Here is a 227,637-nt window from a genome sequence, read left to right as displayed (position 1 = left end):
CGCGCTGCACCCTACTGGGTTACACCGCCAACGCCCAGCCGGAGGTCCGCAGGCAATGCCTACAAGCTGGCATGGATGACTGCCTGCTCAAGCCGATCAGCCTCAAGGCGCTGGGCCAGCGCCTGGCCAGGATACAACCTCTCCCCCAACGCGCCGGTGCCGCCCACTCTGCCCTGTTCGACCTGCAAGGCCTGGAGCCCGTGGTGGGCAACAGCGCCATCGACTTGCAAGCATTGCTGAAACAGCTTCAACAGAGTTTTAGCAAGGACCGGATAGCGCTGGCGGAGCTTGACCCTGAACGGCAAACCGATCGGTTGAAGGACGAAGCGCATCGTATTCTCGGTGCCGCGCGGATCATTCAGGCCAACGCCTTGATCGATGCCTGCGAACAGCTGGAATCAGACTGCCAGGCGAATGCGCCGGTACCCACGCTCGAGCTTCACCAGCAACAGCTGACGGCCGCCATGGCAGAGGTGGAACAGGCACTTGAACGGCACTTGCACCCAGAGGGCTCAGCCAGTGCGACGGCAAAGGTGAGCTGAAAACAAAACGGCGGCCACTGGGGCCGCCGTTTCTTCAGGCATCAGGCAACCGGATTGATCGGTTTTTCCGGATACCAGGCGTCCAGCAGCGGGCTGACTTCGATCTTGGTCAGCTCGTTGCGGCCTTTGAGCCAGCTTTCAACGGCAGCGCGTTGTTCTTCAGTGACCGAACCACGATCTGCTTTGCAAACCAGACCGAAGTCGTCGCCGCCAACATAGTCCAGACCGTTGGCTTCCATGGCGTCATCGAGGAACGCATCGAGGAAGGCATCAACGGCTTCGTCGGTCAGGTCTTCCTTGAACTCCAGGTTCAGTTCAAAACCCAGCTCCTGGAATTCATCCACGCAGAGTTTTTTGCGCAGACGGCGGGAACGGTTAGTGGCCATGAAACAATCCTCTTGAGTAATAACGCGGCGCACTTTACCAGTTTCGCCGCGAGGCTGCCGGAATAAAAGCCGACAAGCCACCCTGTCGCACTGCCCCATCTCCCTGCGCCTTGGGGCATAATGCGCGCTATATTTTTCACTCCGGGGCCTTCACCTTTCCTTGCTCCGTTTTTTTCACCCCTCGCTTGCAGGGTTTTATTGCACATGATCAGATCTCTACGCCCTCTTCTGCTTGCCGGCCTGCTCCTGCCCGTTGCCTTGCCTTCCCAGGCCGCGGCCGTCAACACCACGCTGCCCGCCAAAGTACAGCAAGCGCTGAAAACCAATAAATTGCAGGACTCGGCCCTGTCGCTGGTGATGCTGCCGCTCAACGGCCCTGGCACGCCAACCGTGTTCAATGCCGACATCTCGGTCAACCCGGCCTCGACCATGAAGCTGGTCACCACCTATGCGGCCCTGGAGCTGCTCGGCCCGACTCACCAGTGGAAGACCGAGTTCTACAGCGACGGCCCGCTGCGTAACGGCACCCTGCAGGGCAACCTCTACCTCAAAGGCGGCGGTGACCCGAAGCTGAACATGGAAAAGCTCTGGCTGTTGATGCGCGACCTGCGCGCCAACGGGGTGCAAACCATCAGCGGCGACCTGGTGCTTGATCGCAGCCACTTCGTGCAACCCGTGCTGCCCCAGTTCAATGATGACGGCGGCGACGAAAACAAGCCGTTCCTGGTCAAGCCCGACTCCCTGCTGATCAACCTCAAGGCCCTGCGCTTCGTCGCCCGCAACGACGGTGGCAAGGTGCTGGTATCGGTCGAACCACCGATTGCCAGCATCCGTATCGACAACCAGGTCAAGGCAGTCAACAGCAAGCAATGCAGCGGCGATGTGCGCTACAACCCGGTCACCCAGGCAGACGGCGTTACCGTCGTGGTCAGCGGTCAGTTGGCTGACGGCTGCAACTCGCAGACCTACCTGTCGCTGCTCGACCACCCGACCTATGCCGCCGGTGCGGTACGGGCCATCTGGAATGAACTGGGTGGCACCATCCAGGGTCGCGACCGGATCGACAACGTGCCGAAAAGTGCCCGCCTGCTGGCACGCGCCTTCTCGCCTGACCTGGTCGAGATCATTCGCGACATCAACAAATACAGTAACAACACCATGGCCCAGCAGCTGTTCCTGAGCCTGGGCGCGCAGTTCCGCACCGATGCCGATGGCGACGACGCCCGTGCAGCACAGCGTGTGGTACGCCAGTGGCTGGCGAAAAAGGGCATCACTGCACCGCACCTGATCATGGAGAACGGCTCCGGCTTGTCTCGCGCCGAACGGGTCAGCACCCGGGAAATGGCAGCCCTGCTGCAGGCTGCCTGGAAAAGCCCCTACGCTGCCGAATTCATCAGCTCGATGCCGCTGGTAGGCATGGATGGCACCATGCGCAAGCGCCTCAAGCGCACCGCGATGACCGGCGAGGCCCATATCAAGACCGGTACCCTGAATACCGTACGCGCGATTGCCGGCTACAGCCGCGACAGCAACGGCAACACCTGGGCGGTGGCGGCGATCCTCAACGATCCAAAACCCTGGGGTGCTTCAGCGGTGCTCGACCAGGTGCTGCTGGACCTCTATCGCCAGCCGAAACTGGTCAACAGCACGGCCTCGGTACAACCCTGAGCATTCAGGAAAGTTCTGCCTCGACCCGGTCGCGGCCAGCTTGTTTGGCCGCATAGACGCCGGAGTCGGCGCGTAGCAACAAGGCATCGGCGCCCTCCCCCGGGCGCCAGCCGGCCACGCCAAAACTGGCAGTGACCTGCCCAACCCCCTCGACGACGACACTGCGCACCCCCTGCCACAATTCCAGGGCCAGCGAGTGCGCCTGCTCGGCGTTACTGCCCGGGCACAAGACCATGAACTCCTCTCCGCCCAGACGACAAAACACATCGGTGCGGCGCAGACGCTGACTGATGCGCTGGCACAGGCTGCGTGCGGATTCCACGGTCATCTGGCCACCCATTCCATGAGCATCTGACCACCGATTCCACGCTGATCCGGCCACCCATTCCACGCGCATCCGGCCACTGATTCCACGGCCATCCGGCCACTCAACCGGGCAGGCAGCTACGCAGGATTTCTTCACTACCATCGACCTCTTTTTCGAAGCAGAGAGGTCGTCGTGGAGCGTTTATCCATGCGTAAGATTCGCGAAGTACTACGTCTCAAGTTCGAGGTCGGACTATCAGCTCGCCAGATTGCGGTCAGCGTGCAGGTCGGTCGTGTCACCGTCGGCGACTACCTCAATCGTTTTGCCGCCAGTGGTCTCAGTTGGCCCTGTTCGTTGTCCGATGCCGAGTTGGAGCAGCAACTGTTCCCGCCGGCCCCGGCGGTTGCCAGCGAGAAGCGGCCTTTACCCGATTGGGCATGGGTGCATGCCGAACTGCGCCGCCCCGGGGTGACCCTGGCGCTGCTCTGGCAGGAGTACCGCCTGAGCCAGCCGCAGGGCTTTCAGTACAGCTGGTTCTGTGAGCACTACCGGGCCTGGCAGGGCAAGCTGGACGTGGTGATGCGTCAGGAGCACCGCGTCGGCGAGAAGCTGTTCGTCGACTATGCCGGCCAGACGGTGCCGGTTATCGACCGCCACAGCGGCGAGATCCGCCAGGCGCAGGTGTTCGTCGCGGTGCTCGGCGCGTCCAGCTACACCTTCGCCGAAGCCACCTGGTCGCAGCAGCTGCCGGACTGGCTAGGCTCGCATACCCGTTGCTTCGCCTTCCTCGGCGGCGTGCCGGAGATCGTGGTGCCGGACAACCTGCGCAGCGCGGTGAGCAAGGCCCATCGTTACGAGCCGGACATCAACCCCAGCTACCGCGACCTTGCCGAGCACTACGGAGTGGCGGTGGTGCCGGCGCGGGCACGCAAACCGCGCGACAAGGCCAAGGCCGAAGTCGGCGTGCAGGTGGTCGAGCGTTGGATCCTCGCGGCCCTGCGCAACCGTCAGTTCTTCTCCTTGGACGAACTCAACAGCGCCATCTCCGTGTTGCTGGAGCGGCTCAACCAACGCCCGTTCAAGAAGCTGCCGGGCTCGCGCCAGACGGCCTTCGACAGCCTGGATCGTCCGGCGCTGCGCCCCCTGCCGGAGCAACCCTACGTCTACGCCGAGTGGAAGAAAGCGCGGGTGCACATCGACTACCACGTCGAGGTCGATGGGCATTACTACTCGGTGCCGTATCAACTGGTGAAGAAGCAGCTGGAGGTGCGCCTGACGGCGCGCACCGTCGAGTGTTTCCACGCCAACCAGCGAGTGGCCAGCCACCTGCGCTCAATGCACAAGGGCCGGCACAGCACGCAGGCCGAGCACATGCCCAAGAGCCATCGCGAGCATGCCGAGTGGACGCCACAACGGCTGATCCGCTGGGCCGAGCAGACCGGGCCGAACACCGCCGGCGTGATCCGGCACATCCTCGAACGGCGCATCCATCCGCAGCAGGGCTACCGGGCCTGCCTGGGCATCCTGCGCCTGGGCAAAACCCACGGCGAAGTGCGCCTGGAGTTGGCCTGCCGTCGCGCCATCAGCCTCGGCACGTGCAGCTACAAGAGCCTCGAATCGATCCTGCGCCAGGGGCTGGAGAACCTGCCGCTGGCCCAGCAGCACCTGCCCCTGCTGCCGGACGACCACGCCAACCTGCGCGGCCCCGGCTACTACCACTGAACACAAGGAATCCCACCATGCTGCCCCATCCGACCCTGGACAAGCTGCAAACCCTGCGCCTGCACGGCATGCTCAAGGCGCTGAACGAACAACTGAAAACCCCGGACATCGACAGCCTGAGCTTCGAGGAACGCCTCGGCCTGCTGGTCGACCGCGAGCTGACTGAACGCGACGACAAGCGCCTGAGCAGCCGCCTGCGCCAGGCCCGGCTCAAGCACAACGCCTGCCTCGAAGACATCGACTACCGCAGCCCGCGCGGGCTGGATAAGGCGCTGATCCTGCAACTGAGCGGCGGCCAGTGGCTACGCGACGGCCTCAACCTGATCATCGGCGGCCCCACCGGTGTCGGTAAAACCTGGCTGGCCTGCGCCCTGGCCCACCAGGCCTGCCGAGAAGGCTACAGCGTGCGTTACCTGCGCTTGCCGCGTTTGCTGGAAGAACTGGGTCTGGCCCATGGCGACGGGCGCTTCGCCAAGCTGATGAGCAGCTACGCCAAGACCGACCTGCTGATCCTCGATGACTGGGGCTTGGCCCCGTTCACCGCCGAACAGCGGCGCGACATGCTGGAGCTACTGGACGACCGCTACGGCCAGCGCTCGACCATCGTTACCAGCCAGATGCCGGTGGACAACTGGCACGAACTGATCGGCGATCCGACCCTGGCCGACGCTATCCTCGACCGCCTGGTGCACAACGCTTACCGGATCAATCTGAAGGGTGAATCAATGCGCAAACGGACGCAGAAATTGACGACGCCAGCCAACCCGGACTAACAATGCCACCCCTGCGTCGCTGCGCTCCGACTGCCCGGCCGGATGGCCGTGGAACAGGTGGCCAGATGGCCCTGGAATGCCTGGCCAGATGAGAGCGGACTGGGTGGCCGGATGGCGTGGAATCCGCATTCACTGGCATAGCTGAAGCATGAGCTGCCATCCAGACGCAGGCGAAACTGGTAAATACCGCCAGGCACTTCGGCACTGAGCTTGTCCAGCAAACGGTCGCGGGCCGCCAGGGCTTCATGCACACGCTTGCGCTCAGTGACATCGATGCAGATCGCCAGGTGACCGACCCACAGGCCATGCTCATCGAGCACTGCCGTCACCAGCATGTTGGCCAGCAGATGGCTGCCGTCTTTACGCTGCAATGTCCACTCACCCGCCTCTTTGCCCCCTTCCTGCACGGTTTGCGCGAACATTGCCTGGGCCGGGGTGATTTCACGGCCATAGCGCTGGCTCAAGTCCCGGGCCCGCTGGTGCAGCTCCTGGGGCGAAATCAGTGCCTCAAGGGTCAGGCTGCCGACCGCTTCGGCACTGCTGTAGCCCAGCATGCGTTCGGCGCCAGCATTGAACGTGCTGATCACGCCACGCAGGTTGGTAGCGACGATCGCGACCTGAGTCGCCGCATCCAGCACACTGCGCAACTGATTGTGGGTATCACGCAGCGACTGCTCACTGATGCGCAGCTCGCCAGTGCGCTGCTCGACCAGGGTCAGGGCGCGCTGACGCTGGCTGAATAGACTGAACAGCAAGGCACTGAGCAATACACTGAGCAAACCACCCAGAAACACCACGGCGGGGACTGCCGAAGAGCGGTTGGCCTGCATGAACGCCAGACTTGGACGGATATCGAGCTGGTAGTCATGGTCGGCCAAGTGCAACAGATGACTGGCGGCCAGCGTTGAGGAGGCACCCCGGTTATCCGACTGGAACAGTACCTCATGCTGGCTGTCCGGCCCGGACAGGTCACGAATACGCACCACCAGGTTGTCCTGGGCCGCGTTGGGCAGCCCCTCGGCCATCAGCTGCCGCATACTGATCACCGCCATGACATACCCCCGCGGCTGCGGGTCAGGATCAAGTGGCGCGAACACTGGCGCCGCCATCAGAATACCGCGGGCGTACGCAGGCTCTACATCGGTAAGGTTGAGCGGCGCAGAGACAGCCATGCTGCCAGGCTTCGCGGCGCGTTGCAGGGTGTCCTGACGCAGGGCCTGGGAAAGCAGGTCGAGACCCAGCGGCTGGCGCTGCAGGCCCAAGGTCTGGGTAAACAGCACCGGGTAGTAGATCGGACGCACGGGTGATACGCGCAAGCTGCCGTCATCCGTCAGTTGCTGGATTTCGTAGGGACGGCCAAGCACCTGACTCGCGCGTTGCTCAAAGGCCTGGCGGGCCGGCCCCGGCACCCGCGGTGCCCAGGAATAGGCCTGGGTACGGTGCAGCAAGGGCCGTGCGTAACCATTGAATTCTTCGAACGTTATTTCAGTGGCAAAGACGAAGAACCGGCGCAGCCCATCCAGGCGCTGCACCTGATCCTCGAAGCGTTCTTCGATACGACTGTAACGCTCACTGGCCAGCAGCTCGAAGCGTTGGCGCAACTGTTGCTGGTACAACTCGTAGGTTGCCAACGCCAGAAACGCGGTCAACAGTCCGCCAGCCACCAGTGCCACAAGGGCAACCAACCAGGCGGACACTTCTTCGCTGACGAAGCCGAGCATCTTTGGACGAACGCCATGCATCGACATAGTTGATAACACTCATAACGCCAGCATGCAGCGTTTCCCAGGTCCTCCTTCAGTTATAGCCATTAGCCACTAATGAAGCAATCCGAGGCCTGGGAGAAGATCGTCTTCAGCGTGCCTGAATGCGCCATGCCCGATGAATCTTGGTGTTACGGGCGAAGTCCGGATCCAGGGTCTGCGCGCTGATTTCCTCTACCGCATAACGTTCGGCCAGACGTTCGTCGAGCTGGAATTTGCGGAAGTTGTTGGAGAAATACAGCACGCCGCCCGGTGCCAGACGCGCTACTGCCAGGTCGAGCAATTCGACATGGTCACGCTGGACATCGAATACACCTTCCATACGCTTGGAGTTGGAGAAGGTCGGCGGATCGATGAAGATCAGGTCGAACTCATCACGGCACGCTTGCAGCCAGGCCATGACATCACCCTGCTCCAGACGGTTCTTGTCGGAGAAGCCATTGAGCGACAGGTTGCGCCGTGCCCAGTCCAGGTACGTCCGGGACAGGTCGACGCTGGTGGTGCTGCGTGCACCGCCCTTGGCCGCATGCACGCTGGCGGTCGCGGTGTAGCAGAACAGGTTGAGGAAACGCTTGCCGGCGGCCTCACGCTGGATACGCATGCGCATCGGCCGGTGATCGAGGAACAGCCCGGTATCCAGGTAGTCGGTCAGGTTGACCAGCAATTTGACGCCACCTTCGCTGACCTCAAGGAACTGGCCCTGGGTGCTCTGGCGCTCGTACTGGCGGGTACCGCTCTGACGCTCGCGACGCTTGACCACCACCCGGCTCTGGTCGATGCCCAGTGCCTGGGGAATTGCGGCCAGGGCATCGAACAGGCGGGCCTGGGCTTTCTCCGGGTCGATCGAACGCGGTGCGGCGTATTCCTGGACGTGTACCCAGTCCTGATACAGGTCGATGGCCAGGGCGTACTCAGGCATGTCAGCGTCATACAGACGATAGCAACTGACCTGCTCGCGCTTGGCCCACTTGCCCAGTTGCTTGAGGTTTTTCTGCAGACGATTGGCGAACATCTGCCCGCCTTCGCTCAAGCGTGCCGGCTCGCTGGCAACAGCTGCCGGCGAACGCTGTTCTTCGTTACCCTGAGCGTCACGCTCGGGCTGGCGACGTTCGCCAGTGACGAACTGGTCGGGCTGCACTTTGATCAGCAACAGCTTGCACGGCAGCGCGCCGTTCCAGAACGCATACTGTTTGTGGCTGCGAATACCCATGCGCTTGCCCAGGTCGGGGGCGCCGGTAAACACCGCTGCTTCCCAGTTCAGGCACGATTGACGCAGACGCTCGCCGAGGTTCTGGTAGAGGTACAGCAGGCTGGCTTCATCACCCAGACGCTCGCCATAGGGCGGGTTACAGATCACCAGGCCCTTCTGGTTCTGGTCTGGACGCGGCTCGAAACTGCCTACCTCGCCCTGGTAGATTTTCACCCAGTCGCTAAGACCGGCACGCTCGACGTTGTTGCGGCCCGGCTGGATCAGCCGCGGATCGGCTTCGTAGCCACGAATCCACAACGGCGGACGGGCAAGACCGGCCTGCGCCCGCGCCTGCGCTTCGTCGTGCAGCTTGCGCCACAACGCCGGCACATGGCCAAGCCAGGCGCTGAAGCCCCAGCGTTCACGCTTGAGGTTGGGGGCGATGTCGGCGGCGATCATCGCCGCTTCCACCAGGAAAGTACCCACACCGCACATCGGGTCAGCCAGCGCACCGCCTTCGGCGGCAATACGCGGCCAGCCGGCACGGATCAGTACGGCGGCGGCAAGGTTTTCCTTGAGCGGCGCAGCCCCCTGCTGCAGACGGTAACCGCGCTGGTGCAGGCTGTGGCCCGACAGGTCCAGGGACAAGATTGCTTCACCACGGTCCAGACGCAGATGCACGCGCAAGTCAGGGTTGAGCTTGTCAACCGAAGGACGCTCGCCATCGCGGGTACGCAGCTTGTCGACAATGGCATCCTTGACCTTCAGGGCGCCGAAATGGGTGTTGTCGATACCCGAGCCATGGCCGCTGAACTCCACGGCCAGCGAACCGCTGGCTTCCAGATGGTCCTGCCACTCGACTTCGTGCACACCATCGTACAGGTCGTCGGCGTTCTTCATGTTGAAGCGCTTGAGCACCAGCAGCACGCGGTTGCCCAGGCGTGACCAGAGGCACAAGCGGTAGGCGGTTTCCATGTCGGCCGAGCCGCGGATGGCCGAGGTGTGTTCACGCACCTCTTCAAGGCCCAGGCCGCGGGCCTCTTCGGCGAGCAGGCCTTCAAGACCTTTGGGGCAGGTTAGGTAGAGTTCGAAACGGTCCGACATGAGGTATCCAGTGCTTTGAGCAATAAGTGGAGGGCAAGCGCATCGCCTTCCGATGTTTAATCGAACGCCTTTCCAGCGAGCGTTCGAATGGCACTGCGGTGAGTGCCGGGCCACCCGGGCAACCTGACCTTTTGCCTGGGGCAGAAAAGTCTTTGATCGCCGGGCAGAATGAAAAATTCACGACTGACAGGGGAAAAATGACCCTTCGTCGTATTGACTGCCTTGTTACAAATTATCACCCGGCGCTCGCCAAGCGACTTCAATTCTTATCAAACCCTGATCATAGCGGGCTTTGCGTCGGATCCAGGCCTGACGCATTTATTTACTTATCCTTTGACCCTAGGAAAGGTTACGTCCTTATGACAAAACGATCATTCACACTGTGTCGTGCATTGGTTAGAACTCATCTCAGGTTGTCACCGCAACGGGGCAACACTTTCGCTCGCGACGCCGGCAGCGAGCGCAAACCGGCAGAACGATTCTGCCCGGCCTCCTAGAGGCCGACGGGACATTACAGTCAACAAGTGAGGGCAACACCCTATGAGAAGACTTAAGCGTGATCCGTTGGAACGAGCATTTTCACGTGGCTACCAATATGGGGTCACCGGCAAATCCCGCGAGCTTTGCCCTTTTACTCTACCGTCTGTACGCCAGGCATGGATCAATGGCTGGCGTGAAGGACGCGGCGACAACTGGGACGGTATGACCGGCACTGCGGGTATTCACAGACTCAACGAACTTCACGCCGTTGGCTGAACGAGGATCTGAATTCATTCACCATGCGCGCCCCATCCGGGCGGCGGGCTAAGGCCCAGGGGCCCCTTCAAGGGGCCCTTTTTTATGCCTGCGTTTCAGCGCGGCATGGCAGCAATGGCGTCCACCGCTTCGCGGATCAGCGCAGGCCCCTTGTAGATGAACCCCGAATAGATCTGCACCAGGCTGGCACCGGCGGCGATCTTCTGTGCCGCATGCTTGCCCTCGGTGATGCCCCCGGCGGCGATGATTGGCAACTTGCCACCCAGCTCACCCGACAGCACCTTGACGATATGCGTGCTCTTTTCCAGTACCGGCGCGCCCGACAGGCCACCGGCCTCGTCGCCATGAGGCAAGCCTTCGACACCTTCACGGCCCAGCGTGGTGTTGGTGGCAATCACCGCATCCATGCCTGACTCAACCAGCGCCGCTGCCACCAGAGCGGTTTCTTCGTCGCTCATGTCCGGAGCGATCTTGATCGCCAACGGTACATGCTTGCCGTACTGCGAAGCCAGTTGCCCGCGGCGCTCGGCCAGGGCATCGAGCAACTGCTTGAGCGAGTCGCCGAACTGCAGGCTACGTAGGCCCGGGGTATTGGGCGAGCTGACGTTGACGGTGATGTAGCTGGCATGGTCGTAGACCTTGTCCAGACAGATCAGGTAGTCGTCCACCGCGCGCTCGACCGGGGTATCAAAGTTCTTGCCGATATTGATGCCCAGCACGCCGCGATATTTCGCCGCCTGCACGCGGTTCAGCAAGTTATCGACACCCAGGTTGTTGAAGCCCATGCGGTTGATGATCGCCTCGGCCTGTGGCAAGCGGAACAGGCGCGGCTTGGGGTTGCCCGGCTGCGGACGCGGCGTGACCGTGCCGATCTCGACAAAACCGAAACCCAGCTGGGCAAAACCATCGATGGCTGCACCGTTCTTGTCCAGACCTGCCGCCAGCCCCACCGGGTTGGCGAACTCCAGGCCCATGACCGTCACCGGCAAGGAGGCCGGGGCCTTGGTCAGCAGCCCGTTCAGGCCCAGGCGGCCACCGGCGCCGATCAGGTCCAGGGACAGGTCATGGGAGGTCTCCGGGGAGAGCTTGAACAGCAACTGGCGGGCCAGGGTATACATGGGCGGGCTTAGCTCGGCGTGAGTGAGGGGGCGATTATATAGGTGGCGCCGTCCGGGGGACAGCGCCGCCTTGGCATATGCGTTGCTTTGTTGACGCTTGATACCGGCCACGCAAGCGGCACGGCCTGACCCTCGACACAGGCGCGATACTGTGAACAACGATACCCCCACGACTCCACTGGCCTGGGTCAACGGCAGCGATGCGCCGGAAAAGCACAGCCTGGACATCGGCTTCATGGCCCTGAGCGACTGCGCCTCGGTAGTGGTTGCCGCGACCCAGGGCTTTGCCCAGCCCTATGGCCTGAGCCTGAACCTCAAGCGCCAGAGTTCCTGGGCCGGCCTGCGCGACAAGCTGGTCAGCGGCGAGCTGGACGCCGCCCATAGCCTGTATGGGCTGATTTATGCCGTGCACCTGGGCATTGGCGGCACCGGAGCCACCGACATGGCGGTGCTGATGGGGCTCAATCAGAATGGCCAAGGCATCAATCTGTCGGCGGCGCTGCAGCGTCAGCGCGTGACCCGTCCCGAGGCGCTGGAGCGTTTCGTGCACCAAAGCAGGACAAAACTCACCTTTGCCCAGACCTTTCCGACCGGCACTCACGCCATGTGGCTGTATTACTGGCTGGCCAGCCAGGGCATCCACCCACTGCATGACGTCAACAGCGTTGTAGTGCCACCGGCGCAGATGCTTGCTCATCTACAAGCCGGGCGCATTGACGGTTTCTGTGTCGGCGAACCCTGGTCGGCCGACGCCGTCGAGCAGGGCCAGGGAATCACCTTGGCGACCAGCCAATCGATCTGGCCTGACCACCCTGAGAAAGTCCTCGGCTGTACCCGCGCCTTCGTCGAGCAATACCCCAACACCGCCAGAGCGCTGGTCAAAGCGATTCTGGCCGCCAGCCGCTTCATCGAGCAAAGCCCGGAAAACCGTCGCAGCACTGCCCAACTGCTGAGCGGCCAGGCCTACCTGGACACACCCTTGAACAGCATCGAACCGCGCCTGCTCGGCGCCTACCACGACGGCCTTGGCAATCACTGGCACGACTCGCACGCCTTGCGCCTGCACGACAACGGCCGGGCCAACCTGCCCTACCTGTCCGACGGTATGTGGTTCATGACCCAGTTCCGCCGCTGGGGCCTGCTGCGCGAAGACCCCGACTACCTCGGCGTGGCGCGCCAGGTGCAGCAACTGGCGCTGTACCGCGACGCCGCCACGGCCATCGGTGTGCCTTGTACCGAGCAGAACATGCGCCGCAGCCAGTTGATCGATGGCAGCTATTGGGATGGCAGCGACCCCGCTGGCTACGCCCGCAGCTTTGCCCTTCACGCGCTGAAGGAGATGCCATGATGCTGCGAATCCTGTTGATCGACGACACCGAAAAGAAAGTCGGGCGCCTGAAGGCCGCACTGGTTGAAGCCGGCTTCGAAGTCATCGAAGCGTCAGGGCTGATCATCGACCTGCCGGCACGCGTCGAAACGGTGCGTCCGGATGTGGTGCTGATCGATACCGAGTCACCGGGCCGGGATGTGATGGAGCAAGTCATCCTGGTCAGTCGCGACCGGCCACGGCCAATTGTCATGTTTACCGACGAGCACGATCCGAGCGTGATGCGCCAGGCGATCCAGGCCGGGGTCAGCGCTTACATCGTCGAAGGCATCCATGCGGCGCGGTTGCAGCCAATCCTCGACGTGGCCATGGCCCGCTTCGAAAGCGACCAGGCGCTCAAGGCCCAGCTGCAAGCCCGCGACCAGCAACTGGCCGAGCGCAAGCGCATCGAGCTGGCCAAGGGGCTGCTGATGAAAATGAAGGACTGCAACGAAGAACAGGCTTACACCCTGATGCGTCGCCAGGCCATGAGCAAGCAACAGAAGCTGATCCAGGTGGCCGAACAGATCATCGCCATGAGTGATTTGCTCGACACCTAGATCGCGGGGCAAGCCAGCTCCCACCGGTGGGAGCTGGCTTGCCCCGCGATGCTGGCCCGGATATTGCTGAATCTATCGTACAGGTAGCCAACGGCGGTTGCCCCTTCACGACAAAGACGTCGCATCCCCCTCGCAACAGCGGGCCGGGAGGCGGCGTCTTTTGCGTTTCTGCCCCTTGAGGGCGCGACCTGCAGTGCAACGTTCAACGAGGTGTTCGATGAATACGAGTTTCTGGAAGTCCGGGCATATTCCCACGCTGTTCGCCGCCTTTTTGTACTTCGACCTGAGCTTTATGGTCTGGTACCTGCTCGGCCCCCTGGCGGTGCAGATTGCCACCGACCTGCAACTGACCACCCAGCAACGCGGGCTGATGGTTGCCACACCGATCCTCGCCGGCGCCATCCTGCGTTTCGCGATGGGCATCCTGGCAGACCGCCTGTCACCGAAAACCGCCGGCCTGATTGGCCAGGTGATCGTCATCATTGCGTTGTTCTGCGCCTGGAACCTGGGCATACACAGCTATGAACAGGCGCTGCTGCTGGGTGTGTTCCTCGGCGTCGCCGGCGCTTCCTTTGCCGTCTCCCTGCCACTGGCTTCGCAGTGGTACCCGGCCCAGCACCAGGGCAAGGCTATGGGTATTGCCGGCGCGGGCAACTCCGGCACCGTATTCGCCGCGCTGCTGGCGCCGGTCCTGGCCGCCAGTTTTGGCTGGAACAATGTCTTCGGCTTTGCCGTGGTGCCGCTGGTGCTGACCCTGGCGCTGTTCGCCCTGCTTGCGCGCAATGCCCCGCAACGCCCCAAGCCCAAGGCCATGGCCGATTACCTCAAAGCCCTGGGTGATCGCGACAGCTGGTGGTTCATGTTCTTCTACAGCGTCACCTTTGGCGGCTTCATCGGCCTGGCCAGCGCCCTGCCCGGCTACTTCAACGACCAGTACGGCCTGAGCCCGGTCACTGCCGGCTACTACACTGCCGCCTGCGTGTTCGCCGGCAGTCTGATGCGCCCTCTGGGTGGCGCCCTGGCCGATCGCTTTGGCGGGATCCGTACCCTGCTGGCGATGTACACCGTGGCAGCCATCTGTATTGCTGCGGTCGGTTTCAACCTGCCAAGCTCGGTGGCGGCACTGGCGTTGTTCGTCAGTGCCATGCTCGGTCTTGGTGCTGGCAATGGCGCAGTGTTCCAACTGGTACCGCAGCGTTTTCGCCAGGAAATCGGCGTGATGACCGGCTTGATCGGCATGGCCGGCGGTATCGGTGGTTTCCTCCTGGCCGCCGGCCTTGGCGCAATCAAACAACACAGCGGCGACTATCAACTGGGGCTTTGGCTGTTTGCCAGCCTCGGTGTGCTGGCCTGGTTCGGCCTGTACGGCGTGAAACAACGCTGGCGCACCACCTGGGGCTCGGCCGCTGTCACCGCGGCGCGGGTCTGAGGCAGCGCCATGAGCCTGCAACTGAGCTTTGCGCAAGCCAGCGCCACCGGGCCTCGAGAAGAGAACCAGGATGCCTTGCGCCTGGTTACACCCAATCCGGAACTGGCTGCCAGTAAGGGCTATCTGTTCGCCCTCGCCGACGGCGTCAGCCAGTGCGCCGACGGCGGCCTGGCCGCGCGGGCGAGCCTGCAGGCGCTAGCTCTGGACTATTACGCCACGCCGCCTACCTGGGGCGTGGCCCAGGCGCTCGACCGCCTGTTGCTGGCGCAGAATCGCTGGCTGCGCGCCAATGGTGGTGGCCAGCCACTACTGACCACCCTCAGCGCCCTGGTGCTACGCGGTCGGCGCTTCACCCTCGCGCATGTCGGCGACTGCCGCATCTATCGCTGGGCCGCCGGCCAGTTGCAGCGCATCAGCGAGGATCACGTCTGGGACCAGCCAGGCATGCAGCATGTGCTAAAGCGCGCCCTGGGCCTGGATCAACACCTGCAGGTCGACTACCTCGAAGGCGATCTGCACGCTGGTGAATGCTTCGTCCTGCTCAGCGATGGCGTCTGGGCCAGCCTCAGCGAATCGCAAATCAGGGCGGTATTGCGCGAACAGATTGACTTGCAGGACGCGGCGCACACGCTGGTCAGTTCGGCCCATCACAGCGGCAGCCAGGACAACGCCAGCGCATTGCTGGTGCGGATTGATCAGTTGGGTGCGAGCAACCTCGGCGATTCCCTGGCGCAACTGCAGCAATGGCCGCTGCCAGGTCCCCTGCGTAGCGGCCAATCGATCGATGGCTGGACGGTCGAGCAGGCGCTCAGCCAGAGCCGGCAGTCCCTGTTGTACCGGGTTCACGACAATCAGCAACACGCCTGGCTGCTGAAAACCCTGCCCGAGCAGCGCAAGGATGAACCTGGCGCACTACAAAGCCTGCTGCTCGAAGAGTGGTTCCTGCGCCGGGTTGCCGGGCGTTATTTCCCCGAAGTACACCCGGCCAGCCAACGCCAGCACCTGTATTACCTGATGCGTGAATACCCGGGCCAGACCCTGGAGCAATTGTTCGCCCGTACCGGTCCCTTGCCGCTGGCGGATTGGCAGGCGCTTGCCCAGCAACTGCTGCAGGCCGTGGGCATGCTGCACCGGCGCAACATCCTCCATCGCGATATCAAACCGCAGAACCTGCACCTGGGTGACGATGGCCAGCTGCGCCTGCTGGATTTTGGCCTGGCCTTCTGCCCCGGACTCTCTGAAGACCGTGCCCACGAACTCCCCGGCACCCCGCCGTTCATTGCCCCGGAAGCGTTCGGCGGCGAGCCGCCCAGCGCCCGGCAAGATTTGTACAGCGTCGGCGTGACGCTGTTCTACCTGCTGACCGGTCACTACCCCTATGGCGAAATCGAAGCATTCCAGCGCCCACGCTTTGTCCAGCCCACCAGCGCCGCGCGCTACCGCCCAGACCTGCCTGAATGGCTGGAGCACAACCTGACCCAGGCATTGCTCGCCGACCCGCAACAACGTTTTGAAACCGCCGAGCAATGGCTGTTGCTGCTCGAACAAAGCGAACGCCAGCACCTGAGCATACGCCCTCGACCACTGCTCGAACGCGAGCCACTGAAGGTCTGGCGCGGCCTGGCGTTGCTGTCGCTGTTACTCAACCTGATCCTGCTGATCTGCCTGCTAAAAGGCTGACGGCATCCTTTGCCGATGAGGAATACCCGATGAATGCGAAAGTCTGGCTGATTGGTGCAGGTCCTGGCGACCCGGAACTGCTGACCCTCAAGGCCGTGCGTGCCCTGGCTGAAGCCGAGGTGGTCCTGATCGACGACCTGGTCAACCCGCAGATCCTCGCCCACTGCCCTCAGGCGCGCGTGGTTGCCGTAGGCAAACGCGGCGGATGCCGTTCCACACCCCAGGCCTTCATCCAGCGTCTGATGCTGCGCTACGCCCGCCAGGGCCGTTGTGTGGCCCGGCTCAAGGGCGGCGACCCGTGCATTTTCGGGCGTGGCGGTGAAGAAGCTGCCTGGCTGCAGACTCATGGTATCGAAACTGAACTGGTCAATGGCATTACCGCCGGCCTTGCCGGGGCAACCCAATGCGGCATTTCCCTGACCTTGCGCGGCGTAAGCCGGGGCGTGACCCTGGTCACCGCACACACTCAGGATGACAGCCCGTTGAACTGGCAGGCGCTCGCCCAGGGTGGCATCACCCTTGTGGTGTACATGGGCGTGAGCAAACTCGAAGAGGTCCGGCAAGGCCTGTTGGCAGGCGGCCTGGCAGCCGACACGCCGGTGGCGATGATCGAGAACGCATCCCTGCCCCAGCAGCGCGAACAACGCAGCACCTTGGTTCAGCTATGCGAGGACGCTGCGCGCTTCAAACTCAGCAGCCCGGCGATACTGGTGATCGGCGAAGTGGCAGCCCGGAGGGAGCGGCGGTGCGACGACTCGACTTGCCCCGCGATTGCGGGCTGACAGTCACATCGTATCGCGGGGCAAGCCCGCTCCCACCGAGCAGGCAAAGAAAAGCCCGGCCTAGGCCGGGCTTTTCCGTGAAGCGCTTACCAATTACTTGGCTTGGGCTTCTACTTGTGCTTCTACGCGACGGTTAACAGCGCGACCAGCGTCGGTGGCGTTGTCAGCAACCGGACGGGTTTCACCGTAGCCTACCGACTCAACACGGCTCGATTCTACGCCGTACTGGTTGGTCAGAACCTGCTTAACGGCGTTTGCACGACGCTCAGACAGCTTCTGGTTGTAAGCGTCAGGACCGACGGAGTCAGTGTGACCTTCAACAGTGGTGGTGGTCTGTGGGTACTGCTTCATGAAGTCAGCCAGGTTCTTGATATCACCGTAGCTGTTTGGCTTGACGACCGACTTGTCGAAGTCGAACTTGACGTCCAGCTCAACACGTACGACTTCGGCAACAGCCGGGCAGCCGTCAGCGTCAACGGTAACGTTGGCTGGGGTGTCAGGGCACTTGTCAACGTTGTCGCAGACGCCGTCGTTGTCGCTGTCGGAGCAGACTTCAGCAACTGGAGCAGGAGCAGCAGCAACTTTGCCACCGCTACCACCGAAGTTCAGACCCAGACCGACGGTTGGACCCCACTCGGTGTTGCCGTTGTCGATGTTGTACATGGCTTCAACGCCAGCACGGGCGAAGAACATGTCGGTGATGTACCACTTGGCACCGGCGCCCAGGTTGGCGAAGGTGGAGTGGTCACGACCGTTGTTGGTGGCCTGGCCCAGGCTCTCGTGCGCGAAACCAGCGGAAACGTAAGGACGCACTGCGTCGCCTACGGTACCCAGGTGGTAGGTAGCGTCGAGCTTGGCTTTAGAACCTTTGATGTCTTTGTTGAAGACTTCGCCACGAGCGTTGTGAGTCTCGTTGTAGCCCAGGTCCAGCGACAGGTCGTCGGTCAGGAAGTAACCGAGGCGAACACCAGGGTTGGTGCCGTCGTTCTTGAAATTGCGCTCGCTATCGTAGTACTGCTTGGTAACGTTACCTTCGATCTCAACCGCGCCTTGGCCCTGTGCCAGAGCGCCGAGCGAAGTTACGGCAACAAGAGAACCAATGGCCAAGCCCAAGGTGTTTTTCAATTTCATCCGTTAAATCCCCATCTGGTGATAGTTAAGCAGTCCCACCAACATCCGGGGGACAACTCGACGGCAAGTCTAGCAGAACTTGCCGGTACGTTAGAGATATTTGCGTGCTTCTAAGTTTCAGCAAGGCCCGCAAATTTCTCACGTAGCTTGTCTAGCGCACGTTTGTACCGCATTTTCGTTGCGCTCAGGCCCATATGCATGATATCGGCGATTTCCTGAAATTCCAGCTCTGCGACAAATCGTAGCACCAGAATTTCCCGGTCAATCGGATTAACATGCACTAGCCATTTATCCAGCCCACCCTTCTCTTCCGGTTTCGGCGCCTTCTCTTCCGAGGCCTCCTCAAGTGGATCAAGACTCAAGGCATCCATCAGTCGACGCTTGCGCCGCTCCTTGCGGTACTGGGTGATGCATTCGTTATAGGTGATGCTGTAGAGCCAGGTCTTGAACTTCGATTTGCCCTCGAAGTTCTTCAAACCATAGAGCACCTTGAGCATCACCTCCTGACAGACATCATCAGCATCCCGATCGTTCCCTAGATAACGTGCACACACGTTAAAAAGAGTCCGCTGGTAGCGCCGCATGAGCTCCTCATACGCGCGAGTAACATGAAAAAGCTCCTCATGCGAACGCGCCACCAACTCCTCATCAGTGAGCTCGCGGGGGTCGTAACGCATGGGCAGCGAGTGAACTTTATTCAAAACGAATCTGGCCGACAGTCAGGTCAATGTCGCCGCTTACCCCTGCCTGGGGCAATTTTGCGGCGGCATACATTAGCAGGATTTACCCGGTTAGCGGCTATTGACTCGCTGTTCGAGAAGAATCCGGTTGGACAACGAGACCAGCTCGCCGTCATCAGTCAGCAGGGTCGTCTTGACCGTGCCGATCTCCTCGATCTGCCCTTCGACCTCTCCAACCCGCACTTGCTGGCCCACTTGATAGAGCTCCCGGACATAGATTCCAGCCAGAATCTGCCCGGCAATTTCGCGGCTTCCCAGGCCCATCGCCAGGGCAACGGCCAGACCAACGGTAATCAATCCGATGACGATTACATGGTTCAGCAGGTCGGTTTTGACCTCGAGCTGGCTGATTGCCACCGAAATACTGATGATAATCACCAGGCCCTGGGCGATACGACCGACGCCGGCGGCGTACTCCAGGCCGATGCCTTCGGCGGCGCCGCGCACCAGGCCGTTGACCAGTTGTGCCAGCAGCACGCCCGCCAGCAGCACCAGTGCCGCACCGAACACCTTCGGCAGGTACAGCGCGAGCATGTCCAGGGTTGCCGAAACGCGCTCAAGACCAAGGGATTCAGCCGCCGAGACCAGAAAGATCAGCAACACGAACCAGTAGACGATCTTGCCGATCAACGTCGAGATCGGCACCTGGATACCGACCCGATCCAGCATCTTGGTCAGGCCGGTGCCGCCCATCAGGCGGTCCAGACCGAGTTTGGCCAGCAGTTTGGAGAGCAAGGTGTCGAGCAGCTTGGCCACGACAAAACCGAGCAGCACCACAACCAGGGCGCCAAACAGATTGGGGATGAAGTTCGCCACTTTGGTCCACAGCGCGGTCATCGCGGTGAGCAAGCTCTGGGTCCAGAGATTAAGTTCCATATTCAATCGGCCTTATCAGCTTTACGAGCGGTAGCGTTGCGGCGGACCGGCGCTACATGCGCCGAACCATTGTTCACGGCGATCATCAACGCCTGGCTCCAGCGGCCAAGCAGGCTGAACAGATCGCCCGCACCCACCTGACGGTTGGCGGTTTTCAGGACACGCCCAAGGCAGGCATCGTCGTCGCGCTCGCGCCCGGACGGTGATGCCTTGAGCAGGTCTCGCAGGGATTCTTCAAACGGATCGTGCATGGGCACCTCGCGCAATATCTGTCAAAGACGAGGTCGCCCCGGCACGGGTCACATGAACCGGGCAGACAGTTAATGACTGATTGTTCACGAAATGCACCGGATCACACCCAGCGCAGCCGGCGGAACAACCACCACTGCCCCAGCGCCAGCGCCAGTACCAGCAGGCTGGCGAAGAGAAAACCATAGGGGCTTTCCGATCCCGGAATTCCGCCGACATTAATGCCCAGCAGCCCGGTGACAAAACTCATGGGCAAAAAGATACAGGTGATGATGCCAAAGCGGTACATGGTCCGGTTCATGCGCTCAGCACGCCGACGGTCTTCGCTTTCCAGCACCAGCGCCGCCCGCTCACGGGTCAGCTCCAGCTCTTCAAGATAGCGAATCAGGCTGTTGTTCAGCTCGTTCCAGTAATCGGCATCGTCTTCGGCGAACCAGCTCCACTTGTTGCGCGCCAATTGCGCGTACAGCTCGCGCTGCGGCGCGAGAAAGCGGCGCAGACCGGCGGCACGGCGGCGGATCTGCTGCAAGGAAGCCTGCTCCGGCGCGTACCTCTGGTCGGCTTCAAGCTTCTCTTCTTCCAGGTCGACCACTTCCGAGAGATCACTGAGCAGCGCCTGAACCTTCTCGGTCAGCAGCTGCGCCATGCTAAGCAACAGTTCGGAGGCAGTCTTCGGGCCACGGCCTTCGGCCAGTTGCTGCAACAGCTCGTCACTGGCGCGCAATGGCCGCAAGCGCAGGGAAATCACCCGCTGTGCCTGGGCGAAAATGCGTACCGAGACCATGTCTTCGGGCTCTGCGCCCGGATTGAGGTTGACCCCGCGCAAAAACAGCAGCATCTGCTCTTCTGGCAAGGCCAACAGGCGTGGGCGGGTATTTTCTTCGAGGAGCAGGTCGCAGGCGAACTCGCTCAGGCCGCTGTCGCGGCGCAGCCAGGTCCGGGTCTGGGGATGGCTGCGATCCCAATGCAGCCAGAGGCTCTGCTCTGGCTGCAGCTGCAGGTCGTCCAGTTCAGTTCGAGCAATCGAACGCGCACCGCCTTTACCATCGAGCACCAGGGCATGCACCAACCCCCACTGCGCGTTTTCTTCCTCGAACATTCCTGCTCCACTTCGCGGTTTCAGTGCTTATTCCGGCATTTTAAGCGGACTTGGCGAGACAATCACACCATTGTTGTCTGCGTAAATGTACTCACCCGGGCGGAACGTCACCCCGGCAAAGTTCACCACCACGTTGAGGTCACCGATGCCGCGCTTGTCGGTCTTCATCGGGTGGCTGGCCAGGGCCTGCACGCCAACGTCGGTCTGTGCCAGGACATCGACGTCACGCACGCAGCCATAGATCACCAGGCCTTCCCAGCCGTTCTTGGCAGCTTTCTCGGCGAGCATGTCACCGAGCAGGGCGCGACGCAGCGAACCGCCACCGTCGACCACCAGCACCTTGCCCTTGCCATCCAGGTCAACCTGCTCCTTGACCAGCGAGTTGTCCTCGAAGCACTTGATGGTGACGATCTCACCACCGAAGGAATCGCGGCCACCGAAGTTACTGAACATCGGCTCCAGTACCTGCACCAGTTCCGGGTAGGCGTCGCACAGATCGGGGGTGAGATAATGCATGGGAAACTCCTGTCGGTTGCCAAGACAAAGGGATGTCACAGTTTCAAATCAGTTAACGAGGCCCAGCGATCACGCTTTAGGCTCAAGGCTACACGTCGGCGCCGATCCGGTCACCTGCTGCGCAGTATCATTGAGCAAAGCAGCCATGGGGTTGTGCAGCCAGCGCTCAACCAGCGGCCATACCTGCGTCTGCGCGGGCTTGCTGACCAGCATGTCGATGTGCCCGAAGTTGTCGAAGCCCTCTTCGCGCCCCAGGCGAACGAATTGCTTGTGCTCACCGCCCAACTGCTCAAACAGCTTGCGACAGGCCCACACCGGGTCCTGATGATCGCCAGCCGCGCCTACCGCCAGCACCGGCACATCGACTTCAGCCAGCCCGGCCCACCAGTCGCGATCCTTGTCGCCGAAACGGCCGAACAGACCGAACCAGCGCATGCTTTCCAGGGCCAGGCCAATCGGCTCGTCCTCCGGGCCGCGCTTGAGCCGCGAGCCGGAAATCTGCCCGAAGCGCTTGAGCAACAGGCGCCCGCCCCACTCCACTGGCGGTAATTTCAGCGGCCAGTAGGTGCGACTGACCTGAGTGCCGAAAAACGCCGCACTGGCCACCTGCTCAGCCGTCAGGTACTGACCGCCGAGTGCGGCGGCCAGCGTAGTGCCGCCCAGAGAGTGGCCGACCCAGTGCGCGGCACGGCCGCACTGTTCACTGACAAAGGCGGCGATGACCGGCAAATCGTAACGGGCATAGTCGGCAACACGGTTATATCGATAAGCGCGGTTGCGCGGCGACAGACCGTGGCCGCGCATTTCCGGAATCCACACATCAAAACCGGCGCGCGCCAGGTAGGCACCCAGGCCAACACCCCGGGGCGAATACCAGAAGCGCCGATTGGAAAAGCTGCCGTGCAGCAAAATCACCGGGGCGCCGCGCACCTCGGACTGGTCAGCCAGACCAAGACGGGTGACCGCCAGCTCAACGGTACGATCCGGGCTGTTACCGGCTTTGATCCGGTAGACGTCTTCGCTCAGATCACCGCGACGCTCGGCACTGAGCAAGGCCACGGGAAATAGAGAACTGCTGCTTTGCATAGGTTTCTTGCACGAAAAAGGGCGGGAACCATCACTGGAACACGCCCTGGAATACGGTCGGAACCTTCACCGGCCAGCGAAGGCCATGTGAAGGTTCCGGTTCAACGCCTCAGTTCGCAGCCTGGCCTTCAGCCAGGAAGAACCAGGTTTCGAGTACCGAATCCGGGTTCAGCGAGACGCTTTCGATGCCCTGCTCCATCAGCCATTTGGCCAGGTCCGGGTGGTCGGATGGGCCCTGGCCGCAGATGCCGATGTACTTGCCAGCCTTGTTACAAGCCTGGATGGCGTTGGCCAGCAGCTTCTTGACCGCAGGGTTACGCTCGTCGAACAGGTGAGCGATGATCCCCGAGTCGCGGTCCAGGCCCAGGGTCAGCTGGGTCAGGTCGTTGGAACCGATGGAGAAGCCGTCGAAGTATTCGAGGAACTCTTCGGCGAGGATGGCGTTGGACGGCAGCTCGCACATCATGATCACGCGCAGACCGTTGTCGCCGCGAGCCAGGCCGTTTTCAGCAAGCAGGTCGACGACCTGGCTGGCTTCACCCAGGGTGCGCACGAACGGCACCATGATCTCGACGTTGGTCAGACCCATTTCGTTACGCACGCGCTTGAGTGCACGGCACTCCAGCTCGAAGCAGTCACGGAAGGTTTCGCTGATGTAACGCGAGGCGCCACGGAAGCCCAGCATCGGGTTTTCTTCTTCCGGCTCGTAGAGCTTGCCGCCGATCAGGTTGGCGTATTCGTTGGACTTGAAGTCCGACAGACGCACGATGACCTTCTTCGGCCAGAACGCCGCCGCCAGGGTACTGATGCCCTCAACCAGTTTTTCGACGTAGAAGCCGACCGGATCGCTGTAACCGGCGATACGCTTGTCGACGCTTTCTTTCAGCTCGGCAGGCAGGCCGGCATAGTTCAGCAGCGCCTTGGGGTGCACGCCGATCATGCGGTTGATGATGAACTCCAGGCGCGCCAGGCCGACACCGGCGTTGGGCAGCTGGGCAAAATCGAACGCACGGTCCGGGTTGCCGACGTTCATCATGATTTTGAACGGCAGATCTGGCATGGCATCGACCGAGTTCTGACGGACGTCGAAGCCCAGCTCGCCTTCGAAGATGAAACCGGTATCGCCTTCGGCGCAGGAAACGGTCACGCCCTGGCCATCTTTGAGCAGCTGGGTGGCGTTGCCGCAACCGACCACTGCCGGAATACCCAGTTCACGGGCGATGATCGCCGCGTGGCAGGTACGCCCGCCACGGTTAGTGACAATGGCGCTGGCGCGCTTCATTACCGGCTCCCAATCCGGGTCGGTCATGTCCGATACCAGCACGTCGCCAGCCTGGACCTTGTCCATTTCCGAGACGTCTTTGATGATCCGCACCTTGCCGGCGCCGATACGCTGGCCGATGGCACGGCCTTCAACCAGCACGGTGCCGGTTTCCTTGAGCAGGTAACGCTCCATGACATTGGCCTGGGAACGGCTCTTCACGGTTTCCGGACGCGCCTGCACGATGTACAGCTTGCCGTCATCGCCGTCTTTGGCCCACTCGATGTCCATCGGGCACTTGTAGTGCTTCTCGATGATCATGGCCTGTTTGGCCAGCTCGCTGACTTCGGCGTCGCTCAGGCAGAAACGGCTGCGGTCGGCTTTGTCGACATCAACGGTCTTGACCGAACGACCGGCCTTGGCTTCTTCGCCGTAGACCATCTTGATGGCCTTGCTGCCCAGGTTGCGACGCAGGATGGCCGGGCGGCCGGCTTCCAGCGTGCCTTTGTGGACATAAAATTCATCCGGGTTGACCGCACCTTGTACGACGGTTTCACCCAGGCCGTAGGCGCCGGTGATGAACACTACATCACGGAAACCCGATTCGGTGTCGAGGGTGAACATCACGCCGGCAGTACCGGTTTCCGAACGCACCATGCGCTGCACGCCTGCCGACAGGGCCACCAGCTTGTGGTCGAAGCCCTGGTGCACGCGGTAGGAAATGGCGCGGTCGTTGAACAGCGAAGCGAACACTTCCTTGGCGGCGCGGATGACGTTTTCGACGCCACGGATGTTCAGGAAGGTTTCCTGCTGACCGGCGAACGAAGCGTCTGGCAGGTCTTCGGCGGTGGCCGAGGAACGCACGGCGACGGCCATGTTCGGGTTGCCCTGGGACATTTCAGCAAAAGCGGTGCGAATTTCAGCGTTCAGACGCTCGGGGAACTCGGCTTCCATGATCCACTGACGGATCTGCGCACCGGTACGGGCCAGGGCATTGACGTCATCGACATCCAGCGCGTCGAGCGCGGCGTGGATCTGGGCGTTCAGCCCACTCTGCTCGAGAAAATCACGGTACGCCTGAGCCGTAGTGGCAAAGCCGCCGGGGACCGATACACCGGCGCCCGCGAGGTTACTGATCATCTCGCCGAGGGATGCGTTCTTGCCCCCCACATGCTCTACATCATGGACGCCGAGCTTATCGAGGGAAACTACGTACTCTACCAAGGTGATCTCTCCACTAACTGTGTTGGAAAAGCTCAGGTCGCCCGCCTGCCAGCTCTGGCTTGGCCGGGCGCTTGTGGCCTGGACCCGGAAAATAAGTGAGAATGCCGAACACGATGTTCGGTAAACCGAACCTATCATATCCAAGAATTCTCACCAGCTTAAGGCCCAAGGCGCAAATGAAACGATCTGCTTTCTTTATTTCCGACGGCACCGGTATCACTGCCGAGACGCTGGGACAGAGTCTTCTGGCGCAATTCGATACCATACCGTTCAATAAATTCACCCGTCCGTACATCGACAGTGTGGAAAAAGCGCGGGCCATGGTACAGCAAATCAATAGCGCCGCAGAAAAGGACGGTGTCCGTCCGATCATCTTTGACACCATCGTCAATCAGGATATCCGCGAAGTCCTGGCCACCTCCAATGGCTTCATGATCGACATTTTCTCGACCTTCCTGGCCCCGCTGGAGCAGGAACTGACAGCGCATTCGTCCTATTCAGTGGGTAAATCCCACTCCATCGGCGGCAACTCCAACTACATGGAGCGCATCGAGGCAGTCAACTTTGCCCTGGACAATGATGACGGCGCCCGTACTCACTACTACGACAAGGCTGACCTGATCCTGGTGGGCGTCTCGCGCTGCGGCAAAACCCCGACCTGTCTGTACATGGCCATGCAATTCGGCATCCGCGCGGCCAACTACCCGCTGACTGAAGACGACATGGAACGCCTGCAACTGCCGCAGGCCTTGAAAAACCACCAGCACAAGCTGTTCGGCCTGACCATCGACCCGGACCGGCTGACCGCCATTCGTCATGAGCGCAAGCCCAACAGCCGCTATGCCAGCTTCGCCCAGTGCGAATTCGAAGTGCGCGAAGTCGAGAACCTGTTCCGCCGCGAGAACATTGCCCACATCAACTCCACGCATTTCTCGGTGGAAGAGATAGCGGCGAAGATTCTTGTGGAGAAAGGTGTGGAGCGACGCTTCAAGTAACACGCGGTGGGAGCAATTGCCTTGATTGGCTAGCGGCCAAACGGTGGGAGCGGGCTTGCCCCGCGATTGGGGTTGTCAGTTACATCGCCTCGCGGGGCAAGCCCGCTCCCACTGTGCTCCCACAAAAAAGCCCCGGCAATTGCCGGGGCTTTTCATTTCAGCTCAGACTCAGGACGGCACCACCGCCGCCTGCCCGCTCATGGCCAGATCCACCAGCTCGCGGTTGGCTACCGCGTACATGGCGTAATCGGTACCGGTTGCGGCACGCAGCTCGTCCAGCATGGCGCGCCAGCGGTTGACCATCACGCGGTGCTGATCCAGCCACAGCGTCACGCGGGCATCCATGTCTTGCGGCGCATCGGCCATCTGCAGGACCGAGATGGTGATCGCGCGCTGCTGCAGGTCGATATCATCGCGGAACGACTCGCGGGCCAGGGCCTGCCAGTTGTTTTCCACCGACAGGTTGCTGATTTCCTGCAGGTACCAGGTCAGATCCAGCGCGCTGCCCACCGCGAAGAAGGCCTTGGCCACTTCAGCCGGATCCTGGCCGGTGACGTCGGACGCTTCGATAATCGGCAACAGGGTGTACAGGTGCGTGGTACCGGCAACCATACGCGCCAGCAGCTCCGGCACACCGGCTTCGACGAAGCCCTGGTAACGAGTCATCCAGCGCTCACGGGTCGGCCCTTCCAGCAGCTCATCAAGCTTCAGACCCAACGCGGCGATCTTCGGCCCGAAATGCGCGACATCGCGCCCGGCGTCCTGCTCGTTGCGACGGCTACGCAGGAACCAGCGGGTTGCCCGACGGCCCAGACGCATCAGCTCGTCCATCAGGGTCAGCTGGATTTCCGCAGGCACCTGGTAGTCCAGCGCCTCGATCTGACGAAACCAGTGCGGCAGGTGGAAGATATCCCGCACGATCACGTAAGCACCGGCAACGTTCGCCGGGCTCATGCCGGTGGACTCCTTCAGACGCTGAACGAAGGTGATGCCCATGTTGTTGACCAGATCGTTGGCGATCTGGGTGCTGACGATTTCGCGCTTCAGGCGATGGCGACGCATGGCCTCGGCGAACTTGCTCACCAGTGACGGTGGGAACGCGGTTTCCATGTCGCGCGTCAGGTAGTCGTCATCCGGCACCAGCGACTTGAGCAGCTGTTCCTTGAGGTCGATCTTGCTGTAGGAGATCAGCACCGACAGTTCGGCGCGGGTCAGGCCCTGTCCAGCAGCCAGGCGCTCGGCCAGCTGTTCTTCGGTGGGCAGGAACTCGATAGCCCGGTCCAGCTTGCCACGGCTTTCCAGGTCGGCCATCAGCCGCTTGTATTCGGCGATGCGCTCCTTGGCCCGACGAGCGGCCAGGGACAGCGCCTGGGTCTGCTTGTAGTTGTTGCCCAGCACCAGACCGGCCACTTCATCGGTCATGCTGCCCAGCAGCTGGTTACGCTGCTTCTCGGTCATGTCGCCAGCCTGCACCACTTCGTTGAGCAGGATCTTGATGTTGACCTCGTGGTCGGAGCAGTCCACGCCACCAGCGTTGTCGATAAAGTCGGTGTTGGTGGCACCACCATTGAGGCCGAACTCGACCCGCCCCAGCTGGGTCATGCCGAGGTTACCGCCCTCGCCCACCACTTTGCAGCGCAGCTCGTTGCCGTCGACACGCAGGGCATCGTTAGCCTTGTCGCCAACATCGGCGTGGCTTTCTTCGCTGGACTTGACGTAGGTACCGATACCGCCGTTCCACAGCAGATCAACCGGTGCCTTGAGCAAGGCATTGAGCAGCTCGGTCGGGGTCAGCTTGTCGGCTTCGATAGCAAAGCGCTCTTTCATCTGCGGGGTGATCGCAATGCTTTTCGCGCTGCGCGGGAAGATCCCGCCACCTTCGGACATGATGCTGGTGTCGTAGTCGCTCCAGGCCGAACGCGGCAGGTCGAACAGACGCTTGCGCTCGGCAAAGCTGCTGGCTGGCTCCGGATTCGGGTCGATGAAGATGTGCAGGTGGTTGAACGCAGCCACCAGCTGCAGCTTCTCGGACATCAGCAGGCCGTTGCCGAACACGTCACCGGCCATGTCACCGACACCGACCACGGTGATCGGGTCTTCCTGGACGTTGATGCCGCGTTCACGGAAGTGACGCTGCACGCCAACCCAGGCGCCACGGGCAGTGATACCCATTTTCTTGTGGTCGTAACCGGCCGAACCACCGGAAGCGAAGGCATCGCCGAGCCAGAAGCCGTAATCGATGGCAATGCCGTTGGCGATGTCGGAGAAGGTTGCGGTGCCCTTGTCGGCCGCCACCACCAGGTACGGGTCGTCATCGTCGTGACGCACGACATTGGCCGGCGGCACCAGGGCGCCGTCCTTGAGGTTGTCGGTGATGTCCAGCAGCCCGGAAATGAAGATCCGGTAGCAGGCGATGCCTTCAGCCTGGATATCGTCACGGCTACCGCCCAGCGGCAGGCGGCGCGGCAGGAAGCCGCCCTTGGCCCCGACCGGCACGATCACCGAGTTCTTCACCTGCTGGGCTTTTACCAGGCCCAGCACTTCGGTACGGAAGTCTTCCTCACGGTCCGACCAGCGCAGACCACCACGGGCGACGTTACCGAAGCGCAGGTGCACGCCTTCGACGCGCGGCGAGTAAACGAAAATCTCGAACTTCGGCACCGGCTTGGGCAGCTCGGGGATCAGCTTGGGATTGAACTTGAAGCTGAAGTACGACTTGACCTGGCCGTGGGCGTCGGTCTGGTAGAAGTTGGTGCGCAGGGTAGCCTTGATCAGGTCCAGGTAGCGACGCAGGATGCGGTCTTCGTTGAGCACCTGGACGTCGTCCAGAGCCGTCAGAATGGCCTGCTCCAGACGTTGCTGCTTGTCGTCCAGGTCTTCGCTGGTGAGCTTGCGCGCCAGGTAGAAGCGGGTCTTGAACAACCGGGTCAACTCGCGGGCGATGTCGGTGTGGTTGTTCAGGGTGCTGGCGATGTACCCCAGGTCGAAGCCCAGGCGGATCTGCTTGAGGTAGCGGGCATAGGCACGCAGCAGCGCAACGTCGCGCCACGGCAGGCCGGCGGTCAGTACCAGGCGGTTGAAGGCGTCGTTTTCCGCATCGCCCCTGACGATGTGGACAAAGGCGTCTTGCAGGGTGTCGTTAAGTTGCTGGATATCCAGGTCCAGGCCTTCGCTGTAGGTGAAGGCGAAGTCGTGAATCCAGAACTCGCGGCCACTGGCGTGACGCAGGTGATACGGGAACTCGCCGAGCACACGCAGGCCGAGGTTTTCCAGAATCGGCAGCACGTCCGACAGTGCCAGCGGGGTATCGGCGTGGTACAGCTTGCAGTGCAGCTGGCGCTCACCGAGCTGGGTCAGCGGCTGGTAGAAACTCATCACCAGCGGCTTGCGCTCGGACAGGGTCAGCAGGTGCTGCATGTCGACCACCGCCGAATGGGCGGCGAAGCGCTCGCGGTAGCCGGCCGGGAAGCCTTTCGGGAAGTCGGCCAGGACGTTGGTGCCCTGGGCTTCGCCGAAGCTTTCGACGGTCAGGCTGGCGTAGTCGTCCTGCCACGAACGGCAGGCCTGGATGACTTCGTTTTCCAGCTGTTGCGGGTCGATGTCGATGCGGTTTTTCGGATCGACGCGCAGGATCAGCTGCACACGCGCCAGCACCGACTCGGAGAAGAAGGTCCAGAACTCGCAATCGCTGGCCTTCAGGCGCTCCATCAGCACCTGCTGAATCTTCTGCCGCACTTCGGTGGAGTAGATATCGCGCGGCACATAGGCCAGGCAGTAGCAGAAGCGGCCGTACGGATCCTTGCGCAGGAATACGCGGATCTTGTTGCGCTCCTGGATCTGCACGATCGACATCACGGTGCTGAACATCTCATCCACCGGCGTCTGGAACAGATCATCTCGCGGCAGTACTTCCAGTACCTGGGCCAGCTCTTTACCCAGGTGGGCTTTGGGGTCGAAGTGCGAGCGGCGCTCGACTTCGGCGACCTTGCCACGGATATAGGGGATGTTGCGCACGCTCTCGCCATACACCGAAGAGGTGTACAGGCCCATGAAGCGGCATTCCTTGATGACCTTGCCGTCGGCATCCAGCTGGCGGATCGAGACGTAATCCGGGTAGGCCGGACGGTGCACACGGCTCGGGTAAGCGGCCTTGGCGAAGGACAGCAGCAGCGGCTCGTTGAGGTAGTTGACCGCGTAGTCTTCGATACGCAGGTCTTCGGCGGTGAGACCCGCGCGCAACAGGCGGGTCAGGCCGAGGAACGACTGCTCGTCATACGCCAGTTGACCACCCTGGGCATCGGCGCGGACCACGAATTCTTCATAACCAAGGAAAGTGAAGTGGTTGCCCACCAGCCATTCCAGGAAGTCCTTGACCTCGGCCTTCTCGGCCTGGGCCGGGGCATAGGCGGTTTGCTCGACCAGCGCCAGCAGTTCCCGCAGTTTGGCTTTCATCGGCTCGAAATCGGCCACTGCAACGCGTACTTCGGCCAGCACTTGCTCCAGCTCGCGGCTCAGCACGTTGAGCTCGGCGGCGTTGGCGCAGCGGTCGATCTCCAGGTACATCAGTGACTCTTGCGAAACGCCCTCGCCCTGAGTGCCCTTGGGCAGGACTTCCAGCAGCTCGCCCTTGGCCCCGCGACGCACGCTCAGTACGGTGGTCTGCAGGGTATGGATGCTGTAGCCGCGGCGGTTGAGCTCGGTGCGTACCGAGTCGACCAGGAAAGGCAGATCATGGTGCAGGACTTCGACCGCGGTGTGGGTCGACTGCCAGCCATGACGCTCGTAATCGGGGTTGTAGACGTGAACCTGAGGGTGCGCTGGGTCGAAACGTTCGATGATGCGCCAGGCCGACAGGGTGCAACCGGCCAGGTCCGACAGGCGGCGCTGGGTGAGTTCGTCTAGAGAAATGATGCCGAAGAACTGTTCGGCGAACATCGCCACTTGTGGCAGTGCCTGTTCGCTGATGTGCTGCGCCAGGGCCGCTTGCAGTTGGTGCTGGAAGTCGGCTTTGCTGGCTGCGGTGAAAAACGCCATCTGTGGTACTCCGCTGGGCTTTGTTATGGAGTGAAGCGTCGCGCGCGTCCGCCATCTACGGATCAACGATAGCCAACCCGTAGCAGGAGGACGGAAAAACCATCAGAACAGGTGTAAATCGTGACTCACAAGTCACATGCAGCTGTTCCACGGATGGGCATCTGCAAAAACGACTGCTCCAGGCAGAGCTGTGTCTTTACGGGTGACCATCGACAGCGCAGCTTAACGAGTGCCCGCCCGCCCCTGCTTGCGGTGCTGCGACATATTCGGTCATTGAGGTGCAGGTCCACGTTTATCCGGGAGCCGAAGACTGGCAGAATCGTGTTTCAACTTATTTATCGAGCCACTCATGCAACTGACCACCGCCCTGCTCTTCGCCACCCCTTGCGATGATGAAGAAGACAACATGGCCACCTTGTGCTGCCACAGCGACAAGGGCCAGCTGTTCCTCATGACCCGCTATCCGGACGAAGACCTTGTGGACATCACCCTCGACGACCATTACGCCCCGGTCGAAGGCTTGAAGGTCACCCTGGGCAAAACCCGATTGCTGATTGAGGTTGCACCTCTGGATGCCGACGCCCTCGGTGGCGATGATCACCTGGAAATCACCCTGAGCAGCGACGGCACTGATCTGGCCGAGGTTGAAGAGACCTTGCAGAACATCCTCAAGGGCACCGGCACCTACATCAGCGAGCTGTAATCGCGACTGCGGTTTCTTGACAAGAAACCCACTCGAAGGCATTGTCTGACAACCTGACTAATGAGCAATACCCCATGCTTGAGCTTCAGCGCCCCGATACGCTGGTTGAACGCGTCGTCGGTGCCATCCGTGCAGAGATCGATTCCGGGCGCCTGGCGGCCGAATCGCGCCTGCCCACCGAACAGCAACTGGCCGAACAGCTGAACGTCAGCCGCTCGGTAGTGCGCGAGGCGGTGGCCCAGCTCAAGGCCGATGGTGTATTGATCGCCCGTCGCGGCCTGGGTTCGTACATTTCGCAAACCCCGACCGGTACAGTGTTTCGCTTCCCGTCTGGACAGGGTCGACGCCCGGATCTGGTGCAGATGTTCGAAGTGCGCCTGTGGATCGAAACCCAGGCGGCCTCGGTTGCCGCCCAGCGCCGCGATGCTGCCGACCTTGCGCGGATGAACAAGGCCCTGCAGGAGATGCTCGACAAGCGCAGCGACTTTGCCGCAGCGGCAGCCGCTGACGTCGAGTTTCATCGCGCCATCGCCGACGCCAGCAAAAACGATTACTTCGTGGCCTTCCACGACTTTCTCCGTGGCCAGCTGGCCGCCGCCCGCAAAACCGCCTGGGAAAACTCGGCCGCCCACTCGGTGGGTGGTTCGGCGGATGCCAACCGCGAGCACCAGGCGCTGTACCAGGCCATCGCCGATGGCGACCGTCATGTGGCGGCAGCCTGCGCCGAAGCCCACCTGCGCGCCTCGGCCAAACGCCTGAAACTGGAATTGCCAAGCATCGATTGAACCCTTGAACTGCCATGAATAGCGGGCGCTGGTGCATAGCGCCCTTTTGTTTGACCGACTTAGTCTGACAACCTGATAAGCAGACTCTCTGACAAGAACAAGCCAAGGTGACACCTGCATGATTTACGACTACTGCATCATCGGCGGCGGCATCGTCGGCCTCGCCACCGCCATGGCGCTCCTCGAACGCCAGCCAGGCGCTTCGCTGCTGATCCTGGAGAAGGAAGCGAGCCTGGCCAGGCACCAGACCGGTCACAACAGTGGCGTCATCCATGCGGGGATCTATTACGCCCCGGGCAGCCTCAAGGCCGATCTGTGCAAGCGCGGCGCCGAGGCAACCAAAGCGTTCTGCACCGAGCACAAGATCAAGTTCGATGTCTGCGGCAAACTGCTGGTGGCCTCTACCCCGCTGGAAGTCCAGCGCATGCAGGCCCTGTACGAGCGTTCACAGCAAAATGGCCTGAAAGTCGAACGCCTCGATGGCACTGAACTGCAACGCCGCGAGCCGAACATCGTCGGCCTCGGCGGGCTGTTTCTCGATGCCACCGGCATCGTCGATTACAAGCAGGTGTGCCAGGCCATGGCCCGGGTGATCCAGGCCGCGGGTGGCGAAGTGCACTTGTCGACCACCGTGCGCGCGATCGTCGAGAGCGGCGACAGCGTCACCATCAGCAGTGATGACAAAGTCTGGCAGGCCCGTCAGCTGGTGGCCTGTGCCGGTCTGCAGTCGGATCGCCTGGCGGCAATGGCCGGGGTCAAGATCGACCACCAGATCATTCCTTTCCGCGGTGAATACTTCCGCCTGCCGGCCAGCAAGAACGACATCGTCAACCACCTGATCTACCCGATCCCCGACCCGGAACTGCCGTTTCTCGGCGTGCACCTGACACGGATGATCGACGGCAGCGTCACCGTCGGGCCCAACGCCGTGCTGGGCCTGGGCCGGGAGAACTACAAGAAGTTCTCGGTGAACTGGCGCGACGTTGCCGAATACGCACGCTTCCCCGGCTTCTGGAAAACCATCTGGGCCAACCTCGGCTCGGGCACCACCGAAATGAAGAACTCGCTGTTCAAGGGCGGCTACCTGGAGCAATGCCGCAAGTACTGCCCATCGCTGAACATCGAAGACCTACTGCCCTATGAAGCCGGGATCCGCGCCCAGGCGGTGATGCGCGACGGCACCCTGGTCCACGACTTCCTGTTCGCCGAGACGCCGCGCATGGTGCATGTCTGCAATGCCCCGTCGCCGGCCGCCACCTCGGCGATCCCGATCGGCCAGATGATCGCCGACAGGATCTTCAAGACCCGCTGAAACCCTGCTGAACACCATAACTACAAAGACAAAAGGAAACCTCAGATGTCGGTACACGAGACGGCTGCGGCCGCGACAGAAACCCCGGAACAAAATAAAAAGCGCCTGCGCAAGGTCGCGGCGGCCACCATCTTCGGCTCGATGCTGGAGTGGTATGACTTCTACCTGTACGCCACCATGGCGGCGATTGTCTTCTCCAAGGTGTTTTTCGACCCGAGCAATCCGGCCGTGGCCTCGCTGCTGGCCTTTTCCACTTTTGCCATCGGCTTTATCGCCCGGCCTTTCGGCGGCATCCTCTTCGGTTACCTGGGTGACCGTTTCGGACGCAAGCAGGTGCTGGTCATCACCTTCTGCCTGATGGGTGTCTGCACCACCCTGATCGGCCTGATCCCCAGCTATGCCTCGATCGGCATCTGGGCGCCGATCATCCTCGTTCTGGTCCGGGTGATTCAGGGGCTGGGGGCCGGCGCCGAGCTCTCTGCCGCGGCGGTCACATCCTATGAGCACGCCAGTGAAGGCAAGCGCGGCAGCCAGGGTGCCTGGCCGGCACTGGGGCTGAACCTGGGCCTGTTGCTGTCGTCGCTGACCGTGTACCTGCTGACCATGAACGGCAACGAGTTCCTGCTCTCCGGTGGCTGGCGCATCCCGTTCATCTGCAGCATCGTGCTGGTCGCCGTCGGCCTGTGGGTGCGCAGAAGCATTCCGGAAACCCCGGACTTCAAAGAGCTCGACAAAACTCAGCGCAAAGCGCAGGTGTCGCCACTCAAGCTGCTGTTCAAGAACGACCTCAAGGGTCTGGCCGTGGTGTTCTTCGTCGCCATCGGCTACAACGCCCTGAGCTACATCTTCAAGACTTTCTCGCTGGCCTACCTGACCCAATACAAAGGCGTTGAAGCGCATGTCACTTCGCTGTCGGTGACCATCGCCAGCCTGGTGGCGATTATCGCCGTGCCGTTCTTCGGCTGGCTGTGCGACAAGTGGAGCAGCAAGACCGTGCTGATGCTCGGCGGGGTTTTCTCGGTGCTGTTCGCCTATCCGTTCCTGGCCCTGCTCAACACCGGCGAGCCGACGATGATCTACCTGGCGATCGCCATCGGTACCGGCATCCTCGCACCGATGATGTTCGCCCCTCAGGGCTCGTTCCTCAGCCGCCAGTTCCCGACCCAGACCCGTTCCTCGGGCTTCGGTACCGGCCGCGAGATCGGTACGGCCGTCGCCGGTGGCCTGGCACCATTGGGCGGCCTGGCCCTGGTGGCCAGCTCCGCGACCCACTCCACCGATGGCGTGGCGGTGATCCTGGCGGTGGCGGCGGTGCTGGTGGTGGTGTTTGCCCTGTGTGACCAAGGGCACAAGCATTCCAGCTTCAAGAACTGAAACATCGCCTCACTCACCCGCGTAGTCTTCGGCCTACGCGGGCCCCGCCCACGTCGCAACCTGTAGCACTGGCGTAATGCTGTTCACTTAAGGGAAGCGGGACAAGCCCGGTGGGAGCGGGCTTGCCCCGCGATTGCGTTTTGTCAGGCAAATCGCAATCGCGAGGCAAGCTCGCTCCCACCTAAGTGAACAGCATTAGCAGCACTGCCAGGATTTCCTCTACAGTTGCTTCTGCATAACGCTGCAGCCGCTGATGGCGCTCCGCGCCTTTGCCCGGCGCCATCCTGACCTAAACCTGTTCCCTGCCCGGTCGAGACCTGCTCCGATGGTGTCCATCTACCAACTCAAACCTGCCTTCCAGAACCTCCTGCGACCGCTGGTCAAACGCCTGCACGCGCGCAGCGTCACCGCCAATCAGATCACCTTGCTGGCGGGTGCCTGCTCGGTACTGCTTGGCTGCCTGATCGCCCTGTTTGCGCAGCATGCCTGGCTGTTCATCCTGATTCCGTTATGGATGATCCTGCGCATGGCCCTCAACGCCATTGACGGTATGCTGGCCAGAGAGTTCGGCCAGCAATCGCACTTGGGGGCCTACCTCAACGAACTGTGCGACATCGTTGCCGACAGTGCGCTGATCCTGCCTTTCGCACTGGTTCCAGGCGTCAGCGCATTTGCTGTGGTGCTGGTTGCGCTATTGGCGGTGTTCAGCGAGTACACTGGCGTGCTCGGGCCAATGGTCGGCGCCTCACGCCGCTATGACGGGCCGATGGGCAAAAGTGACCGCGCCTTCGTGCTCGGCGCCTTGGCCATTGCGATCGCCCTGGGTTGGCTCAGCGCCGTCTGGATCAATGCAGTGTTCGCGGTGATTGCCGGGTTGTTGGTATATACCCTGATCAACCGGGTGCGCCAGGGACTCAAAGAAGTAAAGGAAAACGCCCCATCAGCATAAGGAAGTTGCAATGCGCGATGCTCAGGATCAGACCTTCACCACCCATGACGGCGTAGCGCTGTTCTATCGCCACTGGCCAGCCAGCAACGCCACGCCGGGCGAGCCGCGCAAGGCCGTGCTGCTGTTTCACCGGGGTCACGAACACTCCGGGCGCATTGCCCACCTGGTGGATGAACTGGACCTGGCAGACACCGACTTCTTCGCCTGGGATGCCCGTGGCCACGGCCAGTCACCCGGCGCCCGCGGCGACAGCCCAAGCTTTGCCACCAGCGCCCGGGACGTGCAGACCTTCTGCGAGCACCTGGCTCAGGCCCATGGCATCGCCGAAGAAAACATCGCCGTAATTGCCCAAAGCGTAGGCGCGGTGATCGTTGCCACCTGGGTTCACGACTATGCCCCGCGCATCCGCGCACTGGTGCTCGCGTCTCCAGCGTTCAAAGTCAAACTTTACGTGCCCCTGGCCCGGCCGGGGCTGGCCTTGCTGCGTAAGCTGCGCGGCAACTTTTTCGTCGACAGCTACGTCAAGGCGCGCTTTCTCACTCACGATCCGCAGCGCGTAGCGTCCTACGACCAGGACCCTTTGATCACTAAAAGCATTTCGGTCAATGTGCTGCTGGGCCTCTACGAAGCCGGCGAACGCGTGGTCGCCGATGCTCAGGCGATCGGGGTACCGACCCAGTTGCTGATCTCCGGCGCCGACTTCGTGGTGCATCGCAAACCCCAGGAGCAGTTTTTCGAGCGCCTGGGCAGCGTGCACAAGGAAAAGCACATTCTGCCGGGGTTCTTCCACGACACCCTGGGGGAAAAAGATCGCGCCCCGGTCATCGCCCGCATGCGTCGCTTTATCCTGCAGAATTTCGCCAGCCCCTTGAACCGCCCGTCATTGCTGGATGCCGACCGCCTCGGCGCCACCTGTGCCGAGGCCGAGTCGCTGGCCACCGCGCTGCCACGCAACTCCCTGCGCGACCTGTATTGGCGCATGACGAGGGCCAGCCTCGGCCTGGGTAGCAAACTGTCGGCCGGGGTAAAGCTTGGCTTCGACACCGGTTTCGACTCGGGCAGTACCCTCGATTACGTGTACCGCAACCGCGCCACCGGGCTTTCGCCGATTGGCCGGTTGATCGATCGCAATTACCTCGACTCCATCGGCTGGCGAGGCATCCGCCAACGCAAGCTGCACGTCGAAGAGCTGTTGCGTCTGGCGATCACCGGGTTACGCGACCAGCAGCAGCCCGTGCGCATCGTCGACATCGCGGCAGGCCATGGGCGCTATATCCTTGAGGCCGTGCAAGGCATGAGCCCGTTGCCGGAGTCGATCCTGCTGCGTGACTACAGCGACATCAACGTGCGCGATGGCAGCGCGCTGATCGCTGAAAAAGGCCTTGGCGACATCGCCCGATTCGTCAAAGGCGATGCCTTCGACGGCCAGGACCTGGCTGCGCTGTCGCCAAAACCGAGCCTGGCGGTGGTCTCCGGGCTCTATGAACTGTTTGCCGACAATCAGATGGTCGGCCGCTCCCTGGCCGGGCTGGCCGATGCCATCGAACCTGGAGGTTATCTGGTCTACACCGGGCAACCCTGGCACCCGCAGCTGGAGCTGATCGCCCGCGCCCTGACCAGCCACCGCGCAGGCCAGGCCTGGGTGATGCGCCGCCGCAGCCAGGCCGAGATGGACCAGTTGGTGGAGGCGGCCGGCTTTCGCAAAGTGACCCAGCGCATCGACCAATGGGGGATTTTCAGCGTATCGCTCGCCCAGCGGGTGCAATGATGAGCCTGAGCGCCGCCGCCCCGCTGACCGCGCGCGAACCTGGCCTGCTGAAACCCGCCGTGCTCTGGCTGCTGCTTTTGGCGCCGTTGTTTTTCAGCACGTACGGCTTCGCCACCTGGGTCACCGCCCAGCGCGATGATGTCGGCAGCCTGGTGTTTGCCTGGGAACAGCATATGCCGTTCTGGCCGTGGACCATCGTGCCCTACTGGTCCATCGACCTGCTGTACGGCTTTTCCCTGTTGCTGCCGCGCAGCCGCCAGGCCCTCAAGCGTCATGCCCTGCGTCTGCTCACTGCCCAGCTGATTGCCGTCAGTTGCTTCCTGCTCTGGCCGTTGCGCTTCACTTTCGAGCGTCCCGAGCTGGACGGCGTGTTCGGCTGGCTGTTTGCCGTTCTTGCCGGTTTCGACAAGCCGTTCAACCAGGCCCCCTCATTGCACATCGCCCTGCTGGTGGTGCTGTGGGTGTGCTACGCGCAGCATTGCCGGGGCCTGTGGCGCTGGCTGGTGCATGGCTGGTTTGCCTTGATCGGCGTGTCGGTACTGACCACCTGGCAGCATCACTTCATCGATGTGCCCACCGGCGCCCTGGCCGGCTGGCTCTGTGTCTGGCTGTGGCCACTGGAGCGCCCCGGCATGCTGCAACGGCTACAGCTGACAGGCGATCGCAAACGCTGGCAGTTGGCAGTTGGCTACACACTTGGCGCCGCGCTGTTTGCCATTCCTGCCTTCGCCCTGGGCGGTGGCGGGTTGTGGTTGCTCTGGCCTGCGGTGGCACTGCTGCTGGTGGCGCTGAACTACGCGCTGTTCGATGCCGACGGTTTCCAGAAAGGCACCGACGGGCGCTTGAGCGCTGCCGCCTGCTGGTTGCTGGCGCCGTATCTGGCCGCCGCCTGGATCAACTCACGGCTGTGGACGCGGAAACACCCGCAGCCGGACCAGGTAATCGATGACGTCTGGCTAGGACGTATCCCTACCGCCACGCAATTACGCCACAGCCCGTTCAACGCCGCGCTCGACCTGTGCGCCGAGCTGCCCCTTGACCCTGGCACCGCGGCCTATCAGGCAGTGCCGGTGCTCGATCTGACAGCCCCCACGACAGCGCAATGCCTTGAGCTGGCCGAAGCGCTGGAACGCCTGCGCCAGCACGGCCCGGTGCTGGTCTGCTGCGCCCTGGGCTACTCCCGCAGTGCAACGGCAGTGGCCGCCTGGTTGCTGCACAGTGGCCGCGCCAGCAGCGTTGACGCCGCCCTCGAACTGCTTCGCCAGGCACGCCCGCGGGTGGTCCTGCACGCTGCGCACCGTCAGGCCCTGGCGCCGTTGAGCGAAAATCAGTCGAGGGTGTATGGCTACTGAAATGCAACTGTATTGTGTCGCCAGCCTGCTGCGTCGCGGACGCAGCCTGGACCAGTTATCCACCGGGCTGGCATTGCTGGGCGTATTGCTCGGGCTCGGCCCTTGGTGGCTGGCCACGTTCAACCCCTGGGCCCTGGCGGTCGGCTGCGGGTTGCTGATGCTGGGGGCAATGCAAAAATACTGGGCGCTGAGGGTGGCCTTCGATGCCGATCTGTTCCAACGGCTGGCCGATAACCCGTCAGCGCTGGACGACAATACCCAAGCGCTGGATCAGGCCCTGGCCTCACTTGGCCTGCAAGCTGCCGAACGCGGCGGCCGACCCTGGCCTGAGCGCAGTCGCGGCGCTTTGGCGCTGCTACGCCGTCAAGCGCTCGCGCTCGCAGCGCAACTACTCCTGGCCCTGGGCTGCCTGCTGGCCAGCCCCTGGTGGACCACAGCCGGATAAGGAATCCCTATGCTCGAACCTTTGGTCGCGCACCTCATCACCTCAGCCGCACGCTCAATCACCGGTGCCCGCAGCCTGTGGCTGGGCTGCGGGCCCGAGCCTGTACAGCGCATCTACTTTGCCAATCACAGCAGCCATGGCGACTTTGTGCTGTTATGGGCCTCGCTGCCACCGGCATTGCGCAAAACCACTCGGCCGGTAGCAGGGGCTGATTACTGGCAAACCTCTGCACTGCGCCGCTACGTGATCAATCAGGTGTTCAATGGCGTGCTGATCGACCGTGAGCGCCACGACCCACAAGCCAATCCCCTGCAACCCATGCTCGATGCCCTGGACGGTGGCGACTCACTGATCATCTTCCCCGAAGGCACGCGTAATCAGGAAGAAGGCCTGCTGCCGTTCAAAAGCGGACTCTTTCACCTGGCCACAGCCTACCCGCAGGTACAACTGGTGCCGGTGTGGATCGCCAATCTCAACCGGGTCATGCCCAAGGGCCGTGTACTGCCGTTGCCGTTGCTCTGCACCACCAGCTTCGGCGCACCACTGCAGCTCGAAGACGGTGAGAGCAAAACACAATTTCTACAACGTAGCCGTGCCGCGTTGCTGGACCTGGCCCCGGAGCCTTGCTGAACATGGATAACCAGACCCTGACGTTATTTGCCGGCATCGGCGCGCTGCTGCTGTCGGCCTCGCTGATCGGCTTGATCCTCAAATGGCGAACCGCTGGCAGCGCCAATGCCGTGATCGACAACCTCAATGCGCGGATCAATGCCTGGTGGGTGATGGTGCTGGTCATCGGCATCGCCTTCTGGCTGGGCAACGGTGCAGTGATCCTGCTGTTCTACGCCGTATCGTTCTATGCCTTGCGTGAATTCCTCACCCTGACCCCGACCCGGCGCAGCGACTATCCGGCCCTGGTGGCAGCGTTCTATCTGGCGCTGCCGCTGCAATACCTGCTGATTTACGCCGACTGGTATGGGTTGTTCTCGATTTTCATCCCGGTCTACGTGTTCTTGCTGCTGCCGATCCTCGCGTCCCTGGGTGGTGACAGCGCGCACTTTCTCGAGCGCGCCTCCAAAGTCCAGTGGGGCCTGATGATCGCGGTGTACTGCATATCGTTCGTGCCGGCCCTGCTAACCCTGGACATCGCCGGCTACGAGGGCCGCAATCTGCTGCTGATCGCTTACCTGGTGATCGTCGTGCAACTGTCCGATGTGCTGCAGTACGTCTGCGGTAAGTTGTTCGGCAAACACAAGATCGCCCCCAACCTGTCACCGTCGAAAACCGTCGAAGGCTTTGTCGGCGGCCTGTTACTGGCGTCGCTGATCGGCGCCGCGCTGTGGTGGATCACCCCGTTCAACCTCTGGCAGTCGTTCCTGATCGCGCTGCTGATCAACCTGCTGGGCTTTGCCGGTGGCATTGTCATGTCAGCGATCAAACGCGACCGTGGGGTCAAGGACTGGGGGCACATGATCGAAGGCCACGGCGGCATGCTCGACCGCCTGGACTCGGTGTGCTTTGCCGCGCCGATCTTCTTTCATCTGGTGCGTTACTGGTGGACCTGAGCCCGTCCCTACCCCAGTCGGTAGGAGCGGGCTTGCCCCGCGATACGTTTTCGAATTGCACAAAATTACCTGCCGCCATTAGTAGCCTGAGGCCCGGATAGATTAAAGTAACAGCCCCCGCCCGGGCGCTTTCACGCCGCACGCCCAGGCTTTTGTCCAGGAACCTTCAACGATGGAACACCGTGAGGCGCTGATCGCGCTGCGCACCTTTCTTTCAACCCAGATCCTTGGTCAGGAAAAACTCGTCGAGCGCTTGCTCATCGTGCTCCTGGCCGATGGCCACATGCTGGTCGAAGGCGCCCCTGGCCTGGCCAAGACCAAGGCCATCAAGGAACTGGCCGAAGGCGTCGAAGCCGAGTTCCATCGTATCCAGTTCACCCCCGACCTGCTCCCGGCCGACATCACCGGTACCGAAATCTACCGTCCGGAAACCGGCAGCTTTGTGTTCCAGCAAGGGCCGATCTTCCACAACCTGGTACTGGCCGACGAAATCAACCGCGCCCCGGCCAAGGTCCAGTCGGCATTGCTCGAGGCCATGGCCGAGCGCCAGGTCAGCGTCGGGCGCAGCACCTACGAGCTGTCGCCATTGTTCCTGGTCATGGCCACGCAAAACCCGATCGAGCAGGAAGGCACCTACCCGCTGCCCGAAGCCCAGCTCGACCGTTTCCTCATGCATGTGAAAATCGGTTTCCCGGACGCTTCAGTGGAACGCCGGATCCTCCTGCAGGCCCGCGGCGAAGCCCTCAATGGCGAGGCCAAGCCCGAGCGCCGGGTCAGCCAGCAGGCGATCTTCGCCGCGCGCAAGGAAATCCTCGGTCTGTACATGGCCGATGCGGTGGAGGAGTACCTGGTGCAACTGGTCATCGCCACCCGCACGCCGGGCAAATTTGATCCGGAGCTGGCCGACTGGATCGCCTATGGCGCCAGCCCGCGCGGCTCGATCGCCCTCGACCGTTGCGCACGCGCCCATGCCTGGCTGGCCGGGCGCGACTTCGTCAGCCCCGAGGACATCCAGGCGGTACTGTTCGACGTGCTGCGCCACCGCATCATTCTTTCCTTCGAGGCCGAGGCCGCCGGGATCGATCAGGACCGGGTAATCCAGCGCGTCCTCGACGTCGTCGCCGTCGCCTGACGCCATGCCCGATCGCCTGCTGGCCGCGCCCGGAATCCGTATCAGCCTCGCCGAGCTGATCGAGATGCGTCATCGTGTGCGCGAAGTGCAATTGTTCTCCCGGCCCGGCCAGCGCAGCCCGCTGGTGGGGCTGCACCACTCGAAGCTGCGTGGCCGCGGGGTCGACTTCGACCAGGTGCGGGTGTACCAGGCCGGTGACGATGTGCGCAACATCGACTGGCGCGTGACCGCACGCACCCAGGAACCGCATACCAAACTCTTCCATGAGGAGCGCGAGCGGCCGATCTACATTCTCGTCGAACAAAGCCAGCGCCTGTTCTTCGGCTCGGGACTGATGTTCAAATCGGTGCTCGCCGCCCAGGCCGCGGCGCTGATCGGCTGGGCCGCCCTGGGCCACAACGACCGCATCGGCGGCCTGGTGTTCGGCGACAACGAGCACTACGAAATCAAACCGCGGCGCAGCAAGCAGAGCCTGCTGCAATTGCTCAACCGCCTGGCCCGGGTCAACCAGTCGCTGCATACCGAAGCCAAGCCCCAGGCCGACAGCCTCGGACTTGCCCTGCGCCGCGCCCGTGAAGTGCTGCGCCCGGGCAGCCTGGCGATCATCATCTGCGACGAGCGTGCCTTGAGCCCGGCGGTGGAACAGCAACTGAGCCTGCTGTCGCGCCACTGCGACCTGCTCCTGCTGCCGCTGTCCGACCCGCTCGACCACGCCCTGCCCGCCGCCGGCCTGCTGCGCTTTGCCCAGCACGGCGCGCAACTGGAGCTCGACACCCTCGACCCAACCCTGCGCCGCAGCTACCGTCAACAGAGCGAAGCGCGTATCGAGCGCTGGGAACTGCTGGCACAGAAGCTGCGGGTGGTGCTGATGCCCCTGAGCACGCAAAGCGAAATGATCGAACAACTGCGCGAGTACCTCAATGCGCAACGACCGGGGAAAGCCCAGTGAACCCGCTGGAGCAACTTCAGCCACTGATCAGCCCGGCGCCGATCAGCTGGTGGCCACTGGCACCGGGCTGGTGGCTGTTGCTTGCCCTGCTACCGCTGCTGGGTTGGGGCGTGTGGCGCCTGCGCCACTGGCGCCCGGGCAAAAAGCCCATCGTGCGCGCCGAACTACCCCTCGACCCGATCCGGATCGAAGCGCTGGCGGAACTCGCGCGCCTGCCCAAACCCTATGACGGAGAACCGGCCGGCGCCTGGTTGCAGCAGATCAACGCACTGCTCAAACGCCTGTGCCGCAACCACTACCCCGGCAGCCACAGCCATACCCTCAATGGCCGGCAGTGGCTGGCCTTTCTCGACAACCGCTGCCCGGCCGCCGGCCTGACCCGCTGGATGGTCTTGGTCGAAGGCGCCTACAAACCCGAATGCAAGCTCGACGACAAGGCCATCGCCGGGCTCAATCAAGCGGTCGAAACCTGGATCCGTAAACATGTTTGAACTGGCCTGGCCGTGGGTGTTCCTGCTGTTGCCGCTGCCCTGGCTGGCGCGCTTGCTGCTGCCTGGCGCCGACAGTGGCGAACCAGTACTCAAAGTCAGCTTTCTCAATGAACTCGAAGGCCTGGCCGGGCGTCGTGCGCGTCTGAACCTGCCAACCTGGCGCCAGCAGGCCCCCTTTGTCGTGGTCTGGCTGTTACTGCTGCTGGCCGCCGCCCGCCCGCAGTGGCTGGGCGAGCCGGTGCCGGTGTCCGCCAGCGGCCGCGACCTGCTGGTGGCGGTGGATGTCTCCGGCTCCATGGACTTTCCCGACATGCACTGGCAGGACGAAGAGGTCAGCCGTCTGACCTTGGTCAAGACTCTGCTCGGCGACTTCCTTGAAGCCCGCCAGGGTGACCGTGTCGGCCTGATCCTGTTCGGCAGCCAGGCCTACCTGCAAGCACCGCTGACCTTCGACCGGCGTACCGTACGCACCTTCCTCGACGAAGCGCAGATCGGCATTGCCGGCAAGAACACCGCCATCGGCGATGCCATTGGCCTGGCACTCAAGCGCCTGCGCCAGCGCCCGGCGCAGAGCCGGGTACTGGTGTTGGTCACTGACGGCGCCAACAATGGCGGACAGATCCACCCATTGACCGCCGCCCGCCTGGCCGCCCAGGAAAACGTACGGATCTACACCATCGGCATCGGCGCCGACCCGGAAGAAACCGGCACTGCCGGCTTGCTTGGGCTCAATCCGAGCCTGGATCTGGACGAAGCCTCCCTCAAGGAAATTGCCGGGCTGACCGGCGGCACCTATTTCCGCGCCCGTGACGGCGAAGAGCTACGGGATATCGATGATGCCCTGGACCGTCTGGAACCGGTGGCCCAGCAACCGACCCAGGCGCGTACGGCCGAAGCCTTGTACAGCTGGCCGCTGGCGCTGGCCTTGCTGCTCAGCGTACTGCTGGTGATCCAGGAACAATGGCCGGACAACCGCCTGCAACGTCTGCTGCGCCGACCTAGCTTTCTTGTTCCACATGCGCAGTGGCGCGAGCGGCTCAAGCGCCTGCGCCTGAGGAGACGCCGATGATGGCTCTATGGCCTCAATGGCTGCGCCCGGCCTGGCTGATCGTTTTACCCCTGCTCGCCTGGTTGCTGTGGAAGCTCTGGCACCGGCAAAAACGCGCCGGACGCTGGCAAATGATCCTGCCGCCCAGCTTCCATGCCGTACTGCTGGGCGGTGGCAATGGCCGCGACAGCAAACTGCCGTGGATTGCTCTGGGTCTGGCCTGGCTGCTCAGCGTACTGGCGCTGGTCGGTCCCAGTTGGCAACGTCTGGAAGAAACCCGCCAGCGCCCTGCCGACCCGCTGGTAATCCTGCTCGAGCTGACCCCGCAGATGCTCGCCGAGGATGTCGCACCGACCCGCCTGGAGCAGGCGCGGCGCAAGATTCTCGACCTGCTCGAACACCGCCGCGACAGCCAGACCGCCATCATCGTCTATGCCGGTAGCGCCCATACCCTGGTGCCGCTGTCGGACGACCTGGCCACCAGCCGCAACCTGCTTGAAGCCCTCGACCCGTCGATCATGCCGCAGACCGGCCAGCGCGCCGACCTCGCCGTGCGCAAGGGCCTGGCCTTGCTCGCCCAGGCCGGCCTGGGCCAGGGTCGCTTGCTGCTGGTGGGCTCGTCCTTGAGCCCGCAGGAACGCGAAGCCATCAAGCAAGCCCTGGGGCGCCAGGGCCCGAGCCTGCTGATGCTGGGGATCGGTTCGGCACAAGGCGCTCCGGTCAGGCAAGCTAATGGTGAATTCCTCAAGGACGATCAGGGCGGTATCCTTCTGCCACGTCTGGACAGCGCCAGCCTTAGAGCATTTATCAGCAGCACCGGCGGGCGTTATCGCAACGCCCGTATCGACGACCTCGATCTGCGCGGTCTGCGTCTGTTCGAGAACCCGCAAAGCCTGCGCGACAACGGTCAGACCCTGCAGTTGGACAGTTGGGCCGACCAGGGCTACTGGCTGCTGTTGCCTCTGCTGCTATTGGCAGCCTGCGCCGGCCGCCGTGGCTGGCTGTTCTGCCTGCCGCTGCTGCTGGTGTTGCCGCAACCGAGCTACGCCTTCGAGTTCAATGACCTGTGGCTGCGTCCCGACCAGCAAGGCCAGCGATTACTCGAGCAACAGCGTCCGAATGAAGCCGCCGAGCACTTCCAGGATCGCCAATGGAAAGGCCTGGCGCTCTATGAAGCCGGCGACTACGAGGCTGCCGCGCGCCTGTTCGCCCAGGGCAACAGCGCTGCAGACCACTACAATCGCGGCAACGCCTTGGCACGTAGCGGGGAACTTGAAGCGGCGCTGGATGCCTATGAACAGGCGCTGGAGCGCCAGCCGGAATTGCAGCCTGCCTTGAACAACAAGGCGCTGGTCGAACAACTGCTGCAACAACGTCAGGCCGAACAGCCCGAGCAACCGCCCGAGCAAAATCAGCAGAGCGACGCCAACGCCCAGACTGACAGCAACAGCAGTGCCCAGAACAGTCAGGATCCGGCCAGCGAAAAGCCTGCACAACAGCCCAGCGACGCCCACAAGGACGACAGCAACAGCAGTGAGCAGGCACAAACCCTGGCCAACAACGGCGATGATGAAGAAACCACCCGGCCACCCCAGCGTCCGCTAGACAGCACCCTGGATGCCGAACAGCGCCAGGCGCTGGAACAATGGCTGCGGCAGATCCCGGACAACCCGGCCGAACTGCTTCGGCGTAAATTCTGGTACGAACAGCAACAACATCAGGAACCCCATCGATGAGTCGCGTCTGCGTCTTTGTACTCGGCCTCTTACTCTGCCTGCAGGTGCAGGCCGCGTCGCTGCTCGCCAGCGTCGATCGCGCACGCCTCAACGCAGGCGAAACCCTTGAGCTGACCTTGCAGACCCGCGACGTAACTCAGTTCGGCAAACCGGACCTGAGCCCGCTGGACGCCAATTTCGAAGTCCGTGACACCCGCCAGGTCAACAGCCTGAACAGCCTCGACGACCAGAACGCTGCCGGCACCCGCTGGATCATCACCCTGCTGCCGCGCCAGAGCGGCAGTGTGGAAATTCCGGCCCTGCAACTGGGCGAGCTGCGTAGCGAGCCGATCAGCCTGCAAATCCTCACGCAGCAAGCCAGCAGCGAGAATCACGGTCCGGTGTTCATCGATGCCAGCCTCGATCAACCCGAAGTCTACGTGCAGGCCCAGGCGGTACTGACCCTGAGCATCTATCACTCGGTGCCGCTGTACGATGACAGCAGCCTGAGCCCGCTGCAGATCGACAATGCCAAGGTCGAGCCGCTGGGTGAATCGCGTACCTTCGAGAAAGATATCGACGGTGTGCGCCACGGGGTGATCGAAATGCGCTATGCGATCTACCCGCAGCAAAGCGGCGACCTCAACATCCCGGCGCTGGCGTTCAGCGCCACGGCTGCACAGAATGATGCCGAGCAAGAACTCAATGCCCCCAGGGCCGGCAAACAGGTACGTGTCGACTCCACGCCGCTGGTGCTGACGGTCAACCCGATCCCCGCCGACTATCCGGCCGATGCCCCCTGGCTGCCGACCAGCAACCTGAGCCTGGAGGAACACTGGAGCCCCGACCCGGCGCAACAGCCGACCCAGATCGGCGACTCCCTGACCCGGACCGTGACGGTGCAGGCCGAAGGCCTCTCCAGTGCCCAGCTGCCACCGTTGCCGGCCACCGAAGTCACCGGCCTGCGCCGCTATCCGGACCAGCCGCAACTGCGCAACCAGGTCAATGACCGGGGCTTGCTCGGCATTCGCGAGGAACGCGAAGCCTTGGTTCCGACCCACAGCGGCAACCTGGAACTGCCCGCTCAGGAGGTGTTCTGGTGGAACACCCGTGAAGACCACCTGGAGCACAGCAGCCTGCCGGCGCGCAGCCTGCAGATCGAGGACAACCCGGCCCTGAGCGCCGACAAACCGGCCAATATCGACCCGGTCAGTGTCACCACCCGGCCGCTCTGGCCCTGGCAACTGAGTACCGCGTTGCTGGCCCTGACCACCCTGCTCGGCTTCGCCCTGTGGTGGCGTGCCCGTTCGCAACCGGCGGTGCTGCGTGCCGCCCAGAGCGGACCGAGCCCACGCACCCTGCTCGACGATCTCAAGCGCGCGTGCCAGGCCAACGACCCGCAGGCCACCCGCCAGGCGCTGGACGCCTGGGCCCGGCAACAGCCGGAAACCCTGGCGGAAATGGCCGCGCGCTTCGTGCCGCTGTCCGACGCCCTGGATGGTCTCAACGGTGCCCTCTACAGCGAAAGCGGGCAGTATTGGCAAGGTGAGGAACTGTGGCGTGCCATCGGCACCATTCCCGCGGCTGAACAGCTCCAGCCAACGGCCAGCGAAAACGGCAGCCTGCCGCCCTTGTACCCCAAATAACCCCAAGGCGTGACGCTCAACGCGTTGCGCCGGTAATCTGCGGAACCCTTCATGCGTCTGTTTCACACCTCCGACTGGCACCTGGGACAAACCCTGCATGGCCAGGAACGCGACTTCGAACACGCCTGTTTCCTTGACTGGCTGCTCGGCCAGCTCAAGCTGCGCCAACCTGATGCGCTGCTGATTGCCGGCGACATCTTCGACACGGTCAACCCACCGGTCAAAGCCCAGGAGCGGCTCTACGACTTTATCGTCCAGGCCCACGAGCAACAGCCAAAACTGAACATCGTGATGATTGCCGGCAACCACGACTCGGGCTCGCGCATCGAACTGCCAGCGCCGTTGATGCGGCGCCTGCGCACCCATGCCCTGGGCCGGGTGCAATGGCTCGATGACGGCGTCCTCGACAGCGATCGCCTGCTGATTCCCCTGACCAACGCCCGCGGCAAAGTCGCGGCCTGGTGCCTGGCCCTGCCCTTCCTGCGGCCGGCCGAAGTGACCGGCGCGCACCTGGGCGATGACTACCTGCGCGGTATCGGCCAGGTGCACGAGCGCCTGATCGAAGCCGCGCTGGAACGACGCAAGCCTGGCCAGGCGCTGATCGCCGTCAGCCATGCGCACATGGCCGGCGGCTCGGTCTCGGAAGACTCCGAGCGCAGCCTGATCATCGGCAACGCCGAAGCCCTGCCCGCCAGCCTGTTCAGCAAGGACATCAGCTACGTCGCCCTGGGCCACCTGCACAAACCGCAGCGGGTCAACCGCGAGGAACGCATCCGCTACAGCGGCTCGCCGATTCCACTGTCGTTCTCGGAAATTGGTTATCAGCACCAGATTCTCGAAATCGAACTCGATGGCAGCCAACTGGCCAGTGTCGAAACGCGTCTGATCCCCCGCGCCGTGCACCTGCAGCGCCTCGGTCCGGCGCCGCTGGCGGAGATTCTTGAGCAACTGGCCGAGCTGCCAGTAGTCGACCTGCTCGATGACCCGCAGCGCCAACCCTGGCTGGAAGTACGCGTGCGCCTCGACGAGCCGCAACCGGACCTGCGCCAGCAACTGGAAAGCGCCCTGCACGGCAAGGCCGTGCGCCTGGTACGCATTGGCGCCGAATATGCGGGTAACCGCGAAGGTGAAGCGCTGGATGACGCCGCCCTGGTGGAGCTGGGCCAGATGACGCCACAGGAACTGTTCAGCCGCGCCTGGGCCCAGGCCTATGGCAACGCCGTGGACGAACAGACCCTGGCCGACTTCGCCCTGTTGCTGCAGGACGTTCAACAGCAAGAGGAGCAGCCATGAAGATTCTCGCCATCCGCCTGAAAAACCTGGCATCCCTGGCTGGCCCGTTTGAAATCGACTTCACTGCCGAGCCCTTGGCCAGCGCTGGCCTGTTCGCCATCACCGGCCCTACCGGCGCCGGCAAAAGCACGCTGCTCGATGCCCTGTGCCTGGCCCTGTTCGGCGCGGTGCCGCGACTGAGCAACATCGGCCGCGAAACCAAGCTGCCGGAAGTCGACAGCGACATCCTCACCAGCGACCCGCGCACCTTGCTACGCCGCGGCACCGGCAGCGGTTTTGCCGAAGTCGACTTCGTCGGTGTCGATGGCCGTCGTTATCGCGCACGCTGGGAAGCCAACCGCGCCCGCGACAAAGCCAACGGCAAGCTGCAAGGCAGCCGCCAGAGCCTGCACGACCTGGACAGCGACCAACTGCTGAGCAACCAGAGCAAAGGTGAATACAAGCAACTGATCGAAGCCCGCCTGGGGCTGAACTTCGAGCAGTTCACCCGCGCCGTGATGCTGGCCCAGAGCGAGTTCAGCGCCTTCCTCAAGGCCGACGACAAAGACCGCAGCGAGCTGCTGGAAAAACTCACCAATACGGCGATCTACAGCCAGTTGGGGCGTCGCGCCTACAGCAAGAGCAAAGAAGCCGAAGAAGTCCACAAGGCCCTTGAAGACCAGGCTGCCGGCGTCATGCCGATGACGCCTGAAGCCCGCACCGACCTCGACCAACGTTATGCTCAGGCGCTGGAGCGCCTCAAGGGCGAGCAGGCGCAACTGCGTCAGCTCGAACTGCAACGCACCTGGCTGACCGAGCTGCAGCAGCTGCAAAATCAGGTACACAGCAGCAACGAGCAACTGCTCAGCGCCCAGCAGCACAGCGACAGCCTGCAAGGCGAACGCCTGAACCTGGTACGCCTTGAGCAACTGGCCCCGCAACGTCATCAATTTGCCCGTCAGCAGGCACTGAGCAGCCAGCTTTCACCCTTGGCCGCCAGCATCAGCGCCTTGCGCCAACAACACGACGAACTGCACACGCGCCAGCAACAGCTGCACGACCTACAGCACAACGCCCAGCAGGCATTGAACCAGGCCCTGGCCGAACAAAGCGACAGCGCGCCTTTGCTGCGCCAGGCCTTTGCCGAGCAGAACAGCGTCGCCCGCCTGTCACAAGAGCTGGGCAACTGCCTGGCGCTTAAACAGCAGGCCGAGCAAGCCTGCAGCGAAGGCCAGCAGCAGTTGCTCAATCTGGCTGAGCAGCAGCGCCTGAGTGCAGAACGCCTCGATCAGATCAGCCAACAGCTGGCCCAGAGTGCATCCCTGACCGGCCTGAGCGAAGCCTGGAATGCCTACCGCGATCGCCTGCAACAGCTGATGCAACTGGGTAACCGCCTCAATCAGGGGCGCGCCGAACTGCCCGGCCTGCAAACCCGTGCCGAGCAGGCAAGCGCCGCCCTCGAGCAACAGCGCGCCGCCATCGCCCTGCTCTACCATGAAGCCCAGGCTGAACCCGAAGCCCTGGCCGAGCAGATCGGCCTACTTGGCGAGCTGCTGCAGAAAAATCGCCAGCAGCAGCGCCAAGTGGAAGAGCTCAACCGGCTGTGGAGCCAGCAGCAAGAACTGGAGCAACGCCTGAGTGCCCTGCGCGAACGCCAGAAAATCGCCCTCAAGCAGCGAGAACAGCTGATCAGCGAAGGCCTCAACGGCAAGAACCAGCTGACCGCCGCCGAACAAGCGCTCAATGTCACCCGCCAGTTGCTCGAACGCCAGCGCCTGGCCCGTAGCCAGAGTGTCGAAGAGCTGCGCGCACAACTTCAGGATGACCAGCCCTGCCCGGTGTGTGGCAGCCAGGAACATCCCTACCATCAGCCCGAAGCCCTGCTGCAGAGCCTCGGGCGGCATGACCAGGATGAAGAACACAACGCCCAGCAGGCAGTCGATGAGCTGAAAAAGAAGCTCGACGAACTGCGCACGCAACTGGGCGGCGTCAACGGTCAGATCAAGGAATACCTGCACCAGCAGGAGCAACTGTCCGAGCAACTGCAAGGCCTGGCGCCGAGCCTGCAGGCACACCTGCTCTACCCGGCGCTGTCCGACCAGGAAGTCAGCCAGCGCACGGCCTGGCTGGAGCTGCAGGCCCGCCGCCTGAACGATGACATCAACCGCGACGAACAGCGCCAGAACGCCCTGCTGACCCTGCAAAAAGACGCCGCCCGCCTGCAGCAGCAACTGCAAGCCGCAAGCGAAGCCAGCCAGCAGGCCAGCCAGCATCTGCAGCAACAACAGCAAGCCCTAGGCGCCGATCAAGAGCGTCTGGAGCAGGAGCTGGCGAGCTTCGCCACGTTGCTGCCCGCCGACACCCTCGATGAACTGCGCCGTGAGCCGGCTGCAACCTTCCTGCGTCTGGACCAGCAACTGGCACAGCGCCTGGACCTGCTGCAACGGCAAAAAGATGAGCAGCTCGAGCACAGCGAACGCCAGCAGACCCTGGACAAGGCTCAGCTCCAGCAACAGACGCGGGCACAAAAGCAGCAGGAGCTGCAGGTGCAGTTCGCCGAGCTTGAACGCCAACAGCAACAGAGCCAGGCCAGCCTCACCAGCCTGCTCGCCGGGCAACCTGGCGCCGAGCAATGGCAGCACCACCTGGAGCAGGCGGTAGAGCAGGCTCGCCAGCAACAGGCGCAAGCAGCCCAGCAATTGCAGGACACCCAGGCACGCCTGATTGAACTGGCAGCCGAACTCAAGGCCAAGGGCGAGCGTTTGAGCGCCCTGGAACAGGAACACGCCGAGGTACGCGGCCAGATCGAGCAATGGCGCCAGGGGCATCCTGAACTGGATGACAGCGGCCTGGAACAATTGCTGGCCCTGGACGACAGCGCCGTCAGTCAGTTACGTCAGCGCCTGCAGGACAGCGAGAAAGCCCTGGAGCAAGCGCATATTCTGCTCAAGGAACGCCAACAGCGCCTGGAGCAACATCAGGCCCTGGCCAGCCTGGAGGTGCCCGCCGAGGCGCTGGAGCAAGCACTGCAAACCTTGCAGGAACAACTGTCGGCCAGCGAACAGGCCTGCGCCGAACTGCGTGCCGAACAGGCTGACGACCAGCGCCGTCAACAGGCCAACCAGGCCCTGGCCGAGCAAATTGCCCAGGCCTACGGTGAATGGCAACGCTGGGCGCGGCTCAATGCCCTGATCGGCTCGGCCACCGGTGACACCTTCCGCAAGATCGCCCAGGGCTACAACCTCGACTTGCTGGTGCATCACGCCAATGCCCAGCTGCGCCAGCTGGCCCGGCGCTATCGCCTCAAGCGCGGTGGCAGCCTGCTGGGTCTGCTGGTGCTGGATACAGAGATGGGCGACGAGCTGCGCTCGGTGCACTCATTGTCCGGTGGCGAGACCTTCCTGGTGTCGCTGGCCCTGGCGTTGGGCCTGGCGTCGATGGCTTCGAGCACCTTGCGCATCGAATCGCTGTTTATCGACGAAGGCTTCGGCAGCCTCGATCCGGAGTCGCTGCAACTGGCCATGGACGCCCTTGATGGCCTGCAGGCCCAGGGCCGCAAGGTCGCGGTGATTTCCCATGTGCAGGAAATGCACGAGCGCATCCCGGTGCAGATCCAGGTGCGCCGTCAGGGCAATGGTTTGAGTACGGTGGAGGTCAGCGGATGATTCTCTATTCGTTCCGCCGCTGCCCCTGGGCCATGCGCGCACGACTGGCCCTGCACTATAGCGAATGTCCGGTGGAGATCCGCGAAGTCAGCCTCAAGGCCAAGCCGGCCGAGCTGCTCGCGCTTTCGCCCAAAGGCACGGTACCGGTACTGAGCGCGGATGAGCAGGTGCTGGATGAAAGCCTGGATATCATGCGCTGGGCCCTGGCCCGGCATGATCCGCAGGACTGGCTGCTGCGTGCCGACCCCGAGGCGGCGCAAGCGACCGATGCGCTGATCGCGCGCAATGACCGGGATTTCAAGGTCCAGGTCAACCTGTACAAATACGCCGAGCGCTACCCGGAGCACTCACGTGAGTACTACCGGGCGCAAGCTGAAGTCTGGTTGGCCGAACTGGATGGAAGGCTGGCGCAACGGGCGTATCTGTTCGCCGACCACCCGAGCCTGGCCGATGCTGCCTTGCTGCCGTTGATGCGCCAGTTTGCCGGGGTCGAACCGGACTGGTTCGCCAGCGCGCCCTACCCGCACCTGCGCGGGTGGTTGCAGGGTTGGCTGGAGTCGGCGTTGTTCAAGGCGATCATGGCGCGCTGACGCCCGTATCGCGGGGCAAGCCCGCTCCCACAGCCCCGCGATCACAATGCCAGGATTGGCGAAGAATAGAGGAACAGCAACACCGCCAGGATTCGCCATTTCATGTCTTTATCCCCTGAGGACAAACGTCAATAAATTAGCGTCAAATTCAATCACATGGCGATGTGCTATTACCAGAATATTTACACGCTTCAGTGCTGCGACTTGTGGTCCAGCGCGGCATAGAAGTTGGCGCTTTGTTGCAGGTATTTCTGGGTGTAGCTGAGGGTGGAGGATTTACGCTCGCTGATTTCAACCTGAGCATGAGCAGGCAGGGCAACCGAAGCAGAAATGGCAGAAGCGGCGATGACCGGGAAAAGATTGAAGTTCATGGCGCTGACCTCGAAGTCTGTGGTTTGAAGTGGCCGTTGCAGGCCGTGGTCCAAACTTACGCCGCTGGCGCGGCGCACAGAAATTCATTGCAGCAGTAGCCATTATCAAGGCGGTTGATAGTCAGTCGATAAACTTGAGGTCCGACGGCGCATCCTGAGACAGCTTCTGCAGCGTTTCACCAAGCATGCCGCTGCGTGGATCGCGGCGGATCACCACGATCTCGTTGCTTTTCTGGTTGGCCACCAGCAGGAACTTGCCAGACGGATCGATGGTGAATTCCCGCGGGTGATCACCCTCGACACTGCGGCGCTGCACCTGCATCAACTTGCCGCTGTCTTCATCCACGGCAAACACCAGCAACTCGTTGGCCGTGCCACGGTTGCTGACATACAGAAAACGCCCGTCAGCCGACAGGTGCAAGGCGCCTGCGGCCTTGGCCGAGGCATCGTTCTGCTCGGTCAGCGGCAGGCGCTGAAGCTCCTCCAGCTTGCCGTCCTGATGGGCGAAGACCACCACTTGCGCGCTCATCTCCAGGGTCAGGTAGGCCTGCTTGCCATCGCTGCTGAACAGCAGATGGCGCGGCCCGCTGCCCGGCGGCAGATCGATCGCTGGCGGGTCGGCCGGGCTCAGCGGTTTCTTCGGGCTGGCACCGTCATAGCGGTAGATGAACACCTTGTCGGCGCCCAGGTCGCTGGCAAACACGAAATGCCCATCAGGCGAGGACACCACCGAATGCACATGCGGGCCGGCCTGGCGCTGCGGGTTGGCGCCGCTGGCCTTGTGCTGGTCCTGCTGCACCGAGCCAGACAGCTTGCCGTCCTTGGCCACCGGCAACACGCTGAGGCTGCCGCCAGGGGTCGGCTGCACACCGTAGTTGGCCACGAACAGGTAGCGCTGGTCATGGCTGAGGCTGGCATGGGTCGGCTCGTCGCCGGCACTACTGACCTGGTTGAGGGCTTTGAGGCTGCCGTCTTTGGCACTGACGGAAAAACTGCTGGCCTGACCTTTGCCTGCCCCGTTCTCGTTGACCGCGAACAGCAGGCGATTGTCGATCGACAGGGTCAGCCAGGAAGGGTTTTCACTCTTGAGCACCTGCAATGGCTTGGCATCGATCTGACCGCTGTCACTGTTGAACGCGTAACGGTAGAGCCCTTCACTGGCACCATCGGTGTAACTGCCCACCAGCAACTGCGCACCGTGGGCGGTGGCGAACACACTCATGGCACTAGCGATCAGCAGGGTCTTCAGCTGGCGTTTCATCGTCATCCTCGTCCGGGGCGCGAAAGGCACTCATACAGACTAGTCGATGCTCGGTGCTGTCGGCAGCGATCAGCCAATCGCCGCCGTCTGCGCGGGCGGCAGCGATCTGCTCGGGGGTGAAGGACCACTTCTTCAGGGCCCGGCCATCCATGCATTCGATGTGCAGACCGGTATCGTCGAAGGTGAAGTCGAAGGCGTGCAGGCCGTCAATCAGGAGCATGTCGCAGGACTGCAGGACTTGGGAAAGGGTTGTCATCAGGAGAGTATCGTCAGAAAAAAACTTATGATACCTGAAAGCATCGCGGGGCAAGCCCGCTCCCACAGGTATCACCAGACCTGTGGGAGCGGGCTTGCCCCGCGATGGGGTTTCATCAATGCGCGAAAATCGATCCCCCCGCCTTGCCCGCCATTTTCTCCGGCTTGATCAGGAACCGCGCCAGTGCTGGCAGCAGCCACAGTGCACCGAACATGTTCCACAGCAGCATGAAGGTCAGCATCAGGCCCATGTCCGCCTGGAACTTGATCGCCGAGAAGATCCAGGTGCACACACCGATGGCCAGGCAAAGACCGGTGAACAGCACCGCTTTACCGGTGGACTTGAGGGTCTGGTAGTAAGCCTCCTGCAACGGCAGCCCGGCACGCAGGAAACTTTCCAGGCGGCTGTAGATGTAGATGCCGTAGTCGACACCGATACCGACACCCAGCGCCACCACCGGCAAGGTCGCGACCTTGACGCCGATGCCCATGAACGCCATCAACGCGTTGCCGAGCACCGAGGTCAGCACCAGCGGCAGGACAATGCACAGGGTCGCGGCAAAGGAGCGGAAGGTGATCATGCACATCACCGCCACACAGATGTACACCAGGATCAGGATGGTCAGCTCGGCCGACTTGATCACTTCGTTGGTGGCCGCTTCGATACCGGCGTTACCCGCCGCCAGGAGGAACTCCAGGCCTTCCTTGTTGTGGGTATCGGCAAACTCCTGCACCGCCTTGACCGCACGATCGAGGGTCTCGGCCTTGTGGTCGTTGAGGAACACCAGCACCGGCGCCAGCGAGCAGTCAGCGTTGTACAGGCCGTCGGCGCGGGAGATCGAGCTGTTGAGCACATCCGGGTTACGCGACAGGCTTTCCCATTTCAGGTTGCCTTCGTTCATGCCCTTGATCATTTGCTTGGACACAGTGACCAGGGAAATCGCCGACTGCACGCCCGGGGTGTTCTCCATCTTCCACATCAGCTCATCGATCGGCGCCATGGTCGAGTAGATCGAGCAACCCTCGGTCGGGGTCTTGACCATCACCACCAGCACGTCGGAGCTGGTCGAGTAGTTATTGATGATGAAGCTGTTGTCCTTGTTGTAGCGCGAATCCGGACGCAGTTCCGGCGCGCCCTGGTCGAGGTCGCCGATCTTCAGGTTCTGGCTGTACCAGAGGCCGCCGCCGAAGGCCAGCAAGGCCAGGACGATGGACACCGGCGCAACCTTGGCGCTGGCGAAGTTCGACAGCAAGCGCCAGAACGGATGCTCGCGGGTCGCGTCTTTCTTGCTGCGCTCGATGGCCTTCTTGCTGATGCCGACATAGGAAATCGCTACCGGCAACAGGATCAGGTTGGTGAACACGATCACCGCCACGCCGATCGAGGCACCGATGGCCAGCTCGCGGATCACACCGATGTCGATGATCAGCAAGGTGATGAAGCCCACGGCGTCGGCCAGAATCGCAATCATCCCCGGCAGGAACAACTGGCGGAAGGTACGCCGGGCAGCGGTCAGGGCGTTCTCGGCCTCGCTCGATTGCAGGGCGATACCGTTGATCTTCTGCACGCCGTGGGAGATACCGATGGCGAAGATCAGGAACGGCACCAGCATCGAATACGGATCGAGCCCGAAGCCTACCGCGTGCATCAGTCCCAGTTGCCAGACCACTGCCACCAGGGTGGTGATCAGCACGGCGATGGTGCTGCGGATACACCAGGTGAACCAGTACAGCAGGATCCAGGTGATCACCAGGGCGATGCCGAAGAACATCGCCACCATGACCAGACCGTCGATCAGGTCACCGACTTTCTTGGCAAAACCAACAATGTGCACTTTCACATGGGGGTTCTGCGCCTGGAACTTGTCGCGGATCTTTTCTTCCAGTTGATGGGAGAACTGCTGGTAGTCGAGCTTGATCAGCTTGCTCTGGTCCTGTGGATCCGGGTAGGACTCCAGCAGCGGCACGTCAATGATGCTCGACTTGAAGTTGTTACCCACCAGCCGCCCGACCTGTCCGGACTTGAGCACGTTGTTGCGCAGTTGATCGAGGCTGTCGGCCGAGCCGTCGTAGGTATTGGGGATGACTTCACCACCGGCGAAGCCCTCTTCGGTTACCTCGGTCCAGCGTACGCTGGGACTCCACAGCGACTTGAGCCCGGAGCGGTCGACACCGGGAATGTAGAAGACCTCGTCGTGAATCTGGCGCAAGGTCTCCATGTAGTCCTTGCTGAAGATATCGCCATCGGTGGCCTCCACCGAGATACGCACGGTATTGCCGAGGTTGGCCAGGTCGTTGCGGTGTTCGAGCATCTTCTCGATGAAGGGGTGCTCAAGCGGAATCATCTTCTCGAAGCTGGTCGAAGGACGGATCTGCGTGGCCTGCCAGAACAGGAACACACTGACCAACAGGCAGATGAGGATCACCACCGGACGGTTGTTGAAGATCAGGCGTTCAAGCAGCGTCGCCTTGTCCTGATGGTGTTGCTGCTGATTCATGTTGAACTGCTCCTGCTGGCTCATGGCTGCACTCCTTCGGCACCCTGGGCCGAGGCCAGGTGCACGCCACCCTGGCCAACCAGCACCAGGCCTTCACCGTTTCTACCGCTGACGCCCGCCAGGGCGATGCGATCCGCGCGGTTGTAAACGCTGAACGTCTGACCGTCGTCACTGCTGCGCAGGACGCTGCCACCATTGCCGACCAACACCAGGCTGCCATCATCGAGAAGCGTAGCGCTTGCCAGGCCAAATTCGAGGGTGCCGCGGGCAGCTTTCAGTTCGATCTGCTGCCAGCTGTCACCGAAATCCGTGGAGCGGTAGAGGTTGCCGCGCAATCCATAAGCCAGCAGTGTGCGTGGCTGGGCAGTGCCGATCACGCCGAACAGCGAACCCTGGTAAGGGCCTTCGAGCTTCTGCCAGGTCTGGCCGTCGTCGCTGGAGCGGAACATGCTGCCCTGCTCGCCGACGATGAACAGGCCGGCGTCCTTCACCTGCGCGATGCCATTGAGGTGGAACTGGTCTTCGTTGTCCAGGCGCTCGGCAACGTCGCTCCACTGCTTGCCACCGTCGGTGGTTTCCAGCAATGCACCGTAGGCGCCCACGGCAAAGCCGTGCTCGGCGTCCTTGAACCAGACATCCAGCAGCGGCGCTTCGCGTTGCAGGTCTTCGAATTGCTTGGTCCAGGTCACACCGCCATCAGTGCTGACGAGAATCTGTGCGTCATGACCGACCGCCCAGCCGTGCTTGTCATCGACAAAATATACTGCCGTGAGCAGTTGCCGGGTCGGCACCTTGGATTGGGTCCAGGACTTGCCCTGGTCATCGGAGAAGAGGATATGACCGCGATCGCCAACAGCGACCAGTCGTGCACCTGCACGGGTCACGTCGAGCAACAGGCTTTTTTCGGCTCTGGCCGATTCGGTGGAGTAAACCGGCGCTTCAGACGTTGCCGCCTCGACCGTGCTGGCCCACAGCCCCATTGCCAACACCAGCACTGCGCTGGCGGCCAATACCCCTGGTCGTGCGCGCGCTGCGCAACCGGGACCTGCCATGTACGGCTCGGTCATAGATCTGTCCCCCGATTATTGTTATTTGGGTCAATCTATTTGCGGGTGCTGGTGGAAACCGTGTTCCAGAGCCCCGCAAAAGCTGAAAGCCATCCTATCGGGGTTTGCGAAGGGCTGACAACGAACGGGACGTTATCTTTTGTTAAGCGGGGAAAAACATCGCGGGACAAGCCCGCTCCCACAGGTTCAGCTACACCTGTGGGAGCGGGCTTGTCCCGCGATCAGGCCGTCAAGCCAGGCTCTTGCTCACGACTTCGTACACATCGCTGGACAGCGAACCGGAGGCCAGAATGCGCTCCAGTTCGGCCTTCATCAGTGCCTGACGCGCCGCATCGTACTTGCGCCAGCGGGTCAGCGGCGCCAGCTGGCGCGAGGCGATCTGCGGGTTGAGGGCGTTGAGCTCGATCACCAGGTCCGCCAGGAAGCGATAGCCAGAGCCATCGGCCGCATGGAAGTTGACCAGGTTCTGCCCGGCAAAGGCACCGATCAGGGCACGCACCTTGTTCGGGTTCTTCATCGTGAACGCCGGATGCTGCATCAGCGCCTTGACCCGTGCCAGGCCTCCCGGCAGGGTGCTGGCCGCCTGTACGCTGAACCATTGGTCCATGACCAGCGGGTTGTCCTTGAAGTTTTCCGCAAAGACTTCCAGCGCCTTGCCCCGCTCGGCCTCGAACGGCGAGTTGACCAGCACGGCCAGCGCAGTAAGACGCTCGGTCATGTTGTCACAGGCGTCGAACTGCTCCTGGGTCGCAGCCAGTACTTCAGGCTTACCACTGAGCATCAGGTACGACAGGGCAATGTTCTGCAGGCTGCGACGAGCGAAGTGTTCCGCTGCGGCGACGTATTCGGTTGTCCGCGAGAGGCCGCGGTTGGCCTGGTAACGTGCATTCAAGGCGTCGAACAGCTGATCAGCGATCTGCTTGCGGGCAAACTCACGGGCCGCGTGAATGGCATCGACATCCGCCACTTCGCTGATTTCGGTGAGGTAGGCCTCGCTTGGCAGCGAGAGCATCTCGGCGACCATGGCCTGGTCCAGCTGCTCGTTGGCCAGTACTGTGCCCAACGCCGTGACCAGACGCTGGTCGAGCACCAGCGCATTACCCTGCTGATGCTGAGCGATCAGCTCCTGCAGTACCTGCACCGACAATTGCTGGCCGGCTTCCCAACGGTTGAAGCCGTCGCTGTCATGCTGCATGAGGAACATCAGCTGGTCGCGATCGTAAGGGAAGCTCAACTTTACCGGCGCACTGAAGCCGCGCAACAGCGATGGCAGCGGCTTGGCGGCGACGTCGACGAAGGTGAAGGTCTGCTCGGCCTCGGTCACCGACAGTACGCGCGAGGTGCCAGCAGCCGCGGCTTCACCTTGCAGGCGCAGGGCGATATCGTTGCCCTGGGCATCGAGCAGGCCGAGTTCGACCGGGATCACGAACGGCTTCTTCTCGACCTTGTCCGGGGTCGCCGGGTAGCTCTGACGGAAGGTCAGGCTGTAGGTCTGCGCAGCGCTGTCGTAATGCTCGCTGACCGCCAGACGCGGGGTACCGGCCTGGCTGTACCAGCGCTTGAACTGGGTCAGGTCGACGCCGTTGGCATCTTCCATGGCCTTGATGAAGTCGTCGCAGGTCACGGCCTGGCCGTCATGGCGCTCGAAGTACAGGTCGCTGCCTTTGCGGAAACCTTCGGCCCCCAGCAAGGTACGCACCATGCGCACCACTTCCGAGCCCTTCTCGTAGACGGTCAGGGTGTAGAAGTTGGAGATCTCGATGAAGCTGTCCGGGCGCACGGCGTGGGCCATAGGGCCGGCGTCTTCGGCGAACTGGTGGGTGCGCAGGTAGGCCACGTCCTCGATACGCTTGACCGTGCGCGAGTTCATGTCGGCACTGAATTCCGAATCGCGGAATACCGTGAAGCCTTCCTTGAGCGACAGCTGGAACCAGTCGCGGCAGGTCACGCGGTTGCCCGACCAGTTGTGGAAGTATTCGTGGGCCACCACCGCCTCGACCCGCTGGTGCGCGGCATCGGTCGCGGTTTCGGCGCGGGCCAGCACGCAACTGGAGTTGAAGATGTTCAGGCCCTTGTTTTCCATGGCGCCCATGTTGAAGTCGTTGACCGCGACGATCATGAAGATGTCCAGGTCGTACTCGCGGCCATAGACCTCTTCGTCCCAGCGCATGGACTTCTTCAGGCTGGTCATGGCGTGCTGGCATTTGTCGATGTTTTCCGGCTCGACATAGATGCGCAGGGTCACGTCACGGCCCGACTGACGGGTGAACTTGTCTTCGACACACCACAGGTCACCGGCCACCAGGGCAAACAGGTAGGCCGGTTTCATGAACGGGTCTTCCCAGGTCGCCCAGTGCCGACCATCGTCCTGCGGCCCGGTGCCGACCGGGTTGCCGTTGGACAGCAACACCGGATAGCGATGCTGTTCGGCGATCACCGTGGTGGTGAATTTGCTCATCACGTCCGGGCGGTCGAGGTAATAGGTGATCTTGCGGAAACCCTCGGCCTCGCATTGGGTGCAGAACATGCTGCCGGACTTGTACAGGCCTTCCAGCGCGGTGTTGCTTTCCGGGTGGATCTTCACGCTGGTGTCGAGGGTGAAGGTCGCGGCCTTGGGCTGCACGGTCAGGTGACTGTCGTCGAGCTGGTAGTCGCCAGCACTCAGGGCCTGATCATCCAGAGCGACGCTGAGCAGCTCCAGCTGCTGGCCATCGAGGACCAGCGGCGGCAGGCCGGCGCCACGGGCGGGGTTGCGGCGCATGACCAGCTGCGCGTGGACCAGGCTGTGGTCCTCGAACAGTTCGAAGGTCAGGTGCGTCTCGTCGATCAGGTACTCGGGCGCCTGATAGTCCTTGAGGTAGATCACTTGCGGCTGTTCGGTACGCATGTGGCGGTCCTTTTTACTGATGCACGGCGAGCTGGTACGCCGTGTACTTGCGAATATTGATCACACCGGTATCGAAGATCAGGTACTGGCCCTTGATGCCCAGCAGCGTGCCTTCGGCCACCGGGTTCTTGTCCAGGTTGAAGCTGACGATCTTGCTCGGGTAGGCCTCGACCGGGTAGCGGATTTCCAGGACTTCGGCATCGCTCAGCGGCTGGATGGCTTGTAGGCCGAAGCGCGTCTGCAAGGCACTGAAGCCCTCGGCACAACTGTCGAACAGCTGATCGCGCACCGCCACTAGGTCGACCGCCTCGGCATCGCCCTTGAGCAGCGCCCGCCAGTTGGTACGGTCGGCCACCTGGCTGCGGAACAGGTCTTCGACCAGCCCCGACTGCTGGCGGGTGGCGACCCGCACGATCGGCAAGGCCTGGCTGGCGCCCTGGTCAAGCCAGCGGGTGGGCAGCTGGCTGGCGCGGGTGATGCCGACCTTGATGCCCGAGGAGTTGGCCAGGTACACCACATGATCGGTCATGCAGAACTGCTCGCCCCAGGACGGTTCACGGCAGGTGCCCTGGTCGTAGTGGCATTTTTCCGGAGCCATGATGCACACATCGCACTGGGCCAGCTTGGTCATGCACGGGTAGCAGTAGCCCTGGCTGAAGCTGGTCTTGGTCTTGCGACCGCAGTGACTGCAATGGATGGCACCGAGATATTCCAGGCGCAGGGTCTTGCCGATCAGCGGATTGACCGGCACTTCCTGCTCGCCCAGGCGAAAAGCGTACTGCACCACAGGCGCGTCGAGACGCGCCGACATTTTACTGATGGAGCCGCGGCCAAGTTCGATCAATGGATCGCGTCCGACTTGAACAGGATATTGGCGACCGGTGCCGACTTCGAGCTGCATTCTTGCGGGCCCATGTAACCGGTACGCTGCTCTTCCGGCAGGTTCTGCATCTCCCAGGCGATCACCGCCTGCAGCGACAGCTCTTTCTGCTCGGTGGTGAGCTTGCGCCCATCCGCCCATTTACCCAGTTCCACGGCCAGTTTCAGGCTCTCGTAGATTTCCGGGGTGATGTTCTCGATCATTTGCGCAAAAGTGGACATAGCGTCTCCCAAATCAAGCCGTAAGTTTACGCCGGGCCAGCGCCCCGCCCAAGAGCCCGCTGAGGCAACCGACCAACAACCCGCCGACGTGGGCGGCGTTGGCGATCTGACCGAAGCCCAGCAGGCTGACCAGTCCGGACAGGCACAGCAACAGCCAGACCAGCATCATTACCAGGACCCCACGCGGCATGCGATAGACCGGGTTCGGCGCCAGCCACTGGTACAGCCAGATGTGCCCGAGCAAGCCGTAGAGCACCCCCGACAGGCCACCGAACAGGCTCGGCCCGCCGAACAGGTACTGCGCGGCATTGGATACCAGGCTGAACAGCAAGGTCAGGCTGAGCAGCGACCAGGGCCCCTGGCGCAGCTCGATACGCCGGCCCAGTTCCCAGTACCACAGGGCGTTCATGGCCAGGTGGAGGATGCCGAAATGCACCAGCATCGGCGTGAACAGACGCCACCATTGGCCGTCGGCCAGGCTCGCGGCCAGCGGCGTGAAGTACAGGTAGTCGCCCTGTACGCGAAAATCGAGAAAGGTCAGCCAGCTCAGGGTGGCAAAGTTGTCGCCAAGGCCGGTCAGGCCGGCGACGATCAGGCACAGCAACAACACCACTGCCGTGGCCTTGCTGGCGCGCAACTGTTCGGCGAGGCCCGGCCGCGCAGGCGGCTTCAGGGCGGCCTCGGCAGGCAGCTGGAAATCGGCATCGCCCTCGGGAAAGCGCTGGTACAGCTCGCGCACATCCTCAGCGAGGTTTTCCGCCACCCACAGCACTTGGTCACCGCCCTCCTCGCTGACCCGGTGCGGCACCTGCAAACGCCGCAGCAGGCCGACAAAGCCGCTGAGGTCGGCGTTCAAAGGCATGCGTAACACCACCACTGCAGTCATTGGCTGGCCTCCGGCCGGTCGACATCAACCCAGACGAATTTGCGCGGGTCGATCCGGGTTTCATCATCGAGACGGTATGCGACCAGTTTGCCGTACAGCACCGCACTGTAATCCAGGCAGGCCAGGTTGGAACGGATCGGTGCCGGTTTGCCGCTGCGCCAGTAGTGGCCGACGAACAGCATCGGTTCGTCTTCGCCGTAACGCAGCAAGGCATTCTTCTGACTGTGGCTCAATGGCGTACTGGCGACTTTTTCGGGCAAGGCGTCGGGCTGGAAGACAATATCGCCGTAGGTCTGCGGGTCCTCTTCCCAGAACTTGGTGCGGAAGAAGGCACGAGTCAGGCCGTCGCCGCCGGTCAGGGTCAGACCGTCCGGCAGGCGCATGTCGGTGCCGCGCAGCAATCGGTTGCAGACCGTCGCGGCAAAACTGTCGGACACCCCTGAGGCCTGGATGAAATGCTCATCGATGCAGCCGTCGGGGTGCTGCTGGCGCAGTGCATCGATCAGCCGATGGTCCCAGCAGGCGTGGACCAGGCGGAAGCGCCCGGCGTCGAGAAACAGCGGCAACTCGTAGAACCATTCGAGGAAGTCATGCCAGTCCCCCGGATGCTGCTCGAACTGGGTCAGGGTTTCGTAGATCAGCCGACCGTGGCGCGGGTTGTGCTCGCGCACGAACTGCTTGCCCGTCTCGGGCAAGGCCGGGGTGTTCCAGCCCAGAGCGTTGTACTCATGATTGCCCATGATGCAGCGGGCCTGGCCGGCATCGACCATGTCGTGGACGATGTGCAGCGCCTCGCGAATCCGCGGGCCGCGGTCGATGATGTCGCCAAGGAACAGCGCCTGGCGCTGGGCATGGCGCCAGACCCCGCCCTGGCGTTTGTAGCCGAGGGTATCGAGCAGGCGTTCGAGGGTGTGCGCACAGCCGTGCACGTCACCAATCAGGTCGTAACTACGGGCTGGATCGAGCATCACTCGCCTCCACCACCCAGGCGGCTGCCCCAACCGAGTTTGGTCCGGCAGACCTCGTAATAATTGTGATCCAGCGGGTGGATCAGGCGCAGTTTCTGCGACTTCTTGTTCACCGTGATGGTGTCGCCGGGAGCGCAGGTGAAGTGGTTCTGACCGTCACAGGAAATCTGCGGGTAGATCTGCAGGTCCTTGGAGACCACGATCTTCAGCTCACTGTTGCCGTCGACCACAATCGGCCGCCCGGACAGGGTGTGCGGGTACATCGGCACAATCACGATGGCATCGAGTTTCGGGTGCATGATCGGCCCGCCCGCCGACAGCGCGTAGGCGGTCGAACCGGTCGGAGTGGCGACGATCAGGCCGTCGGCCTTCTGGCTGCAGACGAACTGGCCATCGATGTAGATCTCGAATTCGATCATCCGCGTCGACTTGCCCGGGTGCAGCACCACGTCGTTGAGCGCGTCGCCCTGGCCGATGGCTTCGGCATGCCGGCGTACTTCGGCCTGGAGCAGGAAGCGGTTTTCCACCAGATAGTGGCCGTCGAGCACCTCGGCGACCTTTACTTCCAGCTCGTCCGGGCGGATATCGGTGAGAAAGCCCAGGCTGCCACGGTTGATGCCCAGCACCGGTGTGTTGTGCTTGGCCAGGGCCCGTGCGGCGCCGAGCAGGCTGCCATCGCCGCCAACGACGATGACCAGGTCACAGACCTCACCCAGCAGCTTGCGCGAAGAGGTCTGCAGGCCGTGGCCGGGCAGGACTTCAGCGATCGTGTCTTCGAGGATGACGTGCAGATGCCGTTCCAGCAGGAATTTTTTCAGTCGGCGAATAGTATCGAGCACCTGCGAGCTACCGAGGCGGCCGATGATACCGATATTGCGAAATTGCTCCATGGGGCTCCTGCTAGGCGCTACAGCGGGTAAAGAGGCGGGACTCGCCAAAGAGTCGATTATGGGCGAAAGCGCCGGGTAGCGGCAAACACTGGAGAAAATCGCCAAGGCCGGGGGCTTAGCGGCTATGCTCGCTGGATGAACCCTTTTCCCGGCCTGATCGACCTGCCCCGCCAGTTGCGCCAGCCTCAGGTGCGCGACCTGGCCTGGGTCATCCTCGCGCCGCCGATGCTGCGCGACACGCCCTGGCCCCAGCGTCATCCGCTGGCTGCCAGTGACTGGATTGCGCACCCCGAACAGCTGCAGCAATGGCTGTGTGCCCTGGACAGCGACAGCCGTGCGCTGGATCACTGGCTCGCGCAGACCGCGACCCGGCGCCTGGGCCTGTACTACGAACGTCTCTGGCAGTTTGCCCTGCAGCAGGCGCCTGGCGTGGAGTTGCTGGCCGCCAATCTGCCGATCCGCACGGGCGGCCACACCCTGGGCGAGCTGGATATCCTGCTGCGCGATGCTGAAGGCGTGCATCACCAGGAGCTGGCCATCAAGCTCTACCTGGGGCCACCGGGCGGCGATGGCAAGGACCCGGCTCACTGGCTGGGCCCGGGCTGCCACGACCGCCTGGACCGCAAGCTTGCGCACCTGGCCGATCACCAGTTGCCGATTTCCGCCCGGGCTGAAAGCCGCGAAGCCCTGGCGGCACTGGATATCGAGCAGTTCAGCGCCCAGCTCTGGCTCGCCGGTTACCTGTTCTATCCTTGGCCCGGGCATGCCGATTCACCTACGGGCTCACACCCGCAGCACCTGCGTGGGCAGTGGTTGCATCAGCGCGACTGGCCAGCCTTTGTCGGGCACGGCCATGACTGCTGGCAACCGTTGCCACGGCAGGCCTGGCTGGCACCGGCACGGTGTGAGGCTGAGGAGTGCTGGAGTCAGGAACGCTTGAGCGCCTGGCTGCAGGCGCTTGATCCACTGGCGCCAGCACAGTTGCTGGTGCGGTTGGTGGAAGGTGTGGACGGGAATTGGGAGGAAGCGCAGCGGGTGTTTCTGGTGTCCGATGTGTGGCCAAACCTGCCGGGTGACTGTAGTTGATCGCGGGGCAAGCCCGCTCCCACCGGCTCTGCAGTGCACCGGTGGGAGCGGGCTTGCCCCGCGATCGAATCCGCCACTACCCCAAGCTCAAACGCAGCGCCAACGCCGCCAGAGTCAGCAGCAACACCGGCACGGTCAGCACAATCCCGACCTTGAAGTAGTAGCCCCAGCCAATCTTCACCCCCTTGCGCTCCAGCACATGCAGCCACAGCAAGGTGGCCAGGCTGCCGATCGGGGTGATTTTCGGCCCCAGGTCGCTGCCGATCACGTTGGCGTAGATCATTGCTTCCTTGACCACCCCGCTGGCCGCGCTGGCATCGATCGACAAGGCGCCAATCAGTACCGTCGGCAAGTTGTTCATGACTGAAGACAGCAACGCCGCCAGCAACCCCGTACCCATGGCGGCGCCCCACACCCCGCCTGCTGCGAAATCATCGAGCCAGCCGGCCAGGTAATCGGTCAATCCCGCGTTGCGCAAGCCGTAGACCACCAGGTACATGCCCAAGGAGAACACCACGATGTGCCAGGGCGCCTCTTTGAGCACTTTGCGTGTGGATATCTTGTGCCCACGTGCGGCCACCAGCAGCAATACGGCGGCACACACCGCCGAGATCGCACTGATGGGGATACCCAGCGGCTCCAGAGCGAAGCAGCCAACCAGCAGGATCACCAGTACCAGCCAGCCGGCAACGAAGGTCGCCGGGTCCTGCACCACGCTACGCGGGCGGTCCAGTTGCAGCGGGTCGTAGTCGGCCGGGATGTCGCGGCGGAAATACCACAGCAGCACCGCCAGGGTCGCCGCCACGCTGACCAGGTTGACCGGCAGCATCACCGCGGCATAGCGGTTGAAACCGATGCCGAAGAAGTCGGCCGAGACGATGTTGACCAGGTTCGACACTACCAGCGGCAAGCTTGCAGTGTCGGCGATGAAACCTGCGGCCATGACAAACGCCAGGGTCGCCGCCGGGCTGAAGCGCAAGGCCAGGAGCATGGCCACCACAATCGGTGTGAGGATCAGGGCCGCGCCGTCATTGGCGAACAGCGCCGAAACCAGCGCCCCGAGCAGCACGATGTAACAGAACAACCGGCGCCCGCTGCCGCGCCCCCAGCGCGCCACATGCAGCGCCGCCCAGGCGAAGAAACCGGCGGCATCGAGCAACAGGCTGATGATGATCAGGGCAATGAAGGTGCCGGTGGCGTTCCAGATGATCTGCCAGACCACCGGAATATCACCCCACTGCACCACTCCGCTGAGCAATGCCAGCACCGCACCGCCAGTAGCACTCCAGCCAACCCCCAGCCCGCGGGGCTGCCAGATCACCAGAGTAATGGTCAGGAGGAAAATCAGCGACGCCATCAACATTACACAGGCCTTGAAAACGAAATAAGTGGGCGAAGCGGCGAATTCTAGCGACAGATCAATGCGGTGTTGGCAATTTTTTGTTGCAATAAGCGAGTAATCGGCTGTCCAGCGATTACAGTGATGTCACTGCGCCAGAAGAGCGCGGATCCAGACCTGATCACGAGGAATGTCCATGACCCTGAAGACTCCCCCGGCTCGCTATGGCGGCCTGTCGATTACCTTGCACTGGTTGATGCTGGTGCTGTTGGCGGCGGTGTATGCCCTGATCGAACTGCGCGGCCTGTTCCCCAAGGACAGCGTCGAGCGCAACCTGATGAAAGATCTGCACTTCATGCTCGGCCTGACAGTGTTCGTGCTGGTCTGGCTACGCCTGGCCCTGCGCCTGAGCCGCCCGACGCCGCCCATCGTCCCTGCCCCTCCAGCCTGGCAGACCGGCCTTGCGCACCTGATGCACCTGGCCCTGTATCTGTTGATGATCGGCCTGCCGATTGCCGGCTGGCTGATTCTCAGCGCGGCCAACAAACCGATTCCGTTCTATGGCTTCGAACTGCCAGCCCTGATCGCCCCGGATCCGGACATGGCCAAGTTCATCAAGGGCTGGCACGAGCGCATCGGCAGCTGGGGTTACTGGCTGATCGGCCTGCATGCCCTGGCCGGGCTCTACCATCACTATGTTCAGCGTGATAACACCCTGGTGCGCATGCTGCCGCGTAGCAACTAGGCAAAACCGCGGCGGCCCTGGAGGCCGCCGCTGTGCAGAAAGATCAAGCGTGTGCCGGGGGCAAAAGCACCGGCCTCAACCTGCTCGCGCAGCGCCAGCAGCGCCTTGCCAGTGTACAGCGGCTCCAGCGGCACACCGGACTCAGCCTCGCAGGCATTGATAAACGCCAGCAACGCTTCATCAACCTTGGCAAAGCCGCCGCGACTGGCCTCGTACAGATGGTATCCACTGTCCCCGGCCAAGGCCCGGACCTGCGCGGGTACGCCATGGTCCAGCGGTACCGCCAAAGCGCCATGGACCTGATGAGCAGCGCCTTCAGCCAATACCAGCCCCGCCAACGTGGTGCCGGTTCCCGCCGCCAACCACCAAGCGTCGTAGTCCGCCCAACCCAGGCTCGCCAACTGTGCCTGGGCCTGCTCGACGATCAACGCACAGCCTTTGACGCCCAGCGGACCGCCACCGCCTTCGGGCACGCAGTGCCAGCCCGGGTATTGCGCCTGCCAGGGTTGCCAGAAGTCCGGCTGATGCCGCGCCCGATAGCCGGCGTAACCCAACCAGTGCAGGTGCATACCGAAGGCTTGCAGGTCGCGAACGGTGGCGGTGTCCTGAAAATGACCACGCAACAGGCCTGCCGTGGCAAAGTCGAAGCGCTTGCCCGCTGCGGCCAAGGCGTGCAGGTGATTGGAATGCGCACCGCCCAGGCTGATGATGCCAGGGGCTTGTGCTTGCCTGGCCAGACGCAGGTGCTCAAGCAGCTTGAACCACTTGTTGCCGCTGATCAGCGGGTCGATCAGGTCCAGGCGCAGCACCGCCAGCTCGACGCCGAACGGACGCAGCCAGCTCAGTTCCAGGCGCTGCAGGGGGGCGTTGGGAAGCGTGTCAAAACCGGTCATGTACAGATCACTGCCGCAGGGAAGCGGCAGTTTAACAGCGCGGCGGGACAGACACCCCGCCGCGCAAAGCACTCAGAGCTCGGCAGCCAGGCGCGAGCCCTGGTTGATCGCCCGCTTGGCATCCAGTTCGGCGGCCACGTCGGCGCCACCGATCAGGTGCACCGACTGGCCTGCGGCCAGCAGCCCATCCTGCAGCTCACGCAGTGGGTCCTGACCGGCACAGATCACCACGTTATCGACGGGCAATACCTGTGGCTCGCCCTCGGCGATACGAATATGCAAGCCGGCGTCGTCGATGCTCAGGTACTCGACACTGTTGAGCATCTGCACCTGCTTGTTCTTCAAGCCCGTCCGGTGAATCCAGCCAGTGGTCTTGCCCAGGCCGTCGCCGACCTTGGATTTCTTGCGCTGCAGAAGAAACACCTGACGCGCCGGGGCATGCGGTTCGGGCTTGATTCCGGCCACGCCACCGCGGGCTTGCAGCGCGGTATCGATACCCCACTCCTTCCAGAACGCTTCGCGGTCCAGGCTGGTGGCCTTGCCCTGGTGCACCAGGAATTCCGAGACGTCAAATCCGATACCGCCCGCACCGATCACCGCAACCTTCTGGCCCACCGGTTTGCGCTCAAGCAGCACATCCAGATAACTCAGCACCTTGCTGTGCTCAATCCCCGGAATCGCCGGCAGACGCGGTGCGATGCCGGTGGCCAGGATGATCTCGTCATACCCGCCTGCCGCCAATTGCTCGACATCGACGCGCGTGTTCAGGCACAGCTCGACGCCGGTGGTCTGCAGTTTGCGTTTGAAGTAGCGCAGGGTTTCGTAGAACTCTTCTTTGCCCGGCACGCGCTTGGCCACGTTGAACTGACCACCGATCTCGCTGGCCGAGTCGAACAACGTCACCTGATGGCCGCGCTCAGCAGCCACCGTGGCGGCGGCAAGCCCGGCAGGACCGGCACCGACCACGGCGATTTGCTTGACCTGGGTGACCGGCAGGTAATTGAGCTCGGTTTCATGACAGGCCCGCGGGTTGACCAGGCAGCTGGTCAGCTTGCCGCCGAAGGTGTGATCCAGGCAGGCCTGGTTGCAACCGATGCAGGTATTGATCTCGTCGCCCCGGCCGGCCGCCGCCTTGTTGACGAACTCAGGGTCGGCAAGGAACGGACGCGCCATGGAGACCATGTCGGCATCGCCCTCGGCGAGGATCTGCTCGGCCACTTCCGGCGTATTGATGCGGTTGGTGGTGATCAACGGGATCTGCACCGCGCCACGCAGCTTGGCCGTGACTTTGCTGAACGCCGCCCGTGGCACCTTGGTGGCGATGGTTGGAATCCGTGCCTCATGCCAGCCGATGCCGGTGTTGATGATCGTTGCACCAGCTTTCTCGATCGCCTGGGCCAACTGTACGATCTCTTCCCAGTTGCTGCCGCCTTCGATCAGGTCGAGCATCGACAGACGGAAGATGATGATGAAGTTCGGGCCGACGGCTTCACGCACACGGGTAACGATTTCCACCGCCAGGCGCATGCGGTTTTCGTAGCTGCCACCCCAGCGGTCGGTGCGCTGGTTGGTGTGGGCGGCGAGGAACTGATTGATGAAGTAACCTTCCGAGCCCATGATCTCGACACCGTCGTACTCGGCGCTTTGTGCCAGTAGCGAGCAATTGACGAAGTCCTGGATCTGCTTCTCGATACCCTCTTCATCCAGCTCATGCGGCTTGAACGGGTTGATCGGCGCCTGGATGGCGCTTGGCGCCACCGACTTGGGGCTGTAGGCATAACGACCGGCGTGCAGGATCTGCATGCAGATCTTGCCACCGGCCTCATGTACGGCCTTGGTAACGATGCGGTGTTTATCAGCTTCTTCCGGTGTGCTCAGCTTGGCGGCGCCGGAATACACCCCGCCCTCCACGTTCGGCCCGATACCGCCGGTGACCATCAGGCCGACGCCACCACGGGCGCGTTCGGCAAAATAGGCGGCCATGCGCTCGAAACCACCTGGCTTTTCTTCCAGGCCGGTATGCATCGAGCCCATCAGGGTGCGGTTGCGCAGAGTGGTGAACCCCAGGTCCAGCGGGGCGAGCAGGTGCGGGTAATGAGCAGCAGCCATAGTGAACTCCACAGCAGGCGTAATCACGGAATGCGGGCGCCTCGCACGGATGGCGGGGCCCGTCGGTTATCTGTGGCTGACATTAAAGAGCCAGCCGCGATGGCTCAATGACCGAAAGTGACAAGTTATTGATCCTAGTGCACCCGAGGTCTACCCTTAGCGCTGACTCCCTTGCTGGCGCTGTGCTGTTTCATGCGAAAACTTCTGTTGAGCGCCCTGGCGCTGGTTGTCATTGCCGCCCTCTGCGGCTACGGATTCTGGACCGAGCAACGACCGAGCGGGCATTACCTGTCGGACTTGCGCGTCGAACTGGCGCTGAACGAAGGCGTTCCCGCCGACCATGGCAACCTGCTGGGGGTCGAGCCGCAGCTGTATCCCAGTGACTACCAGAACCTGCAACGCCTGCACCGCAAGCTGGCCGCCTATCTGCAGCAGGCGCGCAACCTGGGCCTGATCAATGCCCGGACCATTGTCATCCTGCCTGAGCATATCGGTACCTGGCTGTGGGCCCGGGGCGAAAAAAACGAGCTGTACCAGGTCACCCAGCGCCGCGAAGCCTGGCAATGGCTGGAGCTGAGCAACCCGATCAGCTACGGTCTGGCCATGCTCGGTGCCGAAGGTGATGACCGTCGCACCGATGCCCACCTGCGCATGAAGGCGCAGCAGATGGCCAGCGACTACCAGCAACTGTTCGGCGGCCTGGCCAGGGAATTCGGCGTGACCCTGGTGGCGGGCTCGATTGTCCTGCCCTCGCCCTATGTCGAGCGTGGCACCCTGAAAGTCGGCTCCGGCGCCCTGTACAACAGCAGCCTGGTGTTTACCGGCGACGGCTCGGTGCTCGGCCAGCCCCAACGCCAGCAACACCCGGACAGTGAAGTACGCCGCTACATCGACAGCGGCATCGACCAGCCGCCGCAAGTCCTGCAGACCCCGGCCGGACGCCTGGGCGTGCTGATCGGCAGCGACAGCTGGTACCCGAGCAATCAGCAACAACTGGCTAACCAGTCGGCGCAGTTCATCGCCAACCCGGCGTTTCTAGGTGGTAAAGACAGCTGGAATGCACCCTGGCGTGGCAACCGCCATCAACCGCTGGCGGCTTCATTGCCGTTCAAGCCCGGCGAAGTCAGTGAAGCCCAGGCTTGGCAACAACTGACCCTGAAGGCCAACCCCGGCGGCATGAGCAGCATGAGCGTATTCCTGCGCGGGCGTTTCTGGGATGTGGTCGCCGATGGCCAGGGCTTTGCCAACCGCGCCGGCCTCAACCTGAACGGCAACCGCACTTCAGGTGCGCGTCTGCTGAACCTGTGGCTGTAGGTCAGCCATGAACCGTCCGCGGATGCGTCTGGGTGATCTCTCAGTCGGTTTTATCCAGCCCCTGAGTGAAATCCTGCAGCAACGCGGGATCGAGCCTACAGCGCTGCTGGAGCGCTACGGCCTGGACGCTGCACGCCTGGCCGAAGCGGGTGCGCGCTTGTCCATCCCGCGTTACATGCACCTGGGCCATGCCGCCATCGAACTGACCGCTGACCCGGCCCTGGGTCTGCACATGGGTTGCATCAGCCGCCTCAGCCAGGCAGGCCTGGCCGGCGTCACTGCGGCCCAGGCGCCCACTGTCGGCGAAGCAGCGCGCACCTTGCTGCGCTTCGAGCCGTTGTACGCCGCCAACTACCGTGGCCATTCGAACTTCCACGCCGACAGCGGCGGCGCCTGGCTGCGCTTCTACTCGATCAGCCCCTATAACGCCTACAACCGTTTCGTGGTCGATTCGCTGCTGTCCGGCTGGCTCGCGCAGTTGTCGAGCCTGGCCGGCGTGAAGCTGATGGCGGAACGGATGGAGATCGAGTTCGAGGCCCCCGCCTATGCCGCCCACTACCAGGCGCTGTGCAGCACCCCGGTGCAGTTTGGCGCGCAGACCAACCAGTTACGCCTGAGCCAGGCAAGCCTTGCCCTGCGCAACCCGGCGCACTGCCCCAGTACCTGGCAGCATCTGTTGAAGTTATGTGAGGCGGAACTTGAACAACGCACGCGAATCCGCAGCCTGGGCGAACGCATCGCCCATTTGCTCGGACCGCTGCTCAATGGCGGCCGGGAACCGGATCTGGAGGAAGTGGCGCGGCACCTGCAACTGCCGACCTGGACCTTGCGGCGCAAGCTGGCCGAGGAAGGCACGCAGTTTCGCGCCATCCTCAACGATACCCGCCGCGACCTGGCCATGGCCTATATCCGTGATACGGAACTGGCCTTTGGCGAGATCGCCTATCTGCTCGGGTTTGCTTCGGCCGAGGCCTTTCAGCGCGCGTTCAAGCGCTGGAACAGCATGACCCCGGGCGAGTTTCGCCGCAGCCAGCGGCGTACCGGCTGAAACTACAGCTCGGTGGCGTCTTCGGCAGGCTCTGGTGGATCGAGCTCAAAGGCGCGGTATTCGAGTAGTTCTTCTTGATAGTCGTCCATCGTCTGCTCCGTCGTTTCTCATTCATTTCATTGATTCGTCATCGAGCCTAAAGTGCCGCGATGAAAGAAAAATGACAATGACGCTTATCAAAACAACGTAGCAGCAGTTGGAAAAATTATCCGCCCTTACTGCGGCGCCTGCTCAGGGCCGCTGACAGGTGCTGCCGGTGCCACGCTCGATACCGGTTCAGCGGCTGCAGGCGCAGGCTGCTCGGCATTGATCGGCGCCGCCTCGGCCGGTGGCGGCACTGGCTTGGAACCCTTGCTGTCGTCGACCACAGGCGCCGATGCGGCTTCGACAACCGGTACCTGCTGGGCTGGCGCCGGAGCCGGCTCAATCGCCGCAGGTGCTGGCGCAGGCGCAGCTGCTTCGGCCGGAGCCAGGGCAGCAGGTGCCGACACCGGAGTACTTTCGGGAATCCCCAACGCTGGCGCAGGCGTCGCTTCCGGCTTTTTCAGCGAAGCCTTTTTCTTTTGCTCCTTGGGCAGGAAGCTTTCGACCAGGGCGAAGTAACGCTCGTAGAACTTGGCCGAGGTCACCGTCTCGCTGGCCACCTTGACCATCGAATCGTCGGTGGAGCCAATCGGCATCGACAGCGAACCCAACACGCCCACACCGACGCTGGCCGAGGTATTGGATTTTTTCAGCGCGTAACGGTCCTGCAAGGCGTTGGCAAACATGGTCGAGCGCTGCTCGTCGCCGCTGTCGCGGGCACAGACCACGTTGAAGCTGATCTGCAGGTGCGAATCGCCGGTCTGCTGAAAGCTTTTGTTGCCATTGACCTGTCCGGCATCACTGCTGGTGATGATGTAACCCTGGCTGAGCAAGGCACGCCGGGCCGCTTCACAGGTACTGGCTTCGCTGACCGGGAAGCTGCGCGAATAGGTACCCGAGTCGTCGAAATTCTCGTGTTCGTAGATGGCAGCTTTCTTCGAAGAACAGCCGGAAACACCCGCCAGCACCAGGGCCAGCCCGAGCGCACTGAAGACGGTTGACTTTGACATTGCAAATCCTGAGTAAAACGATCGGTGCCTATTGTGCAACACATCGGCGGATCACTGAAACCGCAAATTCATCGGTGGGAGCGGGCTTGCCCCGCGATTGCGGGCTGTCAGTCACATCGCATCGCGGGGCAAGCCCGCTCCCACAGCAAGCCCGCTCCCACCGCCATTCAACATAATTGCAATAGCGGGAGCAAACGACAGGCACAAAAAAAGCGACCCTTGGGTCGCTTTCTTTGAGACTTCAATATGGCGCAGCGGACGGGACTCGAACCCGCGACCCCCGGCGTGACAGGCCGGTATTCTAACCGACTGAACTACCGCTGCGTATCGCACAGGCTTTCACCTGCTTGAAACTGGGATCTGGCCTGAAGGCTTTGGTGCCTTCCGACCTCAAACCGGTCGTTAAACCGATCTGGAGAAAATTGGCGCAGCGGACGGGACTCGAACCCGCGACCCCCGGCGTGACAGGCCGGTATTCTAACCGACTGAACTACCGCTGCGCGATACACTGAGAAGTGGTGGGTGATGACGGGATCGAACCGCCGACCCTCTGCTTGTAAGGCAGATGCTCTCCCGGCTGAGCTAATCACCCGTGTGCTTCGCTGAGGTGGCGAAATTTACGCAGGTATCGAACCTAAGTCAATACCCCCATTGAAGTTTTTTTCAAAAAGGGCAAAAAGCAGTGTTACGTGTAGATCATCTTCTTGGTCATGCCACCGTCGACCACGAACTCCTGGCCAGTGACGAAGCCGGCATTGCGCGACAGCAGCCAGGCAACCATGGCGGCCACGTCTTCTACCGTCCCTACCCTGCCCGCCGGATGCTGGGCATGATCGGTTTCGCTCAGCGGCTCGGCGCGGCGCTGGGACGGGTCCCGTGCGTCGATCCAGCCAGGACTCACGGCATTGACGCGGATCTCCGGCCCCAGACTCACGGCCAGCGCATGGGTGAGCGCCAACAGGCCGCCCTTGCTGGCCGCATAGGCCTCTGTATCGGGTTCGGATTGAGCGGCGCGGGTCGACGCCAGGTTGACGATGGCCCCGCCGTGAGCGCGCAGATAAGGCGCACAGTGCTTGGCCAGCAGCATCGGCCCACCCAGGTTGACCGCCAGCACGCGATTCCAGTAAGCCAGGCTGAGGGTTTCCAGGGTGGTGTTGTGCGGATCGGCTATGGCCGCATTGCACACCAGCGCGTCGAGACGACCAAACTGGCCAAGCACCTCGGCCACCCCGGTCTTGACCTGGGTTTCATCGGCTACATCCATGCCGATGAACCAGGCATTGTCTCCCAGCACCTTGGCCGCCTTGGCGCCGCGCACCCGATCGAGGTCAGTAAGCACCACCTGCCAGCCCTCGGCGATCAGCCAGGCAGCGATGCCCAGGCCGATCCCTCGTGCCGCACCGGTCACCAGCGCGACGCGGCCGTTATGGCTGCTGTCGCTCACCGACCAGTCGATCACAGCGCCGCCAGACCGCGGGCCAGGTCGGCCTTGAGGTCAGTCACATCTTCCAGGCCCACGGCCCCCCGGATCAGGCTGTCGCGAATGCCTGCGGCTTCACGTTCCTGCGGCGACAGACGGCCGTGGGACGTGGTGCCCGGATGGGTGATGGTGGTCTTACTGTCGCCCAGGTTGGCGGTGATCGAGATCAGCCGCGTGGCATCGATGAAGCGCCAGGCGCCCTCTTTGCCACCCTTGACCTCAAAACTCACCACGGCACCGAAGCCGCTCATCTGCTGCTTGGCCAGCTCGTGCTGTGGATGGCTCTGCAGCCCGGCGTAGTGGACCTTTTCAATGCCGTCCTGCTGCTCCAGCCACTCGGCCAGGGCTTGCGCGTTAGCACAGTGGGCACGCATACGCAGGTTGAGGGTTTCCAGGCCCTTGAGGAAGATCCAGGCGTTGAACGGGCTCAGCGACGGCCCCGCGGTGCGCAGAAAGCCCACCACTTCCTTCATCTGCTCGCTGCGCCCGGCAACCACACCGCCCATGCAACGACCCTGGCCGTCGATGAACTTGGTCGCCGAATGCACGACGATGTCAGCGCCCAGCTTCAGCGGCTGCTGCAAGGCTGGCGTACTGAAACAGTTGTCGACCACCAGCTGCGCGCCCTTGGCGTGAGCAATCTCGGCCAGTGCGGCGATATCCACCAGCTCGGCCAACGGGTTGGACGGCGACTCGACGAACAGCAGCTTGGTGTTGGCCTTGATTGCCGCGTCCCAGCCAGCGAGATCCACCAGCGGTACGTAGTCGACCTGCACACCGAAACGCTTGAAGTACTTTTCGAACAGGCTGATGGTCGAACCGAATACGCTCTGGGAGACCAGCACGTGGTCACCAGCGCTGCACAGGGCCATTACCGTGGAGAGGATCGCCGACATGCCGGTGGAAGTAGCCACCGCCTGCTCAGCGCCTTCCAGGGCGGCAATGCGCTCTTCGAACGCGCGTACGGTCGGGTTGGTGTAGCGTGAATAGACGTTGCCTGGAACCTCGCCGGCGAACCGTGCAGCGGCGTCGGCCGCTGTCCGGAACACGTAGCTGGAGGTGAAGAACAGCGGATCGCTGTGCTCACCTTCCGGCGTGCGATGCTGGCCGGCGCGTACCGCCAGCGTGTCAAAAGCGACCCCTTCGAGGTCGCTGTCCAGGCGCCCGGCATCCCATTCCTGTGTCATGCCGCTGCTCCTAACTCAGTTGTTGTAGAGGTCGATGATCGCGCTGACCGCCTGGTTCTTGACCTTGGAGGCGTCGTTGCGCGCCTGCTCGATCTTGTCCAGGTAGGCCTCGTCGATGTCGCCGGTCACGTACTTGCCGTCGAACACCGCGCAGTCGAAATGCTCGATCTTGATCTTGCCACCGCCAACCGCTTCGATCAGGTCCGGCAGATCCTGGTAGACCAGCCAGTCGGCACCGATCAGCTCGGCGACATCTTCAGTGCTGCGGTTGTGGGCGATCAGTTCATGAGCGCTCGGCATATCGATGCCGTAGACGTTAGGGTAACGCACAGCCGGCGCTGCCGAGCAGAAGTAGACGTTCTTCGCCCCGGCTTCGCGGGCCATCTGGATGATCTGCTTGCAGGTGGTGCCACGCACGATGGAGTCATCCACCAGCATCACGTTCTTGCCACGGAATTCCAGCTCGATGGCGTTGAGCTTCTGGCGCACCGACTTCTTGCGCGCGGCCTGGCCGGGCATGATGAAGGTACGGCCGATGTAGCGGTTCTTGACGAAGCCTTCACGGAACTTGACGCCCAAGTGGTTGGCCAGTTCCAGCGCGGCAGTACGGCTGGTGTCAGGAATCGGGATGACCACGTCGATATCGTGATCCGGACGCTCGCGCAGGATCTTCTCGGCCAGCTTCTCGCCCATGCGCAGACGCGCCTTGTAGACCGAGACACCGTCGATGATCGAGTCAGGGCGCGCCAGGTAGACGTGTTCGAAGATGCACGGCGACAGCTGCGGATTGGTCGCGCACTGACGGGTGTGCAGCTTGCCTTCTTCGGTGATGTACACCGCTTCTCCCGGCGCCAGGTCGCGGATCAGGGTGAAGCCGAGGACGTCGAGGGAAACGCTTTCGGAGGCGATCATGTACTCCACGCCTTCGTCGGTATGACGCTGGCCGAAGACGATCGGACGAATGCCGTTAGGGTCGCGGAAACCAACGATGCCGTAGCCGGTGATCATCGCCACCACCGCATAACCGCCTACACAGCGGTTGTGCACGTCAGTGACCGCAGCGAACACGTCTTCTTCGGTCGGCTGCAGCTTGCCGCGCACCGCCAGCTCGTGGGCGAAGACGTTGAGCAGGACTTCAGAGTCGGAACTGGTGTTGACGTGGCGCAGGTCGGACTCGTAGATCTCCTTGGCCAACTGTTCAACGTTGGTCAGGTTGCCGTTGTGCGCCAGGGTGATGCCGTATGGCGAGTTGACGTAGAACGGCTGAGCCTCGGCCGAGGTCGAGCTGCCCGCAGTCGGGTAACGCACATGGCCGATCCCCATGTGTCCGACCAGGCGCTGCATATGGCGCTGCTGGAACACGTCACGGACCAGACCGTTGTCCTTGCGCAGGAATAACCGGCCATCATGGCTGGTCACAATACCGGCAGCGTCCTGGCCGCGGTGCTGGAGGACGGTTAGCGCGTCATACAGCGCCTGATTGACGTTCGACTTACCGACGATACCGACGATGCCACACATGCGACGCAACCCCTACTTAATGAAACTGGACTGAGCAGCTCTCAAGGCGTTTTGGGCCCCAGAAGCTGATCCTTGAACGGGAGATCAGCCGGTGCGCTGATCCCGCTGGCTAGCCACTGGCTGGTGAACCCCAGAATGAGGTTTTTCGACCAGTCAGCCACCAATAGAAATTGTGGTATCAGGCGAGATTCCTGCCACCACTGATCCTGTTGTACCGGCCCCAGGCTCAACAGCCCGACAGCCACCACCACCAGCAAGGCTCCACGGGCGGCACCGAAGGCCATACCCAGGAAGCGGTCGGTCCCGGAAAGCCCGGTGACGCGAATCAGCTCGCCAATGAGAAAATTGATCATGGCCCCCACCAGCAGGGTGGCGACGAAAAGAATGGCACATCCGGCAATGACCCGGGCCGAAGGCGTCTGGATGTAAGACTCCAGGTACTGCGACAGCGAGCCACCGAACATCCAGGCCACAGCGCCGGCAATGATCCAGGTAAGCAGCGACAAGGCTTCTTTGACAAAGCCGCGCTTGAGACTGATCAGCGAAGAAATGGCGATGATCGCGAAAATCGCCCAGTCGACCCAGGTAAATGCCACAGTGTTGCCTGCAAACGGATAAGGCGGCGCATTTTACCAGAGCAGCGGGCTGTCGGTAAGCAGTGATTTACCGCCCGGCGCTGGCCGGGCGACGATCAATCAGCTGCGCTCAGGCTGGAAGCGTACGACGATACCGTTGAGCTTCTGCTGGCGGCTGATCACATCACGCAGGCGTTCGGCCTCGGCGCGCTCGATCAACGGCCCGACATACACCCGGTTCATGCCGCCGGCCGAGCGGATATAGGCGTTGTAGCCCTGGCTGCGCAGGGTTTTCTGCAGGTTCTCGGCACCGGCCCGATTGGACAGGCTGGCCAATTGCACCGACCAGCTGACCGGCAGGCCATTGGCGTCGATCTTGCCTGCCGCTGGCTTGGTCGCGCTGGCGACGGCAGGCGCTGGCTGGGTTTGCGGCTTGGCCGCTGGCGGCGGAGTTGCAGGCTTGGCGGCAACGGTGGGTGCCGGCGCTGGAGCCGGAACAGGTACTGGCACCGCAACGGGCGCGGGAGCAATCGGCGTACTTGGCGCCTGGACTGGCGCGGTGGACTCGTCGACGATTACCGGGTTTTCTTCTGGCAATACCTGAGGTTCAGGCACCGGCACAGGTTCGACCTGCACCTGCGGCATGCTCGGCGCTGCAGGGGCCTCAGGCGCCTCGACGCGTACTTGACGCATCTCGTCTTCCCGGGAAAACAGCATCGGCAGGAAGATCACTGCCAGTGCCACCAGCACCAGCGCACCTACCATCCGTTGTTTGACCACTTTATCCAGCAATGCCATTTGCCCCATCCTCCGTGGCCTGCCGATCCAGCCACTGCAAGGCTTCGCCGACACAGAAAAACGATCCGAACAGCAGGATTTCATCATCCGCCGTTGCCAGCGCGCACTGCCCGTCAAGGGCTGCTGCCACGCTGGAATAAGACTTCACATCAGCACCGAGGTTCGCCAGCGCCGCTTCAAGCTCGCTTGCAGGACGGCTGCGCGCAGTATCCAGGGGCGCAACCGCCCAATCCTGAACCGCACCCAGCAACGGCTGCACCACCCCGGCCAGATCCTTGTCGGCCAACAGGCCGAACACCGCCAGGCGCTTGCCCGCTACCGGCCGTGCCGCCAGGCGCTGAGCCAGGTACTCGGCAGCGTGCGGGTTATGGCCGACATCCATGAGGATAGTCAACGCCTTGCCTTGCCAGCGAAACGCCCGACGATCCAGGCGACCGACCATCCGCGTGGACTGCAGGATCGTGGCAATCTGCCCGGTATCCCAAGGCAGATCCATCAGCAAATAAGCCTGCAGCGCCAATGCGGCGTTTTCCATTGGCAGATCGAGCAGCGGCAGGTTGTGCAGTTCGACCTGCTGGCCGCGGCTATCCACGCCCCGCCACTGCCAGTACCGATCGGTGCTGGCCAGATCGAAATCACGACCGCGCAGGAAGAACGGGCAACCCAGCTCACGGGCCTTGTCCAGCAGCGGTTGCGGCGGATTCAGGTCACCGCACAGCGCAGGCTTGCCCTGACGGAAGATACCGGCCTTTTCGAAAGCCACCGACTCACGGGTATCGCCCAGGTAATCGGCATGATCAACACCGATGCTGGTGACCAGCGCCATATCGGCATCGACAATATTGACCGTATCCAGGCGCCCACCCAGACCGACTTCAAGCACCACGGCATCCAGCGCCGACTGCTTGAACAGCCAGAACGCCGCCAGGGTACCGGCTTCGAAATAGGTCAGGGAAGTTTCACCGCGAGCGGCTTCAACGGCGGCAAACGCCTCGCACAGTTGCTGATCGGCGGCTTCTTTGCCGTCAATCTGCACACGCTCGTTGTAACGCAGCAGGTGCGGCGAACTGTAGACCCCGACCTTGAGCCCCTGGGCACGCAACAGGGCGGCCACGAAGGCACAGGTCGAGCCCTTGCCATTGGTACCGGTCACGGTAATTACCCGTGGCGCCGGCTTGTCCAGCCCGAGCCTGGCCGCAACCTGTTGCGAACGCGCCAGGCCCATGTCGATGGCCGAGGGGTGCAACTGCTCGAGATAGGCGAGCCAGTCGCCAAGGGTACGTTGGGTCATACGGTGGCAGGCGCCGGCGGTACGACGATCGGCTCAACGACCGGCTCGACGAACTTCGGCGTCGGCAGGCCCATCATCTGTGCCAGCAGGTTGCCCAGGCGATGACGCAGTTCCTGACGCGGGATGATCATGTCGATGGCACCGTGCTCCAGGAGGAACTCGCTGCGCTGGAAGCCTTCCGGCAGCTTCTCGCGCACGGTTTGCTCGATCACCCGAGGACCTGCGAAGCCGATCAGAGCCTTTGGCTCACCGACGATTACGTCGCCAAGCATTGCCAGGCTCGCGGAGACACCGCCGTAGACCGGGTCGGTCAGCACCGAGATGAACGGAATGCCTTCTTCGCGCAGACGCGCCAGTACCGCCGAGGTCTTGGCCATCTGCATCAGCGAGATCAGCGCTTCCTGCATGCGGGCACCGCCGGAAGCCGAGAAGCAGACCATCGGGCAGCGGTTTTCCAGGGCGTAGTTGGCGGCGCGAACGAAGCGCTCGCCGACGATGGCACCCATCGAGCCGCCCATGAACGAGAATTCGAAGGCGCTGACCACCACCGGCATACCCAGCAGGGTGCCGCTCATGGAAATCAGGGCGTCTTTTTCGCCGGTCTGCTTCTGGGCAGCGGTCAGGCGGTCCTTGTACTTCTTGCCATCACGGAACTTCAGACGGTCGACCGGTTCCAGGTCGGCCCCCAGCTCGGCGCGGCCTTCGGCATCCAGGAAGATGTCAATGCGCGCACGTGCGCCAATGCGCATGTGGTGGTTGCACTTGGGGCAGACATCCAGGGTTTTTTCCAGCTCCGGACGATACAGCACGGCTTCGCAGGACGGGCATTTGTGCCACAACCCTTCAGGTACCGAACTTTTCTTCACCTCGGAACGCATGATCGAAGGGATCAGTTTGTCTACTAACCAGTTGCTCATGCTTTCTTTCTCCAGTAACGACGACCGGCAGGCTTTGGCTGCCAGGTTCGCGCGTATGCCCTTGAGCTCAATTCATGTATGACGCGATGATGGACCGGCTCCGGCGCCCCGCGTACAGCGAGGTGCCCCGATACCGCTCCATCGTCAACCTGTAAAAGCGACGCCTGTGGCGTCACCCGGTAATTTCGACCGGCCCATGGGCGCGATCCGGCAGCAACGGGCTGCGAAAGCTATGGACGATGGCGCGCGGCCAGCCGTCACATCCACAACAACAGACGTCATCACGCCTGTTTGACCGCCTTGATAAAGGCCTCGATCCGCGCGGCATCCTTGATGCCCTTGGCTTGTTCGACACCGCCGCTGACATCCACGGCATAAGGCCGCACCTGGGCGATGGCGCTTGCAACGTTATCCGGCGACAGACCACCGGCCAGGATGATCGGCTTGCTCAGTTTTTCCGGCACCAGCGACCAGTCGAATGCTTCACCGGTACCTCCCGGCACGCCGGCGACATAAGTGTCGAGAAGAATCCCGCTGGCATCGCTGTACAGCTTGCACGCTGCCGCCAGATCATCCCCCGGGCGTACCCGCAAGGCCTTGATCCATGGCCTGTTATGACCGGCGCAATCGGCCGGGGTTTCATCGCCGTGGAACTGCAGCAGATCCAGCGGTACCGCATCGAGGATCTCGCCCAGCTCGCAACGGCTGGCATTGACGAACAGCCCCACGGTGGTCACGAATGGCGGCAACGCGGCGATGATCGCCCGTGCCTGCTGCACATCGACCGCCCGCGGGCTCTTGGCATAGAACACCAGACCAATGGCATCAGCGCCCGCCTCCGCCGCAGCCAACGCGTCCTCAATGCGGGTAATCCCACAGATTTTGCTGCGAACGGCGCTCATGAGCTGTGAACCTCGGCTGATCTTGAAAGTCCCGGATGTTAGCAAATGGCGTGTGGGTCGTCAGCCGCCAGTGACTCGTAACCGGTGAGAAAGTGTGGGCCGATGTAACGCTCAGGCAAGGCGAACTCGTCGTGGTACTCCACCTGCACCAGGTACAAGCCGAACGGATGGGCGGTGACGCCACCTGTACGCCGCTCACGACTCTCCAGCACTTCCCGGGCCCACTCCACCGGACGCTCGCCAGCACCGATGGTCATCAGTACCCCAGCGATGTTACGCACCATATGGTGCAGGAAGGCGCTGGCACGGATATCCAGGACAATCATCTTGCCGTGGCGGGTCACGCGCAGGTGATGGATGTTCTTGATTGGCGACTTGGCCTGGCACTGACCGGCACGGAAGGCGCTGAAGTCATGAGTGCCGACCAGGTACTCGGCGGCCAGGGCCATGCGTTCGACATCCAGCGGCCGGTGGTTCCAGGTAACTTCCTGGCCCATGTGCGCCGGGCGGATCTGATCGTTGTAGATCACGTAGCGATAGCGCCGGGCAATGGCTTTGAAGCGGGCATGAAAATGCGCCGGCATTTCCTTGGCCCAGGCCACGCTGATGTCGTGCGGCAGGTTGATGTTGGCGCCCATGGTCCAGGCTTTCATGCTGCGCACCACCTGGGTATCGAAATGCACCACCTGACCGCAGGCATGCACACCGGCATCGGTACGCCCGGCACAGAGCAGCGTAACGGGCGAATCGGCAACTTTGGACAATGCCTCTTCGAGCGTCTGCTGGACACTCGGCACGCCATCGGCCTGACGCTGCCATCCGCGGTAGCGCGAGCCTTTGTATTCGACGCCCAGGGCGATGCGGAAGAAGCCTTCGGCCGCCGATTCGGCAACCGTGTTATCAATGATTTCCAAGAAGATACAGCCTGTCGATTTAGCAGATGGCGGGAATTATAACGACAACGGCAGCCACCAGGGCTGCCGTCGGACGTACAAGGGCAGGACTCAGACCAGACGCGAAAGCATCTCTTCGGCTTCCTGCTTCTGGGCATCGCTACCCTCTTTGCGCACTTCGTCGAGAATGTCGCGGGCACCGTCATGGTCGCCCATGTCGATGTAGGCGCGCGCCAGGTCGAGCTTGGTCGCAGCCTCATCGGCGCCGCCCAGGTAGTCGAACTCCAGGTCATCACCGAGATCGTCGCTCAAGGCGTCTTCCGCGGTGAAGTGCGGCTCGATCGAGGGTTGTTCCAGGCTTTGCGACAACTTGTCGAGCTCGGCGTTGACGTCATCGAGCTCGGAAGCAAAGCTCTTGGCGGCATCGGACTCGTCATCCAGCGACAGCGACAGGTCGAAATCTTCCGGCAGCTCCAGCTCGCTCAATGGGTCGAATTCCGGCATGGTCTCGTCGAAGGCAGCCAGTTCGGCAGCGATATCGACGGGTTCATCAAGTGCCGGCACGGCAGCGTGATCGCCCGTAACATCGAGATCGAAATCAGACAAGTCGTCGAGCGTGACAGGCGCCTGCTCGGCCGGCACTTCAAGTTCCGGCTCGGCAGCTGGCGCTTCGAACACAGGCTCGGGCGCAAAGTCGGCTACCTCAATTTCCGGTGCAGACTCGCCTAGCTGCAGCGGCTCGTTCAGATCCAGACCTTGCAGGTCATCGTCCAGACTCAGGTCGAAGGCGCTGTCCAGGTCATCCTCGGCCAGCGGCTCCAGTGCCGACTCCAGCTCAGGCTCCAACTCGGCGACCGAAGCAGGCTCTGGTTCTGGTTCTGGTTGCACTTCAGGTTGTGCCTGCGGCTCATCCTGCAACAGTGCCTGGACGTACTGGGCGTCCAGCTCGGCAGCCAGGGCTGCCGCACCAAGGCCACCGGCTGCAGCCAATGCCGCCATGGCCGGGAAACGGCTCTTGAGGGCTTCGACGTCAGCATGATTCTGACCGGTAGCGATCAACTGGCGTTCATGACCGACAAAAGCGTCACGGTCGCCCTGACGTGCATAGACTTCCATCAACTTCAAACGCAGATCACTACGCTCCGGCGCCGCAGCCACTGCAGGCTCCAGCAGATCAGCAGCATGGTTCAGGCGACCACGGGCAATGCTCGCTTGCACTTCGTCGAGCAGCGCATCACCACTTGGCGCTGGCGCTGCATCGGCGGCCGGAGCAACCAGCGGCGCAGCCATTGGTTGCGGCTGGGCAGGCGCTTGCTCAAGCGGCTTGACCTCAGCCTTCCTGGCTTCCACGGCAGGCGCTTCAGCAGCACTGGCCGCCGCAGCCGAGGCGGCCACCACCGCCGGTGCCAGCGTCACGCTTGGCGCTGGCACTTCCAGGCCTTCGAAGCTGCTTGGCGGCAGGTCAAGGTCTGGACCGCGCTCACCCTCTTCAGCCAGCGCCCGGGCCATGCGCAGGTGTTTTTCCGCTTCCTGATCGGCTTTGCGCTTGCGCGCCAGCAGCAACAGCAACAGAAGCAGCACCAACAACGCGGAAGCACCGATCAGCGCCAGCAACACAGGATTGCCGAGCAGGTCGTCGAGCATCTTGCTGGAACTGCCGGCATTCGCCTCTTCGGCTGCAGGTGCCGGGCTGTCGAGCGGTGCAGTATCGACCGCTGCAGGTGCCGGAGTAGTGACCGGCTCGCTTGGCGCTGGCTGCAACTCGGCGGAAATCGCCGTCTGCTGAGCTGCTTCAGGCGCAGGCTCCTGACCGGCAGCCCCCTGGGCTTCGAGCCTGGCCAACTGATCGCTTTTCAGTGCGATCAGGCGCTCCATCTTGTCCAGCTGGCTCTGCAGATCGCTCATGCGACTTTTCAATTCGGCATTGTCACGCCGCGTGGTATCGAGACGTTCCTCAGCAACAGCGAGTTTATCGCTGACGGCTTTGCCATCTCCGGCAGCCGTTTTGCTGCGAGGTGCTACCAGGCGCAGGTTGTCCTGATTGGCAATCCGCGCCGGCGCCGCCTCGGTGCCGGTGCGGCGAGTGGCGTCCAGCTGCCGGGCACGTGGGCCCAGGCGCCGACCTTCACGCCAGGCGGCGTACTGTGCGGCAACCTCAGCAACAGCCTCGCCCTGAGGAATGCTCATGACCTGCTGCTGATCGGGCATGCGCAGGACCTGACCGGTTTTCAGCAGGTTGATATTGCCGTTGATAAAGGCATCGGGGTTCAACGCCTGGATGGCCAGCATGGTCTGCTGCACCGAGCCGCCCTGACGGGCTTTCGAGGCGATCTCCCACAGCGTGTCACGCCGCACCGTGGTGTAGTTGGCCGGTGCGCTGACCGCCGGGCTGATCGTCGACTCAGGCTTGGCCCCCGGCAATGCAGCCTGGTTGACCAGCACGCTGTAATCGCGCAGCAGGCGCCCGCTCGGCCACATCACCTGAACCAGGAACTTGACCATCGGCGCTGGCAGCGCCTGGCTGGAGGTCACCCGCAATACGCTCTTGCCGTTGGGATTGATCACCGGCGTGAAGGTCAAGTCGTTGAGGTAGGCTGGACGCTCGATCCCGGCCTTGGCGAACTCTTCGGCTGGCGCCAGGCTCGGAGCCATTTCAGCGGCGGTGAGATCGCGTACATCGAGCAGTTCGATTTCGGCATCCAGCGGCTGGTTCTGCGCCGACTTGAGGGTCAGTTCGCCCAAGCCGAGGGCATGCGCCATACCGGACGACAGCGCCGACGCCGCGGCTATTGCTAAGACCAGTTTGCGAATTCGAAGCATGACCTCTTCCTTTGAAAGAACCGTCCCCGGCGACCGAGCAAAATCTCGGTAAAAATTAGCTGCAAGTATCTTTTACACAACATGTTTTATCAACAATTGCGCCAACTGCACGGCGTTCAAGGCCGCGCCTTTGCGCACGTTGTCGGTGGTCAACCAGAGGTTGAGCTGCTCGGCTTCGTCGATTCCACCGCGCACCCGTCCAACATAGACCACGTCCTGGCCGACTGCGTCACCGACCGGGGTCGGGTAATCGCCCTCTTCGACCAGCTCGATGCTGTCAGCCGCTTCCAACGCAGCATTGACTGCCTTGAGGTCGATCGGTTCACGACTTTGCACCGATACACTGTAGCTATCGCCGAAAAACACCGGGACTTGAATGCAGCTGACGGAAATCTTCAGCGCCGGCAAATCCAGCACCTCGCGCAATTCGCTAACCAGACGACGCTCCAGCAAGCCATGACCTTCAGCATCGTTGGCGCCCACCTGGGCCAGCAGATTGAAGGCCATTTGCCGGTCAAAGAAGCGTGGTTCCAGAGGACGTGCATTGAGCAGTTCGGCGGTCTGCCGCGCCAGCTCATTGACCGCTTCGCGGCCTTGGGCCGAGACCGCCAGGCAGGCGGTGACATTGACCCGCTCGATGTCGAGCAGTCCTTTGAGCGGAGCCAGGGCAACGGCCAATGCCACTGCGGCGGCACTTGGGCTGCTGACCTGCAGCGGCTTGGGCAGGTTTTCGAGTCGTGCAGCGTTGGCTTCTGGCACCAACGCTGGCGCCTGCTCGGCAGGCAAGCCTCCAGACAGATCGATAACAGCGCAACCGGCCGCCTGGGCCCGCGGAGCAAAACTGCGGGTGACGGAAGGGCCGGCAGCGAAAAAGGCCAGTTTGACCTTGCTGAAATCGAAGCTGTCGACCTCGCGCACGCGCAGGCTCTTGTTGCGGAACATCACACCGCTGCCGGCTGACTCGTTGCTGGCCAGCAGGTGCAGGGTGCCCACCGGAAAATCCTGCTCTTCGAGAATCTGCACGAGGGTTTCACCGACAGTACCGGTGGCACCGATCACGGCAATATCAATAGGCTGGCTCATGGGGAAATCCTCTGCTGGAACGGCGGGAGCGGCACTTTACACCACAATCGCGGGGCATGTGGGAGCTGGCTTGCTGTGTGTGGGAGCGGGCTTGCCCCGCGATTGCGCTTGTTCAGTCACCTTGCATCGCGGGGCAAGCCCGCTCCCACCGTTTTTTCGCGGTTAGTCGCCAACAAAAAAGCCCGCGCTGTCTCCAGCACGGGCTTTCGGTCCAATCAGCGTCAGATCAACGCTCCAGCAAAATCCGCAGCATGCGGCGCAGCGGCTCGGCCGCGCCCCACAGCAGCTGGTCGCCAACGGTGAAGGCGCCCAGGTATTGCGAACCCATGTTCAGCTTGCGCAGACGACCCACCGGAATGTTCAAGGTACCGGTGACACTGGTCGGGCTCAGCTCCTGCATGCTGATTTCGCGCTGGTTCGGCACCAGCTTCACCCATGGGTTGTGCTGGCTGATCATGCCTTCGATATCAGCGATTGGCACATCTTTGTTCAGCTTGATGGTCAGCGCCTGGCTGTGGCAACGCATCGCACCGATGCGCACGCAGATGCCGTCGACCGGAATCGGGCTCTTGAAGCGACCGAGGATCTTGTTGGTCTCGGCCTGGGCTTTCCACTCTTCACGGCTCTGGCCGTTAGGCAGTTCCTTGTCGATCCACGGGATCAGGCTGCCGGCCAGCGGCACACCGAAGTTTTCGGTCGGGTAGGCTTCGCTGCGCATGGCCTCGGCAACCTTGCGGTCGATGTCGAGGATGGCGCTGGCCGGGTTGGCCAGGTCGTCAGCCACAGCGGCGTGGGTCGCGCCCATCTGGCGGATCAGCTCACGCATGTTCTGCGCGCCGGCACCGGAAGCCGCCTGATAGGTCATGGCGCTCATCCACTCGACCAGGCCAGCCTCGAACAGGCCACCCAGGCCCATCAGCATCAGGCTGACAGTGCAGTTGCCACCGATGTAGTTCTTGGTGCCCGCATCGAGCTGCTGGTCGATGACCTTGCGGTTGACCGGGTCGAGGACGATGACCGCGTCATCCTGCATACGCAGGCTGGAGGCGGCGTCGATCCAGTAACCCTGCCAGCCGGCTTCGCGCAGCTTGGGGAACACTTCGTTGGTGTAGTCGCCGCCCTGACAGGTCAGGATCACATCGAGGGTCTTGAGTTCTTCAATGCTGTACGCGTCCTTGAGCGGAGCAATATCTTTGCCCACAGCCGGACCCTGGCCACCTACGTTGGAAGTGGTGAAGAACACCGGCTCGATGAGATCGAAATCCTGCTCTTCCAGCATCCGCTGCATGAGCACGGAACCGACCATACCGCGCCAACCGATCAGACCTACACGTTTCATCGCAACTACACCTTTGCTAAAAAGTGGGCCGCTGCTTCACAAGGAAAAACAGCAGCGGGCCCGAGAGATTACAGATTCCGCAGCGCTGCGACTACTGCGTCGCCCATTTCCTGCGTACCTACCTTGCTGCAACCGGCCGACCAGATGTCACCCGTGCGCAGCCCCTTATCCAGCACCAGGCTGACGGCGTTTTCAATAGCTTCGGCTGCCGCCTGCTGATTGAAGCTGTAACGCAGCATCATCGACACCGACAAAATGGTTGCCAGCGGGTTGGCAATGCCCTGCCCGGCGATGTCTGGCGCCGAGCCGTGGCACGGTTCGTACATGCCCTTGTTGTTGGCATCCAGGGACGCTGAAGGCAGCATGCCAATGGAGCCGGTGAGCATGGAAGCTTCATCCGACAGGATGTCACCAAACATGTTATCGGTGACCATCACATCGAACTGCTTGGGTGCACGAACCAGCTGCATGGCCGCGTTGTCGACGTACATGTGGCTGAGCTCCACATCCGGGTAGTCCTTGGCCACTTCTTCGACAATTTCGCGCCACAGCTGGCTGGAAGCCAGGACGTTGGCCTTGTCCACCGAGCAGAGTTTCTTGCCGCGTACACGAGCCATGTCGAAACCGACACGAGCGATACGGCGGATTTCGCTCTCGCTGTACGGCAGGGTGTCGTAGGACTGACGCTCGCCACCTTCCAGCTCGCGGGTACCGCGCGGGGCGCCGAAGTAGATGCCACCGGTCAGCTCGCGAACGATGAGGATGTCCAGACCGGAAACGATTTCCGGCTTCAACGAGGAGGCGTCGGCCAGCTGCGGATAGAGGATGGCCGGACGCAGGTTGGCGAACAGGCCCAGTTGCGAACGGATCTTCAACAGGCCGCGCTCAGGACGGATGTCACGCTCGATCTTGTCCCACTTGGGGCCTCCCACGGCGCCCAGCAATACAGCGTCTGCCTGACGCGCGCGCTCCAGGGTCTCATCAGCCAGCGGCACGCCGTGCTTGTCGATGGCCGCGCCACCGATCACATCATGGGACAGGCTGAAGCCGAGCTGGAACTTGTCGTTGGCCAGCTCCAGCACCTTGACCGCCTCGGCCATGATTTCCGGACCGATGCCATCACCTGGAAGAATCAGAATCTGCTTGCTCATGGGTTCCTCGTGTTCAAATCAAGCGAAAAGTAATCAGCAGCATCGCGGGGCAAGCCCGCTCCCACAGAGTTTCCACTACCGGTGGGAGCCAGCTTGCCCCGCGATGTTTTCAATCAAACATCGCGAAACAACCAAGGCTGACTAGCCCGATGCTTGGCTTCGAACGTGGCAATCGCGTCACTGTCCTGCAAGGTCAGACCGATATCGTCCAGACCGTTGAGCAAGCAGTGTTTACGAAACGCATCGATTTCGAAACTCAATACTTTGCCATCTGGGCGGGTTACTGTCTGCGCCTGCAAGTCGATGGTCAACTGGTAGCCAGGGTCGGCCTCGACCTGCTTGAACAGTTCATCGACTTCTTCATCGCTGAGGATGATCGGCAGCAAGCCGTTCTTGAAGCTGTTGTTGAAGAAGATGTCGGCATAGCTCGGCGCGATGATACTGCGGAAACCGTACTCTTCGAGGGCCCATGGCGCATGCTCACGGCTCGAGCCGCAACCGAAGTTCTCGCGGGCAAGCAACACGCTGGCGCCCTGGTAACGGTCGTGGTTCAAGACGAAGTCCGGGTTCTTCGGGCGCTTGCTGTTGTCCTGGTACGGCTGACCGACATCCAGGTAACGCCACTCATCGAACAGGTTGGGGCCAAAGCCGGTGCGCTTGATCGACTTGAGGAACTGCTTGGGAATGATCTGGTCAGTGTCGACGTTGGCGCGATCCAAAGGCGCAACCAGGCCGGTGTGCTGGGTAAAGGCTTTCATGCTGCGCTCCCTTGAATCAACTCACGTACGTCGACAAAACGACCGGTTACAGCGGCGGCGGCGGCCATGGCCGGGCTCACCAGGTGGGTACGACCGCCAGCACCCTGACGGCCTTCGAAGTTACGGTTGGAGGTCGAGGCGCAATGCTCGCCACTCTCCAGGCGGTCCGGGTTCATCGCCAGGCACATCGAGCAGCCCGGCTCACGCCATTCGAAACCGGCTTCGAGGAAGATCTTGTCCAGGCCCTCTTTCTCGGCCTGGGCTTTGACCAGACCCGAGCCCGGCACGACGATGGCCTGCTTGATGGTCGCAGCCACCTTGCGGCCCTTGGCGATCTCGGCAGCGGCGCGCAAGTCTTCGATCCGCGAGTTGGTGCACGAACCGATGAAGACCCGGTCGAGCTGGATATCGGTGATCGCCTGGTTGGCGCTCAAACCCATGTACTTCAAGGCACGCTCAATGGAACCGCGCTTGACCAGATCGGCTTCGGCAGCCGGATCCGGCACGCGCTGATCAACCGCCAGGACCATTTCCGGCGAGGTGCCCCAGCTGACCTGTGGCTTGATCTGTGCAGCGTCCAGCTCGATCACTGTGTCGAACACCGCATCGGCGTCGGATACCAGGTCTTTCCAGGCTTCTACCGCCTGATCCCACTGCTCGCCTTTAGGTGCATATGGACGACCCTTGACGTAGGCCACGGTTTTTTCATCGGTCGCCACCAGGCCCACGCGGGCACCGGCTTCGATGGACATGTTGCAGATGGTCATGCGGCCTTCGACGGACAGCTCGCGAATCGCGCTACCGGCGAATTCCATCGCGTGGCCGTTGCCACCGGCAGTACCGATCTTGCCAATCACCGCCAGGACGATGTCCTTGGCCGTGACGCCGAACGGCAACTGACCCTCGACGCGCACCAGCATGTTTTTCATTTTCTTGGCCACCAGGCACTGGGTCGCGAGCACATGCTCGACTTCCGAGGTACCGATGCCATGGGCCAGGGCGCCAAAGGCACCATGGGTGGAGGTGTGCGAGTCGCCGCAAACCACGGTCATGCCCGGCAAGGTTGCGCCCTGCTCCGGGCCGATGACGTGGACGATGCCCTGACGCACGTCATTCATCTTGAATTCGGTGATGCCATACTCGTCGCAGTTTTCATCGAGGGTCTGCACCTGCAAACGCGACACCTGGTCGACAATGGCGTCGATACCGCCCTTGCGTTCCGGGGTGGTCGGCACGTTGTGGTCAGGCGTGGCGATGTTGGCATCGATGCGCCAGGGTTTGCGGCTGGCCAGGCGCAGGCCTTCAAAGGCTTGCGGTGACGTCACTTCGTGAATGATGTGACGGTCGATATAGATCAGCGCCGAACCATCGTCGCGCTGCTTGACCAAATGCGAATCCCAGAGCTTGTCGTAGAGCGTTTTGCCGGCCATCAGACTTTCCTCATCAGCGTCTTTCTATGCCAATAACCACTTGGCTTGTACGGACGATGCTATGACGGTAGATTGAATAACTCAAATTCATAATTTTTATGCTTTGGATAACTCAGAGGAATAGCCAAGCAGTGGACTTCGCCAACCTCAATGCCTTTATCGCCGTGGCTGAAACCGGCAGCTTTTCCGGCGCGGGTGAGCGCCTGCACCTCACCCAGCCAGCCATCAGTAAACGGATTGCCGGACTGGAACAGCAACTGGATGTGCGCCTGTTCGATCGCCTGGGCCGCGACATCAATCTCACCGAGGCTGGCCGCGCCTTGCTGCCGCGCGCTTATCAAATCGTCAACGTACTGGATGATACCCGCCGCGCCTTGAGCAATCTCACCGGTGAAGTGACCGGTCGCCTGACCCTTGCCACCAGTCACCATATAGGCTTGCATCGCTTGCCTCCGGTTTTACGGGCTTTCACCCGCCAGTACCCAGCAGTGGCATTGGATATTCAGTTCCTGGATTCAGAAGCTGCCTACGACGAGATACTCCATGGCCGCGCCGAAATTGCGGTAATCACCCTGGCACCCGAACCGCACCCGCTGGTTCAGGCCGTGCCGGTGTGGAACGACCCGCTGGATTTCGTCGCCTCCCCGGAGCATCCACTGGCGTGCAATGGCCCGGTAAGCCTTGCCGATATCGCCCATCACCCGGCGGTTTTCCCTGGCGGCAATACTTTTACACACCATATTGTCCAGCGCCTGTTCGAAGCCCAGGGGCTGACGCCGAACATCGCCATGAGCACCAACTACCTGGAAACCATCAAGATGATGGTTTCCATCGGCCTGGCCTGGAGTGTACTGCCGCGAACCATGCTCGATGAGCAGGTTGCGCCTATCGCTTTGCCGGGCATACAGCTGTCGCGCCAGCTAGGCTACATTCTGCACACCGAGCGGACGTTATCGAATGCGGCCAAGGCCTTCATGGCACTGCTCGACAGCCACGCAGGTGGCCACGAGCCAATGAGGTAAATCACGGCCAGAACAACTCTCAAGGACGCGTCACCTGCCAAAGGTCTGGTATCGATGCCCAAATCAGCAAACCGCTTCCCGCGTCTGCCGCGCATCCATGCGGCAGACCCCCAGGCATTGGAGCAGACCTGGGAAAATGCACCGCAACTGCTGGCGGCGTTGAATGGCGCGCGCCTGGGCGCCTGGTTCTGGGATGTCGAGACCGGCCAGATCGGCTGGTCCAGGGGGACCCAGGCGCTGTTTGGCTTTGACCCCGAGCAACCGCTACCCAACGACCTGGATTACCTCGACCTGCTGCCAGCCGAAGACCGCGCGCGCACCTTGCAGGCCTTTAATGCGGTCCTCAACGGCGAGCCAGTGGAACAAGCCTTGCGCCACCGTATCCGCTGGCCCGACGGCAGCCTGCACTGGCTGGAAATCAATGGCAGCCTGGCCAAGGACAAGCACGGCCGCCCCCAGATGATTGGAGTGATCCGCGAAATCACTCGCCAGCGGGAGCGCGAAACCGCGCTGATCAATTCGGAAAAGCGCTTTGCCACGCTGTTTCATCTGAGCCCCAATGTGGTGCTGCTGACCCGCCGCTCCGATGGCCTGATCCATGAAGTCAACCAGCACTTCGAACAGACGCTCGGCTGGCCCGGCTATCAGGTAATCAACAAGACCACCATCGAGATTGGCCTGTGGGCCAATCCGCAGCAGCGAAACCTGGTGCTTGAGGCTACACGTGGCAACAGCGGCCCGGTCACCCTGGAAGTGCAGTTTTGCGCCAGCAACGGCAAGGTCCATGACGGCATCCTCAGCACCCAGAACATCGAGCTCGAAGGCACGGTCTACCTGCTCAGCACTTTTGTCGACACCAGTGAGCGCAAACGCGCCGAACAGGCCCTCAAGGACAGCCAGGAACGCCTGGACCTGGCTCTGGATTCCGCGCAGATGGGCACCTGGGACTGGCATATTCCCAGCGGTATGCTCTATGGCTCGGCACGCGCCGCCGAACTGCACGGCCTGGAACCGGTGCCTTTCCACGAATCCTTCGAGGCGTTTTTCGAGGGTGTGCCGGAGCTCGAACGCCGCAACATGCACAAGGCCTATCGCAGCCTGCGCGAAGGTCCGGCCGGCAACTACCAGATCACCTACCAGATCCAGCTGGAAAACGGCACCTCGCGCTACATTGAAAGCCGTGCCCGGCTGTACCGCGACGAACAGGGCAAACCGCTGCGCATGGCCGGCACTCTGCTCGACATCACCGACCAGGTTGAACGTGAGCAACGTCTGACCAGCTCGGAAGAAAAATTCGCCAGCCTGTTCCAGGCCAGCCCCGATCCGATCTGCGTGACGCGCCAGGACAGTGGTCAGTTCATCGAGATCAACCCGGCGTTCACCCAGACCTTCGGCTGGGACGCCCAGCACGTCATCGGCCGCACCGCCGAAGAAATCGGCTTGTGGGCCGAGTCCGCCGAACGCGCCCGGCGCATCGAACAGGTGATTCGCGACGAAGCCCTGAACAATGTCGCCGTGGCGATCAATCACAAAGACGGCCAGCCCCTGACCTGCGTGATCTCCAGCCGCCTGATCACCGTCGACGACCAGCCTTGCAGCGTCACCACCCTGCGCGACATCACTCAACAACAACGGGCCGAAGCTGCGCTCAAATCCAGCGAAGAGAAGTTCGCCAAAGCTTTCCACTCCAGCCCCGACGCCATCACCATTACCGAACTCGACAGCGGTCGCTACCTGGAGATCAACGATGGCTTCTGCCGGTTGACGGGCTACAGCGCCAGCGAAGTGATCGGCCGCACCGCGAACGAAATCGGCATCTGGGCCGACGACAAACAGCGCGCGATCCTGACCTCGGAACTCCAGGAAAAGGGCCGGGTGCACCACCGGGAGATGCTCGGGCGCAACAAACGCGGGGAAATCCTCACCGTCGAGGTGTCGATCGAACCGATTGTCCTCAACGAGTCGCAATGCCTGCTGCTCACTGCCCGTGATGTCAGCCAGCTGAAAAACGCCCAGGCGCAGATCCGCCACCTGGCCTACCACGACCCGCTGACCAACCTGCCTAACCGCGCGCTGTTGATGGATCGCCTGAGCCAGCAGATCGCTTTGCTCAAACGCCACAACCTGCGCGGCGCCCTGCTGTTTCTCGACCTTGACCACTTCAAGCACATCAATGACTCCCTCGGCCATCCGGTCGGCGACACGGTGCTGAAAATAATCACCGCACGCCTGGAAGCCAGTGTGCGCCTGGAAGACACCGTGGCGCGCTTGGGGGGCGATGAATTCGTGGTACTGATCAGCGGCCTGGAAGGCAGCCGCGACGAAGTCACGGAAAAAGTCCGCGAGCTGGCCGATACCTTGCGCCAATTACTGGCTGAACCGATGTCCCTCGATGGTCAGCGCCTGCAGGTTACGCCCAGCATCGGCGTGGCCTTGATTCCCGATCACGGCTCGACCCCGGCCGACCTGCTCAAACGCGCCGACATTGCCCTGTATCGGGCCAAAGACTCCGGACGCAACACCACCCAGCTGTTCCACACCACCATGCAAAAAGCCGCCAGCGAACGCTTGCGCATGGAAAGCGACCTGCGCATGGCTCTTGCTCGCGGCGAACTGGCCCTGCACTTCCAGCCCCAGGTCGACGCCCGTGACAATCGCATTATCGGCGCCGAAGTGCTGTTGCGCTGGCACCACCCGCAGCTGGGTCAGCAGCCGCCAGCGCAGTTCATCCAGGTGCTGGAAGAAAGCGGGCTGATTCTCGAAGTTGGCAGCTGGATACTCGACGAAGCCTGCGATGCCTGTGCCGGCATGCTGCGTGACCATTTGATCGACGCCGATGACTTCAGCCTGTGCGTGAACATCAGCCCGCGACAGTTCCGCCAGAACGACTTTGTCGAGCGGGTACTGCGCAGCCTTGATGACTTTCGCCTGCCTTACAAGATGCTCAAGCTGGAGATCACCGAAGGTATCGTCATCCAGAACCTGGAAGACACCATCAACAAGATGCGTGAGCTCAAGCGTTATGGGGTGAGCTTTGCCATGGATGATTTCGGCACCGGGTATTCGTCGCTGACCTACCTCAAGCGCCTGCCGGTGGATGCGCTGAAGATCGACCAGTCGTTTGTGCGCGATGCGCCAGAGGATCCCAACGATGCGGAGATCGTCCGCGCCATTGTGGCCATGGCCCGGAGTCTGGATTTGGCGGTGATTGCCGAAGGGGTGGAGCTGTCTGAGCAGCTGGAGTTTCTGGAGCGGCTGGGGTGTTATTTGTATCAGGGGTATTTGCACAGCCGGCCGTTGCCGTTGGGGGAGTTTCGGCGGTTGTTGCTGGAAACGCCGGCATTGTAGGAGCGGGCTTGCCCCGCGATGAGGCCCTCGGGTTTGTGGGCATATCCATTGGCGCTGGTGGCGCTGATTCACCTTTCCGCCCTTACGGCGGGTCCCTTTGGCAAACGCCTGTACGGACCGGAGACATGCTTTACACACGTGCGGAGACATGGTTTACACATTATCGACCAGAATCAGGCTGATTCACGTCGATGGTTCGTACCAGGTGATGGCAGAAATAGACGTTGAACAGATCTTCGCTACCAGGAAGTGAGCGTACTGCCAAAAGATAACCAGTTAGGCCCTTGGCTATCTTGAAGTAACGTTTTCGGAAGCGGAATCGACAGTGATAGGCCTTTACAAGCACGTCGTCCGGGCCGTATTCAAACTCCGATAGTTTTTCCGGAAAAGCCCAAGGGCTTACACGGTAATGCTCCATGGGCACTTCATACTCGAGGGCCTCATGAGGGCGCTGGTGGTTGTAAATCTCACGCCAGTGGTCAAAGGCATTCTGGGTCTCAGCAATGCTGCGAAAATGCCGCCCGTTGAGCACTTCAGCTTTGAGTGCACGATGGAAGCGTTCGATCTTGCCGTTAGTTTGTGGGTGGTGGGGACGACTGAAGCTGACCCTGATGCCCAGGCGAATCAACCATATGCTCAACATCGCAATTTCCCCCGGATTACGCGGCGAGCCCCACGGTGGGCCGTTATCCACATTGATCCGGGCCGGCAGCCCGTAGCGACGGAAAACTTCGGTCAATCTCTCCTGTACCGTAACTGTGCGCTCATTCGCACAGGCCTGAATCGCCAAGTTGAAGCGCGAGTGGTCATCTAGCACAGTCAGAGGGTGGCATCGACCTTCTTGAGTCGGAAAATTCCCCTTGAAGTCCATCTGCCAAAGATCATTGGGGGCATCGTGTACAAAGCGCTTCGCAAACAGCTGCACCTCCTTTTCGGGAGGCTGAATGAGTCCGTGGCGATGCAAAACATTGGTAACGGTACTCGGAGCAATACGGCAATCAAGCTTGTGACTGATCTTGCGTCCACCCCACTCAGGATGTTGCTGGCGAAGCTCTAGCACGGACGACTCCAGTGCGGGTGGCGTCTGATCAGGGCTTGTAATCGGGCGGCGGGACTTCTCCAAAAGCCCCTGACTCCCATGCGCTGCGTAGCGCTTAAGCCATTTGTATCCCGTTGGGGCGCTGATGCCAAAGCGTTGGCACAACTCTCTTCTGTTGCAGCCGGGTTGCTGGGCCAAGACAACGAACTCTTCTTTCAGGCTCATGGCGTCTCTCGTATTCCAAGGCATGATGGCTTCCCGGCAAAGTTGGCTCGCCAGGAAGTGTTAACCATGTCCCCGTACACGTGTAAACCATGTCTCCGGTCCGTACAGGCGTTTGCCAAAGTAAGCCGCCGTAAGGGCGGAAAGGTGAATCAGCGCCACCCTGGCAAATGGATATGCCCACAACCAGAAACGCCAATAAAAAAGGGCACCCGAAGGTGCCCTCTTTCACAGCATCACCACACTCAGTTCAGCGCAGGCTTGCTATCCCCATTGATCGGGATGCGCTTGGCCTTAGCTTCTTCCGGCACAATCCGCAGCAGGTCAATACTGAGCAAACCGTTGGCCAAACCAGCAGCCTTGACCTCGATATGGTCAGCCAGGCGGAACGACAACTTGAACGCCCGCTGGGCAATGCCCTGATGCAGATAGGTAACGCTTTCGGCGTTGCTGTCACGCTTGCCGCCAGTGACGGTCAACACACCTTTTTCCACTTGCAGATCAAGATCCTGCTCCTGGAAACCGGCTGCAGCAACAACGATTCGATAGTGGTCTTCGCCATGTTTTTCAACGTTGTAGGGAGGGTAGCTGCTACCCGCCTCATTACGCGCCGCGGATTCGAACAGGTCATTGAAACGGTCGAAGCCTACGGAATGACGGAACAGTGGAGCCAGAGAAAAAGCAGTAGTCATGATACATCTCCTGAAAATCAGCGAGGTTGTGTAGTAGCGCGACCCGACTTCGGCATCGCGTACTCCTTAGATAAGGACCCTCGCCTGCTTTTCAAGCAACCCTGCGAAAATTTTTTCAGGCCGCCGCACTGACCGGTATGCCGATCAACTGGCCGACGCGATCGCAGTCGGTTTCCCGGCGCAGCTCGGTGAACAATGCCACGGCTTCAGGATAAGTGCGGGTCAGCATCGCCACCCATTGCTTCAAGCGTCCTGGCGCCTGGCGCGGGGTCATCTGCGCCCGGGCCTGGCCCCAGAAGTCCTGGATCAGCGGCAGCAGGCTCTGCCAGTCCATCGGCACGAACGCTACGCCATCGCGCTCCGCGGCAATCTGCCGGGCCAGATCCGGACGTGATACCAGCCCGCGGCCAAGCATGATGTCCTCGACGCCACTGACTTCACGGCAGCGCCGCCAGTCATCCAGGGTCCAGACCTCGCCGTTGGCGTAAACCGGTACCTTGACCACATCCTGCACCTTCGCCACCCACTCCCAATGGGCCGGCGGCTTGTAGCCATCAACCTTGGTCCGCGCATGTACCACCAACTGCTCGGCACCACCCTCGGCCAAGGCCAAAGCACAGTCCAGGGCACCGTCGGGGCTGTCGAAGCCCAGGCGCATCTTGGCGGTCACCGGAATATGCGCAGGCACGGCGCGGCGCACCTCACGAAGGATGGCGTGAAGCAGTTCCGGCTCCTTGAGCAGCACTGCCCCGCCTCGGGATTTGTTCACGGTCTTGGCCGGGCAACCGAAGTTCAGGTCGATCACCGGCGCGCCCAGCTCGCAGGCCAGTACTGCGTTTTCTGCCAGGCAAACGGGATCGGAACCGAGCAGTTGCACGCGCAAAGGCACCCCAGCCGCAGTTTGCGCGCCCTGGCTCAACTCAGGTGCCAGCTTGTCGAAGGTAGCCGCAGGCAACAGCCGGTCGCAGACGCGAATGAACTCGGTGACACACCAGTCGATGCCGCCCACCTGGGTCAGTACGTCGCGGAGGATGTTGTCGACCAGCCCCTCCATCGGGGCCAGGGCAATTTGCATGGGGGATGAACCACGTAAAAAAAGAAGTAAATGCTACCAGAACCGCAAGATTACAGGCTCAGCATTCATCCAGCCCAGGATATTTCCGACAAGCCAGTCGGAAATTGTCCACTTGCAAACAGGAGCCCTGGGACTGCTCCCCCCAGATGAAGGCATTTACTCTTTTACACCTGCCGCAAAACGAAATCGACGACAGGGAGATATCAATGAAACAGCTATTCCCACTGTGGAGCTCCAGCGCCTCTACATGCGCCCAGCCCCTCCCAAACAAGAGTTCGATGATTAGATCAATTGACGCTGGACGCGCCCGCCACAGGATGTCGCCAGCTCATGAATGAGCTAGCGACTCGCTGAAAAGAAACCCCAAGATGAAACAGATCAAACCCCACAACTACGAGATACTCAACTTCCGCACTGAATCTAACCCACAGCTAAACCGGGTCGATTGCCTCACCTTGGCAAACCCTGCAGCAGAAACCGTTCTGGATGAGCTCCAATTCACCGGGAGAAATCCGTTCGCCTCCTCGGATGTGAACATCTCTCCCCACTTGACTGGAGTACTGCCTTATCGCCTGAGCAAGACCTAACTTCAAGCCATCTGCATAAGCGCTGGGCCGTAACCTTCAACAAACTCTACCGGCATGCGCTTGGGCTTGCCGGTGGAGAGCTCGATACAGGCGAAGGTAGTCTGCGCACGCAGCAAAGTAATGCCATCACTAGGCCGCATCAGCTGGAAGCGCCGGGTCATCTTCAGGCGCTGATCCCAGTCAACGATCCAGGTCGCCAACTGCAACTCGTCGTCTTCATAGGCGGCCGCCAGGTAGTCGATTTCATGACGCACCACGGCCATCGCCCGGTCCAGGCGCCGGTACTCGGCCAGGTCCAGCCCCAGACGCTGGGAATGGCGCCAGGCACAGCGCTCCAGCCAGGTGACGTAGACCGCATTATTGGCGTGGCCGAGGCCATCGATATCGTCGGCAGCGACGCGCAGATCAATCGTGAACGGTGTTGCCAGATCCCAACTCATGCCCGCTCCAGGTCTGTGATGAACGGGCAGAGTGTAACGGATGCTCAGGCGGATTGCCGCGCCGGTACAAGACGACGCGCCAGCAGTGCCATGACGCCGTCGATCAATTTTGGATCAGACAGTACGCGCTGATGACCACCATCGGGCAGCATCAACAGGCGACTGTCGAACCAGGCCCGGTGAATCGCCTGAGCCTCGCTGGCTGGCACCAGACTATCGTCTTCGGCGTGTGCGATCAGTGCCGGGATTTCCAGTTGATAGCCGCCGACATCCAAGCGCCCGATCGGAATGCCGACATCCCGTTCAATCTGGCGCACAAAAGCCGCCCGCGCACGGGTCGGCATGCCCAGGTGATTGGCGAAACGACGCAACACCCCCAGCAACTGCGCCGGCGCGGCAACACTCACCGCCGCTTCAGCACGCAACCCCCACTGCAGGGCGAGCATGACACTGGAGCCCCCCATGGAATGACCGATCACCGCATGCAACGGCGGCAACTCGGCGGCGGCTTCGAGCAGCGCCCGGGCGAACAGCACGACATGCGCCTGATTACCCGGCGAATGACCATGGGCCGGCCCTTCCAGGGCCACGGCGGTGTAGCCGGACTGCACCAGGGTATCGATCAGGTGTGCGAACTGGGTCGGGCGCCCTTCCCAACCGTGCATCAACAAGACCGTCGGCCCCTGCCCCCAGCGCAGCGCCGACAAACCGAAGCGCAATGTTATGCGCTCGGCGCGGGCCAGCAGCGGCAACTCCCACTCACGCGGCGGCAGGTTGCGCGGGGTCATGAACGCGCGGCGCATCTTGCCCGCAACATGTTCTGGCGCCAGCCGTCCGAGGGTGCCGTTGACGCTACGAATCCAGCTCAAGGTATTCATCGCTTCGCTCCGGTGGGTGTCGCTCGATCAGACCACCGCCGATTTGGCGGCACGCAGGATACGGTCAGACAGCTCGTCTGTGCCTAGAGCACGGGCCAAGGCCAGACCACCGACCATCAACGCCAGGTCGGCGAGGACCTTGTCGGCCTCTTCAGGGCTGTCAGCAAGATTGGCCATCATCAATTCAATGTGTTCGCCCAGCACCTGACGGAAGGTATCCGGCAGCCGCGCCATCTCACCCAGGGAGTTGGGCAGCGGGCAGGCGCGCTCGGTGGCATCACGGTGTTTGCGCGACAAGTAGAAAGCGGCAACCAGGGCACGACGCTCTTCGCCGCTCATGTTCGGGTCAACCTCGGCAAGCAGCGCCCGACGCTCTGCAAGCAGCTGGCTGAAGGCTTCGAGCATCAGCGCATCCTTGCTGTCGAAGTGCGCGTAGAAGCCCCCTACCGTAAGCCCGGCAGCGCCCATGACCTGGTTGACGCTGGGTTCGGCCGGACCGTGCTGGATCAGTGCGCTGCAGGCGGCATCAAGAATCCGTTCACGGGTTTTCGCTTTTTTGTCGTTCATGACTTGCCTCCGAATATTATGAGTAGAATATTATTCTCATAATATTTTTCTGCAAGCACTTTCCCCTGCCGCTTGTCGCACAGAGGAAGAAGAAGGGAGAGGAGAACTTTTTTCGAGACAAAAACAAAAGGCTCATTCAATAATCGAATGAGCCTTGAAATCCCACAAAGTGGGTAAAATGGCGTCCCCTAGGGGACTCGAACCCCTGTTACCGCCGTGAAAGGGCGGTGTCCTAGGCCACTAGACGAAGGGGACTTGTAACCTTCGTACAGATCCGTTTTCACGAATCCTGGCAAAATTGGTGGAGCTAAGCGGGATCGAACCGCTGACCTCCTGCATGCCATGCAGGCGCTCTCCCAGCTGAGCTATAGCCCCAGATTTCTAGCCTCGCGGCCCAGTGATCTCTTTCGTCATCACTTGTGTAAAACTGGCGTCCCCTAGGGGACTCGAACCCCTGTTACCGCCGTGAAAGGGCGGTGTCCTAGGCCACTAGACGAAGGGGACGAACCTTCTTACCTTAACAACCCGGTCGCTGGAACCCGGTTGACTCCGCAGTCAGTGTAGATGACTACGAATCGGAATTTGGTGGAGCTAAGCGGGATCGAACCGCTGACCTCCTGCATGCCATGCAGGCGCTCTCCCAGCTGAGCTATAGCCCCACAATGTCGCTTTGAACTGAATCGCTTGGCTGGGTGCTTCGCGCTTCGTTTCGTTCATCGCTGTGGACGGGGCGCATATTAAGATCGGATTGCAGACCTGTCAAATAAATTTTCAACAAATTCTGAAAATTTTTTCCGAGATAACAAACACTTACCGGCCAGCTTGGTGATTCACCCCGGTTTTGCTGGGGTTTGGAGCCTCTTCGCGGGGCAAGCCCGCTCCCACCGGTGGGAGCGGGCTTGCCCCGCGATAGGTATCAGGCGATGGTGCCCAACAGCTTCTCCCACTCTTTGTTTTCTTTCTTCGACACACCACCGAGCAGGTCCAGAGCCTGACGCAGGCGATAGCGGGTCAGGTCCGGGCCGAGGATTTCCATGGCGTCGAGTACCGATACCGAACTGGCCTGACCGCTGATCGCGGCGAACATCAGCGGCATGGCATCACGCAGCTTCAGCTCCAGGGCCTCGACCACGGCCTGGATGCAACCGGTAATGCGGTCTTTTTCCCACTGACGCAGGCTTTCCAGCTTCCACAGGATCAACTGGATCACCTGACGCACCTGGTCGGCCGACAATTTTTTGTGCTCGAACAGCTTGGCATCGAGCTTGAGCGCGCCTTCAAAGAAGAAGCCACCCAGCGGGGCGATCTGGCTGAAGGTTTCTACCCTGCCCTGCACATGCGGCGCGATCTTCATCATGTAGTCGCTGTTGAACGCCCACTTCTGCACCCGTGCGGCGAACTCTTCCACCGGCAGGTCGCGCAGCCACTGGCCGTTGAGCCAGGACAGCTTCTCGATGTCAAAAATCGGCCCGCCCAGGGAAACCCGCGACAGATCGAAGTGCTCGACCATCTCGGCCAGGGAGAATTTTTCACGCTCGTCCGGCATCGACCAGCCCATGCGCCCCAGGTAGTTGAGCATCGCTTCCGGCATGAAGCCCATGCGCTCGTAGAAGGTCACCGAGGTCGGGTTCTTGCGCTTGGACAGCTTGCTCTTGTCCGGGTTACGCAGCAGCGGCATGTAGCACAGGGTTGGCTGTTCCCAACCGAAGTACTCGTACAGTTTGATCAGCTTGGGCGCCGACGGCAGCCATTCTTCACCGCGCAGCACGTGGGTGATGCCCATCAGGTGGTCGTCGACGACGTTGGCCAGGAAGTAGGTCGGCAGACCGTCGGTCTTCATCAGTACCTGCATGTCCATGCGGTCCCACGGGATCTCGACATCGCCACGGAGCATGTCCGGTACCACGCAGACGCCTTCACTCGGCACCTTCATGCGGATCACATGCGGCTCGCCAGCGGCCAGGCGGCGCTGCACTTCTTCGGCCGACAGCAGCAAGGCTCGACCGTCGTAGCGCGGGGTCTCGCCACGGGCCATCTGCTCGGCGCGCATCTGGTCCAGCTCTTCGGCGGTGCAGAAGCACGGGAAGGCGTGGCCCATGTCAACCAGTTGCTGGGCGTACTGCTTGTAGATGTCGCCGCGCTCGCTCTGCCGGTACGGGCCATGCGGGCCACCGACGTCCGGACCTTCGCTCCACTCGATACCGAGCCAGCGCAGGGCGTCGAAGATCTGCTGTTCGGACTCGCGGGTCGAACGCAGCTGGTCGGTATCTTCAATACGCAAGATGAACTCGCCGCCGTGCTGCTTGGCAAAGCAGTAGTTGAACAGGGCGATGTAGGCGGTGCCGACGTGGGGATCGCCAGTAGGCGAAGGCGCGATACGCGTGCGAACGGTGGTCATGAGAGTCTCGAACTAGAGATGAATCAAAGGCTGGATGTTAACAGGGAGCAGGCACCGGGCTCCAGCAATGGGCGCGATCAGCACTTGTGGTGGCGGATCCAAACACGGTTAAATTTGCTTACATTTTTGGAACGATAGTACCCCATGCCCGCTCAACTCAAACGCCGCCTGCTGGTTTTCCTGACCCTGGTTCTGTTCATCGCCCTCGCCTTTTTCGCCCACTGGTATGTCAAAGGACGCTTCTACGAGAGCACCGACAATGCTTATGTACAGGGTGAAATCACCCGGGTTTCCAGCCAGCTCAGCGCGCGCATCGATGAAGTACTGGTTCAGGACAACCAGCATGTGGCCAAGGGCGATCTGCTGGTACGCCTTGAGGCGGACGATTTCCGCCTGGCCGTGGAACGCGCCCGCGCCGCCCTCGCCACCCGTGAAGCCGAGCGCCTGCAAGCCGAAAGCCGCCTGACCCAACAATCCAGCCTGATTGCCGCCGGCCAGGCCCAGGTCGCCGCCAACCAGGCCACCCTGGGGCGCGCCGAGCTGGACCTCAACCGTGCTCAGGCCCTGCGCAAACCGGGCTTCGTCTCCGAAGAACGGGTGACCACCCTGTCGGCAGAAAACCACGTCGCCCGCTCCCAGGTGAGCAAGGCTCAGGCTGACCTGCAAGGCCAGCGTCAGCAGGTCAACGCCCTGAGCGCTGAAATCAAGCGCCTGGACGCGCAGATCGTCAATGCCCGTGCCGAACTGGCCCAGGCCGAGCTGAACCTGACCCGCAGCGAAATCCACGCGCCGATCAGCGGCATGATCGGCCAGCGTGCCGCCCGTAATGGTCAGGTGGTGCAGGCTGGCGCCTACCTGCTGTCGATCGTTCCCGACCAGGACATCTGGATCCAGGCCAACTTCAAGGAAACCCAGATTGGCCGCATGCTGCCGGGGCAGACCGCCGAACTGGTGTTCGACAGCTATCCCGATACGCCGATCGCGGCCCGGGTCGACAGCCTGTTCGCCGCCTCCGGCGCCCAGTTCAGCCTGCTGCCACCCGACAACGCCACCGGCAACTTCACCAAGGTGGTACAGCGTATTCCGGTGAAGCTGACCTTCGCCGCCGACAACCCGCTGAGCGGCAGGATCCGCCCGGGCATGTCGGTCACCGCCACTGTGGACATCCGGGACACTACCGACAATGGCCGGTGATTCGCTGATCCGTCCTGTCGGCGAACCCAGCCGACGCGACTGGATCGCGGTGATGAGCGTGATGCTCGGCGCCTTCATGGCGGTGCTCGACATCCAGATCACCAACTCCTCGCTCAAGGACATCCAGGGCGCCCTCTCGGCCACCCTCGAGGAAGGCTCGTGGATCTCCACCTCGTACCTGGTGGCCGAGATCATCATGATTCCGCTGACCGCCTGGCTGGTGCAACTGCTGTCGGCGCGGCGCCTGGCAGTGTGGGTGTCGCTGGGTTTTCTGGTGTCGTCGTTGCTGTGCTCCATGGCCTGGAACCTGGAGAGCATGATCATCTTCCGCGCCATGCAGGGCTTTACCGGTGGCGCGCTGATTCCCCTGGCGTTCACCCTGACCCTGATCAAACTGCCCGAACACCATCGCGCCAAAGGCATGGCGATGTTTGCCATGACCGCCACCTTTGCCCCCTCCATCGGCCCTACCCTGGGTGGCTGGCTGACCGAAAACTGGGGCTGGGAGTACATCTTCTACATCAACATCCCGCCCGGCCTGATCATGATTGGCGGCCTGCTCTATGGCCTGGAAAAGAAAGAGTCGCATTGGGAACTGCTGAAAAGCACCGATTACGCCGGCATTGTTACGCTTGGCGTCGGCCTGGGCTGCCTGCAGGTGTTCCTGGAAGAAGGCCATCGCAAGGACTGGCTGGAGTCGAGCCTGATCGTCAGCCTCGGTAGCATCGCCCTGCTGAGCCTGATCACCTTTGTGATCCTGCAGTTTTCCAAACCCAATCCGCTGATCAACCTGCGCATTCTCGGTAACCGTAATTTCGGCCTGTCGAGTATCGCCAGCCTGGGGATGGGGGTGGGTTTGTATGGTTCGATCTACCTGCTGCCGCTGTACCTGGCACAAATCCAGAACTACAACGCTTTGCAGATCGGCGAAGTGATCATGTGGATGGGTATTCCGCAGCTGTTTCTGATTCCGCTGGTACCGCAGCTGATGAAGGTGATTTCACCCAAGATTCTCTGCACCTTGGGTTTCGGCCTGTTCGGCCTGGCCAGCTTCGGTTCCGGGGTACTCAATCCGGACTTCGCCGGCGAACAGTTCAACCATATCCAGATCATCCGCGCCCTTGGCCAGCCGATGATCATGGTGACCATCTCGTTGATCGCCACCAGCTACATCCTGCCTCAGGATGCAGGCTCGGCGTCGAGCCTGTTCAACATCCTGCGTAACCTTGGCGGTGCCATCGGCATTGCCTTGCTGGCGACGCTGCTGGATGCACGAACCAAGGTGTACTTCGATTACTTGCGTGAGTCCGTCGTGCCGAGCAACCCACAGGTGGCAGAGCGCCTGGCACAGCTTTCGGAACGTCTGGGAAGCGACAGCGCGGCGCTGGGAAAGCTGAGTGAAATCACCCATCAGCAGGCGATGATCATGGCTTACAACGATGCCTTCCATTTTGTCGGTATCGGCCTAGCGATCAGCATGCTGGCGGTGATGATGACGCGCAAGTTGCCGCCGGGGTTGAAGGCAGGGGAAGCTCATTGATCGCATCGCGGGGCAAGCCCGCTCCCACTGTGGGAGCGGGCTTGCCCCGCGATGAGGACCTCAAACCGTAAGTAAACGCTCGCGCAACGCAGTAATCTCGTCGCGCAACTGCGCCGCAGCCTCGAACTCCAGGTCCCGAGCCAGTTGATACATCTTCTCTTCCAGCAGCTTGATCCGCTTGGCAATCTCGCCAGGTGAGCGCAACTCGGCTTCGTAGCGCGCGCTTTCTTCGGCGGCTTTGGCCATGCCCTTGCGCTTCTTGCTGCGCGACCCGGGCACGTTGGCACCTTCCATGATGTCGGTGATGTCCTTGACCACGCCCTTGGGCACAATGCCGTTGGCCTGGTTGAAAGCAATCTGCTTGTCACGACGACGCTCGGTTTCGCCGATAGCCCGCTCCATCGAGCCGGTAATTCTGTCGGCATAGAGGATCGCCCGGCCATTGAGGTTGCGCGCTGCACGGCCAATGGTCTGGATCAGTGAACGCTCGGAACGCAGGAAACCTTCCTTGTCGGCATCGAGGATTGCCACCAGCGACACCTCGGGCATGTCCAGACCTTCGCGCAACAGGTTGATCCCCACCAGTACATCGAAGGTCCCCAGGCGCAGGTCGCGGATGATCTCGACGCGTTCCACGGTGTCGATATCCGAATGCAGGTAGCGCACCCGCACGTCGTGATCGGCGAGGTAATCGGTGAGGTCTTCGGCCATGCGCTTGGTCAGGGTGGTGACCAGCACACGCTCTTCCACTGCAACACGCTTGCGGATTTCCGAGAGCAGGTCGTCGACCTGGGTGGTGGCCGGACGCACTTCAACCTGAGGGTCGACCAGACCGGTCGGCCGCACCACCTGCTCCACAACCCGACCGGCATGCTCAGCCTCATAGTTCCCGGGCGTGGCGGAAACGAAGATGGTCTGCGGACTGACGCTCTCCCACTCATCGAAACGCATCGGCCGGTTGTCCAGCGCCGAAGGCAGGCGGAAGCCGTACTCGACCAGGGTTTCCTTGCGCGAGCGGTCACCCTTGTACATCGCCCCGACCTGGGGAACGCTGACATGGGATTCGTCGATTACCAGCAATGAATCAGCCGGCAGATAATCGTAGAGGGTCGGTGGCGGCGCTCCGGCCGGACGACCGGAGAGGTAGCGCGAGTAGTTCTCGATGCCGTTGCAGTAACCCAGCTCGAGGATCATTTCCAGATCGAAGCGGGTGCGCTGCTCCAGGCGCTGGGCCTCGACCAGCTTGTTGGCCTTGTGCAGGTACTCCAGCCGTTGCTGCAACTCCTCCTTGATGCCCTCCACCGCCTCAAGCAGGGTTTCGCGCGGGGTCACGTAGTGGCTCTTGGGGTAGAAGGTGAAACGCGGCAACTTGCGGATCACTTCACCGGTCAGCGGATCGAAGGCGGCAATGTTCTCCACTTCGTCATCGAATAGCTCGATGCGGATGGCTTCGAGGTCCGATTCGGCCGGGAAGATATCAATCACATCGCCACGCACACGGAAGGTGGCGCGGGCAAAGTCCATTTCGTTGCGGGTGTACTGCAAGTCGGCCAGGCGGCGCAGCAAGGCGCGCTGGTCGAGCTTGTCGCCACGGTCCACGTGCAGGACCATCTTCAGGTAGGTTTCCGGGCTGCCCAGACCGTAGATACAGGACACCGTGGTGACGATGATCGCATCGCGACGCTCCAGCAGCGCCTTGGTTGCCGACAGGCGCATCTGCTCGATATGGTCGTTGATCGAGGCATCCTTCTCGATGAAGGTATCGGACGACGGCACATAGGCTTCGGGCTGGTAGTAGTCGTAGTAGGAAACGAAGTACTCCACGGCATTGTTGGGGAAAAATGCCTTGAACTCGCCATACAGCTGCGCTGCCAGGGTCTTGTTCGGCGCCAGCACCAGAGTCGGCCGCTGCACCTGGGCGATCACGTTGGCGATGCTGAAGGTCTTGCCCGAGCCAGTCACCCCGAGCAGGGTCTGATGCGCCAGGCCCGCTTCGATGCCTTCGACCATCAGGCGAATGGCTTCGGGCTGGTCGCCGGCCGGCTGGAAACGGGTGACGAGCTGAAACTCGGACATGACAAACCTCTGTGTAATCGCGACGTTTTTATCGCAGACGCTGGCAACTGTATTTATAGACAGTACTTATACCGAATTAGGGCTCTCGAACGCCAGTTTCAACGCAATGATGTGAGTATGGACCGGTCAATTCGACTAACGGTCGAAAAATAATCGGCGAAACAGCAGGAAAAGCTGCGTCAGACTGTCGCCGTGACCGATGGGTATCACTATACTGACTCCCCGTTTGTGCACCGCTCTAGTGCATTCGACTGGAGCGTGCGACCTCTTCCACTCTCCATTCAGAGCCAAGGTAATAATGAGCCTGTTTTCCGCTGTCGAGCTGGCACCACGCGACCCCATTCTGGGCCTCAACGAAGCTTTCAACGCCGATACCCGTAGCAACAAGGTCAACCTGGGTGTAGGTGTTTACTGCAACGAAGAAGGGCGTATCCCACTGCTGCGTGCAGTGATCGAAGCCGAAACCCAGCGCGCTGCCCAGCACGCTTCCCGCGGTTACCTGCCGATCGACGGCATCGCCGCCTACGACCAGGCCGTACAGAAGCTGCTGTTCGGTGCCGAGTCGCCGCTGCTGGCTGCTGGCCGGGTTATCACCACTCAGGCCGTTGGCGGTACCGGCGCGCTGAAGATCGGTGCCGACTTCCTCAAGCAGGTTTCGCCAAACGCCGTAGTGGCCATCAGCGACCCGAGCTGGGAAAACCACCGCGCCCTGTTTGAAACCGCTGGTTTCCCGGTGCAGAACTACCGCTACTACGACGCCGCTACTCACGACGTCAACCGCAGCGGCATGCTCGAAGACCTCAACGCCCTGCCGTCCGGCTCGATCATCGTGCTGCACGCCTGCTGCCATAACCCGACGGGCGTAGACCTGAGCCTGGACGACTGGAAAAATGTTCTGGAAGTGGTCAAGGCCAAGGGCCACGTGCCATTCCTCGACATGGCCTACCAGGGCTTTGGCGACGGCATCTACGAAGACGCCTTCGCCGTGCGCCTGTTCGCCGAGTCGGGCCTGAACTTCTTCGTCTCCAGCTCGTTCTCCAAATCCTTCTCGCTGTACGGCGAGCGCGTGGGTGCGCTGTCGATCATCACCGAGTCCAAGGAAGAGAGCGCGCGCGTGCTGTCGCAGGTCAAGCGCGTGATCCGCACCAACTACTCCAACCCGCCGACCCACGGCGCCACCATCGTCGCCACCGTGCTCAACAGCCCGGAACTGCGTGCGATGTGGGAAGAGGAACTGGGTGAGATGCGTCAGCGCATCCACGGCATGCGCAAGCAGATGGTTGAGCTGCTGGCTGCCCAGGCACCTGAGCACGACTTCAGCTTCGTCGCCCGTCAGCGCGGCATGTTCTCGTACTCGGGCCTGAGCGTCGATCAGGTCGCACGCCTGAAGAACGAGTTCGGCATCTACGCGCTGGATACCGGTCGTATCTGCGTGGCCACCCTGAATCAGAGCAACATCAATGTGGTAACCAAGGCGATCGTCGAGGTTCTGTAATCACTGAATTGCACGGGGGAGGCTTGACTTCCCCTTAGCAATCAGTAAGATACGCCACAGATTCCGCGATAGCTCAGTCGGTAGAGCAAATGACTGTTAATCATTGGGTCCCAGGTTCGAGTCCTGGTCGCGGAGCCAAACACTTGAAAAACCTCCAGCTGCGCTGAGCACTGGAGGTTTTTTCGTTTCAGCCTCTCGTGCTTTACCCTGCCCTACGGCTGATAAGGCTCGGTCACTGGCCGCTGCTCATCCACCAGCGACCACACCAGCAATTTTGCCGGCTTTGTCTCACTGGCGTTGTAAGACACCAGGTGCACCGACCCCGGCGCTTCGTACCAGAACTCACCCGCCTTGTAAGTCACCGGCTTGGGCTCGCCCTTGAGCTGGGACACCACCGTGCCTTCGAGCACATAAGCCATGACTGCCCCCGGATGTTGATGCGCCACGGACTTCTGTCCTGGTGCATAACTGACCGTGAGCATGATGGCTTTCTTGCCAGCGGCATTGCTCGGTAATTGCTCTTGCAGGATCTTGACCGCCTCCTGGCCCGGCTCCGGACCATGGGCCCAAGCGCCCGGCAGGGTAAACAGGCTAGCGACGATCAGGGTGCTGACAGGTAACAGACGCGGTTTCATTGACACTGCCTCGTGATGGGGAATAGCGGCAGGTTATGCCGGCCACCACGAGGTAAAAAGCGCCAATTCGGGGAAAAACGCGGAGGCTAATCAGCTGCGACCAATAGGATAGAAGGTGCCGCTGCTCCAGACCCCCAGCCATTGCTCCCCGGCAATCTGCTGCGGTACGGCCAGCTCCACCAGCTGATAAAACACATTGCGATGGATCAGCGCCTCAAGGTTGCTGCGCATATGCACATAGGGCGATGGCTCCTGGGTCTGCGCATCGATTTCGAAACGCAAAGGGTGCTCGGGGCCTGCTTCGACCTGATCCTCGACATTGCTGGTGAAGCGCAGTACCTGCTGCTCCCCCTCACCTTCGACTTCAAGGCTGACGGCAACAAATGGCGCATCGTCGACCTTGATGCCGACCTTTTCCACCGGCGTCACCAGGAAATAATCGTCGCCGTCGCGGCGAATGATGGTGGAGAACAACCGCACCATCGGCTTGCGCCCGATCGGCGTGCCCAGGTAGTACCAGGTACCGTCACGGGCGATACGCATGTCGATATCGCCACAGAAGTCCGGGCTCCACAGATGCACCGGTGGCAGCCCCTTTTCGGATTTGGGAATCTGCGCCAGCAGATCAATGGCCTTGCCGGTATCGGTCATCACCCTCTCCTCAACGACTCATGCCCAAAAGGCTACGAGCGTAATCCTCAAGCGGCGGCCCTAGCAAATCTTCCGGCGTGTTGTCGTGAAACGTCAGCATTCCGCCACGGCTGTTGATCCGTGTGGTATCGATCAGGTAGCGGGTATTGGTTTCGATGAGCATCAACTGGATCACACCGGTATCGATGCCCAGGCGGTCGACTGCCTGCTCGTCATACCATTCATCGCCATTGCCGATACGGTCATCGGTGCGGGCAAAGCGCGCATAGAGCAAGTAATGCGCACCCACTCCACGCGCCTCGACCAGGGCCTGTTCCAGCCCCAGCGGCCCCTGAGCGCGACGGACCATGGGGAAGTACTCGATAAAGCCCTTGAAGGCTTCCTCTGCCACCACGTTGGGCCGTGGATAAGGCCCCTTGCCGGGAGGGACGAAGGCACCCTGACCAATGTAAATGAATGAATCAGGCTGCAGGCGCACCGACAGCGAACGGCGGGTATCACTGTGATCGAGCAGACCGGCATCACTCATGTGATAACGGACACCCTCGCCCATATCGCTGACATTCATACAGCCGCCCAGCGCCATCAGCGCCAGCAGCAAAACCAGGCTACGCATCTATCCTCCAGTGGCCGGTGACGGAAAACCGGCGAACAGCTGACAGATGCAGCTTTTGCGCCAGTCTTAGCCACCGATGATTTTCATCACCGTTGCGCCACCGGAAAATGCCACCGGCTGCTTGTCGCCAAGGGCCTTGACCAGCAACCCCTGCAGCGCCGGCAAGGCCTGGTGACGCGGCTTGTCGAGCAAGTCGCCGATATAGTGACGGTTGCTCGACGACAGGCAGCCATGCAGCCAGCCGGTGGACGACAGGCGCAAGCGTGAACAGGTCCGGCAAAACGGTACGCTTTCGTTGGCGATCACGCCAAAGTAGCCCTGGCCGGGGATCTGATAGCGCAGTGCGGTGGCATCCACCGGCGCATTGGCCTGCAGGTATTCGTAACGCTCGCCGATCAACTGCAGCAAGTGTTCGAGACTGACGAACTGCTGCAGGAAGGCATTGCTGTCACGAGCCAGGTGGCCCATGCGCATCAATTCGATAAAACGCAGCTCGTAGCCGCGGGCCAGGCAGTACTCAAGCAGCGGCACCACTTGATCGAAGTTCTGTCCGCGCAACGGCACCATGTTGACCTTGATTTTCATCCCGGCCGCTGTGGCCTGCTCCATGCCATCGAGCACAGTGGCCAGGTCGCCACCACGGGCAATACGCCGGAAAGCATCAGGATCAAGGGTATCGAGGGAAACGTTGAGGCGGCGGATACCGGCCGCACGCAGCAATGGCAGTTTGCGCGACAGTAACTGGCCATTGGTGGTCAGGCTGATTTCATCCAGGCCAAGGCCTGCGACCGAAGTCAGAAAGGTTTCAAGCTTGGGGCTGACCAGCGGCTCGCCACCGGTAATGCGCAAACGCTCGATGCCGGCTGCTTCGATCAGGTAGGCCACAGCGCGGGCCATGGCCTCGGCAGACAGCTCATCCAGGGCCGCCACCAGACGCTTGCCGTCCGGCACGCAATAGGTGCAGGCGTAGTTGCAGGCAGCGGTCAGGCTGACACGCAAATTGCGAAAACGCCTGCCTTGGCGGTCGACGATCATGGATGACTCCGGCATGGATGAATCGGGCCTGCAAAACCTGACTCAAAAATCAGGTTTTTGCAAGCCTCATACCTGAGTATATTCCTGCGGGGGCCACGCCAGTAGTTTCGTTCGACTGCCGAACAGGTCAGCTGCCGGTGGCGTCCGGGTCACGCTTGCGCTTGTTGCCCATACGCACGCCGATATCCATCAGGAACTGGAAAAAGCCTTCCTGGTCCTCCAGCACGTTGCTCCAGAACGGCGAGTGATACAGCGCCACCGCGCCATGCACCAGCGCCCAGGCGGCGCAGTAGTGGAAGTACGGCGGCACATCTTCGAGCTTGCCTTCGCTGATGCGACCTTTGATCAGCAAGGTCAGACGGTCGAAATTGGAGGCACGGATCTTGTGCAGCTCCTCGACCATCTCCGGCACCTGGTTGCCCTTGACCACCTTCTCTTCGAGGCGGTCGAACAAGCGGTAACGCTGCGGATCGCGCATGCGGAATTCGAAGTAGGCACGCGACAGGGCTTCCTTGTCGCGATCAACATCGGCAGAGTGCAACAGTTCGTTCAAATCGCGCTCGTAGTCGAGCATCAGGCGCAGGTAGATCTCCGCCTTGGATTTGAAATGCTTGTAGATCGTGCCTTTGCCGATACCGACTGCATCAGCGATCATCTCGACGGTGACACTGTCTTCACCCTGTTCGAGAAACAGCTTGAGCGCGGTATCGAGAATTTCTTGCTCACGGCGACGAAACTCACGGACCTTACGAGGTTCTTTCTGCATAAGAAGGACTGGATCAAAATCGAAGCCGGTTATTATGCCTAACTTGCGCCAAAATGCACGGATCATCCGACCATGTCTATGTTTCTTGATGAGTTTGAACAGGCTCCGGGCCTTCGCTACCTGAACCACGCGGCCGTCGCTCCCTGGCCAAGAAGGGCCAGCCAGGCCGTTGCGCGCTTTGCCAACGAAAACGTTTGGCTCGGTGCCAGGGACTATCCGCACTGGATGGCGATGGAGCAACGCCTGCGCGAACGCCTGATGCGCCTGACCAACGCACCATCGACCGATGACATCGCCTTGGTCAAGAACACCTCAGAGGCCCTTTCGTTCGTTGCTTTCGGTATTGATTGGCAGGCCGGTGACCGGATCGTCATCAGCGATGAAGAGTTCCCCTCCAACCGCATCGTCTGGGAAGCCTTGGCCGACCGGGGCGTAGAAGTGATCCAGGTGAGCCTCAAGGGGCAGGATCCGGAAGCCGATCTGCTGGCCGCCTGCAGCCCGCGCGTGCGCCTGCTGGCGATCAGCGCCGTGCAGTTCGCCAGCGGCCTGCGCCTGGACCTGGTGCGGCTCGGCCAGGGTTGTCGTGAGCGCAACGTGCTGTTCTGCATCGATGCCATTCAGCAACTGGGCGCCCTGCCCTTCGACGTGCAAGCCTATCAGTGCGACTTCGCCATGGCTGATGGTCACAAATGGATGCTTGGCCCGGAAGGCCTCGGCGTTTTCTATTGCCGCGCCGAGGTTCGCCCACAACTGAAGCTCAGCGAATACGGCTGGCACATGCTCGAACACATGGGCGACTACACCCGCACCGAGTGGGAGCCGGCCCGCAGTGCCCGGCGCTTTGAATGCGGCAGCCCGAACATGCTCGGCGCGGCGGCACTGGACGCCAGCCTGTCGCTGCTGGAAGAAGTGGGGATGGAACAGGTATCGACGCTGCTCGCAGAGCGGGTGCAGTGGCTCTATGAAGGGCTGGCGGCTATTCCCGGGGTTCAACTGCACAGCCCGGAAGATCCGCAGCGCCGCTCCGGCATCGTTTCGTTCAGTATCGCCGGGGTGGATAACGCCGACGCCTATCATCGCCTGAAGCAGGAACAGGTCGTATGCATTACTCGCGGGCCTGGCGTGCGCTTTTCCCCGCATTTCTACACGCCCAGGCAGGTAATCGACGAAACTCTGGCAATTGTGCGGCAGATTGCAGAGCGATGAGTGCTCAGCAGCCGTGGCCGTATTCCAAATCTGTTTAAAAAACGAGCAATAGCCGCTGGCAGCCCGCCAATCCTGACCAATACTTCAGGTGTTGGCGTGGCGCATCCCCCCAAGTGGCGCGCCGATAAAGGTGCTCAGGGACCGCGTACCTTTGTTTTACTCCTAATGGTCTTAACCCGGATTCACCCCCCAGAACCCGGGTTTTTTTTTGCCTGAGATTCCTGCTGTGGTGCCTTGATACCCGGTGGGAGCGGGCTTGCCCCGCGATGCGATGCTAGCTGCTCCGGCGTCATCGCGGGACAAGCCCGCCCCCACCGAAGCCCCACTAGAGCAGTTCCTACAGACGCGCCAATGGGAACAAACGCTTGAAGTTCGCAGTGGTCTGCTCCGCCAATTGCTCGTACTTTTCACCTCGCACCATCGCCACGAACTCCGCCACTTCCCGCACATACTGCGGCAGGTTCGGTTTACCGCGATACGGAATCGGCGCCAGGTAAGGCGAGTCGGTTTCCACCAGCAGGCGATCGGCCGGCACTTGCCGGGCGACGTCGCGCAAGGCATCGGCATTGCGGAAGGTCACGATGCCGGACAACGAGATGTAGTAGCCAAGGTCCAGCGCTGCCTTGGCCATGTCCCAATCTTCGGTGAAGCAATGCAGCACACCGGCCTGACTCAGATCCGCTTCGCGCAACAGGTTCAGGGTGTCGGCACGCGCCGCACGGGTGTGGATGATCACCGGCTTGCCGGTAGTCTGCGCAGCCTGCAGGTGCAGGCGGAAGGACTCCTGCTGCACCTCGGCCGCTTCTGGCTCGTAGTGATAATCCAGCCCGGTTTCACCGATGGCCACCACATGCCGGTGCTCAAGCTCCTTGAGCAGCCACTCCAGCGGCGGCGCACCGTCGGGAGTCAGGTCCAGCGGATGGATGCCTACCGAGCAGTCAACGTCGCTGTAACGCTCGCTCAGGTCTTTGACCGCCTTGGCGTTGTCGGCACTGACGCCGATGCACAAGAAGTGGCCGACACCACGGGCGCGGGCAGCCTCAAGGGCCGCATCCAGAGAACCCTGGTGAGCGGTGAGGTCGAGACGATCGAGATGGCAATGGGAATCTACAAGCATGGGCAGATGACAACACTGAAAAGAAATAAAGGGGCAGCCCGGCTCAACGCTGGCCGGGCAACATGGCCCAGGAGGCCAGCAGCGCTTCGAGCAACAGCACGCGATTGAGATTGGCCTTGGCCAGGACTTTCTGGCGCTGGGCGAGAATCCAGTCCTGGATCTCCAGAACCTTGCCCTGGCCGCTCTTCTGCGCCAGGTACTGCACGACCTTGCGCATATCGTTCAAGCCTAAACCTTCCTCATCCTCGGTCAACTGGTAGCGCAGGACGAGATTCGACCAGTCACAGAACCAGTCGAACAGCAACAGCAAGGGAATGGCATTCCAGGCTTCGGCCAGCTGGCTCGGGGATTGCTGCTGCTTGAGCAGCTTTTTCACCCCGTCGACCACCAGTGCGCGCTGCTCGCGCACACCCTGCGCCTGCAGGCTGACCGCAGCCAGTGGCGAACCGGCAGCAAGGCTGAGCAGCTCCAGACGTTCCAGCTCATCGCACTCCGGCAAGGCTGTACTCAACCAGGCCAGGCTTTGCGTGGCGCTGGGCAAAGGACATGCCTGCTGCACACAACGACTCTTGATGGTCGGCAACAAGCGGCTGGGCTGATGGCTGACCAGTAGCAACACAGTATTGCCGGACGGCTCTTCCAGGCTTTTCAGCAAGGCGTTGGCCGCATTGATGTTCATCGCCTCGACCGGCTCGATCAACACCACCTTGCGCCCGCCCAACTGTGCGGTCTGGACCACAAAGGACACCAGGTCACGCACCTGGTCGACCTTGATCGGCTTGTCGGCCTCCTCCGGCTCCAGCACATAGTTGTCCGGATGACTGCCGGCGGCCAGCAACAGGCACGATTTGCACTGCCCGCACGCTTGCAGATTGGCCGGGCGCTGACACAGCAACAAGGCCATCAGCCGCTCGGCCAGCGCGCGCTTGCCGATGCCTTGCGGCCCATGCAGCAGATAGGCGTGAGCGTGCTGGGTGCGTCCGGCCAGTTGTTGCCACAACGCCTGCTGCCAAGGGAAGGCCTCAGCCACGGCAGCGTTCCAGGATCTGCGGCAGCAAGGCATCCAGTGCTTGCTGCACCTGTGCCAGCGTTTGCGAAGCGTCGATCAGTTTGTACTGCTGCGGGGCCGCCTTGGCGCGTGCCAGGTAGGCCTGACGCACGGCCTCGAAAAAGGCCTGGCCTTCCTGTTCGAAACGGTCCAGGCGCCCGCGGGCCGCGGCGCGGGACAGGCCGATTTCCACCGGCAGATCGAAGACCAGGGTCAGGTCCGGGCGCAGCGTGCCCTGAACAAAGTTTTCCAGCGTAGCAATGCGCTCCAGCGACAGGCCACGGCCACCACCCTGGTAGGCGTAGGTGGCATCGGTGAAACGGTCACAGAGCACCACTGCACCGCGGGCCAGGGCCGGGCGAATCACTTCGGCCAGGTGCTGGGCACGGGCAGCGAACACCAGCAACAGCTCGGTGTCGGCATCCATTTTTTCGTCGCTGGGGGCCAGCAGCAGTTCGCGGATCCGCTCGGCCAGCGGCGTACCGCCAGGCTCGCGGGTCAGCACCACATCCACACCCTGGGCACGCAGGTGCTCGGCCAGGTACTCGCGATTGGTGCTCTTGCCCGCGCCTTCGGGACCTTCCAGGGTGATAAACAAGCCGCTCACAGGCAGTCCTTACAGTTGATCATTGCGAAGAGGTTTCAGTGGCTGGCGCCGACGCTTCAGGCAACGGCTCCGGGATAGCCTCAGTGGGTTCCGATGACTGCGGCCCGGCCTCGGGCTCAGGCTCGGATTCAGTCACCGGTGCCGGGCTCGAACGGTAATCGGCACGGCGCTTGATCTGGTACTCGCGGACCGCCGAATTGTGCGCATCCAGGTCGTCGGAGAAGATATGACTACCATCGCCACGGGCGACGAAGTACAGACTGCTGCCCGGCGTCGGGTTCAAGGCTGCGTGAATGGCTTCACGTCCGACCATGGCAATCGGGGTCGGCGGCAGGCCAGCATTGGTATAGGTGTTGTACGGCGTCGGTTCGCGCAGGTCGGCGCGGGTGATCTTGCCGTTGTAACGCTCCCCCATGCCGTAGATCACTGTCGGGTCGGTCTGCAGCAACATGCCGATGCGCATGCGACGCACGAACACCCCGGCGATCTGACCGCGCTCCTGCGGCACGCCGGTTTCCTTCTCCACCAGCGACGCCATGATCAGCGCCTGGTACGGGTCACGATACGGCAGGTCAGCAGGACGCTCCGCCCACTCCTTGGCCAGCACTTCATCCAGGCGCGCATAGGCTTGCTGGAGGAACTCGACATCGGTCATGCCGCGTACGAAGCGATAGGTATCAGGGAAAAAACGCCCTTCAGGGAACACCCCCGGGTGACCGAGTTCGTCCATCACCTCGGCATCGCTGAGGCCATCGAGGGTCTGCTTGATTTTTTCATGCTTGGCCAACGCCGAGCGCACCTGACGGAAGTTCCAGCCTTCGACCAGGGTCAGGCTGTACTGCACGACATCGCCACGACGCCAGACCTCGAACAGGTCGCGTACGGTCATGCCCGGGGTCATGCGGTACTCGCCGGTGTGCAGCGGCACCCCCGCCATGTTGAAGCGCCAGTACAGACGCAACCAGAAGGCATCGTCCAGCAGGCCCTGACTCTCCATGCGATAGAACATGCGGTTGGGGTTGGTACCCGTGGGCACGTCGAGCAATTGCTCCTGGCTAACGTGCAGGGTCTGCTCCAGCGCCGAATTCACTTTCCAGGCTGAAAAACCCAGGATCAGGCCTGCCAGAATCAAACCGGTTTCCAGCAGCACCAAGAATTTACGTCTCACAAATCAGGTATCCAGTAACGTACGGGCAATGGCCTGCAGTTTACGGGTGAGCGGACCCGGCGACCAGTTCAGCGATGCAAAAGCACGCACTGGCCAGACACCGTAGACGCTGTTGCAGACGAAGACTTCGTCAGCCTGCTCCAGGTCCTGCAGGGACAGATCGGTAATGCGCAGCGCAATCCCGGCCTTTGCCGCGTGCTCGATCAAGGCCGCGCGCATGACCCCGGCCACGCCACAGCGGCTCAGATCAGCCGTCAGCAGCTCAGCACCGCGCACCAGGAACAGATTGCTGTAGACCCCTTCGATGATGCGACCGGAAACATCGCGCATCAATCCTTCAGCATGCTCGGCATCCTGCCATTCGGCACGCGCCAGCACCTGTTCAAGTCGATTGAGGTGTTTGAGCCCGGCCAGCAGCGGTTGTTCCGCCAGACGAGTGCTACAGGAAAAAAGACGAACCCCGTGCTCGGCATGCTGGGCAGGATAAACGGGCAAGGGACTGCCCTGCAGGATACGCCGTGGTGCCGCGCCAGCGGCAGGCGCATAGCCACGCTGGCTGTCACCACGGACGAGAATCAGTTTGAGTACACCGTCATCCAGCAGGCTGGCGTAACGGCATAGCTCGTCGCGAATCAGGCCATGATCGGCGCTGATCGCCAGGCGCTGGCAACCCAGCGCCAGGCGCTCGAGATGGTACTCGAGCAACGATGGCCGACCGGCCCTGACCGCGATGGTCTCGAACAGACCATCGCCGTAGGCCAGCGCACGGCTTTGCAGGTTGATTGCCTGCGCCGGCTGGCCATCGATCCAGCTGTGCATTACTCGGCGAACCGGCGGAACACCAGCGAGCCGTTGGTACCGCCAAACCCGAAGGAGTTGGACAGCACGACATCGATCGGCATGTTGCGCGCCTCATGCGGCACGAAATCCAGATCGCAACCTTCGCTTGGCTCATCGAGGTTGATGGTCGGCGGGGCTACCTGGCTGTTGATCGACAGCACGCTGAAGATCGCTTCCACTGCACCGGCGGCGCCCAACAGGTGACCGGTCATCGACTTGGTCGAGCTGACCGCCAGCTTGTAGGCGTGGTCGCCAAACACCGACTTGATCGCCGACGCTTCAGCCAGGTCACCGGCCGGGGTCGAAGTGCCGTGGGCGTTGATGTAGTTCACCTGATCAGCGTTCAGGCCGGCATCGCGCAAGGCGTTGACCATGCAGCGCGCTGCGCCGCTGCCATCTTCTGGCGGCGAGGTCATGTGGTAGGCGTCGCCACTCATGCCAAAACCAACCAGCTCGGCATAGATGGTCGCACCACGGGCCTTGGCGTGTTCGAGCTCTTCGAGCACCAGCGCACCGGCACCGTCGGCAAGCACGAAGCCATCACGGCCCTTGTCCCACGGACGACTGGCACGGGTCGGGTCGTCATTGCGGGTCGACAGCGCCCGCGAGGCACCGAAGCCGCCCATGCCCAGACCGCAGGCGGCCATTTCCGCACCACCGGCAATCATCACGTCGGCTTCACCGAAGGCGATGTTGCGCGCCGCCATGCCGATACAGTGGGTACCGGTCGTGCAGGCCGTGGCAATGGCGTAGTTAGGTCCCTGTACACCCAGGTGGATCGACAGGAAACCGGAAATCATGTTGATGATCGAACCCGGCACGAAGAACGGCGAAATGCGCCGCGGGCCCTGCTCATGCAAAGTCCGGCTGGTTTCTTCGATATTGGTCAGGCCACCGATACCCGAGCCCATGGCCACGCCAATGCGCTCGCGGTTGGCATCGGTCACTTCCAGGCCGGCGTTACGCACTGCCTGAAAACCGGCTGCCAGGCCGTACTGAATGAACAGATCGAGCTTGCGGGCTTCCTTGACCGACAGGTACTGCTCAACCTCGAAGCCCTTTACCGAGCCGCCAAAACGGGTGGAGTAGGCAGACAGGTCCGTATGTTCAATCAGACCTATGCCACTGCGGCCAGCCAGAATGCCCTGCCAACTGCTCGGCACATCCGTACCCAGTGGCGACAGCATACCCATACCGGTGACCACGACGCGTCTACGCGACACAGCACTCTCCTTATTCAATTGACTACATCTCTTGTAAAGAAAAAACCGCACGCCGGCGAAGGCAGTGCGGTTTTTCCATGACAAGAAGCGACGACTACAACGTCTTAGGCCTGGTGGCTGGTGACGTAGTCGATAGCAGCTTGAACAGTAGTGATCTTCTCGGCTTCTTCGTCAGGGATTTCGGTCTCGAATTCCTCTTCCAGAGCCATCACCAGCTCAACGGTGTCAAGGGAATCGGCACCCAGATCTTCGACGAAGGAAGCAGTGTTCACTACTTCTTCTTCTTTAACGCCCAGTTGCTCGGCGACGATTTTCTTGACGCGTTCTTCGATGGTGCTCATACCTTGTTTTCACTCCTAATGGACATATGTCAGGCAGCTGGCCGGTGTGTAAGTGTATAGAAAGACGTCCGCTTTTCAAGCGCAACACGCCTCGCCAGACCACACCTGCCAACCGACTAGAATCTGGTTGCAGCTTTATAACGGATTTTAGACAGCTCGTATGACATTTTTTTGAAGCAATCCGTCACATTAGATTTACATGTACATGCCGCCGTTGACCGGAATGGTCGCGCCAGTCACGTAACCTGCGCCTTCAGAGGCCAGGAAAGCGACCACATTGGCGATTTCCTGGGCCTGGCCCAGACGCCCCAACGGGATCTGGGTTTGCAGCGCTTCACGCTGGGCTTCAGGCAATTCACGGGTCATGTCGGTGTCGATGAAGCCCGGGGTCACCGAGTTGACGGTGATCGCGCGCGAGCCGACTTCACGGGCCAATGCACGACTGAAACCTTCCAGACCGGCCTTGGCTGCAGCGTAGTTGACCTGCCCGGCATTACCCATGGCGCCGACTACCGAACCGATGCTGATGATACGACCCCAGCGCGCCTTGGTCATGCCGCGCAGCACGCCCTTGGACAGACGGTAGAGGCTGTTCAGGTTGGTGTCGATGACGTCGAACCACTCGTCGTCTTTCATGCGCATCATCAGGTTGTCACGGGTGATGCCGGCGTTGTTGACCAGAATGGTCGGCGCACCGAACTGCTCCTGGATCTTGGCCAGGGTGGCAGCGACCGACTCGTCGCTGGTCACGTTCAGCTCCAGGCCGGTGCCGGTGATGCCGTGTTCCTTGAGGGTAGCGGCGATACGCTCGGCACCCGAGGCGGAGGTCGCGGTACCGATCACGGTAGCGCCCAGACGGCCCAGCTCGAGGGCGATAGCCTGGCCGATACCACGGCTGGCGCCGGTCACCAATGCAACTTTACCTTGCAGGCTCATGCAAGCTTCTCCTAAATCAGGCCAGCGCCGCGCGGGTGGCGGCGAAAGCATCCGGGGTATTGAGGTTAGAGGTGTTCACGCCATCGGCGCAGCGCTTGTTCAGGCCGGCCAGAACCTTGCCTGGACCGCACTCGACCAACTGTACCGCGCCATTGGCGGCCAGGGTCTGTACGCATTCAACCCAGCGAACCGGCTTGTACAACTGCTCGAGCAGGTCACGCTTGAGGGTGTCGAGGTCAGCAGCGACTGCGGCACTGACGTTCTGCACCACTGGAATCTGCGGGGCTTGCCAGTCGATGGCATTGACCGACTCGGCAAAGCGCTCGGCAGCCGGACGCATCAGCTCGCAGTGCGATGGCACGCTGACCGGCAACGGCAGCGCGCGCTTGGCACCGGCAGCCTTGCAGGCTTCCATGGCGCGCTCGACAGCGGCCTTGGCGCCAGCGATCACGACCTGGCCTGGCGAGTTGAAGTTTACCGCGCTGACCACTTCGCCCTGGGCTGCTTCAGCGCAGATACCCACAACGACAGCGTCGTCCAGACCGAGGATTGCCGCCATGGCGCCCTGCCCGGCCGGTACGGCCTCTTGCATGAGCTCACCACGACGTTTGACCAGCTTGACCGCGTCACCCAGGCTCAGGCTGCCAGCGGCAACCAGCGCGCTGTACTCGCCCAGGCTGTGACCGGACACGAAAGCCGGACGCGCACCGCCCTCTGCCAGCCACAGACGCCACAGGGCGATCGAGGCGGTGAGAATGGCCGGCTGGGTTTTGTCGGTTTGATTGAGTTGCTCTTCCGGACCCTCCTGGGTCAGCGCCCAGAGGTCATAGCCCAGAGCCTCGGAGGCCTCGCGGAAGGTATCAATGACCAGCGGATACTGGGCGCCCAGCTCGGCAAGCATGCCGAGGGACTGCGAACCTTGACCGGGAAAGACGAATGCGAGGGATGCAGACATTGAACAAGCCCCTAATGATCTTGTCGTCGGAAATGAAGCGCCCAGCGCCAGGCTGAGCACAAGAAACTGAAGACTTGGATGGTAATGAGGACCAAGCGGTCACATTTAACCACTTCCTGAGGCATATGCCTAAAGCAACAGATCTTCCAGGCGCCCGTGCAGGCGCTGCGGCAGGTTCTCCTGAATCTCGATCAAGGCACGCTGAATAGCACTCTGAAAGCCCTGAACACCGGCAGAACCATGACTCTTGATAACGATGCCCTGCAAACCCAGAAAGCTTGCGCCATTATGCCGCGCCGGCGCCAGATCGGCCTGCAGACGCTTGAGCAGCGGCATGGCTACCGCACCGGCCAGGCGCGCACCGAGCCCGCCTTTGAACAGCGCCTCGATACGTGAACCGATCATGGTCGCCAGGCCTTCGCTGGACTTGAGCAAGATGTTGCCGACGAAGCCGTCGCAGACCACCACATCCGCTTCTCCACGGTACAACCCGTCGCCTTCGACGAAACCGATGTAGTTAAGCCCACGGGCATTCTGCAGCATGCTGGCGGCGAGCTTGACCTGCTGGTTGCCCTTGATGTCTTCGGTGCCGACATTCAGCAACGCCACACGCGGACGCGAGATACCCAGCGCTTGCGCAGCCACGGAGCCCATCACGGCAAACTGGAAGAGATTGTCGGCACTGCAATCGACATTGGCACCCAGGTCGAGTAGCTGGCAATAACCGGTCTGGGTGGGAATGGCTGCCACCATGGCCGGGCGGTCGATGCCGGGCAAGGTTTTCAGCACATAGCGCGACAGCGCCATCAGCGCACCGGTATTACCGGCACTCACGCAGGCCTGAACCTTGCCATCACGCAATAGTTCCAGGGCCACGCGCATGGACGAATCAGGCTTGCCACGCAACGCTTGCGAGGGCCGCTCATCCATGCCGATCACTTCGCTGGCTGCAACAATCTGCAGGCGCGCGCGATCCGCTGCCGACTGGCCAGCGATAAGGTCTTCTAGGAGGGAGGGTTGACCGACAAGGGTCAGGTGCAGCGAGGGGGTAGCCGACAGGCAAGCAATACTCGCCTGAACAATGCTGCGGGGACCGAAGTCCCCGCCCATTGCGTCAATCGCGATGATCTGAGCGGACAAGGATTACTCGTCAGCGCCCTTGTCGATCACTTTACGACCACGGTATACGCCTTCTGGCGATACGTGGTGACGCAGGTGTACTTCACCAGTGGTTTTCTCTACGGACAGAGCGTTTTCCGAGAGAGCGTCGTGCGAACGGCGCATGTCACGGGCAGAGCGGGATTTTTTGTTCTGCTGAACAGCCATAATTGATTAACTCCTAAACGTTTGGGTCACGCTTTAACTGCGCCAATACACTGAACGGGTTGGACCGTGTTACCTCGTCCTTGCTCGGTTCGGGCTCATCGGCGCCCGCCGGCTGCTGGCATTCTTCCGGATGATGAGCAGGCACGATGGGCAGGGCGAGCAAAAGCTCCTCCTCGACCAAAGCCTGCAGATCCAAAGGATCTTCGCCCAGTTCCAGCACGTCATAACCTTTCGGCAACGACTGGGTATTCGCACCCTCCTTCACCACGGCGTAAGTACTTTCGCTGTGGATCGGCAGGGTGACCAGCTCAAGACAACGCTGGCAAACCATTTTGACCTCGACGCTCAGGTCGGTGTGGATAACCACAGCCTTCTGCTCGTCTCGCTCAAAATCGAATTTAGCCTGCACCGTACCGACATTGTCGGAAAGCGGGTCGCAGAGTCTCTCCAAATCGGCGAGCTGCAGTGTTCCTTCGAGGGAAACACCACGATCGGCCAATTTGCGCGGGTCAACGTGAGGTGGAATCGGGTCATTCAACATAGGCGCAGCATTCTAGGGATGACCCCCGCCCCTGTCAAAGGAAATTCGGCTCCGTTCAGCATGTTAGAATCGTTTCACCTGCCCAGGAGTTTATCATGCTGCCTTTATTACTGGCTTCCAGCTCGCCCTACCGGCGCGAATTGCTTGAACGCTTGCGCCTGCCCTTCAGCTGGGCATCCCCCGATATTGACGAACAGCGCCTGCCCGAAGAGCCTGCCGTTGACCTGGTCAAGCGCCTGGCCCGGGAGAAAGCCCAGGCCCTGGCCGCCAGCCACCCCGAGCACCTGATCATTGGCTCCGACCAGGTCGCCGTGCTCGGCGAACAGATTCTCGGCAAGCCGCACACCTTCGAACGGGCTTGCGAGCAATTGCTTGCGGCCAGCGGCAACCATGTCACCTTCCTTACCGGCCTTGCCCTGCTCAATAGCGCTACCGGCCACTACCAGGTCGACTGCGTGCCGTTCACGGTGAACATGCGTGAACTGGACCTGGCGCGCATTGAGCGCTACCTGCGCACTGAAGAGCCTTATGACTGCGCCGGCAGCTTCAAGGCCGAAGGGCTTGGCGTGAGCCTGTTCCAGAGCACCCACGGGGTCGATGCCACCAGCCTGGTCGGCCTACCCCTGATTCGATTGGTCGACATGCTCCTGATCGAAGGCGTAACCCTGTAGGAGCGGGCTTGCCCCGCGATGCGACTCACCTGGCAGCTCACAATCGCGGGACAAGCCCGCTCCCACCGGATCCACCCCAAATAAAAAGCCCCGGCAGATGCCGGGGCTTTTTCACTTCGGTCGCACTCAGCGCAACGACGGCCCCTGAAAGCCCATCCACATCGCCAGACGCTCGGCAATGCTGGTACCCAGGCGCTTGGAGAAACGATCGAACGGCGACTCCTCGATGGTGAAGTCAACCAGCTCTTTCTCCCCCACCACTTCGCGCGCCACGTAACCGGCGCTGCCCAGGCCATCCACCAACCCCAGGTCCAGGGCCTGCTCGCCCGACCAGATCAGGCCACTGAACAGCTCAGGATGCTCCTTGTCCTTCAGGCGCTCACCACGACCCTGCTTGACGCTGGCAATGAACTGCTTGTGGGTCGTTTCCAGCACGCCCTGCCAGAACGCCGTCTCTTCAGGCTTCTGCGGCTGGAACGGATCAAGGAAGGCCTTGTGTTCACCCGCGGTGTAGGTACGGCGCTCGACACCGAGCTTCTCCATGGTGCCGACAAAGCCGTAACCGGCAGCTGTAACACCGATGGAGCCGACCAGACTGGCCTTGTCGGCGTAGATCTGGTCCGCGGCACTGGCAATGTAGTAAGCGCCGGAGGCCCCCAGATCGCTGATCACCGCGTACAACTTGATTTGCGGATACTCGGCGCGCAGGCGACGTATCTCGTCGTAGATGTAACCCGACTGCACCGGGCTACCACCCGGACTGTTGATTCGCAGGATCACCGCCTTGGTCTTCGAATCCTTGAACGCTTCGCGCAAACCACCGACGATGTTATCGGCACTGGCAGGCTCCTGATCGGCAATCACCCCGCGCACTTCAACCAGTGCAGTGTGACTGACGCTTCGAGAAGCGGCCTTGTCGACATTCATCAAGGGACTGAACAGCGCGAGAATGCCAAACAGATAGGCGAAGGTCAGCAGCTTGAAGAAGATCCCCCAGCGCCGCGCACGACGCTGCTCCTGCACACCTGCCAGAAGGGTTTTCTCCAACAGCTTCCAGCTTTTCTGCTCTTCGTTGCCTTCGGCGCTAGGCGCCTTCCACTCGTCAGCCATGCTCACCTACCCTGGAATTACCGCGGCAGGCGACCGGCTCAGCCAGGCCTGCAAATGTGAAAAGTGCTCAATACAGACCTGCGGCCCGAAAGCACTCAATGCTTGCGGCGACATGGCCCCGTAGGCGACAGCCACCGAATGCATGCCGGCGTTACTGGCCATCAACAGATCGAACGACGAATCCCCAACCATCAACGCCCTGCCCGGCTCGACCCGGCAATGCGCCAGAATCTCTTCGAGCATTTGCGGATGAGGCTTGCCACGACTCTCGTCGGCAGCCCGGGTGATATCGAAGTAATCCTGCCAGCCATTGGCCCGCAGGACCCGATCCAGACCGCGCCGCGCCTTGCCGGTAGCCACCGCCAGACGATAGCCCTGCGCACGAAACGCCTCCAGCGACTCCACCACCCCCTCGAACAGGGGCGACGGCTGCTCATCCAGCGCCATGTACACATCGGCGTAGTGCTGACGAAACACCGCAACCTGCTCGGCATCCAGGTGCGGATACAGCGTGGCGATCGCCTCGGACAGCGCCAGGCCAATTATACCCTTGACCGCCTCATCATCGCAGGTGGCATGACCGGCGCGACCGGCGGCCTGATGCATGGCTTGGACAATGCGCCCGATTGAGTCGGCCAGCGTGCCATCCCAATCGAAGATCAGCAGATCGTAATCACGCCGCACTCAAACGCTCCACGGTTTTCGCCCACATCTCGTCCACTGGCGCCTCAAGCTTGAGCTCGCCACCGTCAGGCAGGGGCACGGTCAGGGCATAGGCATGCAGGAACAGACGCTTGCCGCCCAGGTCACGAATCTCGCGGGTGAAATCTTCATCGCCGTACTTGCTGTCACCGGCAATGCAGTGCCCGGCATGCAAGGCGTGCACGCGGATCTGGTGAGTACGCCCGGTAATCGGACGCGCCTCGACGATGGTGGCAAATTCACCAAAACGACGCAGGACGCGGAAAATGGTCAGCGCCTCCTTGCCTTCGTCGTTGACTTCGACCATGCGCTCACCGGAGCGCAGATTGCTCTTGAGCAACGGCGCGTTGACCTGCTTTTTAGCCGTCGCCCAGTGGCCACGAACCAGGGCCATGTAGCGCTTGTCGACACCATCACCGCGCAGCGCGGCATGCAGGTGACGCAACATGCTGCGCTTCTTGGCGATCATCAACAGCCCGGAGGTGTCGCGATCCAGGCGGTGGACCAGCTCCAGCTCCTTGGCATCCGGACGCATCTGACGAAAGGCTTCGATCACGCCGAAGTTCAGGCCACTACCGCCGTGCACGGCGATACCTGCCGGTTTGTTCAGCACAATCAAGGCCTTGTCTTCATAGACGATGGCGGCCTCAAGGCGCTGAAGCAAACCCTGGGCCACCGGCACAGGCTCGTCGCGCTCAGGCAGACGAACGGGCGGCACGCGCACGATGTCACCGGCCTGCAACTTGTACTCGGGCTTGATCCGCCCCTTGTTCACACGCACTTCGCCTTTGCGCAAAATGCGGTAAATCAGGGTCTTGGGAACACCCTTGAGCGCAGTGATAAGGAAATTATCGATTCGTTGGCCGGCAAGTTCCGGCGCGACCTCGATCAGCTGGACGCCGGAGGTCGGAGGGGCATTAGTCGTCATTTGCCAATCATAACAATTTTTTATGGATTTGAAGCACTTAATGATTGCTGCTATAGTCGCGAACGCCGCCAAAAGCGGCTGGCCAGCGGACTCACGGCTTCTAGCCGGCCCTGACCGACGCAAAATCTCGAGGACGCGAGGCCGTCCGACGGGGCTTTTGCCAGTTTACAGAATTGCCTGGAATCGCCACCAGCGCCGTGCAGAGAAGACCGATAAAAAACGACAAGAGCGGTGTTTTGCCCTCCCCCGATGTTTTTTTCGATGCCACTCTGTCAGTGCCGTCAATTTCACGCAGTCAGGGTGAAAGCTTCGGAAATACCAGCCTTGGACATAAAAGGCGCGGGCTCCCGTATTGGAGCTGGCGATAAATGCAACCCGTTGCGGATTCAGCGCGCGGCAGCACCCGAATTATCAGGGATACGTGTAGGGTGGAGATGCACAACCGTCGGACCGTGTAGCACCGCGTCCAGTCCACAGGCCTTCTGGCCAGGCGACCGGACCCGGTCTTGATCAAGATGCCCCCAGGGCGTCCACGGCCGAAGGCTGATTCCTCCTCCTGACTGAGTGCATTTGACACCACAGCAAGCAGGACGCGTCGTCGCGACTTCGGCAGTACTGGGTTACCAGTCTGGCTCGACAGTCGCTGGACACGGGGGTGGCCCGCCACCCCTTGCGCACCTGACACCGACCGTGAGAAGTCGTGTGTGCCGAACGCCGTTTCCGGCAGCCCGGAAACCGACGGTATTACATGAAAAGAATGCTGATTAACGCGACTCAACCCGAAGAGTTGCGTGTAGCTCTGGTAGACGGCCAACGTCTCTACGACCTGGACATCGAGTCCGGTGCGCGCGAGCAGAAGAAGGCCAACATCTACAAAGGCCGGATCACCCGGATCGAACCCAGCCTGGAAGCCGCTTTCGTCGACTTCGGCTCCGAACGCCACGGCTTTCTGCCGCTGAAAGAAATCTCCCGCGAATACTTCAAGAAGTCCCCGGAAGGCCGGGTGAACATCAAGGAAGTGCTCAGCGAAGGCCAGGAAGTCATCGTCCAGGTCGAGAAAGAAGAGCGCGGCAACAAGGGCGCAGCCCTGACCACCTTTATCAGCCTGGCTGGCCGCTATCTGGTGCTGATGCCGAACAACCCGCGTGCCGGTGGCATCTCCCGCCGCATCGAAGGCGAAGAGCGCAATGAACTGCGCGAAGCCCTGAACGGCCTGGTTGCTCCTGCCGACATGGGCCTGATCGTGCGCACTGCCGGCCTTGGCCGCAGCAGCGAAGAAATGCAGTGGGACCTGGATTACCTGCTGCAGCTGTGGACCGCCATCAAAGAAGCCTCGCAGGACCGCGCTGCGCCTTTCCTGATCTACCAGGAAAGCAACGTCATCATCCGCGCCATCCGCGACTACCTGCGCCAGGACATCGGCGAAGTGCTGATCGACAGCATCGATGCCCAGGAAGAAGCCCTGACCTTCATCCGCCAGGTAATGCCGCAGTACGCCAGCAAGATCAAGCTGTATGAAGACAGCGTTCCGCTGTTCAACCGCTTCCAGATCGAAAGCCAGATCGAAACCGCTTTCCAGCGCGTAGTCGACCTGCCGTCCGGCGGCTCGATCGTCATCGATCCGACCGAAGCCCTGGTGTCCATCGACATCAACTCGGCGCGCGCCACCAAAGGCAGCGACATCGAGGAAACCGCCCTGCAGACCAACCTGGAAGCGGCTGAAGAAATCGCCCGCCAGCTGCGCCTGCGTGACATCGGCGGCCTGATCGTCATCGACTTCATCGACATGACCCCGGCCAAGAACCAGCGCGCCGTCGAAGAAAAGGTGCGCGAGTGCCTGGAAGCCGACCGTGCCCGCGTACAGGTCGGCCGCATCTCGCGCTTCGGCCTGCTGGAAATGTCCCGTCAGCGCCTGCGTCCATCCCTGGGCGAAAGCAGCGGCATCGTCTGCCCGCGCTGCAGCGGTACCGGCATCATCCGTGACGTCGAATCCCTGTCGCTGGCAATCCTGCGCCTGATCGAAGAAGAAGCGCTGAAAGACCGCACCGCTGAAGTTCGCGCACAAGTGCCTATTCCGGTTGCAGCCTTCCTGCTCAATGAAAAACGCAACTCGATCACCAAGATCGAACTGCGTACCCGGGCGCGCATCGTCATTCTGCCGAACGACCACCTGGAAACCCCGCACTTCGAAGTCCAGCGTCTGCGCGACGACAGCCCGGAAGCGCTGAGCAGCCAGTCCAGCTACGAAATCGCCGCTGCCGAGACCGAAGAAGTCCAGCCGACTGCCGCCACCCGCACTCTGGTTCGCCAGGAAGCCGCGGTGAAGACCGCACCGGCTCGCGCCAACGCTCCGGTTCCAACCGCTCCGGAACAACCAGCGGCCGCGCCGGTACATGTCGCACCGGAGCCAAGTCTGTTCAAAGGCCTGGTGAAGTCGCTGGTCAGCCTGTTCGCCGGCAAGGAAGAGCCTGCCGCCCCCCCGGTAGTCGCCGAGAAGCCCGCCACCGAGCGTCCGCAGCGTAACGAAGAGCGCCGCAACGGTCGTCAGCAGAGCCGCAACCGCAATGGCCGTCGCGATGAAGATCGCAAGCCTCGCGAAGAGCGCGCACCGCGTGAAGAGCGTCAACCACGCGAAGCCCGTGAAGAAACCCAGGCCCGCGAAGAGCGCGCACCACGTCAGCCACGCGAAGAGCGTCAACCTCGCGCACCACGTGAAGAGCGCCGCTCCCGCGAAGAGCGTCCGGTCCGCGAACTGCGCGAGCCGCTGGATGCTGCCACCCCGGCCGTACGTGAAGAGCGCCCTGAGCGCGCGCCGCGTGAAGAACGCCAGCCTCGTGAAGAGCGTGCACCGCGCGAAGAGCGCAGCCCACGTGAAGAACGCGCACCGCGCGAAGAACGAGCGCCTCGTGAAGAACGCGCACCACGTGAAGAGCGTCAACCACGCCCTCCACGCGAAGAGCGCCAGCCTCGTCCAGCCGAACAGGCTGCGGAAGCTGCTGAAGAGCAACTGCCAAACGAAGAGCTGCTGCAGGACGACAACCAGGAAGGCACCGAAGGCGAACGCCCACGTCGCCGCTCCCGTGGCCAGCGTCGCCGCAGCAACCGTCGCGAGCGTCAGCGTGATGCCAACGGCAATGTCGTTGAAGGCACCGAAGACGGTAGCGAAGAAGGCAACGAGCCGTCGGGCGCCGAACTGGCAGCCGGCCTGGCTGTCACCGCCGCCGTTGCGACCAGCAACATCAGTGCTGAAGCCGAAGCTCAAGCCAACGTTCAAGCTGAACGTGCCACTGCCGCCATTGAAGAAGCTGCCCCGGTAGCTGCTGAGGTTGTCGCTGCAGAAACCGTTGAAGCAACCGAGCCGACTGCGGTCGAGCCTGTTGTGGTTGAAGCGCAACAGCCTGTCGTTGCTGAAGAAGTGGCAATCGCCCCAGTGGTCGAGCAGCCGTTCAGCGAGCCTGTGGCTGCGGTTGAAGCGAGCATTGAGCCGGTTGTCGAAGTTGCCCCTCAGCCAGCTGTAGAAGCACCGGTTGAAGTAGCTGTCGCCGCTGAGCCTGTTGTTGAAGCACCACGCGAGCCAGAAGTTGTTCAGGCCCCTGTGGCTGAAGCTGAAGCTGAAACTGCCGAGCCGGCTGCTGCCGAGCCAGCGCCAGTTGTCGCGGAACAGGCATCAGCTGCCGAGCCAGCAGTGGTCGAAGCCCCGGTAGTGATGCTGCCGAACGGTCGTGCACCAAACGACCCGCGCGAAGTGCGTCGCCGCAAGCGTGAGGCCGAAGCAGCTGCTGCCGCTGCCGCCGCCCAAGCCGCACCGGTAGAGCAACAAGCTGAAGCCCTGGAAACCGCAGAAGAGCACAAACCGCTCGTCTGACCTTCCAGGTAATAAAAAGCCCCGCCAGGTAACTGGGCGGGCTTTTTTATGGCGTCTTGAATCCGGTGGGAGCGGGCTTGCCCCGCGATACGATGTAAGTGACGCACCGCAATCGCGGGACAAGCCCGCTCCTACTCCCACGGTAGTCAGTACAGATTCGGCTCCATCTCAAGCCTGACGCCGAAGCGCTCAAGAATGTCAGCCTGGATTTCCTGCGCCAACTGATGCAACTGCAGGCCAGTGGCCTGGCCATAGTTGACCAGTACCAACGACTGCAAACGGTGCACCCCGGCATCGCCTTCACGGTGCCCCTTCCAGCCCGCCTGCTCGATCAGCCAGCCCGCCGCCAGCTTCATTTGCCCGTCGGCCTGTGGATAAGCCACCAGCCCCGGATACTGCAGACGAATCTTGTCGGCCAGTACAGCGGCGACCACCGGGTTTTTGAAGAAGCTCCCGGCATTGCCGAGTTCTAGCGGATCTGGCAGCTTCTCCCGGCGAATGCTGCAAATTGCATCACTGACATTCTGTGCGGTCGGCTGGCCGATACCCTGCTCGCTCAGGCGCTGACGCACCGGACCGTAGTCCAGATGCGCATGCATGACGCGACTCAAGGCGAAACGCACCCGCAGAATCAGCCAACGCCCTGGATGCTGCTTGAACAGGCTGTCGCGGTAGGCAAACTGGCACCCATCCAGATCAAAGTCGTGCAACTCACCGGTCTGGCGGTCCAGCGCGGTCAGCCCGACGAAGACATCCTTGATCTCGACCCCGTAGGCACCAATGTTCTGCATCGGCGCAGCACCGACGGTACCGGGAATCAGACTGAGGTTCTCCAGCCCCGCCAAGCCCTGGGCCAGACTCCACTGCACGAAAGGATGCCAGGGCTCCCCTGCCTCGGCTTCGACAATCACCCGCTGCCCATCATCGGCCAGAATGCGCAGGCCACGACTGGCCATACGCAACACCAGCGCCTGCACATCCGCAGTCAACAGCAGATTGCTGCCGCCGCCAATGACCAGCACCGGAACGTCATGCTGCCTGGCGTCGGCCAGGGCCTGTCGAACCTCGACATCATTGTGGACTTCGGTGAAATACCGCGCCCTGACATCAATACCGAAGGTGTTGTACGGCTTGAGCGATACCTGCTCCTGCCACTGACCGCTCATAGACGACCCTTGAGTTCGATAACCAATTGGCGACAGGCAGCCTCGATCAGGTCAAGCACCTGCTCGAAACCTTGCTCACCGCCGTAGTAAGGATCCGGCACTTCATCCAGCGCCCCCTCATAACGACGCAGGAACAGGTCCAGCTCGGCTTTTGCCCCGGCGGGCTGCATGGCCCGCAGATGACCAAGGTTGCTCTTGTCCATCGCCAGGATCAGGTCGTAGTCATTGAAGTGCCCGGCCTTGACCTGCTGTGCGCGCTGCTGCGACAGGTCATAGCCACGCAATTGCGCGGCGCGGCGGGTACGGCTGTCCGGCTGCTTGCCGACATGCCAGTCACCGGTACCCGCCGAGGCCACTTCGATCAGCTCACCCAGGCCTTCGGCCTGAAGCTGATGGCGCAACACGCCTTCGGCGGTAGGCGAGCGGCAGATATTGCCCAGGCAAACAAACAGAACCCGCATCAGGCCTCCAGAATGCGCCGTACGCGCTCCAGGTCTTCAGGGGTATCGACGCCAACCGGTGGCGCTTCGATGGCATCGGCAACATGAATACGCACGCCATGCCAGAGCGCACGCAGTTGCTCAAGCGATTCGGTGCGCTCCAGCCAGCAAGGCCCCCAGGCGACGAAGTCCTGCAGGAAACCCGCACGGTAGGCGTACATGCCGATATGCCGACGATAAGGCACGCCTTCCGGCAGCGTATCGCGGCTCTGGGCAAACACATCCCGCGCCCAGGGCAATGGCGCCCGGCTGAAGGTCAAGGCCAGGCCATTGCAGTCGCTGACCACTTTGACGGCATTGGGATTGAACACGGCGGTGACGTCGCTGATCGGTTCGGCCAGGGTCGCAATGCCTGCTTCAGGATGCGCCGCGAGGTTGGCCGCCACCTGATCAATGATGATCGGTGGAATCAGCGGCTCGTCGCCCTGGACATTGACGACAATGGCGTCCGCAGCCAACCCGAGCCTGGTAGCCACTTCGGCAAGACGGTCAGTGCCCGAATCATGGTCTTCTCGGGTCATCAGCACTTCAGCGCCAAAGGACTCGCAGACCTGGTAGATACCGGCATCATCAGTGGCAATCACCACGCGACTGGCGCTGCTCTTGCGTGCCTGCTCCCAGACATGCTGGATCATCGGCTTGCCGGCAATCGGCAGCAACGGCTTGCCCGGCAGGCGGGTGGAAGCCAGGCGTGCCGGAATCACCACAGTGAAAGTCAGGCTCATTTGTCCAGACGCTCGTCATCGGTCAGGGTACGGGCTTCGCTTTCGAGCATCACCGGAATACCGTCGCGGATCGGATAGGCCAGGCCAGCGCCCTTGCTGATCAGCTCGGTCTTGTCGGCGCTGAGTTTGAGCGGGCCTTTGGTGATCGGGCAGGCCAGGATGTCGAGCAATTTGGTGTCCATGGATATTCCTCAGGCCAGTGGCCGGAAAAAGAAAAGAATCAGGGCTGCGATGGCGCCTGCAACAATCGCTCAAGCTGGCCGTCGAACCAGGCCACAAAGGCCGGTGAAGGCACAGCATCGACCGCCAGGTACCACCAGTCGTCCACTGCAAAGGCACGGCATTTGACTGCGTCTTTCTCGGTCATGACCAGCGGCAGCGCTGGGCTGAAGCTCAGGGCCTGGGCGCTGTACTCGGCATGATCGGCAAACGGGTGCGGCACAGGCTGCCAGTTTAGCCCCTGCAGGGTATTGAAGAAACGTTGCGGATTGCCAATGCCGGCAACCGCGTGGACCGCCTGCCCCGCCGGGAAGTGCTCGACGCTTACGCGCTCGCCGCTGCGCAGGTTGACCAGCGCGGTTGGCTTGAGGGCAAACGCATAGCCATCGTCACGATCCGCTGTGGCGCCGTTGTAGAGCAACGCATCCACCTCCTGCAGACGCTCCACCGGCTCGCGCAGAGGCCCTGCGGGCAGACAGCGGCGATTACCCAGGCCCCGGGCTGCATCGATCAGCACCAGCTCCAGGTCACGGGCCAGGCGGTAATGCTGCATGCCGTCGTCGCACAGGATCAGGTCCACTGGCTCGCTGGCCAGCAACGCCTGCACGGCGCGCGAACGGTCCGGATCGATCATCAGCGGTACGCCGCTGCGCTGGACGATCAACAGTGGCTCATCCCCTGCCTCGGCCGCACTCTGTTCAGCACGCACCCGCCAGGGCAACTGCGGCGGCTTGGCGCCATAGCCACGACTGACCACACCGACGCGCAAGCCTTGCTGCCGGCAATGCTCGATCAGCCAGAGAATCATCGGTGTCTTGCCGGTACCGCCAACAGTGATATTGCCCACCACGATTACCGGCACCGGGGCGCGGTAACTTTGACTTTCGCCACTGAGAAAGCGCGCGCGCTTGCGCAGCACCACCCGGCGATAGAGCGCTTCAAGCGGGCGCAGCAGTCCCAGGGCCGGATGACCGGCGTACCAGGCATTGAGCAGGCGATCAGCAAAGGCCATCAAGGTGTTCCTTGGGCAGCCTCGACCGTGGTCATGCGCAACTGGCTGAAACCGAGCTTGCCGGCCGCATCCATGGCAGTGACCACCGCCTGGTGCGGAGTCTTGCCGTCGGCGCTGATCGACAACGGCAGTTTGGTGTCACCGGCAGATTCTTTCTGCAGGGCTTCGGTCAGCGTCGCCAGATCGCTCTTGGGCAACAGATTGTTGTTCAGCGAATAGACGCCATCGGCGCTGATGGTGATTTCCAGTTGCTTGAGCTCGCTGTCGGGTACCGGCGCACCGCTGACCGACTCCGGCAGCTCGACCCGCAGCTGGGTTTCGCGGGTAAAGGTGGTGGTCACCACGAAAAACAGCAACAGGATGAACACGACGTCGATCAATGACGCCAGGTTGATGTCCACGGTTTCCCGTGCCTTGCGCCGGAATTTCACGCCTTGCCCTCGGCCAGGTCGACATCACGGTCGCCCTGCACCACTTCGACCAGCTTGATCGCCTCTTGCTCCATACCGACCACCAGTTCGTCGATACGGCGCTGCAGGAAACGGTGGAAGAACACCGACGGAATACCGACCATCAGACCGGCTGCGGTGGTGATCAATGCTTTCGAGATACCGCCGGCCAACACCGCGGCATTGGTGGTCATGCCGGTGCCCATGAATGCACTGAAGATGTCGATCATGCCCAGCACAGTGCCGAGCAGACCGAGCAACGGTGCCATCGCGGCAATGGTGCCCAGGGCATTGATATAGCGCTCCAGCTCGTGGATTACCCGGGCTGCGGCTTCTTCGATGCACTCCTTCATGATCTCGCGACCATGCCGGGAGTTAGCCAGGCCCGCGGCGAGGATCTCGCCCAACGGCGAATCGGCGCGCAGGGCCTTGAGCTTGTCACTGGTCAGCTGCTTGTCTTTGATCCACAGCCATACCTGACCCAGCAGGTGCGGTGGAGTGACCCGGCTGGCGCGCAGGGTCCAGAGGCGCTCGGCGACGATAGCCATGGCGGCGATGGAACTCAGAATGATCGGCAGCATCATCCAACCACCGGACTTGACCAATTCCCACACAGTTAGCATCCCCTTGAAAAAGTCCGCCACTCTACCATAGGACCCTTAGACGCTCATCTGCCGAAGGTCGTCAACTCGGGTCTCGCCAGAAGCGTCGTTGGCTGCGCAGCCCCAGAGGCTCGCCGAAAGTCCCAAGACGCAGGCGCAGCGCACCGTGCACGGCACTGTCGAAGGCTTCGATGCCATTTATCCGGTAGCGTTCCATGACCTCGGCATGGGGATGGCCGAATGCGTTGTAACGCCCCCTGGAAATCAATACGCCACGCGGCGCCGTGGCGGCCAGCAACGCCTGGCTGGACGAGGTACGACTGCCATGGTGCGGCGCTTGCAACCAGTCGAGCCGGGTGGCTTGCCAATCACCGAGCCAGGCCCGCTCGCCAGCGGCATCAAGATCGCCGGTAAGCAACAACCGCTCGCCACCGGCCTCGACCAGCAGTACGCAGGAGTCCTGGTTACTGTCGCGACCGCCCTGCCATTGCCAGACCGAAAAGTTCACGCCGTCCCACTGCCAGCGCTCGCCGCTGACACAGGGCTGCGCCTGCAAAGCTGGCGCCAGGCGCGCTGTTTCTCCGCCGCGCACCTGATGCACTTGCAGGCCGCGCTTGATCGCCAGGGCGCCGCCCGCATGATCGGCATCGGCATGACTGAGCAACATCAGATCCAGCGCTTGCACCCCCAACTTGCGCAAGCTCGGCAACACGATCCGCTCGCCCAGGTCATGCTCACCCAGTGCAGGCCCGGCGTCGTACAGCATCGTGTGCTGCCGGGTGCGCAGCACGAACGCCAGGCCCTGGCCGACATCCAGCTGCCAGACCTCCACCTGGCCGTGCGGTACCCGCTCTCGCGGCGCAAAGGCAGCCAGCAGGAGCAATGGCCAGCCGAGCACACGCATTGGCAAGCCACGGGGCAGTAACAGCAACACTGTCCCCAACCAGAGCAAGGCCCAGAGTGGCCATGACAAAGACTCCGGTGTCCAGGGCGGCTGCCATTGGGCCAGTTGCCCAAGCAGACTGAACAGCACGTCAAGCAGCCCACCCGCCAGCCAGAGCAACCCCTGCCCCACAAACGGCACGGGCAGCAGCAGGGTTCCCGGCAATGCCAATGGCAGCACCGCCAGGCTGATCCAGGGCACGGCGAACAGGTTGGCCAACGGCGCACTGAGACTGACTGGCAACCCCAATGCGATCAACACGGGCAGCAATCCCAAGGCGATCAACCACTGCGCCCGCCCCCACGCGCGCCAGGGGCTCCAGGCGCCGAGCCGGCCACTGAACGTGAAAAGCAGCACCGCAACCGCGGCGAATGACAGCCAGAACCCTGGCAGCAGACTGGCCAATGGCTCCCACAACAACACGGCATTGAGTGCCAGCAACAACGGTAAGCCCACCCCCAGGTGGCGATAGCGCAAACGCCAGAGCAGCACTACCGCCAGCATCACGCAGGCGCGCTGGACCGGCACCTGAAAACCGGCCAGCAAGCCATAACCCAGCGCGGCGGCAAAGGCTGCGCCGCAGGCCCAGGGCAGCCAAGGCAAGGCCTGCGGCCAAAGCCCAAGCCGCGCCAAACCGGCAATCAGACCATAGACCAGCCCGGCCAGCAGGCCGATATGCTGCCCGGAGATCACCAGCAAGTGCACGGTGCCGGTCGCCTGCAGCGTTTGCCAGCTGTCCCGGGCCAGGCCCGCGCCATCGCCCAGTACCAGGGCAACCAGCTCTGCCTCGCGGCCCTGGGCATCCACACCCGACAAGCGCTGGCGCAACCCGTCGCGCCAGGCACCCTCGGCAGGCGTCAGCCGTTCCCCGACTTTGACGTTACCGGTGGCGCCGATACGCCGGGCCAGTAAGGCGGCCTCGCGATCCGGGCCATGAGGATTGAGCAAACCATGCGGACGCTTGAGGGTGACCGCCAGCCGCCAGCGCTCGCCACTGTTCACCTGCGGCCCGTCAAACCAGCTCAGTTGCATGCGCTGCGGCAACTGCGCACGGCGAGATTGAGCGGCATCGAGTTCGAATCGAACTGAGCGGCCATTGTGCGCGGGCAAGCCGACCACCCTGCCCTCCAGCCACAACGTACGACCATCGAGCGCAGGCGCCAGGCGATCATCCAGCGCCTGCTGTGCCGACAGACAGGCCCAGCACAGGCCGAGCAGGAACAGACCGCAAGGACGAACTCGCCAAGCCAGGCAGCACAGCCCAACCAAGGCCATCAAAACGATGATCCCGACCGATGGCAAAACCGGTAAGACACGCAGGCACAGCAGGCCCAGTGCCAGCGCTAACATCCCTGTGCGCATGGTTTACAGCTCCAGAACAAATCCACCCTGTGAGGCTTAGTTCAGTGAGGCCGACAGCTCACTCAATAATTGTCACAAAGTCTGTAATGGGGGCTTTTTAGAATCGGTGCATACTTGCCCCCTTCACCTAGTCGAGAGCCTACATGCCGCGTCGTCTCTTCAAACGCTACATGCCCGACCCGACCAGCATCAGGGAACACAAATCCTTACGCTTTCTCGGCCGGCTGTTGCATGACCCGAACCTCTGGCACCTGAACCGTCATTCGGTGGCGCGGGCAATGGCTGTCGGCCTGTTCGCGGCCTTCATTCCGGTGCCGATGCAAATGCTCCTGGCCGCCAGCCTGGCGATTCTGGTGCGCGGCAACATGCCGATTGCCGTGAGCCTGGTCTGGCTGACCAACCCGTTCACCATGCCGCCGGTGTTCTACTGCACCTACCAGATGGGCGCCTGGCTGATGCAGGTCCCGGCCAGAACCTTGCCGGAGGAACTGACCTTCGAATGGATCACCGGCGAACTGTCGACCCTGTGGCAGCCGTTTCTGCTTGGTTCGGTGGTCTGCGGCCTGCTGCTCGGTGCCCTGGCCTACTGCCTGACCATGCTCTATTGGCGCTGGTGGGTAGGCCGGCAGTGGCACCGGCGCAAGCAAAAGGTTTCAGCTACGCATTCCTCGCCCACTGACCAGTAGGCGCACGCAACCGAAATACAGCACAGCCGTGGCAATCAGCATGAAGCTGATGGCCACGCCTATGCGAATGTCCGAGACACCGAGGATGCCGTAACGGAACGAGTTGACCATGTGCAGCACCGGGTTGGCCAACGACACTGTCTGCCAGAATGGCGGCAGCAGGTTGATCGAGTAGAACACCCCGCCCAGGTAGGTCAATGGCGTCAGGACGAAGGTCGGAATGATCGAGATATCGTCGAAATTGCGTGCAAACACCGCGTTGATAAAGCCGAGCAGCGAAAAGATCGTCGCGGTCAGCAACACCACCAGAATGGTCACGCCCAGGTGATGCACCTGCAGGTCAGTGAAAAACAGCGACAGCGCTGTGACAATCACCCCCACCGCCAGACCACGCAGTACCCCGCCGAGGGTGTAGCCGATCAGGATGGTGTGCGGCGAAACCGGCGACACCATCAGCTCTTCGATCGAGCGCTGGAATTTGCTGCCGAAAAAACTCGAGACCACGTTGCCGTAGGAGTTGGTGATCACCGACATCATGATCAACCCGGGCACGATGTACTCCATGTAGGTGAAACCACCCATGTCGCCAATCTGCCGGCCAATCAGGTTACCGAAGATCACGAAGTACAGGACCATGGTGATTGCCGGAGGGAGCAGGGTCTGTGGCCAGATCCGGGTGAAACGACGTACTTCGCGGTGGACGATGGTGTTGAGGGCGACCAGATTGGCGCTCAGCTCCGAACTCATACCGCCACCTTCGCCAGGTTTTTCTCGACCAGTGACACGAACAGCTCCTCAAGGCGGTTGGTCTTGTTGCGCAAGCTCTGTACTTCGATTTTCTGCAGCGCCAGCTGGCTGAACAATCCGGTGATCCCCGCTTCGTTGTCCACGCCTTTGTCCACCTGAACTTCCAGGGTGTTCGGGGTGAGCAGGCGGCACGGGTAACCGATCAGTTGAGGCGCCTGAAGCAGATCATCCTTGAGATCGAGCAGGAAGGTCTCCACATGCAGCTTGCCCAGCAGCTCACGCATGCTGGTGTTCTCGACAATCGTGCCGTGGTCGATGATGCCGATGTGCCGGCACAGCTGCTCGGCTTCTTCCAGGTAATGGGTGGTCAGGATGATGGTGATGCCCTGCTGGTTCAGCTCGGTGAGAAAGCTCCACATCGAGCGGCGCAGTTCGATATCCACACCCGCAGTCGGCTCATCGAGAATCAGCAAGCGCGGTTCATGGATCAGCGCCCGGGCGATCATCAGGCGACGCTTCATGCCGCCTGACAGCGAACGTGAGGGCACATCGCGCTTGTCCCACAGGCCGAGCTGGGTCAGGTACTTCTCGGCACGTTCCTTGGCCACCTTGGCCGGGATGCCGTAGTAACCGGCCTGGGTCACGACGATATCGAAAGTCTTTTCGAACTGATTGAAGTTGAACTCCTGCGGCACCACGCCGATACAGCGCTTGAGCGCAGCAGGCCGGCGATCGAGGTCGTTGCCAAAAATACTCACCGTGCCGCTGGTCTTGTTGACCAGGGTCGAGAGAATACCAATGGTGGTGGACTTGCCAGCACCATTAGGACCGAGCAAGGCAAAGAAATCACCTTCGGCGACATCCAGGTCGATGCCCTTGAGGGCCTGGAAACCGTTGCCGTAGGTTTTGGTTAGCTGCCTTATGGACAGAGCAGAACTCATAGCGGGTCGCGTACCAGTTTGAAAGGTTCAAGACGCGACCGGACAGGCCGGCCGCAGTGAATATGACCATGGTGCTTGTCCAGGTCACACAAGTACAGTCATGTGTATCGATAATAACTATCAGGTTAACCGTAGTGATCAGGTCAGTGCGGTCATGACCGCTGCCTGATAGGCCGGACGCTCCTGCAAGCGCTCATACCAGGCGCGCAGGTGGCGCATTTCGGGACGCTCGATAGGCATCTCGAACCAGGCATAGGCAAAGCAGCCCAGCGGAATATCGCCCATACCCAGCTCGTCGCCGGACAGATAAGGCCTGTGCGCCAAGGCCTGGTCAGCGATCGACAGCAGCTGCGCGCAGGTCTTGTGTGCGGCATTGATCGCGACCCAGTCCTGCTGATCTGCAGGCGTGCGCAGGATGCCCCAGAACAACGGGCGAAACGGCGTAGCCAGGGAAGATGTCACCCAGTCCATCCACTTGTCCGCCTCGGCACGCTTACGCGCATCAGGCTCGTACCAGCCCGACCCACTGCCATACTGCGCCGACAGGTAACGCACGATGGCATTGGACTCCCAGAGCACCAGGCCGTCATCTTCGATCATCGGCACCAGGCCATTGGGATTCAGCGCGCGGTACTGAGGCTCGTTAACCAGGCCAAAGGCACCACCGGCATCGATCGACTCATACTCCAGCCCCAACTCTTGCGCGCACCACAGCGCCTTCCTGACATTGGTCGAATTCTTCCGGCCCCAGATCTTGAGCATAACGTCGTCCTGATGGATGTGCGGTCTCTCAGTCTACCCCAGGCGCTCACCCTGACAATCGCCCACGCTTCAAGGCGAACTCCTGCGGCCACAGCCTGTCACTGTTCTGTCAAGCCGATTGCCGGATGCCGTCTAAGCTCTGATGGATCGCAGAAGGCCCTTAGGTTTCACGGAGGAAAGACTATGTTGCTGTTGTGGTTAGTGGTTCTGGTGATCGGTGCGGCCTATCTTGCCCACCGACGCATTGCCGCCGTGCCGGCGTTGGCCGTGCTGGCGGGGTATGTGGTGCTGATGGGCATCTTCAGCCACGCACCCGGCTGGCTGCTGGCGCTCCTCTGGCTGGTGCTGGCGGCCAAAGCTGCACTGGTACTGCTGCCGGAGCTGCGCCGCAAAGTCTTCAGCGGCCCGCTGTTCGGCTGGTTCAAACGCACCCTGCCAGCGATGTCGCAAACCGAGCGCGAGGCTATCGATGCCGGTACCGTGTGGTGGGATGGCGAACTGTTCAGCGGCCGCCCGGACTGGAACATCCTGCTCGGCTATTCCAAAGCCGAGCTGAGCGAAGAAGAACAAGCCTTCATCGACGGCCCCACCGAAGCCCTCTGCGCCATGGTCAGTGACTGGCAGATCGGCCAGGACCTGGACCTGCCACCCGCAGCCTGGGAACACATCAAGTCGCACGGTTTCTTTGCCCTGATCATCCCCAAAGAATATGGCGGTAAAGGCTTCTCGGCCTATGCCCACTCGCAGGTGGCGATGAAGCTCGCCACCCGCAGTGGCGACCTGGCCTCGACGGTCATGGTCCCCAACTCCCTCGGCCCGGCTGAACTGTTGCTGCATTACGGCACCGACGAACAACGCCAGCATTACCTGCCACGCCTGGCACGCGGCGAGGAAATCCCCTGCTTCGCCCTCACCGGCCCGCTGGCAGGCTCCGATGCCGGCGCCATGCCCGACACCGGGATCATCTGCAAAGGCCTGTGGCAGGGCGAAGAAGTCATCGGCCTGCGCCTGAACTGGGAAAAACGCTACATCACCCTCGGCCCGGTGGCGACCTTGCTGGGCCTGGCATTCAAGGCCTACGACCCGGAGCACCTGCTGGGCGAGGAAGAAGAACTGGGCATCAGCCTGGCACTGGTTCCGACTGACACTCCCGGTGTCGAGATCGGCCAACGCCACTTGCCGCTGGGCGCCGCGTTCATGAACGGGCCCAACAGTGGCAAGGATGTGTTCGTGCCGCTGGACTTCCTCATCGGCGGCCAGGACATGCTCGGCAAAGGCTGGATGATGCTGATGAATTGCCTGTCGGTCGGCCGCTCGATCTCCCTGCCGGCGGTGGGCACCGGCGCGGCCAAGTACACCAGCCTGGTCACCGGCCAATATGCGCGGATTCGCGAGCAGTTCAACGTGCCATTGGCCGCTTTCGAGGGCATCCAGGAATCCCTGGCGCGGATCGGCGGCAATGCCTTCCTGATGGACAGCGCCCGCCTGCTCACCGCCAAGGCCGTGGACCTGGGAGAAAAGCCCTCGGTGCTCTCGGCGATTCTCAAGTACCACCTGACCGAGCGTGGCCGCGAGTGCATCCAGCACGCTATGGATGTGCACGGCGGCAAGGCCATCATCATGGGCCCGAACAATTACCTGGGACGCAACTGGCAGGGCGCGCCGATCTTCATCACCGTTGAGGGCGCCAACATCCTCTCGCGCAACCTGATGATCTTCGGCCAGGGCGCCATCCGCTGCCATCCGTTCGTGCTCAGGGAAATGGCCCTGGCCGGGCGCGAAGACCACGACCAGGCGCTCAACGAGTTCGACCAACTGCTGATGCAGCACATCGGCTTCGCCGTCGGCAACGCCGCCAGCACCTTGATCCTCGGTCTGGGCCTGGGTCACTTCGAGAGGGTCCCGGGTGATGCCTTGAGCCAGGGCTACTTCCGGGCGCTCAATCGCCAGACCGCAGCCTTCGCCCTGCTCGCCGACTTGTGCATGATGCTCCTCGGTGGCGAACTCAAACGTCGCGAACGCCTGTCCGCACGCCTGGGCGATGTACTGAGCCACCTCTACCTGAGTTCGGCGGCACTCAAGCGTTATCACGACCTTGGCTCACCGGAGCACTTGCAACCACTGTTGAGCTGGGCCCTGGAAGAAAGCCTCGGCCAGGCCGAGAAAGCGCTGGACCGTCTGCTCGACAACTTCCCCAACCGCTTCCTTGGCTGCGCCCTGCGCCTGGTGGTGTTCCCGTTCGGCCGTCGACACACCGGCCCGAGCGACGCACTGGATGCCGAAGTGGCCGCGTTGATCGGCCGCGCCAAAGGCGACCCGGCCCTGGAAGAACTGCTTGCTGGCTGCTATCGCCCGCAGGATGCCGACGACCCGGTGGGCGCCCTGCAGCAAGCCTGCACCTTGCTCGACGAGTGCACACCGCTGTATGAGAAGCTGCGTCAGGCCCTCAAGACTGGCCAGGTCAGCCCGACGCCCGGTGAATCGACAATCGATGCCGCCCTGCGCGCTGGCGTCCTTCAGGCCACAGAAGCACAAAGCCTGGAGGCTGCCGAATCAGCCCGGCGGCGCGTCATTGATGTCGATGCCTTCAGCAAAGAAGAACTGCTGCCCAGCCCCGGCAAAATTCGTTAACGGCCGGGACATCGGGCGCCGGGAGCCGTATACTCCCGCGCCCGTTTTTGCTCATGAGGACTGCCAGCATGGCTACCGATCGCCTGGAATACCATCTCGCCCTGCTTACCCACCTGCGCACCATTCTGGTTGCCCTGGGTGAGGCCGAGCAGGTGCCGGAAGAAAGCCACGCGCTGTTCCTGGAGCGCTTCGACGACCTGATGCTGCAGATGCCCGTCGATCCCGAGAGCGTCTACCTGGGTCAAGACCTGATGTGCCAGGTCATCCAGCGCTACCCGCAAATCGCCCACCTGGTGCCACGTGACCTGCTGTGGTTCTTCGGCGGCGACTGCCTGCATTACATGCCCGACGAAGAGCAGCAGATGTACCAGACTCTGGAAGAGCGCCGCTACGAAGCGGAGCAGAACGACGAACCGTTTGACTGGAACCAGGAAAAACAACTGCTGAGCATGTCGGACGACGACAGCAAGCACTGAGTTGTAAAGGTGTGCAGGGCTGAAAGATGCCCTGCCGCAAAGAAGCCCCAATAAAATCAGGACGAAAAAAAACGCCGTTCGATTGAACGGCGTTTCTTTATTTGGAGCGGGAAACGAGACTCGAACTCGCGACCCCGACCTTGGCAAGGTCGTGCTCTACCAACTGAGCTATTCCCGCAAAATACAGCAACCGGTTATACCGGACAGAAACACGGCCAACGACCTTGTTTCCAATGCATGCAGTACCTGAATACTGCGACGCCAAATTTGGAGCGGGAAACGAGACTCGAACTCGCGACCCCGACCTTGGCAAGGTCGTGCTCTACCAACTGAGCTATTCCCGCATTGGCGTCCCCTAGGGGACTCGAACCCCTGTTACCGCCGTGAAAGGGCGGTGTCCTAGGCCACTAGACGAAGGGGACACACTACAACATTCACTCCCTGCCGCGTTTCGCTGTGTGCTTTACGCTGCAAGTGGCGCGCATTCTAGGGATGCGATGAAAGCTCGTCAACTCCTTTGTATAAATTTATTTAAATCAATGACTTCCGCAGTAGCAAAAGCAACTGCCCAGGGCCCTTGCCGGCCCTTATCAGGCTCGGCAAGGGCTTTTCCTCACGTCTTCTCAACTCAAGCGAATACCGGAGTAGAGCGGTCCAATCTGCGCTTCCCAGCCCTCCCCGCCTCCACCCATATCCTTGAAGGCGGCCTGCTGCCTGGGAAACGGATTGAAAATCAATCGCTGATCCCTCGCCCAGTACCTGCCACCAGGCCAACCGAACTGGGCAAGCCCTCCGGCCCCATACTGGTTATAGATTTCCCGCAACTCCGACAAGAACAGACGCTGATCCCAGCCAACAATGTATTGTGACGCGTCCATGAAGTTCATCCTGCGGACATTCTGTACCGTCACGCTGTAACTCCTGGACTGCCCTGCATTGTCGCTCACGGTAATGGTTGCCGAACCATTCCCTCGTGACATCACCGTCCCGTTGCCGTCCACACTGGCCACATTGGCGTTACTCGAGCTGTAGCTAAGGGGCGGCGTGCCACCCGACAGGGGTGGCATTACCGCCGTATGCGGGATCGCCCCAGGCCACGACAGTTCCGTTGCGGCGCCGGGCGGCAAAGGCTTTGAAATTGCCCTTGATATCATCAACATCAGCCAGTGCAGCGATCGGCCCCGGGACGTTGCCGCCCAGGGTCGCAGCGCCCCACGCCACCACATGACCGGTAGCCCGCAAGGCTGCGAACGCGGTACTCGCCCCCACGACCTTGACGATGTCGGTGTAGGCGTTGATGGGAGCGGGCACCGTACCACCGGATGCTGCAACGCCCCACGCCACCACATGCCCACTGGTTTTGATGCCGGCGAATGCGACACCATTGGCCACTACCGTGGTGAAGCCGTCTGGCGAAACAGCGCCCATGCTGCCGCCATTGCTGGTATTGCCCCACACCGTGACAACCCCGCCGACCCGACGTATCGCATAGGCACTGGTGGTGCAACTGACTTCGACGATGTCATTGAGGGTGCGGATCGTCGGATCAATAGTGGCGCCGAAGGCACTATTGCCCCAGCCACGCACGCGTCCGTCATCGCGATGGGCGATAAACGCTGCGGTGCCGGTCAGTGTGGTGTCGGCGCCACTGCCGATGATGTTGGCCGGATTGAGCGCTACCTGATCATCGTTGGTGCGTAAGGCACCACAACATCAAAACCATTGAGCGCTTCAGCGGCGCTCAGCATCTTGCGCTGCGACCACAACGTGCCTTCAATCGGTTCAAGCGAGCCAAGGTCTGCATAACCCTGACAATGAACTTCCACCAGATCGCTGGCGGCGAAAGCCGGATTGCCTTCGACCCTGATAGTCACCCCTTCCCAGATACGCGGCCTGGCGCAGCAATTGAGATAGCCCTGAATGTCGGCATGAGGGAAGCCCGGGGTCTGCAGCCCTTCGATGGGAACAATCAGCACTTGCACCGCAGTCGCTGGCGCCAGTTGCTGATTGATGCCGTTATCCGTGACGTAGGAGACCGGCAAGGCTACGTTGTTCTTGTCCTGCTCAACGATTGCCCAAGGCACAGTCAGCGTCAGCGGCTTACCGGCCGCATCGCCCGGCTGCACCTGATAACGGGCGGCCGGCTCGGCCACCGCGCCCCAGAACACCTCAAGCCATTCACCCGGCTGCGGATCGTCGAACAACGCCAGCAGCACCCGGGCATCGCGCCCCTGATCCTGGGCAGTCAGCGTGTTCGGCAGATCAGAGACCTCGCCACGTACTTCCAGTCTGGCCAGGTCATTGTTGAGCAGGGCCGGGGCATTGCCATGATCCTGGCCAGCGACGGTGAAATCGAAGGGGACCGACACTTCGGGGGATTTAGGCGACAGCGACCCACCAAAACGAATCTGATAGCTCACCCGCGCCGTGCCAGGCCCCAAACCGTTGGCCGTCAGCTCCCGCCAGGGCACGAAGATTGTCAGCGGAAAGCCGTTGGGGTCCACCGCAAACTCCGTCAACTCGCCGCCCCCCCAGTTGACGATGATGAAATGCGAAGCCTCAGCGTTGTCGTAACGGTCGATCTCGACCGTCACCCCGCCCTGGCTGGTGGCACCTTCACGGGCATGCTGGCGGTCGATCAAGCCGCGCGCCGACAGGGGGATACGCGGCGCTGGCAGGTTTTCCGGAGATGGCACCAGGTCAACGCCAATGCCGGCCGAATATGACAACGGGCTTTCGTTGCCAGCCAGGTCGTACAGCCGATAGAACAGAAAGCGCTGCCCTGCACCACTGTCACGTATCACCTCTTCAGTCAGAGGGAGGAGTAAGCGCCGGTTGTCAATATCGTCCTGACTGAACACCTGCTCGCCAGCGATGGGCGTATCACCCGGCATGGGATCGGCATTGGCCCAGAAGAACACCGCCCGGTCGAATGCCCGCATACTGCTATAGGAAGGTACCGTGACCAGCACCTGGCCATGCTGTGTCAGGTAGTCGTCAGTGATGACCCCGAGCAGTTCATCAGGGTAGCGCGCTCCTGCTGGCTGTTGATGGTCGTGGGGCGGTACGGTATCGACGGTGACCCGCTTGATCAGCGAGAAATTCAGGTTACCGCCCTGATTGATCCGATAGGACAGGTCATAAGTGCCATGAACCAGATATCTCTGTGGCACCGTTAGAACCTTGTCGCCCGGCTCGACGGGAGTCGGGTACTCCTGATCTCTCACCGAGACAAACTCCGAGCCGGCGATACGCCAACCGATAGAAACAGTTTCCCTGGTAATTCTTGGGTCATCCGAGAATGGCCAGGCGGGCACCACCACCTCAAGGTCATCATTGAGCACGGCACGCGCGACAATACCGTCGGGATTCTCCACCCCTTGGTCATCCCTGATGATCGCCGGTACTTCCGGCACAGGAAGGGCTACTTCGCTGAAGAGATGAGTCGGCTTTCTGCGCACGTCCATGGATGCTCCCGTCCGATCGAAACGACACCGTGATGGCCTTGCCTTGGGCCACCCGAGCGGTCACGAGAGATTGAACGCCAATTCGCTCAAGCTGAAAACTGACAGAAATAACAGGTGCGTTGAGACAGAGGCTGGACTACGAGAGGGGCGAAAAACGCCAGGGACAGGAATTTCAGGCACAAAAAAAGAGGCCCTTGGGCCTCTTTCTTGACCGGCTTGCGCCGATTGAATCTGGAGCGGGAAACGAGACTCGAACTCGCGACCCCGACCTTGGCAAGGTCGTGCTCTACCAACTGAGCTATTCCCGCATTGGCGTCCCCTAGGGGACTCGAACCCCTGTTACCGCCGTGAAAGGGCGGTGTCCTAGGCCACTAGACGAAGGGGACACGCTACAACATTCACTCCCTGCCGCGTTTCGCTGTGTGCTTTACGCTGCAAGTGGCGCGCATTCTAGGGATGCTTTGGAAAGTCGTCAACCCCTGCGTACAAATTTATTTAAATCAATGACTTCCCGATGCTTTGCAGTGCTGTGCACAGATTCACGCGCCTGAGTCTTGACGATTATTTTCTGACATCCTGCCCAGGCTGAAACCCCTATGGCTGCGGCAATCGAAGAGCAAAATGCCATCAGGGAGCCCCTGAGAACCGCCAAACAGCTCTATCCGGCCAAAAGCTTAGCCACTACACTCAATTGGTAAATCATCCTGTATGAGGCGTTAACGGTGACACCACTTATGATCACCCTGCTTATCGTGGCGGGGATCGCGTTATTGATCGTGATCGGCTACCTCAACAATGTGGTCGAGAACAACAAGCTCGAGCGCGCCCGGCTGAAGATCGAGCTGGCTGAACGCTTGCGCCGTTGTGGCGAGATCACCGAAACCTTCCCGGGCCAATTGATGACCCCGGCCTTGAAGCTGCTGTTGACCCGCCTCGAACTCAACCTCAACCAGCGCCAGCTGGCTCTGGACAAGCACAGCCGCACAATCCGCGCGCGCATTGCCGAGCTTGAAGGCCTGATCGCCAAGGGCGAAGCGCTGCCGGTGAATAACCCGCCCGCGCCGATCCAGACCGAAGCCCGGGCCAAGGATGTACGTTTTCTGCTTGAAGGCATGCACAATCAGATCACCCGCGCGGCGCAAGAAGGCTTTCTGCCGACCAACGAGGCCAAGTACTGGGTCAAGGAAATCCGCCACATCCTGGTCTTGCTGCACATCGAGTTTTTCAACAACCTCGGCCAGCAGGCGCTGCAGCAGAACCAGCCAGGGCATGCACGCCTGGCCTTCGAACGCGGCGTCCAGTACCTGCGCAAACAGCCGGATCCTGCGGTGTACCGCGAGCAGCTTGAGTACATGGAAAAGCTGCTGGCCCGGGCCAATGCCCAGGTGCTGAGCCAGCTCGAACCTGCCGAGGACGAAGTGAACGAGCTGACGGAAGGCCTGAAGACCGATACAACGGAAGACTGGAAGAAGAAAGTTATTTACGACTGATGCAGACATCATCGCGGGGCAAGCCCGCTCCCACAGGGATGGTGTTCACTCTGTGGGAGCGGGCTTGCCCCGCGATTGTCAGCAGTCAGTCAAACGCAAAAAGATCGCCGCCAGGCGCTCAAACCCCTCCTGATCCGCCGCACTGAAGCGCGCCAGCTTCGGACTGTCCAGATCCAGCACACCTATCAGCCGCCCTTCCTTGACCAGCGGAATCACCAGCTCGCTGTTTGAGGCGCTATCGCAAGCGATATGCCCCGGGAACGCATGCACGTCTTCAACCCGCTGGGTTTCGCGACTGGCCGCTGCAGCACCACACACACCACGACCGAACGGAATCCGCACACAGGCGACCTGGCCCTGGAACGGGCCCAGCACCAGTTCTTCATTACGGTTCAGGTAAAAACCCGCCCAGTTCAGGTCTTCAACCTGGCTATAAAGAAACGCCGAGAATTGCGCGGCATTGGCAATGAAGTCGCGCTCATCGGCAAACAGGGCTTCCAGCTGTGCAGCCAGCAAGCCGTAGCCCTCAAGGCCGGCACCAGAGGCGTTCAGGTCAATCATGTTTTTGCTCCAACAGTTGCAGTCCGACCCAGTACCGGGCGAACTGGTAGGCACAACGGCCATTACGGTTGCCGCGGCCAGTGGCCCAGCGCACGGCGAGTATGTCCAGCGCCTCATCGCGCTGCCAGGTCAGCCCGGCGGCGCTGGCCAGCTGGCCGATCCAGTGCTCGACCACATTGAGGAAATGATCCTGGGTGAAGGGGTAAAACGACAGCCACAGACCGAAACGATCGGACAAGGCGATCTTGTCCTCGACCGCCTCGTTGGGGTGCAGTTCGCCGTCGACCATTTTCCAGTTTTCATTGTCGCTCTGCTTTTCCGGCACCAGGTGCCGGCGGTTCGAGGTGGCGTACAACAGCACGTTGTCCGGCGCCTGCTCCAGCGAGCCATCGAGCACACTCTTGAGCACCCGGTAGTCACCCTCCCCGGCTTCGAACGAGAGGTCGTCGCAAAACAGCACGAAGCGCTGGGGCAGTTTGCTCAGTTGCTCCACCACCCGTGGCAGGTCGGCGAGGTGATCGCGCTCGATTTCAATCAGGCGCAGCCCGGCCTTGGCATACTCGGCCAGCAGCGCGCGCACCAGTGAAGACTTGCCAGTGCCACGCGAGCCCCACAGCAGCGCGTGGTTAGCGGGCATGCCATCGAGGAACTGGCGCGTGTTTCGCCCCAGTTGCTCGCGCTGCAGGTCAACCCCGATCAGGTCCGACAGACGCATGTCGAGGCTGACTTGCAGCGGCAGCAGATAGCCGCTGCGGCCATCACGCTGCCAGCGCGCGGCCAGGCAATGGTTCCAGTCGATCTGCGAACGTGGTGCAGGCAATAATGGTTCAAGGCGGGCGAGCACGCTTTCGGCACGCTCCAGAAAAGCATTTAAACGAGAGTCCACAATGGTTCCTCAAGACAGATTCAAGGACAACGGCACTGCTGAATGTGTGACAGGGCGTGCCAGCAGCCGGGGCTGATCGGCTATGCTTGCGCAGCGCACGGAATGTGAAACTGGCCCGGGACTCATGGATATCAAGTTCACCAATCGCCTGTCCTACAAGCAAGCCCGGCTGACGGTCCTGGTCGGCTTCATCCTGGGTACATTGCTCAGTCTCATCCAGATCGGTATCGATTATGCCAGTGAAGACGCCTCCATCAACCGCGAGATGCAGGCACTGCTGCAAATCAGTCACAACCCCGCCGCCCGGATCGCTTACAACATCGACTCGGAACTGGCGCAAGAGCTCACCGGCGGCTTGCTGCAATCGCCGGCAATCACCCGCGCATGGTTGATCGACAACAACGACACGGTGCTGGCGGATGTGCAGCGGCCCCGGGAAGAAAGCAGTTATCGCTTGATCAGCGACTTCCTGTTCGGTGAAAGCCGCCAATTCAAGGACCCGCTGTTTCTCGGCCACATGCCCGACGAATACCTCGGCACCCTGTACCTGGAGGTCGACACCTTCGCCTTTGGCGGCCGCTTTCTCAAGCGTGCCGAAGTCACCCTGCTCAACGGTTTCATGCGCAGCCTGATCCTTACCGGCATCCTTCTGGCGCTGTTCTACTTCATGCTGACCAAGCCGCTGGTGCGGGTGATCAGCGCCCTGGCCAATCGCGACTCGCGCCAACCGGAGCAGTCGAAGCTGTCGTTCCCGCCCGGTCATGAGCACGATGAGATCGGCGTACTGGTGAAAGTCGCCAATCAGCAGTTCGTCAGCATGGCCACCGAAATCCAGCAACGGCGAAACGCCGAAAACCGCCTCACCGAATACCTCAACGAACTGGAAGACGTCGTCTCGGCTCGCACCCTTGAGCTCAAGGCGAGCAACACGCGCCTGAGCCAATCCAACCAGGAGCTGGAAGATGCGCGCAGGCGCGCCCTGGACATGGCCCAGGCACGGGCGGCCTTTCTGGCCAACATGAGCCATGAAATCCGCACCCCACTCAATGGCTTGCTGGGGATGATCGCCCTGTCTCTGGACAGCCCGCTCAATGCCGAGCAGCGCCAGCAGCTGTCGATTGCCCACGACTCAGGCAAGGTGCTGGTGGAGTTGCTCAACGATATCCTCGACCTGTCCAAGTTCGACGCAGGTCAACTGGAGCTGGAACGTATCCCGTTCGACCTTGGCGCTCTGGTCGAAGATACCGCCAACCTGCTGTCACAGAACGCCGCGCCGAGTGTCGAACTGACCTGCCTGATCGACCCGCAGTTTCCCGCCATGGTCCTTGGCGACCCGACCCGCGTACGCCAGATTGTCAGCAACCTGTTGTCCAACGCCCTCAAATTCACCCGCTTCGGCCGCGTCGATGTGCGCCTGCGCGCCTACAGCGGTGGCGTGCGCCTGGATGTCTGCGACACCGGCATCGGCATCCCCCACGAGGCCCAGGTGCGGATCTTCCAGCCGTTCATCCAGGCCGGCGCCGGCATTACCCGCCAATACGGCGGTACCGGCCTGGGCCTGGCGCTGACCAACAATCTCTGCGAGGCCATGCACGGACGCCTGAGTATCAGTTCGCAAGCCGGCTTCGGCAGCCAGTTCAGCGCCGAACTGCCCCTGCCCTGTCACTCCCCGGCCGTCCCCGCAGAACGCCTGCACGGCAGCGTCGCCGCCCTGAGCAATGCCGGCAGCGGCCTGGCCGAGCTCTTGCACACCCTGCTACCTGGCTGGGGCCTGGATTACCGGCGCTACGACCACCCTGACGAGCTGCGTGACGCCCGCCCTGACCTGCTGATTACTGACGACCTGGACAATCTGTTTGCGCTTCGTCCGCAGATACAGGCGCCGATCCTGCTGGTGACCGCCTACGGCAACTTTCTTCCGGGTGAACAGGCCGTGCATCTGGCGCCCTTGCAACAGCAAGCCCGGCCACTGGCGCGCAACGCCCTGTACCAGACCCTGCGGCGCACGCTGCACGGATCCGACAGCATCAATTCCAACGCACACCAGGGCGCTCTACACAGCCAACGCCGCGCAAATATCCTGCTGGTCGAGGACAACCCGGTGAACCAGTTGGTGGCCAAGGGCATGCTGGCCAAGCTCGGCTGCGACGTCAGCATCGCCGCGCATGGCGCAGAAGCGCTGGATCAGCTCGAACGTACGCCCTTCGATCTGGTACTGATGGATTGCAACATGCCGGTCATGGACGGCTATGAAGCCAGCCGCAGAATCCGTCAGAGCGGACACTGGCCGAACCTGCCCATCGTCGCCCTGACCGCCAACGCCATGCCCGAAGAGCGCGAACGCTGCCGGGCGGCGGGCATGAACGACTATCTGGCCAAGCCCTTCCGTCGCGAGGAGCTATTGGGCCTGATCGATCACTGGGTGCCGCTGACGACTACCTGAGCAGCTTCTCGATCGAAGCGGCCAGCGCTTCGGGCTTGGTGCTCGGCGCATAGCGGGTGACCTTGCCGCTGGCCGGGTCGACGAGGAATTTGGTGAAATTCCATTTGATCTTTTGCGAACCGAGCAGGCCGGGGGCGCGCTTTTTCAGTTCGACGAACAAGGGATGGGCGCCGTCGCCATTGACTTCGATCTTGCGAAACAGCGGAAAGCTGACGCCGAAGTTGGTTTCACAGAACTGGGCGATTTCCCGTGCATCACCCGGCTCCTGCTTGCCGAACTGGTTGCACGGAAAGCCCACCACCACCAGGCCGCGCTCGCGGTAACGCTGCCAGAGTTGCTCAAGGCCTTTGTATTGCGGGGTAAAACCGCACTGACTGGCGGTATTGACCACCAACAGCACCTTGCCCTGGAAATCACCCAGGACCTTCTGCTCACCGCCCAGGGTGACGCAGGGAATATTCAGCAGCGCGTCGGCCATGACCTTTTCTCCTCTGTTAGCGTGGAACCAGGTCCAGGCAGACCGAGTTGATGCAATAGCGTAGCCCGGTCGGCGGCGGACCGTCAGGGAACACATGCCCCAGATGGGCATCGCAGTGGGCGCAGGTGACTTCGGTGCGGATCATGCCGTGGGAGGTGTCGCGAATCTCGACCATCGCGCTGTCTTCGATCGGCTCGTAGAAGCTCGGCCAGCCGCAGCCGGAGTCGAACTTGGCCTTCGAATCGAACAACGGCGCATTGCAGCAGATACAGTGATAGACACCGTCAGTCCTGGTGCTGTTGTACTTGCCGCTGAACGGCCGCTCGGTACCTTTCAGGCGGCAGACGTTGTACTGTTCGGGGTCGAGCATGGCGCGCCATTCTTCCAGGGTTTTCTCTATCTTTTCCATGTGCAGGCCTCGGCAGACTAAAAACCCCGCGCTGCGTCTTTTCCACAACGCGGTCGGCACGTATATTATTGCGCCTCATCAGGCATCAGTCTGGCACCCGCGTTACACGCTTTTCAAACGATTTCACAGCGCAGTGCGCGGCGATCTTTTCTAATCGGGATCACATCATGCAGGTCAGCAAATCGAACAAGCTCGCCAATGTCTGCTATGACATTCGCGGCCCGGTGCTCAAGCACGCCAAACGCCTGGAAGAGGAAGGCCATCGCATCCTCAAGCTGAACATCGGCAACCCGGCGCCCTTTGGTTTCGAGGCGCCGGACGAAATCCTCCAGGACGTGATCCGCAATCTGCCGACCGCCCAGGGCTACAGTGACTCCAAAGGCCTGTTCAGCGCGCGTAAAGCGGTCATGCAGTACTGCCAGCAGAAGCAGATCGAAGGTGTCGGCATCGAAGACATCTATCTGGGCAACGGCGTCTCCGAGCTGATCGTGATGTCGATGCAGGCACTGCTCAACAACGGCGACGAAGTGCTGATTCCGGCCCCGGACTACCCGCTGTGGACCGCCGCAGTGAGCCTGGCCGGTGGCAACCCGGTGCACTACCTGTGCGACGAGCAGGCCGACTGGTTCCCTGACCTTGACGACATCAAGGCCAAGATCACCTCCAACACCAAAGCGCTGGTGATCATCAACCCGAACAACCCGACCGGTGCGGTGTACTCGCGCGAATTGCTGCTGGGCATGCTGGAGCTGGCGCGCCAGCACAACCTGGTGGTGTTCTCCGACGAGATCTACGACAAGATCCTCTACGACGAAGCCGTGCACATCAGCACCGCATCGCTGGCCCCGGACCTGCTCTGCCTGACCTTCAACGGTTTGTCCAAGTCCTACCGGGTGGCGGGTTTCCGCTCCGGCTGGCTGATCATTTCCGGGCCCAAGCACCATGCCCAGAGCTACATCGAAGGCATCGACATGCTGGCCAACATGCGCCTGTGTGCCAACGTACCGAGCCAGCATGCCATCCAGACCGCCCTGGGCGGCTACCAGAGCATCAATGACCTGGTCCTGCCACCCGGGCGCCTGCTTGAGCAGCGCAACCGCACCTGGGAGCTGCTCAACGACATTCCCGGTGTCAGCTGTGTCAAGCCCATGGGCGCGCTCTACGCCTTCCCGCGGATCGACCCGAAGGTCTGCCCGATCCATAACGATGAAAAGTTCGTGCTTGACCTGCTACTCTCGGAAAAGCTGCTGATCGTTCAGGGCACCGCCTTCAACTGGCCGTGGCCGGATCACTTCCGCGTGGTGACCCTGCCACGGGTCGACGACCTGGAACAGGCCATCGGCCGTATCGGAAACTTCCTGAAGACCTATCAGCAGTAACCTACAGGCGTTTGCCAAGGCCTGCGTCACTCCCGGCGCAGGCCCTACAGAATAATTTTCCCTCTCTGTAAGCCTTGGCGCTCTGGCGTGCGGGATGATGGAATTCGGCTGTAATACAGAGAAGTACACAGTTTGAAATAGTCGCCCGGTTGAATCGCTGGAGCCTGCACCTTATATACCCCCGCATACGTGACATTTTTATCCGTCAGGAGAACGTAACAACCATGATGCGCATCTTACTGTTTGTAGCCACCAACCTTGCGGTTGTGCTGATTGCCAGCATTACCCTGAGCCTGTTCGGCTTCAATGGGTTCATGGCGGCAAACGGGGTTGACCTCAAGCTCGACCAGCTGCTGGTTTTCTGCGCCGTGTTCGGCTTTGCCGGTTCGCTGATTTCGCTGTTCATCTCCAAGTGGATGGCGAAAATGAGCACCGGCACGCAGATCATCAGCCAGCCGCGCACCCGCCACGAGCAGTGGCTGCTGCAGACCGTTGAAGAGCTGTCCCGCGAAGCCGGCATCAAGATGCCGGAAGTGGGCATCTTCCCGGCCTACGAGGCCAACGCCTTCGCCACCGGCTGGAACCGCAACGATGCACTGGTTGCGGTAAGCCAGGGCCTGCTGGAGCGTTTCTCGCCTGATGAAGTACGTGCAGTACTGGCCCACGAGATCGGCCACGTCGCCAACGGCGACATGGTTACCCTCGCCCTGGTCCAGGGCGTGGTCAACACCTTCGTGATGTTCTTCGCCCGTATCATCGGCAACTTTGTCGACAAGGTGATTTTCAAGAACGAAGAAGGCCAGGGTATCGCGTACTACATCGCAACCATCGTTGCCGAACTGGTGCTGGGCATCCTGGCCAGCATGATCGTCATGTGGTTCTCGCGCAAACGCGAGTACCGCGCCGACGAAGCCGGTGCGCGCCTGGCCGGCACCAGTGCGATGATCGGCGCCCTGCAGCGCCTGCGTTCGGAACAAGGCGTGCCAGTGCACATGCCTGACACCCTGAACGCCTTCGGCATCAACGGCGGCCTCAAGCAGGGCCTGGCTGGCCTGCTGATGAGCCACCCACCGCTGGAAGACCGTATCGAAGCCCTGCGCCGTCGCGGCTGACAGGCGTGGGGCGGGCTTGCCCCGCGATTGCATTTTGTCAGGGAAATTGAATCGCGGGGCAAGCCCGCTCCCACCGATTTGAGACACCACAAAGAAAAAGGGCGACCTCAGGGTCGCCCTTTTTCATTTCAGCGCGACAATCGATAGACCCGCTCCAGCAGATGGCTGGCGCCGGCCTGCTGAAACTTCGGACTGTCCTCCAGCACATCGTGCGCTGCCAGCTCACGCGGGTGCCAGGCGGCGAATAGCGCATGCACCTCCTCATCGGTAACGGCAAACGGCGGTCCGTCGATTTGCGCCTGATCGTAATCCAGCGTGATCAACAAGCCTTTCGCCGAGACCGGCAATATCGTCTGCAGATGCGCGACATAGCGCTTGCGCATCTCCTCTGGCAAAGCGATGACCGCGGCGCGGTCATACAATGCGCTGCAACCGCTGACATCCTCCGCCGTCAGGGCGAAGAAATCACCGCAGCGAATTTCGACATCCTCGCAGCGGAAAACCTTGAATACACCGTCCTGCGTCACTTGCGGCTGCAGTTGATGCTCAGTGAAGAAGTCCTCCACAGCCCGCTCCGACAGCTCGACACCCAGCACCTGCAGCCCCTGCCCTGCCAACCAGAGCATGTCCAGGCTCTTGCCGCACAACGGCACAAGCACCCGCGTGCCCGCCGGCACACCCAGCGCCGGCCAGTGCTGCTGGAGGCAAGTGTTGACCCGGGACTGATGAAAGCCGATCTGATTGCTATTCCAGCGTGAATGCCAAAACTCTGCCTGCATGGCTCACCTCGATAATTTCGATCAAATACTGCGAAAACTTATATTAGATTTAGATCAATGTTCTGCCTGAAGATGGGCTCATCTTAACGTCAGGAACGCCCTTATGCTGCCCAGCCTGTTTATTTCTCACGGCTCTCCCATGCTCGCCCTGGAGCCGGGCGCCAGTGCCCCGGCATTGAAACGCCTGGCCGCAGAGCTGGAGCGACCGAAAGCCATTGTGGTGGTATCAGCGCACTGGGAAAGCCGTGAGCTGCTGGTATCCAGTAGCCCTCAGCCAGACACCTGGCATGACTTCGGCGGCTTCCCCGCTGCGCTGTATGCCGTGCAGTACCCCGCTCCGGGCGATCCCGCCCTGGCCCAGCAAGTAAGTGAATTGCTTTGCGCCGCCGGTATGCCAGCCCGCCTCGACCCACAGCGGCCCTTTGACCACGGCACCTGGGTGCCACTGTCGCTGATGTACCCCAAAGCGGATATTCCGGTGGTACAGGTTTCCCTGCCGACCCAGCTCGGCCCGAAACTACAGGAGTTGGTAGGCGCTGCGCTTGCCAGCTTGCGTGAACAAAACATCCTGTTGATCGGCTCGGGAAGCATCACCCACAACCTCGGCGAACTGGACTGGCACGCCGGCCCGGAAAGCATCGAACCCTGGGCCTTGGCGTTTCGTAACTGGATGATCGAGAAACTGCAGGCAGATGATACGCCAGCCCTGCATGATTACCGGCACCAGGCGCCGTTTGCCGTGCGCAGCCATCCGAGCGATGAGCATCTGTTGCCGCTGTATTTTGCCCGCGGTGCCGGTGAGCAGTTCGGGATCGTCCATCAGGGCTTCACCCTGGGGGCGTTGGGGATGGACATCTACCGGTTCGACTAGGCGTGTAGGAGCGGATTTATCCGCGAAGGGGCGCAGCGCGGCCCTAAATAGGCCTGCTGTGCAGGCCATCGCGGATGAATCCGCTCCTACGGACAAAAAAAATCCCCGACTCAGTCGGGGATTTTTTTATTGCTCGCGGATCAGTCTTCGCGGTAGCGGCGCAGCTTCAGCTGCTTACCGGCAACGCGGGTGTCCTTGAGCTTGGCCAGCAGACGCTCCAGACCTTCTTCCGGCAGCTCGACCAGGCTGAAGCTGTCGCGCACCTGGATGCGGCCGATTGCTTCGCGGGCCAGGCCGCCTTCGTTAAGGATGGCGCCGAGCAGGTTCTTGGCAGCGATACCGTCACGCGCACCCAGCGCGGTACGGCAGCGGGCACGACCTTCGCCCAGCGGCATTGGCGCACGACGCTCACGCTCGCCACGCTCTGGACGCTCGCCAGTGCGCTCACGCGGGGTGTAGGTCGGAACCAGCGGCTGCTCTTTCTCGACAGCTTCCAGAGTCAGCGCCTGAGCGTTGGTAGCCTTGCGCAGCAGGGCTGCGGCCAGGGCACGCGGGCTGCAACCGATGTCGGCGGTCAGACGATCGAGCAGATCGCCGTGGGTCGATTCGGCATCAGCAACCAGCGGCGCCAGGCTGTTGGTCAGCTTCTTGATGCGCGCATCGAGAACGGCCTGGGCGTTAGGCAGACGAACTTCAGCAACCTTCTGACCGGTAACACGCTCGATCACCTGCAGCATGCGACGCTCACGCGGGGTAACCAGCAGCAGCGCACGACCTTCGCGACCGGCACGGCCGGTACGGCCGATACGGTGAACGTAGGACTCCGGGTCGTACGGCATGTCAACGTTGAACACGTGAGTGATGCGCGGTACGTCCAGACCACGGGCAGCAACGTCGGTAGCGACGACGATGTCCAGACGGCCATCCTTGAGCGAGTCGATGACGCGCTCACGCTGGTTCTGGGCAATGTCACCGTTCAGCGCAGCGGCTTTGTAGCCTTTGGCTTCCAGGGCGCTGGCCAGGTCCAGGGTAGCTTGCTTGGTACGCACGAAAGCGATCAGTGCGTCGAACTCTTCCACTTCCAGCAAACGCAGGACAGCGGAAACCTTCTGGTCGGCGTGGACCATCAGGTGGGCTTGTTCGATCGCGGTTACGGTCTGGGTCTTGCTCTGGATCTTGACGTGCTTCGGGTCACGCAGGTGACGTTCGGCAATGGCGCGGATCGAAGCTGGCAGGGTCGCCGAGAACAGCACGGTCTGACGGCTTTCCGGCATGGCCTTGAAGATCACTTCGAGGTCGTCCATGAAGCCCAGCTTGAGCATTTCGTCGGCTTCGTCGAGCACCAGGTGGTTGACGGTTGCCAGGACTTTCTCGTCGCGGCGCAGGTGGTCGCACAGACGGCCAGGGGTAGCGACGACGATTTGCGCGCCGTTGCGGATTGCTTTCAATTGTGGGCCCATTGGGGCACCACCATATACGGCCACCACGGTAACGCCCGGCATCTGCTTGGCGTAGGTTTCAAAAGCGGTAGCTACTTGCAGCGCCAACTCACGGGTTGGCGCCAGGATCAGGGCTTGCGGCTCGCGCTTGCTCGGGTCGATGCGGTTCAGGATAGGCAGTGCGAAGGCAGCGGTTTTACCGGTACCTGTCTGCGCCTGACCGATCATATCGTGACCGGCGAGAATAATCGGGATCGATTGCTGCTGAATGGCGGATGGCTCTTCGTAGCCGGTAGCCAATACTGCAGCAACAATGCTCGGATGAAGATCGAGAGCGGCGAAGCCGCCGGTTTCCTGGGTCATGGGTCTGCCTCTAAGTGCATCCGCAAAGACCCATGCTCCAAAGCTGCGCATGCCTTGTAAGACCCGAAGGTCACCCTGGCAGCTTTGTCGGCGGGGATTTGCGAAAACGATTGAAGAAAAATAGGAACGTCAAGGAGAGTCCGCGGGGCGGACGCGCAGCCGAAGCTGGCTTCGGGGAATTGCACTACCTAAACGAGGTCCGGTAAAAGACCGGCGCGTACTATACCTGATTTAGCCAATCACGGGAGATTTTTTTATTCCAACACGCCTGCGCCAGGCCACGTGACGACGGGTCTGGTACAGGCAAGTTGCAGGCGGCTGAATCGTTTTTCTTGCGCCCGCTCTAGCGCGCGGCTCAGGTGGCCGGGCGAATGGCTCCGATCAACGGCTGCAAAGAGTAACCCAAACGCGGCGCCAGCGCCTCTGCCCGGGCATTGAGCCCGTCCATATCCAGTTCCTGGTCAAGGTCGGCCGGCACCATGATGATCACATTGCCCTCCTTGACCGGCAGTTCCCAGTAGTGGCGATGGTACAGGCCGCGCAACAACGCCGCGCCCAACGGCTTGCCGTCATCGCCGGCCCACTGGTTAATCACCAGCCAGCCACCGGGGTTGAGGCGTTTCTGGCAGTCTTCGAGAAAACGCCAGGCCAGGTGGGCAACACCCGGACCGTGATCGGTGTACAGGTCGACAAAGATCAGGTCGGCGGGTTCGGCGCTGTCGAGCAACTCCATCGCATCGCCGATGCGGATATACAGACGCGGATCGTCATCCAGCCCCAAGTACTCGATGGCCAGACGCGGCACATCCGGGCGCAGCTCAATCGCTTCGACGTCTTCCAGCGGCAGGAACTTCAGGCAGGCCTGGGTCAGGGTTCCAGCCCCCAGACCGAGGAACAAGGCACTCTCGGGTTCGGCGTGGCACAGCGCCGCAACCAGCATGGCGCGGGTATAGTCATACTCCAGCCAGCTTGGATCGGCAGTGAACACACAGCTCTGCTCGATCGCCTCGCCGAACTCGAGAAAGCGATAGTCTTCGACTTCCAGCACGCTGATGGTGCCGTATTGGTCCTGCACCTGGGCCAGCACCCGCTCTACCCGTTCCACTGTCATGCTGTCTCCCGGCTTACGCCGCTGCCCCAAGCAAAAACCGCCATTGTCCGTCAATGGCGCCAGTGCAACAAGGCGTGCGGCAACTGTTAACATGGCAGACAGCCCATTCCCGACCTGACCGAGCCCGTGATGAACCAACCCTGGAGTCCCGACAGCTGGCGCGCCTTGCCGATCCAGCAACAACCGACCTACCCCGATGCGGCGCACCTGCTCAAGGTCGAACAGACCCTGGCCAGCTACCCGCCGCTGGTCTTTGCCGGCGAAGCCCGCGAGCTGCGCCGGCAGTTCGCCGAAGTCACCCAGGGCCGGGCATTTCTCCTGCAAGGTGGCGACTGCGCGGAAAGTTTCGCCGAGTTTTCCGCGGCGAAGATTCGCGACACCTTCAAGGTACTGCTGCAGATGGCGATCGTCATGACCTTTGCCGCCGGCTGTCCGGTGGTCAAGGTCGGGCGCATGGCCGGGCAGTTTGCCAAGCCGCGCTCGGCGGGTGACGAAACCATCGGCGGAGTAACCCTGCCGGCTTACCGCGGCGACATCGTCAACGGCATCGGCTTCGACGAAAAGAGCCGGGTACCCGACCCCGAGCGCCTGCTCCAGGCCTATCACCAGTCCACCGCCAGCCTCAACCTGCTGCGCGCCTTCGCCCAGGGTGGTTTTGCCGACCTGCACCAGGTGCACAAGTGGAACCTGGACTTCATCGCCAACTCGGCGCTGGCGGAAAAGTACAGCCAGCTGGCCGACCGCATCGACGAAACCCTGGCTTTCATGCGTGCCTGTGGCATGGACAGCTCGCCGCAATTGCGTGAAACCAGCTTCTTCACCGCGCACGAAGCGTTGCTGCTGAACTACGAAGAAGCCTTCGTGCGCCGCGACAGCCTGACCAACGACTACTACGACTGTTCGGCCCATATGCTCTGGATCGGCGACCGCACCCGTCAGCTCGACGGTGCGCATGTGGAATTCCTGCGCGGGGTGAACAACCCGATCGGGGTCAAGGTCGGCCCGAGCATGAACACCGAAGAACTGATCCGCCTGATCGACGTGCTCAACCCGGAGAACGATCCCGGCCGCCTCAACCTGATCGTGCGCATGGGCGCCAACAAGGTCGGCGAGCACCTGCCCGCGCTGATCCGTAGCGTCGAACGCGAAGGCCGCAAGGTGCTGTGGAGTTCCGACCCGATGCACGGCAACACCATCAAGGCCAGCAGCGGCTACAAGACCCGCGACTTCGCGCAGATCCTCAGCGAGGTCAAACAGTTCTTCCAGGTGCACCAGGCCGAAGGCAGCCATGCCGGCGGTATTCACATCGAAATGACCGGACAGAATGTCACCGAATGCATCGGCGGCGCTCGGCCGATCACCGAAGACGCCCTGTCCGACCGCTACCATACCCACTGTGACCCGCGGATGAACGCCGACCAGTCGCTGGAGCTGGCCTTCCTGATCGCCGAAACCCTCAAGCAAGTCCGCCGCTGACAACGCTGCGGGCCAGCGCCGGGCGCAATCGCGCAGCGCTGGCCCGCGGACAGTTGAGCTGCACCTGGCTCAAGCCGAGCCAGGCGGCCATGCACCACAGACTGTCGGCCAAGGCCTGCATCCCGGCCTCATCCAGGCCCTGGGCTTGTTCGTGTACGGCATGCACCGCCAAACGATCACTGGCCCGCTCGGCACGCAGATCGACCCGCGCGGCAATTCGCTCGTTGTGCAGGAACGGCAGCACGTAATAGCCGTAGACGCGTTTGTGCGCCGGGGTGTAAATCTCCAGACGGTAGCGAAAATCAAACAAGCGCTCCGTACGCTCACGCTCCCAGACCAGCGAATCAAAGGGCGACAGCAACGCACTGGCGGCGACCTTGCGCGGCAGCCGGACACTGTCCAGGCAGTAGGCCGGTTGCGAGCAGCCCTGCACCGTACAGGTTTGCAACTGCCCCTCTTCGAGCAACTCGGCCAGCCGCGCACGGCTGTCGGCCGGACTCAACCGCCAGTAATCGCGCAAGTCCTTCGCGGTGGCCACGCCCAAGGCAGAAGCTGCCTGCAGCACCAGCCCGCGCTGAGCCCGGGCTTCGTCGAGCAACGGCTGTTGCAACACTGCAGCCGGCAAAACTCGTTCAGGCAAATCGTACAAGCGCTCGAAACCACGCCGCCCGGCCACTGTTACCAATCCTGCAGCAAACAGCCATTCCAGCGCATGTTTTTCCGCGCTCCAGTCCCACCAGGGACCGGCGCGTTCTTCACGAGTCGACAGGCTGCCCGCGCCTAGAGCCCCCTGGGCAGTGACGGCAGCAAACACGCGAGCAATGGTCGGCTGCTGTTCGCGGCCAAACCGCGCCAGTTGTTGATAGATCCCCTGCCCCTGCCGCGCACGGTCCATGCGCCAACGCAACAAGGGATACAGCTCCAGCGGCAGCAACGAGGCCTCATGCCCCCAGTATTCGAAAAGTTTGCGCTGACGGCTGCGGCCCCAGGCGATCTGGTCGAGCAGCGCTTGTGGATAACTGCCCAGGCGGGAAAACAACGGCAGGTAGTGCGAGCGCACCAGGGCATTGACCGAATCGATCTGCACCACGCCAAGGCGCTCGAACACCCGTTGCAGATGGGCGGCAGTCACTGGCGAGCGAGGCGCCCGCGCGGCGAACCCCTGGGCTGACAGTACCAGGCGGCGCGCCTGCAGCATGGAAAAGGATTGAGTGGTGGGCATGCCCGGCTCCTACAGAACAAGCCCACTTAAGGTAGTAGCGACACCGTCATGGCGCGACTCATTTTTTCAGTGGGTCATCCCAGAATGGCCGCTCCACTTCCTGCAGGACATCGACACGACTCATGCCGATGTCGTGCAGCGCCGCATCACTCAAGCGCGCCAGCTCCATGCGCTGATGATGCAGTTGCCGCCAGCGCGCCAATTGCCCGATAGCGTTGTGGAGCAGATGGGAGAACCCGCCGTGGTGCGGCTGGGGATACATCAGGTCCAGCGATTTCTGACCTTTCATCGTCTTGCCCTCCGTGTGGGATGACGACAGTGTCAGCGCGGGCCTAAGATCAATCCAACGAATGTTTCTTATGTCATACATCTAGGGGATTGATGCCATGTCCCAGTACCAGAGTATCGACTCAGACGTCCTGCGCACCTTCGTCGCCATCGCCGAGTACGGCGGTTTCACCCGTGCCGGTGAAGTGGTCAACCGTACCCAGTCGGCGGTGAGCATGCAGATGAAACGCCTGGAAGAGGACATCATCCAGCGCCAGCTGTTCGAGCGTGACGGCCGTCAGGTGCGCCTGACCGCCGAAGGCCAGGTTTTGCTCGGCTACGCCAAGCGCATTCTCAAATTGCATGGCGAGGTGTTCAACACCCTGCGCATGCCGCACATGGTCGGCATGGTGCGGATCGGCACCCCGGATGACTACGCCATGCGCTTTCTACCCGGCATTCTCTCCAGCTTTGCCCAGGCCTACCCGCTGATCCAGGTCGAAGTGCATTGCGAAAGCTCGCGTCAGTTGATGCAACGCCAGGATCTGGACATGACCATCATCACCTGCGAGCCCGGCCATGAAGTCGGTCAGTTGCTGCGCCGCGAGCGCGCCGTCTGGGTGCAGGCCCAGGGGTTCTGCCCACACGAACACAATCCACTACCGCTGGCCGTGTTCAACACCGATTGCTGCTGCCGGACCTGGGCCTGCAATGCCCTGGATGCGATCGACAAGGAATACCGGATCGCCTACACCAGTGCCAGCACCCCGGCGATCATGGCAGTGGTCAGTGCCGGCCTGGCGGTCACCGCCCAGTTGCAGAGCCTGATCACCAGCGACCTGCGGGTGATCGGCGCGGCCGAAGGCCTGCCCGAACTACCGACCGCCAGCATCATGTTGCTGCGCAATAACAGCAGTCAGTCACAAATGACTGACTGCATGGCCGACTACATCAGCGAAGGCTTCAGATCTTGAAGGCGAGCATTACCGCACAGACTACGAGAAAGCCACAAAACAGCGAACGCAGGACTTTTTCCGGCAAGGCGTGAGCCAGTTTCACGCCCCAACTGACACTCAACAGGCCACCCACTGCCAGCGGGATGCCCATGCTCCACTGCACATGCTGGTGAATGCCGTAGGTCAGCAATGTCACTGCGGTACTGGGTGCGGCCAGGGCCAGCGACAGCCCTTGGGCAACCACCTGGGTGGTGCCGAAGACGCTGGTCAGCACTGGCGTGGCCACCACCGCGCCGCCAACCCCAAACAACCCGCCAAGCACGCCAGCGCCGCCGCCCAGCACCCCGAGCCATGGCCAGGGATGACGCAGTTCACTGCTCGGCTCGGCCTTGCGCATGAACATGCGCGCCAGGTTCCAGGCCGCCAACGCCACCAGAAACACGACAAAGCCAAAACGCATGGACTGCGCATCGATTCCCACGGCCCAGATCGAACCAAGCCAGGCAAAGACAAAACTGGCGGCCGCCAGCGGCACAGCATGCTGCAGCTCGATGCGGTTGCGTTGGTGATAGCGCCACAGCGCCAGCAATACGTTGGGGACCACCATCACCAGGGCGGTGCCCTGCGCCAGTTGCTGGTCAAGACCGAACAGCACACCGAGCGCCGGAATCGCGATCAGCCCGCCACCAATGCCGAACAGCCCACCGACCGTCCCTAGTGCCGCGCCCAGCGCTATGTACATTGCCCACTCGATCATTGCCGTCTCTCAAGAATTCCAATCGCTGCATGCTACCGAGCCGATGCTAGCGGGGAAACGCATAGCAACGCACAATGGCTTTGCCGATTACGCAAAAGCAGGCCCTGCAAAATGAACCCGGACGCCCTCACCGAACAACTCAGTCTGTTTCTGGATGTACTGGAAAGCGGTAGCTTTTCCGCCACCGCCCGCCGCCATCCACTGACCCCATCCGCCGTGGCACGGCGCATCGATACCCTGGAAAGTGCTGTCGGTAGCCGCCTGTTCGTACGCAGCACCCACGCCGTGCGTCCGACACCGGCAGGCAACGCCTTTGCCGAACGGGCCCGGCGTATTGTCGAAGAACTGCGCCTGGCGCGCGCCGAGGCGGTGTCGTTGAGCAATGCCCCGGAGGGCCTGATCCGCATCGACGCGCCGGCAGCGTTCGGCCGCCGCCATCTGGCTCCGGCCATCGCCGACTTTCTGGTGGCTTACCCCGGGCTCGATGTGCAGCTGCGCCTGATCGACAGCTTTGTCGACCTGCACGGCTCGCATCTGGGCGAAGTCGATCTGGTGCTGCGCGCAGGTCCCTTGGCCGATACCCGTCTGGTGGCCACGCCCTTGGCCTACATGGTGCGTATTGCCTGCGCCAGCCCGGCCTACCTGGCGGCCCGCGGGGTTCCCGCCAGCCCTGCGCAACTGCCCGAACATGACGGCCTGGACTGGGACGGCCTGGCCCCGCCGTTCGCCTGGCGCTTTGCCGTCGACGGCCAATTGCGCCTGTATCGTCCTACCCGCATGCGCATGAGCGCCAACAATGCCGAGACCCTGTTGTTCGGCGCACTGGCGGGCCTGGGCATCGCCCACTTGCCAACCTGGCTGATCAGCGAATACCTGCTGCGCGGTGAACTGTTGCCGCTGTTCTGCGAAAACGGCCTGCCGGCTGCCGAATCCAGCGGCATTTATGCCTTGCGCCTGGAACATGAAACGAACTCTCGCAGCCGTTTGCTGCTCGAATTCCTCAAGAGCCGCTTCAGCCCCGTGCCGCCCTGGGATCTGGCCCTGCAAAGCGAGCTACGCTGGTAATCAGCGCGCTAATCAACAGCGTGCTAAATTCATACGACTTAACCATTAAAGGATGAGCATGAACGCCAACTCGAAAGCGCCTGCTCCTTGCGACGAACTGCTCCTGGATAACCAGGTGTGCTTCGCCCTGTATTCAACTTCGCTGCTGATGACCAAAGTCTACAAACCGCTGCTGCAGAAGCTCGGACTGACTTATCCACAGTACCTGGCGATGTTGGTGCTGTGGGAACAGGATGGCCTGACCGTCGGTGAAATCAGTCAGCACCTGCTGACCGATCCGGGTTCTCTCACCCCGTTGCTCAAGCGCCTGGAAGCTGAAGGCCTGCTCAAGCGCACCCGCAGCCGAGAAGACGAACGGGTGGTTCTGGTGCACTTGAGCGAACAGGGTCGCGCCCTGCAACTGCGGGCCAAAGATATCCCCCAGTGCATCCTGGCCGCCAGCGGCGAAAACCTTGAACGCCTGCAACAGCTGCAGGCCGAGCTCCTGGAACTGCGCGCCAACCTGCAAAAAAACCTCTGACGGCTATGCTGTGAATGACCGTTTGTAGACAGGTCGAAATTTATCTTGCGCGCAAAATAATTGCGCGCTAAGTTAATTCCCGTACCCACTCAGCGCCGCGGCGCAATTCACAAGCGAGGCTCAAGATGCAAAAGGTCACTCCTCTGTACATTGCCGAAGCCAAATCCACCGGCGGTCGCGACGGCAGCTCGCGTTCCAGCGATGGCAAGCTCGAAGTCAAGCTGAGCACCCCCAAGGAATTGGGTGGCGCGGGTGGTGACGGCACCAACCCTGAACAAATGTTCGCCGCCGGCTACTCGGCCTGCTTCATCGGCGCCCTGAAGTTCGTTGCCGGCCAGCAGAAAAAAGCGCTGCCTGCCGACAGCTCGATCACCGCCAAAGTCGGCATCGGCCAGATCCCTGGTGGTTTTGGTCTGGATATCGACCTGAACATCGACCTGCCGGGCCTGCAACAAGCCGAGGCGCAAGCGCTGGTAGACGCAGCCCACCAGGTCTGCCCTTACTCCAACGCTACCCGCGGCAACGTTGATGTGCGCCTGCACGTCAGCGTCTGAGGGTAAATCCCAGGCATAAAAAAACCCGGCCAAGGCCGGGTTTTTCGTGTACACACAAACGCCAGGTTTAAACCTTGGCGCGGCCCTTGTAGGAGCCACCTTCGCGAGTATCGATCTCGATCCAGTCACCGATCTCGATGAAGTCAGCAACGCTCAGCTCGGTGCCGTTCTTCAGTTTGGCAGGCTTCATGACCTTGCCCGAAGTGTCGCCGCGCGCGGAGCCTTCGGTGTAGTCAACCTGACGCACGATGGTGGTTGGCAGCTCAACCGAAACCAGGCGCTCTTCGAAGAACACAGCTTCGCAGACGTCTTCCATGCCTTCTTCGATGAACGGCAGAACGGCCTCGATGTCTTCGGCGTTCAGCTCGTACATGGTGTAGTCGCTGGTGTCCATGAAGGTGTAGGTGTCGCCGTTGATGAACGACAGGGTCGCTTCTTTGCGATCCAGGATCACGTCGTCCAGCTTGTCGTCAGCCGAGTAAACGGTTTCGGTCTTGTAGCCGGTCAGCAGGTTCTTCAGCTTGGTCTTCATGATCGCGCTGTTACGGCCCGACTTGGTGAATTCAGCTTTCTGAACCAGCCACGGGTCGTTGTCGATCCGCAGTACGGTACCGGGTTTCAGTTCTTTACCAGTTTTCATTGCGAGATATCCGAATTTGGATGGATTTACAAAAATCGAGGCCGCATATCATAGCCAATTTAGGTAAAACTTCACCAGCGCCGTGGCAAGGTCCGGCTGAGCGGCCTGCACGGCGCTCCAGCGGCGGGCGTGCCGATCGAGCTCGCTCCAGTGTTCGAGCACCTGTTGCCAGGCCTGTGCCATGTCGCGATCCATGTTCCAGGCACGCCACAAATCGACCAGCGCCGCCTTGGCCGACGGCGACAGTCCCTCGACGTAGTGATCGAGGAACGCTTCAAGTTTTTCCCAGTGGGCGTACTCCTCCTGGACATAGATATGCCAGAGCAACGGACGCCCTGCCCATTGCGCGCGAACGAACGAGTCTTCACCGCGCACGGCATTGAAGTCGCAACTCCACAGCAGCTGATCGTAGTCATCCTGGCTGACAAAAGGCAGGATCTGCACGGTCAGCGCGCCACGCCTGGCCAGCTTGCCGACCTGCAAGTCGCCGTCGCCCAGCCAGGCCTGCACATTCCCCAGAATCCGCCCCTCGGGCACCAGCAGATGGTTGTCACGGCTGTCGGCGGCCAGCGCATCCAGCCAGCTGGCCAGGCTCGCGTTCTCGTAGGCGAACAGTGAGATCAGGCGGGCGCCGCTGGCCGGAGTCACGCCCAGGCGTTGAAGAAATGCCTGGCGGGCGGCCGGGTCTTGTTCGAACGCCTCACGCCGCGCCAGCAGTGTGCCTTCTCGCAGCAGACCACCGGTTTTAGCGGTAAAGCCCGGAAAGAAAAACACTTTGCGCAGGCCATTGGGCTGCGGTGAAGGCAAACCATGGCAACCTTCGACCCAGCCTTCGGCGCTGAGGTATTCCAGGTTCAGCCACAGTGGCGGACGCGGGCAATCGAGCATTGCCTGCACATAAGCCGCTGGCAGCTGACAGGCAAACGCACCGATGACCACGTCGGCGACTGGCGTTGGCTGCCAGTCTGGCAGCCAATGACAGACTTCCACGCCCTGCTGCCATTGGCGCGGGGCCTGGGCGTCAGCCTCGGGACAGATGCGGGCGAAGGCGCTGAGGTCATCCACCCACAGGCGCACCGCCAGCCCCTGCTCGGCGACCAGTTGCCGGGCCAGACGCCAGGTCACGCCAATATCGCCGTAGTTATCGACGACGCAACAGAAGATGTCCCAGTCCGCTTTCATCGCTGGCCCCGTGGAAAAAGCGCCGATTGTCCGGGTAAATCATCGCAGACAAAAGCGTGTCGCGAAAAAAACCCGTTGCACCGTGCGACAATGAACGTCCCTGACCTGGCCAGGAGGCCATCATGCCCCGCCCTGACGAACCGAGCATCACCTTCAAGCCTGTGCAATTGACCCTGTGCATCGCCCTGGGCTTGTGGCTGGGTGCCGTTGCCATTGCCTTGAGCCTGTGGCTGGCTTGGCGCCTGTTACCCGAAATAGTACAGCCCGTGAGCCAGGTGGTGATTCCGTCAGCCGCTACGCCAGGCCCTGGCGCCGCAGCGGAACAACAGAGTCAGATGTTCGAGCAGTACAAACAGATCCTGCACAATCAGGAACTGCAGCAGGCCGAGGAGCAAGCCGAAGGCAGCGTGCGAAATCTGTCCAACCCCAAGTGCCAGTTCTGGTTGCAACAGAACCGCACCGCGCCGACCGAGAAGAGCCGCGCACTTGTCCTGGAATTCTGTAACTGACGCCATGAACAAAGCCGACCTGCTGCAACGCATCATCGATACCTTGAGCTTCGACCTCGACGTGGCCCAGCGCGCAGCGCAGACCGCGTATGAAGCGGCTACCGCCGAAGAGAACATCGCCGAAAACAAGTACGACACGCTGGGGCTGGAGGCCTCCTATCTGGCAACCGGGCAAGCCCGGCGCATGGAGGAGATTCGCCAGGCACGGGCGGCGTTCCAGCAACTGGTACTTCGCGATTACGACCCGGCCCGCGGCATTCAGATCAGCAACCTGGTGACCCTGGAAGCCGAGAACGGCAGCTGCCAGCGCCTGTTTCTCGGGCCTGAAGGCGCGGGATTGAAGATTGGCCAGGGGGAACAGCTGGTGACGGTGATTACCCCGCGCTCGCCGTTGGGCCAGCGTTTGCTGGGTAAAGGGGAAGATGATGAAGTCAGCCTGGACCTGGGTGCAAAGCACCAGAGCTTTGTGGTGATCGAAGTCAGCTGAAAGCATCGCGGGGCAAGCCCGCTCCCACCGGCTTTGGTTTCCCCTGTGGGAGCGGGCTTGCCCCGCGATACTTCCAATCAAATCAAAGCACCGCACTGAAGCGCTGCGCCAAGCCCTGAGTGGCAAACTGCTCGATGATGAAATCGACAAACGCCCGCGTCTTGCCCGGCAACAGCTTGTGCTCGGCGTAGTACAAAGAAATGTTGCCATCATCCACATACCAGTCCGGCAACACCCGAAGCAGACTTCCCGCCTGCAGGTAAGGCACGGCAAACGGCATGCTCACCAGCGCCACACCCAGCCCCTGCTGCGCCACCGCACAGGCGGCTTCCGAATCGCTCATGGTCATGCGCAGGCGAATGTTCAGCGGTGTCTGTTCTTGCTGGCGATTGGTCAACGGCCAGTTACGCACCCGTCCGGTTTGCGGTGAACGAATCAGAATGCCGTCCAGCGCCTGCAGATCGGCCGGCTGCTGGATCAGCGGGTGACATTCAAGAAACGCCGGGGCTGCCACCAGAATCCGGTGCGCCGGGGTCAGTTTGCGAGCGACAACGCCCTGGGGCAGATCAAAACCACCGCCGATCGCCGCGTCGAACCCCTGACCAATCAGGTCGACCTGACGATTATCAAAATGCCAGTCCGGACTGATGGCCGGATAGCGCTGCAGGAACTCGGCCAGCAACGGCACGATGTAAAGGCGCCCGAATACGGTGCCCATGCTCACCTTCAAGGTGCCGGCCGGCTGCCCTTCGGCGCTGGCGAGGTTGGCCACGGCATGCTGGATGGTCTGGAAGCTACTGGCCACTTCGCCGAGAAAACGCTGACCCGCTTCGGTCAGGGTCAATCGCCGGGTGCTGCGCTGAAACAAGCGCACACCCAGACGCGCCTCCAGTCGGGCAACATTCTTGCCCACCGCCGCGGGCGTCAGGCTCAGGCGCCGGGCCGCCTCGGCGAAACTGCCGACTTCGGCGCTACGCACGAAGCACTCGATGCTGCTGAAAGTTTCCACAGGCGCGATTCCATACTTTTGGTTTACACAGACTATAGCGATTACCGGCTACACAGTGGGTAATCCAGCGCCGATACTGAGCCCCATCCAAGGCATCCGGCCTTGTTCTTTCGGGAGCACAGCATGTCGACTCAAACTCGCCTCAACGGCAAAGTGGCGCTGGTCCAGGGCGGATCGCGCGGTATCGGCGCAGCCATCGTCAAACGCCTGGCCGCCGAAGGCGCCAGTGTCGCCTTCACCTACGTCAGCGCCACGGCACAGGCCCAAGCCCTGCAGGAAAGCATCATCGCCAGCGGCGGCAAGGCCCTGGCCATCCAGGCTGACAGCGCCGATGCCAGTGCCGTGCAGTCTGCGGTGGAAAACACCGTGGCGACGTTCGGCCGGCTGGACATCCTGGTCAACAACGCCGGAGTACTCGCCGTCGCACCGCTGCTGGAATTCGACCTCGACGACTTCGACCGCACCCTGGCCGTCAACGTGCGCAGTGTCTTCGTTGCCACGCAGGCCGCCGCCCGGCATATGGGTCAAGGCGGGCGCATTATCAATATCGGCAGCACCAATGCCGAACGCATGCCGTTTGCCGGTGGCGGCCCCTATGCCATGAGCAAATCAGCGCTAGTCGGCCTGACCCGTGGCCTGGCCCGGGACCTCGGCCCCCTTGGCATCACCATCAACAACGTCCAGCCAGGCCCGGTGGACACTGATATGAACCCGGCCCATGGCGAGTTCGCCGAAAGTCTGATGGGTTACATGGCTGTCGGTCGTTACGGCGAAGTCGAGGAAATCGCCGGTTTCGTTGCCTACCTGGCCAGCCCCGAGGCGGCCTACATCACCGGTGCCAGCCTGACCATCGATGGTGGCTTCGCCGCCTGATGCCTTCAGGCCCTGCCCCGGTCCGCCAGGCTGCGCGCGATCCTGTCGACCGCAGCCCAGGCAACCGGGGGAGGCTGTTTCAGGTGTATGCAACGATCTGTTTTCATGATGGACAAGATGAAAACGATACATTGGCGTCATACCCGCGCATTTCCGATACTGTCACACCTTTACTGCCATTGATCGAGACGGTCCATGACCACCTCCGCTACCCCATTGAGCCGCGGCCTGATCCTGCTGATGGCCACCGCCACCGGCCTTGCCGTCGCCAGCAACTACTACGCGCAACCGCTGCTGCACAGCATCGCCGAGCATTTCGGCCTGACCACCGCCAGCGCCGGAGCCATCGTCATTGCCGCGCAACTGAGCTATGGCGCAGGGCTGTTGCTGCTGGCGCCGCTGGGTGACCTGTTCGAACAGCGCCGGCTGATCGTCAGCATGATCGGCATCAGCACCCTGGGCCTGTTGATAAGTGCCTTTTCGCCAAGCCTGGTCTGGCTGTTGCTGGGTACCACGCTGACCGGACTGTTCTCGGTGGTGGCCCAGGTGCTGGTGCCGATGGCCGCTGGCCTGAGTGATCCAGGCCAGCGCGGGCGGGTGGTCGGGACACTGATGAGCGGGCTGCTGCTGGGTATCCTGCTGGCGCGCACGGCTGCCGGCTTCATGGCCGAACTGGGGGGTTGGCGCAGCATCTACCTGCTGGCTGCGGGGCTGATGGCGATCTGCGCCATTGCCCTGGCGCGCGCCCTGCCGGAACGCCACCAGCACGCGGGGCTCAGCTATCCGGCCTTGATCGGTTCAGTGTTTCGCCTGTTTGTCGATGAACCGGTATTGCGCCTGCGCTCATTGCTCGGCTTGCTGGCCTTCAGCCTGTTCGCGCTGTTCTGGACCCCGCTGGCGTTTCTCCTGGCGGCCGAGCCCTACCACTATTCAGACGCCGTGATCGGCCTGTTCGGCCTGGCTGGCGCCGCTGGCGCACTGTCGGCCAACTGGGCCGGCCGCCTGGCGGACCGCGGCAAGGGTCCGCTGGGTACCACGGTCGGCTTGCTGGCCCTGCTGCTGTCTTGGGTACCCTTGGGCTTCGCGCAAACTTCGCTGGTAGCTCTGTTGATCGGCGTGCTGCTGCTGGATCTGGCCGTGCAGCTGGTACATGTGAGTAACCAGAATGCAGTGATTGCCTTGCGCCCGGAAGCGCGCAACCGCCTCAACGCTGGCTACATCACCTGCTACTTCATCGGTGGCGCGCTGGGCTCCTTGCTCGGTACCCAGTTGTTCCAGACCTACGGCTGGCACGGCATCGTTTTCGCCGGCCTGACGATCGGCAGCCTGGCCTTGCTGGTCTGGGCCCTGGCCGAACGTCAGCGCAGCCTGCGGGCGCGCACAGCTTGACGCACAGACCGCGGGCGACCCTCCGTCGCCTGCCAATTGACTTGTCGCGGTCCTGGGTCTTGAGTAGGGATTGCTCAACAGCCCCTTCTATTTGGATGCCACGATGACAAGACTCACGGTTCAGTCCGGCGATTTCTTGCAAGGTGAAGGCGAGTACCGCAATGGATCGCTCACACTCAAGACCTGCCGCAGCCCTTCTCCCGGAGAAAAAATCGCCCTTACCCGCATCAGTGAACTGATCGTCGCCAATCAGGAGTCCAACCGCAGCCTGGGCAGCGCCTTGGGCTGGGGCATGGCCGGGGCTCTGGTCGCTGGACCGGTCGGTCTGATTGCCGGCCTGTGGCTGGGCGGCAAGGAGGAAGAAATCACTTTCCTGGCCACCTTCAAGGATGGCCGCAAGTTGATGGCGATCACCGACAAAAAGACCTGGTCGAAGCTCAACGGCCACTGGCGCCGCCATACACAACCGGCCGCCAATCGCTGAATCGACGCTCGGCTCGTTCGTTCTATCGTTTGCCACCCTGCATGAAACAGGGGCACCGGGATCCGGTCGCCCCTGCTAAGATGCGCGCCCGTCTGCCCGGCGCAATGCCGGCAGGCCTTCTGCAATTCACTGGACTTACGCCCCTCCGGACCGCGACCGAACCCTGACGGCGCGTCTGCTGCATGCCCCAAGGAGCTTTTTGCATGACCCTGCCCCGCCCTCGCCTGCCGTTGAGCCTGCTCGGCTTGAGCCTGGCCCTGCCCGCCTGCCACAGCATGGCCGAGGACAGCATCATCCTGGCACCGGTAAAGGTGTCCGAAGCCTATAGCGAGGGCTATCAGGTACAGGAGGCGTCGGTAGCCGGTTTTGCCCCGGCACCACTGCTCGATACGCCAGCGTCGGTGGCGGTGTTCAGCGAGCAACTGCTGGCCGATCGACAGGTGCGCAAGCTCAGCGAAGTATTGCAAAGCGATGCCTCGGTGGGCGAAAGCTATGCGCCGATCGGCTACTACGAAAACTTCAACGTGCGCGGTTTCGAACTCAACGCCGCCAGCAGCTACAAGATCAACGGCCAGACCATTGCCGGCGAGCAGAATGTGGCGCTGGAGAACAAACAGCAGGTCGAATTGCTCAAGGGTCTGTCCGGGTTGCAGAGCGGCGTTGCCGAACCCGGCGGGCTGATCAACTACGTCACCAAACGCCCGGAGGATGTGCGCTCGGTGACGGTGTCGAGCAACGAGCAGGGTGAACGCTACATCGCCACCGACCTTGGCGGCTGGTTCGGCAGTGAGCGCCAGTTCGGTGTGCGCGCCAACCTCGCCCATGAAGATATCCGTTCCTACGTTGACCACGCCGACGGCAAGCGCGATTTCGCAGCCCTGGCATTCGACTGGCAGATCAACCCCGATGCCGTGTTGCAACTGGATGCTGAATACCAGCAACGCGAACAGCGTTCAGTGCCGGGTTATCAATTGCTGGGTGGCACCCGCCTGCCCCACGACATCGACCCGCACGACCGCCTGGCCTATCAGCAATGGGCCAATCCGGTCACCATCGACTCCCTGAACCTGGGCGGGCGCTTCGAATACCGCTTCAGCGATAACTGGACCGGCGCTGTCAGTGCTTCGCGCAGCAAGGTGGTGATCGACGATTACAGCTCGTTTGCCTGGGGTTGGGACGACACGGCCTATTTCAGCGAAGCAGGTGACTACAACATCTATGACTACCGCAGCCCTGACGACACCCGCCGTACCGACGAAGCGCAGGCGGCGCTCAATGGTCGCTTCAATGCGATGGGCCTGGGTCACGAGCTGACCGTCGGCGCCAGCGCCCAGCGCCGCACACTTGATCAACGTCCGTATTTCATGGAGGGAATCGGCAGCGGCAACATCTACCAGCAAACGCCAGCATGGTCGCCCTCCGACAAATCCATTGGCTCCAGCACCCGTCGCCTGGACAGTCGTCAGTACGGCCTGTTTGCCAGTGACCGGATCAGTTTCAACGAGCAGTGGCAGACGGTGCTGGGCGCACGCCTGGTGCGCCTGGACGAAAAGACCTTCGACGAGGATGGCAACCCTGGTCGTCATACCCGCGACTATCAACTGCTGCCCAACGCCGCCCTGATCTACAAGCCGCGTGCGGACATCTCCCTGTACACCAGCTACAGCAAGGGCATCTCCTCTGGTGGTACCGCGCCGTGGTTCGCCAGCAACAGCGCCGAAATCCTCGCCCCGACGCTGTCGCACCAACTGGAAGTCGGCATCAAGCGCGACTGGCAGCGCCTGAGCCTGAGCGCAGCGTTGTTCCAGCTGCGCCAGGCCTACCAGTATTCCCGGCCGGACGGCGCCGGTAACTTCACCTACGTGCAGCAAGGCCAGCAGAAGAACATCGGCCTGGAGCTGGGCGCCAGCGGCTGGTTGACCGAACGTCTGCAGATCAATGCCAGCGCCGCGGCTATCCGTGCCCGGGTGAAGAACAGCGGCACCGCCGATTATGAAGATCATCAGGCACTCAACGTGCCGAACTTCCGCGCTGCGCTGCAGGCCGATTACAGCCTGCCGATCCCCGGCCTGGCGCTGCTTGGCGGGGCACGCTACAGCGCCAGCAAGTACGCCAATCAGGCGGGGACGGTGGAGGTTGGCAGCTACGCGGTGTTCGATGTGGGCAGCCGCTACAGCACCAGGATTGCCGGCTACGACACAACACTGCGGCTGATGGTCGATAACGTCTTCGACAAACGCTACTGGCGGGATGCCGGGGAGTACCTGGGCGATGGCTATCTGTTCCAGGGCGCGCCGAGGACTGCGCGGGTGTCGGCTTCTGTGAGTTTCTGAAGGATTTATCGCGGGGCAAGCCCGCTCCCACAAGGCTGAGCCTTGCCTGTGGGAGCGGGCTTGCCCCGCGATGCATACCGATAAATGCAAAAAGCCCCCGACTTTTTCAAGTCGGGGGCTTTTCTAAATGTGGCGGTGAAGAAGGGATTCGAACCCTTGATACAGTTTCCTGTATACACACTTTCCAGGCGTGCTCCTTCAGCCACTCGGACACTTCACCGTTTCTCTTCAAGCTGTTCAGCCTGTCGAGGCGCGCTAATGTAGTCGAAACAGGTTCTGATGGCAAAGGTTTTTTTCAGAATTTTCATGCGCTTAAGCCAGTCCGCGAAAAATCCGCAGCACACAGGGCAAAGTCGCCAATCTCTGGAGTGCTTCGGCAGCCCCTTGCCCTTCACCCCCAACCTGCACGGAAAAGCCGCCCGAGACTGACCGGCCGGTCAGTCACAGCGCTTTACCTCACTGCCCAGCCTGAGTAACGTCTGCTCCACTCTCCCTTTAGGAACTGTGTCATGAGTGAGCTGATTACCTACCACCTCGAAGACGGCATCGCGACCCTGACCCTGAACAACGGCAAGGTCAACGCCATCTCGCCAGACGTCATTGCCGCTTTCAATGCTGCCCTGGATCAGGCTGTGACGGATCGTGCCGTAGTCATCGTCACTGGCCAGCCGGGCATTCTCTCCGGTGGTTACGACCTCAAGGTGATGACCGCCGGCCCGAAGGAAGCGGTCAGCCTGGTCACCGCCGGCTCCACCCTGGCCCGGCGCATGCTCTCGCACCCGTTCCCGATCATTGTTGCCTGCCCTGGCCATGCCGTGGCCAAAGGCGCGTTCCTGCTACTGTCGGCCGACTATCGCATCGGCGTCGAAGGCCCCTTCAGCATTGGCCTGAACGAAGTGCAGATCGGCATGACCATGCACCACGCCGGTATCGAGCTGGCCCGTGACCGCCTGCGCCGCTCAGCTTTCCACCGTTCGGTGATCAACGCCGAAATGTTCGACCCGGTCAGCGCCGTGGATGCCGGCTTCCTCGACAAGGTTGTACCGGTCGAACAACTGCAGGAAACAGCGTTGGCCGCGGCGCGTCAGTTGAAGAAGATCAACATGAATGCGCACAAGCACACCAAACTCAAGGTCCGCAAGGCGCTGCTCGACGCTCTCGACGACGCGATCATCCGCGATCAGGAACACCTGGCCTGACCCCTACCAAGGCCTGATTGCGTTTACTTACACAATCAGGCCACTACGACCGCATTGAGCGTTTGCCCGCGCAAGTGCACACCCGTACACTGCGCCGCGTTTGCCTATGTGAGTCGTATGATGCTTTTTCTTACACGCATGTTCCTGTTGGGACTGCATTTTGTTCTGATCGGTATTGTCGGTGTATTGATCGGCCTGTGTCGGCCGTTCAACCCGGATAACAGCCGCATTTATGCCCGCCTGTACGGACTGCCCGCCACCTGGCTGATGCGCCTGGAGGTCAAGGCCGAGGTCGGTCCGCTGTTCGATCAGCCGCCTGGCTGCGTGATCATCGCCAACCACCAGTCCAACCATGACCTGTTTGTCCTGGGGCACGTGGTCCCACCACGCACTGTATGCATCGGCAAAAAAAGCCTGAAATGGATACCGCTGTTCGGCCAGCTGTTCTGGCTGGGCGGCAATGTACTGATTGACCGTGGCAACTCCTACCATGCTCGCCGTGCCATGCAGACCACCACGCGCACCTTGCGTGAAGACGACACATCGATCTGGGTGTTCCCCGAAGGCACACGCAACGCCGCAGAGCAGTTGGCGCCCTTCAAGAAAGGCGCTTTCCACATGGCGATCGAAGCCGGTGTACCGATCGTGCCCGTGTGTGTCAGCCGTTATACCCAGCGCCTGCGCCTGAACAGCTGGCGCCGCAGCAAGGTAATCATCCGCTCCCTGCCGCCGATTGCGACCAGCGGCCTGACTCAGCAGGACGTTCCGGCCCTGGCTGAACAATGCCGGATACAGATGCAGCGCTGCATCGACCTGATGGAAACCGAACTGCAGCAGGCCTGAATGGTTGCTCAATTCTGCGTGGCAGACCAAGCTACTGGCACGGTCATCAGAAGAAGCGAATCACCATGGGACGAGTCGTTGCGGCGGCGGTGTACAGCGCCGGCAGAAAAGTCACCAACATCAGTATCGACGAAGGCAGTCAGTGGGCCAGTAAACCCGGGCACTTCGTCTGGATCGGCCTGGAAGAGCCCAATGCCCAGGAGCTGGCCAACCTGCAAAGCCAGTTCAATCTGCATGAACTGGCCATTGAAGATGCCCTGGAAAAACACAGCCGGCCGAAGCTGGAAACCTTCGGCGACGCGCTGTTTATCGTGACTTATTCGCCGGTGCGCCATGAGGGCAAACTGGAGTTCATCGAAACCCACATCTTCGCCGGCAACGGCTACATCATCACCTGTCGCAACGGCCACTCCAAGTCCTACGCCCTGGTCCGCCAGCGCTGCGAAGCGCGGCCGCTGCTGCTGGAGCATGGCGAGGACTTCGTACTCTACGCCCTGCTCGACTTCGTCACCGAAAACTATCAACCCATCGGCGAAGCCATCCACGGCGAGATCGAAGAACTGGAACAGAGCGTGCTCAGCAGCTCGCTCCATGAAGAAGACATCCGCCGCCTGCACAGCCTGCGCCGCGACATTCTGCGCTTGCGCCGCTACGTAGCGCCGATGGTCGAAGTCAGCGAAGAACTGCAGCGTCTGACCTTCCCGTTCATTGACAAGACCATGCGCCCGTACTTTCGCGATGTGCAGATTCACGTGACCCGGCAGATGGAAGACCTCGCCGGGATCCGTGACATCGCCAGCCAGACCATCGAGATCGGCATGTTGCTGGAGTCATCACGCCAGAGCATCGTGCAACGCAAGTTCGCCGCCTGGGCGGCGATCCTGGCGTTTCCCACCGCGGTGGCGGGCATCTACGGGATGAACTTTCAGAACATGCCGGAGTTGAGCTGGCATTACGGCTACTTTGCCGTGCTCGGTGGCATCGCTGTGGGTTGCACGGCGCTGTTTGCCAGCTTCAAGCGCTCAGGCTGGCTTTGAGCCGCAACCTCAGGTCGGAGTGCCCTGAGGTTTGTGTGCGACGAAACGCATCATCCATTCGGCAACCGTGCTGCCCTGGTGCTCATGCGCCAGGCTGTCGATGCCTTTGCGGTAGACCTCTTGACCCAGCTTGTCCTGGCGCAGCTCAAGCAGCGCTCGCGAATAGTCGTGGATAAACTCCGGGTGCCCCTGGAAACACAACACCTGATCACCAATGTGGTAAGCGGCGTTTGGACAGAAATCGCTTGAGGCAATCACCGTGGCGTTTTCCGGCAGGCGGGTGACCTGGTCCTGATGGCTGATCAACAGGGTCAGCTCCTCGACCTGCGGACTCATCCACGGTGCCTTGGCATTCATTACATAGCGATGGGTACCCACCCCCCAGCCCTGGCTGGCTCGTTCGCTCTTGCCACCGAGCAGCAGCGCCAGCAACTGATGACCGAAACATACACCCAGCAACTTGTCGCCACGCTGGTAGCGTGCCAGCAGAAACGCTTTGAGGGTTTCGATCCACGGATCATCGCCGAACGAGTCGGCCTTGCTGCCAGTCACCAGGTAGGCATCGAATACCTGGTCATCCGCGGGGTATTCGCCGTTCATCACGTTGTATACGTCAAACTCGGCGGCGATCGGTTGCCGGGTGAACAACTGCTCGAACATCCGTCCGTAGCCCTGATACTGCCCGATCAGCTCGGGTCGCAGGACGTCGGTTTCCAGGATGCAGATGCGTAACGACATAAAAATAGTCCTGAACGACAAAAGGCGGGATTGCCCCCTAGAGCCTGCCCCGAATAAGGCTTGCAGGCAAGTATGATGCACTGACGAACGGTCACCCCAAGTGGATCCAGGTACAGAACCATTGCAAGCGTCTAGCAAGGGGAATAGTTGCTAGATGGCATAAGGCCTCATAACCAGAAAGAAGATTAAAAAACACATAAATACGAAAGCGTTCTAAAACACAACTGACGTTGACCCTAAGGTTAGTTGTATACCCATTAGCAAAGGTTCGCGTCTGGACGTCAAACCGCGTTACCCATGTTTGCCGGATCGACGACAAGGAAGCCATTGGGCACTCAGGAATAACAACAAAAAAGGCGGTCAGCCATGTTCAAACAATCCAAAGTACGTCAAGCCGGGCTCATTCTCTTCGCCACTACATTGCTGTTGATCCTGCCGAACCTGTCACGCCTGTTCGGCTGAACTTCCCTATGGCCCTCTACGGCCCTGCGCAGGTACTCTGCCAGCCTTGATTCGCTGGAGATTGTCTATGCGCCGTTGCTTCGTCCTGTTGTCGACCCTGCTCTGCCTGCCCCTGCAGGCAGCGCAGCTGACCCTGGAACTGGGTAGCGCCAGCCGCCACTGGCAAAGCGCCGAACTGCTGGCTCACCCCCAGGCCCGGGATATTCGCATCGACAACGACGTCTCCTACAAGAAAACCATGCACTATCGCGCCGTGCCATTGGCGGTGCTGCTTGAAGGTGTTGGACCAGAGGATCACCTGCAAGCCGTGGCCGACGATGGCTTTGCCGCCGAGATGCCGGCTGCCCCGCTGCTCAGGGACGGCCCGGCACGCGCCTGGCTGGCCGTCGAAGACCCAGCCAGGCCCTGGCCTGCGCTGAGCGCCGGCAAACACAGCGCCGGGCCGTTTTACCTGGTCTGGACAGACCCCAAGGCCGGAGGGATCAGCCCGGAACAGTGGCCTTTCCAGGTCGCCAGCATTCGGCGTCTGGCACCGGTCGCCACACGTTTTCCGGCGCTGCTCCCGGATACGCGGCTGGCCAGTGACGACCCGGTCAACCTCGGCTTCGCGCTGTTCCAGAAAAACTGCCTGGCCTGTCATCGCCTCAATGGCGCGGGTGACGCCCAGTTCGGCCCGGACCTGAACCTGCCGCATAACCCCACCGAGTATTTCCAGCCGGCCTTCCTGCGCAGCTACATTCGCGACCCGCAGAGCCTGCGCCAGTGGCCGCAGGCGAAGATGCCCGGTTTCACCAGCGCCGTGCTCAGCGACCCAGAACTCGACGCCCTGCTCGCTTACCTCGCGCACATGGCGACCCGCAAGCAGCCTTGATCCGCATTGTTTGATTTCAATAGGGGGTAGTTTCAAAGACGCGCGGTTGCACCCAATGTGTACAACCGCTGCGGCTGCTTTACGCTCAACGCTTCATTGCGAAGCGTGGCTCAGGCCAGCTGGCGCTCCTGCTTCACGCCCCAGCCTTCGATTTCACCGCCCAACGGGGCTATTACGGCTTCGAAATCCTGCTCGAATTCATCGATGCCGCCGTAGGTGGCATACATCACCTTGCTCAATTCCAGGTTCCAGGCGCCATCATCACGCTCATGCACCTGGGCGCTTAATGATTCTCCGCGAAACTGTCCCGCTGCCCGTCTTGCCCGCGCCTCATCAGGGAAAACCGCATAGAACTCAATGGGATGAATCTGGGCAAAATTGAAGCCGCCCTCTTTCATCTGGCGTAATACCGTGCTGCTGATGTCCTCGTATTGGCTGCTCATGAATCGTCCTCCTAACTACCGATGGATAGACTTTCAGTGCAAAACGCACCTGCCCGCCACACAAGCTGTGCGGGGGCAATTCGAGCTGATGCATGACGTGGATCGGCAAGCCCGGGCGATCGCAAAAATCGGCCCGACCTTGATTGCAGCGTAGTGCCAAGTTGCCAAGTGCGCCAACCAGGCGGTTCAGGGCGCCTCGGTAATGGCAGTGATCTCCACGCCATTCTGCTCCTTCAGCCATTTGGCTGTGGGCATGCTGGCGCGGTCCTGGAAATCATTGAGGTCCAGTTCATCCATGACCGGGAACAGGTGGGTACGAATCAGCCGTGCGGCCTCCTCGATACTGGGCGCTTGCTCCGACGTAAACGGCAGCGAGGTACGCTCGCCTTTCTGATCAACAAAGGTAATGACCCACGCTTTCATTGGATTCTCCTCTGTACGGATGCTCAGGGTGAATCGACCTACTTTCCGTTGACCCATGCAGCCGGCAAATGTTCAGCCGCACTGTTCCAAAGATAAAAAAAAAGAGGCCCGAAGGCCTCTTTCTGTTCAACGCAATGCGTTACTCCGGCACACCATGGACAACACCCGCGGTGTTATCCAGCAAGCTTTTGGTCGCGGTCTGGATGAACGACTCAAGCTTGTGGGTCAGGTCCTTCTGGTCCGGGCTTTCGATCAGCTCGGCCTTGAAGTTGCTACCCAGCTCGTAGCGATACATGCGCGGCGACATGTCCTTGGACTCGATCAGGATGCGATCACCCTTGATCAGACCAACGATCTGCTCGCTGCCCGACGGCTTGATCATGCCAAAGCCAGGATCGCCAGCCGGCAGGTTGAGCAGATCGCGTCCCCAGCACTGGTGGCGGGTTTCGCCGCCCAGACGGCCCATGATGGTCGGAACGATGTCGATCTGGGTGCCGACGGTGTGATTGACCGCACCGAACTTCTCCTGGATGCCCGGGGCAATCAGCAGCAGCGGTACGTTGAAGCGACCCAGGTCCAGCTCGGTTACTTGTTGCTGGTTACCGAAGCCGTGGTCACCGACGATGACGAACAGGGTTTCCTTGAAGTACGGCTCTTTGCGCGCCTTCTCGAAGAACTGGCCCAGCGCCCAGTCGGAGTAACGCATCGCGGTCAGGTGCTGATCAAGTCGGCCCTGGCCGGTTACCGGCTCCACTGGCAGTTCGGCAGGCAAGGCGTACGGCGTGTGGTTGGACAGGGTTTGCAGCAGTGCATAGAACGGCTTCTTGCCATAGTTCTTGGCCAGCTCTTCGGCGCCACGGTCGAACATGTCCTGATCGGACACACCCCAGGTAGGGTCGGAGAACACCGGATTGACGAAGTCATTACGGCCAATGAAGGTGGTCATGCCCTGGTTGCCGAAGAAGCCCGACTGGTTGTCCCAGGCGAAGTCGCCGTTGTAGACATAGACGTCGTCGTAGTCACGGGCGCTGAGCAGCGCTGGCAGACCGGACAGTTTGTGACCACCTTCCGGTGTCTGCATCAGGTATTCGAAACCTGGCAGGTTCGGGTAGCAGGCCATGGTGGCGAACATGCCCTGGTGGGTATGGGTGCCGTTGGAGAAGAAACGGTCGAACAGCAGGCCTTCTTTGGCCAGTTTGTCGAAGTACGGGGTGATGTTGTTCGGGCTGCCCAGAGCGCCTACCGAGTGACCGGCGAAGCTCTCCATGAGGATCACCACGACGTTCTTGATCGGCAGGGTGTTGTCGGCCGGCGGCGTGAAGTCACGGCGTACTGCAGCGCTGTCGGCATCGACAAGTTTGTCGTTGCCGGTCAGCAGCATGTCACGCACGGTCTGGGTGGCCAGGGTCTGCTCGATGGTCGACTTCCAGACATTGGCGCGGTCTTCACCGAAACGGCTCTTGGCCGCGTCGATCAAGGTCAGGGTGCCGTTGAGACCCAGTTGGTTGACGAAATTCGAGTCGGTGGTAAAGGCATCACCCCAGCGCATCGGTGGCCCCTGACGCAGGGTACCGCGGGCAGCGATGACAGCCACCAGCAGAATCATGAAGAACACCACGCCACGCATGTACCACGGGGCCACCGAACGGCTGCCGGCCGTCTGGTTCTGGTAAGCGCCACGGGGACGGGTCAGGCGGTCGATGCCCTTGAACAACAGGCTCAGCAACCAGGTGCCAAAGAGCCATGCCAACAGGTAGCGCACCACCGGGAAGCCGTACCAGAGCATGCTCAGGACGGTCTTGGGATCTTCCTTGACGTACTGGAATACCAGACCGTTGAGGCGCTGGTGGAACTCACGGTAGAAGTCCAGTTCCATCAGGCCAAGGAACATGACGACGCTCGAAGCAAGGGTCAGCCACACCCGGAACAGGCCGCGGGCAGCCATGGCACGGGCGCTGAGGGTGGCCAGCAGCAGTGGTATGCTCAGGTAGACAACCACACGCAAGTCAAAGCGCAGGCCATTGAGGAAACCCTCGGCCACCGTCGACATCGGTGTGTCACCGATCATGTCGCTGTTGTAGATCAGCAGCCCCAAACGTACCAGGCTGAGCATCAGCATGATTACCAGGCCACACAGCAGGGTGTAGGCCAGGTGCGATTTTAGCGTCGGTTGCAGCGGGCGCGACGCAGCCCGCTGATCACTCAAGGCGTCCGTGTTAGCCATGGATTGGAAGATCCCTAGGATTCAGATTCAAGAAAGGCGAAAAAACGAATCGGCAAATGTGCACTAAACCCGAGGGCAATGCACGGCCATTCGGCGAACGGATAATTGCGCGCGCGGATTTTCCATAATCGAATGTGAAAATTTCGTTGATAGACACGCCCGGCAACGACTTGCAATATTGTGCTCATTCCTTCATCAATCAGGCGCAGCACCATGTATTTCCGCTACCAGCCCAGTCCGCTTGGCCCACTGTTGTTGGCCGGCGACGATCAGGGCCTGCACCTGCTGCACATGGATGCCGCACAGCCCTGGGAACTGCCGGGCGAATGGCTGCCTGCGCAGCATCGACTGGATGAAGTGGCGCGCCAACTGGACGAGTACTTCGCTGGCAAACGCGAGATATTCGACGTCAGGCTGGCGCCGCTGGGTACGCCTTTTCAACGGGAAGTCTGGCAAGCCTTGCAGCGTATTCCCTACGGCACCACCTGCAGCTACAGCGACCTGGCCGGGCAAATCGGCCGCCCTCGCGCCGTTCGTGCGGTCGGTACTGCCAACGGCGCCAACCCGATCGCGATCATCGTCCCCTGCCATCGGGTGATCGGCAGCAACGGCACCTTGACCGGCTATGCCGGGGGCGTGGAGCGCAAGCAGATGCTGCTGGAGCTTGAGGGCGCGTGGTTGATCTAAGCACCCACTGTGGGAGCGGGCTTGCCCCGCGATTCAGCACAGCCAAGCCTATCGCGGGGCAAACCCGCTGCCACCGCCGCGCGGCCCGGCAATCGCCCAGATAATCAGCCCGAGCACCGGCAGCAGCAGGATCAACAGGATCCAGAGAATTTTCGGCCCCAACCCCACGCCGCTTTTAAGCACATTGATGATCGCCCAGATATCCAGCACGAGGATGATCAGGCCTACCAGGCCATTAAATGTGGAACCCATGCTGTCGCTCCCTTGAACACGTGTGCCCACAGGATAGCTGGCTATGAGCCCCATAGACGTTAATGCTTGGCTGCGGTGCAACGACGCTGGTTACACTCGGCTCATCGATATGGTTCAGTGAGGTTCCTATGCCCCCCGCCCAAAGCTCCAGCAGCCCTGCTCCGGCAACACTCTGGAGCGCCTGGTTGCAGCAGGCACAAACCACGCCCTGGCTGAGCGCCGGACTGGGCCTGAGCCTGCTGGCCGTCGTTGGCCTGTTGATCGCCAGCGCCTGGAGCGCCGTGCATGGCGATCATCAGGAAAACCTGCACATGGCAATGCTCGGTGGCCTGGCCGGGTTTGCCGCGACGGCGCTCGGCGCCGTCATGGCCGTGGTCCTGCGCGAAGTCCGCGCGCGCACCCAGGATGTGATGCTCGGCTTTGCCGCCGGGATGATGCTCGCCGCCAGCTCGTTCTCACTGATTCTGCCGGGCCTGGATGCTGCCCGTGAAATCACCGGCAATGGCCCCTATGCGGCAATGACCGTGGTCATCGGTATGGGGCTTGGGGTGTTGCTGATGCTTGGCCTCGATCGTTTCACCCCGCATGAACATGAAAGTACCGGCCCCTGCGGACCGCAGGCCGAACGGATCAACCGGGTGTGGCTGTTCGTGCTGGCCATCACCCTGCATAACCTGCCCGAAGGCATGGCCATCGGTGTCAGCTTTGCCAATGGCGACCTGAATGTCGGCCTGCCGTTGACCAGTGCCATCGCCATCCAGGACATTCCCGAAGGCCTGGCCGTGGCCCTGGCGTTGCGCGCCACCGGGCTTTCAACCTTGAAGGCGGCGCTGGTGGCGATCGGCTCCGGCATGATGGAGCCGATCGGCGCGGTCATCGGCCTGGGGATTTCCACCGGCTTTGCCATCGCCTACCCGGTGAGCATGGGCCTGGCGGCGGGCGCGATGATCTTCGTGGTGTCTCACGAGGTGATTCCGGAAACCCACCGCAATGGTCACCAGACCTCGGCAACCCTCGGCCTGATGGGCGGTTTTGCGGTGATGATGTTCCTCGACACCGCCCTCGGTTAAACGTGCACTGCTACCCGCAGCGCTTCCAGAGCAGGCGCTGCGGCAATTCCCACCTCGGCGCACAGCTCCAGCACCCGCGCCAGGTCGTTACCGCCAACCATGACCATCTGCAGCTCGTCATCGAGCAACTGGCTGAAGTTCATCAGCACATAGCCACCAGCCTCTTTGTTCATCGCGCCCATCTGCACCTGGATGCGGTTGAGTGCGGTCAACGGCTCGACCTTGGCCAATTGCTTGGGCTTGAGGTTGAAGGCCACGCTCTTGTCGAAGGAATCGACGATCTGCGCGAACAGGTCCTGGTAGGTATCGGCCTGGAACAGCACCGTGTCAGGCAAGCTGCCGACGACGATCCACTCACCCAAAGGGATCGGGAAGCTGTCGTCGTAGTTGATGTCAGGATTGGCGGCCAGGAAGGCTTGCGGGTCGGCATAGGCCTGGGCGGCCTCGTCGGCGATGCGCTCGATGTCTTCTTCGCGCATGCAGCCGGCGCTGATTTTGCCAATGAGTTCGACCAGTTGGGATTTCATGAAGGGGCCCTGCGACGCTGAAAAAAGTCGCCAAGGATAGCCGCAAAAGGCCCCCGGGGGTTAGCCGCGCAGCGCTTGCAACTGCGCAGCGGTATCGGCGGCGCCCATGGCCTGGGCGGCGCCCAGCGCGCTGATGCCCTTGGCGTCCTGACGCTGTGCATCAGCGCCTTTGCCGAGCAGGTACTCGACAATCGCGGTACGGTTGAACATGGCCGCCATCATCAACGCAGTACGCCCGTCGGCCGCAGCCGAATCGACCGCCACGCCCTGCTCCACCAGCAACCGGACCATCGCCAGATCACCCTTGAACGCAGCGCCGGCCATTGGCAACTGGCCGTTGTCGTTGGCAATCAGTGGATCGGCGCCATGCTGCAGCAGGGTTTTTACCGCGTCGAGATGACCGTGGTAACTGGCGAGCATCAGCAACGTATCGCCTTTGTGGTTACGCAGGTTGGCAGGCAGACCCTTCTCCAGCAAACGCGCAAGCATGACTGCATCGCCCTGGCGAGCCCGCTCAAAGACTTCTTCGGCGAACGCGGTGGCTTCGTCGTCATTCATGGGCGTGGAGCTGCGTTGGTCGGACATGGGGAACCTCCTGGCGGGTTTGAAGACCCAAGTATTTGCCAGGCAAGCCTTCAGGTCCATTGTGGATAACCCATGGTGCCAACAGAACATTTCTATTGGCCAGCGCACCTTGCAAAATGCACGGTGTAATTTGCCTGGCCTTGCAGAATGCACGTCCACGCAACTGAGCAGTAAACCTAACAAATTGATATTTAATGATTTTTTAATAAATCGAAACTGGCACAGTCACTGCACCTATCACTCCATGTCTGCCACCCACAGCCAGGAGTTGATATGGACCTCATCCAGGAAAAATTCGCCTCGGTATTCTCCGCCTATGCCGTCACCACCCAGGCGCGGCCCGATGGTGGAATTCTGCTGACCTTGCGCGCAGCAGATGGCAAACAGGTCAAACGCTCGATTTCCTACGGGCAATTGCACAGCGCCGATCAGCTGACCTGGGCGATCAGTGCGATTCGCCGCGACCTGGCTGAGCAAGCCAGTGAACTGCCGGTGATTTCCCGGCTGCAGAGCCAGCAGCGATTTGCTTTGCCGACTTATCGTTGAGGCCATCGCGGGGCAAGCCCGCTCCCACAGAAGTTATCCCTGTGGGAGCGGGCTTGCCCCGCGATCATTCAGTCATCAAGCCGCGGAAAAGCCTCGGCAATCTTGTTACCGGTGAAGTGCGCGACCTGACCTTGCGGCTTGTTGAACAGGCGAATGGCAACAAACCGCGGCTCTTCGCCCATGTCCACCCAAAGCCGAGTACCCGCCGGCACACCGATCAGGTCGCCTTTCTCGCACAACACCGCATAGATGTAATCCGCGATATGCAGGCTGAACAGCCCGCGTCCGGCGGCGAAAAAGCACAGTTGATCTTCTTCGCAGGTATGTTCGGCAAGCAAACCGGCATCCGATTCGCGGGTTACTTCAACACCGGCATAACCCTTCTCGACCTTCAGGGCTTCGATGCTGCGTTGATAAGCGCCAATCAGCGCCTGATCACTGACGCCCGCCTGAATCGGCGCGCTGGCCTGCCAGCGCTCGAAACGCACGCCATGCTCAGCCAGGGTCGAAGCGATGTCCTCAAGGTGGGTCAGAACCTTGTTGGGGGTGTCCGGGGTGGATAGGTGGTAAACGGACAGGCTGCTCATCAGAGGAAATTCCTAGTTCTCGGCTTCTTTCATTCGGATCGCAATGATAACGGCTGCAGCCAGCGCTGCGACGCTGGCAATACTAAAGGTGGTAGCTGCGCCCAGCAGATTCCAGCTATAGCCGGAATACAGGGCGCCCAAGGCGCCGCCGGTTCCCGCCAGGGCAGCATACAGAGCCTGCCCCTGGCCTTGCTGACGGGCGCCAAAACTACGTTGCACAAAAGCAATGGCTGCGGCGTGGAAGCTGCCGAACGTAGCGGCGTGCAAGACCTGGGCGAACAGCAACACCGCCAGGTGTTCGGCAAAATTACCCAGCAGCAGCCAACGCAGGGCTGCCAGGACGAAACTGGCCATCAGCACCCGACGCAACGAGACCCGCGCCAGAATCCAGCTCATGCCGAGGAACATCAACACCTCGGCGACCACGCCCAGGGCCCAGAGCATACCGATGACACCACGGCTGTAGCCCAGATGCTCCAGGTGCAGGGTCAGAAAGGTGTAGTAAGGCCCGTGACTGAGCTGCATCAGCGCCACGCAGACATAGAACGCAGCCACGCCGGGGCTGCTCAATTGCTTGAGAAAGCCACCCTGGCTACGCTCGTTCTGCCCGGGTGGCTGGGCGTTGGGCACCCAGAGGCTGGCAAGGACGATGCCGGCCATGATGATCACCAGCGCCAGCGGATACACATCCAGGCTCAGCCCATCGAACAGCCGCCCCAGACCGACCACAGTGAGGATGAAGCCGATCGAGCCCCACAGGCGGATCTGGCTGTAGCGTGCGGTCTGGCCCTGCAAATGGGCCAGGGTGATGACCTCGAACTGCGGCAACACCGCATGCCAGAAGAACGCGTGCAAGGCCATGACCAGCGCCAGCCAGGCATAGCTCTTGGCGAAGAAAATCAGCGAGAAGCTCAGCAGGGTCGCCAGCGCCCCCAGGCGTACGATCAGCAGGCGCCGACCACTGCGGTCACCGAGCCAGCCCCACAGATTGGGCGCGACACAACGCATGAGCATGGGGATGGCCACCAGCTCGCCGATCCGCGCGCTGGAAAACCCCAGGTGATGGAAATACAGCGCCAGGAAAGGCGCTGTAGAACCGAGCAAGGCGAAGTAGAACAGGTAGAAGCTGGACAGCCGCCAGTAGGGAATGGGCGCCACAGCTCAGCAGGCCGCGGCGCGTTTGCCAGGTGATGGCATTACAGCTGGCCCAGCACCGGTGTGCTCACGCGTACATCGGCGTTCTGGCCACGATGACGCAGCAGGTGGTCCATCAGCACGATTGCCATCATCGCTTCGGCGATCGGCGTGGCGCGGATGCCCACGCACGGATCGTGACGGCCCTTGGTGATCACTTCAACCGGGTTGCCGTGCACATCGATCGAACGACCCGGGGTGGTGATGCTCGAAGTCGGCTTCAGGGCCAGGTGAGCAACAATCGGCTGACCGGAAGAAATCCCGCCGAGAATGCCGCCGGCGTTGTTGCTGAGGAAACCTTCGGGAGTCATTTCGTCGCGGTGCTCGGTGCCGCGTTGCGCCACGCTGGCGAAACCTGCGCCAATCTCCACGCCCTTGACCGCGTTGATGCTCATCAAGGCATGCGCCAGCTCGGCATCCAGGCGGTCGAAGATCGGCTCGCCCAGGCCCGGCATGACGCCTTCGGCGACCACGGTGATCTTCGCCCCGACCGAATCCTGGTCACGGCGCAGCTGGTCCATGTAAGCCTCCAGCTCCGGCACCTTGTCCGGGTCGGGGCTGAAAAACGCATTCTGCTCTACCGATTCCCAGGTCTTGAACGGAATCTCGATCGGACCCAACTGGCTCATGTAGCCGCGAATGCGAATCCCCTGGCTGGCCAGGTACTTCTTGGCAATCGCGCCTGCAGCCACACGCATGGCGGTTTCCCGCGCCGAGCTGCGGCCACCGCCACGGTAGTCACGCTCACCGTACTTGTGGTGGTAGGTGTAGTCGGCGTGGGCCGGGCGGAACAGGTCTTTGATCGCCGAGTAGTCCTTGGACTTCTGGTCGGTGTTGCGGATCAGCAGGCCGATGGCGCAACCGGTGGTGCGGCCCTCGAAAACCCCGGAAAGGATTTCGACTTCATCGGCTTCCTGACGCTGGGTGGTGTGCCGGCTGGTGCCGGGCTTGCGCCGGTCGAGGTCGTGCTGCAGGTCGGCCAGGGAAATTTCCAGGCCCGGCGGACAGCCGTCGACAATGGCGACCAACGCCGGACCATGGCTTTCGCCAGCGGTGGTGACAGTGAACAGCTTGCCGTAGGTATTGCCGGACATGCAGGACGCTCCGCGAATCAGCCTGATTTGAACAAGGCCGCCAGTATACGCAGGCTAACCATTCAGTTCATCCCTGACAGCGAACCTTCTGCCCAGGCACCGGTCAAAAAGCCAACTCCTCGATAGTGGCCTGATGATGTTGCGCGTTTTCGTGGTAATCGCCCTGCTGTTCAGCGGTCTGGTGCACGCTGGCGCCCCTACTGTATTGCAACGCCCGATCAGTCTCGATACCGGTAGCGGCACGCTGTACGGCAGCCTGCTGTTGCCGCGCACTGAACAACCGCCACCGGTGGTGCTGATCATCCCCGGCTCCGGCCCCACTGACCGCAACGGCAACAGCCCGGACGGCGCCCACACCGACAACCTCCGGCAACTGGCCCTGGTGCTGGCCAAGAACCGTATTGCCAGTGTGCGTTATGACAAGCGCGGCGTGGCCGCCAGCCAGACAGCGACACCGGATGAGCGCGACCTGACGGTTGAACGCTATGTCGCCGATGCCGTGGCCTGGAGTCATAAACTCAAGGCCGATCCGCGCTTCGGTCAGTTGATTCTGCTGGGGCACAGTGAAGGCGCGCTGATTGCCAGCCTGGCTGCTGGGCCAAGCGGTGCCAGCGCGGTGATCAGCGTGGCCGGCAGCGGTCGGCCGATCGACGAGGTGTTTCGCGCGCAACTCGCAGGGCGAATCCCGGACCGCTATAACGAGCAGGTGACGCAGGTGCTGGATAACCTCAAGGCCGGACGCACTGCCTCGAACATCCCTCGGCCCTTGCAGGACGTGCTGCGCCCGTCGGTTCAGCCGTACCTGATTTCATTGTTTCGCCAGGACCCGGCAGCGGCATTCGCTCAGGTGAAAGTGCCGGCCCTGATCATCCAGGGCACCCATGATGTTCAGGTCGATGTCAGCAATGCCGAACGCCTCAAGGCTGCCAAGCCCGATGCCGAGCTGGCGTTGATCCAGGGCATGAACCACATGCTCAGGATTGCCCCGCAAGCGGCGAGCCAGCAACGTGACAGCTATCTGAACCCGAAATTACCGCAGGCCGCTGAACTGGGCACCCGCGTCGTCGACTTTATCCACAGGCTGCCCGCTGCCTGAGCGAATTTCAGCGAAATTGCGCCTCCAGTCCCGGACGATTCTGCCGATAAGCCGATGCTGGCATCGTGATTGTGTCCAGCTTGCTGTGCACAAGAGGATTGCCGTGATGACTGAAGCCGCCCCCCAGGATGCCCCCGAAACCCCAGAGGCCGTGCCGGAACCCGCGCCGCTGCCGTGGGCCGAGGTGACTGCGGAACATTTCCAGATGCTGCGCCTGGCGCCGCTGCCGACTGACCGCAACAGTGGTGCACGACCACTGCGCTTCGTTCAGTACGGCTATGCCGAGCGCCACAACAAAGACATCAGCCTGTTGCGCATGAGCATCCAGTTGCCCGGGCAAAAGGTGCGCAAGGAACAGAACCATCTGGACATCTGGGTCGATCATCAGCAAAAGCACGTGCGAATCGGCCCTGATAGCGGCCTGCAGATCGAGCCTTTGAACCGAGGGCTGGGGCGCTTCCTGCTGGCCCAGGCCGTAAGCTGGGCGCAGCGCAAGTGGTCGCACTACCGGGTCGAAGGTGCCGCGCTGGCCAACAAGGACGCCCTCAACGAGGACACCCGCCTGCGCCGTGACCATCTGTTGCACAGCCATGGCCTGGAAGTCGAATACGCCGATGCCCAGCACCTCAAGGGGCGCTACGTCGACGCACAGGTCGGCGAGCTCAAGGGCGGCTGGAATGCTGACAAGGTGCAGCGCGTGGAAATCCTCGATGCCGCGCAGATGCTCCAGCAGGCCGAACAGAATCTGCAGGAAAAGGAAGCGCAACTGCGCGAGCGTGACGAGCGGGTCAGCAAGTACCGTCGCGAAGACAGTGGCCTGCGCTTCACCATCACTTGCCTGGTGGCCTTTGCGGTATTCCAGGCCGGACTGCTGATCTGGATTGCGACCCACTAAAAGCATCGCGGGGCAAGCCCGCTCCCACAGGGTTTAATTCATCCCTGTGGGAGCGGGCTTGCCCCGCGATTGATTCAGCCATTACACCCTTGAAGCAAACAGGCCCTGATGCTGCCGGCACTGCTCCGCCGTCAACATGAATACACCGTGCCCACCGCGCTCGAACTCCAGCCAGGCAAAGTCCACTTCCGGGTACAGCGCTTCGACGTGCACCTGGCTATTGCCGACTTCGACGATCAACAAGCCCTTCTCGGTCAGGTGATCCGCCGCTTCGGCCAGCATGCGCCGCACCAGGTCCAGGCCGTCGTTGCCACAGGCCAGGCCCAGTTCCGGCTCATGGTGGTACTCATCCGGCATGTCGGCGAAATCCTCGGCATCGACATACGGCGGGTTGGACAGGATCAGGTCGAAGCGCTGCCCTGGCAAACCGTCGAAGCCATCGCCCTGAACGGTATAGACGCGCTCTTCCAGGCCATGACGCTCGATGTTCTGGTTGGCCACCTCCAGCGCTTCGAACGACAGATCGGCCAGCACCACTTCAGCTTCAGGGAATACCTCGGCACTGACGATACCGATGCAACCGGAGCCGGTGCACAGGTCGAGAATGCGCGCAGGTTCGCTGGCCAGCCACGGCTCGAAACGTTTTTCGATCAGCTCACCAATGGGCGAACGCGGAATCAGCACGCGCTCGTCGACGATAAAGGCCAGACCGCAGAACCACGCCTCGCCCAACAGGTAGGCGGTCGGCACGCGGTCTTCGATGCGGCGCTTGAGCAAGCGCTGCAGGTGCACCAGTTCGTCGTCTTCCAGCTGGCAGTCCAGATAGCTGTCGGCAACCTCCCAGGGCAAATGCACCGAGCCGAGCACCAGCAGCCGTGCTTCGTCCCAGGCGTTGTCGGCACCATGTCCAAAAAACAGGCCATGCTCATGAAAACGGCTGACAGCCCAACGGATATGATCGCGCAGGGTGCGCAGGCGAGAAGTGATCACAACAGACTCCTTGAAAGACGACCTGCAATTCTAACAGCCCGATCACAGAAAAGGTTCGTCAAAACCGCCTGTAAGTGTTTCGCCGACATGGCTGCAGGCCACTAACGACGCTGCTTGTACGCGAAGCCATTCACATAAGTGCTCAGGCAGGGGACAATAGGTTGAAAAGCCCTATCCAAAGGAGCCCTTGATGTCTGTTCCAACGACGATGTTCCACCTTAGCGGCCGTGGCTATCCACCCGCCAAGCTCAGCAATGCCAGCCTGGTCATTATCGACGCGCAAAAAGAGTACCTCAGCGGTCCTCTGGCGCTGTCGGGTATGGACGAGGCTGTGGCGAACATCGCTAAAATGCTCGAAGCCGCGCGCAAGGCCGGTCGCCCGATCATCCACGTGCGCCACCTTGGCACCGTCGGTGGCCTGTTCGACCCACAGGGGCCCCGCGGCGAGTTCATTCCAGGCCTTGAACCGCAAGGCGATGAAGTGATCATCGAAAAGCGCATGCCCAATGCCTTCAAGAACACCACCCTGCATGAGACCCTGCAGAAGTACGGGCACCTGGACCTGATCGTCTGCGGTTTCATGAGCCATTCCAGCGTCAGCACCACCGTGCGCCGGGCCAAGGACTATGGTTACCGTTGCACCCTGATCGAGGATGCCTGCGCTACCCGCGACCTGCCGTTCAAGGGAGGGATCATTGCCGCTGCACAGATCCAGCAAAGCGAAATGGCGATCATGGCCGACAACTTCGCTTGTGTGGCCCCGACCAGCAGCCTGATCTGATCGGTCATCCGACGGGCTGGCGGAACCACCTTGCGCTATTTCGGTCAACATCCGGATATCCACAGAGGAAATCGGCATGAAGTTGTCCGACGGTTTCGATGCCAAGCGCTTGCGCCAGCGTGAGCCACGCAATTGGGGCGCACGCCTGGCAGCCGCCTTTTCGGCGCTGCTGGCCACCCTTGGCGTGCTGCTGGTCATGGCCGGCGCCGCCAGCCTGCTCGGCAACCTTGAAGCACTGGCCGAGCTCAACGCCAACCGCGCGGGTGCCGCAGTCGTACTCGCAGGCGGCCTGGTGCTGCTGTACCTGGGCATCTGGTTCTGGCGCCGCAGCCGTCTGCGCTTGCGCCGCAGCCGTGAGCTGAACCTGTCGCCCCACCTGATGAAAAAACACGATTGACTGCAACCTGCGGGGGAGTCGCGTAAACTACGCCGCCCAGGCGGAGGCTTACATGCAAGACGACGATTTTTCCCTGTTCAAAAGCGAGATGCGCGGCGTCAAGCCGATCAAGCATGATCGCGCCGAAATCGGCAAACCCAAAGCCGACCGCAAGCAACTGGCCGGCCTGCGTCAGGCCGCGACGGTACGTAGCGACCAGAATGTGGTCGATGGCTTGTCGGACCAGTTTGTCATCGATGTAGGCCCCGAAGACGACCTGCACTGGAGCCGTGACGGCGTCCAGGAAAGCCAGATGCGCAAGCTCAAGCTCGGCCAGATCGGTTTCGAGGGCAGCCTCGACCTGCACGGCATGAACGTGGAAAAAGCCCGCGAAACCCTCTGGGCGTTCCTCGCCGAGGCCACCCGCTTCGAAGTACGCTGCGTGCGCGTCACCCATGGCAAGGCCGTACGCCTGGATGGCAAGAAGCCGATGATCAAGAGTCACGTCAACACCTGGCTGCGCCAACACCCGCAGGTACTGGGGTTTACCTCGTGCCAGGCCCGTCATGGCGGTACCGGGGCGGTGTACGTGATGCTCAAACGAACCATGCTCGAAGGCCGTGACGAGTAACGCCGTACTTGCAGCGCCGCCACAGCCGCCGTACCCTTCGCGTTTGCGATAAATCCCACAGGTAGATCCATGTCCCTGGAACAGAACTACACCGCTATCCTCGGCCAGCTCGGCGAGGACGTCTCCCGCGAGGGCCTGCTCGACACGCCCAAGCGGGCTGCGAAGGCCATGCAGTACCTTTGCCGCGGTTATGAACAAACCCTGGAAGAAGTGACCAACGGCGCACTGTTCAGCTCCGATAACAGCGAAATGGTCCTGGTCAAGGACATCGAGCTGTACTCGCTGTGCGAACACCACATGCTGCCATTCATCGGCAAGGCTCACGTCGCCTACATCCCCGATGGCAAGGTCCTGGGCCTGTCCAAGGTTGCGCGGATCGTCGACATGTACGCACGTCGCCTGCAGATCCAGGAAAACCTCAGCCGCCAGGTGGCCGAGGCGATCCAGAAGGTCACCGGCGCCCTGGGCGTGGCGGTGGTCATCGAAGCCAAGCACATGTGCATGATGATGCGCGGCGTGGAAAAACAGAACTCGACCATGATCACCTCGGTGATGCTCGGCGAATTCCGTGAAAATGCCGCGACCCGCAGCGAGTTTCTCAGCCTGATCAAGTAATCGGGCCTGACTGCAAGCCGACCTTTCGTGGTCGGCTTTTTTTATTCTTAGGAGTTGCCATGATCGTCAAAGCACTGCGTGTCGGCTTGGGTCAGTTGATTGTGTTCGGTGACTGGATCAGCCGCCCGGCCAAACTCAAACGCGAACCGGCCACCCAGGCGCTGGTCGAGCAACAGGCCAAGGGCTTGAGCCTGTACCAGTTCCACGCCTGCCCGTTCTGCGTGAAAACCCGCCGCACCCTGCACCGCCTGAACGTGCCGGTGGCCCTGCGCGATGCGAAAAACAACGAACAGGATCGCCAGGCACTGCTCAATGAAGGTGGCAAGGTCAAAGTGCCGTGCCTGCGTATTGAAGAAGACGGCAAGACCACCTGGATGTACGAATCCAAGGTGATCATCGATTACCTCAACAAGCGTTTTTCGGCAGTGTAAGGTAGGAGCAGGCTTGCCCCGCGATTGCGATGTGGCTGACAGACCGCAATCGCGGGGCAAGCCCGCTCCCACAGTGTTTACCCGATCATAGTCACATGACGGGGATGGCTGGCGACCCGATCCAGCCATGCCTGAATGCCCGGATAGGCGTCCAGGTCAAAACCACCCTGCTGGGCGACATGGGTGTAGGCGTATAGCGCAACATCGGCAATCGAGTAGCGGTCGCCGACCAGATAAGGCGTTAGCTGCAGCTGCTTCTCCATCACCCGCAAAGCCTTGTAGCCGCCTTTGTGCAGGGTCTTGTATTCCTCCAGGCGCTCTTGCGGCAGACCCAGGTAAAACTGGATGAAGCGCGCCACGGCTATGTACGGCTCGTGGCTGTATTGCTCGAAGAACTGCCACTGCAGCACCTGGGTGCGCAAGCGCGGCTCGCTGGGCAGGAATTCGGTGCCATCGGCGAGAAAGTTCAGGATCGCGTTGGATTCCCACAGGTAGGTGCCGTCTTCAAGCTCCAGCACTGGCACCTTGCCATTGGGGTTCATAGCCAGAAACGCCGGGGTTTCCGTCTCGCCCTTGAGGATATCCACCGAATGCCATTCATAAGGCAGACCAAGCAAGTGCAGCATCAGCTTGACCTTGTAGCAGTTACCCGACTGGTAATCACCGTAAACCTTGTACATCTCTCCCCCCACTCAATGGCTGAATCGTACCCGCCCCCATAGTTGGCGACTGTACGGCTAAATGCAATGCCTGCTGTATGGCAAGAAAGGCAAGCCTGCGCGTTAGTCTGCAAAATCTGCTTACACCTAGAACAAGGAATGCCCCATGCCCGATGCCACTTCCGCGCAACTGCGCCCTTTGGCTGACTCCTCACCCTCGGCCGTGGTCGCAGGTTTTATTGCCATGCTGACCGGCTACACCAGCTCCCTGGTATTGATGTTCCAGGCTGGCCAGGCAGCCGGTTTGACCAGCGCGCAAATCTCATCGTGGATCTGGGCCCTGTCGATCGGCATGGCAGTGTGCAGCATCGGCCTGTCATTGCGCTATCGCACGCCGGTGACGGTGGCATGGTCGACCCCGGGGGCGGCGCTGTTGATCACCAGCCTTGGCGGCGTCAGCTATGGTGAAGCCATCGGCGCCTACATCACCTGCGCCGTGCTGGTGGTGATCTGCGGCCTGACCGGCAGTTTCGAACGCCTGGTCAAACGCATTCCAGCCTCACTGGCATCGGCATTGCTGGCCGGTATCCTGTTCAAGATCGGCAGCGAAATCTTCATTGCCGCCCAGCACCGCACCGCGCTGGTGCTGGGGATGTTCTTCAGTTACCTGATCATCAAGCGCCTGTCGCCGCGTTATGCCGTGCTCGCCGCGTTGCTGGTGGGCACCGCGTTGTCCGGTGCCATGGGCCTGCTGGATTTCAGTGGTTTCAGCCTGGAGGTGGCAACCCCGGTGTGGACCACCCCAAGCTTTTCCCTGGCTGCCACCATCAGCATCGGCATTCCACTGTTCGTGGTCGCCATGACCTCTCAGAACATGCCGGGCGTTGCCGTGTTGCGGGCCGACGGCTATCAGGTGCCGGCCTCACCCCTGATCTCGGTGACCGGCCTGGCCTCGCTGGTATTGGCGCCCTTCGGCTCACATGGCATCAACCTGGCGGCGATCAGCGCGGCGATCTGTACCGGCCCGCACGCCCATGAAGACCCGAAAAAACGCTATACAGCAGCGGTCTGGTGCGGGATTTTCTATGGCGTCGCCGGCATATTCGGTGCCACCCTGGCCGCCCTGTTCGCGGCCTTGCCGAAAGAGCTGGTGCTGTCGATTGCTGCCCTGGCGCTGTTCGGCTCGATCATGAACGGCCTGACGGTTGCCATGAATGAAGCCAAAGAGCGCGAAGCGGCGTTGATTACCTTCATGGTCACCGCGTCGGGCTTTACCCTGTTCTCGATCGGCTCGGCGTTCTGGGGGATTGTCGCCGGGGTGTTGACGCTGATGATTCTCAACTGGCGCAAAAGTGCCTGAAGTGCTTCTGTAGGAGCGGGCTTGCCCCGCGATGCGATGTGTCTAACACCCGTAATCGCGGGGCAAGCCCGCTCCCACCGGTTCATCTGGTGCTTTGGAAGAACGCCTGGGCGCGCTGGTCCTGAACGTAGGCGACATTGATCCGCAACCAGTCACTGGCAGCCCCCTGCGGATCAAATGCACTGCCCGGCGCCAGCAGCACCGAACAAGCCAATGCTTCTCGATTGAGCGCGGCGAAATCCCAACCAGGGCAGCGCGCCCAGACAAACATCCCGCCATAAGGCTCGGTAAATACCTGCCAGCCGCTGGCTTCCAGTTGCCCCAGCGCCTTGGCCATGTGCTGCGCCAGGCGCGGACGCAGGCGCGCCACGCTTTTGCGGTACGAACCACTGGCGAGCATCTGTGCCACCACCTGCTCGCTGAACCGGCAAGTACCCAGCCCGGCAACCATCTTCAGTTCGGCCAGGCGGGCGACCAGTGCGGGTTCCGCCACCAGGTAGCCGACGCGTAACGAGCTGCTCAAGGTCTTGGAAAAGCTGGCGAGGTAAATTACCCGCTGCTCGGCGTCCAGGGTGGCCAGACGCGTTACTGCACCGTCCTGAAAGTCGGCATAGATATCGTCTTCGATGATCTGTACATCATGCTCACGAGCGAGCTCCAGCAAGCGGTAAGCCACCTTTGGGGTCAGGCTACTGCCAGTGGGGTTGTGATACAGACTGTTGATGTACAGGCAACGCGGCCGATGGCGCTTGAGCAGGTCTTCCAGTACTTGCAGGTCCGGGCCTGCGGCGGTACGTGGCACCAGCAGCATTTCGATCTGATGCTGGCGCAGCAGGTTGTACAAGTTGTAGTACCCCGGACTTTCCACCACGACCTTGTCACCAGGCTTGAGCAGGGTTCGCACCAGCAAGTCGAGAGCATGACTGGCGCCCTGGGTCGTAAGGATCTGCTGGGGACTGACCTGGATACCGATCTGCCCCAGGACCTTGTGCAATTGAGCGCGCAAACTGGCCAGCCCCAACGGTGGACAGTAGTCGAGCAGATCTTCCACCGGCCCACGGCTGACGTGACGCACAGCCTGGGCGATCGCTTCGGTAGCGCGCCAGCTGGAAGGCACCCAGCCACAACACAGATTGAGCAGATCGACCGGGGCATCGCTGAACTGTTGCCAGCGATTGGCAAAGGTTTCATCGCGAAATGGCTGATCAACCAGTGCAGCACTTAGCCGCTGTTCAGCGACAAAAAAGCCGGCACCATGCCGAGCCTCCAGTAAACCCGTCGCCACCAGCCGGTCATAAGCTTCGATCACACAGGACTGGCTGATGCCCTGCTCGCGCGCCAACTGGCGGATCGATGGCAGGCGGCTGCCGGGACGCAGGCGTTGCTGTTCGATCCAGCCCTGCAACTGATCCGTGACCTGCTGGACCAATGGCGTGGAGGATTGACGGTCAAGTGTCAGGTTCATGGGCAAAGTGTTCGGTAGTTTTGTCCGAACAGTTAATCACAAATCCCCGGCCAGTGTGCCTTGAGAGTCCTTGGTGGTCACCGGATAGTCACGGTATCGAAAAGGAGCCCACTATGCCCACCCAGCGTTCCCCTGCCCTGCTGGCCTTCGCCCTGTGCCTGATCACTTTTGCGGTCAACCTGCAGGCTCCCCTGTATACGACCTATGCCGAGCTTTCCGGAACCGGTGCCGCAGCCACGGCGCTGGCTTTTTCAGCTTATGTCGTCGGTGTGGTGCCGGTACTGTTGCTGCTCGGTGGCCTGGCGGACCGGGTCGGGCGGCGCCCCCTGATCATCGTCACCCTGGGCTTGTCGATGCTGGCCACCCTGCTGATGCTGCTGGCGCCAACCCTGGAAGCACTGGGGCTGGCACGCTTGCTGCTGGGCATCGGCACAGCGCTGGCCTCGGCGACGGGCACCGCCTACATGAGTGAACTGATGCACAACGGCGACCATCAGCGTGCGGCCACGTGGGTCACTGCCAGTACCTCACTGGGCTTTGGCCTTGGCGCTGCGTTGACCAGTCTGTTCCTGTTGCGTGGGCCGAGCCTGACACCTGAAAGCTTCTACTTGCACCTGCTACTAGCTGGCCTGGCCCTGCTGGCGGTGTGGCGTCTTCCCGATCAACGTCGCGATACCCAGGGCCCGTGGCTACGCCTGCCCAGCTATCCCGCAGGCAGCCTGCCTTATGGCCTGGCGATCCTGCTGGCGTGGGCCTGCGTCGGTCTGGTCATCGCCTTGCTGCCGTCGATCCTCAAACAACACGGCCTGGCCGATTGGTCCGGCTTCTCGACCTTCTGCGTGATCAGCTGCGGCCTGTTGTTCCAGCCACTGGCCCGGCGTATGGCGCCTGACAAAGCGACTTTGCTCGGCTTGATGGTATTGCCCTGCAGCTATGCGTTGCTGGCCTGGGGTGCTGATCGCGGTCAACTGGTCGCCGTGCTGCTCGGGACGGTGGCCGCCAGCAGTGCCTGCTATGGCTTTGTCTATCTGGGTGGATTGTCGGCGGTAAACATGCTTGCAGGGGCCGAAAAAACCCGCGCCAGCGCAGGCTTTTTTCTGCTTGCTTACCTGGGCTTCAGCTTGCCGGTGATTTTTACCGGACTATTGGCTGACCGTCTGGGTTCCAGGGTTGCCCTGCTGGTATTTGGCGCCGGCTTGCTGATTGGTTGCCTATTGGTTGCTGTACGCCTGTTCTGGCACTGCCAACACCTGCAAAGTCAGCCAACAGCCCAGTGAAAAACGGGCGCTTACGGCGGTGAAAACAACGTGAAAAAAATGTAAAATTCTGTAGGAAATGTTACATTTCCTTGACGATAGCATTTTGACATTATGGATGTGCAGCAGTGACGCGCGGATGCAAGGATCTGGTGAATGAGTTTTCCTACACACTCAACCACCGTCGTTCCACACTACACTTCAAAGCACCTCCCGCCACCTTCACCGCTCATGCGTTGCAGCGTCTGGTAGAACAGCAGGGCTCGACCAAGCGCATCAGCGCGCCGCTGGACTGTAGCCGAAGCGCGCTATTCACCAAACGCCAGCCCCTGGACTCGCTGAAAAAAAAGCTGCGGGTGGCCTTTGGTGGCAGCAAACGCCAAGGCCTGAATGACTGGGTGATCGAAGAGCTGGTCAATACCGCCGAAGCGCACAAACGCGGCGCCCGGGTTGCGCCGTTGATTGGCTTTGGTTACTCCAGGGACCGTCTTGGTCTGATGGATGACTTCATCATTATCACGGGCTTGCTAGCGGGTCATACCGATGGCTGGGAGTGGGTCAACGCCAATCCGAAACAGGTTGAAACGTTGATTGTCAGCGCCTTCGAACTGCTGCACTCACTGCACCAGCAAGGTGTCAGCCATATGGACCTGTGGGCTGCCAACGTGATGTTGCCCGACAAACTGTCGGCACCGGCCCAGGCCATCGACCTGGAAAACTGTTTCTGTCGGCCAACCGATTTCCTCAGCGAGACCCTCGGCTTTCAGTTCGGCTTCTTCTACTTCCGCGAGATCTACCGCTTTATCACCGAGGCTCGCTACGACGAACTGGTCGATGCGGCGCTGGCTGATTATCCCGATATCGACCGAGAGCGCTTCACGCCCTGCTATGAGCTCAGCAAACATCAACACGTCGGCCGCAAAGACCGACGCACAGTGTTTCTCACGGGGCAGCTAAAAGCAGGCTAGCACGTCAAATCGCAGTCGCCCCACCATCCACCGCCAGGGCATGGCCGGTGGTGAACGCGGCGCCATCACTGCACAGGTACAGCACCGCGCTGGCGATCTCTTCGACCTTACCAATACGCCCTACGGGGTGCATGGCTGCAGCAAACTCGGCCTTGCGCGGATCGGCCTCATAGGCACGGCGGAACATATCGGTATCGATCACCGCCGGGCAGACGGCGTTGACGCGGATTTTCTTCTTGGCGTATTCAATCGCCGCCGACTTGGTCAGACCGATCACCGCATGCTTGGAGGCGCTGTAGATACTCATTTTCGGCGCCGCGCCGAGCCCGGCCACCGACGCGGTGTTGACAATCGCACCGCCGCCCTGGGCCAGCAACAGCGGTAGCTGGTACTTCATGCACAACCACACCCCCTTGACGTTGACGCCCATGATCGCGTCGAACTCGGCTTCGCTGCCTTCGGCCAAGCGGCCTTGCTCGATTTCGATGCCGGCATTGTTGAAGGCATAGTCGAGACGCCCATAAGCCTCGACAGTGCAAGCGAGCAGCTGCTGCACATCGGCTTCGCGGGTAACGTTACAAGTTACGAACAGCGCCTCTCCCCCTGCGGCGCGGATCAGATCGACCGTCCCCTGGCCGCCTGCAGCGTCTAGATCGGCAACCACCACCTTCAAACCTTCGGCGGCAAATGCCAAGGCCGTCGCCCGGCCGATACCCGCCGCGCCGCCAGTGACCAGGGCAACCTGGCCGGAAAAAGTCATGCTCATCGCTAGCTCCTGCAACAAAGTGAGGTCAGTGCCTGGAGTCTAGGCGGCCGGCAGCACGGATTGGCAGCATCATCAGGGTGCCGGTTGAAGCGATATCGGTTCGGGTGATTATCTGGATAATGCTGAATCACGCGTGTGGATCGTAATGCATTCGCCAAGCGGGTAAACCTTGCCGGAATGCCTGTGAGGGTCTATCAACACACTTTGCCCTTCATGCGAGAGCCCCTGCCATGACCGCCCAGACCAACCGCCGCTTCCTGCTCGCCAAACGCCCGATCGGAGCAGTCAGCCGTGACGACTTCAACTTCGAACAGATACCACTCGGTGAACCCGGCGAAGGCCAGGTACAGGTGAAAAACCTCTACCTGTCCCTGGACCCGGCCATGCGCGGCTGGATGAACGAGGGCAAGTCTTACATTCCGCCAGTGGCTCTTGGCCAGGTCATGCGCGCCTTGGGCGTCGGCGAAGTGATCGCCTCGAAACACCCCGGCTTCGCCGTCGGCGACCACGTCAATGGTGCCCTCGGTGTGCAGGACTACTTCGTCGGCGAACCGCAGGGCTTCTACAAGATCGATCCGAAACTGGCACCGCTGCCGCGCTACCTGTCCGCCCTGGGCATGACCGGCATGACCGCCTACTTCGCCCTGCTCGACGTCGGCGCTCCCAAGGAAGGTGACACCGTGGTGCTCTCCGGAGCCGCCGGTGCAGTAGGCAGCATTGCCGGACAGATTGCCAAGATCAAAGGTTGCCGGGTGGTCGGGATCGCCGGGGGCAAAGAGAAATGTCAGTACCTGAAAGACGAGCTGGGCTTCGACGGCGTCATTGACTACAAGGCCGAGGATGTCCTCGAAGGCCTCAAGCGTGAATGCCCGAAAGGGGTCGACGTCTACTTCGACAATGTCGGCGGCGACATTCTTGATGCCGTGCTCAGCCGCTTGAATTTCAAGGCACGGGTGGTGATTTGCGGTGCCATCAGCCAGTACAACAACAAGCAGGCGGTCAAAGGTCCGGCCAATTACCTGTCACTGCTGGTCAACCGGGCGCGAATGGAAGGCTTCGTGGTGATGGACCATGCCGCCAATTACGGCAAGGCCGCACAGGAAATTGCCGGCTGGCTGGCAACCGGCAAACTGAAGAGCAAGGAAGATGTGGTCGAAGGGCTGGAAACCTTCCCCGAGACGCTGTTGAAGCTGTTCAGCGGGGAAAATTTCGGCAAGCTGGTACTGAAAGTCTAATAACGGTGGGAGGCTTCTGTGGGAGCGGGCTTGCCCCGCGATTGCGGGTATCAGGTAGATCGCATCGCGGGGCAAGCCCGCTCCCACTCACTGGAACCCCCACCAGCATCAAATCAAGCGCGAATCTCTGCAACCACCGCGGCCAGCGCCTGCGCCGGGTCGGCAGCCTGGCTGATCGGGCGACCGATCACCAGGTAATCGGAACCGGCGTCCAGCGCCTGACGCGGGGTCAGGATACGACGCTGGTCATCCTGGGCACTGCCTGCCGGACGAATACCCGGGGTAACCAGTTGCAGCGACGGATGCGCAGCCTTCAGCGCCGGCGCTTCCAGGGCAGAGCACACCAGACCGTCCATGCCAGCCTTTTCAGCCAGTGCTGCCAGGCGCAGCACCTGCTCCTGCGGTTCGATATCCAGGCCAATGCCGGCCAGGTCTTCACGCTCCATGCTGGTCAGCACAGTCACACCGATCAGCAGCGGTTGTGGACCGCTGCGCTTGGCCAGCACCTCGCGGCAGGCCGACATCATGCGCAGGCCACCGGAGCAGTGGACGTTGACCATCCATACACCCATCTCCGCAGCGGCTTTAACAGCCATGGCAGTGGTGTTGGGAATGTCGTGGAATTTCAGATCGAGGAACACCTCGAAGCCCTTCTCGACCAGGGTTTCGACAATGCCCGATGCGCTGCTGGTGAACAGCTCCTTGCCGACCTTGACCCGGCACAGGGACGGATCGAGCTGATCCGCCAGTTTCAGGGCGGCGTCACGGGTAGGGAAATCCAGGGCGACGATGATGGGCGTCTGGCAGGCGGACATGGGCGGGTCTCTTGGCAAGTCTTGAACGGCGCGCATTGTAAACGAAGTCGCGGTTTATGGGGGCCAATGATCGCGAATTGGCCCGCCAGCGGCGGCGCCCCTATAATTGAACCAATGAATGATGCATTGGCTCCAACTTAACAGGAGCGACATCTTTCGCCGCTCTGAAGGAGAATTACATGCCCTGGTATGCCTGGTTGATCCTGGTGCTCGCGATAGGCTCCATCGTCGGTGGCCTGATGCTGCTGCGTGATACCGCGAAAAAGCTGCCCCTGACTGAAGAGCAGCTCAAGCGCGTGCAGGAACGCAATGCTGAAATGGATGCCAAGGATGCGCAGGATCGTTGAGCCCACCTGCTATCTGGCTGGCTCACAGCATCACTTGTAACGTGCTGCGGCAGAACTGCGCGACAGATTTGGCCTCAGTGTATCGCGTGCCTTGATAAAAGCCTGCCAGTGCGCGGCATCAGGCAGCGACGGAATGGTCACCAACTCCCCGCTGTCCAACCCCGCCAGCGCCGCGTCGACCATCTCTCCTGCTTCCATAACCATCTGCGGATCGATCTGTGCGACATCCAGGCCCGAGCGCTCCCAGATCTCGGTGCGGGTCACACCCGGCAACACCGCCTGAACCTGTACATTCTTCTCTTTCAACTCACCTTGCAGCGTCTGAGTCAGGCTCAGTACATAGGCCTTGCTCGCGCTGTACACCGCGTTGAACATCTCAGGCGCCAGAGCAACGACCGAGGCGATGTTGATGATGGTGCCGCGGCCGGCTTTGCCAAACTGGGCGGCCGCGGCCGACGCCAGACGTGTTACCGCCACAATGTTGAGCGCCACCAACGCATCGATCTGCGCAGCAGTAGCGTCCGCCAAGGTGCCATTCATGGCGATACCGGCGTTATTGACCAACACACCAATGCTCTGGTCATCGCGTAAACGCTGTTCGACACGGGCCAGATCTGCCGCTTGTGCAAAATCTGCCGACAATACCTCGACATTGATGCCATGCCGGGCCTGTAGATCAGCTGCCAAGGCGTCAAGCCGCTGTTGGTCCCGTGCGACCAACAGCAGGTCGTGACCACGAGCAGCCAGACGCTCGGCATAAACCGCACCGATTCCGGAAGACGCGCCAGTGACGAGCGCGGTAGGGGTTACCGAGGAAGCTGACATAACGGTGATCTCCTGGGACTACCTAGGGAAGGATGAATCTGTTTAAAGAAAAATATTACCATCGTAATATTTATACAAATTCGGCCGACCAAAGGCATACCGAAACAAGAAGGCCGGTCATTGACCGGCCTTTCTGGGAGCGCTAGTTGACTGTGAGCTTGTCGCGGTTGCGATCGAGCAGGGCCTTACCGATGCCCTTGATCTCCAGCAGCTCATCCACCGTAGTGAAGGCGCCGTGCTCTTCGCGGTATGCGACGATAGCTTCGGCCTTGGTTTTGCCGATGCCGGACAGGGTGGATTGCAGGGTTAGAACGTCGGCGGTGTTGAGGTCCAGCCGTGCGACGGTCTGTTGCGTAGCCACGACAGGCACCGGGCTTGTCACAGTCTCTGTTGCCGGTGCCGCACTCAACGAAAAGGATGCGCTGGCGAACAGAGGAAGTAGCAGGTAGGACAGGACGGTGTTGCGCATGGGGTGATACTCCTTGGCTAAATGTAAAGGCAGCTTTTCCTTGGCTGCCTTTGAAACATAGAACGCTTAGGGGAGGCGTCAACCAACCAGATACCGTGGATTCATTACCAAATCGGACGAAGCCCGGGAGCAAGTACAGGCACGCTGAGCGTATCAGGGCGACGGAAGACTACGAGACCTTGCAGTCCTGAAGCTGCTCACTCCACAGCCCCCTAAATCGTTACCCTCCTTGTGGCTGTGGAGTTTATGGGGGCCATGTACCTGGGTAGAGGCGCGTCTTTTCGGCTTAGGCGTCGGGTAGCGTCATGGCTCGGTTACATGGCAAAGCCGCTGGCTGGTTAGCGGAATGCGGTAGATTGGCTCGTATTACCGGCAGAGTGCCATCTCGTTTCAAATATTTCGTGCGCTGCGCGCGCGAAACTCAATGCCATGCTATGGTTTTTCAGCTAATCAATTAGCGAGGCTCACGGGATGACCAGTTACGATGCTGCAGATCTGATTCCGCTGGAAGGCTTCACACCACTTCAAATCGACGAAAAGACCCCAATATCTAAGAAAATTCAGTATGCCTGTGGGCTGAATGCTTTCAAGGGGTGGCTTAACGTTGACTTTTTCGATGATGCATTAATCTGGAACTTCACGCATTTTGGGGGAGTGCCAAGAAATGTTGCGGAAAATGTCTACAAATTAAACATTCTTGATCGCCACCCATTCCCTGACAACTATTTTGACTATGCTTTTTGCGAGGACTTTGTCGAACACATCCAACAAAAGGATGCGATATTGTTCCTATTTGAGGTTTATCGAACCCTGAAGCCTGGCGGTATTCTTCGACTGTCTACTCCAGGGTTGGATGGCGTGATGAATGTTCATTTCAACAAGCCCAACTACGAAAGCATCCTTGAAAATCAAGACTCCGCTTACACTCGATGGGGCCACGTCCACTTCTTTACGCATGAGAGTCTTAAAACAATGGCCTCCTACATCGGATACCGGGAGTACCATCCTGTGTCATACGGAGAGTCACTCCATAAAGAACTCGAACATCTTGAAACTAGAGCCGAGCAAAACGAATATAAAATAAATTTATATTCAGAACTAACAAAATAACAAGCAACTGTAACTCGACACTAAAGAGCATGGGCTTTAAAACTAGCACCAGAGAGCATCATCGTGGCGCGGTCACGAGTCAGCCAGCGCGAAGATCGCCGCGCTGGCTGACGATGGCCGAGAATACTCGCGACTCAGCTCAGTTAGTCCTTCATGGACTGAAATAACCTCTTGGGTGTTCACTTTCGCCTTCCCGCGCACCAAATGAAAGACGAAGTTCAGCAAAAGCAGCGAAAACCATTAAAAACAGCATAATACACGATAAGAAGTTAGCGCCACCAGACAAAACAATAGATATCAACTGTAATTACGAGCATTACGCGCCCGGTATATCCAATCGACAATTTCACCTTCTGGGGAGTAACCGATAACCATCTCACACAACAGCTGACGGATGCGCACAAAATCATCCTCCTGTATTGAGAGAAGTAGCTGGGAAAGCTTGTCCTTGAAGGAGTCCCACTGAATGAAGTCTTCACTTGCGCGCATGATCATGGAGTGTTCTGTGGCAACCACATTGTCCCCAATCAGTAACTCTTCATACAGCTTCTCTCCGGGGCGTAATCCGCTAAACTTGATTTCGATATCACCGTGCGGATTTTTTTCGGAGCGGACACTGAATCCGGAAAGATGAATCATTTTTTCCGCCAATTCGGCGATTCTGACTGGTTCGCCCATATCCAGTACGAATACATCCCCACCCTGCCCCATTGAGCCCGCTTGGATCACTAGCTGTGCGGCCTCAGGGATTGTCATAAAGTAACGTGTTATTTTCGGGTGCGTCACGGTGAGGGGGCCACCCGCTTTAATTTGTTTGTGAAAGAGCGGAATGACGGACCCAGAAGAGCCCAAGACGTTCCCAAACCGCACCATCGTAAATCGTGTTGAATTACTAATTGGTTTCTGCTCTTCATCATCAAACAATACAGGCATACGCTCCTGACTCAACGCCTGCAACACAAGTTCTGCCAAACGTTTGGTACACCCCATTATATTGGTCGGCCGCACAGCCTTATCTGTCGAAATCAGAACAAAATTAGCTACCTGAGCTCGCAAGGCAGCCTGGGCAGTGTAAAGAGTTCCAACCACATTATTTAACAAACCTTCCGCAATATTGTGCTCCACCATAGGAACATGTTTATACGCTGCCGCATGATAGACTGTATTAACCTGCCAGGCGGTCATAACCCCCAAGAGCTTTTCACTATCGCGAACCGAACCTAATATCGGCAATAGCTGGACTGACAAAAAATCACGACCAATTCGCTGCTCAAGCTCACTAAATATGCTGTAGAGATTAAACTCACTGTGCTCGAACAACAATAGTGCTTTGGGTTCGAGAGCAATGATCTGTCGACACAACTCCGACCCTATTGACCCCCCAGCCCCCGTGACCAATACAGTCTGCCCTGCAATACAATGAGCTAATAGCTCCGACTGCGCCGGAACTGCATCGCGCCCGAGTATATCGGCGATATCGACTTCCTGAATGTCATCAACCTGAACCCGACCGCTGGCTAGATCCATAACAGCAGGAACACTACGAACATGAAGCGGATAGGATTCTAGATCAGCGAGAATCTCTCGACGCCGGCTGCGTGTTGCCGAAGGGATTGCCAGCAGTATCTCCTGGGCTCCGGTCAATTCCACCATCCGCTGAATACTTTTCGGGTTGAACACCTGGAGCCCTGAAATAACCCGTCCGACGATTTCCGGATCATCATCGACAAAGGCTACCGGCCGCATCACCCGTCCCATACGCAGAGCTGCCACGAGCTGATTGCCTGCCGCACCCGCACCATAAATTGCGACCTTGTTCAGCCCATCGTCACGACTGGCGAACGGTACATGTTGGGCAGCTGAGAACCAATCACCGAGAAAGTACTGCCGCATTGCAAGGCGCAAGCCGCCAATCAATACCAAGCTTAGCCACCAATAGTTAAAAATTATTGAACGTGGCACCACCGGCTGATGATTACTGGACCAGTACACTACTACCGCAAGAATTAACGCAGACAGTGACACGGCCTTCGCAATAACAATCAAAGCATCGTTACCAAAGTAGCGCATAACCGCACGATACATGCCAAACCGGATAAACAGCGGAACAGCAACGATCGGCGCGCTTATGAACAGCCACTGATGCTCTTTGAGTGGATTGATTAAATCCTCGATACCCAGTCTAACTACAAAGGCCATCCACAATGCCATCCAGACGAGAACAATATCAACGAATACCTGTAGCATTCGCTTTTGCCGTCTCGGCATCCCCAAGAGGAACGGTCTGATTCTATCCATACTTAATTCCTGGCTATCCGGATCGAGAGCTGTACTCAATGCCTCAGACGCGTTGTTCAGGTTTACCTGCATTAAATTTCAGTGCAATGAGTAGCAATGGCAAGTAAGCAATCAATACGCCTACCCCCCCATCCAACTTGCCCATCGCTACGGCCAGCGCCAGCGGCGCCAACCAGAATAGGTTAATTATTGTAACCGCAATGGTGATTGGAAGATGTTTACCGTATTGCCTCGAGGCATACTGATAGGCATGACTGCGATGGGCCTCATATACCCTTTCTCCTAGCAGCATTCGACGAACCAGCGTAACCGTCGCATCGACCACAAAGACACCAAGCAGAATGACCCACCCCCAAAACAGGCTCGACTGTACCCAGGCCGCTTGTAAAGAAAAAACCCCCAAGGTGATTCCCAGAAAACCGCTGCCCGCATCCCCCATGAAGATCCTAGCTGGCGGAAAGTTCCAGTATAGAAATCCTCCTACGGCAACAGCCAGAAGCAAGAGCGGAGCAATAGCTCCGGGAACGTCTGACACCCAATACATCAGGGCCGCGCCAAAACAGACCGAGAGTGCTTCGATACTGGCGATACCGTCGATCCCATCCATGAAGTTGTATAGGTTCAACAACCAGACCAAATAGAACAACATGAGCAGGTTCACGACCACACCGCCAATGCTCACGCCAGCAAAATAAATAGCTGGGGCGCCGCCGAAGCATGCCATTGCCCAAGCAGCAGCTATAAAATGACCTAGCAGCCTCCAGCGAGCAGGAACATGACCATGATCATCCAGGAAGCCCAACCCGGCAACAAAAAGTCCAGCCCCCGCTAATGCCCAAAAAGCGTCAGTTGAAAGTACAGCTTCTGCATACATCACCACCAACGCTACCGAAAAGGAAACTACAATCGCAACGCCTCCGCCTCTGGGAGTAGGTACACTGTGAGAACTTCGGATATTTGGGATGTCAAGCAGGCTACGTCGTAGCGCATAAAGCCTAAGCCCGGCCGTGAGAAAGAAAGACAAAACACCGATTAACGGTAACAAAATCAAAAGGCTCATGAACGGCTCGATTGGCGATAGGGCAAGACTGTTCGCTTGACTCCCTCTTCGACACTGTACACTGGACGCCAACCCAAAACTTTCAAATTCTTACCCACATCGACTTGTAAGCACCCTAGAACCCGTTGCGCCACCGACCGAAGCCCGACCAGTGATGCTCCCCAATATAAAACAATACTTGGGATAGGTACCAATCGCGACGGCCTATCCAATGCTTCTGCAATCAGCTCCAGCAACTTAGTCGTTGAAATATCTTGCCCATCACTGGCCAAAAATATCTGATTGGAGGCTCCAGGATGATGAATACAGGTAATGATCAGGTCAACCAGGTTGTCAATTGAAACAAAGCTACGCCGATTATCGACTGCGCCAAACGGCAACGGAACCCCACTGTTCACCCATCTGATCATGTTGTGAAAGTTAGCCTTCACACCTGGACCATACACGAGCACCGGCCGAATAATAACAACCGTCATGCTACTCGACTGGGCAAACGCTAGCAGAGCCTGCTCAGCTTCCGCCTTGGAAACGCCATACGGATCAGATGGATTAGGCTCGTCATCTGCATGAAAGGCTGAACCTGGTTTCGTTTGCTCGCCATTGACTTTGATAGAACTTATGAAAATAAAACGTCTGACACCTGCATCCGCCGCCTGACGGGCCAACTGCATTGTACCTAAGAGATTCACCTGCCTGAACGCCGCGAGTGGGTCCTCAGCCGTGTCATTCATGACATGAACTCGAGCAGCAGTGTGCACTACACAGTCGACGCCCTGTAGGGCTGCAGACCAGTCACAGTGCTCCCCGATATTACCCACACGCACAAAATCGGTTGTCATTGACGCTCGTTCGCATGGTGTTCTTGCAGCGACGCGGACATGGAAAGCTGGGTTGACGGCAAGTTTTTCTGACAACGCGCTACCGATGAATCCGTTGCCTCCAGTCACCAATACTAAATTCTTGCTCAATCCCTAACCTCAATCGTTACTTAGCCTTCTCTTGCAGCAGCGACGCGTACAAACCTGCGTAGTGCTTCGTCATCTGCTCCGCGGTGAACAAGCTCTCAAAACGTTCGCCTGCTCTAAGCCCCATTGCCCGGGCCTCGACAGGATTGTCCCAAAGGTAGCGCATTGCTTGGCGCAGGGCCTCTGGCGCTTCGGGAGGGACGACCAGTCCTGTTAACTTATGCGAATTGATGTAGGTAGTGCCCGTGGCTATCTCGCAGCAAATCATCGGCTTTGAGTACATGGCGGCCTCCAAAAGAGAGACACCAAAAGCCTCTGATCTCAGATGCGAGGGAAATACTGTCGCATGGCATAGCGAAAGCAGCGCAACCTTATCGAGGTCGGGGAGCGCCCCTAGAAAGTGAATGTTGCTCAATCCCAATGCCTGAGCCTTTTGCCTCAGCTCATTCTCTATCGGCCCGCTACCCACTATTAGCACAGGATAGTCAATACCTTGAGCCGCTTCGAGCAATGTATGCAAACCTTTGTAGTAACGCAACACACCAACAAAGAGAAAAAATTTTCCAGGAAAGCGCGAGGACCACTGCTGTAGGGTGCTTTCATCTGCCACTGGATAAGAGTCACGCGCCAGTCCGATAGGTATGACTGTAACTTTTTCACGGTACCTAGACAACACCTTGCTGCTATTTAGGTAGTTATCCGAAGTGCAAACTATACGATCAATTCGATCCAGAAAGAGCCGCTGCAATGGTCGATATAGTTTTAGGGCAACTTTTTGCTTAACAATATCGGAATGATAAGTAAGCACTGTAGGCTTATTATGGCCCACCAAAAAGTGAGCGATATCCATAAACGGCCATGGATAATGATAATGAACCAGATCCACTTCTTTAGCTAAAGACTTGAAGCGCTTAACACATGACAGGGAGAAAGGAGTGGACAGCAGTTCAAATTCGGGCTTCACGAAATCGGCCCGATGGTTTGCCACCTGCATGCTACCTTCACGCTGCTTGCTAACGGCGAGCACAGTAGTGTCAATTTCGTAACGCTCTCCGCCGCAAGCCAACTGAAAGATGACCTGCTCTACGCCCCCGAATGTATCTGGATAGTAGGTTTTATAAACCTGCAAAACCTTCATCAATATTTCTCGAAGCGATTTTTTATCGCCTTAAACCAAACAGAATATGGTTGATAGAGCCACCACTTAAGCGGTACCCGCCCATGATACTGTCGGACTACTGCCATCGCTTCACAGTAATGCGCTACACGCTGTGTACTGGTCTTGGTATCACAATGCTCGCGATTCACAGCAATCCACTCATCAACAAACTGTAATTCACCACAGGCCTTATATAGTCGCCACCATAGATCATAATCCATTGCCATATGAAAATCGGGCTGCAATCCACAGACCTGCTCCCAGGCCGAACGGCGCATTAATGTCGCAGGCTGCGAAACAATACAGCGCTGTGCAAGCCTGCGCTCACTAAATGCCTCTACCCAGACCGGGCTTCGCTTACCGTCCCTTTCCCTGATATTCAACGCCCGGCCATAAGCTGCTGGTGCTCCTGGAACGGCGTCAAGGGCGTTGAGCAATGCTCTTAATCCGCCCTCAAGAAAATAATCATCGCTGTTCAACCAGCAAACATAGGGGGCCGTACCCTTGGCAATACATTCGTTGATTGCCGCTGCCTGCCCCGAGTCCGAGTGGCTCCGCCACCCAGACAACTTGGACTCCCAACGCTTGATGATCTCAACCGAGTTGTCGCGTGATCCGCCATCTGCGATGAATACCTCGACCGGCACATCGCTGGAAAAAATTGACGACAACGCCGCATCCAAGAACTGCCCCTGATTGTAGGAAGGCACAGCAATGGTTACCAAGGGAGGTGACAAATCACTGCCTCCTGCTGATCAAGAAATCTGCATAGGCACAAGACAATCCCCGCTCAAGGCCAACAGTCGGAGTCCACCCCATAGAGCGTAAGCGACTGACATCCATTAGCTTACGAGGAGTGCCGTCTGGCTTGGATGCGTCGAACTTGATAGCCCCGGTGTAACCAACGACTTTGGATATCGCATAGGCTAGCTCGAGGATCGTCAAATCCTCGCCACAACCTACGTTGATGTGAGATAGCGTCGGCTCCGTTGTTGCCTCATAAGCGGCCTTGTCCAGCCCCATGACATGCAAGCTCGCTGCCGCCATATCATCGACATAAAGGAACTCCCGCCGGGGGGTGCCACTACCCCAGATTTCCACTACAGGCGCAGCGGACTCCTTAGCCTCGTGAAACCGACGTATGAGCGCGGGTATCACATGGCTATTCTGGGCATGGTAATTATCCCCGGGACCATAAAGATTCGTCGGCATAACGCTTCTGAAATCAGTCGCATACTGACGATTGTAAGACTCACAAAGTTTTATGCCGGCAATTTTCGCGATAGCGTAAGGCTCATTGGTTTGTTCAAGCTTTCCGCTTAGCAATGCGTCTTCACGCATGGGCTGCTCTGCAAGGCGTGGGTAAATGCAACTAGATCCAAGGAACAGCAGCTTCCTTACACCCGCACGCCAAGCCTCATGAATAATGTTGGCCTCAATCATCAAGTTTTCGTAAATAAACTCTGCCGGATAGGTATTGTTGGCATGGATGCCGCCCACCTTTGCCGCCGCCAAGTAGACTTGATCCGGATGCTCGGACTCAAAGAAAGCCCTCACCTGCTGCTGATCGCAAAGATCAAGCTGCTCCCGATTACGTGTGATCAGGTTCGTAAAACCTTGCGCGCTAAGCGCACGCAGGATGGCTGAGCCCACCATCCCGCGATGACCTGCCACATAAATTTTTGGATTATACGGCATGGGGCATATTACTCGTGATAGTTGAAGGCTTTATACCCACGACTCTTGACCAGTTCATCCCGCTCGGCAGACTTCAAGTCTTCCCTGACCATTTCGGATACCAGTTCGGCGAAGGATGTCTTCGGTGTCCATCCCAGCTTGTTTTTGGCGTTCGAAGGATCGCCCAGCAGCGTTTCAACCTCCGCTGGACGGAAGTAGCGAGGATCGACGGCAACGATGCATTTACCATCGGCGTCGTAACCTTTCTCATCGACACCCTCACCTTTCCAGGTGATAGCAATTTCCAGCTCCTTGGCGGCAGCATCAACAAAGTCGCGTACGCTGTACTGAACACCGGTAGCAATGACGAAATCTTCCGGCTTTTCCTGCTGCAGCATCAACCACTGCATTTCAACGTAATCGCGGGCATGACCCCAATCGCGCTTGGAGTCGAGATTGCCGAGGAACAAGCAGTCCTGAAGTCCGAGCTTGATACGAGCAAGCGCCCGGGTAATCTTGCGGGTAACGAAAGTTTCCCCTCGAATCGGGGACTCGTGGTTGAACAGGATACCGTTGCATGCATACATACCGTAGGCTTCACGGTAGTTGACAGTAATCCAGTACGCATACAGCTTGGCAACCGCATACGGACTACGCGGATAGAATGGAGTGGTTTCCCGTTGTGGGATCTCTTGCACCAGCCCGTAAAGCTCTGACGTGGAAGCCTGGTAAAAGCGCGTCTTTTTCTCAAGACCAAGGATTCGGATGGCCTCAAGAATACGCAGTGCGCCCAGCGCGTCGGAGTTTGCAGTGTACTCAGGTTCTTCGAAACTGACGGCTACATGGGACTGCGCCGCGAGGTTGTATATCTCGTCAGGCTGCACCGACTGAATGATCCGGATAAGGCTAGTGGAATCGGTCAAGTCACCATGATGGAGAATGAAGTTGCGATTTTCTACATGAGGGTCCTGGTACAGATGGTCGATACGATCCGTATTAAACAGCGACGTTCGCCGCTTGATACCGTGGACCTCATACCCCTTACCAAGAAGCAACTCGGCCAAGTAGGCACCATCTTGACCGGTAACGCCCGTAATGAGTGCAACTTTCATACAAATCCCTCAAATTGTTTACTTGCCACTTGCAACAGCACGTAAGATTTTTCTATCAAAATAAATGTGTTTAAGCAGAAAGCACATATGCCGAAACGGCATAAGTAGTCGAGAATAAAGACTTGGGGCATAGCGCGAACGCATCTGTCGCATCTCCTTTACTCCCACCTGGGCGTAGTGACTGCTGGTTTTCTGAGCCTCATGCACCCTGAAAGCACCGAGAAAATCAGGAAGATGAGAAAACCTCGCATCCACATTGACAAAACGCAACAATAGATCCCAATCCAAGGCAAAAGCTAGTTTATCATCAACAAAACCCCCTGCGCGAGCCCACAGAGAACGGCGCCAGAACAACGTCTCCTGGGGCACATAGTCAACGTGTCGCAACAACGTTGCATCGTGCCCAGGAAGCACCCAGCGCCCCACAAGAAGATCGTGCTCATTGATAATCAACCGATTACCGTATACAACTTCAATGTCTGGATTACTATTGAAAAACGCCCCGACTCTGGCGAGTGTTCCAGGCATTAATACATCGTCCGAGTTTAAGTAGCACATTATTTCCCCGGAAGACTTCAGAAATCCTAGATTGATTGCATCCGCCTGCCCGCGATCCTTCTCTGAGTAAAACTTCAACTGCGGAGATACAAAACCATTAACAACTTCTGCCGTTTCATCATCCGAACATGAGTCTTGAACTATATACTCAAGCTGCGGATAACCCTGCTCCAAAACGCTGCGAATTGTACGCCCAATGAATTGCCCCTGTTGAAATGAAGGCGTTACAATCGATATGCTAGGAAAATCACCATTACCAGGGAGAGACCTCATCGGTTGCTGCGCTAAGACCAGGGACTCTGGCGAAGTCTGAAACAACACGCCAAGCTTGATCCCTAGCAACTTGCGAATCCTTACCCCCCAGGAGCGTTCCTGACTCATTCTCTCATCCTCCCGCCCTTCACCCGACAATGCTGACTCTCACTGCCGAACCAACATTGGCAATTCCATAGAAGGGCTGTGCACTGAAGCCCAAATGCCCCTTAGGAACAATAGAAAAAGATGCTGCGCCGGACAGCACACAATGCCGAGCTGATGACGACTCGATTTCGGCCATTGTGGAGCTGGATATTTTCTCAAATAGTAGAGTTGGCCAAGTTGCAAAACCAAGGTCAAGCAAGTATTCGCCCGCAGAAAAGTCTAGAGGGATATCGTACACCACACGGAGCAGTTGGCCATCCTTGATTCGCTTAGGTACAGGGGAACCACATTGACCGGAGTTACGTCCATGAACGATGACGCCGCGGTCAGTACGAACCACAAAACCTGCAACGGGTGTCTCTAGGTCGGCCCGAGCTCTGAATTCAGCATGAACCCTTAGCGTATCGAACTGGTGAAAAACCTGCCTTGCTTCGTCCTGCGCATTCGTCAACGCAATCCGAACGCATTCGATCAGACCATCACCAGTTTGTTCCCGCTGGGTTGTATCTATGTATGCTTCTTGTGGCCAGGCGGGTGCATCACCTACTTCAACTTCGTTACTGATATCGGTCATATGCGCAGCCGCTTCATTCAACCTGGCAGCGTCTTCATTGATTAGTTTACGCGCATTGACGTGACCGAGAGCATAGTAGCGGTTAATCGCCTCAGTCGCATCACCGAGAAAAACTGCCTCGCCACGATGCAGGAGTAATACTTGATCACAGTAGTGCATCACATCGTCCATACTGTGAGTCACCAAGATGACAGTACAACCTTTATCCCTGAGCCTTTCAAGCCGCTCATAACACTTTAATCGAAAGAAAATATCACCAACGGCCAACGCCTCATCAACAATAAGAACATCTGGATCGATGCAGGCCTGGACAGCAAAGGCAAGCCTTACAAACATACCGCTGGAGTAGGATTTGACAGGACTGTCAATAAACTCCCCTATATCTGCAAAAGCTTCGATCTCAGGAAAAACCTGTTCAAACTGTTTACCGGATATCCCTAATATCTGCGCATTCAGTCGTGCATTTTCCCTACCGGTGAACTCCGGGTTAAAACCAGCCCCCAGTTCAAGCAAGGCAGCTACACGCCCTGTAACCGAAACACTCCCGGTGGAAGGAAGAAGAATGCCGCTAATTAGTTGCAGCAGCGTCGATTTACCACTGCCATTTTGCCCGATTATCCCTAAAAATCGACCACGGGTAATATCGAACGACAAAGGCTGAAGCGCCTGAAAATATTCCTGCTTCTTACTGCCATTAAACAGCAAACCTCTAATTCGCTGCATCGGCGTCTTGAAAAGAGCGTACCGTTTAGAAACGTTATCAACTCGAATAGCGAATTCAGAGGACATCGGCAAACCCTGCCCGCATTCTATAAAAAACAAAATAACCGAAGGCTGCCGCCAGCAGTGCGAAAGCGGCATACACGCCTAACGACGCCCACTGCACAGGATCATTTGAAAATAGCAATGTCCGCACAGTCTCAACTGGAATGGTTAACGGGTTGATATTCAACAACCAACGAAACTCTGACGGCACCATCTCCGCCGGATAACAGATAGGGGCGGTAAAGAGCATAATAGTCGCAAGACTACTGGTAATTTGTGACAAGTCGCGAAAAAAAACTCCGATCGCAGACAACAGCCAGCCGACACCAAGTGTAAGCAGCACCAACAAACCAATAGGTATCGGCAGCAGCAATATATTCAAGCCGTGGAAGCCCAAGTAATACAGGGAGGCCGCCAACAGAATAACGAAACCAATAAATATTCCAACTGCAGTACTACCAACAGTTATAACTGGGAGAATTTCCAGCGGAAAAATAACTCGCTTGACGTAGGACGTATTACTTACAACCAGCGAAGGGGCGCGAACCATCGTATCTGCCAATAACCCATGCAGTAAAATGCCGCAAAACAACAGAAGCCCAAAGGGGACCTCCTGTCCGTCCGGCGTCTGTAGTCCCCACCGCGAGCGCAAAACGACCTGAAAGACGAAGCCATACAACATCAACTGAATCAGCGGCTGACCAACAATCCAAAGCCCGCCAAGAAAAGAATTCTTATAGCGCATAGAAATATCACGCAAGGTCATCTGCACGATTAGCCCCCGGTTACGGGTCAACGAGCGTATGCCCAACATAAATCCAGTATTCAAGTTCTTCCCCTCTCGCTGGACTCGCATGGTGCGGTCGCTGAATTCGCCATCACTGCGGCAACAACCCCCATAAAGGACTCGGCAAACTGCCTTTGGAAGGAACTATAGTCAACAGGAACGCGAGGAGGATCAATGTTCGCATATTTTTTTAGCAATCCAGCCAACTCTGTCGCCTCTCGAGGGTTGAAGAACTCGATATTATCCTTGGTTTGTTCAACATTAGCCGGGATATCAGCAGCCAATACGTACTGAGATAGAGACTTGGCATCCTCGATCACGGTCGACCAACCTTCGAATAGTGAGGGCTGCAGAACACAAATTGCGCGCTGAAAAACAACCATCTGATCAGCGCGCGGTATGAAACCGAGAAAACGGATATTTTCCGTCAAATCATAACGCGCCACGAGCTCTTTAAGCTGTTGAGTATGGTCCGGTGCACGATGGTCATGCTCCTTACCCGAAAAAGCAACAACCACACTTATACCCTGCTGCTTAAGTTGATGCACAGCCTCGATTACCAACTCGTGGTTTTTGTGAATCCAAAACTGATTCGGGCAATAAAAATATCTTTCCGGCAAGGCATAACGACTGAGAATCTCAGCCTGATCATCAGCAAGCACAGGCGGCTCAAATGTCGCAAATTGCACAACATGCTTATTGACCGACGCTTCGGGATAAAAACATTCAAAATCATGCTTCGCAGCATGACTACTGAAAACAATATGCTGGTAATTGTTGAAATACCCACGGTGCTGCTGCTCACGCGCAGTCAACTCCGCCTCACTGAAAAACTCAGGAAGACGCTTGTCTTGAAAATCAGGAATCCAGCATACCGTCTGTTGAAGTTTACTATCAATGGGGTACGGAAAAATGACATCGAAACTAACTTTCTTTTTTTTGAATCCTGGCATGAGCCATGACAGCAAACGCGCTTTTCTGGAAATACCGCCATCAGCACCGCTGATCAACTCCGGCCTAATCCAACTGAGACGCGAATAGCCCGTGGTACTCTTGATAAATTCGAAAGACTTTTCCGAATGACTGACAACCCAGACGTCCGGCCTGCGCTTCGCATCAATTAGCCCTAATGCACTAATCAAATTTTTAATATAATACGTCCCGCCAATCCAGCTCTCGTCGTAGTTGAACGGTATACCAATTACTGGACGCTTTGACACAAGACTCTCCTAAAACCCTAAAATCCTAAACAATAAAGAAAATTTTGAAAAACCACCCCCCCTATTGAACGCCCGCCATCCACCGAGCAACTTCTGCCAAACCTTGTTTCAAACTATAGGCCGGGGTAAAACCTATGCTATTCAAATAAGATACGTCAGCTTGCCAACAGGAAGGATCTCCTTGGCGGCCAGCACCGGAGAACATGATATCTCGCTTAAAATTCAGCGCCTCAAGTAATGTTGAAACCGCATCTGCAATTGTCGAAGCCTCTCCGTTGGCCACATTGACGGCACGCGCATCAAAAACCGCATGTTGTATCAAAGTATCAACACAGACAGCAATGTCGTCTACGTAAATAAAGTCTCGCGTTTCCAGGCCCGTGCCAAATAGCTCGATTTGCTTGTTGCTAGCCAGCGCCTTTTGGTAGACGTCCCAGAATATCTGTTTTTTCAAACCTGGCCCATAAGCAGAGAATACCCTCAGCGACAGACTCTGTACCTTATATAATGCATGGTATTCTTGGCAGGCCAACTCTGCGCTTCTTTTATGCCAGCCGTAGGGCGACAAGGGTGCTATATCAGCAGTTTCACTGATGGGCGAAGCCAGCGGATTTCCATAAACTGCTGCACTGGAAAAATGAATAAATCGAGTCTCTGGTGAAACCAGACGGATAGCTTCAAGCATCTGAATTACGCGTAACGTATTCAGTGTGTAGTCGTTAAATGGAGTATCAAAGGAGGCTGGGACACTAGCCGCGCCTGTGCAGTTGATACAGACATCCGGCGACTGAGAAGCAAACAGCTTTTGAAAGTCCGGTTGATCCGGGCTGAAAACCTCGCAATCATCAGTGCCCTGCCTGAAAATATCAGCCTTGGCAACCTGATACCCCAATTGCTCGAGCTTTGTGACAAGGCGCCGACCGATAAAGCCATACGCACCCACTACGAGAACTTTCATGCGCTTTCCTTATTCACTGCGATAAAGGAATATGGACGCCCGGAGATACTTGATTCATCCAGTAACAAGGCAGCTTCTTGACTGTGAGGATAGAAGTTTATCGGGCTTTCCTTGAACGCATATTGTTTAGCCAGTCGCATACCTGCAGCTTCAATAAATGCACAGTACTCTTCTGCCGTGTATGCATTTTCACCTCCAGTATATTTCTGGAGTGCATGCCCTTCCAAGAAACGTTCCTTATCCTCATCGTCAAAAATAACATGTTCTCTGACGAACATAGCCACACCCTTTTCACTGAGTAAGCTACTGACCTTTTTCAACGCCATGACAGGGTCATGGAAGTGGTGAACGACTTGACGACAGTAGACAATGTCATAGGTACCTGTCGGCTGGAACTGTTCGATTGTCGCCTGGCGAATGTCAACACGCGTCATGACCGTCGAATCAAGTAACTCATTAGCAACTTGCGACAGGTTTCTAGCCCCCTGGACCCCTGCAATGGTATCGCCAGACGGTTCTGCGAGGGTAACGTGATACCCTTCTAGCGCCAACGCAACCGACATAACACCACCAGCACCACCAATATCTAGAATTGTCTTTGCCTCAGGTGCACGCTTTTTGATTTCGGCGAGTGTTGAGCGAAACTCTTCGCTATCACGAAATCTGAGCAGGGAAGCGAAAAGATCAGACGAAAGGTAGGAGTCCTCCAACATTTGGCGGCTGGAAGGGTCAGCTTGTAACGCGTGAATAATCTCCTCCCACTCCCAGTGCTCCCGCGGAACCAGCGAGACAAATCGGGCCGGCGAACCTGCAAAAATACAGTAGTCAGGAACATTTTTGGTCACCATTGACCTGGCGCCAATCACCGCCCCCTTACCGATTCGTACCCCCTTCAGAATAGCAGTCTCAAAACCAATCCAGACGTTATCCTCAATGTGAATCGGCGCGCAAGCCACTTGTGACCAATCCTTGTAAGCCCCCATGCGATTGGCATCGACGCCGACTTTCCAGTCATATGCATCATTGGCACGCACATCTGGATTTAAAGAGTGAGCATCGGAATCCATCAGGGTGCAGTCCCAGGACAACATCACATTATCGCCAATATGGATGCCTTGTTCCTGAGTACAAATAATCTTGCATCCACCGCCGATCGAGCTTTTGCTGCCAATGGTGATAGATCCCAGCCCTCGCTCAAAGACAAAAGTTCCACCTATATGACTGTAATCTCCAACTGTTACATAGGGGCGATCTTCGATTTTCACCCGCACATCAATGTACAGTGGTTCTAACCGCACACCTTCGCCAGCCTGCAGAAATCGGCGGCCACTGGTATCGACACCAGCATGCGATTGGCGACTCAAAATAATCTGCTTGAGTCGAACTATCTTAACCATTATACGATGAGAAAGAGCAGCACGAACTCTTTGCAAAAAACGCTTGGCGCCTGCTGGGCTATAGCGATTTCTGAAAGCGTGAAGTTTGTAAGCTTTTTCTATTAATGCCGGATCACCGGCCTGAGCGGCCTCGCCAAAGGCCTGAACTA

At 60.7% G+C, this 227,637-nt stretch carries 210 protein-coding genes, 14 tRNA genes and 2 pseudogenes (2 of these 226 cut by a window edge); 83 read left to right on the top strand and 143 right to left on the bottom strand.

What is annotated here, in order from left to right; genetic code table 11:
• A protein-coding gene (locus PSAKL28_RS08185; RefSeq protein WP_038608823.1) for a transporter substrate-binding domain-containing protein crosses the window boundary here: on the top strand, positions 1-542 show its 3' portion. 3,118 nt of this gene lie to the left of the window's left edge; only the last 542 of its 3,660 coding nucleotides appear in the window; the start codon falls outside the window, past its left edge; it ends in the stop codon at positions 540-542.
• A 41-nt stretch (positions 543-583) separates the two neighbouring features.
• Here the strand turns inward: PSAKL28_RS08185 and PSAKL28_RS08180 are convergent, their stop codons facing one another.
• A complete protein-coding gene (locus tag PSAKL28_RS08180; RefSeq protein ID WP_038608821.1) occupies positions 584-928 on the bottom strand; it encodes a YggL family protein in 345 nt (114 codons plus the stop codon).
• A gap of 204 nt (positions 929-1,132) precedes the next feature.
• Here PSAKL28_RS08180 and dacB point away from each other — a divergent pair, with 204 nt between their 5' ends.
• The gene (gene dacB / locus PSAKL28_RS08175; RefSeq protein ID WP_038608819.1) at positions 1,133-2,596 is read left to right on the top strand and encodes a D-alanyl-D-alanine carboxypeptidase/D-alanyl-D-alanine endopeptidase; all 1,464 of its coding nucleotides are present in this window, start codon (positions 1,133-1,135) and stop codon (positions 2,594-2,596) included.
• 4 nt (positions 2,597-2,600) lie between these two features.
• On the opposite strand, the pseudogene PSAKL28_RS08170 reads toward dacB, so the two are convergent.
• Positions 2,601-2,906 (bottom strand): annotated as a pseudogene (locus PSAKL28_RS08170) (GGDEF domain-containing protein); the annotation flags it as partial.
• A 204-nt stretch (positions 2,907-3,110) separates the two neighbouring features.
• Between PSAKL28_RS08170 and istA the strand changes: the two are divergent.
• Positions 3,111-4,625: an IS21-like element IS1491 family transposase gene (istA, locus tag PSAKL28_RS08165; RefSeq protein ID WP_019364253.1), complete on the top strand. Its 1,515-nt coding sequence runs from the start codon at positions 3,111-3,113 to the stop codon at positions 4,623-4,625.
• A 17-nt stretch (positions 4,626-4,642) separates the two neighbouring features.
• On the top strand, positions 4,643-5,398 hold the full coding sequence (gene istB, locus PSAKL28_RS08160; protein ID WP_003290589.1) for an IS21-like element ISPpu7 family helper ATPase IstB: 756 nt from the start codon (positions 4,643-4,645) through the stop codon (positions 5,396-5,398).
• 128 nt (positions 5,399-5,526) lie between these two features.
• Here the strand turns inward: istB and PSAKL28_RS08155 are convergent.
• Positions 5,527-7,146, bottom strand: a pseudogene (locus tag PSAKL28_RS08155) (CHASE domain-containing protein); the annotation flags it as partial.
• A 106-nt stretch (positions 7,147-7,252) separates the two neighbouring features.
• The gene (gene rlmKL / locus PSAKL28_RS08150; protein ID WP_038608815.1) at positions 7,253-9,454 is read right to left on the bottom strand and encodes a bifunctional 23S rRNA (guanine(2069)-N(7))-methyltransferase RlmK/23S rRNA (guanine(2445)-N(2))-methyltransferase RlmL; all 2,202 of its coding nucleotides are present in this window, start codon (positions 9,452-9,454) and stop codon (positions 7,253-7,255) included.
• 540 nt (positions 9,455-9,994) lie between these two features.
• On the opposite strand from rlmKL, the gene rmf reads away from it, so the two are divergent.
• Positions 9,995-10,210, top strand: a complete 216-nt coding sequence (rmf, locus tag PSAKL28_RS26760) for a ribosome modulation factor (RefSeq protein ID WP_010223328.1) — start codon at positions 9,995-9,997, stop codon at positions 10,208-10,210.
• Positions 10,211-10,305: 95 nt separating this feature from the next.
• Here the strand turns inward: rmf and PSAKL28_RS08145 are convergent, their stop codons facing one another.
• Entirely contained in the window at positions 10,306-11,328 is a 1,023-nt protein-coding gene (locus PSAKL28_RS08145; protein WP_038608813.1) for a quinone-dependent dihydroorotate dehydrogenase, read from the bottom strand.
• 151 nt (positions 11,329-11,479) lie between these two features.
• On the opposite strand from PSAKL28_RS08145, the gene PSAKL28_RS08140 reads away from it, so the two are divergent.
• The 5 genes from PSAKL28_RS08140 (at position 11,480) to cobA (ending at position 17,145) form a co-directional block, all read left to right on the top strand.
• Positions 11,480-12,676, top strand: a complete 1,197-nt coding sequence (locus PSAKL28_RS08140) for a CmpA/NrtA family ABC transporter substrate-binding protein (RefSeq protein WP_038608811.1) — start codon at positions 11,480-11,482, stop codon at positions 12,674-12,676.
• Complete coding sequence (locus PSAKL28_RS08135) at positions 12,676-13,254, top strand: ANTAR domain-containing response regulator (protein ID WP_038616330.1); 579 nt, start codon at positions 12,676-12,678, stop codon at positions 13,252-13,254. Before PSAKL28_RS08140 ends, PSAKL28_RS08135 begins: the two co-directional genes overlap by 1 nt.
• A gap of 217 nt (positions 13,255-13,471) precedes the next feature.
• Positions 13,472-14,683, top strand: a complete 1,212-nt coding sequence (locus PSAKL28_RS08130) for a nitrate/nitrite transporter (protein ID WP_038608809.1) — start codon at positions 13,472-13,474, stop codon at positions 14,681-14,683.
• A 9-nt stretch (positions 14,684-14,692) separates the two neighbouring features.
• Positions 14,693-16,363: a bifunctional protein-serine/threonine kinase/phosphatase gene (locus PSAKL28_RS08125; protein ID WP_038608807.1), complete on the top strand. Its 1,671-nt coding sequence runs from the start codon at positions 14,693-14,695 to the stop codon at positions 16,361-16,363.
• A gap of 29 nt (positions 16,364-16,392) precedes the next feature.
• Entirely contained in the window at positions 16,393-17,145 is a 753-nt protein-coding gene (gene cobA, locus PSAKL28_RS08120) for a uroporphyrinogen-III C-methyltransferase (RefSeq protein WP_051939214.1), read from the top strand.
• A gap of 93 nt (positions 17,146-17,238) precedes the next feature.
• Here cobA and PSAKL28_RS08115 read toward each other — a convergent pair whose 3' ends face one another.
• The 8 genes from PSAKL28_RS08115 to ppsA all read right to left on the bottom strand — a co-directional run bounded on the left by PSAKL28_RS08115 (position 17,239) and on the right by ppsA (position 25,327).
• Positions 17,239-18,276 (bottom strand): OmpA family protein, encoded by a 1,038-nt coding sequence (locus PSAKL28_RS08115; protein ID WP_038608805.1) that lies wholly within the window; start codon positions 18,274-18,276, stop codon positions 17,239-17,241.
• Between the two features lie 110 nt (positions 18,277-18,386).
• On the bottom strand, positions 18,387-18,953 hold the full coding sequence (gene sigX, locus PSAKL28_RS08110) for an RNA polymerase sigma factor SigX (protein ID WP_036990388.1): 567 nt from the start codon (positions 18,951-18,953) through the stop codon (positions 18,387-18,389).
• Positions 18,954-19,067: 114 nt separating this feature from the next.
• Positions 19,068-19,892 carry a mechanosensitive ion channel family protein gene (locus PSAKL28_RS08105; protein WP_038608803.1) on the bottom strand — a complete coding sequence of 275 codons (825 nt, stop codon included), beginning with the start codon at positions 19,890-19,892 and terminating at the stop codon, positions 19,068-19,070.
• A gap of 2 nt (positions 19,893-19,894) precedes the next feature.
• Entirely contained in the window at positions 19,895-20,149 is a 255-nt protein-coding gene (locus PSAKL28_RS08100; RefSeq protein ID WP_371261983.1) for a CrfX protein, read from the bottom strand.
• Between the two features lie 95 nt (positions 20,150-20,244).
• On the bottom strand, positions 20,245-21,240 hold the full coding sequence (gene cmaX, locus PSAKL28_RS08095) for a divalent cation transporter CmaX (protein WP_038608796.1): 996 nt from the start codon (positions 21,238-21,240) through the stop codon (positions 20,245-20,247).
• Positions 21,241-21,267: 27 nt separating this feature from the next.
• The gene (rraA, locus tag PSAKL28_RS08090) at positions 21,268-21,756 is read right to left on the bottom strand and encodes a ribonuclease E activity regulator RraA (protein WP_038608795.1); all 489 of its coding nucleotides are present in this window, start codon (positions 21,754-21,756) and stop codon (positions 21,268-21,270) included.
• Between the two features lie 69 nt (positions 21,757-21,825).
• On the bottom strand, positions 21,826-22,842 hold the full coding sequence (locus PSAKL28_RS08085) for an alpha/beta fold hydrolase (RefSeq protein ID WP_038608794.1): 1,017 nt from the start codon (positions 22,840-22,842) through the stop codon (positions 21,826-21,828).
• A 109-nt stretch (positions 22,843-22,951) separates the two neighbouring features.
• Positions 22,952-25,327 (bottom strand): phosphoenolpyruvate synthase, encoded by a 2,376-nt coding sequence (gene ppsA, locus PSAKL28_RS08080; RefSeq protein WP_038608793.1) that lies wholly within the window; start codon positions 25,325-25,327, stop codon positions 22,952-22,954.
• A 176-nt stretch (positions 25,328-25,503) separates the two neighbouring features.
• Here ppsA and ppsR point away from each other — a divergent pair, with 176 nt between their 5' ends.
• Positions 25,504-26,322, top strand: coding sequence for a posphoenolpyruvate synthetase regulatory kinase/phosphorylase PpsR (gene ppsR, locus PSAKL28_RS08075; RefSeq protein WP_036996439.1), 819 nt, complete (start codon positions 25,504-25,506; stop codon positions 26,320-26,322).
• 168 nt (positions 26,323-26,490) lie between these two features.
• On the opposite strand, the gene PSAKL28_RS08070 is transcribed toward ppsR, so the two are convergent.
• Positions 26,491-31,356: an NAD-glutamate dehydrogenase gene (locus PSAKL28_RS08070; RefSeq protein WP_038608791.1), complete on the bottom strand. Its 4,866-nt coding sequence runs from the start codon at positions 31,354-31,356 to the stop codon at positions 26,491-26,493.
• A gap of 349 nt (positions 31,357-31,705) precedes the next feature.
• Here PSAKL28_RS08070 and PSAKL28_RS08065 point away from each other — a divergent pair, with 349 nt between their 5' ends.
• From PSAKL28_RS08065 to PSAKL28_RS07975, 19 genes are all read left to right on the top strand, one after another.
• Positions 31,706-32,059, top strand: a complete 354-nt coding sequence (locus tag PSAKL28_RS08065; protein ID WP_038608787.1) for a hypothetical protein — start codon at positions 31,706-31,708, stop codon at positions 32,057-32,059.
• A gap of 74 nt (positions 32,060-32,133) precedes the next feature.
• On the top strand, positions 32,134-32,844 hold the full coding sequence (locus tag PSAKL28_RS08060; RefSeq protein ID WP_038608785.1) for a FadR/GntR family transcriptional regulator: 711 nt from the start codon (positions 32,134-32,136) through the stop codon (positions 32,842-32,844).
• 118 nt (positions 32,845-32,962) lie between these two features.
• Entirely contained in the window at positions 32,963-34,156 is a 1,194-nt protein-coding gene (gene lhgD, locus PSAKL28_RS08055; protein ID WP_038608783.1) for an L-2-hydroxyglutarate dehydrogenase, read from the top strand.
• A 45-nt stretch (positions 34,157-34,201) separates the two neighbouring features.
• The gene (locus PSAKL28_RS08050) at positions 34,202-35,530 is read left to right on the top strand and encodes an MFS transporter (RefSeq protein ID WP_038608782.1); all 1,329 of its coding nucleotides are present in this window, start codon (positions 34,202-34,204) and stop codon (positions 35,528-35,530) included.
• A 325-nt stretch (positions 35,531-35,855) separates the two neighbouring features.
• Positions 35,856-36,479 (top strand): CDP-alcohol phosphatidyltransferase family protein, encoded by a 624-nt coding sequence (locus PSAKL28_RS08045; RefSeq protein WP_038608780.1) that lies wholly within the window; start codon positions 35,856-35,858, stop codon positions 36,477-36,479.
• Between the two features lie 10 nt (positions 36,480-36,489).
• The gene (locus PSAKL28_RS08040; RefSeq protein WP_038608778.1) at positions 36,490-38,247 is read left to right on the top strand and encodes a bifunctional alpha/beta hydrolase/class I SAM-dependent methyltransferase; all 1,758 of its coding nucleotides are present in this window, start codon (positions 36,490-36,492) and stop codon (positions 38,245-38,247) included.
• On the top strand, positions 38,247-39,599 hold the full coding sequence (locus PSAKL28_RS08035) for a phosphatase PAP2/dual specificity phosphatase family protein (RefSeq protein WP_371261982.1): 1,353 nt from the start codon (positions 38,247-38,249) through the stop codon (positions 39,597-39,599). Before PSAKL28_RS08040 ends, PSAKL28_RS08035 begins: the two co-directional genes overlap by 1 nt.
• On the top strand, positions 39,589-40,044 hold the full coding sequence (locus tag PSAKL28_RS08030) for a hypothetical protein (protein ID WP_038608773.1): 456 nt from the start codon (positions 39,589-39,591) through the stop codon (positions 40,042-40,044). The genes PSAKL28_RS08035 and PSAKL28_RS08030 overlap by 11 nt, the downstream gene beginning before the upstream one ends.
• 9 nt (positions 40,045-40,053) lie before the next feature.
• Complete coding sequence (locus PSAKL28_RS08025; protein ID WP_038608771.1) at positions 40,054-40,674, top strand: lysophospholipid acyltransferase family protein; 621 nt, start codon at positions 40,054-40,056, stop codon at positions 40,672-40,674.
• 2 nt (positions 40,675-40,676) lie between these two features.
• A complete protein-coding gene (locus PSAKL28_RS08020) occupies positions 40,677-41,609 on the top strand; it encodes a phosphatidate cytidylyltransferase (protein WP_038608768.1) in 933 nt (310 codons plus the stop codon).
• 172 nt (positions 41,610-41,781) lie between these two features.
• Complete coding sequence (locus PSAKL28_RS08015) at positions 41,782-42,741, top strand: AAA family ATPase (protein ID WP_038608766.1); 960 nt, start codon at positions 41,782-41,784, stop codon at positions 42,739-42,741.
• A 4-nt stretch (positions 42,742-42,745) separates the two neighbouring features.
• Complete coding sequence (locus PSAKL28_RS08010) at positions 42,746-43,690, top strand: DUF58 domain-containing protein (RefSeq protein ID WP_038608762.1); 945 nt, start codon at positions 42,746-42,748, stop codon at positions 43,688-43,690.
• Entirely contained in the window at positions 43,687-44,181 is a 495-nt protein-coding gene (locus PSAKL28_RS08005; protein ID WP_038608759.1) for a DUF4381 domain-containing protein, read from the top strand. The genes PSAKL28_RS08010 and PSAKL28_RS08005 overlap by 4 nt, the downstream gene beginning before the upstream one ends.
• Positions 44,174-45,250, top strand: a complete 1,077-nt coding sequence (locus PSAKL28_RS08000; protein ID WP_038608756.1) for a vWA domain-containing protein — start codon at positions 44,174-44,176, stop codon at positions 45,248-45,250. Before PSAKL28_RS08005 ends, PSAKL28_RS08000 begins: the two co-directional genes overlap by 8 nt.
• Positions 45,247-46,965, top strand: coding sequence for a vWA domain-containing protein (locus PSAKL28_RS07995; RefSeq protein ID WP_038608753.1), 1,719 nt, complete (start codon positions 45,247-45,249; stop codon positions 46,963-46,965). Before PSAKL28_RS08000 ends, PSAKL28_RS07995 begins: the two co-directional genes overlap by 4 nt.
• Positions 46,962-48,590, top strand: a complete 1,629-nt coding sequence (locus PSAKL28_RS07990; RefSeq protein WP_038608751.1) for a BatD family protein — start codon at positions 46,962-46,964, stop codon at positions 48,588-48,590. The genes PSAKL28_RS07995 and PSAKL28_RS07990 overlap by 4 nt, the downstream gene beginning before the upstream one ends.
• Positions 48,591-48,641: 51 nt before the next feature.
• Entirely contained in the window at positions 48,642-49,883 is a 1,242-nt protein-coding gene (locus PSAKL28_RS07985; protein WP_038608748.1) for an exonuclease SbcCD subunit D C-terminal domain-containing protein, read from the top strand.
• Positions 49,880-53,527, top strand: coding sequence for an AAA family ATPase (locus tag PSAKL28_RS07980; protein ID WP_038608745.1), 3,648 nt, complete (start codon positions 49,880-49,882; stop codon positions 53,525-53,527). The genes PSAKL28_RS07985 and PSAKL28_RS07980 overlap by 4 nt, the downstream gene beginning before the upstream one ends.
• Positions 53,524-54,117, top strand: coding sequence for a glutathione S-transferase (locus PSAKL28_RS07975; RefSeq protein ID WP_038608742.1), 594 nt, complete (start codon positions 53,524-53,526; stop codon positions 54,115-54,117). Before PSAKL28_RS07980 ends, PSAKL28_RS07975 begins: the two co-directional genes overlap by 4 nt.
• A 191-nt stretch (positions 54,118-54,308) precedes the next feature.
• Here PSAKL28_RS07975 and PSAKL28_RS07970 read toward each other — a convergent pair whose 3' ends face one another.
• The 11 genes from PSAKL28_RS07970 to PSAKL28_RS07920 form a co-directional block, all read right to left on the bottom strand.
• Complete coding sequence (locus tag PSAKL28_RS07970) at positions 54,309-54,488, bottom strand: hypothetical protein (protein WP_038616324.1); 180 nt, start codon at positions 54,486-54,488, stop codon at positions 54,309-54,311.
• Between the two features lie 121 nt (positions 54,489-54,609).
• Positions 54,610-55,749, bottom strand: coding sequence for a lactonase family protein (locus PSAKL28_RS07965; protein ID WP_038608739.1), 1,140 nt, complete (start codon positions 55,747-55,749; stop codon positions 54,610-54,612).
• Positions 55,715-56,005: a DUF5629 family protein gene (locus PSAKL28_RS07960; protein ID WP_038608737.1), complete on the bottom strand. Its 291-nt coding sequence runs from the start codon at positions 56,003-56,005 to the stop codon at positions 55,715-55,717. The genes PSAKL28_RS07965 and PSAKL28_RS07960 overlap by 35 nt, the downstream gene beginning before the upstream one ends.
• Before the next feature lie 115 nt (positions 56,006-56,120).
• The gene (locus PSAKL28_RS07955; protein WP_038616321.1) at positions 56,121-58,502 is read right to left on the bottom strand and encodes an efflux RND transporter permease subunit; all 2,382 of its coding nucleotides are present in this window, start codon (positions 58,500-58,502) and stop codon (positions 56,121-56,123) included.
• Positions 58,503-58,522: 20 nt separating this feature from the next.
• On the bottom strand, positions 58,523-59,569 hold the full coding sequence (locus tag PSAKL28_RS07950; protein WP_084589074.1) for a WD40/YVTN/BNR-like repeat-containing protein: 1,047 nt from the start codon (positions 59,567-59,569) through the stop codon (positions 58,523-58,525).
• 229 nt (positions 59,570-59,798) lie between these two features.
• Positions 59,799-62,456, bottom strand: coding sequence for an aminopeptidase N (gene pepN, locus PSAKL28_RS07945; protein ID WP_038608734.1), 2,658 nt, complete (start codon positions 62,454-62,456; stop codon positions 59,799-59,801).
• A 13-nt stretch (positions 62,457-62,469) separates the two neighbouring features.
• Complete coding sequence (locus tag PSAKL28_RS07940) at positions 62,470-63,300, bottom strand: DUF2797 domain-containing protein (RefSeq protein ID WP_038608732.1); 831 nt, start codon at positions 63,298-63,300, stop codon at positions 62,470-62,472.
• Entirely contained in the window at positions 63,297-63,557 is a 261-nt protein-coding gene (locus tag PSAKL28_RS07935; RefSeq protein ID WP_038608730.1) for a YeaC family protein, read from the bottom strand. Before PSAKL28_RS07935 ends, PSAKL28_RS07940 begins: the two co-directional genes overlap by 4 nt.
• A gap of 13 nt (positions 63,558-63,570) precedes the next feature.
• A complete protein-coding gene (locus PSAKL28_RS07930; protein WP_038608726.1) occupies positions 63,571-64,443 on the bottom strand; it encodes a rhomboid family intramembrane serine protease in 873 nt (290 codons plus the stop codon).
• Positions 64,440-65,411 carry a metallophosphoesterase gene (locus tag PSAKL28_RS07925; protein ID WP_038608725.1) on the bottom strand — a complete coding sequence of 324 codons (972 nt, stop codon included), beginning with the start codon at positions 65,409-65,411 and terminating at the stop codon, positions 64,440-64,442. The genes PSAKL28_RS07930 and PSAKL28_RS07925 overlap by 4 nt, the downstream gene beginning before the upstream one ends.
• Entirely contained in the window at positions 65,411-66,301 is an 891-nt protein-coding gene (locus PSAKL28_RS07920) for an NAD(+) kinase (protein ID WP_038608722.1), read from the bottom strand. Before PSAKL28_RS07920 ends, PSAKL28_RS07925 begins: the two co-directional genes overlap by 1 nt.
• A 135-nt stretch (positions 66,302-66,436) precedes the next feature.
• Here PSAKL28_RS07920 and PSAKL28_RS07915 point away from each other — a divergent pair, with 135 nt between their 5' ends.
• A complete protein-coding gene (locus tag PSAKL28_RS07915) occupies positions 66,437-67,387 on the top strand; it encodes a DUF1853 family protein (RefSeq protein ID WP_038608719.1) in 951 nt (316 codons plus the stop codon).
• Positions 67,388-67,463: 76 nt separating this feature from the next.
• On the opposite strand, the gene PSAKL28_RS07910 is transcribed toward PSAKL28_RS07915, so the two are convergent.
• The gene (locus tag PSAKL28_RS07910) at positions 67,464-68,750 is read right to left on the bottom strand and encodes an arsenic transporter (RefSeq protein WP_038608716.1); all 1,287 of its coding nucleotides are present in this window, start codon (positions 68,748-68,750) and stop codon (positions 67,464-67,466) included.
• Between the two features lie 172 nt (positions 68,751-68,922).
• On the opposite strand from PSAKL28_RS07910, the gene PSAKL28_RS07905 reads away from it, so the two are divergent.
• Positions 68,923-69,471 carry a cytochrome b gene (locus PSAKL28_RS07905; protein WP_038608713.1) on the top strand — a complete coding sequence of 183 codons (549 nt, stop codon included), beginning with the start codon at positions 68,923-68,925 and terminating at the stop codon, positions 69,469-69,471.
• On the opposite strand, the gene PSAKL28_RS07900 is transcribed toward PSAKL28_RS07905, so the two are convergent.
• On the bottom strand, positions 69,468-70,364 hold the full coding sequence (locus PSAKL28_RS07900) for a 1-aminocyclopropane-1-carboxylate deaminase/D-cysteine desulfhydrase (RefSeq protein ID WP_038608710.1): 897 nt from the start codon (positions 70,362-70,364) through the stop codon (positions 69,468-69,470). The two genes, PSAKL28_RS07905 and PSAKL28_RS07900, sit on opposite strands and share 4 nt — an antisense overlap.
• Before the next feature lie 72 nt (positions 70,365-70,436).
• Positions 70,437-72,473, bottom strand: a complete 2,037-nt coding sequence (locus tag PSAKL28_RS07895) for an NADPH-dependent 2,4-dienoyl-CoA reductase (protein WP_038608707.1) — start codon at positions 72,471-72,473, stop codon at positions 70,437-70,439.
• Between the two features lie 192 nt (positions 72,474-72,665).
• On the opposite strand from PSAKL28_RS07895, the gene PSAKL28_RS07890 reads away from it, so the two are divergent.
• Both PSAKL28_RS07890 and PSAKL28_RS07885 read left to right on the top strand, forming a co-directional pair.
• Positions 72,666-73,787, top strand: coding sequence for a carbon-nitrogen hydrolase family protein (locus PSAKL28_RS07890; RefSeq protein ID WP_038608704.1), 1,122 nt, complete (start codon positions 72,666-72,668; stop codon positions 73,785-73,787).
• A 7-nt stretch (positions 73,788-73,794) separates the two neighbouring features.
• Positions 73,795-74,835 (top strand): AraC family transcriptional regulator, encoded by a 1,041-nt coding sequence (locus PSAKL28_RS07885; protein ID WP_038608701.1) that lies wholly within the window; start codon positions 73,795-73,797, stop codon positions 74,833-74,835.
• Positions 74,836-75,050: 215 nt separating this feature from the next.
• Here PSAKL28_RS07885 and PSAKL28_RS07880 read toward each other — a convergent pair whose 3' ends face one another.
• From PSAKL28_RS07880 to leuC, 19 genes are all read right to left on the bottom strand, one after another.
• A complete protein-coding gene (locus tag PSAKL28_RS07880) occupies positions 75,051-75,929 on the bottom strand; it encodes a DUF2242 domain-containing protein (protein ID WP_038608698.1) in 879 nt (292 codons plus the stop codon).
• Positions 75,930-76,176: 247 nt separating this feature from the next.
• Positions 76,177-76,253, bottom strand: a tRNA-Asp gene (locus tag PSAKL28_RS07875).
• A gap of 99 nt (positions 76,254-76,352) precedes the next feature.
• Positions 76,353-76,429 (bottom strand) — tRNA-Asp (locus PSAKL28_RS07870).
• A gap of 16 nt (positions 76,430-76,445) precedes the next feature.
• Positions 76,446-76,521 (bottom strand) — tRNA-Val (locus PSAKL28_RS07865).
• Positions 76,522-76,614: 93 nt separating this feature from the next.
• Positions 76,615-77,373, bottom strand: a complete 759-nt coding sequence (locus PSAKL28_RS07860) for an SDR family oxidoreductase (protein WP_167335142.1) — start codon at positions 77,371-77,373, stop codon at positions 76,615-76,617.
• Between the two features lie 11 nt (positions 77,374-77,384).
• Positions 77,385-78,596, bottom strand: a complete 1,212-nt coding sequence (locus PSAKL28_RS07855) for an O-succinylhomoserine sulfhydrylase (RefSeq protein ID WP_038608692.1) — start codon at positions 78,594-78,596, stop codon at positions 77,385-77,387.
• A gap of 15 nt (positions 78,597-78,611) precedes the next feature.
• The gene (gene purF, locus PSAKL28_RS07850; protein ID WP_038608689.1) at positions 78,612-80,117 is read right to left on the bottom strand and encodes an amidophosphoribosyltransferase; all 1,506 of its coding nucleotides are present in this window, start codon (positions 80,115-80,117) and stop codon (positions 78,612-78,614) included.
• A 41-nt stretch (positions 80,118-80,158) separates the two neighbouring features.
• Complete coding sequence (locus tag PSAKL28_RS07845; RefSeq protein WP_038608687.1) at positions 80,159-80,713, bottom strand: CvpA family protein; 555 nt, start codon at positions 80,711-80,713, stop codon at positions 80,159-80,161.
• Between the two features lie 99 nt (positions 80,714-80,812).
• A complete protein-coding gene (locus PSAKL28_RS07840) occupies positions 80,813-81,490 on the bottom strand; it encodes an SPOR domain-containing protein (RefSeq protein WP_038608686.1) in 678 nt (225 codons plus the stop codon).
• Positions 81,474-82,781 (bottom strand): bifunctional tetrahydrofolate synthase/dihydrofolate synthase, encoded by a 1,308-nt coding sequence (gene folC / locus PSAKL28_RS07835; protein ID WP_038608683.1) that lies wholly within the window; start codon positions 82,779-82,781, stop codon positions 81,474-81,476. Before folC ends, PSAKL28_RS07840 begins: the two co-directional genes overlap by 17 nt.
• Positions 82,778-83,698 carry an acetyl-CoA carboxylase, carboxyltransferase subunit beta gene (accD, locus tag PSAKL28_RS07830; RefSeq protein ID WP_038608679.1) on the bottom strand — a complete coding sequence of 307 codons (921 nt, stop codon included), beginning with the start codon at positions 83,696-83,698 and terminating at the stop codon, positions 82,778-82,780. The genes folC and accD overlap by 4 nt, the downstream gene beginning before the upstream one ends.
• A gap of 281 nt (positions 83,699-83,979) precedes the next feature.
• Complete coding sequence (locus PSAKL28_RS07825) at positions 83,980-84,600, bottom strand: phosphoribosylanthranilate isomerase (protein WP_038608677.1); 621 nt, start codon at positions 84,598-84,600, stop codon at positions 83,980-83,982.
• Positions 84,601-84,638: 38 nt separating this feature from the next.
• Positions 84,639-85,514: a tRNA pseudouridine(38-40) synthase TruA gene (truA, locus tag PSAKL28_RS07820; protein ID WP_096335663.1), complete on the bottom strand. Its 876-nt coding sequence runs from the start codon at positions 85,512-85,514 to the stop codon at positions 84,639-84,641.
• 90 nt (positions 85,515-85,604) lie between these two features.
• Positions 85,605-88,313: a FimV/HubP family polar landmark protein gene (locus PSAKL28_RS07815; protein WP_038608676.1), complete on the bottom strand. Its 2,709-nt coding sequence runs from the start codon at positions 88,311-88,313 to the stop codon at positions 85,605-85,607.
• Between the two features lie 72 nt (positions 88,314-88,385).
• Positions 88,386-89,396 carry an aspartate-semialdehyde dehydrogenase gene (locus PSAKL28_RS07810; RefSeq protein WP_038608674.1) on the bottom strand — a complete coding sequence of 337 codons (1,011 nt, stop codon included), beginning with the start codon at positions 89,394-89,396 and terminating at the stop codon, positions 88,386-88,388.
• 226 nt (positions 89,397-89,622) lie between these two features.
• On the bottom strand, positions 89,623-90,735 hold the full coding sequence (gene asd, locus PSAKL28_RS07805) for an aspartate-semialdehyde dehydrogenase (RefSeq protein WP_038608672.1): 1,113 nt from the start codon (positions 90,733-90,735) through the stop codon (positions 89,623-89,625).
• 68 nt (positions 90,736-90,803) lie between these two features.
• The gene (gene leuB / locus PSAKL28_RS07800) at positions 90,804-91,886 is read right to left on the bottom strand and encodes a 3-isopropylmalate dehydrogenase (RefSeq protein WP_038608670.1); all 1,083 of its coding nucleotides are present in this window, start codon (positions 91,884-91,886) and stop codon (positions 90,804-90,806) included.
• A gap of 113 nt (positions 91,887-91,999) precedes the next feature.
• On the bottom strand, positions 92,000-92,644 hold the full coding sequence (gene leuD / locus PSAKL28_RS07795; protein ID WP_038608667.1) for a 3-isopropylmalate dehydratase small subunit: 645 nt from the start codon (positions 92,642-92,644) through the stop codon (positions 92,000-92,002).
• Positions 92,641-94,074: a 3-isopropylmalate dehydratase large subunit gene (gene leuC / locus PSAKL28_RS07790; protein WP_038608665.1), complete on the bottom strand. Its 1,434-nt coding sequence runs from the start codon at positions 94,072-94,074 to the stop codon at positions 92,641-92,643. The genes leuD and leuC overlap by 4 nt, the downstream gene beginning before the upstream one ends.
• Before the next feature lie 131 nt (positions 94,075-94,205).
• On the opposite strand from leuC, the gene PSAKL28_RS07785 reads away from it, so the two are divergent.
• The gene (locus PSAKL28_RS07785; RefSeq protein WP_038608663.1) at positions 94,206-95,096 is read left to right on the top strand and encodes a LysR family transcriptional regulator; all 891 of its coding nucleotides are present in this window, start codon (positions 94,206-94,208) and stop codon (positions 95,094-95,096) included.
• Between the two features lie 54 nt (positions 95,097-95,150).
• A complete protein-coding gene (locus PSAKL28_RS07780; protein ID WP_038608660.1) occupies positions 95,151-98,444 on the top strand; it encodes a sensor domain-containing protein in 3,294 nt (1,097 codons plus the stop codon).
• A gap of 160 nt (positions 98,445-98,604) precedes the next feature.
• On the opposite strand, the gene PSAKL28_RS07775 is transcribed toward PSAKL28_RS07780, so the two are convergent.
• The 3 genes from PSAKL28_RS07775 to PSAKL28_RS07765 form a co-directional block, all read right to left on the bottom strand.
• The gene (locus PSAKL28_RS07775) at positions 98,605-99,732 is read right to left on the bottom strand and encodes an IS481 family transposase (protein ID WP_038608658.1); all 1,128 of its coding nucleotides are present in this window, start codon (positions 99,730-99,732) and stop codon (positions 98,605-98,607) included.
• Positions 99,733-99,950: 218 nt separating this feature from the next.
• Positions 99,951-100,397, bottom strand: coding sequence for an Hsp20 family protein (locus PSAKL28_RS07770; RefSeq protein WP_038608656.1), 447 nt, complete (start codon positions 100,395-100,397; stop codon positions 99,951-99,953).
• Positions 100,398-100,512: 115 nt separating this feature from the next.
• A complete protein-coding gene (locus PSAKL28_RS07765) occupies positions 100,513-101,472 on the bottom strand; it encodes a tRNA dihydrouridine synthase (RefSeq protein WP_038608654.1) in 960 nt (319 codons plus the stop codon).
• Between the two features lie 368 nt (positions 101,473-101,840).
• Between PSAKL28_RS07765 and PSAKL28_RS07760 the strand changes: the two genes are divergently transcribed.
• Entirely contained in the window at positions 101,841-102,059 is a 219-nt protein-coding gene (locus tag PSAKL28_RS07760) for a hypothetical protein (RefSeq protein ID WP_038608651.1), read from the top strand.
• A gap of 2 nt (positions 102,060-102,061) precedes the next feature.
• Here PSAKL28_RS07760 and PSAKL28_RS07755 read toward each other — a convergent pair whose 3' ends face one another.
• The 8 genes from PSAKL28_RS07755 to gltX all read right to left on the bottom strand — a co-directional run bounded on the left by PSAKL28_RS07755 (position 102,062) and on the right by gltX (position 106,342).
• Positions 102,062-102,499, bottom strand: coding sequence for an acyl-CoA thioesterase (locus tag PSAKL28_RS07755; protein WP_038608648.1), 438 nt, complete (start codon positions 102,497-102,499; stop codon positions 102,062-102,064).
• A gap of 44 nt (positions 102,500-102,543) precedes the next feature.
• Positions 102,544-103,377: an alpha/beta fold hydrolase gene (locus PSAKL28_RS07750; protein ID WP_038608645.1), complete on the bottom strand. Its 834-nt coding sequence runs from the start codon at positions 103,375-103,377 to the stop codon at positions 102,544-102,546.
• Between the two features lie 27 nt (positions 103,378-103,404).
• A complete protein-coding gene (locus tag PSAKL28_RS07745; RefSeq protein ID WP_038608642.1) occupies positions 103,405-103,944 on the bottom strand; it encodes a TetR/AcrR family transcriptional regulator in 540 nt (179 codons plus the stop codon).
• Positions 103,945-104,123: 179 nt separating this feature from the next.
• A tRNA-Glu gene (locus PSAKL28_RS07740) sits at positions 104,124-104,199 on the bottom strand.
• Between the two features lie 44 nt (positions 104,200-104,243).
• Positions 104,244-104,319 (bottom strand) — tRNA-Ala (locus PSAKL28_RS07735).
• A 53-nt stretch (positions 104,320-104,372) separates the two neighbouring features.
• Positions 104,373-104,448 (bottom strand) — tRNA-Glu (locus PSAKL28_RS07730).
• A 79-nt stretch (positions 104,449-104,527) separates the two neighbouring features.
• Positions 104,528-104,603: transfer RNA gene (locus PSAKL28_RS07725), tRNA-Ala, on the bottom strand.
• A 257-nt stretch (positions 104,604-104,860) separates the two neighbouring features.
• The gene (gene gltX, locus PSAKL28_RS07720) at positions 104,861-106,342 is read right to left on the bottom strand and encodes a glutamate--tRNA ligase (RefSeq protein ID WP_038608639.1); all 1,482 of its coding nucleotides are present in this window, start codon (positions 106,340-106,342) and stop codon (positions 104,861-104,863) included.
• A 144-nt stretch (positions 106,343-106,486) separates the two neighbouring features.
• Between gltX and PSAKL28_RS07715 the strand changes: the two genes are divergently transcribed.
• Both PSAKL28_RS07715 and PSAKL28_RS07710 read left to right on the top strand, forming a co-directional pair.
• Positions 106,487-107,536 carry an HlyD family secretion protein gene (locus PSAKL28_RS07715; RefSeq protein ID WP_038608636.1) on the top strand — a complete coding sequence of 350 codons (1,050 nt, stop codon included), beginning with the start codon at positions 106,487-106,489 and terminating at the stop codon, positions 107,534-107,536.
• On the top strand, positions 107,526-109,076 hold the full coding sequence (locus PSAKL28_RS07710) for an MDR family MFS transporter (protein ID WP_038608633.1): 1,551 nt from the start codon (positions 107,526-107,528) through the stop codon (positions 109,074-109,076). The genes PSAKL28_RS07715 and PSAKL28_RS07710 overlap by 11 nt, the downstream gene beginning before the upstream one ends.
• A gap of 60 nt (positions 109,077-109,136) precedes the next feature.
• On the opposite strand, the gene uvrB is transcribed toward PSAKL28_RS07710, so the two are convergent.
• Positions 109,137-111,152: an excinuclease ABC subunit UvrB gene (gene uvrB / locus PSAKL28_RS07705; RefSeq protein ID WP_038608630.1), complete on the bottom strand. Its 2,016-nt coding sequence runs from the start codon at positions 111,150-111,152 to the stop codon at positions 109,137-109,139.
• A 298-nt stretch (positions 111,153-111,450) separates the two neighbouring features.
• Between uvrB and PSAKL28_RS07700 the strand changes: the two genes are divergently transcribed.
• Positions 111,451-112,647 carry an amino acid aminotransferase gene (locus PSAKL28_RS07700; RefSeq protein WP_038608627.1) on the top strand — a complete coding sequence of 399 codons (1,197 nt, stop codon included), beginning with the start codon at positions 111,451-111,453 and terminating at the stop codon, positions 112,645-112,647.
• A gap of 62 nt (positions 112,648-112,709) precedes the next feature.
• A tRNA-Asn gene (locus PSAKL28_RS07695) sits at positions 112,710-112,785 on the top strand.
• A 74-nt stretch (positions 112,786-112,859) separates the two neighbouring features.
• Here the strand turns inward: PSAKL28_RS07695 and PSAKL28_RS07690 are convergent.
• The 5 genes from PSAKL28_RS07690 to PSAKL28_RS07670 all read right to left on the bottom strand — a co-directional run bounded on the left by PSAKL28_RS07690 (position 112,860) and on the right by PSAKL28_RS07670 (position 116,350).
• Positions 112,860-113,282 (bottom strand): cupin domain-containing protein, encoded by a 423-nt coding sequence (locus tag PSAKL28_RS07690; RefSeq protein WP_096335662.1) that lies wholly within the window; start codon positions 113,280-113,282, stop codon positions 112,860-112,862.
• Positions 113,283-113,372: 90 nt separating this feature from the next.
• Positions 113,373-113,933, bottom strand: a complete 561-nt coding sequence (locus tag PSAKL28_RS07685) for a DUF1285 domain-containing protein (RefSeq protein WP_038608624.1) — start codon at positions 113,931-113,933, stop codon at positions 113,373-113,375.
• 10 nt (positions 113,934-113,943) lie between these two features.
• Positions 113,944-114,549 (bottom strand): DUF4823 domain-containing protein, encoded by a 606-nt coding sequence (locus tag PSAKL28_RS07680; protein WP_038608622.1) that lies wholly within the window; start codon positions 114,547-114,549, stop codon positions 113,944-113,946.
• Between the two features lie 66 nt (positions 114,550-114,615).
• A complete protein-coding gene (locus PSAKL28_RS07675) occupies positions 114,616-115,584 on the bottom strand; it encodes a GTP 3',8-cyclase MoaA (RefSeq protein WP_038608620.1) in 969 nt (322 codons plus the stop codon).
• Between the two features lie 127 nt (positions 115,585-115,711).
• Complete coding sequence (locus PSAKL28_RS07670) at positions 115,712-116,350, bottom strand: TetR/AcrR family transcriptional regulator (RefSeq protein WP_038608617.1); 639 nt, start codon at positions 116,348-116,350, stop codon at positions 115,712-115,714.
• Positions 116,351-116,422: 72 nt separating this feature from the next.
• Between PSAKL28_RS07670 and PSAKL28_RS07665 the strand changes: the two genes are divergently transcribed.
• Positions 116,423-117,556 (top strand): aminotransferase class V-fold PLP-dependent enzyme, encoded by a 1,134-nt coding sequence (locus PSAKL28_RS07665; protein ID WP_038608615.1) that lies wholly within the window; start codon positions 116,423-116,425, stop codon positions 117,554-117,556.
• 337 nt (positions 117,557-117,893) lie between these two features.
• Here the strand turns inward: PSAKL28_RS07665 and PSAKL28_RS07660 are convergent, their stop codons facing one another.
• From PSAKL28_RS07660 to PSAKL28_RS07605, 12 genes are all read right to left on the bottom strand, one after another.
• A complete protein-coding gene (locus PSAKL28_RS07660; RefSeq protein ID WP_038608612.1) occupies positions 117,894-118,673 on the bottom strand; it encodes a TatD family hydrolase in 780 nt (259 codons plus the stop codon).
• A 43-nt stretch (positions 118,674-118,716) separates the two neighbouring features.
• Complete coding sequence (locus PSAKL28_RS07655) at positions 118,717-119,703, bottom strand: DNA polymerase III subunit delta' (RefSeq protein ID WP_038608609.1); 987 nt, start codon at positions 119,701-119,703, stop codon at positions 118,717-118,719.
• A complete protein-coding gene (gene tmk, locus PSAKL28_RS07650; RefSeq protein WP_038608606.1) occupies positions 119,696-120,328 on the bottom strand; it encodes a dTMP kinase in 633 nt (210 codons plus the stop codon). The genes PSAKL28_RS07655 and tmk overlap by 8 nt, the downstream gene beginning before the upstream one ends.
• A gap of 19 nt (positions 120,329-120,347) precedes the next feature.
• Positions 120,348-121,496: an endolytic transglycosylase MltG gene (gene mltG / locus PSAKL28_RS07645; RefSeq protein ID WP_038608602.1), complete on the bottom strand. Its 1,149-nt coding sequence runs from the start codon at positions 121,494-121,496 to the stop codon at positions 120,348-120,350.
• Between the two features lie 3 nt (positions 121,497-121,499).
• Complete coding sequence (pabC, locus tag PSAKL28_RS07640; protein WP_038608599.1) at positions 121,500-122,315, bottom strand: aminodeoxychorismate lyase; 816 nt, start codon at positions 122,313-122,315, stop codon at positions 121,500-121,502.
• Positions 122,315-123,559, bottom strand: coding sequence for a beta-ketoacyl-ACP synthase II (gene fabF / locus PSAKL28_RS07635; RefSeq protein ID WP_038608596.1), 1,245 nt, complete (start codon positions 123,557-123,559; stop codon positions 122,315-122,317). Before fabF ends, pabC begins: the two co-directional genes overlap by 1 nt.
• A 104-nt stretch (positions 123,560-123,663) precedes the next feature.
• On the bottom strand, positions 123,664-123,900 hold the full coding sequence (gene acpP / locus PSAKL28_RS07630) for an acyl carrier protein (protein WP_003175607.1): 237 nt from the start codon (positions 123,898-123,900) through the stop codon (positions 123,664-123,666).
• A 195-nt stretch (positions 123,901-124,095) separates the two neighbouring features.
• On the bottom strand, positions 124,096-124,836 hold the full coding sequence (gene fabG / locus PSAKL28_RS07625) for a 3-oxoacyl-ACP reductase FabG (RefSeq protein WP_038608595.1): 741 nt from the start codon (positions 124,834-124,836) through the stop codon (positions 124,096-124,098).
• 16 nt (positions 124,837-124,852) lie between these two features.
• Positions 124,853-125,791, bottom strand: coding sequence for an ACP S-malonyltransferase (gene fabD, locus PSAKL28_RS07620; RefSeq protein ID WP_038608592.1), 939 nt, complete (start codon positions 125,789-125,791; stop codon positions 124,853-124,855).
• Positions 125,792-125,920: 129 nt separating this feature from the next.
• Positions 125,921-126,931, bottom strand: coding sequence for a phosphate acyltransferase PlsX (gene plsX / locus PSAKL28_RS07615; RefSeq protein WP_075226459.1), 1,011 nt, complete (start codon positions 126,929-126,931; stop codon positions 125,921-125,923).
• A 3-nt stretch (positions 126,932-126,934) separates the two neighbouring features.
• On the bottom strand, positions 126,935-127,117 hold the full coding sequence (gene rpmF / locus PSAKL28_RS07610) for a 50S ribosomal protein L32 (protein WP_010223221.1): 183 nt from the start codon (positions 127,115-127,117) through the stop codon (positions 126,935-126,937).
• Positions 127,118-127,130: 13 nt separating this feature from the next.
• Positions 127,131-127,658: a YceD family protein gene (locus PSAKL28_RS07605; protein ID WP_038608588.1), complete on the bottom strand. Its 528-nt coding sequence runs from the start codon at positions 127,656-127,658 to the stop codon at positions 127,131-127,133.
• A gap of 95 nt (positions 127,659-127,753) precedes the next feature.
• On the opposite strand from PSAKL28_RS07605, the gene PSAKL28_RS07600 reads away from it, so the two are divergent.
• Entirely contained in the window at positions 127,754-128,329 is a 576-nt protein-coding gene (locus PSAKL28_RS07600; RefSeq protein ID WP_038608585.1) for a Maf family protein, read from the top strand.
• A 126-nt stretch (positions 128,330-128,455) separates the two neighbouring features.
• Here PSAKL28_RS07600 and PSAKL28_RS07595 read toward each other — a convergent pair whose 3' ends face one another.
• The 3 genes from PSAKL28_RS07595 to rluC are packed head-to-tail and all read right to left on the bottom strand — an operon-like array spanning position 128,456 to position 131,069.
• On the bottom strand, positions 128,456-129,439 hold the full coding sequence (locus tag PSAKL28_RS07595; protein WP_038608582.1) for a S49 family peptidase: 984 nt from the start codon (positions 129,437-129,439) through the stop codon (positions 128,456-128,458).
• A gap of 6 nt (positions 129,440-129,445) precedes the next feature.
• Positions 129,446-130,123: an HAD family hydrolase gene (locus tag PSAKL28_RS07590; RefSeq protein WP_038608580.1), complete on the bottom strand. Its 678-nt coding sequence runs from the start codon at positions 130,121-130,123 to the stop codon at positions 129,446-129,448.
• Positions 130,113-131,069: a 23S rRNA pseudouridine(955/2504/2580) synthase RluC gene (gene rluC / locus PSAKL28_RS07585; RefSeq protein WP_010223216.1), complete on the bottom strand. Its 957-nt coding sequence runs from the start codon at positions 131,067-131,069 to the stop codon at positions 130,113-130,115. Before rluC ends, PSAKL28_RS07590 begins: the two co-directional genes overlap by 11 nt.
• A 748-nt stretch (positions 131,070-131,817) precedes the next feature.
• Between rluC and rne the strand changes: the two genes are divergently transcribed.
• Positions 131,818-134,934 (top strand): ribonuclease E, encoded by a 3,117-nt coding sequence (gene rne / locus PSAKL28_RS07580; protein WP_038608576.1) that lies wholly within the window; start codon positions 131,818-131,820, stop codon positions 134,932-134,934.
• Between the two features lie 146 nt (positions 134,935-135,080).
• On the opposite strand, the gene murB is transcribed toward rne, so the two are convergent.
• From murB to PSAKL28_RS07540, 8 genes are all read right to left on the bottom strand, one after another.
• Entirely contained in the window at positions 135,081-136,100 is a 1,020-nt protein-coding gene (gene murB, locus PSAKL28_RS07575) for a UDP-N-acetylmuramate dehydrogenase (RefSeq protein WP_038608574.1), read from the bottom strand.
• On the bottom strand, positions 136,097-136,561 hold the full coding sequence (locus PSAKL28_RS07570) for a low molecular weight protein-tyrosine-phosphatase (RefSeq protein WP_038608570.1): 465 nt from the start codon (positions 136,559-136,561) through the stop codon (positions 136,097-136,099). The genes murB and PSAKL28_RS07570 overlap by 4 nt, the downstream gene beginning before the upstream one ends.
• The gene (gene kdsB / locus PSAKL28_RS07565) at positions 136,561-137,325 is read right to left on the bottom strand and encodes a 3-deoxy-manno-octulosonate cytidylyltransferase (RefSeq protein WP_038608567.1); all 765 of its coding nucleotides are present in this window, start codon (positions 137,323-137,325) and stop codon (positions 136,561-136,563) included. Before kdsB ends, PSAKL28_RS07570 begins: the two co-directional genes overlap by 1 nt.
• Positions 137,322-137,507 (bottom strand): Trm112 family protein, encoded by a 186-nt coding sequence (locus PSAKL28_RS07560; protein ID WP_003247142.1) that lies wholly within the window; start codon positions 137,505-137,507, stop codon positions 137,322-137,324. Before PSAKL28_RS07560 ends, kdsB begins: the two co-directional genes overlap by 4 nt.
• Before the next feature lie 38 nt (positions 137,508-137,545).
• Entirely contained in the window at positions 137,546-138,556 is a 1,011-nt protein-coding gene (gene lpxK, locus PSAKL28_RS07555; RefSeq protein ID WP_038608561.1) for a tetraacyldisaccharide 4'-kinase, read from the bottom strand.
• Positions 138,556-138,987 carry a flagellar polar localization protein PocB gene (gene pocB / locus PSAKL28_RS07550; RefSeq protein ID WP_038608558.1) on the bottom strand — a complete coding sequence of 144 codons (432 nt, stop codon included), beginning with the start codon at positions 138,985-138,987 and terminating at the stop codon, positions 138,556-138,558. The genes lpxK and pocB overlap by 1 nt, the downstream gene beginning before the upstream one ends.
• Positions 138,984-139,619, bottom strand: coding sequence for a flagellar polar localization protein PocA (pocA, locus tag PSAKL28_RS07545; RefSeq protein WP_038608555.1), 636 nt, complete (start codon positions 139,617-139,619; stop codon positions 138,984-138,986). Before pocA ends, pocB begins: the two co-directional genes overlap by 4 nt.
• A gap of 70 nt (positions 139,620-139,689) precedes the next feature.
• On the bottom strand, positions 139,690-141,912 hold the full coding sequence (locus PSAKL28_RS07540; protein WP_038608552.1) for a DNA internalization-related competence protein ComEC/Rec2: 2,223 nt from the start codon (positions 141,910-141,912) through the stop codon (positions 139,690-139,692).
• Between the two features lie 143 nt (positions 141,913-142,055).
• Between PSAKL28_RS07540 and PSAKL28_RS07535 the strand changes: the two genes are divergently transcribed.
• Positions 142,056-142,598 carry a DUF2062 domain-containing protein gene (locus PSAKL28_RS07535; protein WP_038608549.1) on the top strand — a complete coding sequence of 181 codons (543 nt, stop codon included), beginning with the start codon at positions 142,056-142,058 and terminating at the stop codon, positions 142,596-142,598.
• Here PSAKL28_RS07535 and PSAKL28_RS07530 read toward each other — a convergent pair.
• The 3 genes from PSAKL28_RS07530 to PSAKL28_RS07520 all read right to left on the bottom strand — a co-directional run bounded on the left by PSAKL28_RS07530 (position 142,566) and on the right by PSAKL28_RS07520 (position 145,048).
• Complete coding sequence (locus PSAKL28_RS07530; protein ID WP_038608546.1) at positions 142,566-143,345, bottom strand: ABC transporter permease; 780 nt, start codon at positions 143,343-143,345, stop codon at positions 142,566-142,568. The two genes, PSAKL28_RS07535 and PSAKL28_RS07530, sit on opposite strands and share 33 nt — an antisense overlap.
• Positions 143,342-144,286 (bottom strand): ABC transporter ATP-binding protein, encoded by a 945-nt coding sequence (locus tag PSAKL28_RS07525; RefSeq protein WP_038608543.1) that lies wholly within the window; start codon positions 144,284-144,286, stop codon positions 143,342-143,344. The genes PSAKL28_RS07530 and PSAKL28_RS07525 overlap by 4 nt, the downstream gene beginning before the upstream one ends.
• A gap of 138 nt (positions 144,287-144,424) precedes the next feature.
• Positions 144,425-145,048, bottom strand: a complete 624-nt coding sequence (locus PSAKL28_RS07520) for a glutathione S-transferase family protein (protein ID WP_038608540.1) — start codon at positions 145,046-145,048, stop codon at positions 144,425-144,427.
• A 183-nt stretch (positions 145,049-145,231) separates the two neighbouring features.
• Between PSAKL28_RS07520 and PSAKL28_RS07515 the strand changes: the two genes are divergently transcribed.
• On the top strand, positions 145,232-147,679 hold the full coding sequence (locus tag PSAKL28_RS07515) for an acyl-CoA dehydrogenase (protein WP_038608537.1): 2,448 nt from the start codon (positions 145,232-145,234) through the stop codon (positions 147,677-147,679).
• Positions 147,680-147,747: 68 nt separating this feature from the next.
• The gene (locus PSAKL28_RS07510; protein ID WP_038608535.1) at positions 147,748-148,155 is read left to right on the top strand and encodes a PA2817 family protein; all 408 of its coding nucleotides are present in this window, start codon (positions 147,748-147,750) and stop codon (positions 148,153-148,155) included.
• 102 nt (positions 148,156-148,257) lie between these two features.
• Here the strand turns inward: PSAKL28_RS07510 and PSAKL28_RS07505 are convergent.
• The 8 genes from PSAKL28_RS07505 to PSAKL28_RS07470 all read right to left on the bottom strand — a co-directional run bounded on the left by PSAKL28_RS07505 (position 148,258) and on the right by PSAKL28_RS07470 (position 152,008).
• Positions 148,258-148,333: transfer RNA gene (locus tag PSAKL28_RS07505), tRNA-Gly, on the bottom strand.
• Between the two features lie 90 nt (positions 148,334-148,423).
• Positions 148,424-148,499 (bottom strand) — tRNA-Gly (locus PSAKL28_RS07500).
• Positions 148,500-148,501: 2 nt separating this feature from the next.
• Positions 148,502-148,577 (bottom strand) — tRNA-Glu (locus PSAKL28_RS07495).
• Between the two features lie 201 nt (positions 148,578-148,778).
• Positions 148,779-149,222 carry an Ig-like domain-containing protein gene (locus PSAKL28_RS28760; protein WP_503328005.1) on the bottom strand — a complete coding sequence of 148 codons (444 nt, stop codon included), beginning with the start codon at positions 149,220-149,222 and terminating at the stop codon, positions 148,779-148,781.
• Positions 149,188-149,742 carry an RCC1 domain-containing protein gene (locus PSAKL28_RS07485; RefSeq protein WP_038608531.1) on the bottom strand — a complete coding sequence of 185 codons (555 nt, stop codon included), beginning with the start codon at positions 149,740-149,742 and terminating at the stop codon, positions 149,188-149,190. The genes PSAKL28_RS28760 and PSAKL28_RS07485 overlap by 35 nt, the downstream gene beginning before the upstream one ends.
• Before the next feature lie 89 nt (positions 149,743-149,831).
• Complete coding sequence (locus tag PSAKL28_RS07480) at positions 149,832-151,622, bottom strand: hypothetical protein (protein ID WP_051939208.1); 1,791 nt, start codon at positions 151,620-151,622, stop codon at positions 149,832-149,834.
• A 232-nt stretch (positions 151,623-151,854) separates the two neighbouring features.
• A tRNA-Gly gene (locus tag PSAKL28_RS07475) sits at positions 151,855-151,930 on the bottom strand.
• 2 nt (positions 151,931-151,932) lie between these two features.
• Positions 151,933-152,008: transfer RNA gene (locus PSAKL28_RS07470), tRNA-Glu, on the bottom strand.
• A 336-nt stretch (positions 152,009-152,344) separates the two neighbouring features.
• On the opposite strand from PSAKL28_RS07470, the gene PSAKL28_RS07465 reads away from it, so the two are divergent.
• Positions 152,345-153,112 (top strand): hypothetical protein, encoded by a 768-nt coding sequence (locus PSAKL28_RS07465; protein ID WP_038608529.1) that lies wholly within the window; start codon positions 152,345-152,347, stop codon positions 153,110-153,112.
• 78 nt (positions 153,113-153,190) lie between these two features.
• Here the strand turns inward: PSAKL28_RS07465 and msrC are convergent, their stop codons facing one another.
• Positions 153,191-153,673, bottom strand: a complete 483-nt coding sequence (gene msrC, locus PSAKL28_RS07460; RefSeq protein WP_038608527.1) for a free L-methionine (R)-S-oxide reductase MsrC — start codon at positions 153,671-153,673, stop codon at positions 153,191-153,193.
• Positions 153,666-154,559 (bottom strand): ATP-binding protein, encoded by an 894-nt coding sequence (locus tag PSAKL28_RS07455; RefSeq protein WP_038608525.1) that lies wholly within the window; start codon positions 154,557-154,559, stop codon positions 153,666-153,668. Before PSAKL28_RS07455 ends, msrC begins: the two co-directional genes overlap by 8 nt.
• A gap of 82 nt (positions 154,560-154,641) precedes the next feature.
• On the opposite strand from PSAKL28_RS07455, the gene PSAKL28_RS07450 reads away from it, so the two are divergent.
• Positions 154,642-157,002, top strand: a complete 2,361-nt coding sequence (locus PSAKL28_RS07450) for a response regulator (protein WP_075226455.1) — start codon at positions 154,642-154,644, stop codon at positions 157,000-157,002.
• On the opposite strand, the gene PSAKL28_RS07445 is transcribed toward PSAKL28_RS07450, so the two are convergent.
• Positions 156,995-157,480: a glutathione peroxidase gene (locus PSAKL28_RS07445; RefSeq protein WP_038608520.1), complete on the bottom strand. Its 486-nt coding sequence runs from the start codon at positions 157,478-157,480 to the stop codon at positions 156,995-156,997. The genes PSAKL28_RS07450 and PSAKL28_RS07445 overlap by 8 nt on opposite strands.
• Before the next feature lie 16 nt (positions 157,481-157,496).
• Positions 157,497-157,889 (bottom strand): peptide-methionine (R)-S-oxide reductase MsrB, encoded by a 393-nt coding sequence (msrB, locus tag PSAKL28_RS07440; RefSeq protein WP_038608517.1) that lies wholly within the window; start codon positions 157,887-157,889, stop codon positions 157,497-157,499.
• Positions 157,890-158,056: 167 nt separating this feature from the next.
• Here msrB and PSAKL28_RS07435 point away from each other — a divergent pair, with 167 nt between their 5' ends.
• On the top strand, positions 158,057-159,268 hold the full coding sequence (locus tag PSAKL28_RS07435; RefSeq protein ID WP_038608515.1) for a pyridoxal phosphate-dependent aminotransferase: 1,212 nt from the start codon (positions 158,057-158,059) through the stop codon (positions 159,266-159,268).
• Between the two features lie 224 nt (positions 159,269-159,492).
• Positions 159,493-160,380 (top strand): protease HtpX, encoded by an 888-nt coding sequence (gene htpX / locus PSAKL28_RS07430; protein WP_038608512.1) that lies wholly within the window; start codon positions 159,493-159,495, stop codon positions 160,378-160,380.
• A gap of 128 nt (positions 160,381-160,508) precedes the next feature.
• Here the strand turns inward: htpX and PSAKL28_RS07425 are convergent, their stop codons facing one another.
• Positions 160,509-161,159, bottom strand: a complete 651-nt coding sequence (locus tag PSAKL28_RS07425; protein ID WP_038608509.1) for a thiopurine S-methyltransferase — start codon at positions 161,157-161,159, stop codon at positions 160,509-160,511.
• A 103-nt stretch (positions 161,160-161,262) separates the two neighbouring features.
• Between PSAKL28_RS07425 and PSAKL28_RS07420 the strand changes: the two genes are divergently transcribed.
• Entirely contained in the window at positions 161,263-162,030 is a 768-nt protein-coding gene (locus tag PSAKL28_RS07420; RefSeq protein ID WP_038608506.1) for a DODA-type extradiol aromatic ring-opening family dioxygenase, read from the top strand.
• A 140-nt stretch (positions 162,031-162,170) separates the two neighbouring features.
• Here PSAKL28_RS07420 and PSAKL28_RS07415 read toward each other — a convergent pair whose 3' ends face one another.
• Both PSAKL28_RS07415 and PSAKL28_RS07410 read right to left on the bottom strand, forming a co-directional pair.
• Positions 162,171-163,832 (bottom strand): DEAD/DEAH box helicase, encoded by a 1,662-nt coding sequence (locus tag PSAKL28_RS07415; protein ID WP_038608503.1) that lies wholly within the window; start codon positions 163,830-163,832, stop codon positions 162,171-162,173.
• A 355-nt stretch (positions 163,833-164,187) separates the two neighbouring features.
• Positions 164,188-164,943 carry a spermidine synthase gene (locus PSAKL28_RS07410; protein WP_038608500.1) on the bottom strand — a complete coding sequence of 252 codons (756 nt, stop codon included), beginning with the start codon at positions 164,941-164,943 and terminating at the stop codon, positions 164,188-164,190.
• 129 nt (positions 164,944-165,072) lie between these two features.
• Here PSAKL28_RS07410 and PSAKL28_RS07405 point away from each other — a divergent pair, with 129 nt between their 5' ends.
• Positions 165,073-166,419, top strand: coding sequence for a class II 3-deoxy-7-phosphoheptulonate synthase (locus PSAKL28_RS07405; protein WP_038608497.1), 1,347 nt, complete (start codon positions 165,073-165,075; stop codon positions 166,417-166,419).
• Here the strand turns inward: PSAKL28_RS07405 and PSAKL28_RS07400 are convergent.
• Together PSAKL28_RS07400 and PSAKL28_RS07395 are read right to left on the bottom strand one after the other, a co-directional pair.
• Complete coding sequence (locus PSAKL28_RS07400; protein ID WP_038608494.1) at positions 166,400-167,641, bottom strand: winged helix-turn-helix domain-containing protein; 1,242 nt, start codon at positions 167,639-167,641, stop codon at positions 166,400-166,402. The genes PSAKL28_RS07405 and PSAKL28_RS07400 overlap by 20 nt on opposite strands.
• Positions 167,642-167,699: 58 nt before the next feature.
• Positions 167,700-167,930 (bottom strand): DUF1127 domain-containing protein, encoded by a 231-nt coding sequence (locus PSAKL28_RS07395; protein ID WP_038608491.1) that lies wholly within the window; start codon positions 167,928-167,930, stop codon positions 167,700-167,702.
• A gap of 97 nt (positions 167,931-168,027) precedes the next feature.
• Between PSAKL28_RS07395 and PSAKL28_RS07390 the strand changes: the two genes are divergently transcribed.
• Entirely contained in the window at positions 168,028-168,882 is an 855-nt protein-coding gene (locus PSAKL28_RS07390) for a LysR family transcriptional regulator (RefSeq protein WP_038608488.1), read from the top strand.
• On the opposite strand, the gene PSAKL28_RS07385 is transcribed toward PSAKL28_RS07390, so the two are convergent.
• The gene (locus tag PSAKL28_RS07385; RefSeq protein ID WP_038608485.1) at positions 168,872-169,621 is read right to left on the bottom strand and encodes a sulfite exporter TauE/SafE family protein; all 750 of its coding nucleotides are present in this window, start codon (positions 169,619-169,621) and stop codon (positions 168,872-168,874) included. The genes PSAKL28_RS07390 and PSAKL28_RS07385 overlap by 11 nt on opposite strands.
• A 111-nt stretch (positions 169,622-169,732) precedes the next feature.
• Here PSAKL28_RS07385 and PSAKL28_RS07380 point away from each other — a divergent pair, with 111 nt between their 5' ends.
• From PSAKL28_RS07380 to PSAKL28_RS07370, 3 genes are all read left to right on the top strand, one after another.
• A complete protein-coding gene (locus PSAKL28_RS07380; RefSeq protein WP_038608482.1) occupies positions 169,733-170,686 on the top strand; it encodes a LysR family transcriptional regulator in 954 nt (317 codons plus the stop codon).
• A gap of 58 nt (positions 170,687-170,744) precedes the next feature.
• The gene (locus tag PSAKL28_RS07375; RefSeq protein ID WP_038608478.1) at positions 170,745-171,206 is read left to right on the top strand and encodes a MarR family winged helix-turn-helix transcriptional regulator; all 462 of its coding nucleotides are present in this window, start codon (positions 170,745-170,747) and stop codon (positions 171,204-171,206) included.
• 125 nt (positions 171,207-171,331) lie between these two features.
• Positions 171,332-171,760: an organic hydroperoxide resistance protein gene (locus tag PSAKL28_RS07370; protein ID WP_038608475.1), complete on the top strand. Its 429-nt coding sequence runs from the start codon at positions 171,332-171,334 to the stop codon at positions 171,758-171,760.
• 67 nt (positions 171,761-171,827) lie between these two features.
• On the opposite strand, the gene PSAKL28_RS07365 is transcribed toward PSAKL28_RS07370, so the two are convergent.
• A complete protein-coding gene (locus PSAKL28_RS07365; protein ID WP_038608472.1) occupies positions 171,828-172,400 on the bottom strand; it encodes an elongation factor P in 573 nt (190 codons plus the stop codon).
• A gap of 48 nt (positions 172,401-172,448) precedes the next feature.
• The gene (gene earP, locus PSAKL28_RS07360; protein ID WP_038608469.1) at positions 172,449-173,582 is read right to left on the bottom strand and encodes an elongation factor P maturation arginine rhamnosyltransferase EarP; all 1,134 of its coding nucleotides are present in this window, start codon (positions 173,580-173,582) and stop codon (positions 172,449-172,451) included.
• Between the two features lie 122 nt (positions 173,583-173,704).
• Here earP and PSAKL28_RS07355 point away from each other — a divergent pair, with 122 nt between their 5' ends.
• Both PSAKL28_RS07355 and PSAKL28_RS07350 read left to right on the top strand, forming a co-directional pair.
• Positions 173,705-174,091, top strand: coding sequence for a hypothetical protein (locus tag PSAKL28_RS07355; protein ID WP_038608466.1), 387 nt, complete (start codon positions 173,705-173,707; stop codon positions 174,089-174,091).
• Between the two features lie 4 nt (positions 174,092-174,095).
• Positions 174,096-174,578, top strand: coding sequence for a GreA/GreB family elongation factor (locus PSAKL28_RS07350; protein WP_038608463.1), 483 nt, complete (start codon positions 174,096-174,098; stop codon positions 174,576-174,578).
• Between the two features lie 82 nt (positions 174,579-174,660).
• On the opposite strand, the gene PSAKL28_RS07345 is transcribed toward PSAKL28_RS07350, so the two are convergent.
• Complete coding sequence (locus tag PSAKL28_RS07345; RefSeq protein ID WP_038608459.1) at positions 174,661-175,587, bottom strand: LysR family transcriptional regulator; 927 nt, start codon at positions 175,585-175,587, stop codon at positions 174,661-174,663.
• A 123-nt stretch (positions 175,588-175,710) separates the two neighbouring features.
• Here PSAKL28_RS07345 and PSAKL28_RS07340 point away from each other — a divergent pair, with 123 nt between their 5' ends.
• The 4 genes from PSAKL28_RS07340 (at position 175,711) to PSAKL28_RS07325 (ending at position 180,666) form a co-directional block, all read left to right on the top strand.
• Positions 175,711-176,460, top strand: a complete 750-nt coding sequence (locus tag PSAKL28_RS07340) for a 3-oxoacyl-ACP reductase family protein (RefSeq protein ID WP_038608456.1) — start codon at positions 175,711-175,713, stop codon at positions 176,458-176,460.
• Positions 176,461-176,655: 195 nt separating this feature from the next.
• Positions 176,656-177,849 carry an MFS transporter gene (locus PSAKL28_RS07335; RefSeq protein ID WP_038608453.1) on the top strand — a complete coding sequence of 398 codons (1,194 nt, stop codon included), beginning with the start codon at positions 176,656-176,658 and terminating at the stop codon, positions 177,847-177,849.
• Positions 177,850-177,952: 103 nt separating this feature from the next.
• Positions 177,953-178,333 (top strand): hypothetical protein, encoded by a 381-nt coding sequence (locus PSAKL28_RS07330; protein ID WP_038616306.1) that lies wholly within the window; start codon positions 177,953-177,955, stop codon positions 178,331-178,333.
• A 203-nt stretch (positions 178,334-178,536) separates the two neighbouring features.
• Positions 178,537-180,666, top strand: a complete 2,130-nt coding sequence (locus PSAKL28_RS07325; RefSeq protein ID WP_038608450.1) for a TonB-dependent siderophore receptor — start codon at positions 178,537-178,539, stop codon at positions 180,664-180,666.
• 130 nt (positions 180,667-180,796) lie between these two features.
• Here PSAKL28_RS07325 and PSAKL28_RS07320 read toward each other — a convergent pair.
• Positions 180,797-180,886 (bottom strand) — tRNA-Ser (locus PSAKL28_RS07320).
• A 289-nt stretch (positions 180,887-181,175) separates the two neighbouring features.
• On the opposite strand from PSAKL28_RS07320, the gene PSAKL28_RS07315 reads away from it, so the two are divergent.
• From PSAKL28_RS07315 to PSAKL28_RS07305, 3 genes are all read left to right on the top strand, one after another.
• On the top strand, positions 181,176-181,865 hold the full coding sequence (locus PSAKL28_RS07315) for a crotonase/enoyl-CoA hydratase family protein (RefSeq protein WP_038608447.1): 690 nt from the start codon (positions 181,176-181,178) through the stop codon (positions 181,863-181,865).
• 120 nt (positions 181,866-181,985) lie between these two features.
• The gene (locus PSAKL28_RS07310) at positions 181,986-182,708 is read left to right on the top strand and encodes a lysophospholipid acyltransferase family protein (RefSeq protein WP_038616303.1); all 723 of its coding nucleotides are present in this window, start codon (positions 181,986-181,988) and stop codon (positions 182,706-182,708) included.
• A 65-nt stretch (positions 182,709-182,773) separates the two neighbouring features.
• A complete protein-coding gene (locus PSAKL28_RS07305; protein WP_038608445.1) occupies positions 182,774-183,745 on the top strand; it encodes a magnesium and cobalt transport protein CorA in 972 nt (323 codons plus the stop codon).
• Between the two features lie 9 nt (positions 183,746-183,754).
• Here PSAKL28_RS07305 and PSAKL28_RS07300 read toward each other — a convergent pair whose 3' ends face one another.
• Positions 183,755-184,483 carry an amidotransferase gene (locus tag PSAKL28_RS07300; protein WP_038608442.1) on the bottom strand — a complete coding sequence of 243 codons (729 nt, stop codon included), beginning with the start codon at positions 184,481-184,483 and terminating at the stop codon, positions 183,755-183,757.
• Positions 184,484-185,012: 529 nt separating this feature from the next.
• On the opposite strand from PSAKL28_RS07300, the gene PSAKL28_RS07295 reads away from it, so the two are divergent.
• Complete coding sequence (locus tag PSAKL28_RS07295; RefSeq protein WP_038608439.1) at positions 185,013-185,816, top strand: c-type cytochrome; 804 nt, start codon at positions 185,013-185,015, stop codon at positions 185,814-185,816.
• Positions 185,817-185,926: 110 nt separating this feature from the next.
• Here the strand turns inward: PSAKL28_RS07295 and PSAKL28_RS07290 are convergent, their stop codons facing one another.
• From PSAKL28_RS07290 to PSAKL28_RS27610, 4 genes are all read right to left on the bottom strand, one after another.
• The gene (locus tag PSAKL28_RS07290; protein WP_038608436.1) at positions 185,927-186,259 is read right to left on the bottom strand and encodes a ribonuclease E inhibitor RraB; all 333 of its coding nucleotides are present in this window, start codon (positions 186,257-186,259) and stop codon (positions 185,927-185,929) included.
• Positions 186,260-186,445: 186 nt separating this feature from the next.
• On the bottom strand, positions 186,446-186,682 hold the full coding sequence (locus tag PSAKL28_RS07285) for a hypothetical protein (protein WP_038608433.1): 237 nt from the start codon (positions 186,680-186,682) through the stop codon (positions 186,446-186,448).
• A 139-nt stretch (positions 186,683-186,821) separates the two neighbouring features.
• Positions 186,822-188,906 carry an LTA synthase family protein gene (locus PSAKL28_RS07280; protein WP_038608430.1) on the bottom strand — a complete coding sequence of 695 codons (2,085 nt, stop codon included), beginning with the start codon at positions 188,904-188,906 and terminating at the stop codon, positions 186,822-186,824.
• Positions 188,907-188,920: 14 nt separating this feature from the next.
• Complete coding sequence (locus PSAKL28_RS27610) at positions 188,921-189,121, bottom strand: hypothetical protein (RefSeq protein WP_157687007.1); 201 nt, start codon at positions 189,119-189,121, stop codon at positions 188,921-188,923.
• Here PSAKL28_RS27610 and PSAKL28_RS07275 point away from each other — a divergent pair.
• Positions 189,120-189,593 (top strand): methylated-DNA--[protein]-cysteine S-methyltransferase, encoded by a 474-nt coding sequence (locus PSAKL28_RS07275; RefSeq protein WP_038608427.1) that lies wholly within the window; start codon positions 189,120-189,122, stop codon positions 189,591-189,593. The two genes, PSAKL28_RS27610 and PSAKL28_RS07275, sit on opposite strands and share 2 nt — an antisense overlap.
• Before the next feature lie 48 nt (positions 189,594-189,641).
• On the opposite strand, the gene PSAKL28_RS07270 is transcribed toward PSAKL28_RS07275, so the two are convergent.
• Positions 189,642-189,845, bottom strand: coding sequence for a PLDc N-terminal domain-containing protein (locus PSAKL28_RS07270; protein ID WP_038608424.1), 204 nt, complete (start codon positions 189,843-189,845; stop codon positions 189,642-189,644).
• A 128-nt stretch (positions 189,846-189,973) separates the two neighbouring features.
• Between PSAKL28_RS07270 and PSAKL28_RS07265 the strand changes: the two genes are divergently transcribed.
• Positions 189,974-190,915, top strand: a complete 942-nt coding sequence (locus tag PSAKL28_RS07265; protein WP_038608421.1) for a ZIP family metal transporter — start codon at positions 189,974-189,976, stop codon at positions 190,913-190,915.
• On the opposite strand, the gene PSAKL28_RS07260 is transcribed toward PSAKL28_RS07265, so the two are convergent.
• Both PSAKL28_RS07260 and PSAKL28_RS07255 read right to left on the bottom strand, forming a co-directional pair.
• Positions 190,912-191,442: a hypothetical protein gene (locus PSAKL28_RS07260; protein ID WP_038608418.1), complete on the bottom strand. Its 531-nt coding sequence runs from the start codon at positions 191,440-191,442 to the stop codon at positions 190,912-190,914. The two genes, PSAKL28_RS07265 and PSAKL28_RS07260, sit on opposite strands and share 4 nt — an antisense overlap.
• Positions 191,443-191,502: 60 nt before the next feature.
• The gene (locus tag PSAKL28_RS07255) at positions 191,503-192,027 is read right to left on the bottom strand and encodes an ankyrin repeat domain-containing protein (RefSeq protein WP_038608415.1); all 525 of its coding nucleotides are present in this window, start codon (positions 192,025-192,027) and stop codon (positions 191,503-191,505) included.
• Positions 192,028-192,300: 273 nt separating this feature from the next.
• Here PSAKL28_RS07255 and PSAKL28_RS07250 point away from each other — a divergent pair, with 273 nt between their 5' ends.
• Complete coding sequence (locus PSAKL28_RS07250) at positions 192,301-192,573, top strand: DUF3509 domain-containing protein (protein WP_038608413.1); 273 nt, start codon at positions 192,301-192,303, stop codon at positions 192,571-192,573.
• A 68-nt stretch (positions 192,574-192,641) separates the two neighbouring features.
• Here PSAKL28_RS07250 and PSAKL28_RS07245 read toward each other — a convergent pair whose 3' ends face one another.
• From PSAKL28_RS07245 to aroC, 3 genes are read right to left on the bottom strand one after another with little or no spacing between them, the layout of a single operon-like run.
• The gene (locus tag PSAKL28_RS07245; protein WP_038608410.1) at positions 192,642-193,160 is read right to left on the bottom strand and encodes a 1,2-dihydroxy-3-keto-5-methylthiopentene dioxygenase; all 519 of its coding nucleotides are present in this window, start codon (positions 193,158-193,160) and stop codon (positions 192,642-192,644) included.
• A 12-nt stretch (positions 193,161-193,172) separates the two neighbouring features.
• The gene (locus tag PSAKL28_RS07240) at positions 193,173-194,318 is read right to left on the bottom strand and encodes an MFS transporter (RefSeq protein ID WP_038608407.1); all 1,146 of its coding nucleotides are present in this window, start codon (positions 194,316-194,318) and stop codon (positions 193,173-193,175) included.
• Positions 194,319-194,356: 38 nt separating this feature from the next.
• Complete coding sequence (gene aroC / locus PSAKL28_RS07235) at positions 194,357-195,448, bottom strand: chorismate synthase (protein WP_038608404.1); 1,092 nt, start codon at positions 195,446-195,448, stop codon at positions 194,357-194,359.
• Between the two features lie 133 nt (positions 195,449-195,581).
• On the opposite strand from aroC, the gene PSAKL28_RS07230 reads away from it, so the two are divergent.
• Together PSAKL28_RS07230 and PSAKL28_RS07225 are read left to right on the top strand one after the other, a co-directional pair.
• Positions 195,582-196,544 (top strand): alpha/beta hydrolase, encoded by a 963-nt coding sequence (locus tag PSAKL28_RS07230; protein ID WP_038608401.1) that lies wholly within the window; start codon positions 195,582-195,584, stop codon positions 196,542-196,544.
• Positions 196,545-196,650: 106 nt separating this feature from the next.
• Complete coding sequence (locus PSAKL28_RS07225; RefSeq protein ID WP_038608398.1) at positions 196,651-197,439, top strand: hypothetical protein; 789 nt, start codon at positions 196,651-196,653, stop codon at positions 197,437-197,439.
• 81 nt (positions 197,440-197,520) lie between these two features.
• Here PSAKL28_RS07225 and prmB read toward each other — a convergent pair whose 3' ends face one another.
• Positions 197,521-198,429, bottom strand: coding sequence for a 50S ribosomal protein L3 N(5)-glutamine methyltransferase (prmB, locus tag PSAKL28_RS07220; RefSeq protein ID WP_038608394.1), 909 nt, complete (start codon positions 198,427-198,429; stop codon positions 197,521-197,523).
• Positions 198,430-198,619: 190 nt separating this feature from the next.
• On the opposite strand from prmB, the gene PSAKL28_RS07215 reads away from it, so the two are divergent.
• From PSAKL28_RS07215 to PSAKL28_RS07195, 5 genes are all read left to right on the top strand, one after another.
• Positions 198,620-199,210 carry a cysteine hydrolase family protein gene (locus tag PSAKL28_RS07215; protein ID WP_038608391.1) on the top strand — a complete coding sequence of 197 codons (591 nt, stop codon included), beginning with the start codon at positions 198,620-198,622 and terminating at the stop codon, positions 199,208-199,210.
• A gap of 76 nt (positions 199,211-199,286) precedes the next feature.
• A complete protein-coding gene (locus tag PSAKL28_RS07210) occupies positions 199,287-199,607 on the top strand; it encodes a hypothetical protein (protein ID WP_038608388.1) in 321 nt (106 codons plus the stop codon).
• Between the two features lie 52 nt (positions 199,608-199,659).
• Positions 199,660-200,217, top strand: a complete 558-nt coding sequence (locus PSAKL28_RS07205; RefSeq protein ID WP_038608385.1) for a Smr/MutS family protein — start codon at positions 199,660-199,662, stop codon at positions 200,215-200,217.
• 69 nt (positions 200,218-200,286) lie between these two features.
• Positions 200,287-200,832, top strand: coding sequence for a GTP cyclohydrolase I FolE (gene folE, locus PSAKL28_RS07200; protein ID WP_028943701.1), 546 nt, complete (start codon positions 200,287-200,289; stop codon positions 200,830-200,832).
• A 59-nt stretch (positions 200,833-200,891) separates the two neighbouring features.
• Positions 200,892-201,263, top strand: a complete 372-nt coding sequence (locus PSAKL28_RS07195) for a glutathione S-transferase N-terminal domain-containing protein (protein ID WP_038608382.1) — start codon at positions 200,892-200,894, stop codon at positions 201,261-201,263.
• A 77-nt stretch (positions 201,264-201,340) separates the two neighbouring features.
• Here PSAKL28_RS07195 and PSAKL28_RS07190 read toward each other — a convergent pair whose 3' ends face one another.
• On the bottom strand, positions 201,341-201,943 hold the full coding sequence (locus PSAKL28_RS07190) for a glutathione S-transferase family protein (RefSeq protein ID WP_038608379.1): 603 nt from the start codon (positions 201,941-201,943) through the stop codon (positions 201,341-201,343).
• Between the two features lie 145 nt (positions 201,944-202,088).
• Here PSAKL28_RS07190 and PSAKL28_RS07185 point away from each other — a divergent pair, with 145 nt between their 5' ends.
• Positions 202,089-203,282: a benzoate/H(+) symporter BenE family transporter gene (locus PSAKL28_RS07185; protein ID WP_038608376.1), complete on the top strand. Its 1,194-nt coding sequence runs from the start codon at positions 202,089-202,091 to the stop codon at positions 203,280-203,282.
• A gap of 82 nt (positions 203,283-203,364) precedes the next feature.
• Here the strand turns inward: PSAKL28_RS07185 and PSAKL28_RS07180 are convergent, their stop codons facing one another.
• Entirely contained in the window at positions 203,365-204,747 is a 1,383-nt protein-coding gene (locus PSAKL28_RS07180; RefSeq protein WP_038608373.1) for an aminotransferase-like domain-containing protein, read from the bottom strand.
• 113 nt (positions 204,748-204,860) lie between these two features.
• On the opposite strand from PSAKL28_RS07180, the gene PSAKL28_RS07175 reads away from it, so the two are divergent.
• Together PSAKL28_RS07175 and PSAKL28_RS07170 are read left to right on the top strand one after the other, a co-directional pair.
• Positions 204,861-206,024 (top strand): MFS transporter, encoded by a 1,164-nt coding sequence (locus PSAKL28_RS07175; protein ID WP_038608370.1) that lies wholly within the window; start codon positions 204,861-204,863, stop codon positions 206,022-206,024.
• A gap of 107 nt (positions 206,025-206,131) precedes the next feature.
• Positions 206,132-206,971 carry a hypothetical protein gene (locus PSAKL28_RS07170; protein ID WP_038608367.1) on the top strand — a complete coding sequence of 280 codons (840 nt, stop codon included), beginning with the start codon at positions 206,132-206,134 and terminating at the stop codon, positions 206,969-206,971.
• 4 nt (positions 206,972-206,975) lie between these two features.
• Here PSAKL28_RS07170 and PSAKL28_RS07165 read toward each other — a convergent pair whose 3' ends face one another.
• On the bottom strand, positions 206,976-207,737 hold the full coding sequence (locus PSAKL28_RS07165; RefSeq protein WP_038608364.1) for an SDR family oxidoreductase: 762 nt from the start codon (positions 207,735-207,737) through the stop codon (positions 206,976-206,978).
• A gap of 230 nt (positions 207,738-207,967) precedes the next feature.
• Between PSAKL28_RS07165 and PSAKL28_RS07160 the strand changes: the two genes are divergently transcribed.
• Positions 207,968-208,972: an NADP-dependent oxidoreductase gene (locus PSAKL28_RS07160; RefSeq protein ID WP_038608361.1), complete on the top strand. Its 1,005-nt coding sequence runs from the start codon at positions 207,968-207,970 to the stop codon at positions 208,970-208,972.
• 113 nt (positions 208,973-209,085) lie between these two features.
• Here PSAKL28_RS07160 and pyrF read toward each other — a convergent pair whose 3' ends face one another.
• On the bottom strand, positions 209,086-209,787 hold the full coding sequence (gene pyrF, locus PSAKL28_RS07155; RefSeq protein WP_038608358.1) for an orotidine-5'-phosphate decarboxylase: 702 nt from the start codon (positions 209,785-209,787) through the stop codon (positions 209,086-209,088).
• Positions 209,788-209,966: 179 nt separating this feature from the next.
• Between pyrF and PSAKL28_RS26750 the strand changes: the two genes are divergently transcribed.
• Entirely contained in the window at positions 209,967-210,134 is a 168-nt protein-coding gene (locus tag PSAKL28_RS26750; RefSeq protein ID WP_075226451.1) for a DUF2897 family protein, read from the top strand.
• Positions 210,135-210,164: 30 nt separating this feature from the next.
• Here the strand turns inward: PSAKL28_RS26750 and PSAKL28_RS07150 are convergent, their stop codons facing one another.
• Entirely contained in the window at positions 210,165-210,959 is a 795-nt protein-coding gene (locus PSAKL28_RS07150; RefSeq protein ID WP_038608355.1) for an SDR family NAD(P)-dependent oxidoreductase, read from the bottom strand.
• Between the two features lie 142 nt (positions 210,960-211,101).
• Positions 211,102-211,428: a ComEA family DNA-binding protein gene (locus tag PSAKL28_RS07145; protein WP_038608353.1), complete on the bottom strand. Its 327-nt coding sequence runs from the start codon at positions 211,426-211,428 to the stop codon at positions 211,102-211,104.
• 471 nt (positions 211,429-211,899) lie between these two features.
• Here PSAKL28_RS07145 and PSAKL28_RS07140 point away from each other — a divergent pair, with 471 nt between their 5' ends.
• Positions 211,900-212,538: a class I SAM-dependent methyltransferase gene (locus PSAKL28_RS07140; protein ID WP_038608350.1), complete on the top strand. Its 639-nt coding sequence runs from the start codon at positions 211,900-211,902 to the stop codon at positions 212,536-212,538.
• A 297-nt stretch (positions 212,539-212,835) separates the two neighbouring features.
• Here the strand turns inward: PSAKL28_RS07140 and PSAKL28_RS07135 are convergent, their stop codons facing one another.
• From PSAKL28_RS07135 to PSAKL28_RS26445, 13 genes are all read right to left on the bottom strand, one after another.
• Positions 212,836-214,836, bottom strand: coding sequence for a polysaccharide biosynthesis protein (locus tag PSAKL28_RS07135; protein ID WP_038608347.1), 2,001 nt, complete (start codon positions 214,834-214,836; stop codon positions 212,836-212,838).
• 43 nt (positions 214,837-214,879) lie between these two features.
• Positions 214,880-215,896, bottom strand: coding sequence for an MraY family glycosyltransferase (locus PSAKL28_RS07130; RefSeq protein ID WP_038608344.1), 1,017 nt, complete (start codon positions 215,894-215,896; stop codon positions 214,880-214,882).
• Positions 215,893-216,864, bottom strand: coding sequence for a UDP-glucose 4-epimerase family protein (locus PSAKL28_RS07125; protein ID WP_038608341.1), 972 nt, complete (start codon positions 216,862-216,864; stop codon positions 215,893-215,895). Before PSAKL28_RS07125 ends, PSAKL28_RS07130 begins: the two co-directional genes overlap by 4 nt.
• A gap of 16 nt (positions 216,865-216,880) precedes the next feature.
• Positions 216,881-217,999: a glycosyltransferase family 4 protein gene (locus PSAKL28_RS07120; protein ID WP_038608338.1), complete on the bottom strand. Its 1,119-nt coding sequence runs from the start codon at positions 217,997-217,999 to the stop codon at positions 216,881-216,883.
• On the bottom strand, positions 217,999-218,757 hold the full coding sequence (locus PSAKL28_RS07115; RefSeq protein ID WP_038608335.1) for a glycosyltransferase: 759 nt from the start codon (positions 218,755-218,757) through the stop codon (positions 217,999-218,001). The genes PSAKL28_RS07120 and PSAKL28_RS07115 overlap by 1 nt, the downstream gene beginning before the upstream one ends.
• Before the next feature lies 1 nt (position 218,758).
• Positions 218,759-219,718, bottom strand: coding sequence for a GDP-L-fucose synthase (fcl, locus tag PSAKL28_RS07110; RefSeq protein ID WP_038608332.1), 960 nt, complete (start codon positions 219,716-219,718; stop codon positions 218,759-218,761).
• 8 nt (positions 219,719-219,726) lie between these two features.
• A complete protein-coding gene (gmd, locus tag PSAKL28_RS07105; protein ID WP_038608329.1) occupies positions 219,727-220,809 on the bottom strand; it encodes a GDP-mannose 4,6-dehydratase in 1,083 nt (360 codons plus the stop codon).
• A gap of 18 nt (positions 220,810-220,827) precedes the next feature.
• Positions 220,828-221,748 carry a glycosyltransferase family 2 protein gene (locus tag PSAKL28_RS07100; protein WP_096335661.1) on the bottom strand — a complete coding sequence of 307 codons (921 nt, stop codon included), beginning with the start codon at positions 221,746-221,748 and terminating at the stop codon, positions 220,828-220,830.
• Between the two features lie 19 nt (positions 221,749-221,767).
• The gene (locus PSAKL28_RS07095) at positions 221,768-223,150 is read right to left on the bottom strand and encodes an ABC transporter ATP-binding protein (RefSeq protein ID WP_038608326.1); all 1,383 of its coding nucleotides are present in this window, start codon (positions 223,148-223,150) and stop codon (positions 221,768-221,770) included.
• Positions 223,140-223,892, bottom strand: coding sequence for an ABC transporter permease (locus PSAKL28_RS07090; protein ID WP_257011897.1), 753 nt, complete (start codon positions 223,890-223,892; stop codon positions 223,140-223,142). The genes PSAKL28_RS07095 and PSAKL28_RS07090 overlap by 11 nt, the downstream gene beginning before the upstream one ends.
• A gap of 59 nt (positions 223,893-223,951) precedes the next feature.
• Entirely contained in the window at positions 223,952-225,133 is a 1,182-nt protein-coding gene (locus tag PSAKL28_RS26450) for a glycosyltransferase (RefSeq protein ID WP_051939205.1), read from the bottom strand.
• A gap of 61 nt (positions 225,134-225,194) precedes the next feature.
• The gene (locus tag PSAKL28_RS07080; RefSeq protein ID WP_038608321.1) at positions 225,195-226,091 is read right to left on the bottom strand and encodes an NAD-dependent epimerase/dehydratase family protein; all 897 of its coding nucleotides are present in this window, start codon (positions 226,089-226,091) and stop codon (positions 225,195-225,197) included.
• On the bottom strand, positions 226,088-227,637 hold the 3' portion of the coding sequence (locus PSAKL28_RS26445; RefSeq protein WP_051939202.1) for a glycosyltransferase. The gene runs 886 nt beyond the window's last position; only the last 1,550 of its 2,436 coding nucleotides appear in the window; the start codon falls outside the window, past its right edge; the stop codon is at positions 226,088-226,090. Before PSAKL28_RS26445 ends, PSAKL28_RS07080 begins: the two co-directional genes overlap by 4 nt.

This window comes from Pseudomonas alkylphenolica, assembly GCF_000746525.1.
Lineage (GTDB): Bacteria > Pseudomonadota > Gammaproteobacteria > Pseudomonadales > Pseudomonadaceae > Aquipseudomonas > Aquipseudomonas alkylphenolica.
The sequence above is the reverse complement of the archived record's forward strand: the minus strand, read 5'-3'. Positions and strand labels throughout refer to the sequence as shown.

Excerpts from the sequence above, each read along its gene's own strand:
- PSAKL28_RS08180 (WP_038608821.1), bottom strand. The coding sequence starts at position 928 with ATGGCCACTAACCGTTCCCGCCGTCTGCGCAAAAAACTCTGCGTGGAT.
- dacB (WP_038608819.1), top strand. The coding sequence starts at position 1,133 with ATGATCAGATCTCTACGCCCTCTTCTGCTTGCCGGCCTGCTCCTGCCC.
- istA (WP_019364253.1), top strand. The coding sequence starts at position 3,111 with ATGCGTAAGATTCGCGAAGTACTACGTCTCAAGTTCGAGGTCGGACTA.
- istB (WP_003290589.1), top strand. The coding sequence starts at position 4,643 with ATGCTGCCCCATCCGACCCTGGACAAGCTGCAAACCCTGCGCCTGCAC.
- rlmKL (WP_038608815.1), bottom strand. The coding sequence starts at position 9,454 with ATGTCGGACCGTTTCGAACTCTACCTAACCTGCCCCAAAGGTCTTGAA.
- rmf (WP_010223328.1), top strand. The coding sequence starts at position 9,995 with ATGAGAAGACTTAAGCGTGATCCGTTGGAACGAGCATTTTCACGTGGC.
- PSAKL28_RS08145 (WP_038608813.1), bottom strand. The coding sequence starts at position 11,328 with ATGTATACCCTGGCCCGCCAGTTGCTGTTCAAGCTCTCCCCGGAGACC.
- PSAKL28_RS08135 (WP_038616330.1), top strand. The coding sequence starts at position 12,676 with ATGCTGCGAATCCTGTTGATCGACGACACCGAAAAGAAAGTCGGGCGC.
- PSAKL28_RS08130 (WP_038608809.1), top strand. The coding sequence starts at position 13,472 with ATGAATACGAGTTTCTGGAAGTCCGGGCATATTCCCACGCTGTTCGCC.
- PSAKL28_RS08125 (WP_038608807.1), top strand. The coding sequence starts at position 14,693 with ATGAGCCTGCAACTGAGCTTTGCGCAAGCCAGCGCCACCGGGCCTCGA.
- cobA (WP_051939214.1), top strand. The coding sequence starts at position 16,393 with ATGAATGCGAAAGTCTGGCTGATTGGTGCAGGTCCTGGCGACCCGGAA.
- PSAKL28_RS08115 (WP_038608805.1), bottom strand. The coding sequence starts at position 18,276 with ATGAAATTGAAAAACACCTTGGGCTTGGCCATTGGTTCTCTTGTTGCC.
- sigX (WP_036990388.1), bottom strand. The coding sequence starts at position 18,953 with ATGCGTTACGACCCCCGCGAGCTCACTGATGAGGAGTTGGTGGCGCGT.
- PSAKL28_RS08105 (WP_038608803.1), bottom strand. The coding sequence starts at position 19,892 with ATGGAACTTAATCTCTGGACCCAGAGCTTGCTCACCGCGATGACCGCG.
- cmaX (WP_038608796.1), bottom strand. The coding sequence starts at position 21,240 with ATGTTCGAGGAAGAAAACGCGCAGTGGGGGTTGGTGCATGCCCTGGTG.
- rraA (WP_038608795.1), bottom strand. The coding sequence starts at position 21,756 with ATGCATTATCTCACCCCCGATCTGTGCGACGCCTACCCGGAACTGGTG.
- PSAKL28_RS08085 (WP_038608794.1), bottom strand. The coding sequence starts at position 22,842 with ATGCAAAGCAGCAGTTCTCTATTTCCCGTGGCCTTGCTCAGTGCCGAG.
- ppsR (WP_036996439.1), top strand. The coding sequence starts at position 25,504 with ATGAAACGATCTGCTTTCTTTATTTCCGACGGCACCGGTATCACTGCC.
- PSAKL28_RS08070 (WP_038608791.1), bottom strand. The coding sequence starts at position 31,356 with ATGGCGTTTTTCACCGCAGCCAGCAAAGCCGACTTCCAGCACCAACTG.
- PSAKL28_RS08065 (WP_038608787.1), top strand. The coding sequence starts at position 31,706 with ATGCAACTGACCACCGCCCTGCTCTTCGCCACCCCTTGCGATGATGAA.
- PSAKL28_RS08060 (WP_038608785.1), top strand. The coding sequence starts at position 32,134 with ATGCTTGAGCTTCAGCGCCCCGATACGCTGGTTGAACGCGTCGTCGGT.
- lhgD (WP_038608783.1), top strand. The coding sequence starts at position 32,963 with ATGATTTACGACTACTGCATCATCGGCGGCGGCATCGTCGGCCTCGCC.
- PSAKL28_RS08050 (WP_038608782.1), top strand. The coding sequence starts at position 34,202 with ATGTCGGTACACGAGACGGCTGCGGCCGCGACAGAAACCCCGGAACAA.
- PSAKL28_RS08045 (WP_038608780.1), top strand. The coding sequence starts at position 35,856 with ATGGTGTCCATCTACCAACTCAAACCTGCCTTCCAGAACCTCCTGCGA.
- PSAKL28_RS08040 (WP_038608778.1), top strand. The coding sequence starts at position 36,490 with ATGCGCGATGCTCAGGATCAGACCTTCACCACCCATGACGGCGTAGCG.
- PSAKL28_RS08035 (WP_371261982.1), top strand. The coding sequence starts at position 38,247 with ATGAGCCTGAGCGCCGCCGCCCCGCTGACCGCGCGCGAACCTGGCCTG.
- PSAKL28_RS08030 (WP_038608773.1), top strand. The coding sequence starts at position 39,589 with ATGGCTACTGAAATGCAACTGTATTGTGTCGCCAGCCTGCTGCGTCGC.
- PSAKL28_RS08025 (WP_038608771.1), top strand. The coding sequence starts at position 40,054 with ATGCTCGAACCTTTGGTCGCGCACCTCATCACCTCAGCCGCACGCTCA.
- PSAKL28_RS08020 (WP_038608768.1), top strand. The coding sequence starts at position 40,677 with ATGGATAACCAGACCCTGACGTTATTTGCCGGCATCGGCGCGCTGCTG.
- PSAKL28_RS08015 (WP_038608766.1), top strand. The coding sequence starts at position 41,782 with ATGGAACACCGTGAGGCGCTGATCGCGCTGCGCACCTTTCTTTCAACC.
- PSAKL28_RS08010 (WP_038608762.1), top strand. The coding sequence starts at position 42,746 with ATGCCCGATCGCCTGCTGGCCGCGCCCGGAATCCGTATCAGCCTCGCC.
- PSAKL28_RS08000 (WP_038608756.1), top strand. The coding sequence starts at position 44,174 with ATGTTTGAACTGGCCTGGCCGTGGGTGTTCCTGCTGTTGCCGCTGCCC.
- PSAKL28_RS07995 (WP_038608753.1), top strand. The coding sequence starts at position 45,247 with ATGATGGCTCTATGGCCTCAATGGCTGCGCCCGGCCTGGCTGATCGTT.
- PSAKL28_RS07990 (WP_038608751.1), top strand. The coding sequence starts at position 46,962 with ATGAGTCGCGTCTGCGTCTTTGTACTCGGCCTCTTACTCTGCCTGCAG.
- PSAKL28_RS07985 (WP_038608748.1), top strand. The coding sequence starts at position 48,642 with ATGCGTCTGTTTCACACCTCCGACTGGCACCTGGGACAAACCCTGCAT.
- PSAKL28_RS07980 (WP_038608745.1), top strand. The coding sequence starts at position 49,880 with ATGAAGATTCTCGCCATCCGCCTGAAAAACCTGGCATCCCTGGCTGGC.
- PSAKL28_RS07975 (WP_038608742.1), top strand. The coding sequence starts at position 53,524 with ATGATTCTCTATTCGTTCCGCCGCTGCCCCTGGGCCATGCGCGCACGA.
- PSAKL28_RS07970 (WP_038616324.1), bottom strand. The coding sequence starts at position 54,488 with ATGAACTTCAATCTTTTCCCGGTCATCGCCGCTTCTGCCATTTCTGCT.
- PSAKL28_RS07965 (WP_038608739.1), bottom strand. The coding sequence starts at position 55,749 with ATGAAACGCCAGCTGAAGACCCTGCTGATCGCTAGTGCCATGAGTGTG.
- PSAKL28_RS07960 (WP_038608737.1), bottom strand. The coding sequence starts at position 56,005 with ATGACAACCCTTTCCCAAGTCCTGCAGTCCTGCGACATGCTCCTGATT.
- PSAKL28_RS07955 (WP_038616321.1), bottom strand. The coding sequence starts at position 58,502 with ATGAATCAGCAGCAACACCATCAGGACAAGGCGACGCTGCTTGAACGC.
- PSAKL28_RS07950 (WP_084589074.1), bottom strand. The coding sequence starts at position 59,569 with ATGACCGAGCCGTACATGGCAGGTCCCGGTTGCGCAGCGCGCGCACGA.
- pepN (WP_038608734.1), bottom strand. The coding sequence starts at position 62,456 with ATGCGTACCGAACAGCCGCAAGTGATCTACCTCAAGGACTATCAGGCG.
- PSAKL28_RS07935 (WP_038608730.1), bottom strand. The coding sequence starts at position 63,557 with ATGTCCACTTTTGCGCAAATGATCGAGAACATCACCCCGGAAATCTAC.
- PSAKL28_RS07930 (WP_038608726.1), bottom strand. The coding sequence starts at position 64,443 with ATGACTGCAGTGGTGGTGTTACGCATGCCTTTGAACGCCGACCTCAGC.
- PSAKL28_RS07925 (WP_038608725.1), bottom strand. The coding sequence starts at position 65,411 with ATGCTCGATCCAGCCCGTAGTTACGACCTGATTGGTGACGTGCACGGC.
- PSAKL28_RS07920 (WP_038608722.1), bottom strand. The coding sequence starts at position 66,301 with ATGGAGCAATTTCGCAATATCGGTATCATCGGCCGCCTCGGTAGCTCG.
- PSAKL28_RS07915 (WP_038608719.1), top strand. The coding sequence starts at position 66,437 with ATGAACCCTTTTCCCGGCCTGATCGACCTGCCCCGCCAGTTGCGCCAG.
- PSAKL28_RS07910 (WP_038608716.1), bottom strand. The coding sequence starts at position 68,750 with ATGTTGATGGCGTCGCTGATTTTCCTCCTGACCATTACTCTGGTGATC.
- PSAKL28_RS07905 (WP_038608713.1), top strand. The coding sequence starts at position 68,923 with ATGACCCTGAAGACTCCCCCGGCTCGCTATGGCGGCCTGTCGATTACC.
- PSAKL28_RS07900 (WP_038608710.1), bottom strand. The coding sequence starts at position 70,364 with ATGACCGGTTTTGACACGCTTCCCAACGCCCCCCTGCAGCGCCTGGAA.
- PSAKL28_RS07895 (WP_038608707.1), bottom strand. The coding sequence starts at position 72,473 with ATGGCTGCTGCTCATTACCCGCACCTGCTCGCCCCGCTGGACCTGGGG.
- PSAKL28_RS07890 (WP_038608704.1), top strand. The coding sequence starts at position 72,666 with ATGCGAAAACTTCTGTTGAGCGCCCTGGCGCTGGTTGTCATTGCCGCC.
- PSAKL28_RS07885 (WP_038608701.1), top strand. The coding sequence starts at position 73,795 with ATGAACCGTCCGCGGATGCGTCTGGGTGATCTCTCAGTCGGTTTTATC.
- PSAKL28_RS07880 (WP_038608698.1), bottom strand. The coding sequence starts at position 75,929 with ATGTCAAAGTCAACCGTCTTCAGTGCGCTCGGGCTGGCCCTGGTGCTG.
- PSAKL28_RS07855 (WP_038608692.1), bottom strand. The coding sequence starts at position 78,596 with ATGACACAGGAATGGGATGCCGGGCGCCTGGACAGCGACCTCGAAGGG.
- purF (WP_038608689.1), bottom strand. The coding sequence starts at position 80,117 with ATGTGTGGCATCGTCGGTATCGTCGGTAAGTCGAACGTCAATCAGGCG.
- PSAKL28_RS07840 (WP_038608686.1), bottom strand. The coding sequence starts at position 81,490 with ATGGCATTGCTGGATAAAGTGGTCAAACAACGGATGGTAGGTGCGCTG.
- folC (WP_038608683.1), bottom strand. The coding sequence starts at position 82,781 with ATGACCCAACGTACCCTTGGCGACTGGCTCGCCTATCTCGAGCAGTTG.
- accD (WP_038608679.1), bottom strand. The coding sequence starts at position 83,698 with ATGAGCAACTGGTTAGTAGACAAACTGATCCCTTCGATCATGCGTTCC.
- PSAKL28_RS07825 (WP_038608677.1), bottom strand. The coding sequence starts at position 84,600 with ATGAGCGCCGTTCGCAGCAAAATCTGTGGGATTACCCGCATTGAGGAC.
- PSAKL28_RS07815 (WP_038608676.1), bottom strand. The coding sequence starts at position 88,313 with ATGCTTCGAATTCGCAAACTGGTCTTAGCAATAGCCGCGGCGTCGGCG.
- PSAKL28_RS07810 (WP_038608674.1), bottom strand. The coding sequence starts at position 89,396 with ATGAGCCAGCCTATTGATATTGCCGTGATCGGTGCCACCGGTACTGTC.
- asd (WP_038608672.1), bottom strand. The coding sequence starts at position 90,735 with ATGAAACGTGTAGGTCTGATCGGTTGGCGCGGTATGGTCGGTTCCGTG.
- leuB (WP_038608670.1), bottom strand. The coding sequence starts at position 91,886 with ATGAGCAAGCAGATTCTGATTCTTCCAGGTGATGGCATCGGTCCGGAA.
- leuD (WP_038608667.1), bottom strand. The coding sequence starts at position 92,644 with ATGAAAGCCTTTACCCAGCACACCGGCCTGGTTGCGCCTTTGGATCGC.
- leuC (WP_038608665.1), bottom strand. The coding sequence starts at position 94,074 with ATGGCCGGCAAAACGCTCTACGACAAGCTCTGGGATTCGCATTTGGTC.
- PSAKL28_RS07780 (WP_038608660.1), top strand. The coding sequence starts at position 95,151 with ATGCCCAAATCAGCAAACCGCTTCCCGCGTCTGCCGCGCATCCATGCG.
- PSAKL28_RS07775 (WP_038608658.1), bottom strand. The coding sequence starts at position 99,732 with ATGCCTTGGAATACGAGAGACGCCATGAGCCTGAAAGAAGAGTTCGTT.
- PSAKL28_RS07770 (WP_038608656.1), bottom strand. The coding sequence starts at position 100,397 with ATGACTACTGCTTTTTCTCTGGCTCCACTGTTCCGTCATTCCGTAGGC.
- PSAKL28_RS07765 (WP_038608654.1), bottom strand. The coding sequence starts at position 101,472 with ATGCAAATTGCCCTGGCCCCGATGGAGGGGCTGGTCGACAACATCCTC.
- PSAKL28_RS07760 (WP_038608651.1), top strand. The coding sequence starts at position 101,841 with ATGAAACAGATCAAACCCCACAACTACGAGATACTCAACTTCCGCACT.
- PSAKL28_RS07755 (WP_038608648.1), bottom strand. The coding sequence starts at position 102,499 with ATGAGTTGGGATCTGGCAACACCGTTCACGATTGATCTGCGCGTCGCT.
- PSAKL28_RS07750 (WP_038608645.1), bottom strand. The coding sequence starts at position 103,377 with ATGAATACCTTGAGCTGGATTCGTAGCGTCAACGGCACCCTCGGACGG.
- PSAKL28_RS07745 (WP_038608642.1), bottom strand. The coding sequence starts at position 103,944 with ATGAACGACAAAAAAGCGAAAACCCGTGAACGGATTCTTGATGCCGCC.
- gltX (WP_038608639.1), bottom strand. The coding sequence starts at position 106,342 with ATGACCACCGTTCGCACGCGTATCGCGCCTTCGCCTACTGGCGATCCC.
- PSAKL28_RS07715 (WP_038608636.1), top strand. The coding sequence starts at position 106,487 with ATGCCCGCTCAACTCAAACGCCGCCTGCTGGTTTTCCTGACCCTGGTT.
- PSAKL28_RS07710 (WP_038608633.1), top strand. The coding sequence starts at position 107,526 with ATGGCCGGTGATTCGCTGATCCGTCCTGTCGGCGAACCCAGCCGACGC.
- uvrB (WP_038608630.1), bottom strand. The coding sequence starts at position 111,152 with ATGTCCGAGTTTCAGCTCGTCACCCGTTTCCAGCCGGCCGGCGACCAG.
- PSAKL28_RS07700 (WP_038608627.1), top strand. The coding sequence starts at position 111,451 with ATGAGCCTGTTTTCCGCTGTCGAGCTGGCACCACGCGACCCCATTCTG.
- PSAKL28_RS07690 (WP_096335662.1), bottom strand. The coding sequence starts at position 113,282 with ATGAAACCGCGTCTGTTACCTGTCAGCACCCTGATCGTCGCTAGCCTG.
- PSAKL28_RS07685 (WP_038608624.1), bottom strand. The coding sequence starts at position 113,933 with ATGACCGATACCGGCAAGGCCATTGATCTGCTGGCGCAGATTCCCAAA.
- PSAKL28_RS07680 (WP_038608622.1), bottom strand. The coding sequence starts at position 114,549 with ATGCGTAGCCTGGTTTTGCTGCTGGCGCTGATGGCGCTGGGCGGCTGT.
- PSAKL28_RS07675 (WP_038608620.1), bottom strand. The coding sequence starts at position 115,584 with ATGATCGTCGACCGCCAAGGCAGGCGTTTTCGCAATTTGCGTGTCAGC.
- PSAKL28_RS07670 (WP_038608617.1), bottom strand. The coding sequence starts at position 116,350 with ATGCAGAAAGAACCTCGTAAGGTCCGTGAGTTTCGTCGCCGTGAGCAA.
- PSAKL28_RS07665 (WP_038608615.1), top strand. The coding sequence starts at position 116,423 with ATGTCTATGTTTCTTGATGAGTTTGAACAGGCTCCGGGCCTTCGCTAC.
- PSAKL28_RS07660 (WP_038608612.1), bottom strand. The coding sequence starts at position 118,673 with ATGCTTGTAGATTCCCATTGCCATCTCGATCGTCTCGACCTCACCGCT.
- pabC (WP_038608599.1), bottom strand. The coding sequence starts at position 122,315 with ATGCACAGCTGGATCGATGGCCAGCCGGCGCAGGCAATCAACCTGCAA.
- acpP (WP_003175607.1), bottom strand. The coding sequence starts at position 123,900 with ATGAGCACCATCGAAGAACGCGTCAAGAAAATCGTCGCCGAGCAACTG.
- fabG (WP_038608595.1), bottom strand. The coding sequence starts at position 124,836 with ATGAGCCTGCAAGGTAAAGTTGCATTGGTGACCGGCGCCAGCCGTGGT.
- fabD (WP_038608592.1), bottom strand. The coding sequence starts at position 125,791 with ATGTCTGCATCCCTCGCATTCGTCTTTCCCGGTCAAGGTTCGCAGTCC.
- rpmF (WP_010223221.1), bottom strand. The coding sequence starts at position 127,117 with ATGGCTGTTCAGCAGAACAAAAAATCCCGCTCTGCCCGTGACATGCGC.
- PSAKL28_RS07605 (WP_038608588.1), bottom strand. The coding sequence starts at position 127,658 with ATGTTGAATGACCCGATTCCACCTCACGTTGACCCGCGCAAATTGGCC.
- PSAKL28_RS07600 (WP_038608585.1), top strand. The coding sequence starts at position 127,754 with ATGCTGCCTTTATTACTGGCTTCCAGCTCGCCCTACCGGCGCGAATTG.
- PSAKL28_RS07595 (WP_038608582.1), bottom strand. The coding sequence starts at position 129,439 with ATGGCTGACGAGTGGAAGGCGCCTAGCGCCGAAGGCAACGAAGAGCAG.
- rluC (WP_010223216.1), bottom strand. The coding sequence starts at position 131,069 with ATGACGACTAATGCCCCTCCGACCTCCGGCGTCCAGCTGATCGAGGTC.
- rne (WP_038608576.1), top strand. The coding sequence starts at position 131,818 with ATGAAAAGAATGCTGATTAACGCGACTCAACCCGAAGAGTTGCGTGTA.
- murB (WP_038608574.1), bottom strand. The coding sequence starts at position 136,100 with ATGAGCGGTCAGTGGCAGGAGCAGGTATCGCTCAAGCCGTACAACACC.
- PSAKL28_RS07570 (WP_038608570.1), bottom strand. The coding sequence starts at position 136,561 with ATGCGGGTTCTGTTTGTTTGCCTGGGCAATATCTGCCGCTCGCCTACC.
- kdsB (WP_038608567.1), bottom strand. The coding sequence starts at position 137,325 with ATGAGCCTGACTTTCACTGTGGTGATTCCGGCACGCCTGGCTTCCACC.
- PSAKL28_RS07560 (WP_003247142.1), bottom strand. The coding sequence starts at position 137,507 with ATGGACACCAAATTGCTCGACATCCTGGCCTGCCCGATCACCAAAGGC.
- lpxK (WP_038608561.1), bottom strand. The coding sequence starts at position 138,556 with ATGGCCTTTGCTGATCGCCTGCTCAATGCCTGGTACGCCGGTCATCCG.
- PSAKL28_RS07540 (WP_038608552.1), bottom strand. The coding sequence starts at position 141,912 with ATGCGCACAGGGATGTTAGCGCTGGCACTGGGCCTGCTGTGCCTGCGT.
- PSAKL28_RS07535 (WP_038608549.1), top strand. The coding sequence starts at position 142,056 with ATGCCGCGTCGTCTCTTCAAACGCTACATGCCCGACCCGACCAGCATC.
- PSAKL28_RS07530 (WP_038608546.1), bottom strand. The coding sequence starts at position 143,345 with ATGAGTTCGGAGCTGAGCGCCAATCTGGTCGCCCTCAACACCATCGTC.
- PSAKL28_RS07525 (WP_038608543.1), bottom strand. The coding sequence starts at position 144,286 with ATGAGTTCTGCTCTGTCCATAAGGCAGCTAACCAAAACCTACGGCAAC.
- PSAKL28_RS07520 (WP_038608540.1), bottom strand. The coding sequence starts at position 145,048 with ATGCTCAAGATCTGGGGCCGGAAGAATTCGACCAATGTCAGGAAGGCG.
- PSAKL28_RS07515 (WP_038608537.1), top strand. The coding sequence starts at position 145,232 with ATGTTGCTGTTGTGGTTAGTGGTTCTGGTGATCGGTGCGGCCTATCTT.
- PSAKL28_RS07510 (WP_038608535.1), top strand. The coding sequence starts at position 147,748 with ATGGCTACCGATCGCCTGGAATACCATCTCGCCCTGCTTACCCACCTG.
- PSAKL28_RS28760 (WP_503328005.1), bottom strand. The coding sequence starts at position 149,222 with ATGCCACCCCTGTCGGGTGGCACGCCGCCCCTTAGCTACAGCTCGAGT.
- PSAKL28_RS07480 (WP_051939208.1), bottom strand. The coding sequence starts at position 151,622 with ATGGACGTGCGCAGAAAGCCGACTCATCTCTTCAGCGAAGTAGCCCTT.
- msrC (WP_038608527.1), bottom strand. The coding sequence starts at position 153,673 with ATGATTGACCTGAACGCCTCTGGTGCCGGCCTTGAGGGCTACGGCTTG.
- PSAKL28_RS07450 (WP_075226455.1), top strand. The coding sequence starts at position 154,642 with ATGCTTGCGCAGCGCACGGAATGTGAAACTGGCCCGGGACTCATGGAT.
- PSAKL28_RS07445 (WP_038608520.1), bottom strand. The coding sequence starts at position 157,480 with ATGGCCGACGCGCTGCTGAATATTCCCTGCGTCACCCTGGGCGGTGAG.
- msrB (WP_038608517.1), bottom strand. The coding sequence starts at position 157,889 with ATGGAAAAGATAGAGAAAACCCTGGAAGAATGGCGCGCCATGCTCGAC.
- PSAKL28_RS07435 (WP_038608515.1), top strand. The coding sequence starts at position 158,057 with ATGCAGGTCAGCAAATCGAACAAGCTCGCCAATGTCTGCTATGACATT.
- htpX (WP_038608512.1), top strand. The coding sequence starts at position 159,493 with ATGATGCGCATCTTACTGTTTGTAGCCACCAACCTTGCGGTTGTGCTG.
- PSAKL28_RS07425 (WP_038608509.1), bottom strand. The coding sequence starts at position 161,159 with ATGCAGGCAGAGTTTTGGCATTCACGCTGGAATAGCAATCAGATCGGC.
- PSAKL28_RS07420 (WP_038608506.1), top strand. The coding sequence starts at position 161,263 with ATGCTGCCCAGCCTGTTTATTTCTCACGGCTCTCCCATGCTCGCCCTG.
- PSAKL28_RS07415 (WP_038608503.1), bottom strand. The coding sequence starts at position 163,832 with ATGACCCAGGAAACCGGCGGCTTCGCCGCTCTCGATCTTCATCCGAGC.
- PSAKL28_RS07410 (WP_038608500.1), bottom strand. The coding sequence starts at position 164,943 with ATGACAGTGGAACGGGTAGAGCGGGTGCTGGCCCAGGTGCAGGACCAA.
- PSAKL28_RS07405 (WP_038608497.1), top strand. The coding sequence starts at position 165,073 with ATGAACCAACCCTGGAGTCCCGACAGCTGGCGCGCCTTGCCGATCCAG.
- PSAKL28_RS07400 (WP_038608494.1), bottom strand. The coding sequence starts at position 167,641 with ATGCCCACCACTCAATCCTTTTCCATGCTGCAGGCGCGCCGCCTGGTA.
- PSAKL28_RS07395 (WP_038608491.1), bottom strand. The coding sequence starts at position 167,930 with ATGAAAGGTCAGAAATCGCTGGACCTGATGTATCCCCAGCCGCACCAC.
- PSAKL28_RS07390 (WP_038608488.1), top strand. The coding sequence starts at position 168,028 with ATGTCCCAGTACCAGAGTATCGACTCAGACGTCCTGCGCACCTTCGTC.
- PSAKL28_RS07385 (WP_038608485.1), bottom strand. The coding sequence starts at position 169,621 with ATGATCGAGTGGGCAATGTACATAGCGCTGGGCGCGGCACTAGGGACG.
- PSAKL28_RS07380 (WP_038608482.1), top strand. The coding sequence starts at position 169,733 with ATGAACCCGGACGCCCTCACCGAACAACTCAGTCTGTTTCTGGATGTA.
- PSAKL28_RS07375 (WP_038608478.1), top strand. The coding sequence starts at position 170,745 with ATGAACGCCAACTCGAAAGCGCCTGCTCCTTGCGACGAACTGCTCCTG.
- PSAKL28_RS07370 (WP_038608475.1), top strand. The coding sequence starts at position 171,332 with ATGCAAAAGGTCACTCCTCTGTACATTGCCGAAGCCAAATCCACCGGC.
- PSAKL28_RS07365 (WP_038608472.1), bottom strand. The coding sequence starts at position 172,400 with ATGAAAACTGGTAAAGAACTGAAACCCGGTACCGTACTGCGGATCGAC.
- earP (WP_038608469.1), bottom strand. The coding sequence starts at position 173,582 with ATGAAAGCGGACTGGGACATCTTCTGTTGCGTCGTCGATAACTACGGC.
- PSAKL28_RS07355 (WP_038608466.1), top strand. The coding sequence starts at position 173,705 with ATGCCCCGCCCTGACGAACCGAGCATCACCTTCAAGCCTGTGCAATTG.
- PSAKL28_RS07350 (WP_038608463.1), top strand. The coding sequence starts at position 174,096 with ATGAACAAAGCCGACCTGCTGCAACGCATCATCGATACCTTGAGCTTC.
- PSAKL28_RS07340 (WP_038608456.1), top strand. The coding sequence starts at position 175,711 with ATGTCGACTCAAACTCGCCTCAACGGCAAAGTGGCGCTGGTCCAGGGC.
- PSAKL28_RS07335 (WP_038608453.1), top strand. The coding sequence starts at position 176,656 with ATGACCACCTCCGCTACCCCATTGAGCCGCGGCCTGATCCTGCTGATG.
- PSAKL28_RS07330 (WP_038616306.1), top strand. The coding sequence starts at position 177,953 with ATGACAAGACTCACGGTTCAGTCCGGCGATTTCTTGCAAGGTGAAGGC.
- PSAKL28_RS07325 (WP_038608450.1), top strand. The coding sequence starts at position 178,537 with ATGACCCTGCCCCGCCCTCGCCTGCCGTTGAGCCTGCTCGGCTTGAGC.
- PSAKL28_RS07315 (WP_038608447.1), top strand. The coding sequence starts at position 181,176 with ATGAGTGAGCTGATTACCTACCACCTCGAAGACGGCATCGCGACCCTG.
- PSAKL28_RS07310 (WP_038616303.1), top strand. The coding sequence starts at position 181,986 with ATGCTTTTTCTTACACGCATGTTCCTGTTGGGACTGCATTTTGTTCTG.
- PSAKL28_RS07305 (WP_038608445.1), top strand. The coding sequence starts at position 182,774 with ATGGGACGAGTCGTTGCGGCGGCGGTGTACAGCGCCGGCAGAAAAGTC.
- PSAKL28_RS07300 (WP_038608442.1), bottom strand. The coding sequence starts at position 184,483 with ATGTCGTTACGCATCTGCATCCTGGAAACCGACGTCCTGCGACCCGAG.
- PSAKL28_RS07295 (WP_038608439.1), top strand. The coding sequence starts at position 185,013 with ATGCGCCGTTGCTTCGTCCTGTTGTCGACCCTGCTCTGCCTGCCCCTG.
- PSAKL28_RS07290 (WP_038608436.1), bottom strand. The coding sequence starts at position 186,259 with ATGAGCAGCCAATACGAGGACATCAGCAGCACGGTATTACGCCAGATG.
- PSAKL28_RS07285 (WP_038608433.1), bottom strand. The coding sequence starts at position 186,682 with ATGAAAGCGTGGGTCATTACCTTTGTTGATCAGAAAGGCGAGCGTACC.
- PSAKL28_RS07280 (WP_038608430.1), bottom strand. The coding sequence starts at position 188,906 with ATGGCTAACACGGACGCCTTGAGTGATCAGCGGGCTGCGTCGCGCCCG.
- PSAKL28_RS07275 (WP_038608427.1), top strand. The coding sequence starts at position 189,120 with ATGTATTTCCGCTACCAGCCCAGTCCGCTTGGCCCACTGTTGTTGGCC.
- PSAKL28_RS27610 (WP_157687007.1), bottom strand. The coding sequence starts at position 189,121 with ATGGTGCTGCGCCTGATTGATGAAGGAATGAGCACAATATTGCAAGTC.
- PSAKL28_RS07270 (WP_038608424.1), bottom strand. The coding sequence starts at position 189,845 with ATGGGTTCCACATTTAATGGCCTGGTAGGCCTGATCATCCTCGTGCTG.
- PSAKL28_RS07265 (WP_038608421.1), top strand. The coding sequence starts at position 189,974 with ATGCCCCCCGCCCAAAGCTCCAGCAGCCCTGCTCCGGCAACACTCTGG.
- PSAKL28_RS07260 (WP_038608418.1), bottom strand. The coding sequence starts at position 191,442 with ATGAAATCCCAACTGGTCGAACTCATTGGCAAAATCAGCGCCGGCTGC.
- PSAKL28_RS07255 (WP_038608415.1), bottom strand. The coding sequence starts at position 192,027 with ATGTCCGACCAACGCAGCTCCACGCCCATGAATGACGACGAAGCCACC.
- PSAKL28_RS07250 (WP_038608413.1), top strand. The coding sequence starts at position 192,301 with ATGGACCTCATCCAGGAAAAATTCGCCTCGGTATTCTCCGCCTATGCC.
- PSAKL28_RS07245 (WP_038608410.1), bottom strand. The coding sequence starts at position 193,160 with ATGAGCAGCCTGTCCGTTTACCACCTATCCACCCCGGACACCCCCAAC.
- aroC (WP_038608404.1), bottom strand. The coding sequence starts at position 195,448 with ATGTCCGGCAATACCTACGGCAAGCTGTTCACTGTCACCACCGCTGGC.
- PSAKL28_RS07230 (WP_038608401.1), top strand. The coding sequence starts at position 195,582 with ATGATGTTGCGCGTTTTCGTGGTAATCGCCCTGCTGTTCAGCGGTCTG.
- PSAKL28_RS07225 (WP_038608398.1), top strand. The coding sequence starts at position 196,651 with ATGACTGAAGCCGCCCCCCAGGATGCCCCCGAAACCCCAGAGGCCGTG.
- PSAKL28_RS07215 (WP_038608391.1), top strand. The coding sequence starts at position 198,620 with ATGTCTGTTCCAACGACGATGTTCCACCTTAGCGGCCGTGGCTATCCA.
- PSAKL28_RS07210 (WP_038608388.1), top strand. The coding sequence starts at position 199,287 with ATGAAGTTGTCCGACGGTTTCGATGCCAAGCGCTTGCGCCAGCGTGAG.
- PSAKL28_RS07205 (WP_038608385.1), top strand. The coding sequence starts at position 199,660 with ATGCAAGACGACGATTTTTCCCTGTTCAAAAGCGAGATGCGCGGCGTC.
- folE (WP_028943701.1), top strand. The coding sequence starts at position 200,287 with ATGTCCCTGGAACAGAACTACACCGCTATCCTCGGCCAGCTCGGCGAG.
- PSAKL28_RS07195 (WP_038608382.1), top strand. The coding sequence starts at position 200,892 with ATGATCGTCAAAGCACTGCGTGTCGGCTTGGGTCAGTTGATTGTGTTC.
- PSAKL28_RS07190 (WP_038608379.1), bottom strand. The coding sequence starts at position 201,943 with ATGTACAAGGTTTACGGTGATTACCAGTCGGGTAACTGCTACAAGGTC.
- PSAKL28_RS07185 (WP_038608376.1), top strand. The coding sequence starts at position 202,089 with ATGCCCGATGCCACTTCCGCGCAACTGCGCCCTTTGGCTGACTCCTCA.
- PSAKL28_RS07180 (WP_038608373.1), bottom strand. The coding sequence starts at position 204,747 with ATGAACCTGACACTTGACCGTCAATCCTCCACGCCATTGGTCCAGCAG.
- PSAKL28_RS07175 (WP_038608370.1), top strand. The coding sequence starts at position 204,861 with ATGCCCACCCAGCGTTCCCCTGCCCTGCTGGCCTTCGCCCTGTGCCTG.
- PSAKL28_RS07165 (WP_038608364.1), bottom strand. The coding sequence starts at position 207,737 with ATGAGCATGACTTTTTCCGGCCAGGTTGCCCTGGTCACTGGCGGCGCG.
- PSAKL28_RS07160 (WP_038608361.1), top strand. The coding sequence starts at position 207,968 with ATGACCGCCCAGACCAACCGCCGCTTCCTGCTCGCCAAACGCCCGATC.
- pyrF (WP_038608358.1), bottom strand. The coding sequence starts at position 209,787 with ATGTCCGCCTGCCAGACGCCCATCATCGTCGCCCTGGATTTCCCTACC.
- PSAKL28_RS26750 (WP_075226451.1), top strand. The coding sequence starts at position 209,967 with ATGCCCTGGTATGCCTGGTTGATCCTGGTGCTCGCGATAGGCTCCATC.
- PSAKL28_RS07150 (WP_038608355.1), bottom strand. The coding sequence starts at position 210,959 with ATGTCAGCTTCCTCGGTAACCCCTACCGCGCTCGTCACTGGCGCGTCT.
- PSAKL28_RS07145 (WP_038608353.1), bottom strand. The coding sequence starts at position 211,428 with ATGCGCAACACCGTCCTGTCCTACCTGCTACTTCCTCTGTTCGCCAGC.
- PSAKL28_RS07140 (WP_038608350.1), top strand. The coding sequence starts at position 211,900 with ATGACCAGTTACGATGCTGCAGATCTGATTCCGCTGGAAGGCTTCACA.
- PSAKL28_RS07135 (WP_038608347.1), bottom strand. The coding sequence starts at position 214,836 with ATGGATAGAATCAGACCGTTCCTCTTGGGGATGCCGAGACGGCAAAAG.
- PSAKL28_RS07130 (WP_038608344.1), bottom strand. The coding sequence starts at position 215,896 with ATGAGCCTTTTGATTTTGTTACCGTTAATCGGTGTTTTGTCTTTCTTT.
- PSAKL28_RS07120 (WP_038608338.1), bottom strand. The coding sequence starts at position 217,999 with ATGAAGGTTTTGCAGGTTTATAAAACCTACTATCCAGATACATTCGGG.
- fcl (WP_038608332.1), bottom strand. The coding sequence starts at position 219,718 with ATGCCGTATAATCCAAAAATTTATGTGGCAGGTCATCGCGGGATGGTG.
- gmd (WP_038608329.1), bottom strand. The coding sequence starts at position 220,809 with ATGAAAGTTGCACTCATTACGGGCGTTACCGGTCAAGATGGTGCCTAC.
- PSAKL28_RS07100 (WP_096335661.1), bottom strand. The coding sequence starts at position 221,748 with ATGAGTCAGGAACGCTCCTGGGGGGTAAGGATTCGCAAGTTGCTAGGG.
- PSAKL28_RS07095 (WP_038608326.1), bottom strand. The coding sequence starts at position 223,150 with ATGTCCTCTGAATTCGCTATTCGAGTTGATAACGTTTCTAAACGGTAC.
- PSAKL28_RS07090 (WP_257011897.1), bottom strand. The coding sequence starts at position 223,892 with ATGACCTTGCGTGATATTTCTATGCGCTATAAGAATTCTTTTCTTGGC.
- PSAKL28_RS07080 (WP_038608321.1), bottom strand. The coding sequence starts at position 226,091 with ATGAAAGTTCTCGTAGTGGGTGCGTATGGCTTTATCGGTCGGCGCCTT.